The organism is Pseudomonas sp. Snoq117.2, assembly GCF_900110545.1.
GTDB lineage: Bacteria > Pseudomonadota > Gammaproteobacteria > Pseudomonadales > Pseudomonadaceae > Chryseomonas > Chryseomonas benzopyrenica.
The window spans coordinates 1-197122 of sequence record NZ_FOED01000008.1 but is presented as its reverse complement, the minus strand read 5'-3'; the positions used below and the strand labels follow the sequence as shown (position 1 = coordinate 197122).

149 protein-coding genes, 3 tRNA genes, 1 rRNA gene, 5 pseudogenes and 1 riboswitch are annotated in these 197122 nt (G+C 66.0%); of the genes and pseudogenes, 93 read left to right on the top strand and 65 right to left on the bottom strand.

All coding sequences use genetic code 11. From position 1 onward, the window contains the following. The first annotated feature begins 16 nt into the window (after nt 1–16). The 7 genes from rrf to BMZ43_RS19420 all read left to right on the top strand — a co-directional run bounded on the left by rrf (nt 17) and on the right by BMZ43_RS19420 (nt 4355). Nucleotides 17–132, top strand: a 5S ribosomal RNA gene (gene rrf / locus BMZ43_RS19450). A 717-nt stretch (nt 133–849) separates the two neighbouring features. Continuing rightward, nucleotides 850–1494 (top strand): response regulator transcription factor GacA, encoded by a 645-nt coding sequence (gene uvrY / locus BMZ43_RS19445; RefSeq protein WP_064308816.1) that lies wholly within the window; start codon nt 850–852, stop codon nt 1492–1494. 1 nt (nt 1495) lies between these two features. Next, nucleotides 1496–3322, top strand: a complete 1827-nt coding sequence (gene uvrC / locus BMZ43_RS19440) for an excinuclease ABC subunit UvrC (protein ID WP_026083722.1) — start codon at nt 1496–1498, stop codon at nt 3320–3322. A 31-nt stretch (nt 3323–3353) separates the two neighbouring features. Continuing rightward, nucleotides 3354–3914 carry a CDP-diacylglycerol--glycerol-3-phosphate 3-phosphatidyltransferase gene (gene pgsA / locus BMZ43_RS19435; RefSeq protein WP_017639981.1) on the top strand — a complete coding sequence of 187 codons (561 nt, stop codon included), beginning with the start codon at nt 3354–3356 and terminating at the stop codon, nt 3912–3914. Between the two features lie 61 nt (nt 3915–3975). Then, nucleotides 3976–4051 (top strand) — tRNA-Gly (locus BMZ43_RS19430). A 36-nt stretch (nt 4052–4087) separates the two neighbouring features. After that, a tRNA-Cys gene (locus tag BMZ43_RS19425) sits at nt 4088–4161 on the top strand. Between the two features lie 107 nt (nt 4162–4268). Continuing rightward, nucleotides 4269–4355, top strand: a tRNA-Leu gene (locus tag BMZ43_RS19420). 43 nt (nt 4356–4398) lie between these two features. Here the strand turns inward: BMZ43_RS19420 and BMZ43_RS19415 are convergent. The 6 genes from BMZ43_RS19415 to sseA form a co-directional block, all read right to left on the bottom strand. Continuing rightward, on the bottom strand, nt 4399–4659 hold the full coding sequence (locus tag BMZ43_RS19415) for a hypothetical protein (RefSeq protein WP_007161858.1): 261 nt from the start codon (nt 4657–4659) through the stop codon (nt 4399–4401). A 126-nt stretch (nt 4660–4785) separates the two neighbouring features. Further along, nucleotides 4786–5013: a TIGR02450 family Trp-rich protein gene (locus BMZ43_RS19410; protein ID WP_093255891.1), complete on the bottom strand. Its 228-nt coding sequence runs from the start codon at nt 5011–5013 to the stop codon at nt 4786–4788. Beyond that, nucleotides 5010–5675, bottom strand: coding sequence for a gamma-glutamylcyclotransferase (locus BMZ43_RS19405; RefSeq protein ID WP_017639979.1), 666 nt, complete (start codon nt 5673–5675; stop codon nt 5010–5012). The genes BMZ43_RS19410 and BMZ43_RS19405 overlap by 4 nt, the downstream gene beginning before the upstream one ends. Before the next feature lie 213 nt (nt 5676–5888). Then, complete coding sequence (ahpF, locus tag BMZ43_RS19400; RefSeq protein WP_068384018.1) at nt 5889–7448, bottom strand: alkyl hydroperoxide reductase subunit F; 1560 nt, start codon at nt 7446–7448, stop codon at nt 5889–5891. A gap of 83 nt (nt 7449–7531) precedes the next feature. Continuing rightward, nucleotides 7532–8095: an alkyl hydroperoxide reductase subunit C gene (gene ahpC / locus BMZ43_RS19395; protein WP_007161854.1), complete on the bottom strand. Its 564-nt coding sequence runs from the start codon at nt 8093–8095 to the stop codon at nt 7532–7534. A gap of 157 nt (nt 8096–8252) precedes the next feature. Further along, nucleotides 8253–9104 carry a 3-mercaptopyruvate sulfurtransferase gene (gene sseA, locus BMZ43_RS19390; protein ID WP_068384020.1) on the bottom strand — a complete coding sequence of 284 codons (852 nt, stop codon included), beginning with the start codon at nt 9102–9104 and terminating at the stop codon, nt 8253–8255. Between the two features lie 116 nt (nt 9105–9220). Between sseA and epsC the strand changes: the two genes are divergently transcribed. Further along, nucleotides 9221–10165 carry a serine O-acetyltransferase EpsC gene (gene epsC / locus BMZ43_RS19385; protein WP_017639976.1) on the top strand — a complete coding sequence of 315 codons (945 nt, stop codon included), beginning with the start codon at nt 9221–9223 and terminating at the stop codon, nt 10163–10165. Here the strand turns inward: epsC and tcyN are convergent. The 5 genes from tcyN to BMZ43_RS19360 form a co-directional block, all read right to left on the bottom strand. Beyond that, entirely contained in the window at nt 10156–10920 is a 765-nt protein-coding gene (tcyN, locus tag BMZ43_RS19380; RefSeq protein ID WP_093255889.1) for an L-cystine ABC transporter ATP-binding protein TcyN, read from the bottom strand. The two genes, epsC and tcyN, sit on opposite strands and share 10 nt — an antisense overlap. Next, nucleotides 10917–11591, bottom strand: coding sequence for a cystine ABC transporter permease (gene tcyL, locus BMZ43_RS19375; protein ID WP_064308810.1), 675 nt, complete (start codon nt 11589–11591; stop codon nt 10917–10919). Before tcyL ends, tcyN begins: the two co-directional genes overlap by 4 nt. Beyond that, nucleotides 11588–12385: a cystine ABC transporter substrate-binding protein gene (tcyJ, locus tag BMZ43_RS19370; RefSeq protein ID WP_017639973.1), complete on the bottom strand. Its 798-nt coding sequence runs from the start codon at nt 12383–12385 to the stop codon at nt 11588–11590. Before tcyJ ends, tcyL begins: the two co-directional genes overlap by 4 nt. Nucleotides 12386–12497: 112 nt before the next feature. After that, nucleotides 12498–13490: a D-cysteine desulfhydrase gene (locus BMZ43_RS19365; RefSeq protein ID WP_017639972.1), complete on the bottom strand. Its 993-nt coding sequence runs from the start codon at nt 13488–13490 to the stop codon at nt 12498–12500. 68 nt (nt 13491–13558) lie between these two features. Continuing rightward, nucleotides 13559–14212 carry a 7-cyano-7-deazaguanine/7-aminomethyl-7-deazaguanine transporter gene (locus BMZ43_RS19360; RefSeq protein ID WP_093255887.1) on the bottom strand — a complete coding sequence of 218 codons (654 nt, stop codon included), beginning with the start codon at nt 14210–14212 and terminating at the stop codon, nt 13559–13561. A gap of 193 nt (nt 14213–14405) precedes the next feature. On the opposite strand from BMZ43_RS19360, the gene BMZ43_RS19355 reads away from it, so the two are divergent. The 3 genes from BMZ43_RS19355 (at nt 14406) to BMZ43_RS19345 (ending at nt 16677) form a co-directional block, all read left to right on the top strand. Next, nucleotides 14406–15443 carry an NADP(H)-dependent aldo-keto reductase gene (locus tag BMZ43_RS19355; protein ID WP_093255885.1) on the top strand — a complete coding sequence of 346 codons (1038 nt, stop codon included), beginning with the start codon at nt 14406–14408 and terminating at the stop codon, nt 15441–15443. A 176-nt stretch (nt 15444–15619) separates the two neighbouring features. Continuing rightward, nucleotides 15620–16324 (top strand): glutamine amidotransferase-related protein, encoded by a 705-nt coding sequence (locus BMZ43_RS19350; RefSeq protein ID WP_093255883.1) that lies wholly within the window; start codon nt 15620–15622, stop codon nt 16322–16324. Next, nucleotides 16321–16677 (top strand): antibiotic biosynthesis monooxygenase family protein, encoded by a 357-nt coding sequence (locus BMZ43_RS19345; protein WP_093255881.1) that lies wholly within the window; start codon nt 16321–16323, stop codon nt 16675–16677. Before BMZ43_RS19350 ends, BMZ43_RS19345 begins: the two co-directional genes overlap by 4 nt. Here BMZ43_RS19345 and BMZ43_RS19340 read toward each other — a convergent pair. Beyond that, on the bottom strand, nt 16643–17017 hold the full coding sequence (locus tag BMZ43_RS19340; protein ID WP_064308804.1) for a hypothetical protein: 375 nt from the start codon (nt 17015–17017) through the stop codon (nt 16643–16645). The two genes, BMZ43_RS19345 and BMZ43_RS19340, sit on opposite strands and share 35 nt — an antisense overlap. Before the next feature lie 149 nt (nt 17018–17166). Further along, a complete protein-coding gene (locus BMZ43_RS19335) occupies nt 17167–17661 on the bottom strand; it encodes a hypothetical protein (protein WP_026083720.1) in 495 nt (164 codons plus the stop codon). Between the two features lie 227 nt (nt 17662–17888). Between BMZ43_RS19335 and galU the strand changes: the two genes are divergently transcribed. Together galU and gorA are read left to right on the top strand one after the other, a co-directional pair. Continuing rightward, nucleotides 17889–18719, top strand: a complete 831-nt coding sequence (gene galU, locus BMZ43_RS19330) for a UTP--glucose-1-phosphate uridylyltransferase GalU (protein WP_007161840.1) — start codon at nt 17889–17891, stop codon at nt 18717–18719. A gap of 127 nt (nt 18720–18846) precedes the next feature. After that, complete coding sequence (gene gorA / locus BMZ43_RS19325; RefSeq protein ID WP_093255878.1) at nt 18847–20220, top strand: glutathione-disulfide reductase; 1374 nt, start codon at nt 18847–18849, stop codon at nt 20218–20220. A gap of 24 nt (nt 20221–20244) precedes the next feature. On the opposite strand, the gene BMZ43_RS19320 is transcribed toward gorA, so the two are convergent. Beyond that, nucleotides 20245–21255, bottom strand: coding sequence for a bile acid:sodium symporter family protein (locus BMZ43_RS19320; protein ID WP_068384035.1), 1011 nt, complete (start codon nt 21253–21255; stop codon nt 20245–20247). Between the two features lie 79 nt (nt 21256–21334). Here BMZ43_RS19320 and BMZ43_RS19315 point away from each other — a divergent pair, with 79 nt between their 5' ends. Continuing rightward, the gene (locus BMZ43_RS19315) at nt 21335–22126 is read left to right on the top strand and encodes an AraC family transcriptional regulator (RefSeq protein ID WP_068384204.1); all 792 of its coding nucleotides are present in this window, start codon (nt 21335–21337) and stop codon (nt 22124–22126) included. A gap of 3 nt (nt 22127–22129) precedes the next feature. Here the strand turns inward: BMZ43_RS19315 and BMZ43_RS19310 are convergent, their stop codons facing one another. The 6 genes from BMZ43_RS19310 to BMZ43_RS19285 form a co-directional block, all read right to left on the bottom strand. Beyond that, on the bottom strand, nt 22130–22786 hold the full coding sequence (locus BMZ43_RS19310; RefSeq protein ID WP_017639962.1) for a glycosyltransferase family 2 protein: 657 nt from the start codon (nt 22784–22786) through the stop codon (nt 22130–22132). Beyond that, complete coding sequence (locus BMZ43_RS19305) at nt 22783–23370, bottom strand: class I SAM-dependent methyltransferase (protein ID WP_093255895.1); 588 nt, start codon at nt 23368–23370, stop codon at nt 22783–22785. The genes BMZ43_RS19310 and BMZ43_RS19305 overlap by 4 nt, the downstream gene beginning before the upstream one ends. Nucleotides 23371–23378: 8 nt before the next feature. Next, nucleotides 23379–24140, bottom strand: coding sequence for a PIG-L deacetylase family protein (locus BMZ43_RS19300; RefSeq protein WP_256563052.1), 762 nt, complete (start codon nt 24138–24140; stop codon nt 23379–23381). Next, on the bottom strand, nt 24128–25141 hold the full coding sequence (locus BMZ43_RS19295; protein WP_371913893.1) for an acyl-CoA dehydrogenase: 1014 nt from the start codon (nt 25139–25141) through the stop codon (nt 24128–24130). Before BMZ43_RS19295 ends, BMZ43_RS19300 begins: the two co-directional genes overlap by 13 nt. A gap of 117 nt (nt 25142–25258) precedes the next feature. Then, entirely contained in the window at nt 25259–27817 is a 2559-nt protein-coding gene (gene ligD / locus BMZ43_RS19290; protein ID WP_093255870.1) for a DNA ligase D, read from the bottom strand. An 11-nt stretch (nt 27818–27828) separates the two neighbouring features. Further along, nucleotides 27829–28698 carry a non-homologous end joining protein Ku gene (locus BMZ43_RS19285; protein WP_093255867.1) on the bottom strand — a complete coding sequence of 290 codons (870 nt, stop codon included), beginning with the start codon at nt 28696–28698 and terminating at the stop codon, nt 27829–27831. Nucleotides 28699–28841: 143 nt separating this feature from the next. On the opposite strand from BMZ43_RS19285, the gene BMZ43_RS19280 reads away from it, so the two are divergent. The 8 genes and pseudogenes from BMZ43_RS19280 (at nt 28842) to BMZ43_RS19250 (ending at nt 40775) form a co-directional block, all read left to right on the top strand. Next, the gene (locus BMZ43_RS19280; RefSeq protein WP_093255864.1) at nt 28842–29831 is read left to right on the top strand and encodes an XdhC family protein; all 990 of its coding nucleotides are present in this window, start codon (nt 28842–28844) and stop codon (nt 29829–29831) included. 2 nt (nt 29832–29833) lie between these two features. Further along, nucleotides 29834–30319 (top strand): annotated as a pseudogene (locus BMZ43_RS26765) (NTP transferase domain-containing protein); the annotation flags it as partial. A 162-nt stretch (nt 30320–30481) separates the two neighbouring features. After that, a complete protein-coding gene (locus BMZ43_RS26760; protein WP_064308798.1) occupies nt 30482–30991 on the top strand; it encodes a CinA family protein in 510 nt (169 codons plus the stop codon). After that, a complete protein-coding gene (gene nadE, locus BMZ43_RS19270) occupies nt 30988–31815 on the top strand; it encodes an ammonia-dependent NAD(+) synthetase (RefSeq protein ID WP_064308797.1) in 828 nt (275 codons plus the stop codon). The genes BMZ43_RS26760 and nadE overlap by 4 nt, the downstream gene beginning before the upstream one ends. A gap of 462 nt (nt 31816–32277) precedes the next feature. Further along, complete coding sequence (locus tag BMZ43_RS19265) at nt 32278–34281, top strand: alpha-1,4-glucan--maltose-1-phosphate maltosyltransferase (protein WP_064308796.1); 2004 nt, start codon at nt 32278–32280, stop codon at nt 34279–34281. Between the two features lie 133 nt (nt 34282–34414). After that, nucleotides 34415–37744, top strand: a complete 3330-nt coding sequence (treS, locus tag BMZ43_RS19260) for a maltose alpha-D-glucosyltransferase (protein ID WP_064308795.1) — start codon at nt 34415–34417, stop codon at nt 37742–37744. Continuing rightward, a complete protein-coding gene (glgB, locus tag BMZ43_RS19255) occupies nt 37741–39960 on the top strand; it encodes a 1,4-alpha-glucan branching protein GlgB (protein ID WP_064308794.1) in 2220 nt (739 codons plus the stop codon). The genes treS and glgB overlap by 4 nt, the downstream gene beginning before the upstream one ends. 89 nt (nt 39961–40049) lie before the next feature. Continuing rightward, a complete protein-coding gene (locus BMZ43_RS19250; protein ID WP_064308793.1) occupies nt 40050–40775 on the top strand; it encodes a polysaccharide lyase family 7 protein in 726 nt (241 codons plus the stop codon). A gap of 7 nt (nt 40776–40782) precedes the next feature. Here BMZ43_RS19250 and BMZ43_RS19245 read toward each other — a convergent pair whose 3' ends face one another. The 10 genes from BMZ43_RS19245 to BMZ43_RS19200 form a co-directional block, all read right to left on the bottom strand. Beyond that, complete coding sequence (locus BMZ43_RS19245) at nt 40783–41829, bottom strand: lysylphosphatidylglycerol synthase transmembrane domain-containing protein (protein WP_064308792.1); 1047 nt, start codon at nt 41827–41829, stop codon at nt 40783–40785. Beyond that, the gene (gene clsB, locus BMZ43_RS19240) at nt 41826–43073 is read right to left on the bottom strand and encodes a cardiolipin synthase ClsB (protein ID WP_064308791.1); all 1248 of its coding nucleotides are present in this window, start codon (nt 43071–43073) and stop codon (nt 41826–41828) included. The genes BMZ43_RS19245 and clsB overlap by 4 nt, the downstream gene beginning before the upstream one ends. Next, a complete protein-coding gene (locus tag BMZ43_RS19235) occupies nt 43070–43831 on the bottom strand; it encodes an endonuclease/exonuclease/phosphatase family protein (RefSeq protein ID WP_017639947.1) in 762 nt (253 codons plus the stop codon). Before BMZ43_RS19235 ends, clsB begins: the two co-directional genes overlap by 4 nt. Beyond that, nucleotides 43828–46017 (bottom strand): glycogen debranching protein GlgX, encoded by a 2190-nt coding sequence (gene glgX, locus BMZ43_RS19230; protein ID WP_231893088.1) that lies wholly within the window; start codon nt 46015–46017, stop codon nt 43828–43830. The genes BMZ43_RS19235 and glgX overlap by 4 nt, the downstream gene beginning before the upstream one ends. Before the next feature lie 249 nt (nt 46018–46266). Next, complete coding sequence (locus BMZ43_RS19225; protein ID WP_064308790.1) at nt 46267–46770, bottom strand: DUF2934 domain-containing protein; 504 nt, start codon at nt 46768–46770, stop codon at nt 46267–46269. Then, nucleotides 46767–49574, bottom strand: a complete 2808-nt coding sequence (gene treY / locus BMZ43_RS19220) for a malto-oligosyltrehalose synthase (protein WP_064308789.1) — start codon at nt 49572–49574, stop codon at nt 46767–46769. Before treY ends, BMZ43_RS19225 begins: the two co-directional genes overlap by 4 nt. Further along, nucleotides 49571–51637, bottom strand: coding sequence for a 4-alpha-glucanotransferase (malQ, locus tag BMZ43_RS19215; protein WP_093255862.1), 2067 nt, complete (start codon nt 51635–51637; stop codon nt 49571–49573). Before malQ ends, treY begins: the two co-directional genes overlap by 4 nt. After that, the gene (gene treZ / locus BMZ43_RS19210) at nt 51634–53439 is read right to left on the bottom strand and encodes a malto-oligosyltrehalose trehalohydrolase (protein ID WP_064308787.1); all 1806 of its coding nucleotides are present in this window, start codon (nt 53437–53439) and stop codon (nt 51634–51636) included. The genes malQ and treZ overlap by 4 nt, the downstream gene beginning before the upstream one ends. 159 nt (nt 53440–53598) lie before the next feature. Next, nucleotides 53599–55182, bottom strand: coding sequence for a glycogen synthase GlgA (gene glgA / locus BMZ43_RS19205; protein WP_256563049.1), 1584 nt, complete (start codon nt 55180–55182; stop codon nt 53599–53601). Nucleotides 55183–55528: 346 nt separating this feature from the next. Beyond that, nucleotides 55529–56650 carry a mechanosensitive ion channel family protein gene (locus BMZ43_RS19200; protein ID WP_017639940.1) on the bottom strand — a complete coding sequence of 374 codons (1122 nt, stop codon included), beginning with the start codon at nt 56648–56650 and terminating at the stop codon, nt 55529–55531. A 325-nt stretch (nt 56651–56975) separates the two neighbouring features. On the opposite strand from BMZ43_RS19200, the gene BMZ43_RS19195 reads away from it, so the two are divergent. The 5 genes from BMZ43_RS19195 to tauD all read left to right on the top strand — a co-directional run bounded on the left by BMZ43_RS19195 (nt 56976) and on the right by tauD (nt 61071). Beyond that, a complete protein-coding gene (locus BMZ43_RS19195; protein WP_017639939.1) occupies nt 56976–57347 on the top strand; it encodes a response regulator in 372 nt (123 codons plus the stop codon). A 250-nt stretch (nt 57348–57597) separates the two neighbouring features. Next, nucleotides 57598–58545, top strand: a complete 948-nt coding sequence (gene tauA / locus BMZ43_RS19190; protein WP_256563054.1) for a taurine ABC transporter substrate-binding protein — start codon at nt 57598–57600, stop codon at nt 58543–58545. Nucleotides 58546–58615: 70 nt separating this feature from the next. Beyond that, nucleotides 58616–59404 (top strand): taurine ABC transporter ATP-binding protein, encoded by a 789-nt coding sequence (locus tag BMZ43_RS19185; RefSeq protein WP_064308786.1) that lies wholly within the window; start codon nt 58616–58618, stop codon nt 59402–59404. Beyond that, complete coding sequence (gene tauC, locus BMZ43_RS19180; protein WP_064308785.1) at nt 59394–60209, top strand: taurine ABC transporter permease TauC; 816 nt, start codon at nt 59394–59396, stop codon at nt 60207–60209. The genes BMZ43_RS19185 and tauC overlap by 11 nt, the downstream gene beginning before the upstream one ends. Nucleotides 60210–60219: 10 nt before the next feature. Then, nucleotides 60220–61071, top strand: a complete 852-nt coding sequence (gene tauD / locus BMZ43_RS19175; protein WP_064308784.1) for a taurine dioxygenase — start codon at nt 60220–60222, stop codon at nt 61069–61071. Between the two features lie 30 nt (nt 61072–61101). On the opposite strand, the gene BMZ43_RS26960 is transcribed toward tauD, so the two are convergent. The 3 genes from BMZ43_RS26960 to BMZ43_RS27485 all read right to left on the bottom strand — a co-directional run bounded on the left by BMZ43_RS26960 (nt 61102) and on the right by BMZ43_RS27485 (nt 62562). Further along, nucleotides 61102–61236, bottom strand: coding sequence for a hypothetical protein (locus BMZ43_RS26960; RefSeq protein WP_256563047.1), 135 nt, complete (start codon nt 61234–61236; stop codon nt 61102–61104). 103 nt (nt 61237–61339) lie between these two features. Further along, complete coding sequence (locus BMZ43_RS27490) at nt 61340–61810, bottom strand: acyl-CoA dehydrogenase family protein (RefSeq protein WP_371913892.1); 471 nt, start codon at nt 61808–61810, stop codon at nt 61340–61342. Continuing rightward, a complete protein-coding gene (locus BMZ43_RS27485) occupies nt 61807–62562 on the bottom strand; it encodes an acyl-CoA dehydrogenase family protein (RefSeq protein WP_371913891.1) in 756 nt (251 codons plus the stop codon). Before BMZ43_RS27485 ends, BMZ43_RS27490 begins: the two co-directional genes overlap by 4 nt. Before the next feature lie 663 nt (nt 62563–63225). Between BMZ43_RS27485 and BMZ43_RS19165 the strand changes: the two genes are divergently transcribed. Beyond that, a complete protein-coding gene (locus BMZ43_RS19165; RefSeq protein WP_093255856.1) occupies nt 63226–64224 on the top strand; it encodes a fatty acid desaturase in 999 nt (332 codons plus the stop codon). 132 nt (nt 64225–64356) lie between these two features. Beyond that, nucleotides 64357–65526, top strand: a complete 1170-nt coding sequence (solA, locus tag BMZ43_RS19160) for an N-methyl-L-tryptophan oxidase (protein WP_093255853.1) — start codon at nt 64357–64359, stop codon at nt 65524–65526. On the opposite strand, the gene BMZ43_RS19155 is transcribed toward solA, so the two are convergent. Together BMZ43_RS19155 and BMZ43_RS19150 are read right to left on the bottom strand one after the other, a co-directional pair. After that, complete coding sequence (locus tag BMZ43_RS19155; RefSeq protein ID WP_017639931.1) at nt 65523–66179, bottom strand: ion channel; 657 nt, start codon at nt 66177–66179, stop codon at nt 65523–65525. The two genes, solA and BMZ43_RS19155, sit on opposite strands and share 4 nt — an antisense overlap. Before the next feature lie 89 nt (nt 66180–66268). Continuing rightward, nucleotides 66269–67501 carry an MFS transporter gene (locus tag BMZ43_RS19150; RefSeq protein WP_064308781.1) on the bottom strand — a complete coding sequence of 411 codons (1233 nt, stop codon included), beginning with the start codon at nt 67499–67501 and terminating at the stop codon, nt 66269–66271. 178 nt (nt 67502–67679) lie between these two features. On the opposite strand from BMZ43_RS19150, the gene BMZ43_RS19145 reads away from it, so the two are divergent. Beyond that, on the top strand, nt 67680–68132 hold the full coding sequence (locus BMZ43_RS19145) for a MarR family winged helix-turn-helix transcriptional regulator (protein ID WP_017639929.1): 453 nt from the start codon (nt 67680–67682) through the stop codon (nt 68130–68132). A 50-nt stretch (nt 68133–68182) separates the two neighbouring features. Then, nucleotides 68183–68446, top strand: a complete 264-nt coding sequence (locus BMZ43_RS19140) for a hypothetical protein (RefSeq protein ID WP_017639928.1) — start codon at nt 68183–68185, stop codon at nt 68444–68446. Here BMZ43_RS19140 and BMZ43_RS19135 read toward each other — a convergent pair. After that, nucleotides 68443–69633 carry an MFS transporter gene (locus BMZ43_RS19135; protein ID WP_064308780.1) on the bottom strand — a complete coding sequence of 397 codons (1191 nt, stop codon included), beginning with the start codon at nt 69631–69633 and terminating at the stop codon, nt 68443–68445. The two genes, BMZ43_RS19140 and BMZ43_RS19135, sit on opposite strands and share 4 nt — an antisense overlap. 159 nt (nt 69634–69792) lie before the next feature. Here BMZ43_RS19135 and BMZ43_RS19130 point away from each other — a divergent pair, with 159 nt between their 5' ends. Next, on the top strand, nt 69793–71463 hold the full coding sequence (locus BMZ43_RS19130) for a methyl-accepting chemotaxis protein (protein WP_064308779.1): 1671 nt from the start codon (nt 69793–69795) through the stop codon (nt 71461–71463). Between the two features lie 63 nt (nt 71464–71526). On the opposite strand, the gene BMZ43_RS19125 is transcribed toward BMZ43_RS19130, so the two are convergent. Both BMZ43_RS19125 and BMZ43_RS19120 read right to left on the bottom strand, forming a co-directional pair. Then, nucleotides 71527–72558 carry a GGDEF domain-containing protein gene (locus BMZ43_RS19125; RefSeq protein ID WP_068384066.1) on the bottom strand — a complete coding sequence of 344 codons (1032 nt, stop codon included), beginning with the start codon at nt 72556–72558 and terminating at the stop codon, nt 71527–71529. A gap of 174 nt (nt 72559–72732) precedes the next feature. Continuing rightward, nucleotides 72733–73506, bottom strand: a complete 774-nt coding sequence (locus BMZ43_RS19120) for an IclR family transcriptional regulator (protein WP_064308778.1) — start codon at nt 73504–73506, stop codon at nt 72733–72735. Nucleotides 73507–73628: 122 nt separating this feature from the next. On the opposite strand from BMZ43_RS19120, the gene hmgA reads away from it, so the two are divergent. The 11 genes and pseudogenes from hmgA to BMZ43_RS19065 all read left to right on the top strand — a co-directional run bounded on the left by hmgA (nt 73629) and on the right by BMZ43_RS19065 (nt 84235). Then, nucleotides 73629–74927 carry a homogentisate 1,2-dioxygenase gene (gene hmgA, locus BMZ43_RS19115; protein ID WP_068384068.1) on the top strand — a complete coding sequence of 433 codons (1299 nt, stop codon included), beginning with the start codon at nt 73629–73631 and terminating at the stop codon, nt 74925–74927. Further along, nucleotides 74924–76222, top strand: coding sequence for a fumarylacetoacetase (gene fahA, locus BMZ43_RS19110; RefSeq protein ID WP_093255850.1), 1299 nt, complete (start codon nt 74924–74926; stop codon nt 76220–76222). Before hmgA ends, fahA begins: the two co-directional genes overlap by 4 nt. Before the next feature lie 144 nt (nt 76223–76366). Beyond that, on the top strand, nt 76367–77005 hold the full coding sequence (gene maiA / locus BMZ43_RS19105; protein ID WP_093255847.1) for a maleylacetoacetate isomerase: 639 nt from the start codon (nt 76367–76369) through the stop codon (nt 77003–77005). 136 nt (nt 77006–77141) lie between these two features. Further along, complete coding sequence (gene hppD / locus BMZ43_RS19100) at nt 77142–78221, top strand: 4-hydroxyphenylpyruvate dioxygenase (protein WP_017639920.1); 1080 nt, start codon at nt 77142–77144, stop codon at nt 78219–78221. 94 nt (nt 78222–78315) lie between these two features. Further along, on the top strand, nt 78316–79410 hold the full coding sequence (locus BMZ43_RS19095) for a CdaR family transcriptional regulator (protein ID WP_093255844.1): 1095 nt from the start codon (nt 78316–78318) through the stop codon (nt 79408–79410). Between the two features lie 83 nt (nt 79411–79493). Then, complete coding sequence (locus tag BMZ43_RS19090; RefSeq protein WP_093255841.1) at nt 79494–80630, top strand: glycerate kinase; 1137 nt, start codon at nt 79494–79496, stop codon at nt 80628–80630. A gap of 80 nt (nt 80631–80710) precedes the next feature. After that, complete coding sequence (locus BMZ43_RS19085; protein WP_064308772.1) at nt 80711–81115, top strand: hypothetical protein; 405 nt, start codon at nt 80711–80713, stop codon at nt 81113–81115. A gap of 57 nt (nt 81116–81172) precedes the next feature. After that, a pseudogene (locus BMZ43_RS19080) lies at nt 81173–81478 on the top strand (ABC transporter permease subunit); the annotation flags it as partial. A gap of 122 nt (nt 81479–81600) precedes the next feature. Next, nucleotides 81601–82638, top strand: coding sequence for an ABC transporter substrate-binding protein (locus BMZ43_RS19075; RefSeq protein WP_017639913.1), 1038 nt, complete (start codon nt 81601–81603; stop codon nt 82636–82638). Further along, entirely contained in the window at nt 82638–83459 is an 822-nt protein-coding gene (locus BMZ43_RS19070) for an ABC transporter ATP-binding protein (RefSeq protein WP_093255838.1), read from the top strand. The genes BMZ43_RS19075 and BMZ43_RS19070 overlap by 1 nt, the downstream gene beginning before the upstream one ends. Continuing rightward, nucleotides 83456–84235, top strand: coding sequence for an ABC transporter permease (locus BMZ43_RS19065; RefSeq protein WP_093255835.1), 780 nt, complete (start codon nt 83456–83458; stop codon nt 84233–84235). The genes BMZ43_RS19070 and BMZ43_RS19065 overlap by 4 nt, the downstream gene beginning before the upstream one ends. Before the next feature lie 21 nt (nt 84236–84256). On the opposite strand, the gene BMZ43_RS19060 is transcribed toward BMZ43_RS19065, so the two are convergent. Then, the gene (locus BMZ43_RS19060; RefSeq protein ID WP_093255832.1) at nt 84257–85102 is read right to left on the bottom strand and encodes a GNAT family N-acetyltransferase; all 846 of its coding nucleotides are present in this window, start codon (nt 85100–85102) and stop codon (nt 84257–84259) included. A 183-nt stretch (nt 85103–85285) separates the two neighbouring features. Here BMZ43_RS19060 and BMZ43_RS19055 point away from each other — a divergent pair, with 183 nt between their 5' ends. The 11 genes from BMZ43_RS19055 to argE all read left to right on the top strand — a co-directional run bounded on the left by BMZ43_RS19055 (nt 85286) and on the right by argE (nt 98961). Continuing rightward, nucleotides 85286–86761 (top strand): aldehyde dehydrogenase family protein, encoded by a 1476-nt coding sequence (locus BMZ43_RS19055; RefSeq protein WP_093255830.1) that lies wholly within the window; start codon nt 85286–85288, stop codon nt 86759–86761. A 164-nt stretch (nt 86762–86925) separates the two neighbouring features. Continuing rightward, nucleotides 86926–87597, top strand: coding sequence for a haloacid dehalogenase type II (locus BMZ43_RS19050; protein ID WP_093255828.1), 672 nt, complete (start codon nt 86926–86928; stop codon nt 87595–87597). Nucleotides 87598–87624: 27 nt separating this feature from the next. Next, nucleotides 87625–88917: an NAD(P)/FAD-dependent oxidoreductase gene (locus BMZ43_RS19045; protein ID WP_093255825.1), complete on the top strand. Its 1293-nt coding sequence runs from the start codon at nt 87625–87627 to the stop codon at nt 88915–88917. 625 nt (nt 88918–89542) lie between these two features. Beyond that, the gene (locus BMZ43_RS19040) at nt 89543–91180 is read left to right on the top strand and encodes an ABC transporter substrate-binding protein (RefSeq protein WP_093255822.1); all 1638 of its coding nucleotides are present in this window, start codon (nt 89543–89545) and stop codon (nt 91178–91180) included. A gap of 72 nt (nt 91181–91252) precedes the next feature. Continuing rightward, nucleotides 91253–92209 carry an ABC transporter permease gene (locus BMZ43_RS19035; RefSeq protein ID WP_093255819.1) on the top strand — a complete coding sequence of 319 codons (957 nt, stop codon included), beginning with the start codon at nt 91253–91255 and terminating at the stop codon, nt 92207–92209. Continuing rightward, nucleotides 92206–93108, top strand: a complete 903-nt coding sequence (locus BMZ43_RS19030) for an ABC transporter permease (protein WP_093255816.1) — start codon at nt 92206–92208, stop codon at nt 93106–93108. The genes BMZ43_RS19035 and BMZ43_RS19030 overlap by 4 nt, the downstream gene beginning before the upstream one ends. 1 nt (nt 93109) lies before the next feature. Beyond that, the gene (locus BMZ43_RS19025) at nt 93110–94954 is read left to right on the top strand and encodes an ABC transporter ATP-binding protein (protein WP_093255813.1); all 1845 of its coding nucleotides are present in this window, start codon (nt 93110–93112) and stop codon (nt 94952–94954) included. Then, nucleotides 94951–95256 (top strand): (2Fe-2S)-binding protein, encoded by a 306-nt coding sequence (locus tag BMZ43_RS19020; protein WP_093255810.1) that lies wholly within the window; start codon nt 94951–94953, stop codon nt 95254–95256. The genes BMZ43_RS19025 and BMZ43_RS19020 overlap by 4 nt, the downstream gene beginning before the upstream one ends. Then, the gene (locus BMZ43_RS19015) at nt 95241–96656 is read left to right on the top strand and encodes an FAD/NAD(P)-dependent oxidoreductase (protein WP_093255807.1); all 1416 of its coding nucleotides are present in this window, start codon (nt 95241–95243) and stop codon (nt 96654–96656) included. Before BMZ43_RS19020 ends, BMZ43_RS19015 begins: the two co-directional genes overlap by 16 nt. Further along, complete coding sequence (locus BMZ43_RS19010) at nt 96653–97813, top strand: NAD(P)/FAD-dependent oxidoreductase (RefSeq protein ID WP_093255805.1); 1161 nt, start codon at nt 96653–96655, stop codon at nt 97811–97813. The genes BMZ43_RS19015 and BMZ43_RS19010 overlap by 4 nt, the downstream gene beginning before the upstream one ends. Next, nucleotides 97810–98961, top strand: a complete 1152-nt coding sequence (gene argE / locus BMZ43_RS19005; RefSeq protein WP_093255803.1) for an acetylornithine deacetylase — start codon at nt 97810–97812, stop codon at nt 98959–98961. Before BMZ43_RS19010 ends, argE begins: the two co-directional genes overlap by 4 nt. Nucleotides 98962–98979: 18 nt before the next feature. On the opposite strand, the gene BMZ43_RS19000 is transcribed toward argE, so the two are convergent. Next, nucleotides 98980–99906, bottom strand: coding sequence for a 2-hydroxyacid dehydrogenase (locus BMZ43_RS19000; protein ID WP_093255800.1), 927 nt, complete (start codon nt 99904–99906; stop codon nt 98980–98982). Between the two features lie 231 nt (nt 99907–100137). Between BMZ43_RS19000 and BMZ43_RS18995 the strand changes: the two genes are divergently transcribed. Next, entirely contained in the window at nt 100138–100698 is a 561-nt protein-coding gene (locus tag BMZ43_RS18995; RefSeq protein WP_256563042.1) for an AraC-like ligand-binding domain-containing protein, read from the top strand. Continuing rightward, on the top strand, nt 100698–100850 hold the full coding sequence (locus BMZ43_RS26955) for a cupin domain-containing protein (protein WP_256563041.1): 153 nt from the start codon (nt 100698–100700) through the stop codon (nt 100848–100850). The genes BMZ43_RS18995 and BMZ43_RS26955 overlap by 1 nt, the downstream gene beginning before the upstream one ends. A gap of 52 nt (nt 100851–100902) precedes the next feature. Here the strand turns inward: BMZ43_RS26955 and BMZ43_RS18990 are convergent, their stop codons facing one another. From BMZ43_RS18990 to BMZ43_RS18960, 7 genes are all read right to left on the bottom strand, one after another. Further along, the gene (locus tag BMZ43_RS18990) at nt 100903–101394 is read right to left on the bottom strand and encodes an Lrp/AsnC family transcriptional regulator (protein ID WP_007161776.1); all 492 of its coding nucleotides are present in this window, start codon (nt 101392–101394) and stop codon (nt 100903–100905) included. Nucleotides 101395–101423: 29 nt separating this feature from the next. Beyond that, complete coding sequence (locus tag BMZ43_RS18985) at nt 101424–102113, bottom strand: HAD family hydrolase (RefSeq protein ID WP_093255797.1); 690 nt, start codon at nt 102111–102113, stop codon at nt 101424–101426. Between the two features lie 54 nt (nt 102114–102167). Next, nucleotides 102168–103457 carry a 4-aminobutyrate--2-oxoglutarate transaminase gene (gene gabT / locus BMZ43_RS18980; RefSeq protein WP_093255795.1) on the bottom strand — a complete coding sequence of 430 codons (1290 nt, stop codon included), beginning with the start codon at nt 103455–103457 and terminating at the stop codon, nt 102168–102170. A 143-nt stretch (nt 103458–103600) separates the two neighbouring features. Next, entirely contained in the window at nt 103601–105064 is a 1464-nt protein-coding gene (locus tag BMZ43_RS18975) for an NAD-dependent succinate-semialdehyde dehydrogenase (protein WP_093255793.1), read from the bottom strand. Between the two features lie 141 nt (nt 105065–105205). Continuing rightward, the gene (locus BMZ43_RS18970; RefSeq protein WP_093255791.1) at nt 105206–106108 is read right to left on the bottom strand and encodes a LysR family transcriptional regulator; all 903 of its coding nucleotides are present in this window, start codon (nt 106106–106108) and stop codon (nt 105206–105208) included. 76 nt (nt 106109–106184) lie between these two features. Then, nucleotides 106185–108212, bottom strand: a complete 2028-nt coding sequence (locus tag BMZ43_RS18965; RefSeq protein WP_093255788.1) for a 2Fe-2S iron-sulfur cluster-binding protein — start codon at nt 108210–108212, stop codon at nt 106185–106187. 30 nt (nt 108213–108242) lie between these two features. Further along, on the bottom strand, nt 108243–108854 hold the full coding sequence (locus BMZ43_RS18960; protein WP_017639891.1) for a glutathione S-transferase family protein: 612 nt from the start codon (nt 108852–108854) through the stop codon (nt 108243–108245). A 242-nt stretch (nt 108855–109096) separates the two neighbouring features. Here BMZ43_RS18960 and BMZ43_RS27480 point away from each other — a divergent pair. The 14 genes and pseudogenes from BMZ43_RS27480 to fhuF form a co-directional block, all read left to right on the top strand. Then, a pseudogene (locus tag BMZ43_RS27480) lies at nt 109097–109246 on the top strand (LysR family transcriptional regulator); the annotation flags it as partial. 169 nt (nt 109247–109415) lie between these two features. Beyond that, a complete protein-coding gene (locus tag BMZ43_RS18955) occupies nt 109416–110069 on the top strand; it encodes a sigma-70 family RNA polymerase sigma factor (RefSeq protein ID WP_081594575.1) in 654 nt (217 codons plus the stop codon). Then, the gene (locus BMZ43_RS18950; protein ID WP_068384116.1) at nt 110066–111730 is read left to right on the top strand and encodes a multidrug ABC transporter permease/ATP-binding protein; all 1665 of its coding nucleotides are present in this window, start codon (nt 110066–110068) and stop codon (nt 111728–111730) included. The genes BMZ43_RS18955 and BMZ43_RS18950 overlap by 4 nt, the downstream gene beginning before the upstream one ends. Nucleotides 111731–111878: 148 nt before the next feature. Then, a complete protein-coding gene (locus tag BMZ43_RS18945; protein WP_068384118.1) occupies nt 111879–113165 on the top strand; it encodes a lysine N(6)-hydroxylase/L-ornithine N(5)-oxygenase family protein in 1287 nt (428 codons plus the stop codon). Between the two features lie 73 nt (nt 113166–113238). Then, complete coding sequence (locus BMZ43_RS18940) at nt 113239–122787, top strand: non-ribosomal peptide synthetase (protein WP_093255783.1); 9549 nt, start codon at nt 113239–113241, stop codon at nt 122785–122787. Next, complete coding sequence (locus BMZ43_RS18935) at nt 122787–138785, top strand: non-ribosomal peptide synthetase (RefSeq protein ID WP_093255780.1); 15999 nt, start codon at nt 122787–122789, stop codon at nt 138783–138785. Before BMZ43_RS18940 ends, BMZ43_RS18935 begins: the two co-directional genes overlap by 1 nt. Further along, nucleotides 138775–140160 (top strand): diaminobutyrate--2-oxoglutarate transaminase, encoded by a 1386-nt coding sequence (locus BMZ43_RS18930; RefSeq protein WP_017639884.1) that lies wholly within the window; start codon nt 138775–138777, stop codon nt 140158–140160. The genes BMZ43_RS18935 and BMZ43_RS18930 overlap by 11 nt, the downstream gene beginning before the upstream one ends. 161 nt (nt 140161–140321) lie before the next feature. Next, entirely contained in the window at nt 140322–142493 is a 2172-nt protein-coding gene (locus BMZ43_RS18925; RefSeq protein WP_093255777.1) for a TonB-dependent siderophore receptor, read from the top strand. 233 nt (nt 142494–142726) lie between these two features. Then, nucleotides 142727–144763 (top strand): iron ABC transporter permease, encoded by a 2037-nt coding sequence (locus BMZ43_RS18920; protein WP_256563038.1) that lies wholly within the window; start codon nt 142727–142729, stop codon nt 144761–144763. Next, nucleotides 144760–145695: an ABC transporter substrate-binding protein gene (locus tag BMZ43_RS18915; RefSeq protein ID WP_093255772.1), complete on the top strand. Its 936-nt coding sequence runs from the start codon at nt 144760–144762 to the stop codon at nt 145693–145695. The genes BMZ43_RS18920 and BMZ43_RS18915 overlap by 4 nt, the downstream gene beginning before the upstream one ends. A gap of 70 nt (nt 145696–145765) precedes the next feature. Continuing rightward, on the top strand, nt 145766–145969 hold the full coding sequence (locus BMZ43_RS18910) for an MbtH family protein (RefSeq protein ID WP_017640156.1): 204 nt from the start codon (nt 145766–145768) through the stop codon (nt 145967–145969). Nucleotides 145970–145983: 14 nt separating this feature from the next. Further along, complete coding sequence (locus tag BMZ43_RS18905) at nt 145984–146976, top strand: TauD/TfdA family dioxygenase (protein WP_017640157.1); 993 nt, start codon at nt 145984–145986, stop codon at nt 146974–146976. Continuing rightward, a complete protein-coding gene (locus BMZ43_RS18900) occupies nt 146973–147971 on the top strand; it encodes a GNAT family N-acetyltransferase (protein WP_093255769.1) in 999 nt (332 codons plus the stop codon). The genes BMZ43_RS18905 and BMZ43_RS18900 overlap by 4 nt, the downstream gene beginning before the upstream one ends. 93 nt (nt 147972–148064) lie before the next feature. Then, a complete protein-coding gene (fhuF, locus tag BMZ43_RS18895; RefSeq protein WP_093255767.1) occupies nt 148065–148805 on the top strand; it encodes a siderophore-iron reductase FhuF in 741 nt (246 codons plus the stop codon). Nucleotides 148806–148985: 180 nt separating this feature from the next. On the opposite strand, the gene BMZ43_RS18890 is transcribed toward fhuF, so the two are convergent. Both BMZ43_RS18890 and BMZ43_RS18885 read right to left on the bottom strand, forming a co-directional pair. Continuing rightward, nucleotides 148986–149753: an ATP-binding cassette domain-containing protein gene (locus BMZ43_RS18890; protein WP_093255763.1), complete on the bottom strand. Its 768-nt coding sequence runs from the start codon at nt 149751–149753 to the stop codon at nt 148986–148988. Nucleotides 149754–149877: 124 nt separating this feature from the next. After that, a complete protein-coding gene (locus BMZ43_RS18885) occupies nt 149878–150774 on the bottom strand; it encodes a LysR family transcriptional regulator (RefSeq protein WP_093255761.1) in 897 nt (298 codons plus the stop codon). An 86-nt stretch (nt 150775–150860) separates the two neighbouring features. On the opposite strand from BMZ43_RS18885, the gene BMZ43_RS18880 reads away from it, so the two are divergent. From BMZ43_RS18880 to BMZ43_RS18865, 4 genes are read left to right on the top strand one after another with little or no spacing between them, the layout of a single operon-like run. Beyond that, entirely contained in the window at nt 150861–151637 is a 777-nt protein-coding gene (locus BMZ43_RS18880; RefSeq protein WP_093255758.1) for an SDR family NAD(P)-dependent oxidoreductase, read from the top strand. A gap of 1 nt (nt 151638) precedes the next feature. Next, entirely contained in the window at nt 151639–152394 is a 756-nt protein-coding gene (locus tag BMZ43_RS18875; RefSeq protein WP_064308734.1) for an SDR family NAD(P)-dependent oxidoreductase, read from the top strand. A gap of 45 nt (nt 152395–152439) precedes the next feature. Further along, nucleotides 152440–153840, top strand: coding sequence for an aspartate aminotransferase family protein (locus tag BMZ43_RS18870; RefSeq protein WP_093255755.1), 1401 nt, complete (start codon nt 152440–152442; stop codon nt 153838–153840). Continuing rightward, on the top strand, nt 153837–155204 hold the full coding sequence (locus BMZ43_RS18865; protein WP_017640165.1) for a glutamine synthetase family protein: 1368 nt from the start codon (nt 153837–153839) through the stop codon (nt 155202–155204). The genes BMZ43_RS18870 and BMZ43_RS18865 overlap by 4 nt, the downstream gene beginning before the upstream one ends. Nucleotides 155205–155219: 15 nt before the next feature. Here the strand turns inward: BMZ43_RS18865 and BMZ43_RS18860 are convergent, their stop codons facing one another. The 4 genes from BMZ43_RS18860 to BMZ43_RS18845 all read right to left on the bottom strand — a co-directional run bounded on the left by BMZ43_RS18860 (nt 155220) and on the right by BMZ43_RS18845 (nt 158584). After that, entirely contained in the window at nt 155220–155927 is a 708-nt protein-coding gene (locus tag BMZ43_RS18860) for an RES family NAD+ phosphorylase (protein ID WP_064308732.1), read from the bottom strand. Beyond that, entirely contained in the window at nt 155921–156325 is a 405-nt protein-coding gene (locus BMZ43_RS18855; RefSeq protein WP_017640167.1) for an antitoxin Xre-like helix-turn-helix domain-containing protein, read from the bottom strand. Before BMZ43_RS18855 ends, BMZ43_RS18860 begins: the two co-directional genes overlap by 7 nt. Nucleotides 156326–156424: 99 nt before the next feature. After that, nucleotides 156425–157750 carry a tetratricopeptide repeat protein gene (locus BMZ43_RS18850; RefSeq protein ID WP_093255752.1) on the bottom strand — a complete coding sequence of 442 codons (1326 nt, stop codon included), beginning with the start codon at nt 157748–157750 and terminating at the stop codon, nt 156425–156427. A gap of 222 nt (nt 157751–157972) precedes the next feature. Further along, entirely contained in the window at nt 157973–158584 is a 612-nt protein-coding gene (locus tag BMZ43_RS18845; RefSeq protein WP_093255749.1) for a LysE family translocator, read from the bottom strand. Nucleotides 158585–158685: 101 nt separating this feature from the next. Between BMZ43_RS18845 and BMZ43_RS18840 the strand changes: the two genes are divergently transcribed. Then, nucleotides 158686–159138 (top strand): Lrp/AsnC family transcriptional regulator, encoded by a 453-nt coding sequence (locus tag BMZ43_RS18840; protein ID WP_026083743.1) that lies wholly within the window; start codon nt 158686–158688, stop codon nt 159136–159138. A gap of 96 nt (nt 159139–159234) precedes the next feature. Here the strand turns inward: BMZ43_RS18840 and BMZ43_RS18835 are convergent, their stop codons facing one another. Together BMZ43_RS18835 and BMZ43_RS18830 are read right to left on the bottom strand one after the other, a co-directional pair. Continuing rightward, nucleotides 159235–159891: a response regulator gene (locus tag BMZ43_RS18835; protein WP_093255746.1), complete on the bottom strand. Its 657-nt coding sequence runs from the start codon at nt 159889–159891 to the stop codon at nt 159235–159237. Next, nucleotides 159888–163283, bottom strand: coding sequence for a hybrid sensor histidine kinase/response regulator (locus BMZ43_RS18830; protein WP_093255743.1), 3396 nt, complete (start codon nt 163281–163283; stop codon nt 159888–159890). Before BMZ43_RS18830 ends, BMZ43_RS18835 begins: the two co-directional genes overlap by 4 nt. 295 nt (nt 163284–163578) lie before the next feature. On the opposite strand from BMZ43_RS18830, the gene urtA reads away from it, so the two are divergent. The 9 genes from urtA to BMZ43_RS18785 all read left to right on the top strand — a co-directional run bounded on the left by urtA (nt 163579) and on the right by BMZ43_RS18785 (nt 172427). Further along, nucleotides 163579–164823, top strand: a complete 1245-nt coding sequence (gene urtA / locus BMZ43_RS18825) for an urea ABC transporter substrate-binding protein (RefSeq protein WP_093255741.1) — start codon at nt 163579–163581, stop codon at nt 164821–164823. 63 nt (nt 164824–164886) lie between these two features. Beyond that, complete coding sequence (gene urtB, locus BMZ43_RS18820; RefSeq protein WP_017640174.1) at nt 164887–165804, top strand: urea ABC transporter permease subunit UrtB; 918 nt, start codon at nt 164887–164889, stop codon at nt 165802–165804. A 10-nt stretch (nt 165805–165814) separates the two neighbouring features. Beyond that, nucleotides 165815–166978: an urea ABC transporter permease subunit UrtC gene (gene urtC / locus BMZ43_RS18815; protein ID WP_093255739.1), complete on the top strand. Its 1164-nt coding sequence runs from the start codon at nt 165815–165817 to the stop codon at nt 166976–166978. Beyond that, nucleotides 166975–167739 carry an urea ABC transporter ATP-binding protein UrtD gene (gene urtD / locus BMZ43_RS18810; protein WP_017640176.1) on the top strand — a complete coding sequence of 255 codons (765 nt, stop codon included), beginning with the start codon at nt 166975–166977 and terminating at the stop codon, nt 167737–167739. The genes urtC and urtD overlap by 4 nt, the downstream gene beginning before the upstream one ends. Before the next feature lie 50 nt (nt 167740–167789). Then, nucleotides 167790–168479, top strand: coding sequence for an urea ABC transporter ATP-binding subunit UrtE (gene urtE / locus BMZ43_RS18805; protein ID WP_093255736.1), 690 nt, complete (start codon nt 167790–167792; stop codon nt 168477–168479). A 185-nt stretch (nt 168480–168664) separates the two neighbouring features. Further along, entirely contained in the window at nt 168665–169894 is a 1230-nt protein-coding gene (fmdA, locus tag BMZ43_RS18800) for a formamidase (protein ID WP_017640178.1), read from the top strand. 49 nt (nt 169895–169943) lie between these two features. After that, nucleotides 169944–170291, top strand: a complete 348-nt coding sequence (locus tag BMZ43_RS18795) for an FmdB family zinc ribbon protein (RefSeq protein WP_093255734.1) — start codon at nt 169944–169946, stop codon at nt 170289–170291. A gap of 33 nt (nt 170292–170324) precedes the next feature. After that, nucleotides 170325–171368, top strand: a complete 1044-nt coding sequence (locus BMZ43_RS18790; protein ID WP_093255731.1) for an aliphatic amidase — start codon at nt 170325–170327, stop codon at nt 171366–171368. A gap of 24 nt (nt 171369–171392) precedes the next feature. Beyond that, complete coding sequence (locus tag BMZ43_RS18785; RefSeq protein ID WP_093255728.1) at nt 171393–172427, top strand: AAA family ATPase; 1035 nt, start codon at nt 171393–171395, stop codon at nt 172425–172427. A gap of 53 nt (nt 172428–172480) precedes the next feature. Here the strand turns inward: BMZ43_RS18785 and atzF are convergent, their stop codons facing one another. The 8 genes from atzF to BMZ43_RS18745 form a co-directional block, all read right to left on the bottom strand. Continuing rightward, a complete protein-coding gene (gene atzF, locus BMZ43_RS18780) occupies nt 172481–174283 on the bottom strand; it encodes an allophanate hydrolase (RefSeq protein WP_093255726.1) in 1803 nt (600 codons plus the stop codon). An 11-nt stretch (nt 174284–174294) separates the two neighbouring features. Then, nucleotides 174295–177894, bottom strand: coding sequence for an urea carboxylase (gene uca, locus BMZ43_RS18775; RefSeq protein ID WP_093255723.1), 3600 nt, complete (start codon nt 177892–177894; stop codon nt 174295–174297). Nucleotides 177895–178085: 191 nt separating this feature from the next. Then, nucleotides 178086–178721: an urea amidolyase associated protein UAAP2 gene (locus BMZ43_RS18770; RefSeq protein ID WP_093255720.1), complete on the bottom strand. Its 636-nt coding sequence runs from the start codon at nt 178719–178721 to the stop codon at nt 178086–178088. Nucleotides 178722–178730: 9 nt separating this feature from the next. Beyond that, entirely contained in the window at nt 178731–179441 is a 711-nt protein-coding gene (locus tag BMZ43_RS18765; RefSeq protein WP_017640186.1) for an urea amidolyase associated protein UAAP1, read from the bottom strand. A gap of 11 nt (nt 179442–179452) precedes the next feature. Then, on the bottom strand, nt 179453–180211 hold the full coding sequence (locus tag BMZ43_RS18760; RefSeq protein WP_068384173.1) for an ABC transporter ATP-binding protein: 759 nt from the start codon (nt 180209–180211) through the stop codon (nt 179453–179455). Continuing rightward, entirely contained in the window at nt 180211–181023 is an 813-nt protein-coding gene (locus BMZ43_RS18755; protein ID WP_027599335.1) for an ABC transporter permease, read from the bottom strand. Before BMZ43_RS18755 ends, BMZ43_RS18760 begins: the two co-directional genes overlap by 1 nt. Before the next feature lie 23 nt (nt 181024–181046). Next, nucleotides 181047–182111 (bottom strand): putative urea ABC transporter substrate-binding protein, encoded by a 1065-nt coding sequence (locus BMZ43_RS18750; RefSeq protein ID WP_093255718.1) that lies wholly within the window; start codon nt 182109–182111, stop codon nt 181047–181049. A gap of 51 nt (nt 182112–182162) precedes the next feature. Next, nucleotides 182163–182262, bottom strand: a riboswitch (guanidine-I (ykkC/yxkD leader). A gap of 178 nt (nt 182263–182440) precedes the next feature. Continuing rightward, nucleotides 182441–183346, bottom strand: a complete 906-nt coding sequence (locus tag BMZ43_RS18745) for a LysR family transcriptional regulator (protein WP_093255715.1) — start codon at nt 183344–183346, stop codon at nt 182441–182443. 171 nt (nt 183347–183517) lie between these two features. Here BMZ43_RS18745 and BMZ43_RS18740 point away from each other — a divergent pair, with 171 nt between their 5' ends. The 9 genes and pseudogenes from BMZ43_RS18740 (at nt 183518) to BMZ43_RS18695 (ending at nt 195359) form a co-directional block, all read left to right on the top strand. Next, nucleotides 183518–185038 (top strand): ABC transporter substrate-binding protein, encoded by a 1521-nt coding sequence (locus BMZ43_RS18740; protein WP_093255713.1) that lies wholly within the window; start codon nt 183518–183520, stop codon nt 185036–185038. A 48-nt stretch (nt 185039–185086) separates the two neighbouring features. Beyond that, nucleotides 185087–186004, top strand: coding sequence for an ABC transporter permease (locus BMZ43_RS18735; RefSeq protein WP_093255710.1), 918 nt, complete (start codon nt 185087–185089; stop codon nt 186002–186004). Nucleotides 186005–186012: 8 nt separating this feature from the next. Next, nucleotides 186013–186920, top strand: a pseudogene (locus tag BMZ43_RS18730) (ABC transporter permease). A gap of 14 nt (nt 186921–186934) precedes the next feature. Continuing rightward, nucleotides 186935–187930: an ABC transporter ATP-binding protein gene (locus tag BMZ43_RS18725; protein ID WP_093255708.1), complete on the top strand. Its 996-nt coding sequence runs from the start codon at nt 186935–186937 to the stop codon at nt 187928–187930. Beyond that, nucleotides 187927–188889 (top strand): ABC transporter ATP-binding protein, encoded by a 963-nt coding sequence (locus BMZ43_RS18720; RefSeq protein ID WP_068384185.1) that lies wholly within the window; start codon nt 187927–187929, stop codon nt 188887–188889. Before BMZ43_RS18725 ends, BMZ43_RS18720 begins: the two co-directional genes overlap by 4 nt. 14 nt (nt 188890–188903) lie before the next feature. Beyond that, nucleotides 188904–190298 (top strand): M20 family metallopeptidase, encoded by a 1395-nt coding sequence (locus tag BMZ43_RS18715; RefSeq protein ID WP_068384187.1) that lies wholly within the window; start codon nt 188904–188906, stop codon nt 190296–190298. Next, the gene (locus tag BMZ43_RS18710) at nt 190298–191452 is read left to right on the top strand and encodes a M20 family metallopeptidase (RefSeq protein WP_068384189.1); all 1155 of its coding nucleotides are present in this window, start codon (nt 190298–190300) and stop codon (nt 191450–191452) included. The genes BMZ43_RS18715 and BMZ43_RS18710 overlap by 1 nt, the downstream gene beginning before the upstream one ends. A gap of 696 nt (nt 191453–192148) precedes the next feature. Next, complete coding sequence (locus BMZ43_RS26160) at nt 192149–192427, top strand: hypothetical protein (protein WP_143075235.1); 279 nt, start codon at nt 192149–192151, stop codon at nt 192425–192427. 2311 nt (nt 192428–194738) lie between these two features. Beyond that, a complete protein-coding gene (locus BMZ43_RS18695) occupies nt 194739–195359 on the top strand; it encodes a tyrosine-type recombinase/integrase (RefSeq protein ID WP_093251033.1) in 621 nt (206 codons plus the stop codon). Between the two features lie 117 nt (nt 195360–195476). Here the strand turns inward: BMZ43_RS18695 and BMZ43_RS26155 are convergent. After that, nucleotides 195477–195560: pseudogene (locus tag BMZ43_RS26155) on the bottom strand (integrase); the annotation flags it as partial. 105 nt (nt 195561–195665) lie between these two features. Beyond that, nucleotides 195666–196652, bottom strand: a complete 987-nt coding sequence (locus BMZ43_RS26570) for a hypothetical protein (protein WP_177344779.1) — start codon at nt 196650–196652, stop codon at nt 195666–195668. Between the last annotated feature and the right edge of the window lie 470 nt (nt 196653–197122).

The window sequence follows — 197122 nt, the reverse complement described above, 5'->3', positions numbered from 1 at the left end:
CCAGCCAACCGAATTGCTTGACGAACATAGAGCATTGGAACCACCTGATCCCTTCCCGAACTCAGAAGTGAAACGATGCATCGCCGATGGTAGTGTGGGGTTTCCCCATGTGAGAGTAGGTCATCGTCAAGCGCCTAACACCCAGCACCCCCGCTCAGTTCACTCTGGCGGGGGTGTTGTCTTTGAGGCGGGAAAAGTTTGGCCGGACGCCAAGGGGTTTGGGCCGATAGCTCTGCCAGCGGAAGCTGGGCAGTCTTGCGGCTGAGGTTGCCCTCACCCTAGCCTTCTCCCGGGGGAGAGGGGACGGGGGCGGTGCGGCTGAGAAGTTTGGAGCGTTGCCTGCCGGGCGGGTGCTGCCTGGAGCCCGCAAGAGCCTAAGAGCCACAACAGCCCGGCTACGCCGGGCTGTTGTGTTTGAAGCGCGGCAAGGAACGGCGTAGGTTGGTGCTGAGCGCAGCGAAGCCCAACAGGCCGCAGACCACCTAGCTATGGCCGCGATCACGTTGCTGCTGCCAGGGCGCTGCCGAAGCAGATAGAGCGCATCGCCGTATGAAAGACATCGTAAGAGTGCTGCGATAGGCAGGCTTCGTCGTACCACTGGTAGGACTGTCGATACTCTAATCTGTAATGATTCTGGATCTGCTTCAATCTCATGCGTTTTTTCGGTATACAATGCCCAGTGGCCTAAGGCCGGTAGGCAAGGGGTGCGCAGCGTCGTACCCCTTTTTTCTTTGCCTGACCAATCAAATTTATAGCGTAGCCCAGGATCCTATCCCTTGAACGTTGGGATCCGCGGACTGTTGTTTAGGTGACGCAAGCGATGAAAGCGCAAGCGAAGGGGATTCGATTTTGATCAAGGTGCTGGTTGTCGACGATCATGATCTTGTTCGTACCGGCATCGTGAGGATGTTGGCGGATGTGGCAGGAATTCAGGTCGTCGGCCAGGCCGACAGTGGCGAAAATGCGCTAAAGCTGGCTCGCGAGCTGGAGCCGGATGTCGTCTTGATGGATGTCCGGATGCCTGGTATCGGTGGGCTGGAAGCCACTCGCAAGCTGCTGCGCAGTCGCTCCGATCTGAAGGTGGTGGTCGTGACCGCCTGTGAAGAAGATCCCTTCCCGACCCGGCTGCTGCAGGCCGGCGCGGCAGGGTATCTGACCAAGGGGGCGGATATCGAAGAGATGATCACCGCCATCAAGCAAGCTTTCGCCGGGCGGCGTTACATCAGTGCGCAGATCGCTCAACAGCTCGCCCTGAAGCCTTTTCAGTCCAAGGCAGAAGCCTCGCCGTTCGATCAGCTGTCCGAGCGCGAGATCCAGATCGCCTTGATGATTGCCGGCTGCCAGAAGGTCCAGGTGATCTCTGACAAGCTCTGCCTGTCGCCCAAGACCGTCAACACCTACCGCTATCGGATCTTCGAGAAATTATCGATTACCAGCGATGTCGAATTGGCCATGTTGGCTGTTCGCCACGGCATGGTAGATGCAACGAGTTGATATGAGTCAATCTTTCGATGCTGCGGCCTTTCTATCCGGTTGCAGTGGACGTCCGGGTGTCTACCGGATGTTCGATGGGGGCGGTAAGCTCCTCTATGTAGGCAAGGCCAAGAACCTCAAGAACCGTCTTTCGAGCTACTTCAGGAAGACTGGTTTAGCGCCGAAAACGGCGTCCATGGTGTCCAAGATCGCCCAGATCGAGATCACCATCACCGGCAACGAGACCGAAGCGCTCCTGCTGGAACAAAACCTCATCAAGCAGTGGCGCCCGCCCTACAACATCCTGTTGAGGGATGATAAGTCCTACCCCTATGTCTATCTCTCCACCGAGGATCAGTATCCTCGGCTGACCATTCATCGTGGCGAGAAGAGAGGGAAGGGGCGTTATTTCGGACCCTATCCCAGCGCCGGTGCCATTCGCGAAAGCCTCAATCTGCTGCAGAAAGCCTTTCAGGTACGGCAGTGCGACGATAACTACTTCCGCAATCGGACGCGTCCCTGCCTGCAGTATCAGATCAAGAGATGCAAGGGCCCCTGTGTCGCGCTGGTCAGCGAGCAGGAGTATGGCGAGGACGTTCGCCATTCGGCCATGTTTCTCGAAGGCCGCAGCAATGCCCTGGCCGAAGAGCTGCAAGCCAAGATGGAAACCGCCTCGATCAATCTGCAGTTCGAGCGAGCAGCGGAGTTGCGTGATCAGGTGGCCTTGGTCAGGCGGGTGCAGGATCAGCAGAGCATCGAGGGCGGGACTGGGGACGTCGATGTCATAGCCGCCCTGGTCAACCCGGGGGGGGCCTGTGTGCATCTGGTCAGTGTTCGCGGCGGGCGAGTACTAGGTAGCAAGAATTTCTTTCCGGAGGTGGGGATCGAGGAAGACTCCAGCGAAGTGCTGGCCGCCTTCCTGGAACAGTACTACCTCGCCTACCTGGAGCGGGACCTGCCGGACGAGATCATCGTGAACTCCGTCCATGAGGACTTCGCCACCCTGATCGACGCCTTTGCCGAGGTTCACAAGCGCCAATTGGTCATTGCCCATCGCGTCCGGGGTACCCGGGCACGCTGGCAGCAGTTGGCGGTGACCAATGCGGAGCAGGCCTTGAATACGCGTCTCGCCAATCGTCAGCACATGGGGGTGCGTTTCGATGCCCTGGTGCAGGCACTGGATCTGCCAGAACCTCCGCAACGGCTGGAGTGTTTCGACATCAGTCATTCCAGCGGCGAAGCGACGGTGGCGTCCTGCGTGGTCTTCGGACCGGAAGGGCCGCTCAAGTCGGACTATCGTCGCTACAACATCGAAGGTGTGACGGCCGGTGACGACTATGCGGCCATGCATCAGGCGCTGACGCGGCGCTTCAGTCGGCTGAAGGCCGGTGAGGGCAAGTTGCCCGACATCCTGCTGGTGGATGGCGGCAAGGGCCAGTTGGCCATGGCCCGCGAGGTGCTCAGGGAGCTCGCTGTACCGGACCTGGTTCTGCTGGGGGTCGCCAAGGGCGTTACCCGCAAGCCGGGGCTCGAAGTGCTGTACCTGGACGACCCTTCCAATGAATTCACCCTGCCGGCTCATTCCCCTGCGCTGCATCTCATTCAGCAGATTCGCGATGAGGCGCACCGTTTCGCGATCACCGGACACCGCGCACGTCGCGGCAAGGCACGCAGGACGTCCTCGTTGGAGGAGGTCGCCGGCATCGGACCCAAGCGCCGCCAGGAGCTCTTGAAGCACTTCGGCGGACTGCGTGAATTGCAGCGCGCCAGTATCGAGGAGATCGCCAAAGCGCCAAGCATTAGCAAAAAGCTGGCCGAGCAGATTTATGCGGCCTTGCACAGCGAGTAGAATCGCCTCACGTTCACCAATAGCCGCGCCAATGAATATTCCAAATCTGCTTACCGTACTGCGCGTCTTCCTCATTCCGCTCTTCGTCATCCTGTTCTACCTGCCAGTCCATTGGAGTTACTGGACCGCCAGTGCCGTCTTCGCCATCGCCTGTGCGACCGATTGGCTGGATGGCTACCTGGCCCGTCGCCTGGGGCAGAGCACGCCCTTTGGCGCCTTCCTGGATCCGGTGGCGGACAAGCTCATCGTCGCCGTGGCGCTCGTGCTGCTGGTGCAGGAGCATGCCAACGCCTGGCTGACGTTGCCTGCCGTCATCATCGTCGGTCGCGAGATCGTGGTGTCCGCACTGCGTGAGTGGATGGCCGAGCTGGGTGCGCGTGCCCAGGTCGCGGTATCCAATCTGGGCAAGTGGAAGACGGCGGCGCAAATGCTGGCCCTGGTCATTCTGCTGGCCAATCCGCCGCAGATGACTTTCTGGGTGATCAGTGGTTATGCCTTGCTCATCGTCGCGGCGGCCTTGACCCTGTGGTCCATGTGCACCTATCTGATGGCGGCCTGGCCGCACCTGATGAGCGCCGAGAAAAAGAAATAAGTTTTTTGAATCAATGGCTTGACATAAAGGGTGGCTCAGATAGAATGGCGCCCGTCACCAAGCGGGAATAGCTCAGTTGGTAGAGCACGACCTTGCCAAGGTCGGGGTCGCGAGTTCGAGTCTCGTTTCCCGCTCCATGTTTTACATGAGTGTCGCAAGACATTCAGGTTTGAGGCCGGGTGGCAGAGTGGTCATGCAGCGGATTGCAAATCCGTGTACGCCGGTTCGATTCCGACCTCGGCCTCCACTATTGAAAGCCCCGTAGATCTCAGGTCTACGGGGCTTTTCATCATCCAGGGATGTGTGAATACTGGATCAGGTTCTGCGGACTCGGAAATTGCTGAGTCCGGCTATGCCCGAGTGGTGAAACTGGTAGACACAAGGGACTTAAAATCCCTCGACTTAACGGTCGTGCCGGTTCGATTCCGGCCTCGGGCACCATCCAAAGAAAAAGGCCACTCACGCATGAGTGGCCTTTTTTCGTTTAGGAGGGAATCGTCCAGTAGGGTGTTTCATCCGCATCGCGTTCGATGCGGGAGCGACTGTCGAGAATGAAAGCCTCGAGCATGGCGGCGTCGAGCAATTCGGTGCGGGCGATGGGCCGGTTGAGTACCGACTGACCGCTGCGGGAAAAGACCTCGACATCGTAGGCACGCTGATCGCGCGTGGAGATCACGCAGCGCAACGGCTCGAATCCGCCTTTCAGGGTGTTGAAGGCACTGGCGAGTTCGACATAGAGGGTCATCCGGAAGAGCTTCCTGTTCAAAGGTGGCACTGTGACAGCATTGGCTGCTACAGGGTTTCACCTTTGCAGAAAAGTGCCGTCATATCGCGATGCTAGTCGCAAAATCCCGGCGCTGCTTTCGGATTTTCATTGCCAGCCTTGCAGCCAGTATTCTGCATCCTGCAGCTCGTGCCAGTCCAGCGTCCAGGTGCGGCGAGTGAGAACGGCTTGTATATCTATCTGCGAGATGGGGTCGGTCTCGACGTCCGGGGTGTGGACGCGGGTGACGATGAAGTGCTTTTGCCGTTCCCGCGGCTGGACGGCAGTCCATTTGCTGAGCAGCAGCTTGTTGGGGTTGATCTGACGCTGCTTCATCCCTGCATGGCCTCCAGCAGAGGGGCGCTGCGATAACGCTGCAGCAAGGCTTCGAGGTTGCGATCGGGCATGGCGTGGGCCCTGAGCGCCGTGATGGTGCGCTCGACGTACTCCAGGGTGGTGCCGAAATGGCCGCAGGCTTCGGTCAGGACGCGATTGAGGATGTCATCGGAGAGGCTGCCGGCATAGCAGGGGAGATTGCGTTTGAGCACGAAGCCGAGCGCCTGGACCTTGCTGCCGTCTTCGAGGTGACATTGCAGCCAGCGGGGGCGGTAGGAGCCATCTGGCATCTCCCGTTTCCAGAGCGCCAGCAGATGATCGTCCAGCTGATCATCGGGCAACTGGTAGGCGAAGCCCGAGCAGGAGCCGCCGCGATCCAGGCCCAGTACCAGGCCGGGCTGCTCGGGGGTGCCGCGGTGTAGCTGGGACCAGAGATAGAGGCCACGGTGATAGCCATGTACCCGAGCCCGGCGCACGGCGACGGCGGGGCACTCGGGGCGCCAGATCAGCGAGCCGTAGGCGAACAGCCACACTGGGCCGGGTTGGCGTTGGGCCAGGGTGGCCTCCAGAGAGGCTACGAGTTCAGGATGGGTGAGCGGGGTGGCGGGCGCCAGCTTGGGGGGATAGGAATCGTGGGTGCTGGAAGAAATCTGTCTGTGCATATGTCGCCTGGTCCTCAACCGCTGGAGCTGCCAGGTCTAGGAACCCGGCACTAAGATCCTAACGAAAGTCCGGGAAGAACTCCTAGACCGTTCGTGCCCATCTTTATGACGCCTGGTTAGGTCGCAGCGAGAAACATGCCAGGGCGCACCGGAAAAGCGCCAGACGAAAAAAAGCCCGACAGGTGCCGGGCTGGAAAGAAAGCGTGATATCGATCAGACGCTGGTGCGGATCAGGTGATCGAAGGCTGCCAGAGAAGCCTTGGCGCCTTCGCCCAGAGCAATGACGATCTGCTTGTAGGGCACGGTGGTGACGTCGCCTGCGGCGAAGACGCCGGGCAGCGAGGTCTGGCAACGGGCGTCCACTTCGATCTCGCCACGCGGCGACAGCTCGACGGTGCCCTTGAGCCAATCGGTGTTGGGCACCAGGCCGATCTGCACGAAGACGCCTTCCAGGTCGATGTGATGGAACTCGCTGGAGTTGCGATCCTTGTAGACCAGGCCGTTGACCTTCTGCCCGTCGCCCTTGACTTCACTGGTGAGGGCGCTGGTGATGACGGTCACGTTGGGCAGGCTGAACAGCTTGCGCTGCAGCACGGCGTCGGCACGCAGCTGGCCGTCGTACTCGATCAGGGTCACCTGGGCGACGATGCCGGCGAGGTCGATGGCGGCCTCTACACCCGAGTTGCCGCCACCGATCACGGCGACGCGCTTGCCCTTGAACAGGGGGCCGTCGCAGTGCGGGCAGTAGGCCACGCCGCGGTTGCGGTATTCCTGCTCACCCGGGACGTTCATTTCGCGCCAACGGGCACCGGTGGCGAGGATCAGCGTCTTGGCCTTGAGCGAGCCGCCATCGGTGAAGCGAACCTCATGCAGGCCGCCGGCTTCGTGGGCCGGGATCAGCTGCTCGGCGCGCTGCAGGTTCATGATGTCGACTTCGTACTGCTTGACGTGCTCTTCCAGCGCCATGGCCAGTTTCGGCCCTTCGGTCTCCTTGATGGAGATGAAGTTCTCGATAGCCAGAGTGTCCAATACCTGACCGCCGAAACGCTCGGCGGCGACGCCGGTACGAATGCCCTTGCGTGCGGCGTAGACGGCTGCGGCGGCACCGGCAGGGCCACCACCGATGACCAGAACGTCGAAGGCGTCCTTGGCGTTGAGCTTGTCGGCGGAGCGGGCAGCGGCGCCGGTGTCGAGCTTGGCGACGATTTCTTCCAGGCCCATGCGGCCCTGGCCGAAGGGTTCGCCGTTCAGGTAGACGCTGGGCACGGCCATGATCTGGCGACGCTCGACCTCGTCCTGGAACAGGGCGCCGTCGACGGCGACGTGCTTGACCCGGGGATTGAGCACGGCCATGAGGTTCAGGGCCTGCACCACGTCCGGGCAGTTCTGGCAGGAAAGGGAGAAATAGGTTTCGAACTGGTAGTCGCCGTCGAGGGCCTTGACCTGCTCGATGACGTCCTGGCTGGCCTTGGAGGGATGACCGCCCACCTGCAGCAGGGCCAGGACCAGGGAAGTGAATTCGTGGCCCATGGGCAGACCGGCGAAGCGCAGGTCGATGTTCTGACCAGGGGTCAGCAGGGCGAAGGAGGGACGACGCGCATCGCTGCCGTCGGTGCTGAGGCTGACCTGATCGGACAGGCTGGCGATGTCCTGCAGCAGGCTGTGCATTTCACGGGACTTCGCGCCATCGTCGAGGGACGCGACGATCTCGATGGGGCGCGTGACGCGTTCGAGGTAGGTCTTGAGCTGGGCTTTCAGATTGGCGTCCAACATGGCGACGTGGCTTCCGTAAAAAATGGGCAAAAAAAGAGCGCGCGGGCAAGGCGCCCGGGCGCTCGGGCTAGATCAGGCGGGCGTTAGATCTTGCCGACCAGGTCCAGCGAAGGGGTCAGGGTCGCTTCGCCTTCTTTCCACTTGGCGGGGCAGACTTCACCCGGGTGGTTGGCGACGTACTGGGCAGCGCGGACCTTGCGCAGCAGTTCGCTGGCGTCACGGCCGATGCCGTTGTCGTGGATTTCGCACAGCTTGATCTGGCCTTCCGGGTTGATCAGGAAGGTGCCACGCAGGGCCAGGCCTTCTTCTTCGATCAGGACTTCGAAGTTGCGTGCCAGGCGAGCGGTGGGATCGCCTACCAGCGGGTAGTTGACCTTCTTGATGGCTTCCGAGGTGTCGTGCCAGGCCTTGTGCGCGAAATGGGTGTCGCAGGACACGCCGTAGATCTCGACGCCCAGCTTCTGGAACTCGGGGTACAGGTCAGCAAGGTCTTCCAGTTCGGTAGGGCACACGAAGGTGAAGTCGGCCGGGTAGAAGACGATGGCGGACCACTTGCCCTTCAGATCGGCCTCGGTCACCTGGACGAATTTGCCGTTGTGGTAGGCGGTCGCGGTGAAAGGCTTCACTTCGGTGTTGATCAGGGACATTGATGACTCCTTGATGGGTTTAAGTCAGGGTTGAAATCGATAGGACGCATACTAATCGCATTTTGACGATTCACCTCATTGTTAAAGGCGATGCCAACGATTGGGCGTCTCTATCGGATACTACAGGTATTGAGGCAAATCAGTGACTTAGCCTGCCTCAGGCCGGGCCCAGCGCCTTAGTCGTAGCAGGATGCTGACCCCATTCGCTCCAAGAGCCGTCGTAGAGTCGACCATCCGGCAGGCCGGCGACGCTGAGGGCGAGCAGCAGTACCGCGGCGGTGACGCCACTGCCGCAGCTGGTGATCACCGGATGCAGGCCATCTATACCCAGTGCCTGGAAGCGCTGGCGCAGCTCCTGGGGTGGCAGCAGGGTACCGGCCGCGGTCAGCAGGCTGTCGTAGGGCAGATTCTGGCTGCCGGGCATATGACCAGAGGCCACGCCTGGGCGTGGTTCGGGAGTTTCGCCAATGAAGCGCTTGGCGCCGCGGGCATCGAGGACCTGGGTCTGGCCCAGGCTGAGCGCGGTCTGCACATCGCCCAGGCCACACAGCAGGCGATTGTTGAAGATGACCGGGTAGGGCGGCTGCGGGCTGGGCTGGTTTTCACCGGCCTCCAGCGGCAGGCCCTGTTCCCGCCAGAGTGGCAGGCCGCCATCGAGCACCATCACCTGGTCGTGGCCGAACAGGCGGAACAGCCACCAGGCCCGGGCAGCAGAGAAAAGGCCCTTCTGGTCGTAGACCACCAGGGTCGTCTCGGGGGTGACGCCCAATTCGCCCGCGAGGCGGGCGAAACGGCCCGCGCTGGGGACCATGTGCGGCAGCGGGGTGTCCGGATCGGAGAAGTGTTCGATATCGAAGCGCAGGGCACCCGGGATGTGCTGCTGTCGATAGGTCTCGTCGGCGATCTGGGGTTCGTTGGGCAGGTAGAGACTGGCATCGAGGATCAGCAGATCCGGGCGACCGAGTTGCTCCTGCAGCCAGGTGGCGGTGACCAGCGGGGAGGCGATCATGGGCGGCGTTCCTTGATGAACAAAGGGCGACAGCTTAGCGCGCCTGGCGCGACGTGGGCTGTCAGGGATCAGCGGATACTTTATCCTCGTCAGCCTGGCAACTGGATAGATGACTTATGAGCGAACTTAACGGGCAATCCACGGGCGGCAATGACTGGCAACTAGGACGGATCGTCGGTGAACTGCATGAGGCGCGCAGCCAATGGCGCGAGACCCATGGACGCTTCCGCGAATTCAGCGGCCGCGAATTGCCGTCGCGCAGCGTCATGGCCAGCGTGATCGAATCCCTGAGCGGTGCGCTCTTTCCGCTGCGCCTCGGTCCGGATCAGTTGCGCCAGGAAAGCGAGGACTTCTATGTCGGCTTCGAGCTGGAGCGCGCGCTCAATGCGTTGATGATCCAGGCGAAGCTGGAGCTGGACTATTTCGCCAAGCAGCGTGGCGAGAATGGCGTCAATCGCGCCGACGAGGCGCGCCGGCTGGTGCAGGCCTTCGCCCTGGCATTGCCGGACCTGCGCCGTCTGCTGGATACCGACGTGATCGCCGCCTACCAGGGCGATCCCGCGGCGCGCAGCGTGGACGAGGTGCTGCTCTGCTATCCGGGCATCCATGCGATGATCCATCACCGCATCGCCCATCACTTCTATCGCAGCGGTTTGCCGTTGCTGGCGCGGATGGTCAGTGAGCGGGCGCATTCGGCGACCGGGATCGATATCCATCCGGGCGCCCAGATCGGCGAAGGCTTCTTCATCGACCATGGCACGGGCGTGGTGATCGGCGAGACCTGCATCATCGGCGACCGGGTGCGCATCTACCAGGCGGTGACCCTGGGCGCCAAGCGCTTCCCAGCCGATGCCGAGGGCAATCTCAAGAAGGGCCACCCGCGCCACCCCATCGTCGAGGACGACGTGGTGATCTATGCCGGAGCGACCATCCTCGGGCGCATCACCATAGGCCAGGGCTCGACCATCGGCGGCAACGTCTGGCTGACCCATGGCGTGCCGGCCAACAGCAATGTCAGCCAGGCCAGCCTGCAGGGCTGCGCCGGTCTGGCTCAGGAGTAGTCGGCGGCGTTGTCACGAGCGAACTTGGCGAGAAAGCGCCGGGTTCGTTCCTCGCGTGGGTGATTGAACAACTCGGCCGCCGGGCCCTGCTCGACGATGCGTCCACCGTCCATGAACAGCACCCGGTGGGCGACGTCGCGGGCGAAAGCCATCTCGTGGGTGACGATGAGCAGGGTGCGATCCTCCTGGGCCAGCCCACGGATCGTTTCCAGCACCTCGCCGACCCGTTCGGGATCCAGCGCCGAGGTGGGTTCGTCGAAGAGGATGGCCTGGGGGCGCATGGCCAGCGCCCGGGCGATGGCGACCCGCTGCTGCTGGCCACCCGATAGCTGCCCTGGATAGCTGTCGACCTTGTCGGCCAACCCGACCTTGGCCAGCAGCTCGCGACCGCGGACGAGGGCGGTATCGCGCGGCTCGCCCTGGACGATGAGGGGACCCTCGATCACGTTCTCCAGCGCGGTGCGATGGGGAAACAGATTGAAGTTCTGGAAGACGAAGCCCATGCGCTGGCGCAACGTGCGAATGCTGCCCTGCTGGGCCTTGAGCGGCCGGTTGGCATCGATGCGCAGGTCCCCCAGGCGGATGCTGCCGGCTTCCGGGGTCTCCAGCAGATTCAGGCAACGCAGCAGGGTGGTCTTCCCCGAGCCGCTGGGACCGATGATGGCCACCACCTCGCCTTGAGCCACCTGGAGGTCGATGGCCTGGAGCACGGTCTGCTGTTGAAAGGACTTGGACAGCCCCTGCACCTCGATCATGACGGGCCTCGCTCGTTGATGTGACGCCCGTAGTGCCGTTCCAGGCGATTCTGCAAGGTGGACAACAAGCTGGCCAGCACCCAGTAGAGCAGCGCCGCGGCCAGGTAGAGACTGAAGATCTCGAAGGTGCGGGCAGTGATCAGCTGGGCCTGGCGGAACAGCTCCGGCACCTGGATGGTGGCGGCCAGCGAGGTGTCCTTCACCAGCGAGATGAAGCTGTTGCCCAGTGGCGGCAGGGCGATGCGCAGGGCCTGGGGCAGGATGGCGCGCCTCAGGGTCTGCAATGGCGTCATGCCGATGCTGGCGGCGGCTTCCCACTGGCCGCGGTCGATGGCGCCGATGGCCGAGCGGATGATTTCCGCGGTGTAGGCGGCCATGTTCAGCGAGAAGCCGATCAGCGCCGCCGGCAGCGGATCGAGCTGCAGACCCAGCTCGGGCAGGCCGTAGTAGATGACGAACAGCTGCACCAGCAGCGGCGTACCCCGGAAGAACGAGATGTACAGCCGCGCCAGGCTGCGTAGCGGCAGACTCTGGGAGCGACGCAACAGGGCCAGGCCGAAGCCCAGCAGCAGGCCGAAGAACATGCCGCCGAGGCTGAGGACCACGGTCCAGATCGCGCCCTTCAGGAGGAAGGGCAGCGAATCGAGCAGGAGCTGTAGCGTGTCGCTCATTGGGTGACGTCGGCCTTGAACCACTTCTCGGAGATCTTGGCCAGGGTGCCGTCGGCGCGCAGCTTGGCGATGGCCTGGTCGACCGCGGCATGGAATTCCGGATCACCCTTGCGTTCGGCGATGCCCGACTCCTGGCGGCTGAAAGGTTCGCCGGCCAGGGCCAGACGATCCTTGGTCTTGGACAGCAATTCTAGGGCGGCGAGGCGGTCGACGAGGATGGCGTCGATGCGGCCGACGCGCAGGTCCTGGTACTTGGTGGGATCGTCTTCGTAGGTGCGCACGTCCGCCTTGGGTACGTTCTGGCGCAGCCACTGCTCGTAGTTGGTTCCCAGGCCGACACCGACCTTCTTGCCGGCGAGATCGGCGGCGGTCTTGATGCTGTCGACGTCGTCCTTGCGCACCAGGGCCTGGATGCCGGAGACGGTGTAGGGGGTGGAGAAATCGTATTTCTTCTTGCGCTCGTCGCTAATGGTGACCTGGTTGATCACCACGTCCAGGCGACGGGATTCCAGGGCGGCCAGCAGGCCATCCCACTTGCCGGGCTGAATCTTGGCATCGACGCCCAGCTCCTTGGCCAGGGCCTTGGCGAAGTCCACTTCGAACCCGGTCAGTTGGCCCTGTTCGTTCTGGAAGCTGAAGGGTGGGTAGGTGCCTTCCAGGCCGACGACGAGTTCGCCGCGCTGCTTGACGGTCTGCAGGAGGTCTTCGGCCTGGGCGGTGGCCTGGTGGGCCAGGCCCAGGGCCAACAGCAGGGCGGCGCTACGGAGCAGACGCTGGGGGAGAGGCTTGCGCATGAAGGAAATCCTTGAGGTTGTGAGGGTGCGCCACTATGGGGGTGTCTGATCTGACATCCCAAGTCCGAGAACTGCTGACGTTATGCCATCGTCCAGTTCGTTGGCTAGCCGATCACGCCAACCAGTCGCCATAGGCGAAGGTGCCCGGCGCGCCGCCGGTGTGCAGGAAGACCAGCGGGCCGGGTGGCAGGGCGCCGCTCGCCACCAGGTCCAGCAGGCCCGCCATGGCCTTGCCAGTGTAGACCGGGTCGAGCACCAGGCCTTCCAGCCGGCCCAGCCGGCGGATGGCCGCCAGGGTGCCGGCATTGGGTTCGCCATAGCGGGGGCCGAAGTAGCCGTCGCGCAGTTGCGGCGGATCCTGGGACAGCGCGACGCCCAGCAGCTCGGCCAATTGCTGGCGCAGCTGGGTGACCTTGGGCAACTGGTCGGCCTGGGTACGGGAGACGGTGACGCCGATCACCGGCAGGTCGGGGCGCAAATGGTGCAAGGCCAGATCCAGGCCGGCCTGGGTGCCGGCACTGCCGGAGGCCAGGATGATGGCCGCGGGTTGCAGGTCCAGGGCGTCCAACTGAGCGTCCAGTTCCAGACCCGCACGCACATAGCCGAGGGCGCCCAGGGCGCTGGAGCCGCCAATGGGGATCACCCAGGGCTTGCGTCCTTGCTGGCGCAGGCGCGCGGCTTCGGCCTCCAGCTGGCGGACCGGGTCGTCGAGTGCGGCGACCGACTTGATCTCGGCACCGAACAGTTCCAGCAGCAGGCGATTGCCGCCGTGCAGATAGCCGTGATCCGCGGTGGCGATGGGATTTTCCAGCAGGGCGACGCAGGCCAGGCCCTGTTGCGCGGCGACGGCGGCGGTCTGACGGACATGATTGGACTGGATGGCCCCGGCGGTCACCAGGGTGTCGGCGCCGGCGGCCAGCGCCTCGGCGACCAGGTATTCCAGCTTGCGCACCTTGTTGCCGCCCAGGGCCAGGCTAGTGGTGTCGTCGCGCTTGCAGTAGACCGGTCGGCCCAGCTCCGCCGAGAGCCGCGGCAGGACCTCCAGCGGGGTCGCCGAGGGTTGCAGCGTCAGGCGCGGAAATCGGGCGAGGGCAGTGGCGAGCATGGCGGGACCCTGGGCAGTGAAGAGGGCATCACTCTAGGGCCAAGCCCCGCCCGCCAGCAATCCTGGCCTCAGGCGAGGTCCGGACGACGCGCCCAGGCCTGGGGCACCAACGAGCGCAGCAGCACGCCGTAGAGGGGTACGAAGAGCAGCAGGCTGACCGTCAGCTTGACGCCGTAGTCGACCAGGGCGATCTCCGGCCAGTGGCTGGCCATGAAGGGATTGTCGCTGTGCCAGAAGGCGATGGAAAAGAAGGCCAGGGTATCGAGGGCGTTGCCGAACAGCGTGGAGACCGTGGGCGCCAGCCACCAGTGGCGCGAACGCCGCAGCCGGTCGAACACCTGGATGTCGAGCAGCTGGCCGAGCACATAGGCGCAGAAGCTCGCCAGGGAGATGCGCAGGACGAAGACGTTGAGCGCGGCCAGCGCCGCCCAGCCCTGGAAGCTGCCGTCCTGGAACAGCACCGAGACCGCGTAGGAAACCACCAGGGCTGGGAGCATGACCCGGGCGATGACCTGGCGGGCCGGCGCCTTGCCCATCACCCGGACGGTGAGGTCGGTGGCGAGAAAGATGAAGGGAAAGCTGAAGGCGCCCCAGGTGGTGTGCCAGCCGAACAGCTGCAATGGCAACTGCACCAGGTAGTTGCTGGCGATGATGATGAGGATATGGAAGGCGACGAGCGCGGCCACGAGGGCACGCTGCGGGGTGGCAAGCAAGGCAGACATGGGCAGTCCTTTTTTGGTTACCTGGGGTGAGGGAACCCAGGGCGCTGAGGCGGGGCGGCATTCTACGGATTCGCGGCGCGCCTGGCGAGGGTGCGGTGGTCGGAGCCCGATCGAAAGGCTCATCAGCGCGATGGGCAGAGCGGGCAGCCTCCTGCTAACTTGTACGACTTCCACACCGACAGAGAGCTTCCTGATGCACTTTCGATCGCTGGGTCGTACCGATCTCAAGGTTAGCGCCATCGCGCTGGGCACCATGACCTGGGGTGAGCAGAACACCGAGGCCGAGGCCTTCGAACAGCTGCGTGCCGCCAAGGCCGCTGGGGTCAACTTCATCGACACGGCGGAGATGTATCCGGTGCCGCCACGTGGCGAGACCTATACCCGCACCGAGACCATCATCGGCAACTATTTCCGCCGGCATGGCGATCGCGCCGACTGGGTACTAGCCAGCAAGGCGGCCGGTCCGGGGCGCGACATGGACTATATCCGCGAGGGCGGTCTGGCCTTTACCAAGGCCAATCTCACCGCGGCGTTGGAGGCCAGTCTCCAGCGGCTTAACACCGACTATCTGGATCTCTACCAGCTGCACTGGCCGGATCGCCGCACCAACTACTTCGGTCAGCTGGGCTACGAGCACAGCGAGGCGGCCTTCACGCCCCTCGAAGAGACCCTGGAGGCCCTCGACGGCCTGGTGCGCGCGGGCAAGGTCCGCCATGTGGGGCTGTCCAACGAGACGCCCTGGGGCGTCCAGCAATTCCTGCACCTGAGCGAGACCCGGGGTTGGCCGCGGGTGGTCTCCATCCAGAATCCCTACAACCTGCTCAATCGCAGCTTCGAGGTGGGCCTGGCCGAGCAGGCCATCCGCGAGCAGGTGGGCCTGCTGGCCTATTCGCCGCTGGCCTTCGGCGTGCTGGCGGGCAAGTACCTGCAGGGCGCGCGCCCGGAAGGGGCGCGGCTGACCCTGTTCGAACGCTTCCAGCGCTACAGTAATCCCCAGGCGCAAAGGGCTGCCCAGGCCTATGTCGAGCTGGCACGGGAACGCGGTCTGGATCCGGCGCAGATGGCTCTGGCCTTCGTCACCAGCCGGCCCTTCGTGACCAGCAACATCATCGGCGCCACCTCGCTCGTTCAGCTGGAAAGCAACCTGGCGAGCAGCGAATTGGTACTGGACCAGGACACCCTGGCCGCCATCGAAGCCATCCACGTCGACCAGCCCAATCCGGCGCCCTGATCGCGTGGTATCCGGCGCCCGGTACAGCAGCGGTACCGGGCGCTTTTTTTGGCTCGCCTGACTGGACGGTGACCAACAGGGCAGTGGCGCAAGGCCTGCTGTCCGTGACGCCTATTAAAACTGCGGCCTCGACGCCCTAGAGTCGGTCGGACCTCCTACGCCTGCAGGTATCCGTCATGACGTCGTACGAAATCGTGCTCCTGGGTGACCAGGACGCTTCCATCGTGGCTCATCAGGCCATCCCCCAGGCCCTGGCGCTGACCGCCAGGGCATTGGGCATCACGTTGCGATCACGCTGGCTGCCGAGTGTGGCGGCCGATGGCGCCCTGGCTGAGTGCGATGGCCTCTGGTGCGTGCCGGGTAGTCCCTATCGCAATCGAGACGGGGTGCTGGCGAGCATCCGCACGGCCCGTGAACGGCGGATTCCCTTTCTCGGTACCTGTGGCGGGCTGCAGTACGCCCTGCTGGAGTACGCTCATGCCGTGTTGGGATGGACGGACGCGACCCACGCCGAGGAGGATCCGCTGACGTCGCGAGCGCTGCTGGCGCCCCTGAGCTGTGCCCGCATCGAGTATCACAATGAGCTCCGTCTGGAGCCCGGTTCGCGCCTGGCGGAGGGCGAGGGCGGTCTGCGGGCGCAGGCCAGCTATCACTGTCGCTTCGGCGTGAATCCCGAGTACCTGCCGGCCTTGCTCGCCGCCGGCTGGCGAGTACTGGCCTGGGACGAGGAAGAGGTGCCCGTGGCCTTCGAGCTGGCTACCCAGCCCTGTCACTTCGGCACCCTCTATCAGCCCGAGCGTGAAGCGCTGACCGGCCGGGTGCCCGCCGCGGTGCGCGCCTGGCTGGAGGCCGTGGTCGCAGCGCGGAGACGGCAACCATGAGCCGGCCGGACCTACCGCCCGATTGCGTGGTGATCGCCTTCGTCTCGCAACGGGCAGACGACGATCCGGCCTATGAGCGCATGGCGGCGCGCATGCTGGAGCTGGCGCAGGCGCAACCGGGCTTTCTCTGGGTGGAATCGGTACGCGGCGCCGATGGCCTGGGCATCACCCTGTCCTATTGGACCGACCAGGCCGCGGTCGCGGCCTGGGGTGGCCATCCGGAGCATCGCCAGGCGCAACGGTTGGGCCATGAACGCTGGTATCACTGGCATGACACCCGGGTCCTGCGGTTGCTGTCGTCACGCTCCGGGACTGGCGTCATTCCAGGCGGATCGCGCCCAGCGCCGGAGTGACGCGAATCCAGCCGATGCGACTGTCTTCGCCGATCAGCATGACCTTCTTCCAGGGGCGGAAGGGCGCGCTTTCCAGGACCAGGATGCGGTCCCCCGGTTCGAGCATGGCGAGCAGTTGGCGATTGGCGACCACGCTGCGCTCTGGCATCGAGGGATACTGCATCAGCGGAATCTGGCCGCCACGGATCTGCCAGGTCTCGCCACTGGCGGCGTTGATGAAGGTCGGCAGCCGCGTCAGCAGGATGGCCAGCGCGAAGAACCCGATCAGCAGCAGGACGAGCCGCTGCGTCACGGTGCGGGCGGCAACGATATCGGGTGACAGCTTGCCAAGCGAGGACATGAGAATGGCTCTGGGCGGCGGACGGTAGAGGCTCGATGCTACCGTCGTGCGGCCCATTGACATCATTCACATGAAGGAAAGGTCAACGGCTGCTCATTCGCCAGTGCCAGACTGTGAACGGCCGCAAAGCGGCCGGCTAGAGAGGCGGCTCAGGGTGCCAGCTGACGGGTGACTTCCACAGCCTTGTCGAAGGACGGATAGCCACTCTTGGCCACCGCCAGCTCGCCATAGGCGCTCTTGTAGGTCTGCGCCTGGATGGGATCCGCTTCAGGAACCAGGAAGGGATCGGTGTACAGGCGATAGAGCAGGGCATAGGCCAGCGGATAACGATGATCGGCAGAGGCGTTCAGCAATTCCAGGACATCATCGGTCTGCGGGCCCTGCTTGATGGCGATCACCGCGCGATAGAACTCCACCTCGCCATCGGCACTGGTCCCGCCGTTGCGCAAGAGCAGGGCATCCGCGAGCTTGAGCTGTTCTTCGCTGCCACCCAATACCAGCAGTTTGGCCTGCAACAGGTCGTTCTGGCGCAGCAGGGTGGTCTGTTCCGCGCTGAGCGGCCGCGTTTCCGCTACCTCGTGATGACCGCCCAGGGAGCAGCCGGCGAGGGAAACACACAGCAACGGGAGCATCCATTTCTTCATGTCGAGATCTATCCGCGGAGTCGTGACGCTGGTTCCAAACTTTGGACGATAGCAGTTCTTTGCAGCTTTGCGCAGAACCGGAAGGCAATCCTGGAGTCGTATCCGCACGTCCACAGAGCGCCCATGCCTGGCTATTTCCAGCGCCGCGCGCTTCGGGCATTGTATGCGACAAGCGGCTGGATAGACCGCCGTTCGTTTTGCCTTCACGTACAGATCAAAGGACTCCCATGATCACCAAATGTCTGTTTCCGGCAGCCGGCTATGGCACTCGTTTTCTCCCTGCGACCAAAGCCATGCCCAAGGAAATGCTGCCCATTGTGAACAAGCCGCTGGTGCAGTACGCCGTGGAGGAAGCTCTGGAGGCGGGCCTGCATCAGATCGGGATCGTCACCGGTCGTGGCAAGCGCTCGCTGGAAGACCATTTCGACATCAGCTACGAGCTGGAAAGCCAGATCAAGAACACCGACAAGGAAAAGTACCTGGTCGGCATTCGCAAGCTGATCGACAACTGCACCTTCTCCTACACCCGTCAGGTGGAAATGAAGGGCCTGGGTCATGCCATCCTGACCGGCCGCCCGCTGATCGGTGACGAGCCTTTCGCTGTGGTCCTGGCGGACGACCTCTGCCTGAACCTGGAAGGCGACAGCGTCCTCAAGCAGATGGTCAAGCTGTACAACCAGTTCCGCTGCTCCATCGTGGCCATCCAGGAAGTCCCGGCCAACGAGACCAACAAGTACGGTGTGATCGCCGGCGAGATGATCCGTGACGACATCTACCGGGTGAACAACATGGTCGAGAAGCCCAAGCCGGAAGATGCGCCGTCCAACCTGGCGATCATCGGCCGTTACATCCTGACCCCGGACATCTTCGACCTGATTGAACAGACCGAGCCGGGCAAGGGTGGCGAGATCCAGATCACCGACGCCCTGATGAAGCAAGCCCAGGACGGTTGCGTACTGGCCTACAAATTCAAGGGCCAGCGTTTCGATTGCGGTAGCGCGGAAGGCTTCGTGGAAGCCACCAACTTCTGCTTCGAGAATCTGTACAAGGCGCTGTAAGACGCCCTGTGCGATGGACGAGGCCACCTGCGGGTGGCCTCGTCGTTTCTGGCGGTCGGCCAGCCGTGCCGCTGCCCGGGGTGGCCTTGCGTTATGCTGGCGTCAGCAGCAGCAGAGAGAGAGCTCCATGACGACCTATGATTTCGACCTGTTCGTGATCGGCGCCGGTTCGGGCGGAGTGCGCGCGGCGCGTTTCGCCGCCGACTTCGGGGCCCGGGTGGCGGTAGCGGAAAGCCGTTACCTCGGCGGGACCTGTGTGAACGTGGGCTGTATGCCCAAGAAATACTTCATCTACGGCGCTTCCTTTCGCGATGAATTCCGTCAGGCCCGGGGCTATGGCTGGGACGCCGAAGTCCCGGCCTTCGACTGGAATACCCTGGTTGCCAGCAAGGATCACGAGATCCGCCGGTTGAACGGCATCTACCGCGCCCTGCTGGTCAACAGCGGAGTGACCCTGCTGGAGGCCCATGCCCGCATCCTCGATCCCCACACCGTCGAGGTGGAAGGCCGGCGTTATCGCTGCGAGCGCATCCTCATCGCCACCGGTGGCTGGCCGGACGTGCCGGATTTCCCCGGTCGCGAGCATGCCCTCACCTCCAACGAAGCCTTCTACCTGCCGGAGCTGCCCAAGCGGGTGGTGGTGGTAGGCGGTGGCTACATCGCCGTGGAATTCGCCTCGATCTTCCAGGGCCTGGGCACCAAGACCACCCTGCTGTATCGCCGCGAACTGTTCCTGCGCGGCTTCGACCAGGGCGTGCGCGAGCACCTGCGCGACGAGATGCTCAAACGTGGCCATGATCTGCAGTTCAACGCCGACGTGGCGCGGATCGACAAGGCCGCCGATGGCAGCCTGCAGGTGACGCTGAAGGACGGGCGCCTCCTGGAAGCCGATTGCGTCTTCTATGCCACTGGCCGTCGGCCGATGCTGGATGACCTGGGCCTGGAAAACACCGGCGTCACCCTGGACGAGCGCGGCTTCATCGAGGTCGGCGAGACCTTCCAAACCACGGAGCCATCGATCTACGCCATCGGCGATGTCATCGGTCGGGTGCAACTGACTCCGGTGGCGCTGGCCGAGGGCATGACCCTGGCGCGACACCTGTTCAGCCCCGACAGCTATCGCCCGCTGAACTACGACCTGATCGCCAGCGCGGTCTTCAGCCTGCCCAACCTGGCCAGCATCGGCCTGAGCGAGGAGGAGGCGCGCGAGCGTGGCCACCGGCTGAAGATCTTCCAGAGCAGCTTCCGGCCGACCAAGCTGAGCTTGACCGAGGTGCAGGAGCGCACCCTGATGAAGCTGGTGGTGGATGCCGACAGCGACCAGGTGCTGGGTTGCCACATGGTGGGGCCGGACGCCGGCGAGCAGATCCAGTGCCTGGCCATCGCCCTCAAGGCGGGGGCGACCAAGGCCTGCTTCGACGACACCCTGGGCATCCATCCCACCGCCGCGGAAGAGTGGGTCACCATGCGCAAACCGGTTCGCGAGGACGAGGCGCGCTGATCGGGCGCCTCGCCGCCGCGCGCATCACTTGGGTAGCGGCGCTACCACGGGCGTGACAGGCGCTACCGCCTCACGCTTGGCGTAGCGCTGGGCCAGCACCGCGCAGACCATCAGCTGGATCTGGTGGAACAGCATGATCGGCAGCAGCACCGGCCCCATGGTGCTGCCGGCGAACAGCACCTTGGCCATGGGCACCCCCGTGGCCAGGCTCTTCTTGGAACCGCAGAAGACCACGGTGATTTCGTCTTCCTTGCTCATGCCCAGCAGCCGCGCGCTGTAGCGGGTGGCGAGCAGCACCAGGGTCAGCAGGGTGGCGCAGATGAACACCAGGCCTACCAGCGACAGGATCGGGGTCTCCCGCCACAGGCCTTCGATTACGGCCGCGCTGAAGGCGGTATAGACCACCAGCAGGATGGAGCCCTGGTCGACGAACTTGAGCTTGCCCTTGTGGCGGTCCACCCAGTGGCCGATCACCGGGCGCAGCAGCTGGCCGGCGACGAAGGGCAGCAGCAGCTGGACGCAGATCTTGACGATGGCATCCAGGGTGCTCTGGCCATCCGAGCCGCCATGGGCGTCAAGCAGCAGCCGGACCAGCAGCGGCGTGAGGAAGATACCGAGCAGGCTGGACAACGACGCGCTGCAGACCGCCGCCGAGACATTGCCGCGGGCCATGGAAACGAAGGCGATGGAGGACTGCACCGTGGCGGGCAGGGCGCACATGAACAGCACGCCCAGATAGAGCTCGGGCGTCACCAGCGGCGCCAGCAGCGGCTGCAGCGCCCAGCCCAGCAGCGGAAAGCTGATGAAGGTGAAGGCGAACACCAGCAGGTGCAGCCGCCAATGGGTGATGCCGGCCACCAGTGCCTGGCGCGACAGCTTGGCGCCATGCAGGAAGAACAGCAGGCCGATGGCGATGTTGGTCACCACGTTGGCGATCTGGGCGGCGAGGCCCCGGCAGGGCAGCACGCTGGCGAGAATCACCGTGGCGACCAGCATTAGGGTGAAGTTATCGGGCATCAGGCGGGGACGAGCCATGGTCTCTCTCGGGTTGTCTGCGAATAGCCCCAAGGCTATCGTCTCCTGACCTAGCCGACTAACGCGAAAAGCCCCAATGATGTCGTCAAACGGACATTCTGCGGTCGAACGTCCCGTTCCCGAACTCGCCAACCTGCCACGGCGCCTCTATGCCCGGGTCGAATCCCTGGCGCAACCGGCCTGGACACCCTGGCACCGACATCCCTGGGGGCAGCTGTCCTATGCCATCAAGGGCGTGCTCACGGTGACCACCGCCGAGGGCAGTTATGTGGCGCCACCGCAGCGGGCGGTGTGGATCGCCGCCGATGTCGAGCATCAGGTGCGTTCCTCGCCCAAGGCGGAGATGCGCAGTCTCTATGTCAGTGCCGAGGCGGCGCCCTATGTCGGTGAGCGCTGTCGGGTGGTGGCGGTGAGTCCGTTGATCCGTGAGCTGATCAAGACCTTCAGTGGCTTCGCCCGGGAGTATGACGAGGACGGTACCGAGGGCAGGCTGGTGTCGGTGATGCTGGATCAGTTGCAGGCGGCGCCCGAGGTGGGGCTATCGCTGCCGGCGCCCCAGGATGGCCGGCTGCGCCTGCTGTGCGAGGCCCTGGCGGCCAATCCGTCGGACGATCGTACCCTGGCGCAGTGGTCCGGGGTGCTGGGCGCCTCGGAAAAGACCCTGAGTCGGGCCTTTCTGCGGGATACCGAGCTGACCTTCAGAACCTGGCGGCAGCGGTTGCGGCTGATCAGTGCCCTGGAGCGCCTGGAGCAGGGCGCCGCGGTGACCGAGGTGGCGCTGGATTGCGGCTACAACTCGCCATCGGCCTTTATCGCCGCCTTTCGCCGGCAGTTCGGCGCGACACCCGGGGCCTTCGCCCTGGGGGCCTAAGGGTCAGGCGGTAGCGCCAAGCAGATTCAGGTAGTCGCCGAAGCCGCCGCGCGCGCGGCAATCCAGCCGTGAGCTGGTACGGACGCGTACGCTGTTGCTCCAGGCGATGCGTGCGCCCTGGGTCTTGAGCGCGGTGACCAAGCTGACGTCTTCGTCCACGGTCATGGACGGAAAGCCGCCGGCTTGCAGATAGGCTGCGGTAGAAATGCCGAAGTTGGCGCCATGGATGTGCTGATGGCCTTCGCGGTCGTGATAGGCCGCCTCGTAGCGGGCTCTCAGACCAGGCGAATGTGGCGTCCAGTCATCCACTTCCACTACGCCACAGACGGCATCGGCGCCATAGGCGAGCTGGGCGGCGAACCAGTCCGGCGCCACCTCGGAGTCCGCATCGGTGCAGGCCAGCCAGCGAGCGCCACGCTGGATCAGGTGCGCCGCGCCGGTCGCCCGGGTCAGGCCGACGTTGCAGGCCCAGACCTCCAGGGCGGTCACCGGCAAGCGGTGAACGATGTCGGCGGTGCCGTCGGTGCAGCTGTCCAGCACGATGACGATCTCGACGGCTTCACCCAGCAGCGCCGGATGTCGCGCGGCGCGCAGCACCGATTGCAGGCAGCGTTCGACGTGTTGCTCTTCGTTATGAGCGGGTATCACGGCACCTATCATAGAAGCTGCTCCCGGCGGGCGACGGAGGTGGGGTCGGAGGACCAGAGGGTGAGGAGAAAATCGGATTCTTCGAGGTGGCTCAGGCGATGCAGGCCGGGCAGGGCGGCCATGCGTTCGTGGACCTGGTCGCCGGTCAGGGTGCAGCCTTCGATGGGGTGGCGCCAGTGGCAACCGAGCAGGACGCCGCCGGGTAGCAGGGCGCTGTGAGCGCGATCCAGCAAGGCCGCCAGGCCGTTCTCGCCGAGGTAGTAGCCGATCTCGCTGATGACGATGAGATCGAAGGCGCCTGCCGGCCAGGCGTCCGGCAACAGCAGGTGGCGTACCTCGACATGGGCCTGATCGGCCAGGCGCTCGCGGGCCGTGGCGACCGCGGAGGCGTTGCCGTCGCTGACCAGCAGGCGTTCGCAACGCTCGGCCAGCCGCCTGGACAGCTCACCGGTGGAACAGCCCGGCTCGTAGCCCTGGGTGTAGCGGCGGTGGGGCAGCATGGCCAGGGTCAGGTCCCGCTTGCGCGCCTCGTACCAGCGATGACGATAGTCCCAGGGGTCTTCACTGCTGGCGTACAGGGAGTCGAAATAGCTCATGGAGACGGTCACGTCAGATAGACCTCCCAGGCACGGGTGAGACGGGCGACCACCGCAGGCGGCAGGATCGGCCCCTGTCCCGTGCTGGCATCCTCGGTCAACTGACTGCCGAAGGCATTCACCGCATGCTTCTTCAGCGCCAAAACGTCTTCTTCCAGATCCAGGCGGCGCGCTCTTTCCCAGGGCACCCGTGGGTCACCCGGAGCGGCCCAGTGCCAGGTCCAGACCGGTACTTCGATGCAGCGAGCGCCACGCAGCCGGCAGGCTTCCACCGCGGCGCGGCCGGTGGCTTCGTGATCGGGATGGCCATCCAGCCGCCAGGTGGCGAAGACCACGTCCTCGGGCGTGATGAACTCCAGCAGCCGCTGTTGCAGCACGGCTTCCTGCTCGCTCACCTGGCCATCCGGAATCGCCAGGCGCGTCACGGTGGCGCGCTCCAGGCGCAGGCGGCGCAGGGCTTCGCGGGTCTCCAGCGGACGGGTATTGCGCAGTCGGGTGGTGGGCCAGAGGGTGGATCGCGGGTGGCTGCCGTCGCCATCGGTGACCGCTACCAGCGCCAGGCGGCGACCCAGTTCACCCAGCTGGCAGAGCAGGCCGCCGCAGCCTAGGATCTCGTCGTCCGGATGCGGCGCGACGACCACCGCGCGATGTCCGGGCGGGACCAGTTGCGAGGCCTCGACGGCCGACATCTCGCCAAAGCCGGACCACTGTAGCCAGGCCTCGGGCGTGGTGCCGGCTCCTTGAATCTGACGATCGCCTACAGTTGCCAAGGGGCACCCTCCAGCAGATTGAGGTCACCCAGTACCGCCAGATCACGCTCGGCATGACTCTGGCGCAGGTAGACCGGCAGGTCCGCCATATGGCGGGCGCAGTAGGCGTCGCGGCATAGCGGGGCGGCGCCAAAGGCCCGGCCGGTATGGCGGACGACGATTTCGGCGCACTGTTCGACCAGGGCCCGTAGCTGGCAGATGGGATAGCGGGCGTCCGCTACAGGCTCCTGATCTATCCAGTGGGCCGCCTGACGCAGCGCGGTCGCGGCGCCGAGCAACGCGGCATCCACGTGGCCCAGATGGGCCAGGGCATGGGGCTCGCGATGGCGTTTGCAGTAGGCGCGCAGGGTGTCGGCCAGGGCGGTGGCCGAGCCATACCAGCAGGCGGCGATTCCCCCGCCGCCGTGCCAGAAGCCAGGGCGATGCAGATAACGGCCAGGGGCACCGACCAGTACGCCGGCTGCACCATCGAACAGCACGTCGACGCTGCCCGTATGCTGCATGCCGATCGCCCGCCAGCCGTCCTGAGTGACCTCGACGCCGGGTTGATTCATTTCCACCGCCACCAGCATCGGATGGTCGTCCATCCAAGCGGTGACCAGGGCGTGACTGACCAGAGCGGCACCGGAGCACCAGGACTTGCGGCCGTGCAGGGTGACCATGCTGTCGGCGCCATAGCGCACCAGCAGCCGGGCATCCGGCGGCTCGGCTGCCCAGACACCCCAGAGGCTGGCGGGCGGCGGCACGAAGCCATCCAGTTCGCTGAGGATGGCGAGGGCGTCGGTGTGGCCTTCGTACAGCTTGACCAGGCCCAGGTCGTGATTGGCTACCTTGGCCAGGGCGCGCCAGCGCTCCAGGGTCTGCCCCTGGCCTGGCAGCGGCAGGCGATCGAGGCCGCGCTGGTTGAGAATCTGGAGTCGGTGTTGCAGCAGTGCAGGAGTGACCTCGTCATAGGCCCACTCGTCCAGGGTGTCCTGAAGGTTATCCAGATCGATCGACATCGGCTCCATCCCGTGGCTGGCGACGGCGCTGTCCACGACAACGCTCGTTAGTGCAGACCACGGGCAACGCGGAGGGGTTTCGCTTAGGCGGTACGTTGGCCGACGGCAGGCGCGTCGCTACTCGACGCCCAGCCGTTTGCGCCGTGCCGCCGTGAGGCCCTGGCGCACCTTGGCATACCCGGCCCAGGGATCGTCCTTGAGCGCTTCGAGGCGTGGCAGCAGGGAGTCGAAGCGCCATTGATCGCTCGCCTCCAGGGACGACAGCTCCTCGCGAGCGATGGGCACCGAAACGCCAAGGTGCGGACGGGCGCGCAGGGAAAAGGCGCTGACCGTGGTGGCGCCATGGCGATTGCGCAGATAGTCGACGAAGATCCGCCCCTGGCGATTCTGCGCGCCCATCTTGACGGCGAAGAGCTTGGGCAGGGTATTGGCCAGGTGCTGCGCTGCCGCCTGAGCGAAGGCCTTGACGATCTCCCAGTCCTGGCGCCGATCCAGGGGCACCACCAGGTGCAGGCCGCGACCGCCGCTGGTCTTGACGAAGGCCTGCAGCTCCAGCTCGTCGAGCAGGGTCAGTACCAGCTCCGTCGCCTCCACCATGCGCGACCAGGGCAGGGCGGGATCAGGGTCGAGATCGAGGATGAAGCGGTCGGGGCGCTCGATACGGTCAGCGGTGGCATTCCAGGTATGGAGTTCCACCGTACCCATCTGGGCCGCACCGATGAGCGCCTCGCGGCTGTCGATGACCATCAGGGGAGCGTGGCCGGGATCCAGTACCGGATCCAGTTCGCGGATGTGGGGGATCGCCAGGGTCTGCTTGTGCTTCTGGAAGATTTGCTCGCCAGCGATGCCCTCGGGCGTGCGGACCAGGGCGACGGGCCGGTCGGCCAGGTGCGGCAGGATCCAGTCGGCGACGGCGGCGTAGTAGCCGGCCACGTCGAGCTTGCGGGCGACGCTGGCGTCGTCGATGACCCGCTCCGGATGGCTGATGCGTACCCCGGCCACGGTGGCATCCCTCTCCTTGCCTGCGGACGGGCGGCGTGAGGCAGAGGGGGGCGCCGCCTCGGCCTCCCGGGCCGGAGTCGCCTCCTCCAGCCCGATCTCCCGGGCTGGCTTGTCGTCGCGCAGGCCATGGAAGACGCCCTGGCGGACGATGCGATCCTGGGTCATCTCGGCGTAGGCGATTTCGCACAGCTGTTCGGGCTTCAGCCAGGTCACCTCGCGGTAGGCGGCGCCCTTGGGCGGATCCACCACGGGTGGCCGCTCTACGATCAGCGGCTGGAATCTGCCATGCAGTTGTTTGAGCATCGCTGCGGTGAAACCGGTGCCGACCTTGCCGGCATAGTGCAACTCCCCTTGCTCATCATGCAGCGCCACCAGGAGCGCGCCCAGGTGCTGCCGCCCGCCCTTGGGCGGGGTGTAGCCGACGATGATGAATTCCTGGCGGTGGGCACACTTGAGCTTGATCCAGTCCTTGTTGCGCCGAGAGCGATAGGGGCTGCCCAGGCGCTTGCCGATAACCCCCTCGAGACCGAGTTCGCAGGCACTCGCCAGGATGCGATCGGCGGGCACCTCGAAGGCGGCGGAAAAGCGCAGCAGGTCGCTGCCGTTGCTGTCCTCCAGCAGCTTGCCCAGCAGCTCGCGGCGCTGCTCGACCGGGACCTCGCGCAGGTCCGCACCGTTCAGATAGGGCATATCGAACAGGTAATAGGCGATGCGGGTGGCCTTGCCGGTCTCGAAGGCATTCTGCAGCGCCTGGAAGCTGGAGACGCCCTGGCCGTCGTTGACCACGATCTCGCCGTCCAGCCAGGCGTTGTCGAGGCCCAGCGCGGCCAGCGCCCGGGCCTGTTCCGGCAGGCGCTCGGTCCAGTCGTTGCCGCTACGGGTGAAGAGGCGCACCTCGCCGCCTTCGATGTGGGCGAGCAGGCGGTAGCCGTCGTATTTCACCTCGTACAGCCAGTCGCCGGCGGGTGGACTGTCGACCAGGGTGGCCAGTTGCGCCTCCAGGGTCTCCGGTAATTCGGCCTTACGCGCCTTGGCCCTGCGTGCCGGCGGCTTGGGACTGGTCGAGCGGGTGCTGGCCTTGGTCTGCTTGCCCTGACCCAGGCGCGGCAGGGTCTTGTCGCTCAGCACGCTGTCGGGCTCGGCGGCGGTCACGTCGTAGTCGGCGATGTCACGGGCCTGGTCGTCGCGTTCCTTGATCAGCAACCACTGAGGTTTGTCGCTATGACCCTGCAACCGGGTGCGCACCAGGGTCCAGTGGCCGCGCAGCTTTTCGCCCCTGAGTTCGAACTTGAGCTTGCCGGCGGCATAGCCCTCGGCCGCATCGCCATCGGCCTGCCACTCGCCGCGATCCCAGACGATGACGTCGCCCGCGCCGTACTGGCCTTCGGGAATGCTGCCCTCGAAACTGCCATAGGCGAGGGGATGATCCTCGACCTGCACCGCCAGGCGCTTTTCACCCGGGTCCAGGCTGGGCCCCTTGGGCACCGCCCAGCTCTTGAGGGTGCCGTCCAGTTCCAGGCGGAAGTCATAGTGCAACCGGCGCGCGTCGTGCTTCTGGATGACGAAGCTCAGAGCGCCCTTGGCCTTGCGTCGACGTGGGCTGTCCTCGTCACGCGGCTCGGCGGTGATGTCGAAGTTGCGCTTGCGGTTGTATTCGCTGGTCAAAGGAGCCATGGCAGCGATCCTCACTTGGCCTTGCGACGGGCGGCAGGGCTACGCCGACTGGTCGAGCGGCCAGAACTCTTGGGCCTGGGTGAATCCTTGGCCTTGTCCTGCTTGCCACCCAGGCTGCGGCGCAGCAATTCGGTGAGGTCGATGACGTCGGCGCCACTGTCTTCGGTTTCGGGCTCCTCGGCGACGGCTTCGAGCTTGCCATCCTTGAGCTTGCGCTCGACCAAGGCCATGACGTTGTCCTTGAAGGTGTCGTGGTACTGGTCCGGATCCCATTGCTCGGTCATGTCGTCCACCAGGCGCTGGGCCATGTCCACTTCCTTCTTGCTCACCTTGGCGTCCAACCCTTCGAGTCCGACGTCTTCCGCGGACCGCACCTCGTCGGCCCAGCGCAGGGTATTGAGTACCAGCGCATCGCCCAGCGGCATGATCACCGCCAGGTGCTGCTTGGAGTGCATCACCAGGTTGGCCACCCCGACCTTGCCGGCGGCGCTCAGGGTGTCACGGAGCAGGGCATAGACCTTTTCGCCATTCTTGTCCGGCGCCAGGTAATAGGGCTTCTCGAAGTGCAGGATGGAGATCTCGCGCGCCTCGACGAAGGTCAGGATGTCGATGGTGCGGGTGGCTTCGGGCAGGGCGTTGTGGATCTCGTCCTCGCTGAGCACCACGTACTTGCCCTTACCATGTTCGATGCCCTTGACGATGTGTTCGCTGGGCACCTCCTTGCCGGTGGTCTTGTTGATGCGCTTGTAGCCCACCGGGTCGAGGCTGCGTTCGTCCAGCCAATCGAAGTCGATGCCCGACTGCCGGGTCGCCGAGACCACCGAGACGGGGATGTGCACCAGGCCGAAACTGACGGCGCCTTTCCAGATCGAGCGGGGCATGGACGTTCTCCTTGAGGGGTGTCCCTCTATGGATAGGCCGGCGATCCACCCGGTTCCGCCCCGGGGAACCCCGCTTCGTTGTTGGGTTCTACCCCCGAACGACGATTTTGCCGTTGCAGGTGCAGGGTAGAGAGGAGCAGGGCGTGGACAGTGTCGATCAGGAAGTTTTGCGCAAGACCCTGGCCTGGCGACGGGAGGGCCATGGCGTCAGCCTGTTCACCGTGGTCCAGACCTGGGGCAGCTCGCCGCGGCCGCCGGGCGCCATGCTGGCCCTGCGCGACGATGGCCAGGTCTGTGGCTCCGTGTCCGGTGGCTGCATCGAGGACGATCTGATCGCCCGACTGCACGCCGGCCAGTTCGCCGGGAAGTGCCCGGAGATCATCACCTACGGTGTCTCCGGCGACGAAGCGGCGCGTTTCGGGCTGCCCTGTGGCGGTACCCTGCGTCTGGTCCAGGAACAGGTCGGGGACTGGCGCTGGGTGGAGCAGCTGTTACAGCGCTGCGACGGCCATGAACTGGCCTTGCGCGAGCTGGACCTGGCCACCGGCGAGGTACGGATCTCCAGCACCACGCGCGACGAGCCGGTCACCCTGGACGAACGACGGCTGCGCCTGGTGCATGGGCCACGCTGGCGCCTGCTGCTGATCGGTGCCGGTCAGCTGTCGCTCTATGTCGCCGACATGGCCGCCATGCTCGATTTCGAAGTGCTGGTCTGCGATCCCCGTGAGGAATTCCGCCAGGGGTGGGAGACACGTCAGGCGCGTTTTATCTCCGGCATGCCGGACGATGCGGTGCTATCCATCCGCCCGGACGAACGCACCGCGGTGGTGGCCCTGACCCACGATCCGCGCCTGGACGACCTGGCGTTGCTGACGGCGCTGCAGTCCGATGCCTTCTATGTCGGCGCCCTGGGTTCGCTGCGCAACAATGACCGCCGTCGTGAGCGGCTGCTGCAGCTGGAAGTGCCAGTGGCGGCCATCAACCGCCTGCATGGCCCCATCGGCCTGCATATCGGCAGCCATACGCCGCCGGAGATCGCGCTGTCGCTGCTGGCGGAGGTGGTAGCGGTCAAGAACGGCATCGCCCTGACCCAGAAGAAGCGGGCCCTGGTGGCGGTGGAACAGGTCGCCTAGGGATGACAGGGGTACAGGTGCTCGTCCTGGCAGCCGGAGCCGGTAGCCGTTTCCGCGCAGCGGGCGGTGACGACAAGCTGCAGGCACCATTGCCCGGTCACCCCGAATCGACAGTATTGCAAGCCACCTTTCGCCTCTGGAAGAGCCTGGATCTGCCCTGCCTGGCAGTGGTCGCGAGCGGAGCCCCCTGGCGCGCCGAGCTGGCCCGAGAGGAAGGCCTGGAAGTGCTGACTCTGCCCACCACCGGCATGGGCGACAGCCTGGCCGCCGCGGTGCGAGCGACGCCGGACGCATCCGGTTGGCTGGTCGCCCTGGGCGACATGCCCTTCGTGCAGCCCGCCACGGCGCGACAGCTGCTGGCGCTGCATGACCCCGCACGCGTCGTCGTGCCCGTTTTCCAGGGAAAGCGCGGTCACCCCGTGCTCTTTGGTCGGAATTTTGCCGCTGCGCTGGGCGACCTCCAGGGCGACGAAGGAGCGAAACGGCTCTTGCGCCAGGCGTCGGTGCTAGAGCGGAAGGTGACGGACGCCGGTATCCACCTTGACATCGATACCCCCGCTGACCTTGAAAAAACACCCTCGATGGCTCTCGAACTTCCTCATTTCGCTGTTCTTCCAACGCAGGAGAACGCTATTTGGGGCAAGACGATCATGAACACCATCGAGTCCATGCTGGACTATCTAAAGGATCACGAGCTGCAGCTCACCACGGCGGAATCCTGCACCGCGGGCAAGGTAGTAGGGTTGCTGTCGGAAATACCCGGCAGCGGCAGTTGTATCGAGTCCGGTTACGTCGTCTATTCGCCCGAAGCCAAGCAACGTCTGCTGGGCGTCAAGCCGGAGACGATCGAGCGGCATAACCTCACCAGCGAAGCCGTGGCACGAGAGATGGCCGCGGGCGCCCTGCGCGACAGTCCGGCCCAGGTGGCCATCGCCAATACCGGGCTGGCCGGGCCGGGCGGGGCGGATGGCATTCCCCAGGGAACCGTCTGCTTCGCCTGGGGCTATCGGGTCGGTGACGACATCGTGCTCTATTCCGAAACCCAGCATTTCGACGGTGACCGCGAGGCCGTGCAGCTGGCCGCGGCCCGGCACAGCTTGAACGCCGTAGTGCCCTATCATCAACGTCTCGAACGCGAATCAGAGGAGAATGCCCGATGACCGAAGCCCTTCAGCGCGACATCATCCAGGCCCTGCAGGTACCCGAGCAATTCGATCCAGCCCAGGAGGCCGAGCGGCGCATCCAGTTTCTCAAGGATTATCTGCTCAACAGCCGCCAGGAGAGCTATGTGCTGGGCATCAGTGGCGGCGTGGATTCCTCCACCGCCGGCCGCCTGGCGCAGCTGGCCGTGGAGCGCGCGCGCGAGGAGAGCGGCAACGCACGCCTGAGATTCATCGCCATGCGCCTGCCCTATGGTGTCCAGCGTGATGAGGAAGATGCCCAGCGCGCGCTCAAATTCATCCAGCCGGACGAGACCCATACCGTCAACATCAAGCCGGCCAGCGACGCCATGCTCGCCTCGGTGCGCGAGGCGCAGGTGGCCTTCGATGACGAGCTCCATGAAGACTTCACGCTGGGCAACATCAAGGCGCGTCAGCGCATGATCGCCCAATACGCCGTGGCCGGCGCCCGTCGGGGGCTGGTGATAGGCACCGACCATGCGGCGGAGGCTCTGATGGGCTTCTATACCAAATTCGGCGATGGCGCCTGCGATCTCACGCCCTTGCACGGCCTCAACAAACGGCGGGTCCGGGCCGTGGCCGAATGGCTGGGGGCGCCGGACGATCTGGTACACAAGGTGCCCACCGCTGATCTGGAATCCCTCTCACCGGGCAAGGCCGACGAAGATGCCTTCGGCATCACCTACGCCGAAATCGACGACTTCCTCGAAGGCAAACCGGTGAGCCCGGCAACCCTGGAGATCATCCTCAACACTTACCGGCGCAGTGCCCATAAGCGTGATCTTCCCTATACCCCTTTCTAATTGATTCAAAGGGTTAGGACGTTTTATAAAGGTTTTTTCTGACGTCCGTTCCTGAATATTGCCCGCCTTTCAGCCTGCGGCCCGGTATTTCCCAGCGAATACCGGGACACAGGCTTCTTTATTTATAAATAACTTTATATTCCTTTCATAAGCAGATGATATTTATGGATTTTATCCATTTTTCAGAAGCTATCGGTCATTGCCGTTTGGCTGAACTTTTGCGCGCCCTCGGTGCTCAGACTCTTTCAGACACACCCGCGTGAGTGCTTCCGGTTGCAGTAGGGCCGCGGCTGTCTGGAGTGGTGTCCTCCTGGGGCATCGCTACGGGTTACCGATCCCTCTGCGAGGGGTTGGCCAGCCGGGCCTCTTTGGCGGCAAGCCAAGCAGTAGTGGGTTCATGACCTAGGTCGCAGCGCTTGAGCGCTGCGACCTTTCACGCGTCTCTAGATGGAGTCAGGCTCGATGTCGAACACCGATCTCCCCGGTTCTTTTTCCACGCTTTCCCTCGATCCCGCCACGGCTGCCCAGACCCCGCGCATCGCCATCGAATCGGTCACTCCGGCCGTGGACAATGGCCAGTTTGCCGCCAAAGGTATCGCCAATCGGGTCGTCGAGGTGACTGCCAAGATCTTCGCCGATGGCCACGACAAGCTGGCTGCCAGCGTGCTCTGGCGTCAGGAGGGCGAGGAGAACTGGCAACAGGCTCCGCTGACCCTGGAAACCAACGATCTCTGGCGCGGCCGCTTCACACCGCCGGCCGTGGGTCGTTACGAATTCGTGGTCCAGGCCTGGTGGGACGTCTGGGGCACCTATCGCTACGAGATCGAGAAGAAGTACGCCGCGGGTGTCGGCCTGAACCTGGAGTTGCAGGAAGGCCGCATCCATGTGGAACAGGCGCTGTCTCGCGCTGAAGGCGAGCAGCGCGGTCCGCTGGAGGCGCTACTGCAGCGCCTCGATCAGGCGGGCAGTGAGGGCGACAAGGTCGCCGTGCTGCTGGCGGGTGAGGCCAGCCAAGCCATGGCACCTGTGGATGCCTATGTGCATCTGACCCACAGCATCGAATACCCGCTGGACATCGAGCGCCTACGCGCCGAATTCGCCAGTTGGTACGAACTCTTCCCACGCTCGATCACCGATGACCCCCAGCGCCACGGCACCTTCCGTAACGTGATCGGCGAATTGCCGCGTGTTCGCGACATGGGTTTCGATGTCCTGTACTTCCCGCCGATCCATCCGATCGGCCTGGCCCACCGCAAGGGCAAGAACAATACCCTGGGGGCGGGCGCGGATCAGCCGGGCAGTCCCTATGCCATCGGCAGCCCCGATGGCGGCCACGATGCCGTGCATCCCGAGCTAGGTACCCTGGAGGACTTTCGCGCCCTGGTGGCCGCGGCCGCCGACCACGGCCTGGAGATCGCCCTGGACTTCGCCATCCAGTGTTCGCCCGACCATCCATGGCTCAAGGAACATCCGGGCTGGTTCTCCTGGCGGCCGGATGGGTCCATGCGCTATGCGGAGAACCCGCCGAAGAAGTACCAGGACATCGTCAACGTCGACTTCTATGCCAAGGATGCCGTGCCGGATTTGTGGCTGGCGCTGCGTGACGTGGTCTGGCACTGGGTGGAGCAGGGCGTGAAGATCTTCCGCGTCGACAACCCCCACACCAAGCCGCTGCCGTTCTGGGAATGGCTGATCGCGGACATCCGTGGGCGCGACGCCGATGTCATGTTCCTCGCCGAAGCCTTCACCAAGCCGGCGATGATGGCGCGCCTGGGCAAGGTGGGTTACAGCCAGAGCTACACCTATTTCACCTGGCGCAACACCAAGGCCGAGCTGACCGAGTATTTCACCCAGCTCAACGAAGCGCCGTTGCGCGATTGCTACCGCCCGAATTTCTTCGTCAACACGCCGGACATCAATCCGGGCTTCCTGCAGACCAGTGGCCGTCCCGGCTTCCTGATCCGCGCGGCCCTGGCCACCATGGGTTCCGGTCTGTGGGGCATGTACGCCGGCTTCGAACTCTGCGAGGGCGCGCCCCTCACGCCCGGCAAGGAGGAATACCTGGATTCGGAGAAGTACGAGCTGCGCCCGCGCGACTTCTATGCGCCGGGCAACATCATGGGCGAGATCGCCCAGCTCAACCGTATCCGCCGGCAGAACCCCGCCTTGCAAACCCATCTGGGGCTCAAGGTCTACACCTGCTGGAACGACCAGATCCTCTATTTCGGCAAACGCACCGACGACCTGGGCAACTTCATCCTGGTGGCGATCAACCTGGATCCCTTCAACGCCCAGGAAGGCCATTTCGAACTGCCATTGTGGGAGCTGGGCCTCGACGATCACGCCACCACCTATGGCGAAGACCTGATGACCGGGCACCGCTGGGCCTGGCACGGCAAGACCCAATGGACACGGCTGGAGCCGTCGATGCCCTTCGGCATCTGGCGAATCCAGGCGAGCCACTAGCGATCTCGCAGACGGGTCGACCAGGCAGCGGGAGACATCCCGGCGTGCCTGGTCCGATCCGTCCCCATCGCCGGGCGGCATGGACGACCGGCGCACGCATCTGATTCAGACGCCCTGTTAAGGACCTGACGACATGGCAAAACCCAATAAAGCTCGTTCCCGCAAACCTGCCGCCTTCATCGACGATCCGCTGTGGTACAAGGACGCGATCATTTACCAGGTGCACGTGAAGTCGTTCTTCGACTCCAACAACGATGGCATCGGCGACTTCCCCGGCCTGATCGACAAGTTGGACTACATCGCCAGCCTGGGCGTCAACACCATCTGGCTGCTACCGTTCTATCCCTCGCCGCGCCGCGACGACGGCTACGACATCGCCGAGTACCGTGGCATCCACCCCGACTACGGCACCATGGCCGATGCCAAGCGATTCATCGCCGAAGCCCATGCCCGTGGCCTGCGGGTGATCACCGAGCTGGTCATCAACCACACGTCCGACCAGCACCCCTGGTTCCAGCGCGCCCGCCGCGCCAAGAAGGGCTCAGCGGCGCGCAATTTCTACGTCTGGTCCGACGATGACCAGAAGTACGATGGCACCCGCATCATCTTCCTCGACACCGAGAAGTCCAACTGGACCTGGGACCCGGTCGCCGGCCAGTACTTCTGGCACCGCTTCTATTCCCACCAGCCGGACCTCAACTTCGACAATCCCCAGGTCATGAAGGCCGTCATCTCCATCATGAGGTACTGGCTGGATCTGGGTGTCGACGGCCTGCGCCTGGACGCCATTCCTTATCTGGTGGAGCGCGACGGCACCAACAACGAGAACCTGCCCGAGACCCACGTGGTGCTCAAGGAGATCCGGGCCGAGATCGACGCCAACTATCCGGACCGCATGCTGCTGGCCGAGGCCAACCAGTGGCCGGAAGACACCCAGCTGTACTTCGGCGATGGCGACGAATGCCACATGGCCTTCCACTTCCCGCTGATGCCGCGCATGTACATGGCCATCGCCCAGGAAGATCGCTTCCCCATCACCGATATCCTGCGCCAGACCCCGGAGATCCCGGCCAATTGCCAGTGGTCGATCTTTCTGCGCAACCACGATGAACTGACCCTGGAGATGGTCACCGACCGCGAGCGGGACTATCTCTGGAACTACTACGCCTCGGATCGCCGCGCGCGCATCAACCTCGGCATCCGTCGTCGCCTGGCGCCGCTGCTGGAACGCGACCGTCGCCGTATCGAGCTGCTCAACAGCCTGTTGCTGTCGATGCCCGGTACCCCAACGATGTATTACGGCGACGAAATCGGCATGGGTGACAACATTCACCTGGGCGATCGCGATGGCGTACGGACCCCGATGCAGTGGTCGGTCGACCGCAACGGCGGCTTCTCCCGCGCCGATCCAGCCAGCCTGGTGCTGCCGTCGATCATGGACCCGCTCTACGGCTACCAGGCGATCAACGTCGAGGCCCAGTCCCGCGATCCCCATTCGCTGCTCAACTGGACGCGGCGCATGCTGGCCGTGCGCAAGCAGCAGAAGGCGTTCGGTCGCGGCACCCTGAAGATGCTGTCGCCCACCAACAGACGCATCCTGGCCTACCTGCGCGATTTCACCAATGCCCAGGGTGAGCACGAGACCATCCTCTGCGTGGCCAACGTTTCCCGTGCCGCCCAGGCGGTGGAGCTGGACCTGTCCAGCTTCGCCGGTCAGGTGCCGGTGGAAATGATCGGCGGCAGCGCCTTCCCGCCCATCGGCCAGCTGCCCTACATGCTGACCCTGCCGCCCTATGGCTTCTACTGGTTCTACCTGGCTGGCAACGAGCAGATGCCCGCCTGGCACACCGAGCCGCCGGCACCGATGCCCGACTACCAGACGGTAGTGATCAAGCGCAATCTGCAGGAGCTGCTCGACGGCGAGCCGCGCCGCATCTTCGAAGAGGTACTGCCGGTCTATCTGCCCAAGCGCCGCTGGTTCGGTTCCAAGGACGAGGCCATCACCGGCGTGCGGCTGGACTACGCCGCCCAGATCAATACCCCCAAGCTGCCGGTGATGTTCAGCGAAGTGGTGGTGACCAACGCCAAGGGCGAGGAGCGTTATGCGCTGCCCCTGGGTTTCCTTGCCGAGGAAGACCAGCACTGCAGCCCGCTGGCGACCCAACTGGCCATTTCCCGCATCCGTCATGTGCGCCGCGTGGGCCTGGTGACCGACGCCTTCGCCCTGACCAGCTTCGTGCATGGCGTGTTCGACGCCTTCCACAAGGGCGCCAAGCTTGCCGTGCCCGCGGGTGAACTGCGCTTCGAGGTCTACGATCAGGCCGAGGACTTCGCGCTGGATCCGGACATCGAGATCAAGCACCTGGGCGTGGAGCAATCCAACAGTTCGCTGATCGTCGGCGATCACCTGATGCTCAAGCTGATCCGCAAGGTGGCGCCGGGCATCCATCCGGAAGTGGAGATGGGCCGCTATCTGGCCCAGGCCGGATTCGCCAACATCGCGGCGACCCACGCCGTGGCCCAGCGCGTCGCCGCGGATGGCACGCCGCACGTACTGATGCTGGTCCAGCAGCACATCCACAACCAGGGTGATGCCTGGACCTGGAGCCTGGACGGGCTGGATCGCGTCACCCGCGATCTGCTCAGTGGCGGCATCTCCGACGTGGAGAACGAATTCACCGCCATGGGCGATCTGACGGTCTTCGCTGGCGTACTGGGCAAGCGTCTCGGTGAAATGCATCGGGTGCTGGCGCAGCCCACCGAGGATGCAGCCTTTGCCCCCGAGACCGTGGACGCCCAGGCGGCCAAGGAACTGGCGCATCGCGTGCGCGTCCAGGTCGACGGCGCTCTGGATACCCTGCAGGGCATGGGCGACCAGCTCGATGCTACCGGCAAGGAGCTGCTGCAGCGCCTGGTCGGCAAGCGCGAAGCCCTGGCCAAGCGGATCGAGGCCCTGGCCGCCGACGTCGAGGGTGGTCTGCGTATCCGTGTCCACGGCGATCTGCACCTGGGTCAGGTGTTGGTGGCCCAGGACGATGCCATCCTCATCGACTTCGAAGGCGAGCCGGCGCGGTCGCTGGAAGAACGCCGCGGCAAGTACGGTCCGCACAAGGACGTCGCCGGGGTGCTGCGCTCCTTCGACTACGCGGCGGCCATGGTCACCCAGTCGAGCAACGCCGGCGCCGATACCTCGGAAGAGCATCTGCAACTGCGTGCCAAGGCGGCAGAGACCTACCGCAATGCGTCCTACGCAGCCTTCCTGGAAGGCTATCGCACTGCGGCGGCCGACATCGGCCACCAGTGGAGCGAGCGGGGCGAGCAGGCGGCGCTGGATCTCTACAGCCTGGAGAAGGCGGTCTATGAGATAGGCTACGAGGCTGCCAATCGACCCACCTGGATCAACATCCCGCTACGTGGCGTCGCCGCCATCGTCGAGACCCTCTTGTCCGGAGCCCGCGCATGACCGATCACAATACCGCCCCCGTCGCTCCCCTGGACGACGCCCGGCTCTCGGCTGCGGAAGCCGAGTCGCTGGCCCGCGGCGAGCACGGCAATCCCTTCGCCGTGCTCGGTCCCCATCCCGATGGCGAGGGCGTGATCGTCCGCGCCTTCCTGCCCAGTGCCCTGGGTGTCGAGCTGGTCGATCGCGTCAGCGGTCGGCCACTGGCCCAGATGCAGCCCGGGCGGGTGCCTGGCCTGTTCGTCGCGCGGCTGGAGTACGCCGCGCCCTACAAGCTGATCATCCGCTGGCCCAGCGGCGTGCAGGAAACCGAGGATCCCTATTCCTTCGATCTGCTGTTGGGGGAGACCGATCTCTACCTGTTCAACGAAGGCCGCCACCGCAATCTCGGCGAGACCTTTGGCGCCCAACGCTGCCAGGTCGACGGCATCGAGGGCGTGCGCTTCGCGGTCTGGGCACCCAATGCCCGGCGCGTCTCGGTGGTAGGCGACTTCAACAGCTGGGATGGCCGCCGCCTGCCCATGCGTCTGCGTGCCAACAGTGGCGTCTGGGAGCTGTTCGTCCCGCGCCTGCCGGTCGGCACGGCCTACAAGTACGAGATCCTTGGCCAGCACGGCGTGTTGCCGCTCAAGGCCGACCCCATTGCCCTGGCGGCGGAGTTGCCACCGCGCACCGCCTCGGTGGTGGCCGACAACAAGCCTTTCACCTGGCACGATCAGGACTGGATGGCTCGCCGTCGCGAGTTGCAAGGCGTGGAAGCACCCATCTCGGTCTACGAATTGCACGCCGGTTCCTGGCGCCGCGAAGGGGGTGACGAGGGGCGCCAGTACAACTGGCGCGAGCTGGCGGAGCGCTTGATTCCCTACGTCCGCGAGATGGGCTTCACCCATATCGAGCTGCTGCCGATCATGGAGCATCCCTTCAGCGGTTCCTGGGGCTACCAGCCGCTGGGCCAGTTCGCGCCCACCTCGCGCTTCGGCACCCCGGCGGATTTCGCTGCCTTCGTCGATGCCTGTCACCAGGCGGACATCGGTGTCATCCTCGACTGGGTCCCGGCGCATTTCCCCACCGACGAACACGGCCTGGCCCGTTTCGACGGTACCGCCCTGTACGAATACGAGCACCCCTTCGAAGGCTTCCACCAGGACTGGAACACCTACATCTACAACCTGGGGCGCCACGAGGTGCACGGCTTCATGCTGGCCTCGGCCATGCATTGGCTCAAGCACTTCCACATCGACGGCCTGCGGGTGGATGCCGTGGCCTCCATGCTCTACCGCGACTATTCGCGCAAGCACGGTGAGTGGATTCCCAACATCCACGGCGGTCGCGAGAACCTGGAGACCATCGCCTTCCTGCGTCACCTCAACGAGGTGGTCCACGAAGAGGCACCAGGCGCCCTGGTGATCGCCGAGGAATCCACCTCCTGGCCGGGCGTCAGCGCACCAGTCAGCGAAGGGGGGTTGGGTTTCGACTTCAAGTGGAACATGGGCTGGATGAACGACACCCTCCACTATGTGGAAGAGGATCCGGTCTATCGCCAGTACCATCACCACCAGATGACCTTTGGCCTGGTGTACGCCTGGTCCGAACGCTTCATGCTGCCCATTTCCCACGATGAGGTGGTGCACGGCAAGGGCTCGATGATCGAGAAGATGCCGGGCGACGTCTGGCAGAAGTTCGCCAACCTGCGTACCTACCTGAGCTTCATGTGGACCCACCCGGGTAAGAAGCTGCTGTTCATGGGCTGCGAATTCGGTCAGTGGCGCGAGTGGAGTCATGACCGCGAGCTGGACTGGTTCCTGCTGGAGCACGGCACCCACCGGGGCGTGCAGCAGCTGCTGGCCGATCTCAACCACCTTTATCGTCATGAGCCGGCCCTGCACGAGCGTGATCATCTGCCTGAGGGCTTCGATTGGGTGGTAGGGGACGACAATGGCAACAGTGTCTTCGCCTGGCTGCGCAAGGACGCCCAGCAGCGACCGCTGCTGGTCATCGCCAACTTCACCCCGGTGCCGCGTCACGACTACCGGGTGGGCGTGCCTGCACTGGGCCATTGGCAGGAGATCTTCAACAGCGATGCCGAGCGCTACGGCGGCTCCAACTTGGGCAATGGCGGCGGCGTGACGGCCGAGGAAATCGGTGCCCACGGCCAGCCGGCCTCGCTCAATCTGCAAGTGCCGCCGCTGGGTCTGCTGGTGTTCAAGCCGCAGGGCTGATCCGGGAGCGCCCCATACGGGGCGCGTTCCGCTGACAGGCATCCCCGTTCTGGGCGATGCTTGTCAGGCATCTGGCCACCGAGAAACCCATGATCGATCTCGCCGAATGGAATCTGACGGTTCCCGTACCCATGCCCGTGGCCCAGGTACAGACCGCCGAACTCAACAGCAGCGCCTTTCGCAGCCCCTACCTCACGCGGGGCGAGGGGGGATCGCTGGTGTTCTGGGTCCCGGTGACCGGCACCCCGCAGCCCTTCAACAACTATCCCGCCACCGAGCTCCGCGAGACGCGTCCGGACGGCAGTGCCTATGCCTGGAAGTACCGCGAGGCGGACGCCCTGCTACAGGCCGAGGCGGCGGTGCAGCAGGTGCCGTCACGCCCTGAGGTCATCATCAGCCAGATTGAGGATCAAACCCCGATACCGGCTGCGCCTCAGGCGCTGTTGCAACTGGTCTATCGGGTGGAGAGTCCGGCCATGGGCAATGGGCAGGTCGCCCAGGGTCAACTGATCGCCCGGTTGCGAGAGAGCCCCAGCGACAGCCCCAAGGACGTCATCCTGCTGGAGCACCTGCCGCTCAACAGTCGCTTCAGCTACGACATCAAGCTGACGCGCAGTGGCGTGCTCACCATACGTGCCCATGGTGCCGGTTCACGAAACGGGGATCTGGGTCTGCAACTGGACAACGCCTGGAGCAACCATCACCTGTATTTCAAGGCGGGCGCCCACTTACGTGACGGGGAAGGACCCGCCACCGAGGGCGGACGGGTACTCTTCTACCGGCTGATTTCCATGCACCAGCCCAATAATCGGTAGGCCCGTCTCAGGTGGCGTGCTTTTCCTGCTGCTTGCGCTCTTCGCGCCGATCATTGCTCACCTTGAGCTTCTTGGCACGACCTTCCAAGGCGAAATAGAGCACCGCAGCGATCAGCAGCGGGATGATGAAATACAGCGTCCGGTAGCCAAGCAGGGCGGCGATGATCTTGCCCTGGCTGAGTCCGTCATTGGCCAGCAGGGCGATGAAGACCGTCTCCAGTACGCCTACACCAGCCGGGATATGCACGATGACCATGGCGATGCTGGAGAGCAGCAGTACGCCGAGCACATGCAGATAGTCCACCTGACGGCCGAGGAAGAGATAGACGATGGCCGCCATGGCCATCCAGTTGATCGAAGACACCAGCAGTTGCAGGCAGGCCATGCGTAGCGAGGGCAGGGCGAGCCGCTGCTTGCGCACCGTCCATTCGCGCTGTTTGGCAAAGGCGCAGACACCCAGGTAGAAGACGATGAAGGCCAGCAAGCCGAAGCCGATCAGCCGCAGCGTGGTGTCGCCGACGAACCAGTTGGGTGGCATGTCCACCACACCGCTGACGAAGATGCCACCGGCGAGCAGCACGTACCCCAGCCAGTTGGTGGCGATGCTCAGGGAGAAGATGCGGGTGATGGTGCCACTGGAAAGACCCAGCCGCGAGTAGAGGCGATACCTCATGCCGATGCCGCCGACCCAGGTGCTCAGGGTGAGGGTAAAGGCGTAGCAGATGAAGGACACCAGGAACACCTGGCGCTTGACCAGCTTGTGCCCGCAATAGGCCCGACCGATAAGGTCGTAGCAGCCGTACATGATGTAGGACAGCACCACCAGGCCACCGGCCATGGCCAGCGTCGTCCACTTGTAGCTGGTAAAGACCTTCCAGACCTCGCCCCAGTCGACCTTGCGGGCGTAGATCACCAGCAGCACCACGACCGCGATCAGAAACACCCAGGTCAGGATCTTCTTGGCCAGGACCCAGCGGCCGTTCTGCGGCTTGGCGGCAGTCTGCCCGTCTTCCTGGTCGTCGGCGTGATCCAGGGTGTCGCTGTGGCTGCTCATCGTTGGGGATACCTTGAAATCGGGGAATCGACCCGGTCCTGGGTTTCCAGCTCGGGCTGCACCGGTGGACTCACCAGTTCGATCTTGGGGGTATGACCGGGCAGCCAGCCGACCCAGGCGGGGAAGTGGCGCAAAAAGTGGAAGACCAGCATCGTCTTGGCCAGGTGCCAATAGGTGCGCTTGGGCACCTTGCTGCTGTCGACGTGCTCGCAGTGATGCTGGATCAGGGTCTCCAGGCGACCGCGCAATTCACGGTTGAAGGCGTGGTCATGGAAGATCAGGTTGCATTCGAGATTGAGCGAAAGACTCAAGGGGTCCAGGTTGCTCGAACCCACGGTGGACCAGTGCTCGTCCATGGTCGCCACCTTGCCGTGCAAGGGGCGCAGGCAGTATTCGTAGATCTCCACCCCGGCCTTGACCAGGTAGTTGTAGAGCATCTGGGCGCCGACCTTGACGATGGCCATGTCCGGCTCGCCCTGCACGATCAGCACCACCCGGACGCCGCGCTGCGCCGCGTTACGCATCTCCCGCAGCAGACGATAGCCCGGGAAGAAGTAGGCGTTGGCGATCACCACCTCGCGTTTGGCGTTGCGCAGCATTTCCAGGTAGTGCTTTTCGATGTCGGCGCGATGTTCGTCGTTGTCGCGGTACACCAGCAGGGCCTGGGCATTGCCCGGGTTGCGGTTGTTGGCCGGCTTCTGCGAGCGCTTGCCCCACCAGCGGTGGGTTTCCTCCGGCGAGTTGATGGCGTCGCGCGCGAAGCGATGGATATCGTCGACGATGGGGCCTTCCACCTCGACGGCATAGTCCTGCTTGGCTTCCGGCCCGAAGTCACCCAGGTGCTCGGCGGAATAGTTGATGCCACCGATGAAGCCCAGGCGGGCATCCACCACCACGATCTTGCGATGCAGGCGGCGGAAGAGGTTGGTCCTCATGCCCATGACCAGCGGGCGCGGATCGTAGTAGCGGAAGCGCACGCCGGCATGGACCATCTCATCGATGAAGTCACGCGGCAGATCGGGCGAGCCATAGGCGTCCACGGTGATGTCCACCTGGACACCACGCTTGGCCGCCGCCACCAGTTCTCGCTGCAGGCCCTGACCCACCTTGTCGTAGAACAGGATAAAGGTCTCGATGATGACCTCGCGCTCCGCCTCGCGGATCGCCTCGAAGACCCGGGGAAAGAAGTCCTCGCCGTTTTCCAGCAAGGCGATGCGGTTTCCGTCCCGCCACTCGAAGTTCATAGGTGAAAGTCCGCAGCCAGGGGCGCGTGGTCGGAGAGGTGCGACCACGGCTGATTGCCCAGCACCTGTGGGCGACCGACGCTGACGTTACGGGTATAGATGCGGTCCAGGCAGAGCAGGGGACGCTTCGCCGGGAAGGTCTTGGGCAGCCGCCCTGCGGTCTTCATGAACACCTCTTCGAGTCCCGCGCCCTGGCCAAGGATGTCGTTGGCCTTCTGGCGCCAGTCGTTGAAGTCCCCCGCCACCACGACAGGCGCGTCGCTGGGCAGGGAATTGATGTGTTCGCAGATCAGCTTCATCTGCATCTGGCGATGCTTTTCCCGCAACCCCAGATGGACGCAGATGACGTGCAGATCCACCCCTTGATCCGGTACGCGCAGGACGCAATGCAGCATCCCGCGTTTTTCCGGACCGGCGATCGAAATGTCGAAGTTGTCGTAACTGACGATGGGAAACTTCGACAGCACCGCATTACCGTGATGGCCGTCCGGGTAGACCGCATTGCGCCCGTAGGCGAAATCGGTCCACATCGAATCGGCCAGGAACTCGTACTGCGGCGCCGCCGGCCAGTTCTCGAAGCGCAACGGGTGCTTTTCGTGGGTACCCAACACCTCCTGCAAGAAGACAATGTCCGCTGACACCGTCCGCACCGCCTCGCGCAATTCCGGCAAGATGAACTTGCGGTTGAAGGACGTGAAGCCCTTGTGCGTGTTGATGGTCAGGACCTTGAACGAAAAACCCTGTTGCGCGTTCGTCATGCCTGGCGCTTCCTCCGCTTGGTCTGGGTCAGCTCGAACAGCAGTACCGAGCGTCCGGTGACCTGATAGGTGTCTCCAAAATTGAAGACGTCGCCGGCATCCAGGTCAGGCTGATTGGTATCCAGCTGCAGGGACCAATGCTCGCCCATGGGGACTTCCGGCAGGGTGAAATCCACCACGTCATAATGAGCATTGACCAGAATCAGCAGCGAGGTATCCGCGCCCTTGCGACGAATGCCGGTCGGCTGGGCACGGCCATCGAGCAGGATGCCCATGCACTTGTTGCTGCCGTCCTGCCATTGCTCGTCGCCCATCTCGGTGCCGCCGGGCTGCAGCCAGGTGACATCCTTGACGCCCAGCTCCTCGTTGTAGGCACCGGTGAAGAAGCGGCTGCGACGCAGCAGCGGATAGCGACGACGCAGGTCGATCAGGTTGCGCACGTATTCCTGGAGCTCGGCGCTTTTTTCGCTGATCTCCCAGTTGACCCAACCGATCTCGCTGTCCTGGCAGTAGCCGTTGTTGTTGCCGCCTTGGGTACGGGCGAATTCGTCACCGGCCAGCAGCATGGGCGTGCCCTGGGACAGGAAGAGGGTGGCCAGCAGGTTGCGCATCTGGCGATAGCGCAGTTCGATGATCTCCGGATCGTCGGTCTCGCCTTCGACACCACAGTTCCACGATAGATTGTGGGAATGGCCGTCGTTGTTGCCTTCGCCGTTAGCCTCGTTGTGCTTGTCGTTATACGACACGGTGTCGGCCAGGGTGAAGCCGTCGTGGGCGGTCACGAAGTTCACCGACGAATAGGGCTTGCGACCGCGACGGTTGAACTTGTCGCCGGAGCCCAGGAAGATCTTCGCGAAATCGCCGATCTTGTCTTCGTCACCCTTCCAGAAGGCCCGCGCGGTGTCACGGAAGGTATCGTTCCACTCCATCCAGCCGGGTGGGAAGTTGCCGACCTGGTAGCCGCCGGGACCGCAGTCCCAGGGCTCGGCGATGAGCTTGGTCTCGGCCAAGATCGGATCCTGACGGCAGGCGTGCAGGAAGCCGCCGCCTTCGTCGAAGCCATCCGGCTCGCGGCCCAGGATGGTGGCCAGGTCGAAGCGGAAGCCGTCCACGCCCATCTCGGTGGCCCAGTAGCGCAGCGAGTCGGTCACCATCTGCAGCACGCAGGGATGGCTCATGTTCAGGGTGTTGCCGGTGCCAGTGTCGTTGATGTAGTAGCGCGCATCATCGGGCATCAGGCGGTAGTAGTTGGCGTTGTCGATGCCCTTGAGCGAGAGGGTCGGGCCCATCTCGTTGCCTTCGGCGGTGTGGTTGTAGACCACGTCGAGAATGACCTCGAGGCCGGCATTGTGCATGCGCGCGACCATCACCTTGAATTCGCCGATGGACTGGCTGGCCATGTAGCGCGAATGCGGCGCGAAGAAAGCCAGGGTGTTGTAGCCCCAGAAGTTCTTCAGGCCCTTTTCCAGCAGATGGTTGTCGTCCAGGAAGTAGTGGATCGGCATCAGCTCGACGGAGGTTATGCCGAGGGACTTGATGTAGTCGATGACCTCGCTTTCCTGCAGGCCGGAGAAGGTACCGCGGGCACTCTCCGGGACGGCCGGGTGCTGCATGGTGTAACCCCGGACGTGGGTCTCGTAGAACACGGTGCGATCACGCGGGACCCGCGGATGGGTGGTGTTGCCCCAAGTGAAGGCGGGGTCGATGACCCGGCAGCGCGGCATGAAGGGCGCGCTGTCACGCTCGTCGAAGGACAGGTCGCCATCGGCGTGGCCGATGGTGTAGCCGAACAGGGCGTCGTTCCACTCCAGCTCGCCGACGATCTGCTTGGCATAGGGATCGATCAGCAGCTTGTTGTGATTGAAGCGATGGCCGTTCTGCGGCTCGTACGGGCCGTGTACCCGGTAGCCGTAGAGGGTGCCGGGACGGGCATCGGGCAGATAGCCGTGCCAGATCTCATTGGTGAATTCCGGCAGTTCGATGCGCTCGATTTCTTCCTTGCCTTCATCGTCGAAGAGGCAGAGTTCGACCTTGGTGGCGTTGGCGGAAAAGATGGCGAAGTTCACGCCGGAGCCGTCCCAGGTAGCGCCCAGGGGATAGGGCAGGCCTTCACGAACACGAGACTTGGACTTACTGATGAAAGTGGTTGCTTCGGTTAACGGCTTGTTGGACTCAGTTGAAGTCATTTCGACGCTCTCGGGATAGCTAGGAAGGAAGTAGCTCTGACTCGGCTCTCAATACCTGCCGGTGGCTGAATCGATACAGATCCGGCTACCTGCATATGAAAGGCCCGGCGCAGCGCAGTTCCGAGCTCCCATGGCGAGCCGACAAAGCGTTGTTTTTGCAGGAAAAATCAGAAAACCAGGGATAACGCAGACGCCGCAGCGAGGCGGCAGAGAGAAGGCCTGACCGAGTGGCCAGGCCGGAACATCACATCACTCGCTGGCGGCGGGCTTGGCCGTCGTCGCCTTGGCCCGGGAGGCACGCGGCTTCTTCGGCGTAGCCGGTGCCACACCTACGCCGGTAGCCTCGACGTTGGCATCGGCCTTGGCCTTGCTGGCCGTGGTCTTGGTCGCGGTGGTCTTGCTGGCACTGGGCTTGACCGCCTGCTTGACCTTGGAGGCGACCTTCTTGGCAGCCGACTCGACCTTCTCGGTCACGGACTCACCGGTAGCTTCCGCCTCGGTGGCCGCCTTTTCGCTGCCACTCTTGGTCTTGCCAGCGGTGCGGGCCTTGCTCGCCACGGGCGTGTCCGCGCCCGCAGTGATCTTGGTTGCACGAGGCTTCTTGGTCGCGGTCTTCTTGGCCACGCCTTCCTGTTCGGCTTCGTACAGGCGGGTCGCCATTTCCCAATGGCGATCGTGTTCGTGGGCCGGCCGTCCTTCGGACTCCCAGATCTGGTAGGCGAGCTGCTGGATGCGTTCGTCTTTTTGGGTCATTGCGGTACGGCTCCTTGAGTGATGTCTTGTGTGCTGAGCAATCCAAGCGGAAAACGTGCCAGAACCTCGCCGACAGAAAGCTCTTTCTTCTGGTCATGGACAGACGAAGGGGCGAAAGTTTCCCCAAAACGGTACATGGACAAGGTTTCCGGGAGTTTTATCCGGGTATCACCCCAGGCCGCTGCAGAAAAGCGCAATGTTTCGCTGTTCTCCAGCAGGTCGGAGGCATGCACCGGCACGATGACGATCACCGCCTGCTGCTCCCAGGTACGGGCGAAGGCCAGTACCTGATCGGCGTGGGCGCCCGCAACGGACAGCGGGAGGTAGCTACCTTCGGTGAACAGCTGTGGCTGCAGCTTGCGCAGTTGCAGCACGCTGGCCAGCACCTGCTGTTTGATCTCGCCGTTCTGCCAGGTATCCAGAGCCGCGTCGGCAGTGGTGTGCTTGGCCAGGGCCTGCTGCCGCGGGGCGTAGTCCACGGCGCGGCGATTGTCGGGCTCCACCAGGCTGAAATCCCAGAATTCACCACCTTGGTAGAGGTCAGGCACGCCGGGCGCGGTATTGCGCAGCAACATCTGCACCAGGCCATTCAGGGCACCGGCTGGAGCCAGTTCACGGACGGCTGCAACGATCTCGCGGCGCAGGGCAAGATACTTGTCGTCGGTGAGGAGGCCTTCCAGGAAGGCCTTGCAGGCCGCTTCGTAGTCCCCATTCGGCGCCCACCAGTCGGACTCCAGCTTCTCTTCGCGCAGGGCCTTTTCCTGCCACTGCAGCAGGCGCTCCAGATAGGCCTGCAGGCCTATCTGGTCATCGGCCTGCAGCTGTAGCGGCCAGCTGGCGAGCAGGGTCTGGTAGAGCATCAGCTCATCACCTGGGGTCGGTGCGGGTGCATCGTTCCACTGGCCGCGCAGAGGAGCAGCCTGTTCCATCCAGCCACTGACCTGGGCGATATAGGCTTCCGGACGTTCCGAGACCACCGCCAGGCGGGCGCGGGTGTCTTCGCCACGCTTGTGGTCGTGGGTCGCGGTGGTCAGCATGTTGCGCGGGAAATGCTCTGCACGCCAACCGCTGGCCTGGTGGAAGGCGCTGACCGGCTGGGCAAAATGCTGCGGATCGAAACCCACGTCATTGCGCGACAGCAGCGGTGCGGAGCGATAGCAGGCGGTGTCTTCCACGGCCTTGGCGGCGATGGGCGAGGTGAGTTGCTGGAATTTGGTGATGGCGCGGCGCTGTTCGCGTCGGGCCACGCTGCCCACCGGCTTATGGCGCGGCGCATCGCCACCCAGCCAGGCGCGTAGTTGCTCCAGCAGCGGCTGCTCCGCTTCGCTGACATGGGGGCGGGCGGCCTCCAGCGCGGTATCGAACCACTGGGCATCGGCGCCGACGAAACCCGCCGCGCCAGCATAGGTGCGATAGACCTTGAATTGCACGATCAGCTCCAGCAACACCCGGCGGATGGCGCCCTGGCTGGTGTCGCGGGTACGCCAGTCCTGTTGGGCCAGCAGGTGCAGGGTGTGCACGGCCGATTCGAATTCGCTGGACAGTGCGCCGGTGAGCACCAGGCGCCGTGCTTCCCGTACCTCTTCGAGGAAATCCTCGGTACGACCGGTGCGCTCGGCCCAGAACCGGCGCAGCGGCGCTTCACCGCTGGCCGCATGCTGCACCGCCGAGACCTCGTTCATGAACTCGTAGCCGGTGGTGCCATCGATGCCCCAGCCTTCGCGCAGCTGCTCGCCTTCGGCCAGGATCTTCTCAATGTAGATGGGGAAGCCATCTTCCGGCGCACCGCCGGTACGACTGGCACAGAGGTCGTCCACCCGGCGGCGCAACTTGCGGCAATAGGCGCGCGGATTGGCCAGGCCGTCGATGTGATCCAGACGCAGGCCGTCGAGCAGGCCTTCGCTGATCAGGCGGAAGATCAGCGAATGGGTTTCCTCGAACACCTCGTGGCGTTCCATGCGCAGGCCACCGAGTTCGGTGATGTCGAAGAAGCGCCGCCAGTTGATGTCGTCCGAGGCAGTGCGCCAGCTGGCCAGGCGATAGTGCTGGCTCTCCAGCAGGGCGTGCAGGCGTTCCTGATTGGCCGCTTGGCTACCGTCGAAGGCGGCGACCGCCTTGTCGATGGCGGCTGCCACGGCCGGGTCCTTGGCGGCGTCCGCCAGCTGGCGCTGGGCGCCGCGGGCTTCTTCCAGGTCCTTGGCACGAGCCGAGAAGGCATCGGCGAACAGGCTCAGCTGGGGCAGGTCGCTCTCGCGCAGGATCTGGCCGTAGGTACCCGGGTTGATGGGGAAGTGGTGGGCGTAGTATTCCACGCGGAAGGCGCCTTGCTCGGCGTCGAACACCAGCTTGAGCTCACCGGCCTGCAACACGTTGCCATAGGCGTCACCCAGGAAGGGTAGCAGCACCTGGCCCTGTAGATCCGGGTCCGGTCCGTACCAGTTGATGTCGTAGAAGCCGGCATAGCGGCTCTGGCGGCCCCATTCGAGGATGTCCAGCCACCAGGCGTTCTCCGAGCCGCCCACGTTGGTGTGGTTGGGCACGAAGTCGGCGATCAGGCCCATGCCGTGCTCGCGCAGCCGAGCGACCAGGCGACGCAGCCCCTCTTCGCCGCCCAGCTCCGGGTTGACCCGGGTGGGGTCGACCACGTCGTAACCATGCACGGAGCCGGCGCGCGCGGTGGTGATGGGCGACGCATAGACATGGCTAATGCCCAGTTTGGCGTAATAGTCGACCAGGGGCAGGGCATCGTCGAAGGTGAAATCCTTGTGGAACTGCAGGCGTACAGTAGCGCGCAAGCGACTCATCGAGTGTTCTCCGGATTGTTACGGGCAGTGCTCAGCACGCTTAGGCGTCGTTCAGGGGTGGCGGCGTCCAGCAGGCGCTCCGCAGGAGCGTCCCAACGGCGCAGCCAGTTGGGGTGTTCATTGGTGGTGCCGGGCAGGTTGGCCTGTTCCAGCTGACCCAGAGCGTCTTCCACCGGCAGGATGATCAGGGGCGCCGGCGTGCGACCGATGAACTCGATGGCGGCATCGACGGCCTGTTCGACATTGCTTTCACGGCTGTCGTCCAGCTCCAGGACCTTGGCCAGGTATTGGCGATCCTCGGCGCGTTCGTCGAGCCGGTCCTGGCGCGAGGTGCCGTCGGGCAGCAGGCCGAGCTCTTCCTGCCAGTCGGCGTCGCGACCCTGCCACCAGCCGGTGAGCGTCGGCAGGTCGTGGGTGGTGGGCATGCCCATGGCCGTGTCCGACCACTGCGCGGCCTGCTTGAACGCCTTGTCGTCGCGCTCGAACAGCAGTACCTGCATGCCCATGATGGCGCGTTCGGCCAAGCGTTCACGGAAGCCCTCGGGCACCGTACCCAGGTCTTCGCCCATGACCACGCAGCGATGCCGCCAGGACTCCAGGGCGACCAGGCGCAGCAGGTCGTCGATGGGGTAGGAGAGATAGGCGCCGTCGGCCGGGGAGGCACCCTCGGGCACCAGCCAGAGCCGTTGCAGACCCATCACATGGTCGATGCGCACACCGCCGGCATGCGCGAAGTTCGCCTTGAGCATCTCGATGAAGGCGCGGAAGCCATGCTGGATCATGCCGGTGGGCGAGAAGGCGGATATGCCCCAGCCCTGGCCTTTCTGGTTGAGCAGGTCCGGCGGACAACCGACGGTGACCGAGGCCAGCAGCTCTTCCTGACGACTCCAGGCCTGGCTGCCACCCCCATCCGCGCCCACGGCGATGTCGGCGATCAGGCCGATTTTCATGCCGGCTTCGCGGCACTGCGTCTGGGCAGCGGACAGCCCTTCGCTGGCCAGCCATTGGGTGAAGGCATAGAACTCCACGTCCTGGGCGTGGCGTTCGGCGAATTCGGCCACGGCAGGATTCTTGGGATCGCGATACTGCTGCGGCCAATGCTGCCAGCTGGGCGAGGCATCGCCCTGGGTGAAGGAGGCATGCAGCGCCTCGAAGCGGCAGTGGTTTTCCAGCGCTTCGCCACCGTCGCGGCGGAAGGCCTCGAAGCGCTCGCGCAGATCGCCACTGGCGGTACGGAAGTCCAGGTGCAGGGTACGTAATAGGCGCAGGCGCAGCTTGGCCAGGGCCGGCCAGTCGATCAGCTCAAGCTGTTCGAGGCGCTCGGCTTCCGCCTGCAGGCCGGCGCGCTGCATGGCCTGACGCACGGGCTCGGCGCCCAGCACCAGCTCTGGCGCGGCATAGAGCACATTGAAAAACACCCGACTCGACGGCGAATAGGGGCTGTAGCGACTGCCATCGGCGCTGAACATGGCGTGCAGCGGGCTGATGGCCAGGGCATCGGCGCCCTTGCCGGCAGCTGCCTTGGCGAGCTGCACCAGACCCTGCAAATCGCCCGCACCGCTGCCACCGTCGCGTCTGAGGCTATAGAGCTGCACGGCCAGGCCCCAGAGCCTGGCCTGCTCGTCGCCTGTGGCGTCGGCGATGGTAAAGCAGCGCTCTGGCGCGACGGCCAGGATCAGGGCTTCACCACCGATTTCCGCCTGGTGATAACCGGCGGTGCTGATGGGCGCGAGCTGGCCCTGGTCATCTACCTGACCTACCAGGCGCTCGCCGTCTTCCAACTGCACCTCATAGCGGACGCCACGCTTGAACTGGTCAGGTGTCCCGACGGGTTTACCGACCACGGCCGTGAGGAGGGGTGGTAGGTGATCCTTGTCGCCTACCTCGGCCAGCTTGCGCAAGCTAGCATCAATGTCAGCATCACTGTCCGCGGGCAGCTCGATGGCCTTGAGCAGATTGCGCAGCGCCTCGGGACTCACCCGTTGGCGCTTACCGTCGTAGGCGGTCCATTCGATGGCGATACCGGCGGCCTTGGCCAGCTGTTCCAAACGATCTCCACTCATGCCTGTTCCTCCAGCCAGACCAAGGCGGAATGGACGGCCAACTGCCCGTCCTGGCGGACCGGCGTGGCGGCGGCGTCACTGCTGTGCAACAACCGGCCTTGGGGTACCTCAGCCACTGACACGGCCTTCTCGCTCAGGTTGAGTTCGATGGTCAGGCGGCTGCCATCGGCCAGGCTCCAACGTGCCCGCACGGCGCGCTCGGCCAGGGCTTCGGCGCCCTCGGCACGGGCGCCTTCCAGGCGCGGGAAGAGTTCCCGACGACGGATCTCCAGCAGCTCGCGATACAGGCCAAGCCAGGCGCCATGGTCGGGCTGATCGGCCTCGCCGAAATTGGGCTTGGAGTCCTCGAAGGTCTTGGGCGCGTTCGGATCGGGGATCTGCTGGCGATGCTCTTCGCTGGTGAAGAAATCGAAGTCCTTGAACTCGTTACGGCGACCATCCCGTACCAGTTCGGCCAGTTCATCGTTGTGGCTGGTGAAGAACAGGAAGGGCTGACGGCTGCCCCATTCCTCGCCAATGAACAGCAAGGGAATCATCGGGCTGAGCAGCAGCAGGGCGGTAGCGGCTTTCAGTGCGGGTTCCGGCGCCAATCGGGTCAGGCGTTCACCGAAGGCACGGTTGCCGACCTGGTCATGGTTCTGCAGGAAGATGACGAAAGCCGAGGCCGGCAGGTCCTTGCTGGGTTCACCGCGGGCCTTGCCATGGCGGGTCTGCTCGCCCTGGTAGATGAAACCCTCGCCCAGGCAGCGCACCAGCTTGGCCGTGGCGTCTTCGGTGAAGTCCTGGTAGTAGCCTTCGTTCTCGTCGGTGAGCATGGGGTGGATGACGTTGTGCCAGTCGTCCGCCCACTGCGCGTTGTAGTGCTTGCTGCCGAGCAGGGTCGCGGTGTTGTCTTCGTTTTCCAGCATCAGGTGGATGTGGCGACCCGGCTCGACGGTGCCGCGGATCTCTTCGGCCATCTCTTCGAGGAAACCCTTATCGTTGATGGCATGGACCGCGTCGAAGCGCAGGCCGTCGAAGCGATACTCCATCAGCCACAGCAGGGCGTTGTCGATGAAGTAGCGGCGCACGGCGTCCTGGCGGAAATCGATGGCGGCGCCCCAGGGGGTATGGATGTCTTCGCGGAAGAAGCGCTCGGCGTAGGCGTGCAGGTAGTTGCCGTCGGGGCCGAAGTGGTTGTAGACCACGTCCAGATAGACCATGACGCCATGGGTGTGGGCGGTATCGATGAGCGACTTAAGATCGTCGGGGGTGCCGTAGGAAGCTTCCACGGCATAGGGCAGGACGCCGTCATAGCCCCAGTTGCGACTGCCCGGGAATTCCGAAAGGGGCATCAGTTCGATGGCGGTGACGCCCAGCGCGGCCAGGCGGGGTATTAATTTCTCCACGCCCGAGAACCCGCCCAGGGTGCCGACATGCAATTCGTAGATGACGCTTTCGTGCCAGGGACGACCCTGCCACTCGACGGACTGCCAGTGGTAGGTGGTGGGGTCGATGACGATGCTCGGCTCGTGCACATCGCCAGCCTGGGCGCGGGAAGCGGGGTCCGGGACCAACAGATCTTCGATCTGATAGCGATAACGGGTGCCGGCACCGCACTGCGCCTCCACCGCGAACCAGCCGTCTTGCTCGGCTTCCATGGGGATGGTCATGCCGCCTTCCAGCACCACCGACACGGCGTCGGCGCTGGGCGCCCAGAAGTGAAAGAGGGTGCGGTCCTTGCTCACCAGGGTGGCACCGGCACGGGTCTGCCAGGCATAGCCCCCGGTCACCGCGGCTGCATCGCGCGAAATATCAGTCATGGATAGAGAACTCCCGAAACCGGACGGCAGAAAAGACACTGCGGCCCAGTTGGCCGCAGTTGCTGTTATGACCGGTGAGAGCTGCTCAAAGTTGGGCGGGGGAAGCGCTTTTCGTCGGCCTTTTGCCGAAGGAAAAGCGCTTGGTAGCCACATCGAGCCTCAGGCGCCGACGTGACGCTCCTGGTGAGCGGTGGTCTGGAGCAGATCGAGGTACAGCGAGGCATAGGGCTTGGCGCATTCGGACCAGAAAAATGGTCCCTGCATCGCCCGGTGACGCATGGCCAGCAGCAGGCCCTGACGTTCGAACACACCCAGGGCGCGGTCGATGGCGCCAAGGTAGTTTTCCAGCGACAGCGGGGCGAACAGGAAGCCGGTGGTACCGTCCTCGATGCTGTCGGCCAGGCCGCCAGTGCGGGTCGCGATCGGTAGGGAAGCGAAGCGCTGGGCGTACATCTGGCTCAGGCCGCAAGGCTCGAAACGCGAAGGCATCAACAGGAAGTCGCTGCCGGCGTACATCCGCCGGGCTTCGGTTTCGCAAAAGCCGATGTGGGCACTGACGCGACCCGGATAGCGCAGGGCCAGGGCACGCACCTGGCGCTCGATATGGGGCTCGCCGCAACCGATAATCATCAACTGGCCACCGCGGGCGACGATGTGATCGGCGGCCTGGATGGTCAGATCGATGCCTTTCTGCTGGACCAGCCGCGAGACCACGGCGAACAGTGGGCCATTGGACGGCTCGAGGCCGAATTCCTCGCGGATGCGGGCGGCGTTGACCGCCTTGCCGTCCCAGTCGGATTCGTGGAACTGCTGGCAGAGGTGCGGATCGCTGCAAGCGCTCCAGCCATCGTCGATGCCGTTGAGCAGGCCGGTCAGCTTGCCGTCCCGCGCCTTAACCTGCAGCAGGCCTTCCAGGCCACAGCCGAATTCCGGCGTGGTGATTTCCTGGGCGTAGGTGTGACTGACCGTGGTGATATGGTCCGCATAGACCAGACCGGCCTTGAGAAAGGAGACCTTGCCCCAGAACTCCAGACCTTCCATCTGGAAGGCGTGGGCCGGAATGTCCAGGTCGGCCATGACCGAGGCCGGGAACAGGCCCTGATAGGCCAGGTTATGGATGGTGGTCAGACAGGGAGTGGTGGCACCCTTCCAGCGCAGGTAGCCGGCGGCGAGGCCAGCCTGCCATTCGTTGAGGTGCAGCAGATCCGGTACCCAGCGAATCGAGGCATCGCCTAGAGCGAAGTCAGCGGCAGCGCTGGCCAGACGACCGAAGCGGATGTGGTTGTCAGCCCAGTCGGCGCCGTTCAGGTCGCCGTAAGGGTTGCCCGAGCGCTCGTACAGCTCGGGACAGATCAATACATAGACGACCAGCCCGTCGTCCAGATTGACGCGACCAATGTCACAGGCGGGCATGGCGGCACGGGCAGCGATGCGGCCGACCATCTGCACACGGTCCTTGATCGCGGCCATCACCTGACGGTAACCGGGAATCAGCACCCGGACGTCATGGGAGGCCGCGAGGGCGCGCGGCAGGGCGCCCGAAACCTCGCCCAGGCCACCAGCCTTGACGAAGTCGGAAATCTCCGGGGTCACGAAAAGAATGCGCTTGCGGCTTTCGACAACGGAGCTCAGCGTCAGCTGAGGCTCTTCGACACGCTTGCGAGGAGAGCTGGATGTGGTGGTGCGAGTGGCAGTTTCTACGGGCTCCAGAGCCCCAAATTTCCCCACGACGGCATTTGCCATGGTGCGCTCCCAATGCAGCAAGTTCGAGACTGAGGTTTACCTGATTGCTTCTTCCTGAAGCTCGATGCTCCTGGTTCAAAAACGCCTACAGCCGAGCTGCTACAGCCTTTTTGCCGGTCACCTCTTCTGAGATGTCTGGATTTGGGCGAGAACTGCTTCGCGGATTTCCAGATTGCTCTCGCACTGACTCACGGACGACGTCACAAGTTTCCCGCGCGAATGTTGCGGTCTTGCTTCGCGTTGCCAAATACATGCCCAAAAGGTGACGCTCATTCTTGGTGCGCTAAGAAATAAGGGCCAGGTGAACCGCTTTATGGGCGCCTGATCGCTGCAATTGGCCGAAAAATCAGACTTCTGGCTGGCGTACGACTGGCTCCTGCCTTTCGTCGGATCGCGGCGTGGGAAGGGCATCGCGGCGTCCCAGTTCAGTCCGTAGCTTGGGCAGACAGAGGGGGAATTCGCGATTGATGTAGGTGATCAGCCGTTCCCGCACAAAGCAGCGCAGGTCCCAGTTCTTCGAGGAATCGCCCGAGCTCACCAGCACCCGGATCTGGATGGAATCATGGGACGCATCGGTCACCTGCAGCACGCAGACACGCTCGTCCCATAAATGGGGCACCTCGGCACAGGCGCGTTCCAATTCGGTGCGGATCGGCGCCAACGGCAGGGAATAGTCAACCCATATGAAGACCGAGCCAATGAGACTGGACGACGAGCGTGTCCAGTTCTGGAAGGGGGTTTCGATGAAATATTGCAGGGGTACCACCAGGCGGCGGTCGTCCCAGATGCGTACCACCACATAGGTACCGGTGATCTCTTCCACGCGCCCCCATTCACCCTCGACGATGACCACGTCATCCAGCCGGATCGGTTGGGTCACGGCGATCTGCAGGCCGGCGATGAGATTGCCCAGGACCGGGCGCGCGGCGATGCCCGCCACCAGGCCGGCGACACCGGCGGAGGCGAGCAGGCTCGCACCTACTTGGCGCACCGCCGGAAAGGTCATCAGCATCAAGGCGATACCCACCAGCAGCACGATAAAACTGAGGCTGCGTACCAGCACCCGGTTCTGCGTCTGAATCCGGCGGGCCCGCAGGTTGTCCACCACATCCACCGGATTGCGCAGGGCGATGGTGGCCCCGACGGCCTTGACCGCCCGGAGGCCCAGCCAGGTAAAGGCAGCGATGCTCAGTAGACCGGTGACGTGCTGTACGGCGCGCAACAGTGGCAGGGCATCGGGTGCGGAATTCCAGACACCTTGGAGCACCACCAAGGGTACGGCGAGGCGTGCGGGTTTTTCTGCGTACTTGACCAGGTTGCGAGCGAGCAGGAAGGGACTGGCCAGGCGGCGGATGGCGGCGAATGCCAGCGTAAGGGCGATGATACTGATCAACAGGGCGACCGCCGCCGCAATCAGCGTGGTGACCCAGGGGGCGTTGAGCCAACCCGTCCAATCGATGGCCGTCATGCGCATTTTCCTCCGGCAGACGGCTCCCCGTGATCCTGAAAAGCTGACACGCCGGAATCGCGAGGGAGCCTTTCGAGATACCTGTTTTCCGACTGAGGGGCTCCGGTACGGTTCCCTGGAGGAACCAAGCTTTATAGTAATACCACCCCTTAAATAGGAGGCTTTGGTTACCGGACAATTTTTTTTGTAATCAGTGAGGCAGGATGTCGCACCACACGACTAAGCTCAGGGGAGACTGCGCAGCTGACGCCAGATAGGAGTAGAATTCGCGCCCCAACGAGATACGTCCAGTCAGATGGCGGACCTGCGGAGATCGAGCGGATTTATGAAACCAGTGGTAGTGGTCGTCGAAGACGAGAACATGTTGCTCGGGCTGATGGAAGAGGTGCTCGAAGGTGAAGGCTTTCAGGTGCGCACCTTTGGTACCGCGGATCAAGCCTGGGAGTACCTGTCGAGTGCGCGTCCGACGCCGGATCTGCTGATCACCGATGTCCGCATGCCAGGTGCTATCGATGGTCTGGAGCTGGCGCGCCGCGTCAAGCAGCAGCTGCCGGGTCTGCCCATCATCGTCTCTTCGGGTTATTTCGAAGAACTCCAGCCCGAACGCGCCCCCGATATCTACTATCTGCCCAAGCCCTGGCGCTTCGACGATCTGCTGGCTGGCTGCTTCCGCTTCCTCAATCAGCGCAAAGGCTGATCCTTGTCTCTTGCGGCCTGCTTCCAGGCCGCGGCTCGCTGTTCGGAACGGTTACCTTGCTAGCCGGTAGATGACCTTCCGGCTCTCTGCCTAAGCTGATTCCATATAGTTATTTATCAAGCGATCTTTAGATCGTTTAGCTTGGCCTCCAACAGGCATCGCGTTGATGCCGAGGACGCGCTTTGGCGCGTCTGCCGACAAGGAGGCCTTTGTGAATTCGCTGATCAAATCCCTGGTTCTGACTGTAGGCATGGCAGCGCTCGCGGGGCAGGCGTCCGCGGTCGATCTGGTGGCGGGCTACCAGACCGGTGTCGATCCATCCAAGGTCGCCCAGGCCGATGGCCTCTACGATAAGGCGGTCGGTCAGAAGATCGACTGGCGCCGTTTCAACAATGGTCCCGAGGTCGTCGCCGCACTGGCTTCGGGGGATGTGCAAATCGGCAATCTAGGTTCCAGCCCCCTGGCAGCGGCCACCTCGCGCAAGCTGCCGCTGGTGACCTTCCTCGTCGCCGCACAGATCGATTCCGCCGAAGCCCTGGTGGTGCGCAATGGCAGCGGTATCGACCAACCCGAGCAACTGGTTGGCAAGACCATCGCCACCCCCTTCGTCTCCACCTCGCACTACAGCCTGCTCGGCGCGCTCAAGCACTGGGGCGTGGACCCGACCAAGGTCAAGATCGTCAATCTCAATCCCACCGAGATCGCCGCGGCCTGGCGCCGGGGCGACATCGATGGCGCCTTTGTCTGGTCACCGGCGTTGGGCGAGATCAAGAAGAACGGCAAGGTCCTCGCCGATGCGGCCCAGGTAGGCAGCTGGGGGGCACCGACCTTCGAGGTCTGGGTGGCGCGCAAGGACTTCGCTGAAAAGCACCCCGAAATCCTCGCCCAGTACGCCAAGGTCACCTTGCAGGCCTTCGCCGACTATCAGGCCCACGGCAAGGACTGGAACGCCGGGTCCGAGCAGGCCAAGAAGATCGCTCGCCTGACCGGCGCGGACGCCGCTGATGTGCCTGAGCTCCTCGCCGGGTCCCGTTATCCGGACGCCGAGGCCCAACTGAGCCCTGAGCTGCTCGGTGGTGGCACGGCCAAGGCCATCGCTCGTACCGCCGAATTCCTCAAGGAACAGAAGCGCATTCCCACGGTGCTCGACGACTACTTGCCCTATGTCAGCGCCGAATACGTCCGCGCGGCCCAGTAACGACCCTTCTTCACGCCACGACTCGCCCCTCTTTGGAGGGGCTTTTTTTCCCTGCCGACAGGAGCCGGTCATGAGTCGACTCACCCTAGAACAGGCCAGTCTCGGATTCGTCCGCGGTGGTCGCCGTCAACCGATCTTGCAGCAGCTCGACCTCGCGGTGGAGAAGGGCGCTTCCCTGGTGGTACTGGGGCCGTCCGGCTGCGGTAAATCCAGCCTGCTCAACGTCCTCGCCGGGTTCCAATCGCTGGACGCGGGGCGTGTGCAGCTCGATGGTCGTACCTTGGCGGGACCGGGCGGCGAGCGCGGCGTGGTGTTCCAGGACGATGCCCTGATGCCTTGGCTCAATGCCCTCGACAATGTCGCGCTCGGCTTGCGCCTGCGGGGGCTGAGCCGGCGTGAACGAGAGGACAAGGCCCGCGAGATGCTCGACCTGGTCGGGCTGGCGCACCATGCCGGCCATGGCATCGGCGAATTGTCCGGGGGCCAGCGCCAGCGCCTGGGGCTCGCCCGCGCCCTGGCGGTGGATCCGGATTTCCTGCTGCTGGACGAACCCTTCGGCGCCCTCGACGCCCTGACCCGGGAACGGATGCAGGTGCTGCTGCTGGAGGTATGGAAGCGCACCGGCAAGGGCCTGTTCCTCATCACCCACAGCGTCGATGAGGCGCTGTTTCTGGCTACCGAACTGCTGGTGCTGGACGGGCCGCCGGCGCGCATCGTGCGGCGCCTGGACGTGCCTTTCGCCCGCCGTTATCTGGCAGGGGAGCCCGTTCGCCAGATCAAGGCCGATCCCCGTTTCGCCAAGCTGCGCCAGGAGTTGCTCGACCTCTTTCTGCAGGAGTCGCCCGATCATGTCCTCTGACACCCTCGTTTCCACTCTGCAAGACTCCCGAGAGCGCCGTCGATTGCGCCTGGATCGCCGTCGCGTGGCAGCGCTGGGCACCTTGGCCGGCGTGGCGACGCTCTGGTGGAGCGCGACCCATCTGGGCTGGGTGGACACCCTGTTCCTGCCGTCGCCCGAGCAACTGCTGGTCGCCCTGCAGGGGCTGCTCGCCGAGGGCTACCTGGATGCCAGCCTCTGGCAACACCTGGGCACCAGCCTCCTGCGAGTCCTGGCTGCGCTACTGGCAGCCGTGTTGACCGCGGTGCCCCTGGGTATCGCCATGGGCCTCAATCCCACGCTGAATGCCGCACTGGATCCGCTGGTGGAGTTCTATCGACCGATCCCGCCGCTGGCCTATCTGCCGCTGATGGTGATCTGGTTCGGTATCGGCGAGTTGTCCAAGGTGCTGCTGATCTATCTGGCGCTGTTCGCACCGTTGCTGATCGCCACCGTGGGCGGGGTGCGGCGGGTCGATCGAGAGCGTCTCCAGGCAGTGCGCTGCCTGGGCGCGTCGCGAGGGCAGGTGGTGCGTCACGTAATCCTTCCCAGCGCCTTGCCGGACATTCTCACCGGTCTGCGTATCGCCCTGGGTGTGGGCTGGTCGACCCTGGTGGCGGCCGAGCTGATCGCCGCCAATCGCGGCCTGGGCTTCATGGTGCAATCGGCGGCGCAATTCATGGCCACCGATGTGGTGGTGGTGGGCATCCTGCTGATCGCCAGCATCGCGCTGTCCATCGAGCTCGGCTTACGCGCCCTGCAGCGACGCTATGCCGGTTGGCGCTGAGGAGCTCACGATGGCCATCACCTTCGAACGTCTCGGCTCTGCCTTGGGTGCGCGCGTCCATGGCCTGGATCTGCGCGAGGCCCTGGATCCCACCAGCCATGTCGCACTGCATCGGGGATTGCTGGAGCACCAGGTGCTGTTCCTCCGTGACCAGTTGCTCACGCCTCGCCAGCAACGGGACGTAGCCGCCCATTTCGGTGATCTGCACATCCATCCGATCTATCCCAAGCATCCCGAGCAGCAGGAAATCCTGGTGCTGGATACCGAGTTGAACGATCTGCGGGACAATGCGCTCTGGCATACCGACGTCACCTTCATCCAGACGCCACCCCTGGGATCGCTGCTGAGCGCACGCCAGGTGCCGGCGTACGGCGGCGACACCCTTTGGGCGAGCAGTTCGGCAGCCTATGCGGCCTTGTCCGCGCCGCTGCGCGAATTGCTCGACGGCCTGAGCGCCTGGCACGACCTGAGCAAGTCCTTTCCACTGGAACGCTTCGGCCATACCGCGGAGGGCCTGCAGAGCTTCAACGCGGCACGCGCCGCCAATCCGCCGGTACGCCATCCGGTGGTACGGGTACATCCGGAAACCGGGGTCAAGGGATTGTTCGTCAGCGCTGGCTTCACCACCCGGATCCACGAGCTGGAAGAGGCCGAAAGCGATGCGCTGCTGCAGCTGCTGTTCGCCCACGCCGCCCGACCGGAGTTCCAGGTGCGCTGGCAATGGCGGGCGGGCGACCTGGCCTTCTGGGACAATCGCATCACCCAACACTATGCCTGCGACGACTATCGTCCCCAGCGCCGCGTGATGCACCGGGCGACCATTCTGGGTGATCGTCCGCGTGGCCCTGGCGAGGCGCGGTGATGGCGCGTGCCGCGACCGGGAGCGGCGGGATCAGTTGCCCAGGACGTCGACCAGCCCCAGGATGAAGAACAGCACGATGCACACCGCCGCCACGACGACAGGGATGAAGCGCGGATCCTTGATAGCCTTCCACATGGCCTGACGATTGCTGCGCGACCTTTCCATGACACCGCTCCTGGGAGAAAGCCGGCGAGCTTAAAGCATCGCCGGGGGCGGCGAACAGCGGGGCAGGGCCGCTCTCGTCGGCGTTTCCGGCTGCTTCGGCAGCCTAGGCGACGCCGATCTTCCATTGCGGCGGTGGCGGAGTGCCGTTGACCGCGAAGTCACCGACGATACGATCCTTGTAGATGCGCGGATTGTGGGAGGCGAGGGTGCGGGCATTGCGCCAGAAGCGATCCAGTCCCAAGGGTCGCAGCGTGGCCGAGGCGCCCAAGGCATCGAACAGGCGGCCGGAGGCGTCGATGATCAGGTCCGTGACCACATTGAGCGATTGGCAGACCTCCAGTTCGGCCAGTGCCACGGCGCTGTCCTCGGCGGCCTGGTCGTCCGCCTGCCAGAGGTCATGCACGCGCTGCAATGCCTCGGCATTCTTCAGCGCGATCACCCCGGCGCAATAGGCGGCGCTGCGTACCTGGCCTACCACGGCCAGCACCTGCGGATCCTGGCTGACACGGTCGGCGTTGCCGATGGTGAAGGTGCGGGTACGGGCCGCGACCGCGGCGGCCACCTCGCTGCTCATGGCCCGGCCCAGGCCCGCCAGATTGGCGAGATGAAAGACCTGGAAAAGCCGGGCGAATAGCGGAAGCGCTCGCCCACGGTGACCACATCGGTGGGTTCCACCCGCACATTGGTGAAGGTCGCCGTGCCACTGGCGGTCAGGGTCTGGCCGAAACCGTTCCAGTCGTCCACCACCTCGACGCCGGGCGTCTCGCGGCGGACAGTGGCCATTACGCGGTCGCCAGCGTCGTCGGTGGCACCCACGTCGATCCAGTCGGCATAGAGCGAACCGGTGGTGTAGAACTTGGTGCCGGAGAGCAGCAGGGCGTCTCCCTCCCGGCGCAAGCGGGTGCTGAATTCGGCCCGCCGGGCATCGCCGACTTCGCTGGACGCCGGACCCAGGGTTTCGCCAGCGGCAATACGGGCGAACCAGCGTGTGCGGCGTGCCTGGTCATCGCTGTTGAGCAACCCTTCGACAAAGCCCATGTGACCGCGCAGCGCCTGGACCAGATTGGAATCCGCCTCGCCGAGCTCGATGAGCAGGGCGAACAACTCTGGCAGCGTGACACCGGCGCCACCGTGCTCGATCGGTACTCGCAACGCGGTGAAGCCGGCCGCCTTCAGCCAGTCCAGTTCTTCGACCGGCAGCCGCCGCTGCACCTCGCGCTCGATGGCGCCTGCGCGAATGCGCTGGAACAGCGGCTGGAAGCGCGCTGAGAGTTCGGCATGGCGTTCGGAAGGGCCGGCGCCCCAGCCTGCGGAGAGGGTGCTCATGGGATAGGAGATCCTTGTGGTCGTGTCGGGCGGGATTCAGGGCAAGCGAGGCCAAGACGGGCCATTTCGGTGTGGGCGGCGTTGGTGCGACCGATCAGCAGGATCGTCGCGACCAGGCGATGAACCAGGTCGTTCAGCGCCGGTAGCCTTGTTACCGGGCGACAGCCAGAGGATATGGCCTGTCCGTGAGCGGCTGCCCGCCGCACCTTGACCCGGCGCGGGTGGAAGGCCCGCTGGCTCGCAGGGCCTTTCGCCGCGAAAAAGCGCGCGGTCTTAGTGCTAGGGAAAATATCGATAAAGAAGCGCATGGCCACTTCTGGCAGAACGAAAGTCCAACGAGTCTAGAAGACTTGCGGAGAGCGCTGCCAATCTTCAAAGCTGCTAAGGATATGCCCTTAGTTGTCTCGCCAGATAACTGTCTTTCCGGCAACACCTGAACTCAGTTAATGGGTTTTTTACTTCTAAGCTTAGGCTTTTAAAGCTAGGGGTATAAAGCAGTGAGTGATGGAAAGTTGGTGTCGGAACCCGTTTGGAATAGCGCTGGAGTTGTCTAGACCGAATGCCCGAGAGCAACTTCTTCATGAGGTAATGCTTTAACGATATTTGGCTTCTCGACTGTTTGTCCCTAGGGTCACCACTGTTATCCGCTATCAGGACCCCGTGGTGACTGTCTATCTGGATGCGCGGCATCGCCGCCTGGTCAAATTACTTCTGAGTACCTTTGCCGCCCGCAGCGAGTGGCCTACCTGGGGGCTGGTGGTTGGCGTTTACGCCAGCTGGCTGACGCTCATCTGGGCCTGGCCATTGCTCGGCTACTGGACACTGCCGCCGCTGATACTGGTCGTGGTGCTGCACCAGTCCCTGCAACACGAGCTGATCCATGGTCACCCCACGCGCTGGTCCCGCGTGAATGCGCTGTTGGCCTATCCGCCGCTTGGCCTCTGGTTTCCCTTTCCGCTCTACCGCGATAGCCACCTGGCCCACCATCGCCGCGAGACCCTTACCGACCCCGCGCTGGATCCCGAGAGCCGCTATGTCGATTGGGAGCTATGGGAGCGGCGAGGACAGACCGGGCGTGCCTTGCTCTGGCTGGACAAGACCCTGATCGGGCGAATCCTGGTGGGACCGGTCCTGTCGCTGCACGGCATGCTGGATCACGAACGGGGTCGCTGGCGGCGTGGCGAGCAGGGCGTACTGCGCGTCTGGCTGGAGCATCTGGCGCTGTGCGCGGGACTGCTTCTGACGATCCACGGGCTGTCTGGAATGCCCATCGCCGTCTATGTGCTAGGGGTCGCCTGGCCGGCGCTGGCGTTGGCACTGGTCAGATCCTTCTACGAGCATCGCCCGGCCGTGGATCCTGCCCAGCGCTGCGTACTCAACGAAAGCGGCGGGGCCATGCGCTGGCTGTTTCTCAACAATACCCTGCATCTGGTTCACCACGATCTTCCGGGCTTGCCCTGGTATCTCATCCCGCGAGTCTACCGCGCCCGGCGTGGTGCCTACCGGATGCGCAGCGGTGATTTCGTGTTCTCCGGTTATCGCGAACTGGGTCGGCGTTTCGGCTGGCGCGCCGTGGATGCACCGTTACACCCTACGGCGCACCTTTCAGCGCGCCCGCGAGGGACAGAGGATCGCCCTTGCGTTTCCAGTCTTCCCTGGTAATACCACCCCTTCGTAAAAGATCCCTGCGTGTCTCGCACCGTGCCAAATGGAAAACAGGGTGGTGCAGTGCCCCTTACGACCTTGGCAGCTCTGCTAGAGTGCCCACTCCGCCAGGATGCCCAGGAGATAGGCGTGCAAGACTCGACCTTTGACGTGATCGTGCTGGGGCTGGGCGCCATGGGTTCGGCCACGCTTTACCACTTGGCCAAGCGTGGCGTGAAGGTCGCGGGCATCGATCGCCATTCGCCACCCCACGACCTGGGTTCCAGTCACGGCGCAACGCGCATTACCCGCCAGGCGGTGGGCGAGGGCGCAGCCTACGTGCCCCTGGCGCTCCGCTCGCAGCAGCTCTGGCGCGAGCTGGAAGCGGAGCGGGGCGTCAGCCTCTTCGAGCAATGTGGCGTGCTGATCATGACCGCCACGGCGACGGCCACCTCCCATCACGGTCGCCCGGATTTCACCCGGGCGACGCTGGAACTGGCTCGCCAATACGGCATCCCCCACGAAGCCTGGGAGGGCGCCGCCATTCGCCAGCGTTTCCCGCAATTTCGCGTGGCAGACGATGCCCTCGGCTATTTCGAGCCGGGAGGCGGCTATCTGTATCCGGAAGCCTGTATCCAGGCGCAGCTGGACGGGGCTCGGGAGCGGGGTGCGCGGATCCAAACCGATACGGTCATCGAACGCCTGGAAGCGGACGGGCAGGGCGTGCGACTGCATTCTGCCCAAGGCAGCTGGCGCGCGAAGCGGGTCATCGTCGCCGCCGGCATGTGGAGCGCTGAACTGCTGGGAGCGCCTTTCGATCGGTTGCTGCGCGTTTGCCGCCAGAGCCTGCATTGGTTCGAGGTGGCCGACCCCACGCTGTTTCCGAGCGATTCGCCCAGCTTCATCCTGGCCCACGGCAGTGGCGACGCCGATCTCTTCTACGGCTTTCCACCGTTGCCCGGCGAGAACGCCGTAAAGGTCGCCACCGAACAATATACGGATAATACCACCCCTATATGCATTGATCGAAATCTACACCCGGAAGAATCGCACCAGCTGTTCAGTAATCAAGTGGGGAGGTGGGTCGGCGGTCTTTCGGCGCGCACGGTGCGCAGCGCCGTCTGCGCCTACACCGTCACACCCGATTTCGGTTTCATCGTCGACGAGCATCCCGCGCTGCCGGGCGTGACCGTGGTCAGCGCCTGTTCGGGACATGGCTTCAAGCATTCGGCCGCGCTGGGCGAGGCGCTTGCCCAGCGCGTGACCACCGGGCACAGCGACATCGATCTGGACAGCTTCAGCCTGGCGAGATTCGGCTAGCGGTTGCGCACCGTCAGGGTGACCAACCGGGTCACTACCAGGGCGATATACATGACCCCGGAGAACTGACCGAGCATGACCAGCGAGCGCGCCATCGGCTTGATCGGGTAGATGTCGCTCAGGCCGACACCCGACAGGATGGCGAAGCTGACGTAGAGCAGCTCCGTCCAGGTGCGGGCGGCGAGAGGATCGTTGGCGGCGGTGAAACTGTTGGGCTGCAGGATCTGACAGGCCGAATAGGCGTGAGCGAAGGCCCAGGCCAGCAGTGTGAAAGTCGCGCCCACTGCGAAAAGTTCGTCGGTGGTGGCTCGCTGATCCTCCATCATGTAGGCGATGAGGCTGCCAGCGGCATAGAAATAGAAGATCGCATCGAGGATGGCCAGGGACACCACCAGGTGCCGATTGCCATGCCATTCCACCAGTACCGTGAGCACCAGGATGCAGCCGGCGAGGATGAAGCCCAGCCATTGGATGGTCGGGCTGCGTCGGACCATGCGCAGGGCGGTGGCCAGGACGATGATGCCAAAGGCACCGATGATGGCGCGACCATGCTCTTCCTGTTCCACGAAGGGATAGAGCAGCAGGCCGAGCAACTGGATGAACAGCAGGTTGGCGGAAGGATAACGGACCAGGTAGTGCAGCGGACTCTTCATCGCGACTCGGCGAAAGCTCAAGGGGCGGCCAGCGTAGCGGGTGGCGCAGCGCTTCGCCACGGGAGCCTTGCGCCCCCGTGGCTTGGGCCTCAGACCGCCTTGCGGCGGGTGGACGGCAGCAGGATGGTGAGGATGCCCAGCAGCGGCATGTAGGAGCACAGCTGGTAAACGTACTCGATGCCGCGATGGTCTGCCAGATTGCCCAGGCCGGCGGCGGCGATGGCGCTGAAGCCGAACATCAGGCCAAAGAATATTCCGGCGATCATGCCGACGTTGCCCGGGACCAGTTCCTGGGCGTAGACCACGATGGCCGAAAAGGCCGAAGCCAGAATGAAGCCGATGATGACGCTGAGCACGCTGGTCCAGAACAGATCGACGTAGGGCAGGGCGAGGGTGAAGGGCGCCGCACCCAGGATCGAGAACCAGATGACGGCCTTGCGACCGATGCGATCGCCGATGGGGCCACCGAAGAAGGTGCCCGCCGCGACTGCACCCAGGAAGAGAAAGAGGTGCAGCTGGGAGCTGGCCACCGAGAGACCGAATCTTTCGATCAGGTAGAAGGTGAAGTAGCTGGTGATGCTGGCCATGTAGATGTACTTGGAGAACACCAGCAAGGCCAGCACGATCAAGGCGAAGGTCACTCGCCCGCGCGACAGGCCGTGGCTGACCGCGGCCGCTTTGCGACCCTTGGCGCTGCGCAGGTGATTGCGATACCAGCGCGATAGCCCGTATTGCACGCCGATGGCGAACAGCGCGAAGAGCGCGAACCAGGCGACGTGGGTCTGGCCGTAGGGGATGACGATGGCTGCGGCCAGCAGCGGGCCGATGGCCGTGCCGGCGTTGCCGCCGACCTGGAAGGTGGATTGCGCCAGACCGAAGCGACCGCCCGACGCCAGGCGCGCCACCCGCGAAGTTTCGGGATGGAAGGTCGAGGAGCCGACACCGATCAGCGCCGACGCAGCCAGGATTGCCGGAAAGCTGCCGACAAAGGCGAGCAGCAGTACGCCAATCAGGGTGCAGACCATGCCAGCCGGCAGCAGATAGGGTTTAGGATGGCGGTCGGTGTGGAAACCGATCCAGGGTTGCAGCAGGGAGGCAGTGATCTGGAAGGCCAGGGTGATCAGACCGATCTGGGTAAACGTCAGACCATAGCTGTCCTTGAGCATCGGATAGATCGATGGCAGTACGGACTGGATCAGGTCGTTGATCAGATGGGCAAGCGCACAGGAGGCCAAGATTCCTGCTACCAGCGGCGAAGCGCCTGCGGCAACGGCGGTTGGAGTTTCGCCAGCGGTGGCTGGCGTGGCAGGGGAAACGGCCATGCAGGTATTACCCTTATTATTTATGTCCAGCCGCTCACTGTGGCATCCTGTGGCATCGGAATCCAGTGCCAGTTACCGGATGTTTCCGGCAACCGACCCCTTATCATCTGGGCTATTGACCTGGATTGGGATCGATCGCACCTTCCACTCTTTCACGCTTTTTGTAATGGCAAATCCCATGACAGCCAAAGATCCACTGCTCCTCGATCAGCAATTGTGCTTCTCCCTGTATTCGGCTTCGCTGGCGATGACGCAGCTCTACAAGCCCCTGCTGGAGAGCATGGGCCTGACCTTTCCACAATATCTGATCATGCTGGTGCTCTGGGAGCACGACGGCCTCACCCTCAAGGAGCTGTCCAACCGTCTGCGACAGGATTCCGGCGCCCTGACCCCGGTGGTCAAGCGTCTCGAAGCGGGCGGACTGGTCACGCGCCGCCGCAGCGCGGAAGACGAGCGCAATCTGTCGATCGAACTGACGCCTGCAGGTCGCACGCTGCGGGAGCAGGCCAATGGCGTAAACGGCCGGGTTCGGGAAGTGTGCGCGCTGGGCGACGCCGGATTGGATGACTTGCGCGAGACGCTGGTGATGCTGCGCAATCGACTGGACGAGGAAGGCAATCCGACTTCCTGAACCAACCGGGGACACACGGTTCCCATGGCTACAGCCGCCGGGGAATTCGCATGACCTTCACCTACCAGCCCGATCAAGATTACCTGCTCGTGGACCTCACCAGCGGTCGCACTGCGGGCAAGTTGCTGCAGGGCGAGCTGCACATCGCCAAGAGCTGCCAGGAAGAGGATCCCCGGACCTATGCGCAGCTGCTCGACGAAACGCTGCGCAGCACCCTGGGCGACGAGGTCGGCCAACGCGAGGGGGATATCCTTACCCTGCGTCGTACCGGTATCAAACTGCGCCTGGTCCCTCTGGAAATCGCCTGTGACTAGGCGGCGCCACGGCCAAGGAGCGTTCTGAACAACCAGGCGACCAGCGCCACGTTGATCAGCGCCAGCAGGCAGAGCAATCCCAGCACTGCCTGCGGACCCTGGTGCTCCAGCACATAACCGCAAAGCAGGGGCGTGGCCGCCTGGCCCAAGAGCGCCGGGCGCGCCATGCGTCCCAGGACCGTGGCGTATTCGGCTGGACTCCAGAGCGCCAGGGGCAGGGCGCCACGAATGATCGCCCTGAGGCCATTGCCCGCGCCAAAGATCACCAGACCCACCACCGTCACCCAGACGAGGCTCGGCCCCAGGGTCACCAGCAGCAGACCGACTGCCGTGCAGATCACCGAGGCGAGGGCCGTCCACAGGGGGTGGCCATTGCGATTGAGCAGGTCGATGATCCGCGAGGCCACCTGGCTCGGCCCCAGGCAGGCGCTCAGGGCCACCGCGCTCGCCAGGCTGTAGCCAAGGCCCTGCAGCAGGGTGATCAGCTGGATGGAAATGGCCGTCATCAGCACGGCGCCCAGGGTGAAGAGCGCCGTGAGCACGGTATAGAGCAGACGGTTTACTGCTACCTCCGGCGCCACCTGACTTGGCCGTGGTGCCTGGGCGGCGAGGGCTGGCGCGGGCAGGGCGCGCCGGTACAGCGGCCAGATCGTCAGCAAGAGAACGGCCGCATAGGCCAGGCAGGCACCGCGCCAGCCGAGGTGACTGACCATGAAGGCCGCGATGGGCCAGGTGATGGCGGTACAGAAGCCGGATACCAGGGTGATGCCGCTGATCGCCGAGCGAGCCTGGGCGCCGTAGCAGGTACCCAGGGTGGCGAACAGTGCATCGTAGAGACCGGCGGCCATGCCGATGCCCATCACCACCCAGGCCAGCAGGAACACCGGCAGATGTTGGGCGCAGGCCATCAGCGTCAGGCCGGCGGCAACGCCCAGTCCGCTCAGCGACAGCAGCGTGCGGCCACCCTGGCGGGCGATCAGGCGTCCGCAAGCGGGTGCCAGCAACCCGGACACCAGGACCCCGAGCGAGAGCCCCCCATAGACCCATTGGCGAGACCAGCCGGTCTCCTGAACCACCGGATCGGCGAGCACGGCCAGAATGAAGAAGGAACCACCCCAGACGAGGATCTGAGCGACGCCGAGCAGCAGGATGTGGGACGTGGAGGCCTTGGCGGAAACGACGGACATGGCGGACTGCACCGACCGGAAAGGAGGAGGCGGACCTTAGCGGCGACCCTTCTTCACCGCAATCGTCTGATTTGTTTTTTGGCGCCAGTATTTTGCAATCAATCCGACATCTCCCTTGCCTAGACTGCTGACTCGAACGTCTTTTTGCAGTGACCTTCCATGCGCCGTATCCTCGCTCCATTTCGTCGTCTGTCGCGTCGTTCCTGGCTGAGAGCCTTAAAGACCGGTCCGCGGATGCTGTGTTCCTTTACCTTCGCCGCCGTCCTGCTCGCCGGGCTGGGCAGCTTTTCGCTATGGGAAATGCAGCAGTTGCGTCGTCAGGCCCTGAGCATGGAACAGGACTGGTTGCCGAGCATCGCCATCGCCGATTCCCTGGCGATCAACCTCGGCAAGTTGCGCAACCAGGCCTCGGTGGTCCTGCTCAACGCCGAAGACCCGGGCGCCGTGGCCATGAGCCGAGTGACCCTGGAGCAGCTGGTCAACGAGACCGACCAACTGTTCCGCGACTATGAGCCGGTCATTACCGATGCGACCGAGCGGGATTCGGTCAAGGCCCTGCACGAGGCCTACCTGCCTTTCGTGGAAGGACTGCGCGAGGAGGTGCGTTTGATCGAGCAGCAGCAGCTTCCGGCCGCGCGGATGCAGCTGGATACCGTGGTTGGCCTCAAGGGCGACCTGATGGACATGCAGGTGCAGCTCCTGCGCGAATTGAACAAGCAAGGCGCCGCCCAGGCCAAGGAGGTGGCCAATGCCCAGTTCCTTCAGGCCCGCGCCATCGTCTGGTCGGTCATTGGCGGCGCCATTCTCCTCTTGCTGCTGCTGGCCTGGCGGCTGACCCGGAGCGTGGTGCAGCCGCTGCGGCAGGCACTGGACATCTCCGCCGGCATCGCCGCGGGTGACCTGCGGCAGCAGATCCAGCCACAAGGACGCGACGAGGCGGCCATGTTGCTGCTGGCACTGGAGCGCATGCAAGGCAATCTGCGCGAGGTGCTGGCCCATACCGGCAATGCCTCCGAGCAGTTGGCCTCGGCCTCGACCCAGATGAGCGCGGTAATGGATGAGAGCAGCCGCAACCTGGAGCAGCAGACGACCGATATCCAGCACGCGGCGGATGCGGTCAATCTGCTCAATCAGGCGGTGCAGTCGGTGTGCGAGCACGCCACATCCACCTCCGCCGAATCGCGTCGCTGCGTCGATCAGGCCAAGCAGGGGCAGGCGCAGGTGCAGCAGACGCTGGTCGCCATCACTCAATTGGTGGGTAACGTGGATGAAGCCGCTACCCAGGCCGATCACCTGGCCGAGCAGTCCAAGGGCATCAGCAAGATGCTCGACGTCATCCGCAACGTGGCCGAGCAGACCAACCTGCTGGCGCTCAATGCCGCCATCGAGGCCGCCCGTGCGGGTGATGCCGGGCGGGGCTTCGCCGTGGTGGCCGACGAGGTGCGTGGCCTGGCGCGGCGTACCGGCGAGTCCACCCGGGAGATCGAGGGCCTGATCGACGGTGTGCAGCAGGTCAGCGAGAAGACCGTGGTCGCCCTCGACCAGAGCCGGATCCAGGCCAGCCACACCCGCGAGCAGGCGCAGGCGACCTGGCAGGTGCTGGAGGGCATCACCCAGGCCATCACCGCCATTGGCCAGCGCAACGACGCCATCGCCGCGGCCACCGAAGAGCAGACCGCCACCACCGCGGCGGTCGATCGCAATCTGACGCTGATCCGCGATGCGGCGACCCAGACGTCCGCCGGCGCTCAGCAGACCAGCGCCAGCAGCCAGCAACTTTCCGCCCTGGCTGCCGATCTGCACACTGCCTTGCAGCGCTTCGTGGTCTAGGTTCTGTACGAAACGTCGCCGAGCGCAGGCACTTCTCGTACTAAGCCTAGGGCGAGCCCGAATTCAGGCCGCCAGCATCACCCGGTCGCGGCCTTCCTGCTTGCCACGGTAGAGCGCCTGGTCGGCGCGCTCCAGGGCGCTGGCGAAGGCTTCGCAGTCGCGGATCTCGCACACGGCCAGGGTCGCCGTGACGCGCGCGGGACCGCGCTCCAGGGACTGGGTCACCTCGCTCAGTCGCTGGCGGATCCGCTCCGCCACGCCCCAGGCCACCTCGCTCTGGGCCTTGGGCAGCAGTACCAGGAATTCCTCGCCACCCCAGCGCGCGGCCAGATCCGACTGGCGAACCTCACAGCGGATGACGTCGGCGATGCGTTGCAGCACCAGGTCGCCACAGTCGTGGCCGAAGCGATCGTTGATGTGCTTGAAGTGATCGACGTCGAAGAGGATGAGGCTGCCACTCACGCCGCTGCGCTTCTCGGCCTGGTCGAGAATGCGCCGCCGGTTGTAGAGATTGGTGAGGCTGTCGTGGCTGGCGGAATGCAGCAGGTCCAATTGCATCTTCGTGCTGTGATGAAAGGAGGCACCGGTGCCGTAGAGCAGCAACAACAGGGCACTGATGATGTTGAGGGTGCCGAACAGCTTCATCGTCAGCGGGGCGAGGGTCGCCGGTGTGTGCAGCAGATAGCCACCCGCCAGGGTCACCAGAATGCCGATGACCAGCAGCAGATGCCGCAGAGGGGCGGTGCGGTAGTTGTAGATGACGATGGGCAGGATGCACAGCACGTAGTAATGAAAATTACTGTCCCAGCCGAGTTGCCAGGTGGCGATCCAGGCGTGGGCGACGATCTCGCAGCTCATCGTCAGGCTGGCGATGCGATAGCGACGCTGGCGCAGGGCGATCAGGCAGCCCACATAGGCCGCTACGCTGATCACGTTGGTCCAGGCCATCAGCATCTGGTCGAGCAGGACGAAAATGACCAGTAACGCTACATGAATCACCATGGCCGCCTGGACCACGGGCTTGGCGACTTGCCAGAATTTGTCCAGGGAGTCGTTGAGAGCCTGGTTGCGATCGCGGTAGGAAAGAGCACTCATGAAGGGGTCACCATAAAGCAGTGCGCCAATAATAAACGCGCTAACAGTAAGCTTAATGGCAAACGGCCATTCTGGGTCATCCTTTAGCCGAATGGAGTATAGAAAGGATCAGGCGGAGCGTCGCGCCCGCTGGCGGCGCTTAACGCAGGGTCCGGTTGGTTGAGATTGTCTGTCTTATCCGCCCAGACGCCTGCTGATGGCCTGGGCAGCGGCGTGGAGGCGGAGCGCGGCAGGACCTTCCACCTCGGCCTTGAAGCCTGGTGCGGCCCCGACCACGGTCAGCACCCCAGCCAGCCGGCGACCGGTACCCAGCAAGGGCGCGGAGAGCGCATTGACGCCGGCCATCAGCAGGCCGTGTACCGGTTGGATTAGGATTTCCCGCAGCTGGCGTGCGGTTTCTTCCAGCGTTGCTGCAGCGGGCGCATCCGGTTGGCGCAGCTCCTCTTCACGCAACGCCGCGGTCTCGGCATCTGGCAGGAAGGTGTTGAACACCAGGCCGGTGGAGGAGCCCAGCAACGGCAGCACCGAGCCAACCTGGGTCACCAGGGTGACGGCGCGCACCGCCTGCTCCACCAGCACCACGGTCGGCCCCTTGTTACCCCAGACCGCCAGAAAGCAGGTTTCGCCCACCTCATCGCGCAGCTCGGCCAGTACCGGGGCCGCCAGCTTCACCACATCCAGGCGACCCAAGGCCGCCAGACCGACGAAAAGCGCCGCCTGGCCAAGGCCGTAATGGTTGGTGCGCGGATCCTGTTCGGCGAAACCGCTGGCGATCAGGGCCTGCAGATAGCGGTGCACCTTGCTGGCGGGCATGTCCAGGTGGCTGGCCAAGCGTGACAAGGAGGTAGCGGGTGCCAGCTCGGCGAGGGCCTTGAGGATGTCGGTACCGACCTCGGCTGCCTGCACCTTCTGCCGCCGTGGGGGAACTTCTTCTGGGATGTTCGTCATCTGCTCGATCGCATGGGGAAAGGCAGCGTTATAGCTTGACGCTCCCCCGGGTTCAATTTACTTTTTGCGTAAACCTATTACGCATAATGGGTGCTCAGGTGAACAGACAAGAACAAGCAGCCATGCCCGTGACCTATCAGTCCGGCTTCGGCAATCACTTCAGTACCGAAGCGCTGCCGGGCGCGTTGCCGATCGGGCAGAATTCGCCGCAAAGGGCGCCCTTCGGGCTCTATGCCGAGCAACTGTCCGGGACGGCCTTCACCGTGCCGCGCCACGAGGCGCGGCGCTCCTGGCTGTATCGACTCAGGCCATCGGCCGCTCACGGCCGTTTTCAGCGCAGCGTCGTCCAGTTGACCGGCGCCGAGCTGGGTGGCCCAACGCCCAATCGCCTGCGCTGGAATCCCTTGCCGCTCCCGGAAGCCCCCACCGATTTCCTCGCCGGGCTGGAGCGGATCGTCGCTACTGCCGAGGGCGACCAGGCCGAGGGCGTCAGCCTCTATCGCTATGCCGCCAACGCCAGCATGACCGGGGTGTTCTACGACGCCGATGGCGAATTGCTGATCGTGCCCGAGTGGGGCCGTCTCGATCTGCTCACCGAGCTGGGGTTGCTGCGTATCGAGCCCTTGGAGATGGCGGTGATCCCGCGCGGAATGAAATTCCGGGTGGAGCTGGTGGAGGGCGAAGCGGTCCGCGGTTATGTCTGCGAGAACCACGGTCGCTCCCTGCGCCTGCCGGAGTTGGGTCCCATCGGCAGCAACGGCTTGGCCAATCCGCGGGACTTCCAGGCGCCCGTGGCCCGCTTCGAGGAGGTCACGGCGCCGACCCGGTTGGTGCAGAAATTTCTCGGCGAGCTATGGGAAACCGAGTTGGATCACTCGCCTTTGGACGTGGTCGCCTGGCATGGCAACCACGTGCCCTACAAATACGACCTGCGCCGCTTCAATACCCTGGGCACGGTCAGTTTCGATCATCCGGATCCGTCCATCTTTACCGTACTGACCGCGCCCGGCGCCATCGAGGGCATGGCCAACATCGATTTCGTGATCTTTCCGCCACGCTGGATGGTGGCGGAAAACACCTTCCGCCCGCCCTGGTTCCACCGCAACCTGATGAACGAATTCATGGGGCTGATCCAGGGCGCCTACGACGCCAAGGCCGATGGCTTCGCGCCGGGTGGCGCCTCCCTGCATGGCTGCATGAGCGCCCATGGGCCGGACCACGTCTCCACCCAGAACGCCATCGCCGCCGACCTGCAGCCGCACAAGATCGAGAACACCATGGCCTTCATGTTCGAGACCGGTCGCGTCCTGCGGCCGACCCGTCACGCGCTGGCGTCGCCGCTGCTGCAGCCTGACTACGACGCCTGCTGGGCAGGCCTCGCCAAGACCTTTGTCGCGCCCAACGCGGGAGAACCGGCATGACCCACGAATTGCACAGCTGGGTGGCCTCGGCCAACGGCCATCCGGATTTTTCCCTGCACAACCTGCCCCTGGGCGTATTCAGTCGTGGCGAGGAGACGCCCCGCGGGGGCGTGGCCGTGGGTGATTTCATCCTCGATCTCGGTTTCGCCCTCGAAGCCGGCCTGTTCCAGGGCGAGGCCCAGCGCGCCGCCGAGCTGGCCGGCCAGACGACACTGAATGCCTTCTTCGCCGCCGGTACGCAAGCGCGGGTCGCCCTACGCCAGGCCGTGCAGGCGCTGCTGCGCGCCGATCACCCGCAACGCGAGCACCTGCAGGAATTGGGCGAACACCTGCTGGTGCCCCAGGGTGCCTGCCGGATGTACCTGCCCGCGCGGGTCGGCGACTACACCGATTTCTATGTGGGTATTCACCACGCCACCCAGATCGGCCGGCTGTTCCGCCCGGACAATCCGCTGCTGCCCAACTACAAGCACGTGCCCATCGCCTATCACGGTCGCGCCTCGACGCTCGGGGTTTCCGGCGAGGCCTTCAAGCGGCCCAAGGGCCAGACGCTGCCACCCGGGCAGGACGTACCGGTCTTCGGACCCTGCCGCCGGCTGGACTACGAACTGGAGCTGGGCATCTGGATCGGGCCGGGCAATGCCCAGGGCGAGCCCATCGCCATTGGCGACGCGGCAGCGCATATCGCTGGCTTCTGCCTGCTCAACGACTGGTCGGCGCGGGATATCCAGGCCTGGGAATACCAGCCGCTGGGGCCCTTTCTGTCGAAGAGCTTCGCCAGCACCCTGTCGCCCTGGGTGGTCACGGCGGAAGCCCTGGCACCCTATCGCCGGGCGCAACCGGCGCGGCCCGAGGACGATCCCCAGCCGTTGCCCTATCTGTTCGACGAGCACGACCAGGCCCAGGGCGCCCTGGATATCGAGCTGGAGGTGCTGCTGCGTACCCCACGCATGGAGGCGCAGGGGCTGCCCGCCCAGCGAATCGCCCTGAGCACCGCCCTGAACATGTACTGGACGGTGGCGCAGATGGTGACCCATCACACGGTCAACGGCTGCGCCCTCAAGCCGGGCGACTTCTTTGGGTCGGGCACCCTGTCCGGTCCGGATGCCGATAGCTGCGGCAGCCTGCTGGAACTCACCCAGGGCGGCAAGCAGCCGCTACAGCTGCCCGGTGGTGAGACCCGTACCTTTCTCGAGGACGGCGACGAGGTCATCTTCAGGGCCCGCTGCCAGACGCCTGGATTGCCCGGCATCGGCTTCGGCGAGTGCCGCGGACGGGTGCTGCCGGCAGGCTAGGGAAGGGCGGGCTTGGACGCGTTCAGCAGGGATGGCTCCTGACCTGAGTGCCGTTGACAAGCCCGCCGGACACGCGCAGATTCCTTCCAACGTAACTGACTTACGCATAATAAGAAGCCCACCGGCGACCGCAGGACAGCCCTGATGGACCTCTATACCTACTACCGCTCGACTTCGTCCTACCGGGTGCGTCTTGCCCTGGCGCTGAAGGGGCTGGACTGGCGCGCCGTACCGGTCAATCTGCTGGACGGCGAGCAGCGCCAGCCGGCCTACCGGGCGCTCAACCCACAGGGCCGGGTGCCCAGCCTGCGCCTCGACAGCGGTGAGGTACTGATCCAGTCACCCGCCATCCTCGAATACCTGGAAGAACGCTATCCGGCAGTGCCGCTGTTGCCAGCCGAGCCACTGCTGCGTGCTCGTCATCGCGGCATCGCCGCGCTGATCGGCTGCGATATCCATCCGCTGCACAATGCCGCGGTGCTCAACCGCCTGCGCGGTCTGGGCCTGGACGAGCCGGCCATCCTCGACTGGATTTCGCACTGGATAGGTGAAGGTCTGGCCGCGGTGGAGGCGCAGGTCGGTGATAGCGGATTCTGTTTCGGCGAACGGGGGCTGGCGGACGTCTATCTGCTGCCTCAGCTCTATGCCGCGCGGCGTTTCCAGGTGGACCTGTCGGTCTACCCGCGCCTGCTGCGCGTGGAGAGCCTGGCCGCAGCTGACCCCGCCTTTCAACAAGCCCACCCCGCGCTGCAAGCGGATAGCCCGGAGCGGGTGACCTCGTGAAGTTCCTCGGTTGCCAGCTCCTGCTCGGTGACTTCCTGGCCCGCAGCGTACGCGGGATTTCCTGCGCGCCACCCTTGACGACACGCTGACCCGCGTCATCGACAACGTTCGCACGTCACCCGTCAAGGAGCCAATCATGGCCGATCTGTTTGAAAATCCCATGGGCCTCATGGGCTTCGAGTTCATCGAATTCGCCTCGCCCACTCCCAATGTCATCGAGCCGGTACTGGAGAGTCTTGGCTTCAGCCACGTCGCCAACCACCGATCCAAGGATGTGGTGCTGTTCCGCCAGGGCGACATCAATGCCATCGTCAATCGCGAGAAGACCGGCCATGCGGCCTATTTCGCCGTGGAGCACGGCCCGTCCGTGTGCGGCATGGCCTTTCGCTGCCGCGACTCCCACCACGCCTATGCCAAGGCGTTGGAGCTGGGCGCCCAGGCGGTGGACATGCCCACCGGGCCGATGGAATTGCGCCTGCCGGCGATCAAGGGCATCGGCGGCGCGCCCCTGTATCTCATCGATCGCTTCGAGGAGGGCAGCTCCATCTACGACATCGACTTCGTCTTTCTGGAGGGGGTGGAGCGCAAGCCCTTCGGCGCCGGGCTCAAGGTGATCGACCACCTGACCCATAACGTGTATCGCGGGCGCATGGCCTACTGGGCCGACTTCTACGAGCGACTGTTCAACTTCCGCGAGTTGCGCTACTTCGACATCAAGGGCGAATACACCGGCCTCACCTCCAAGGCCATGACCGCGCCGGATGGTCTGGTGCGCATCCCGCTCAACGAGGAATCCTCCCGCGGCGCCGGGCAGATCGAGGAATTCCTCATGCAGTTCAACGGCGAGGGCATCCAGCACGTGGCCTTTCTCACCGATGACCTGATCGCCACCTGGGATCGCCTCAAGGCCTATGGCACCCGCTTCATGACCGCGCCGCCGGAGACCTACTACGAGATGCTCGAAGGTCGCTTGCCGAATCATGGCGAGCCGGTGGACGCGCTGAAATCCCGCGGCATCCTGCTCGATGGCAGTGCCGAGGGCGGCGAGCGCCGGCTGTTGCTGCAGATCTTCTCCCAGACCCTGCTGGGTCCGGTGTTCTTCGAATTCATCCAGCGCAAGGGCGACACCGGTTTCGGCGAGGGCAACTTCAAGGCGCTGTTCGAATCCATCGAGCGCGACCAAGTGCGCCGCGGTGTGCTGAGCACCTCGGAGTAACGGCGCCCGGTCGCCTGGCGGCTTGCCCGGCGGCAGGCGACGCCTCTAAGGTGACGGCGCGTCACGAGGGCGCGCCCCAACTTCAGAGGTGGCCATGGAGCTGAGCCAGACCCTGGCGCAGGAAATCGTCGAACGCGCCATGCGGATCCTGCCCGGCAACGTCAATGTCATGGATACATCCGGGCTGATCATCGGCTCGGGTGATCCGGCGCGGCTGTTCACCCGCCATGCCGGGGCGCGCCAGGTCATCGCCGAAGGCCGCGCGGTGGCGCTGGATGCTACTGCCGCCGCCCGGCTGGCGGGTGCCCAGCCCGGTATCAACCTGCCGCTGTATCGCCAGGGCGAGCTGGTCGGCGTTCTCGGCGTGACCGGGGAAGACGCCGAGCAGCTGCGGCTGCCCGCCGAACTCCTGCGCCTGACCGCGGAAATGCTGATCGAACAGGCCACTGGGCAGCCGCCTGCGACTACCTGCATGACCGTACCCTTGTTGCGTCAGTTGCTCGCCCCGGGCGCGGCAGCCGAACTGGGTCGCCACGCCAATCTGCTCGGCCTGCAGCCGGCGCTGCCACGAGACGTGCTACTGCTGGAGTTCACCGCGCCAGCACCGGGTTTTGGCAACTGGGCGCAGCAGCGGGTAACCCACAGTTGGTGCCTGCCACGGGAGGAGGGGCAATGGCTCTGGTATCGACCCGGAGCGGAGGCGCCAGAGGCGCTGCTGGAGGAACTGCCGGGGCAGGGCTGGTCATTAGGGCGCAGCGCCTGGATCCCTGCGCCGCGACCCTGGACCGGCCTGGCCGAGACGACCCAGCGGGCCGTGGATCTACTAGCGGTGGCCAGGCGGCTGCGACCTGACCTTGTGCGGGTGGCCCTGGACGACCTGGCCTTGCCCACCTGGCTACAGGGGCAGGCTGAGTGCTTGCCCGCTACCTGGCTGCTGGAGCCGCTGCAGCGCTTGCGCCAAGCCGACCGGGATGGCCAGTTGCTGGCGACCCTGCGCAACTGGTTCGCCCAGGACGCCAGCCCTCAGGCCTGTGCCGAGGCGCTGGGGCTGCATCGCAACGGCCTGCGCCATCGACTCGACCGGATCCAGAGGCTGACCGGGCGGGATCCGCGGCGCTTCACCGAGGCTGCCGAACTCTATTGCGCCCTGCTGATGCTGGATCAGCACTGGGCAAATTCACGATCTTGACCTGTCGATGGTGGGCAATTGTCCTATTGTTGTGCTGAGCGATCCGCGGAACACTCGGCACATAACAACGGAGAATCGGCCCCATGAAGATCGTCATCGCCCCTGATTCCTTCAAGGAAAGCCTGTCCGCCGCCGGGGTCGCCCGTGCCCTGGCCCGCGGCCTGCGCCACGCGCTACCGGAGGCCGAACTCATCGAATGCCCGCTGGGCGATGGCGGTGAGGGCACCCTGGATGCCGTGCTGGCCGCGACCGGTGGCGAGGTGCGCCAGACGCAGGTGACCGGTCCCCTCGGCGAGCCCGTGACCGCCCGCTGGGGTTGGCTGGCCGAGCAGCGCACCGCCTTCGTCGAGATGGCCAGCGCCAGCGGTCTGGAACTGGTGCCCAAGGCACGTCGCGATGTGCGGGTGGCCACTTCGCGGGGCACGGGCGAACTCCTGCACGCCGCGCTGGACGCCGGCGCCGAGCGCCTGGTGCTGGCCATCGGCGGCAGCGCCACCAACGACGGCGGCGCGGGCCTGCTCCAGGCTCTGGGGGTACGGCTGCTGGATCAGCGGGACCAGGCGCTGGCGCCGGGCGGTGCGGCCCTGGCCAACCTGGCTCGCCTTGACGTGAGCCAGCTGCATCCACGCCTGGCGGAGGTGGAGGTGGTCATCGCCGCCGACGTCGACAATCCCCTCTGCGGTCCCCAGGGCGCCAGCCACATCTTCGGACCGCAAAAGGGCGCCTCGCCCGATCAGGTGCTGGAGCTCGATGGCGCACTGGCGCATTTCGCCACGGTCACCGCCGCGACCCTGGGCCGCGATGTCCGCGAGCAACCCGGTGCCGGCGCTGCCGGAGGGGTGGGTTTCGCGGCGCTGGCCTTTCTCCAGGCGACCTTCCGCCCCGGCATCGAGGTGGTGGCGGAGTTGGTGGGTCTGGAGCACGCGCTGATGGGCGCCGACCTGGCGCTGACCGGGGAAGGGCGGCTGGACGGCCAGACCCTGAGAGGCAAGACCCCAGCGGGCGTGCTGCGCCTGGCCAGGCGTCACGGCGTGCCGGTGGTGGCGGTGGCCGGCTCCCTGGGCGAGGGGTACGACGCCCTCTATGAACAGGGCCTCGCCGCCGCCTTCAGCCTGGTGCCGGGACCGCTCAGCCTGGAAGAAGCCTTGGCCCAGGCCGAGGTGCTGCTGGAACGCACCGCGCGCGATATAGGTCGGCTCTGGCGGACGGCAAAAGGCTGAAGCCAGAGCCTTCGTTCATGGCTGGCAGGGTGGCGGGATTTGCCTCATGCTGGGCGTCCCGCTCTCGACCGACTGCCGCGATGACCCCGACTGCGATCCTGCGTACCGGCCTGCTGTCTCTGGCGCTGTTGCTACCGTTGTCCTCCGCCCAGGCGGCCATTCCCAGTCTCAAGCCGGCCAACACCTGCGTGCGCAGCGCCTTCGTGCTGCGCTGCCAGGACGGGCAGGGCGGCTGGTACGGGGTGGCGGTGCAGGGCAACGATACCCTGATGCGCGGCTACGATCCGGTCTCGGGCCTCTCCTGGTCCCAGACCAGCACCCGCCTGGGGCGGCTGCAGTTCTTCAGCGGCCTGACCAGCGACGGCAACCTCTGGCTGGGTCGTACCCGCCAGCTGGGCTGGAACGTCATCAGCCGCTTCTCCACCTCCCAGGGCGACCGCGCCCGCACCAGCTGCAATCGCGTGGCAGGGTGCGAGTGGCGCTAGCAGGAGGGCTGCGCTTGAGGGGCGCCCGTCACTTGCGTGTGTCCCGCTTGCGGCGTCATTGCCCACAGCCTGAGCGCTACCCGCTGGGAAATCCTGCGGCGGGTAATCCTGCCCGGCGTGCTGGGCCAGGTGCTGACCGGCGTGCGCCTGGCCATCGGCATCCTCTCGATCGTCCTGGTGCCCTGCGAGATGCCCGGCGTCAGCGCCGGTCTGGGCTACTACATCCTCGACACCCACGACCGCCTGGCCTATGGCGAGCTGATGGCCCTGGTGCTGCTGATCGGCCTGCCTGGACGTGCTGGCGCGCCAGCTGCACCAGCGCTTCCTACCTGGGCGATAGCGGAAAGAATATGGTTAGAGTGAAAGATTATGGGGTCTAACCATTCGATCTATTCATAAAGAATCTGGGTCTTTGGAGTCGTCCGCCACCCTGGGGCAGCATGCCTAGCCGTTCGTACGAGCTGCCAACCAGGACAGGAGCCCCAATGGATCTCGAGCCACTCAACCGACGCCGCTTCATTCGACAGCTAACCACCGTAACCGCCCTGGGTGCCCTGGGTACCAGCCTGTTCGGCTGCGACGACAAACCCGGTACCCAGGCCGGCGCACCGGCAGTGATCGGCCAGCGCTCGGATCAGGTGGTCCCGTTCCGCTACCCCGACAACCCTACCTTCGATCTGGTCTACGTCGCCGACTCCCTGGGCTACTTCGAGGGTACCCGGGTGCGTCCCCAATACGTCGGCAAGGTCGCCGCGCCGCAGATCATCCCGCTGGTCGGCACCGGTGAGCTGGACCTGGGCACGCGCATGGTGCCGCTGGTGATCTCCGCCATCGCCAGCGGCCTCGACCTCAAGGTGGTGGCCGCCGGGGGCAAGACGTTGCAGGAAGCGCCGCACATGAAGTACTTCGTGCGCGACGACTCGGGTATTCGCACGCCCAAGGACCTCGAGGGCAAGACGGTGGGCTTCAACAGCTTCGGCGCCTGCGCCGAGTTCGTCACCAAGAAATACCTGCGCCAGCAAGGCGTGGACGTCGATCGCATCAAATGGGTGGTGGTCCCGGACGTCCAGGCCGAACAGACGCTCGCCACCGGCAACATCGATCTGGCGATCATCCATCCGCCCACCTCCGGCAGCGCCGAGCACAATCCCGCCCTGCGCAAGCTGTGGAGCGATTTCGACCTGGACGAGGGGTTGGGCGGCATGGCGCCCTACAGCGCCCATGGCCGCTTTCTGCGCGACCATCCCGAGGCTGCGCGGGACGTGGTCCAGGCGCTGGCCAAGGCGGCCAACTGGGTCAACGGGCATCCCGACGACGCCCGCAAGATCACCGCCGAGCGCCTGGGCATGAAGCTGGAACTGGTCGAGCGCTTCGCCTACGTCGACGATCTGGTTATCACCGAGCCGCCGATCCAGTACTACATCGACATCCTCGAACACGAAGGCAAGCTCAAGCCCGGCGCGGTGCAGGTCAAGGACGTCTACACCAATGCCTTCAATCCCTTTGTCCGGGGTACCGTCTGATGAGCGCCAAGATCGTCGCCCGGGGCCTGGCGCTGGCCTATGACGGCCTTAGCGAAAGCGGCGCCCAGGAGCGGGTACCGGTGTTGCAGGACTTCGACCTGGAGGTGCGCCAGGGCGAATTCCTGGCGGTGCTGGGGCCTTCCGGCTGCGGCAAGTCCACCTTCCTCAACATTCTCGCCGGTCTGGCGCAGAAGAGCGCGGGTGAGCTGACCATCGACGGCCGACCGTTGCAAGGCATCAATCCGCATCAGGGCGTGGTATTCCAGGGCTATGCGCTGCTGCCGTGGCGCTCGGTGCTGGACAACATCGCCATCGGTCTGGAGATTCGCGGGGTGGGGCGTCGCGAGCGGCTCGCGACGGCGCGGGAGTATCTGGCGCTGGTAGGGCTGGAGGGGCAGGGCGCTCGCTATCCCCACGAACTCTCCGGCGGCATGCGCCAGCGGGTGGCCATCGCCCGCGCCCTGGCCTATGCGCCGGACGTGCTGTTGATGGACGAGCCCTTCGCCGCGCTGGACGCCCAGACCCGCGAGCATCTGCAGGACGAGTTGCTGCGCATCTGGGACGGGCAACGCAAGACCATCGTCTTCATCACCCACAGTCTCGACGAGGCGATCTTCCTCGCCGACCGGGTCGCGGTGATGACGCCCCGCCCGGGGCGGGTCCACCGCTTGCTCGACATCGACCTGCCGCGTCCGCGGGCGGCCGAGGTGCGCAACACCCCGGCCTTCGCGGCCTTGCGCCAACATGCCTGGGAAGCCCTGCGCGGGGCGCCTGCACCCGTGCCGTCAGCGGCACCGCGACGCCAGGAGGTAGGCGCATGAAGCTGATACGCCATTCCCATCGGCTGCTCGACGGCAGCCTCGGCATCCTGCTGTTCCTGGCGCTCTGGGAAGCCTTGCCGCGGCTGGGCCTGGTCAACCCCGGCTACCTGAGTCCGCCCTCGGTGGTGCTGCAGAGCATCCTCGACCTGGCGCGCGATGGCAGCCTGGCGCGGCACCTCGGCGCCAGCCTGCTACGCTCGCTGGCCGGCCTGCTGCTGGCCATAGGCGCAGGGGTGCTCCTGGGCCTGCTGATGGGCTGGTTCATCCGCCTTGAAAGGCTGCTCGATCCGCTGCTGCAGCTGTTCCGCCAGACCAGCGCCCTGGCGCTGTTCCCGGTGTTCATCCTGTTCCTGGGCATCGGCGAGGCCTCGAAGATCGCCATCATCTTCTGGGCGTCCTTCTGGCCGATCCTGCTGAGCACCATCAGCGGCGTGAAGCAGGTGGATGCGCTGCTGGTGAATTCGGCGCTGTCCATGGGGGCCAACCGGCGCTTCCTCTTTCTCAAGGTGGTGCTGCCGGCGGCGGCGCCGTCGATCTTCACCGGCATCCGCCTGGCCGGTGCCTATTCCATCACCGCGCTGGTGGCCGCCGAGATGATCGGCGCCCACTCGGGGCTGGGCTTTCTCACCCTCAACTCCCAGGAGGTGTTCCAGATCCCCAGCATGTACGCCGGCATCCTGCTGCTGGCGGTGGTGGGCCTGGCGCTCAATGCGGTGCTGGCCCTGCTAGAAGCACGGCTGCTGCGCTGGCGGCGTGGCTTGTCGGCGCGTGCTTGAGCCCGGCTCGATTTGCGCGGATCAACCCAGCGCCTGGGTCAGCAGCGCGAACTGATCCAGGCCATCGCGGGATACCGGCGCCTCGCCCCTGGCCATCTGCTCCACCTCGTCGACCTGTGGGATGCCCAGCTCGCTGAGCCAGGGATTGAGGCCGCTACGAGCCGTCACGTCGAAGCGCACATAGCGCCCTTCGGCGTGGCGCAGCAGGGCGAGGATCAGCGCCCTGGCCTGGTCGGCGGATTCGGCGATCACCGGACCGACCGACAACCCGCGACCGTAAGGACGCAACAAGGCGAAGCCGCGCAGCTCGCCGCCGCGTTCGAGGCCGACGATGCGTTCGGCCTGTGGCAGCAGTTCCTGAAGCAAGGTGGTGCGGTCCAGGCCGGTAGCGGCCTGGGCGAGGCGCTGCAGCTGGGGAGCTGCGGCCAGCGTCAGCTCCTGAACCTGGCTTTCCAGCGGGTGGCGCTGGTCGTCCATGGCCGGCAGCGTCGCGACCTGGTGCTGATAGATACGCTCGTAGGAGACGAAGCCCTGGCTGCGATAGAGCGGGGCGCCGCGCAGGGTGGCGACCAGCAACGGCGTGCGGGTGCCGGCCAGTCCGATCAGGCCGTCCATGAGGCGGCGGCCGTGGCCCTGGCCCTGGTGACTGTCGGCGACGATCACCAGGCCGATGGTGGCGTAATCGCCCTGGGGGACGCAGAAGCCGGTCCCGAACACCCCTTGGTCGTCTTCCAGCGCCAGGCCTTCGCCGGCATGGAACAGGCATTGCCAGTCTTCCGGCCGATGGGGCCAGTGCAGCGCCTGGGACAGGCGGTAGGCGGTGGCGAGGTCGGTTTCGCGCAGGGGTCTCAGGGTGGCGTGGGACACGGCAGGGCTCCGGTTCGGGTCTGGCTGATGCAGACGTCAGCCTAGCAAGACGCGACGGCAGATTCGGTTGCCGATGGCCGGGTGCAGCGGCGTGAGGCGCCGAAGGTCCGGGCCAGATCGGCAAAAGATGGCGGTCCGCCGGCCTAGCATGGGGCCAAGCCCACAGCCCTAGCGGAGCGCCCCATGGCCTCGTTCGACCCCAGAGAAGTTGCGGTTCGTTGTGCCCATTTCATCGGGGGGCGCACCTGCGACGCCCGCGCCGAGCTGGAGGTGTTCCGGCCCTCCGATGGCGGCTTCCAGAGCGGGCTGCCGTGCGCCTCGGCGGATCTGGTAGATGAGGTGGTGGAAGGCACCTGGCGCGCCTGGAAGGCCAGTGACTGGGCCAGCCGTCCGCCCCGGGAACGGGCGCGGGTGATGCGCCGCTGGGCCGATCTGGTGGAGGCCGATGGCGCGGTGCTCGGTCCGCTGGAAGCCGTGGGGTCGACCCGTCCGTTGCGCGAGGTGCTGGCCTGGGACATCCCCTATGTGGCCGAGGGTATCCGCTTCTTCGCCGAATTTGCCGACAAGCACGGTGGCGAGGTGGCGGCCACCGCCACCAGTCACCTGGGCCTGCAGATCACCGAGCCCTATGGCGTGGTGGGCGCCATCGCGCCTTGGAATTTTCCGCTGAGCATGGCCGGCTGGAAGATCGCGCCGGCGCTCGCGGCCGGCAATGCGGTGGTGATCAAGCCCTCCGAACTGACGCCATTCTCGATCCTGCGCCTGGCCGAACTGGCCACCCTGGCCGGGCTGCCCGCTGGCATCCTCAGTGTGGTTCAGGGCGATGGCCGGGTGACCGGCGATGCCCTGTGCCGGCATCCGCGCATCGGCAAGGTCACCTTTACCGGCTCCACCGGTACCGGCACCGCCATCATGACCGCCTGCGCCGAGAGCGGCCCCAAGCCGGTGACCCTGGAGCTGGGCGGCAAGAGTCCGCAGCTGGTGTTCGCCGATGCGCCGGATCTGGCACGGACCGCCCGCAGCGTGGCAGCGGCCATCACCGGCAATGCCGGCCAGGTCTGCGTGTCGGGTTCGCGGCTGCTGGTGCAGCGCGCCGCCCTGGAGCCGATGCTGGAAGGCATCCGCGCGGCCTTCGTCAACTTGCGTCCCGGGCCTACCTGGTCGGCAGCAGCGACGCTGTCGCCGATCATTTCCCAGCGCCAGGGCCAACGTATCCAGGACATCGTCACCCGCAGCCAGGCGGCCGGCGCAGAGATCCTGGTTGGCGGCGCCTTGGAGGAGGGGCTGGGCGGCGCCTACTATCAGCCGACGTTGATCACCGGGGTCGGCGCGGACAATCCCGCCGTGGGCGAAGAGATCTTCGGTCCGGTGCTGACCGTGCAGGTGTTCGACGACGAAGCCGAGGCCCTGGCCCTGGCCGATCACCCCACCTATGGCCTGGCCGCCGGGGTGCACACTGCCGACCTCGGCCGAGCGCTGCGCCTGACCCGCGCCCTGGAAGCCGGCACCGTCTGGGTCAATCGCTATGGCCGCAGCCACGACTGGATCATCCCCACCGGTGGCTACAAGCGTTCCGGCATCGGCAAGGACCTGGGTCGCGCCGCCTATGAGGCGACCTTGCGTAGCAAGAGTGTGCTGATCGATCTGGAGCATTCCTGAGAAGGCCGCAAACAATGCTGGCTCCTACCGGTAAAACGGTTTTTTCTATCTCCCACGTCGCCTGAAAGCGGACAACTGTCAGGCCCACCGATGCTGTAATGCGTGCCAGGGACGCCAACAATGTCCCGGCCTTCACTCCCGACCCTCGTCAAAGGACCCTTGCCATGACCGCCTTTCGGCCCAAGTACATCACCTTCGACTGCTACGGTACCCTGACCCGTTTCCGCATGTCCGACATGGCCCGCGAGATGTTCGCCGACCGCATTCCGGCCGCGGCGATGGACCAGTTCTGCAAGGACTTCAACGGCTATCGCTTCGACGAGGTGCTTGGCGCCTGGAAACCCTATTCGGAGGTGCTGTACTCGGCGGTGGAACGTACCTGCAAGCGCTGGGGCATCTCCTTCACCGACGCCGAGGCCAATGCCTACTACGAGGCGGTGCCGAGCTGGGGACCGCATCCGGACGTGACCGCGGGCCTGGCCAAGATCGCCGACAAGATCCCGCTGGTGATCTATTCCAACGCCGCCGACGAGCAGATCATGTCCAACGTCGACAAGCTGGGCGTGCCCTTCCACCGCGTCTTCACCGCCGAGCAGGGCCAGGCCTACAAGCCGCGCCTGCAGGCCTTCGAATACATGCTGGACAACCTCGGCTGCGGTCCGGAAGACGTGCTGCACGTGTCGTCGAGCTTTCGCTACGACCTCATTCCGGCCGACTACATGAACATCAAGAACAAGGTGTTCGTGAATCGCGGCCATGAGCCGAGCACGCCGTTCTACAGCAACACCGAGATCAAGGACATCGGCGGCCTGGCCGCGGTCGTCGGTCTCGAATAACCCCCTGAGCTGCCGGAGCGCCCGCCCATGAGTCTTGGCCCAGCATCGTCCAATTCCTACTGGCTCGCGACCGCGCCGGGCTTTACCGGGGCCACCCCGGGCCCGGTGGCGGGCGAGGTGGATGTCGCCGTCATCGGTGGCGGCTTCACCGGGCTTTCCGCGGCCGTCGCCCTGCGCCGGCGCGGTGCCAGCGTGGCGGTGCTGGAGGCCGGGCGGGTGATCGGCGAAGCCTCCGGGCGCAACGGTGGCCACTGCAACACCGGCGTCGCCCAGGACTACGCGGCCCTACACGCCAGCCTGGGCGCCGAAAAGGCCCGGGCCTTCTACCAGGCCTATGCCGATGCGGTGGCCAGCGTGGAGGCGGTGATCGCCGAGGAGGGCATCGCCTGCGACTTCCACAAGGCCGGCAAGCTCAAGCTGGCGGCCAAGCCGCAGCACTACGACAACCTCGCGCGCACCTGCGAACTGATCCGCCAGGAGGTGGATCCACAGGTCGAACTGCTCAGCGCCGCCCAGGTGCGGGTCGAGGTGGCATCCGACGATTTCCATGGAGGGCTGCTGCAGCACAACGGTGCCCAGATGCATATGGGCCGCTTTGGCGTGGGGCTGGCCGAGGCGGCGGTGCGGCGGGGCGCCCAGGTCTACGAGGGCGCGGCGGTGAGCGATCTGCAGCGCCTGCCCAATGGCAGCTTTCGGGTGATCAGCGCCAAGGGCGAGTTGCGCGCCCGCCAGGTGCTGGTGGCCACGGGCAACGCCAGCGTCGGCCCCTTCCAGTGGTTTCGTCGGCGCATCGCCTCGGTGGGCAGCTTCATCATCGCCACGGCGCCGCTGCCCAAGGCGCAGCTGGACGAACTGCTGCCCAATCGGCGCACCTATGTCACCAGCCGCATCATCGGCAACTATTTCCGCACCACGCCGGATCACCGGCTGATCTTTGGCGGGCGGGCGCGTTTCGCCCTGTCCGATCCGCGCCAGGACGCCAAGAGCGGCGCCGTGTTGCGCGCCGCGCTTGGCCAGCTGTTTCCCAGCCTGGCCCGGACGCCCATCGACTATTGCTGGGGCGGTCTGGTGGACATGACCGCCGACCGCCTGCCTCGCGCCGGCGAGCAGGATGGCATGTTCTATGCCATGGGCTACAGCGGCCACGGGGTGCAGATGTCGGTGCACATGGGCCGGGTGATGGCCGAGGTGCTGGAAGGGCGCAGCCAGGCCAATCCCTGGCGGGTGCTGGACTGGCCGGCTATTTCCGGCCACTTTGGCAAGCCCTGGTTCCTGCCGCTGGTAGGGTTGTATTACCGGGTCCAGGATCGCCTGCACTAGGTTCTGTACGAAAAGTGCCTGCGCTCGGTGATGCTTCGTTGAAAAAGGCCTGGATCGCCAGCCGGTCGGAATGCTCATTTACCGCTCGTAAACTCGAGCGCGAGTCCGATCCGCTTCCTCAGCCTTTTTCGCCTCGCCTGACCTTCGCTCGTCGACTTTTCGTACAGAACCTAGATCCTGAGCAACGAACCGCGCGCCCGGACCTGCCAACCAACCGCAGCGTCAAGGCGGGCGGTTTTTTCGTTTCTGCAGGCCAACGGGCGGTTTGGCATTTTCTCCTGTGCCAGGCAGGTGGGCGGCGTGAAAGCTGCTGCGAGGGTCGGCGTTCGCATCTTGTACCTGGTCGGAAACGCCGCCCCGCTGGCCAGCGAGACGGCTGGCAGCGCGCCAAACCCGCGCATGGGCGGCCCCGCTGCGCTGTGGCGACGCACACCGCAAACAATGCTGAGCGGCTTGGCCAAAACGGTCTTTTCTGTCTCGTCGCCCACCCAATTCGACGGTATTCGACGAGGGGCCGGTGCTGTAATGAACCAGGCCGTGCGACACGGCGGCCACGAGGACAGTGCCGCAGGCCCGGGGAGGGGATTGCGGCGCTGGTGACAGAGCCCCCAACGAGCGAGCCGACATGACCGAGAAAAAGACTGGAAGTCCCCTGATAGGTGCTGCTGAAAGCGTGCGTGCCTTCGAGGCCCTGCAGCGGGGTGTGTCGCGGCGCGATGCGCTCCGCCTGCTCGGCGCCGCCGGGCTGCTGGCGACCGGCGTGGGCAGTCTGCTCGGCCGTGATGGTCAGGCCTTCGCCGCAGAAGATGCGGTCACCGGCACCCCGCGTCGCGGCGGTCGGGTGCGCGCCGCGGCGGCGGGTTCGTCCACCGCCGATACCCTCGACCCGGCCCGTGGCGCCTTTTCCGGTGACTACGCGCGCCACTATTTCTTCTACAACGGCCTGACCGTTTTCGACAGCCATCTGGAGCCGCAGATGGCCCTGGCCACCAGCTTCGACACCCAGGACGCCCTGACCTGGACGATCAAGCTGCGCCAGGGCGTGCAGTTCCATAACGGCAAGACCTTCGACAGCGCCGACGTCGTCTACTCGCTGCTGCGCCACAAGGACCCGGCGGTGGGCTCCAAGGTCAAGGCGCTGGCCGACCAGTTCGCCGAGATCACCGCGGTGTCATCCGACGAGGTGCGTATCCGCCTGGTGTCGCCGAATTCCGAGTTGCCCGCCGTACTGGCCATCTCGCCGTTCCTGATCATCGCCGATGGCACCAAGGACTTCTCCACCGCCAACGGCACCGGCCCCTTCAAGGTCAAGGAATTCAAGCCGGGGGTGCGCACCGTCGGCACGCGCAACGAAAACTACTGGAAGTCCGGCAAGCCCTATCTGGACGAGATCGAGCTGATCGGCATCGGCGACGAACCCTCGCGGGTCAATGCGCTGCTGGCCGGTGACGTCCAGCTGACCGTCTCGGTGGATCCGCGCTCCGCCGACCGCCTCAAGCAGAGCGGCAAACTCAAGATCGTGGCCAACACCTCGGGTGGCTACACCGATCTGATCATGCGCATCCCTAATCGGCCGTTCAACGATCCCAATGTGGTCGAGGGGATGAAGCTGCTGTTCGACCGCGAGCAGATCCTCAAGTCGGTGTTCCTGGGCTACGGCACCATCGGCAACGACCAGCCGATCATGCCCGGCACTCCCTATCACGCCGCGGACCTGCCGCAACGGCCCTATGATCCGGACAAGGCTAAGTTCCTTTTCCAGAAAGCCGGGATCGCCGGTGCGCGGATGCCGCTGGTGACCTCCACCGCCGCCGACAACGCCAACGAGATGGCCCTGGTGCTGCAGCAGTCGGCACGCCAGGCCGGGCTCAACCTGATGGTCAACCGGGTCAGTGCCGACGGCTACTGGGACAACCACTGGATGAAGGATCCCCTGGGCTTCGGCAACATCAACGCCCGACCCACTGCCAACATCCTGCTATCGCAGTTCTTCAAGTCCGATGCACCCTGGAACGAATCGGGCTGGAAGAACGAGCAATTCGACCAGTTGCTGGTGGCTTCCCGTGGCGAGACCGACCTGGCCAAGCGCAAGCAGATGTACGCCGACATGCAGTTGCTGATCCACCAGCACGCCGGCATCGGCTTGCCGATCTTCACCAGTTCCATCGATGCCCATTCGCCCAAGCTCGGCGGCTACGGAATCATCCCTATCGGGGGCTTCATGGGCTACATGTTCGCCGAACACGTCTGGCTGGAGGCCTGACGCCCGGTGCCTGACGGCGAGTCGGTCCGCAGGGACAGGACTCGCCACTCCACGCTCAAGCAGGAGGTGGCTTTGGACCTTTCCGTGTTTTCCCTCATCGCCAGACGCCTCGGGGGCGGGTTGCTGACCCTGCTCATCGTCTCGTTGCTGGTGTTCTTCGTCTCGGCGCTGTTGCCGGGCGATGCCGCGCAGCAGGCCCTGGGCCAGTTCGCGCTGCCCGAGCAGGTCGCGGCGCTGCGCGCCCAGATGGGCCTCGACCAGCCGGCGCTGCTGCGCTACTTCCACTGGCTGAGCGGCCTGCTGCACGGCGATCTCGGCCAGTCGCTGGCCAGCCAGATGCCCATCTCCGCCATGATCGGCGATCGGCTCGGCGGCTCCCTGATGCTGGCCGGGGTCACCGCCCTGGTGTCGGTGCCCCTGGCACTGGGCCTGGGCATCGTCTCGGCGATGAACGCCGGCGGCCGCCTGGACCGCGCCCTCAACGTCTTCACCCTGGGCATCGTCGCGGTACCGGAATTCCTGGTGGCGACCCTCGCGGTCCTGGTCTTCGCCGTGCACCTGCAGTGGACCTCGGCGCTGACCTTCGCCCACGACATCGCCGGCCCCCTGGACTTCCTGCGTGCCTATGCCTTGCCGGTGGGCACCCTGTGCTGCGTGATCGTGGCGCAGATGGCGCGCATGACTCGGGCGGCCCTGGTGGAGCAGCTGCAGAGTCCCTATGTGGAGATGGCCCGGCTCAAGGGCGTCGGTCCGGTGCGCGCCGTGCTGCGCCATGCCTTGCCCAACGCCGTGGGGCCCATCGCCAACTCCATCGCCCTGAGTCTTTCCTACCTGATGGGCGGGGTGGTGATCGTCGAGACCATCTTCAACTACCCGGGCATCGCCCAGCTGATGGTGGACGGCGTCGCCAGTCGCGACCTGCCGCTGATCCAGGCCTGCGCCATGCTGTTCTGCTGCGCCTACCTGGTGCTCATGACCCTGGCGGATCTCTGCGCCATCCTGTCCAATCCGAGGCTGAGAACGCTATGACCCGACCCGTGACTCCCGTACGTGCCGCGTCCGTCCTGCCGGTGGACGGCAAGACGCTCGATGCCCAGCTGTCGCCGCCGCGCACTCGTCGCCGCGCGCGTTGGTCACTGACCGGACTGCTCGGTGGCATCCTGGTGGCCTTCTGGCTATTCCTCGCCGTGTTCGGCGCCTGGCTCGCGCCCTATGACCCAGGCGCCCTGGGCGACAGCGCGGTGCTGGCCGGCTACAGCGCCGCCCATCCGCTGGGCACCGATTACCTGGGCCGTGATGTGCTCAGCCGCATCCTCGACGGTGCCCGCTTCACCGTGGGTCTGGCCTTGATCGCGGCCGTGCTGGCCTGCGTGCTCGGCACCGGTCTCGGTCTGCTCGCGGCGCTGTCCGGGCGCTGGGTGGACGAGCCGCTGTCGCGATTGATCGATGCGCTGATCTCCCTGCCGAGCAAGATGCTGGCGCTGGTGATGGTCTCGGCCTTCGGCTCCTCGGTGCCCTTGCTGATCGTCATGGCGGTGGTGGGTTATGCCCCCGGCTGCTATCGGATCGCCCGCAGCCTGGCGATGAATCTCATCGAGCTGGAATACGTCCAGGTCGCCCGCACCCGTGGCGAGGGCCGGCTGTATATCGCCCTGCGCGAGATGCTGCCCAACATGCGCCTGCCGCTGCTCACCGACCTGGGCCTGAGATTCGTCTATATCGTGCTGCTGCTCAGTGGCATGAGCTTTCTTGGTCTCGGCGTGCAGCCGCCCAACGCCGACCTGGGCTCCCTGGTGCGGGAAAACATCGGTGGTCTGGCCGACGGCGCCCCGGCGGTGCTGATGCCGGCGCTGGCCATCGGCACCCTGACCGTGGGCGTCAACCTGCTCATCGACCGGTTCGGCGCGCGACGCCGGGGAGGGCGCTGAGATGGAATTGCTGGTAGAGGTCAAGGACCTGCGCGTGGTCGCCCAAGGCGACGACGGCAGCGAAACCCCCATCGTCAAGGACGTCGACTTCAACCTGGCCAAGGGTGAGGTGCTGGCGCTGATCGGCGAGTCCGGCTCGGGCAAGACCACCATCGCCCTGTCGCTGCTCGGCTATGCCCGTGAGGGTTGCCGACTGGCCGGCGGCTCGATCCGCGTCGGCGATACCCAGGTGCTGGAGCTGGACGTCGCTGGCCTGCGCCGCCTGCGCGGTCGCACCGTGGCCTATATCGCCCAGAGCGCCGCGGCGGCCTTCAACCCGTCGCGGCGCCTGATGGAACAGATCATCGAGAGCGCTCTGATCCATGGTGTACTGACGCGCCAGGAAGCCGAAGCGCGGGCGCTGCAACTGTTCAGGGAGCTGGCGCTGCCGGATCCCGAGCACATCGGTCAGCGCTATCCGCACCAGGTCTCGGGCGGTCAATTGCAGCGGCTGATGGCGGCCATGGCGCTGATCACCGATCCGACCCTGGTGATCCTCGACGAACCCACCACGGCGCTGGACGTGACCACCCAGATCGAGGTGCTGCGGGTGTTCAAGCAGGTGGTCCGCGAGCGTGGCGTGACCGCTATCTACGTCTCCCATGACCTGGCCGTGGTGGCCCAGATGGCCGACCGTATCCTGGTGCTCAACGGCGGCGAGGTCTATGAGAATCGCCGCACCGAGCGGCTGCTCGCCAGCGCCCGCCATCCCTATACCCGCAGCCTGCTGGCCGCGGCCCAGCCGGAACCCCTGGCGGAACGTGGCCTGCCGACCGTCGACAGCCAGGCGCCGGTGCTGGAGATCAAGGACCTGGTGGCCGGCTATGGCCCCATCGGCGCCGACGACCTGCCGCGTTATCGGGTGCTGGAGGGTATCGATCTGCGTATCGGCGCCGGCCAGGCGCTGGGGGTCATCGGCGAATCCGGCTCCGGCAAGTCGACCCTGGCGCGGGTCATTGCCGGCTTGCTGCCGCCGGCCCAGGGCAGCGTGCGCCTGGGTGGCGAACTCCTGCCGCCGGGCCTGGAAGGACGCACCCGCGAGCAGTTCCGCCGGGTGCAGCTGGTCTACCAGAATGCCGACACGGCGCTCAATCCAGCCCATAGCGTGGAGCGCATCCTCACGCGTCCACTGGAGACCTATCACGCCTTCGACAAGGCCACCCGTCAGCGCAAGGTTCGCGAATTGCTCGACCGGGTGCAGCTGCCGGCCAGTCTGGCCAGCCGGCGACCGGGCGAGCTGTCCGGCGGCCAGAAGCAGCGGGTCAACCTGGCACGCGCCCTGGCCGCCGAACCCGAGCTGATCCTCTGCGACGAGGTGACCTCGGCGCTGGATACCGTGGTCGGCGCGGCCATTCTCGACCTGCTCGCCGAACTGCGCCGCGAGCTGGGGCTGGCCTATCTGTTCATCAGCCACGACATCTCTACGGTGCGCAGCCTTTGCGACGAGGTGCTGGTGCTCTATTCCGGGCAGCCCGTGGAACTCGGCACCCCCGCCACACTGCAGCATCCGCCGCTGCACCCCTACACCGAATTGCTCACTGCCTCGGTGCCCGCGCTGCGCCAGGGCTGGCTGGAAGAACAACCGGTCCGCACGCTGCTGCCCCTGGCCTCGTCGGCTCCGGCCAGCGGACGCCTCTGCAGCTTCCTGCAGCGTTGCCCGGTACGGCTGGAAGGGCGCTGCGACCGGGTGCCGCCACGACCCCAGACGCTGGCCGGCGGCAACCGCATCCTCTGTCACCATGATGGCGAGACCCTGCAACGTCTGCAGGGTGGCGCCGTGCTGCATTCCCAAGGAGTTCGCGCATGACTTCCCGCTTCCAGCGACTCGCCGAAACCGGCCGGCCGCAGGTCAGTCTCACCGTCGATGGCCTGCCGGTCACGGCCCTGGTCGGCGATACCCTGATGGTCGCCTTGCTCGCCAACGGCCCGGCGCTGCGGCGTTCCGAATTCGGTGACGAGCGCCGTGCCGGCTTCTGCCTGATGGGCGCCTGTCAGGATTGCTGGGTGTGGACCGCCGAGGGCGAGCGCCTGCGTGCCTGCGGCACCGAGGTCCGCGAAGGGCTGCAGATCCTCACCGCGCAACCGGAGGCCATATGGAATCTGGCCTAGCCCAACCGGGCAAGAGCACTCCCCGGGTGGTCATCGTCGGCGCCGGTCCGGCCGGCGTGCGGTGCGCCGAGACCCTGCTGGCCGCCGGCGTCACCCCGGTGGTGATCGACGAGAATCGGCGCGACGGCGGTCAGATCTATCGTCGTCAGCCCGAGGGCTTCCAGCGGGCCTATGCCACCCTCTATGGCAGCGAGGCGGCCAAGGCAGAGGACCTGCACCGCACCTTCGACGGCCTGCGCGGACGCCTCGATTACCGCCCCGACACCCTGGCCTGGCACCTGCACGAGCGCACCCTCTACACGGTGCAGGGCAATCGCCAGCGGACCCTGGACTTCGACGCCCTGGTGCTCTGTACCGGCGCAAGCGACCGCCTGCTGCCGGTACCGGGCTGGAACCTGGCCGGCACCTATACCCTGGGCGGCGCCCAGATCGCCCTCAAGGCCCAGGCGGTGTCCATCGGCCGGCGGGTGATCTTCATGGGCAGCGGTCCCTTGCTCTATCTGGTCGCCAGCCAGTATCAGCAGGCCGGGGCCACGGTGGCGGCGGTGCTCGATACCGCGCCCCTGCGCCTGCGCGCCCTCGCCACCCCCAAGCTGCTGGCCCGCCCGGGTGTGGCCTGGAAGGGCGTGCAGCTCATGGCCTCGCTCAAGCGCGCCGGGGTGCCCTTGCACCTGGGCGTCACCCCGCTGGAGATCCTGGGCGATGCCGAGCAGGGCGTGCGTGGCGTGGCCTTCGCCGATGCCCGCGGACTGCGTCAGGAGGTGGTCGGCGACGCCGTGGGGCTGGGCTACCACCTGCGTCCGGAAACCCAACTGGCCGATCTGGCCCGCTGCGCCTTCGAGTTCGAGCAGGCGACCGGCCAGTGGGTACTGCAACTGGACGGCGACGGCCGCACCTCCACGCCCGGCGTCTATGCCGCCGGGGATGGGGCGCGGGTACGGGGCGCCGACGGCGCCGAGCTGGCCGGGCAACTGGCCGCCTGCGCGGTCCTGACCGATCTCGGCCGCACGCCGCCCACGGGGCTTGCCGAGCGCTGCCGCGAGGGCTTGGCGGTGCAAGAGCGCTTCCGCCTGGGCCTGGCCGAAGCCTTCCCCTGGCCGGCCAGGCAGATGGCGAGCCTGCCGGACACGGGGGTGGTTTGCCGCTGCGAAGGCATCACCGCCGGCGAGTTGCGCGCCGTGGTCCGTGAGAAGGGCGCTCGCGAGGCCAATCGCGCCAAGGCCTTCAGCCGCGTCGGCATGGGTCGCTGCCAGGGTCGCTATTGCGCCCAGGCCGGAGCGGAGATCATCGCCGCCGAATCCGGGGTGCCGGTCGAGACCGTCGGCCGCCTGCGTGGCCAGGCGCCGGTCCGGCCATTGCCGCTGGGGATCATTACCAGCGAAGAGGAGGTTTCATCATGAGCCAGAATGCCGCCAACCAGGCCGACGTCATCATCGTCGGCGCCGGCATCATGGGCAGCGCCAGCGCCTTTTTCCTGCGGCGCCGGGGCTTGTCGGTGCTCCTGCTGGAGCGTGACCAGGTCGGGCGCTTCGCCAGTGGCACCAATTTCGGCAATGTCCGCCGTCAGGGGCGCTACCTGAGTCAGGTAGCGCTCGCCACGCGCTCGCGGGGGGTCTGGGGTCGGCTACCGGAGCTTATCGGAGAGGATCTGGAGTTCATTCCAGGCGGTCATCTGCGGGTGGTCTACGATTCGTCGCGCATCGCCATGCTGCACGAGTATGCACAGGCGCCGGAAACCGCCGCCCTGGAGCTGCAGGTGCTCGAAGGCGCGGCGCTGCACGAGAAGTTTCCCTACCTGGGGCCTGAGGTGGTGGCGGGATCCTATGCACCCCACGATGGCCATGCCAATCCGCGCTTGGCCGCCCCGGCGTTCGCTCGCGCTGCGGTGCGCGAAGGCGTCAATCTCCAGGAAGGGGTCGAGATCACCCAGGTCACCAAGCCGGGCGGTGACTTCCTGGTGCAGGCCGCCGATGGTCGCCGCTACCAGGCGCCACGATTGCTGATCACCGCCGGGGCCTGGGGCAGCCGGCTGTCGAGCCAGTTCGGCGAGCCGGTGCCCATCGAGACCCATGGCCCGCAAATGGGGGTCACCGAGCCCTTGCCCTATGTCTTCAGGGAGGCGGTGGGCGTGTCTTCGCCGCTGGTGAGCGAGACCATCTACTTCCGCCAGATCCCGCGCGGCAACGTGATCTTCGGCGGCTGCTTCCGCATCCGGCCGGATCTGGACACCCGTCTGGCCCGCGCCGAACCCCACGGCCTGCTCAATCAGCTCACCCAGCTGCGCCGCCTGGCGCCGGCCCTGGGGCGGGTCAGCGTGATCCGTACCTGGAGCGGGGTCGAGGGTTACATCGCTGACGACCTACCGATCATGGGCCCCAGCAGCCAGGTCGAGGGGCTTTACTACGCCTTCGGCTTCTGTGGCGCCGGCTTCCAGCTCGGCCCGGGGGTAGGGGACACCATGGCCGAGCTGATCGCCACCGGCCATACCGACACCCCCCTGGCGGCTTTCGACGTGGCCCGTTTCGCGCAACCGCGCCGGGAGAGCCTTGCCGGATGAACAGCCAGGATCTGCTGCGCACCCTGATCGGCTTCCCCACCGTTTCCGCCGACTCCAACCTGGCGCTGATCAGGCATGTGCAGGGGTTGCTGGAAGCCGCCGGCATCGCCTGCCGGCTGGTGCTGGACGAGAGCGGCCGCAAGGCCAATCTCTTCGCCAGCGTGGGGCCTACCGACGTACCGGGGGTGCTGTTGTCCGGGCATACCGATGTGGTGCCGGTGGAAGGCCAGGCCTGGACCTTGCCACCCTTCGCCGGCACCCTGCAGGACGGCCGGATCTACGGGCGCGGTGCCTGCGACATGAAGGGTTTCGTCGCCTGCGCGGTGGTGGCCCTGCTGGACGCCGCTCGCGGTGAACCGCTGAAACGACCCCTGCAGTTGGCGCTCTCCCACGACGAGGAGATTGGTTGCGTCGGTGTACGGCGACTGCTGGAGGTGCTGGAGCTGACTCCGGTGCGGCCTTTCCTCTGCATCGTCGGCGAACCCACGAACATGCAGGTCGCCCTTGGCCACAAAGGCAAGGCGGCGTTGCGCGCCCACTGCCAAGGCCAGGAAGGGCACTCTTCGCGCGCCCCGCTGCACGTCAACGCCATCCACCTGGCCAGCGATCTGGTCACGGCCCTGCGCACCAGCCAGCGGCGCCTGGCGGAAGAGGGCGCCCGTGACGCGGCCTACGACATTCCCTACACCACCCTGCATGTCGGCCGGATCGATGGCGGCAAGGCGCTGAATATCGTGCCCAATCTCTGCACCCTGGATTTCGAGATCCGCCACCTGCCGGCGGACGATCCCGCCAGCCTGGTGGCCAAGCTGCAGGAAACGGCGGACCGCCTGGTCAGGGAGGCGCGGCAGACGTCAGCCAAGGCTGCCATCGAGATCGAGACGGTCAATGCCTATCCAGGCCTGGACACCCATCCCAGTGTCGAAGCCGTGCGCTTCCTGCAGACCCTGGTCGAGCCCGGCACTGCCCAGCTCAAGGTGGCCTTCGGCACCGAGGGCGGCCTCTTCGCCAATCGTCTGGACACCCCGGTGGTGGTCTGCGGGCCCGGCAGCATCGAGCAGGCGCACAAGCCCGATGAGTACGTCGAGATCAGCCAGCTGGAAGCCTGTGATGCCTTGCTCGGACGGTTGCGAGTGGCCTTGGGCTAAGGCCACCCCGCCTCTCGACTAGTACCCCCGCTGCCGATCGACCAGCCCACGCAGCGGCTCGCCGCGCTGATGGCGGCGGATGTTGTCCAGCAAGACCGTGAAGGCCGTTTCCGGCACCGTCATGGCGCCCACGTGGGGCGTCAGCCAGATGCGCGGATGCTGCCAGAAGGGATGGTCGGCCGTGGGCGGTTCCGGCTCCACCACGTCCAGCATCGCCTGGCTCAGCTGACCGCTGTCCAGCGCCGCCAGCAGATCGGCTTCCACCAGCTGGGCGCCACGGCCCAGGTTGATCAGGCTGGCGCCACGAGGCAGGGCGGCGAACAGTTCGGCATCGAGAATTCCACGCGTTTCCGGGGTCAGGGGCAGCAGGCAGATGAGGATCTCGCAATCGGCGAGAAACGCCGGCAGCTGCTCGGGACCGGCATGACAGCGTACCCCTGGCAGCTCATGGGGCGATCGCGACCAGCCCGACAACGCGAAGCCGAAGCTCTTCAGGCACTCCAGCACCGCCTGGCCGATCTGGCCAAGGCCGAGTACCCCGACGCGTCTGTTCTCCGCTGTCACCAGGGCATGTTCCTGCCAGCGCCCCGCGCCTTGCTGGTCGAGGTAGCGCGGCAGCTGGCGATGCAGGGCCAGCACCATGAGCGTCGCGTACTCCACCATGCCGGCGACGATACCAGGATCGAGCATTCGCACCACCGGCACGTCGGCAGGCAGCAGGCTCAGGTCGAACTGATCGACCCCGGCCGAGGTGGCGAACAGCACCTCCAGGTTGGGAAAGCGCTGGGCGAGGTCCTGCGGTGGTTGCCAGCAGGCCAGGTAGCGGACCTCGTCGGCGTTGCCCACCTCCGGCCACTGGCGAAATTCGATATCGGGCGCGCGTTCCTGGAACAGGCGGCGCCAGGCCTGGCCGCGTTCGGGATCGGCCTTGTAGAGCAGCGTCATGGGAAGGTCTCCGGCAAAGCTCAAGGATGGCGCAAGGGGGCGGTAGTTTGTCCTGAAATCCCAGGCGTCGCCGTCATGATCGGTGGTGCGGCGGAAACTGCGCCGCATCTGGGAAAAACGGCAGCTTCTGTGCTGCCTCGCGCCGGAAACGCCATATCCCAGCCGTCTTGGCGGTCGATACTGACCCTGTCCGCGGCATGCCCGCCGCGCCTCTGGTCGTGAGGATTCGCCATGCCCCTGTTGCACTACTGCCAACCGCCCAATGACCGCCAGCTGCCGCGCGCGCTGCAACCCCTGCACGATGATCCCCTGGCCGCTGGCCGGGAACTGCACCTGCACGATGGCCGCCTGGGCTATGTCATGGGGAGCGCCATCAGCCACTCCGCCGATTGCCAGCTGGATGACTTTCCCTGGGTGGAAGTGAGCATTCTCGAAGCGGGCGAGTTGCAGCTGGAGTGGGCCGGTGGCGCCCTGCAGCTCAAGGCCGGCGATGCTTTCATCCTGCCGCGTGGCCTGAGTTGCCGCTGGCGCCACAGTGGCGAGCTACGCCGCCTGTTCATGGCCTTTCCCGGTCGCGCCAGCGAAGGCCCGATGCCGTCGGCGCCGTTGCTGCTGGACCCGGCCGCCGTGCGTGAGCCTTCGCCGCCACCGGCCGCCAGCGTGCTGCTCAGCCCGGCGCCCACTGCCACGGGCTGCGACCTGTTCGAAAGCGGCGGCGGCGCCCTGCGGGTAGGGATGTGGGAATGCACCGGCTACGTGCGCAAGGCAGTGACCAATCCCATTGCGAACTGATGCTGCTCTATGCCGGCTCGGTGACTTTGGCCGTCGAGGGTGAAGCGCCCTGCAATGTCAGGGCGGGCGAGGCGGTGCTGGTACCCGCGGAGACGCCCATGGCCTGGGACAGTCGGGAGACGGTACGCAAGCTCTATTGCATCCTGCGCTAGGCACGGAGCGCTCCGGCAGCGGGATGCTGGCGGAGCGTCGAGCTGGGGAGTACTAGCCCGCCTTGATCAAGCTGCGCAGCGGCAGGGCGTTCTTGACCACCGGCGACTTGATGACGATGTAGCTGAAGTACTTCTCGATACCGACGTTGCGGTCGAGGATGGATTCCATCAATTCCTGGTAGTGACCGATGCTGCTGCACATGAAGCGCAGCAGGTAGTCGTAGCCCCCGCTGATGAGGTGGCATTCGAGAATCTCGTCGACCCCGCGGATAAAGGACTCGAACTTCACGAAGTCGGCGCGCTTGTGGTCGGAAAGGGTGACCTCGGTGAAGACCGTCACTGAGTTGGCGATCTTGGCGAGGTTGACATGGGCCTCGTAGCCACTGATGTAGCCGGCCGCCTCCAGGCGCTTGACCCGCTGCAGGCAGGGGCTGGGGGAGAGGCCCACAGCTTCGGCGAGACTGACATTGGTCATCCGGCCATCCTTCTGCAGCTGCACCAGGATGTTGATGTCGATGCGATCCAGTTTTGTTGCGGCGTCCATCGTCGTTCCTCGCAATCGTGAACGGCAGGCTAGGCACGCAGGGCGGTCTGGTGCGCATGCACCAGGTCGGCGAGACTCGCGTACTCGCACCGCGTGCCATCCAGGGCCTGCCGCGAAAGGTTCCAGGGCCGCGAGCGATCACGGCGCAGAGTACACAGGGGAAAATCCACCAGGGCATTCCAGGGATCGTCCGGTTCACTGCCTCTGATGGGCAGCAAATCCCCACGCGCCAAGCCGAGTTCTTCCAGGGTGTTGTCCAACGCCTGGCGCAGATCGCCACCGCGGTTGGGGATCACGGCGGCGAACACCTCAGGCAACCGCGCCGTGACCGCTACCGCCTCGCCGTCATCGGGGGAAGCCAGCAACACCAATCGATAGAACTTGCTCAGGTACTGCAGCGCGCCCGGAGCATCCTCGAACACCGGCCAGCACGTCGTGGCGTTTCCAAAAGCCACGCTGGCATCCAGGTCAGCTTCCTGTTGCAACTCCTGCGCCAGTCGTTGGTGAATGCGCAGGTGCAGGCTGGTCTGGCTGGCAGTGGGAGCCGCCTGGCGCAGTTCGTGGGCCAGGCGGTGGTAGCTGCCAAGCAACCAGTCGGGATGGGTGCTCAGGCCCGCCTGCGCCACAAGGGGGCGCAGGGCTTCGAGGATGCCCCCTTCACGGTCGACGAGGGTGCCGTAGCAGGAAAAGCCTAGGGCCTGGTAACGCGTGATTCTCATGGTCGGATTCCCTTGGCGCTGCCACAGCCGGGCCGGGCGGCGTTACGTTTGACCTCAGGCACCAGCCTGGGCGAGAGCTTGGCCGAACATCTGCAAGGCTTCGGCCAGTTGTGCCTCGGTGGTGACCAGAGGCGCCAGGAAACGGATGACATTGCGCTCCACCCCGCACTTGATCACCAGCAATCCGGCCTGACGAGCGCCCTCGATGACCTGCTGAGCGAGGGCGGCGTCCGGGCTCCTGCCGTCCGCGCCCACCATCTCCACCGCCAGCATGAAGCCGCGGCCGCGCACCTCGCCGATACGCGGGTGGCGGCGCTGCAGGTCGAGCAGACCGCTGCGCAGCTGCTCGCCCAGAGTGACCCCACGGGCGACCAGGTCTTCCTCGTCGAAGATGTCCAGGACTGCCAGCGCTGCGGCGCAGGCCAGGGCGTTGCCGCCGTAGGTACCGCCGAGGCCACCGGGCAGGGGCGCGTCCATGATGGCGGCGCGGCCGACCACCCCGGAAAGCGGCAGGCCGCCGGCCAGGCTCTTGGCCACCGTCACCAGGTCGGGCTGGATGCCGGTCTGCTGGAAGGCGAAGAGGCTGCCGGTACGGCCGAAGCCAGTCTGGATCTCGTCCGCGATGAGGACGATACCGTGCTGGTCGCACAGCGCGCGCAACCCCTGGAGGAATTCCACCGGCGCCGGGCGGAAACCGCCGTCGCCCTGTACCGGTTCGATCAGGATGGCGGCCACCTGGTCGGGGGAGACCTGGGTGGCGAGCACTTCGCGCAAGCCGGCCAGGGCCTGCTGGCTGTCCACCCCGCGGAAGGCATCGGGGTAGGGCGCGTGATAGATGTCACCAGGGAAGGGCCCGAAATTCTGCTTGTAGGGCTGGGCGAAGCCGGTAAGGGTCACGCCGAGCAGGGTGCGACCGTGGAAGCCGCCGCGAAAGGCGATCACCCCGGGCCTTTTGGTGTGGGCACGGGCGATCTTGATGGCGTTTTCCACCGCCTCGGCGCCGGAGGTCAGCAGCAGCGTCTTGTAGGCCTCACCATCGCCGATCAGGGTGTTGAGGCGGCTGGCCAGTTCCAGGTAGGGCTCGTAGGCCATCACCTGGAAACTGGCGTGGGAGATCTCCCCGACCTGGCGGCGGACGGCCTCCACCACCCGCGGGTGATTGTGACCGACGTTGAGCACGCCGATGCCGCCGACGAAATCGAGGTAGCGGCGACCATCCACGTCCCAGACCTCGCTGCCCTGGGCGCGGGCCACCACGACGGGGTGGGCGGTGATGATGCCGCGGGGCACGCCTTGTTCGCGATAACCCAGCAGGCGTTCGGTGGCTTTGGCAGCGGAATTCATGCGGCGATACTCCAGGCAGGGGCGAGAGTTCCAGCCTACGCAGGCCCTGGGGTCGGTAACGCTGAAGTTGCTGGCCCCGGCATCGCGATCGGCTGTTTTGGTCAGGAGCGGCGGCATTTTCGGTTGCCCGCCGCCGTCGGGCCTCAGTCGAGGCCACCCAGGTGCCAGGCCTTCACCTCCAGGTACTCGTCCAGCCCCAGGTGCGAACCTTCGCGGCCCAGGCCGGATTGCTTCACGCCGCCAAAGGGTGCGACTTCCATCGACAGCGTGCCGGTGTTGAGCGCCACCATGCCGAAATCCAGCTGTTCGCCCACCCGCCAGGCGCGGCGCAGGTCCTGGGTGTAGTAGTAGGCGGCCAGGCCGTAGGGCGTGGCGTTGGCCAGGGCCAGGGCCTCGGCCTCGTCGCGGAAGCGAAACAACGGCGCCACCGGGCCGAAGGTCTCCTCGCTGGCCAGCAGCATGTCCGCCGTGGCACCGGTCAGCACCGTGGGGGCGACGAACTGGTCACGGCCGCTGGGCAGGCCGCCGAACAGGGCCCTGGCACCCTGGGTCAGGGCGTCGTCGACGTGGCGGGCCACCTTGTCCACCGCCTGGCGATTGATCAGCGGACCCAAGGTCACGCCGGCCTCCAGGCCGTTGCCCACCTTGAATTTGGCCACCTCGGCGGCCAGCCGCTCGGCGAAGCGGTCGTGGATGCCGTCCTGCACCAGGATGCGGTTGGCGCAGACGCAGGTCTGACCGGCGTTGCGGAATTTGCTCTGCAGCACCCCGGCGATAGCCAGGTCCAGGTCGGCGTCGTCGAAGACGATGAAGGGCGCATTGCCGCCCAGTTCCATGCTGGTGCGCTTCACCGTGGCCGCGCACTGGGCCAGCAGCAGCTGACCGATGCGCGTGGAGCCGGTAAAGGACAGCTTGCGCACCGCGGGATTGCCGGTCAGTTCGCCGCCGATGCCGGCGGGCATCCCGGTGAGCACGTTGAATACGCCGGGCGGAAAGCCGGCGCGCTCGGCCAGTTCGGCCAGCGCCAGGGCCGACAGCGGGGTGAGGTCCGAGGGCTTGATCACCACCGGGCAACCGGCGGCCAGCGCCGGCGCGGCCTTGCGGGTGATCATGGCATTCGGGAAATTCCACGGGGTGATGGCGGCGGCGACCCCCACCGGTTGCCGCAGCACCAGCACCCGGCGATCCCGGGCGGGGGCGGGCAGGATGTCGCCAAAGCTGCGCCGGGCTTCCTCGGCGAACCATTTGACGAAGCTGGCGCCATAGGCGATCTCGCCACGGGCCTCGCCCAGGGGCTTGCCCTGTTCCAGGGTCATCAGCAGGGCGAGGTCATTCTGGTGTTCCAGCATCAGGGCGTACCAGCGCTCCAGCAGCGCCGCGCGTTCGGCCGCCGGACGCTCGCGCCAGGCTGGCCAGGCCGCTTCCGCGGCGGCGATGGCGCGGGCGGTTTCCGCTGCCTCCAGCGCCGCCACTTGGGCGATGACGGCGCCGGTGGCAGGATTTTCCACGGCGAAGGTGGCACCGTTATCGGCGGTTATCCAGTGGCCGTCGACATAGGCGGATTCCTTGAACAGACGGGGGTCTTGCAGATCGAGGTGCAGCGGCATGGTGGCGCTCCCAAAGGCAGGTCAGGCCCTGAGTCTAGGGAGCGGTGGCGGCGGCGGATGCCGAATTGGCGCTGCACGAGCAGTGGCAGAACGCGTTCGGCGCGTCCTGGCCGCAGTTTGTGCGGCGGCCAATAGGCCCGCTCAGTCGGACGGTTCCCCAAACAGCGGATCACCGCGCAACGCTGCCACGGCCAGTTCGACGAAGGCCCTGACCTTGGCCGCCGCCTGGCGGCCCTGGGGATAGACCAGGTGCACCGGCAGGGGCGCCTCCTCGTGGTCCGCCAGCACGATCCGCAGGCTGCCTTCGGCCAGCGCCGGGGCGATCTGGTAATGCAGCACCCGGGTCAGACCGCGCCCCGCCTCGGCGGCGGCGATGGCGGCTTCGTTGGTGTTGCACAGCAACAGCGGATCCACCACCACCCGCTGTCCGCGGGCGAAGCGCCATTCCGGCGAGGCCCAGGCGCCCTGGCAGACAAGGATGCGGTGCTCCTTGAGTGCGGCTGGAGTGGCGGGAGTACCGCGCGCCTCCAGATAGCTCGGGGCCGCGCAGACCACCCGCCGCATCTGGCCGACCTGGATGGCGGTAAGCCCCGAATCCGGCAACTGACCGATGCGCAGGGCGACATCCATGCCCTCGTCCAGCAGATTCACTTGCCGGTCGACGAAAAAGGTGCGGACGCGCATCTCTGGATAGAGCGCGAGAAAGTCCAGCACCAGCGGCAGCACGTGTAGCTGGCCGAACAATAGCGGTGCGGTGATCGCCAGGGTGCCCGAAGGCTCGACCTGGTGCCCGGCGGCGGCCAGTTCCGCCTCGGCGATCTCGCTGAGGATGCGCCGGCAATCCTGCAGATAGCGGGCGCCGGCCTCGGTGGGCTTCACCGAGCGGGTGGTGCGCACCAGCAAGCGGGCGCCGACCAGCGCCTCCAGGCCGGCCACCAGGCGCGTCACCGCCGGTGCGCTCAGGTGCAGTTCCCGGGCCGCGCGGGCGAAGCTCTCGGTTTCGGCCACCTTCACGAACACGCGCATCGCCTGCCAACGATCCATCTGCGGGGTCTTCCTCACGGCGCCGGAGCGGACCGGCCAGAGGTGCATGGTAGTCGACCCGGCCTGGCTGACCAGCCTAGAGATCGAATTCCAGCGGCGCGGACCCGGCCGCGGGCCGCGCGCAACAGAGCAGCGCCTGATCGGCGCCCACCGCCGCGGCGGGTTCCTTGAGATAGGCAACGGCGCCCTTGAGCAAGGGGGTGCGGCAGCTGCCACAGTGCCCCTCGCGACAACTGAACGCAGGCTCCAACCCCTGGGCCTCGGCCAGTTCCAGCAGGCTGCCGGCCGCAGGCGTCCACTGTGCCTCCCGGCCGGACGCCATGAAGCGCACCGGAATGGTCTCGGTGGACACCGCTGGGCGGGTTACTTCCGCCGTCGCCGTGACGGTGCGCATCAGTCCAGCCGGCCCGAAGGCTTCGGCATGGATACGATCATCCTCGATGCCATGACCTCGCAGGCCGTCATAGAGCCCCTGGGTGAAGGCAGCCGGACCACAGAGGTAGAAGTCGTAGTCGCCAAAGGGCAGGTAGCGCTCCAGCAACGCCATCTCGATGCGTCCGGCGGCGTCATAGTCCACCCCGGGAAGCGCGTCGGAGGGATCGCTCAGCGCCCTGATCATCCGTATCGATTCCGGCGCCTGGGCCAGCAGCTCGGCGAGCTCCCTGTCGAAGGCCCGTTCCGCCCTGGTGCGGGCGCCATAGAACAGCGTGACGGTTCGCCGACCTTCATGGACCAGCTGCCGCAACATGGCCAGCAGTGGGGTGATGCCGATTCCGGCGGCCAGCAACACCAGGGGACGAGTGCCAGCGGGTGCCAGGGTGAAGTCGCCGGCGGGCATTCGCGCTTCGATCAAATCGCCTTCGCGCCACTGGTCGTGGAGCAGCTGAGAGACCAGACCGTCGCGCTTGACGCTGATGCGGTAGCGACCGTCCGCGGGGAGGGAGGTCAGGGTATAGGTCCGCACCAGGTAGGGCTGGCCCGGCCGAGGTGTCACCCGAATCGGCAGGAACTGACCGGCCTGATAGGGAGGCAAGCCGGCGGCGTCCACGGGTTCGAGATGGAAGGAGCGGATGGTGGTGCTCTCCTGGACGATCCGGGCGATGCGTAGCGGGCGCCAGTGGCGGCCCTGGGCCCCAGCCTCCAGGCGCCGCTCGACTTCCAGCCAGCTGCCGGTCAGCTGGCTGCTGTCCGACGCTCCTCCGGCTTGGGCCTTCCAGCGCAGCGCCAGGGCGGCGCGGCGGCGAACGATCCGCCGTGGGCGAAAGGCCCAGAGCCGCTCGGCCCCGTCGAAAGCCGCGATCTCCGGCGAGTCGAACAGCACCTCGGCGGTGCCGCTCAGCTGCAGCAGATCCCCGTGTTCGTAGTCCACGAACAGCAGCCCGGCCCGGCCGTTGGCGACGACATTGCCCAAGGTGTTGAAGAACAGATTGCCGTTGAAGTCGGGAATGGTCAGCAGGTCTTCGGCGCCGACCCGGACGAAGCCCGGCTTGCCGCCGCGATGGGAGACATCGACCCGCCGCTGGCCTTGCTGGTCGGCATAGGAAGCGACGAAAAAGGTATCGGCGCCGGCAATCAACGCGCGAGCATCGGCGTCCAGGCAGGCGAGGTTCTCCATCGATGCGACCGGGGGCGGGCCTGGCGCGTGGACGACGCTCAGATCGCGCAGCTGGATATAGCGCGGGCAATTGCCGAAGCTCTGGTCCACCGTCACGCGCAGACCCTGGGCAGTGACGCTGAGTGTGCCGTTCATGCGATTGCGGCGGCGCGTATGCAACTCGATGCCGAGCAGGCCCACGGCGGCGCCGTCGCCCAGGCCCGGGGTTGCCGGATCCTCGGCTGAGAGATGGGCGGCGATGTCCAGGGTGGTGGGCGTGGGCGAGGCGAGAAAGCCGGGCTGGCCTGCCAGGATCGTCGCCCAGGCCGCCCCCTCGGCATCGACGCTGCCCAGTATCACAAAGGGCAACTGCGCGAAGAACTGCCGATGCTGGTCGGGCATGAACGAGCGGATCACCCGCGGACCCAGGGCCGCCATGCGCTCACGGACGCCCAGGCGTTCCTGAATAAGGGTTTCACCGGCGTGCCAGGTGGGTAGGGATTCGTGCATGACCGTGACCTCCAGCTAGGCGACGCGCGATCAGGTCCTGAGGCCTGCCGCGGTCCGGGGGAAGGGCACGAAGCCCGGCAAGGCTTCCACCCGCTGCAGGAACGCGCGCACGGCCGCGTAGGGTGCCAGATCCACATTGCCTTCCGGCGCCCCGGCCAAATAGCTATAGAGGGCGATATCGGCGACGGTCGGGTAAGCGGCCGCCAGCCAGTCTCGCGAGGCCAGGTGGGCCTCCAGGCGTTCGAGCAGGACATGGGCGCGGGCGATGACCTCGTCGGCATCCAGCTGGGCGCCGAATACCGTGATCAAGCGCGCCGCCGCCGGGCCATAGGCCAGCTCGCCGGCTGCTACCGACAGCCAGCGCTGTACGGCGGCGGCACCAGCCGGGTCCTCAGGCAGCCAGTCGCTGCGGCCCGTCTTTTTCGCCAGGTAGACGAGGATGGCGTTGGCATCGGCGACCACCGTTTCGCCGTCCCGCAGCACCGGTACCTGACCAAAGGGGTTGAGGGCGAGAAATTCAGGCGTGCGATTGGCGCCGCCCGGGATATCGACGTCGATCAGCTCGACCTCTAATCCCAACAAGGAGGCGAAGAGCACAGCACGATGGGCATGACCGGACAGCGGGGTGTGATAGAGCTGCATGAGCCGACTCCTGGCAGGCATCGGGGCCAAGGGTGGTCCCGACAGGTGCTACCAGCTTGGAATCAGAACCTTCGCGAGGGAATGGGCCTTCTGGTCACTTCAGCATTCCGCAAACTGGAATGATCGAGTCAGCGACAGGCGAAGGCCAACACCCGCTCCAGCATGACGTTGCAGCCATCCAGCTGCGCCTGGGTGATGAATTCGTCCGGCTTGTGACCCTGGGCCATGCCAGCGGGCGCCGACTCCACGAAAAGGCCAAGGTACTGTTGCGGTTGTCCCAGGAACTGGAACAGAACGCCAAGGTGGAAAACGAGAGGGTCTCGGGCACGGTGGCCATCGGCTGTCTAGAGTCTGCGGCGCCGCTCTACCTGCCCGCGCTTTGCGCCGGGTATAACTGTCGAGGCATGCTTCTTCGCAAAACTCGCTAAGCCGCTAAGGGTTTGGCCCTCGCCCATTCCAAGAGTGCTCAACAAGCAGGATCACGAAACGTTAAACGGTTCGTTGATGTGAGAATGAGTATCAATTAGAGTTTCGCGTTCCTAGTTTTACATGGACGCAAAAATGCTATCGCTGCTTGCTCCACTTCAGGCGTCACGTCAGCCCGGGTTTCCCCTTGATGAGGTCACCCCGCCGACCCTTCAGGCTTCACCACCGCAGCCGGTCGGGCAGGGGGGCGCCGCTCAGGGTCCGGCGCTGGGAAAGCTGTTCGATCATCACCGTAGCCGCCTGCTCGGAATCGCGACGCGGTTGCTCGGCTGTAGCAAGCGTGCCGAAGACATCGTTCAAGACGCCTTCCTCAAGTTCTGGGAGCAGCGCGATTCCCGGGAGGTCGTGGAGCCTTCGCGCTATCTGTATCGGGTGGTGCAGAATCTGGCGGTCGATCAGCTGCGCCGCCGGAAGCTGGAGGAGCGCTGGTTCACCAGCCCCGATGAACAGGCCGAAGGGGTGCCGGGCGAGGTGTCCGCCGAGCGAGTGGTCCAGGCCCGGGAGGAGATCGGGCTAGTGGTCCGGGCGTTGCGGCAGCTGCCGCCCCGCACCCAGGATGTGATCACCCTGTGTCGGGTTGAGGGCTTGACCCAGCGTGATGTCGCCCGGCGGATCGGTGCCTCGCCGGCGCTGGTCAATGTCCTGCTGCAGGACGCTACCGTGCATTGTCGCAACTCCCTGACCGGCAACTGTCTTGCCCGTAACTGTCCGAAGCGAGGTCGCCCATGACCCTCATCCGCCTCATCCTGCGCTATCGCCCGCTGGCCACGACCCTGGTGCTGTTGCTCAGCCTGGGGAGTGCCTTGCTCAGCGTCGGGGTGATCGCCTTCATCAATTGGCGGTTGGTGACCGTCCAGACAGCGCCGACCGAGGCGCTGCTGCAATTCCTCGGGTTGCTGCTACTGTTGCTGGCGATGGCTGCCGGCGCCCAGGTGGCCCTGACCGCGCTGGGCCATCGCTTCGTCTACGATCTGCGGCGGCAGGTGGTGAAGCGGGTGTTGGATACCGATATCGAACGCATCGAGGCCGTGGGGGGGCCGGCCATCCTGGCCAGTCTATCCAGCGACCTGCGCAACCTCACCCTGGCCTTCGTGCAGCTGCCTGGGCTGCTCTATGGCGCGGTGCTGAGCCTGGCGGCGTTCCTTTATATGGCCTGGTTGTCCTGGTCGCTGTTCCTGGTGACGCTCGCCTGGATGACCCTGACCCTGGGCCTGGGCTGGTTGCTGGTGACGCGGCTCAATCGCCATCTGCATCTGCTGCGCGATGCGGAGAATAGCCTCTATGCGGACTACCAGGCGCTGATCGAGGGGCGCAAGGAACTGGCGCTGAATCGTGCCCGCGCCCAGCGTTTCTTCGAGGAGGACTTCGAGGACAACGCCAGTGCCTATCGCGAGCACGTGACGCTGGCGGATCGCTACAACGCCCTCGCCAGCAACTGGGCCAACACCATGGTGCTGGGCACCATCGGCCTGGCGTTCTACCTGGCGAACGGACTGGGCTGGGCCAGCACCGAGGTGGCCGCCACCTATGCCCTGACCATCCTGTTCCTGCGCACGCCGCTGGTGATGGCGGTCGGGGCGCTACCACCGCTGATGGCGGGGCAGGTGGCGTTGGAGCGGGTGGAGGCTCTGGCCCTGGCGCCCGCCGCGGAAGATTTCGCCAAGTCGGTGCCGGCCTTCGCAGGAGACTGGCAGCGCCTGGAGTTGCGTGGCGTGGAGTATCGCTACGAGACCCAGGGCGATGAGCAGGGCTTCGATGTGGGACCCTTGAATCTTACGCTCAGGCGCGGTGAGACGGTGTTCCTGATGGGGGGTAACGGCAGTGGCAAGTCGACCCTGGCGCGTCTGCTGACCGGCTTGTATCAGCCGCAACGCGGCGTCATCGCGGTGGACGACAGGGTCGTGGGCGTGGCCGATCGGACGGCCTATCGCCAGCTGTTCGCCGCGGTCTTTACCGACTTCCATCTGTTCGATCGCCTGCTCGGGCCCGATGGCACGCTTGCCGAGGGGTCTCAGGTGCAGACTTGGCTGCGACGCCTGCATCTGGAGCGCAAAGTGCGGGTGGCGGAGGGGCGGCTGAGCGATACCCGCCTGTCCCAGGGCCAGCGCAAGCGGTTGGCTCTGCTATTGGCCATGCTGGAGGGGCGCAGCATCGTCCTACTGGATGAGTGGGCCGCCGACCAGGACCCGCTGTTTCGCCAGCTGTTCTATCGGGAGCTGTTGCCCCTGATGAAGGCGGCGGGGTTGACGGTATTTGCCATCACCCATGACGACGCCTATTTCGATCAGGCCGATCGGCTATTGAAGATGGATGGCGGCCGCCTGGTGGAACTGGTCGGTGAGCAGCGCGAGCGGGCCAGTCGCGATGCCCTGCGGGAGATCGCCGGCTAGGAGGTGAGAAGCAGTCGCCGATCTGGACAGGGATCGGCAAAAAAGCCCTGAACAAGCGTCAGGGCTGTTCGTCGAGGAAGGTGAGAATGATTGTCAGTCGTGCTGTGTCGCGAGGGCAATCCCACCCGGTTATCGACGAGAGGTTCGCATGGAACAGGTCCACGACTACATCGGCATCGGCTTCGGGCCTTCCAACCTGGCGCTGGCCATCGCCGCGGACGAGCAGGCTCCCGAGCGCCAGCCCCAGGGATGCTTCATCGAGCGCAAGCCGGCCTTCAGCTGGCACGAAGGCATGCTGCTCGAGGGCAGCACGATGCAGATCTCCTTTCTCAAGGACCTGACGACCCTGCGCAATCCGGCCAGCCGCTTCACCTTCATCAACTATCTGAAGGAACGCGGTCGACTGGAGGACTTCATCAATCTCAAGACCTTTTTCCCCAGCCGCGAAGAGTACAACGACTACCTCGGCTGGGCGGCGGCCGCCTTCGCCGAGCAGGTGCACTACGGTGAAGAGGTAGTGGCGGTGGAGCCCTGGTACCGCGACGGTAGCCTGGCCGCGGTGCAGGTGGTGTCCCGCGATCAGCAGGGCACCTTGCAACGGCGCCTGGGGCGCAATCTGATCCTCGGCATTGGTGGGACACCGCAGGTACCACCGGCCTTCGCCGGGCTGAGCGATCCGCGGGTACTGCATTCCTCGGCCTATCGCGGGCGGATCGAGGCGCTGCTGGCCGATCCAGCCCAGCCGCGCCGGGTGGCGGTGATCGGTGGCGGCCAGAGCGCCGCCGAGATCTTCCAGGACCTTACCCAGCGTTTTCCCCAGGTCGAGGCGTCGCTGATCCTGCGGGGCGGGGCACTCAAACCGTCCGATGACAGCCCCTTCGTCAACGAGATCTTCAATCCGTCCTTTACCGACCGGATCTATGCGCAATCGCCCGAGCGCCGTGAACGCCTGTTCGCCGAGTACCGCAATACCAACTACTCGGTCGTCGACCTGGAGCTGATCGAGAACCTCTACCAACTCTTTTACCTGCAGAAGCTGCGCGGTCACGAGCGCCATCGACTGCTCTGCGAGCGAGACGTGGTGACCTGCCTGCCATCCGCGCAGGGGCTGGAGCTGGAGCTGGAAGGGCGGCTGGACGGCAGCCGCACCACCCTGGGCTATGACGTGGTGATCCTGGCCACCGGCTATCGCCGTGACTACCACCAGCACCTGCTGGCCGGCCTGCGCGAGCATCTGCAAGACGGCGAGCCCGACCGCCACTACCGCTTGCCGCTGGCGGCGGGCGGCGCGGTCCAGGTGTTCCTGCAAGGTGGCTGCGAGGTCAGCCACGGGCTGTCCGACACCCTGCTGTCGGTCTTGGCGATTCGCTCCGCTGAGCTGGTCAAGGCCATGACCCTGGCCAGCGCGCCGCCGGTGGCGATGCGTTCCGCCTGAGCCACCCGTCACTCCTTTCTTTTCGCGACGCTGCCACGGCGGCGTCCGGCCTTCTATTTTTGCAGGTGAAGCCATGACCTCCCGAGCGGATCAAGCCGAGCACTTCGTCGACGTCCTCGATTTCTACGCCGAGCGCCAGCCGGACAAGACGGTGCTGCGCCATCTGACCAACGACGAGACGCCGCAGCTGACCTCCTATGCCGAGCTGCGCAACCGGGCGCTGAGCCTGGCCGGCTACCTGCAGGAGCGGCTCGGGCAGACCCGGGGCGAGCGCTGCGTGCTTCTGCTACCCAGCGGCCCGGATTACGCCGCGGCCTTCTTCGCCTGCCTCTATACCGGGGTCATCGCCGTGCCGGCCTTCCCGCCGGAAAACAGTCGGCAGATGCACATCGAGCGCCTGCGCGGCATCCTCGACGACGCCCAGCCGCGGGTAGTGCTCGGCGAGCGGGCCTGCCTCGCCGCCCATGCCGACACCCTGGCGCAGGCGCTGCCCGAGGGCGCGTTGTGCCAGGCGGTGGAAGACATCGAGGCCAGCTGGGCGCTGACCTATCGCCCCCAGGTGGTGGACCCCTCGGCGCTGGCCTTCCTGCAATACACCTCGGGTTCGACGTCGGCGCCCAAGGGGGTGATGGTCAGCCATGCCAACCTGATTGCCAATGAAAAGGCCATGCAGCGCGGCTTCTTCACCGGGCGCGACGAGGAATGGGTGAGCTGGTTGCCGCTCTACCACGACATGGGCCTGATGCTCGGACTGCTGCTGCCGATCTTTCATGGCGGCACCCTGACGCTGATGTCGCCCAATCACTTCCTCACCCGCCCGGCGCGCTGGCTGCAAGCGCTCAGCCAATACGGCGGCACCGTCAGCGGCGGGCCGGACTTCGCCTACCGCCTGTGCGTGGAGCGGATCAGCAACAGTGCCCTGGCCGAGCTCGATTTGAGTCGCTGGAGCATGGCCTTTTCCGGTTCCGAGCCGATCCGAGTGGACACCCTGGATGCCTTCTGCGAGCGCTTCGCCGCCGCGGGATTCCGCCGGCAGGCCTTGACCCCGGCCTATGGCCTGGCCGAAGCGACCCTCTATGTCTGCGCCCACGAGCCGACCGACGAATTCCGTATCCAGCGATTCGCCGGTGACGCCTTGAGTGCCGCCGGGGCCGAGGCGGCGCTGCAACACGGCCGCCTGGCCGGGTGCGGCTGGTGCGATGCCGACCACGAGTTGCGCATCGTCGATCCGCACACCCTGGAACCGCTGGACGAGACCCGCGCCGGCGAGGTGTGGGTCGCCGGCCCCAGCCTGGCGCAAGGCTACTGGAACAATCCCGAGGCCACGGCCGCGGCCTTCATCGAGCGCGATGGTCGCCGTTGGCTGCGCACCGGCGACCTGGGCATCGCCGCTGAGCGCGAACTCTATATCGCCGGGCGGCTGAAGGACCTCATTATTCTCAATGGACAGAATCTCTATCCGCAGGACGTGGAGCTGGTGCTGGAAGAGCAGGTGGCCGATTACCTGCGGCGGGGCCGGGTGGCGGCCTTCGCCCTGGTGGGCGAGGACGGTCGCGAGGGCATCGGTCTGGCGCTGGAGATCAGTCGCAACGTGCGCCGCCTGGTACCGGCCGAACGCATCTGCGGGGCCTTGGTGGAGGCCTTGACTCAGGCCTTTCAGGTCGCACCCAGAGCCATTGCGCTGCTGGAGCCCGGAACGCTGCCGCGCACCACCAGCGGCAAGCTGCAACGCGCCGCCTGCCGGGCCGGTTGGTTGGCGGGCAGCCTGGACAGCTTCGCCGAGTGGCGCGATGGCGCCCTGGCCCAGGGCGAGTCCCAGGTCGCGGCGCCGCCCGTACTGCCCGAGGTGCGCACGGCCTGGGCCGAGGTGCTCGGGCGCGATGACCTGACCGCCCAGGCGCATTTTTTCGCCCTGGGCGGGGATTCGGTCGCCGTGGTGCAGGTGCAGGCGCGGTTGCGCGAGTCGCTTGGGGTGTCGATCGATCCGGCGCTGCTGTTCGAGGCCTCGACGCTGGGCGCCTTTTCCGCGCGGGTGGCCGCGCTGCCGCGCGAAGCCGCGGCGGAAGGCCCCGTCGCCGAGGATGCGCCCCGCGCGCCCCAGTCCTTCGCGCAGCAGCGCCTCTGGTTTCTCGATCAGCTGGAGCCGGGCAATGCCGCCTATCACCTGGCCGGTGAAATCCTCCTTCACGGAAGCTTGGACGTGGCACGGCTGGAGCGGGCGCTGGAGGCCCTGGTGCAGCGCCATGCGGCGCTGCGCACCCGCTTCTCGGCAGGTGCCGGTGAGGTGCCCGAGCAATGCATCGAAATGCTGGCGCAAGGGGCGGTCGAGCACCATGACCTGAGCCAGGCCGCACAGCCCGAGGCGGCCCAGGCCACCTTGGTCGAGAGCCTGGTGCGCCGTCCGCTGGACCTGCGCCAAGGGCCGCTGTGGCGCATGGCGCTGATCCGCCGAGACGCCGAGGACCATCGGCTGCTGCTGGTACTGCACCACATCATCGCCGATGGCTGGTCGATCCAGGTGCTGCTGGAAGATTTCGCCGCCCTGTACCGCGCTGCCGAGGGCGAGACGCCCGCGCTGGCGCCCCTCACCATCACCTATGCCGACTTCGCCCGTTGGCAGCGCCAGCTGCTGGCCGGTGAAGCCCGCGAGCGCCAATTGGCCTACTGGCAGGCCCAACTGGCCGACGCGCCCGCACGCCTGGAGTTGGCCGGCGACCGCCCCCGACCGCCGCAGCAGAGCGGGCGCGGCGCGCGCTTCGCCTTCAGCCTGCCCGCCACCGTCAACGCGGGCCTGCATGATCTGGCCCAACGCCAGGGGGCGACGCTGTTCATGGTCGGCCTGGCGTTGTTCCAGCTGCTGTTGCAGCGCCATAGCGGCAGCAGCGACCTGTGCGTGGGTGTTCCCGTGGCCGGGCGCACCCAACGGGCGACGGAGCGCCTGATCGGCTTTTTCGTCAACACTCAGGTGCTGCGATGCCAGCTGGACGGCGCCCGCTCGTTCAGCGTCCTGCTCGACCAGGTCAAGCGGCGCGCCCTGGAAGCCCAGGCTCATCAGGACCTGCCGTTCGACCTGCTGGTGGAAGCCCTGGCGCCGGAGCGGCACCTGGGTTGGAATCCGCTGTGCCAGGTGAAATTCACCCAGCAATTCCCACTGCCCCAGGCGCTGGACCTGGGCGGGGTGACGCTGTCCGCGCGGCAGCTCGACGATGGCGCCGCGCACTTCGACCTGGGCCTGGACATCACCGACCTGGCGACGGGCATCGAAGCGGTGTTCACCTATGCCACCGACCTCTTCGAGGCGCCGCGCATCGCCGCGCTGGCGGACGATTTCGCGCACCTGGCGCAGCAGGTGGTGGCCGATGCCGAGCAACCCCTGGCGTGCTACCGCCTGGCCAAGGAGGAAGCGGGACTGGCCGGTGAATCCCAAGCCTTCCCGGCAACGGACCTGCTGGCACTGTGGCGCGCGGGGCTGGCGCAGGCCGGGCACGAACCGGCCCTGGTGGCCAGCGATGCCAGCCTGAGCCATGCCCAGCTGGAGGCCGACAGCAATCGCTTGGCGCGGACGCTACGCGCCAAGGGAATTGGTGCCGAGGTCCGGGTAGCGCTCTGCCAACCACGGCAGGCCAGCTTCGTCGTCGGCCTGCTGGGCATTCTCAAGGCCGGCGGGGCCTGCGTCTTCGTCGATCCCAAGTGGCCCGCGGCGCGCCAGGCGCAGGTGCTGGCTGACAGTGGTGCCCAGTTGCTGCTCGGCATGCCCGTGCCCGAGGGGCCGCCCGCGTTGGCGCTGGACGCCACGGCGGACTGGCGGCAGGCGTCGGCGGAGGCGCTGGATGTCATGGTACTGCCGGCCCAGGCGGCCTACCTGATCTACACCTCCGGGACCACTGGGCGGCCCAAGGGGGTGGTGGTCAGCCATGGCGCCATCGCCAACTATGTGCAGGGCGTGCTGCAGCGGCTGGCGTTGCCGCCGCAGGCCAGTTTCGCCATGGTTTCCACGGTTGCCGCCGATCTCGGCCACACGGTGTTGTTTGGCGCCCTGGCCACTGGCGGCACCTTGCACCTGGTACCTGATGAGGTGGTCCAGGATGCCGACCGCTGCGCCGAGTATTTCACGCGCCAGCCGGTGGCGGTGCTCAAGATCGTCCCCACCCATCTGAACGCCTTGCTGCAGGCCGCCGATCCGGCGCCGCTGCTGCCGTCCGCGGCCCTGGTACTGGGCGGGGAAGCGCTGCCGGCACCGCTGGCCGCGCGGGTTCGCGAACTCAAGCCTGGGTGCCGGCTGTTCAACCATTACGGCCCCACCGAAAGCACCGTGGGCGCCCTGACCGCGGTCCTCGACGAGCCGACAGCGGGCATCGCCCTGGGCACGCCGCTGCCCAATCTGCGCGCCCGGGTACTGGACGCCGACCTCAATCCGCTCCCCGCCGGTGCGGCCGGCGAGCTGTACCTCGGGGGGGCGGGCCTGGCGCGGGGCTACCAGGGCCGACCGGGCGATACCGCCGCGGCCTTCCTCCCTGATCCCTGGGTGCCCGGCGAGCGCCTCTATCGCACCGGTGACCGAGTACGGCTGGCCGCGGACGGCCGGCTGGAGTTCCTCGGTCGCAACGACGACCAGCTCAAGATACGGGGTTATCGTGTGGCGCCGGGCGAGATCGTGGCGGCCCTGCTGGCACAACCCGGCGTGGCGGCGGCCCATGTGCAGCTGGATGGCCGTGGGCAGCTGGTGGCCTATGTGACTGGCCGCGAGCTCACTGGCGAACGCCTGGGCGAGCGTCTCGCGCAGCTGCTGCCCGAGGCGCTGGTACCGGCTCAGATCCTGGTGCTCGAGGCTTTCCCGCTCACTGCCAACGGCAAGCTGGACCGCGCCCGCCTGCCGGAACCCGAAGCCCGCCAGGCCGAGTTCGCCGCACCCCAGGGCGAGGTCGAGACCGCCTTGGCGGCGCTCTGGAGCGAGGCGCTCAAGGTAGAGCGCGTCGGTCGGCACGACAATTTCTTCGCCCTGGGCGGCGATTCCATCCTCAGCCTGCAGATCATCGCCCGGGCCCGCCGCCAGGGCCTCAAGCTCACGCCCAAGCAACTGTTCGAACACCAGACCATCGCCGCCCTGGCCGCGGTCGCGGCGCCTGCCGCCGCGCCGTCCGCGGCCCCAGCGTCTGTGCCTGCCGTGCCCGGCGAACTGCCCTTGACGCCCATCCAGGCCCGCTTCTTCAGCGAGCCGGTCCGGCAGCGCGCGCACTGGAACCAGTCCGTCATTCTCGAACTAGCGGCCCCCATCGAGGTTGCGGCCCTGCGCCAGGCATTGTCGGCCCTGGTCGCCCGCCACGGCAGCCTGCGGCTGGCCTTCGAGCCGAACGAGCAGGGCGGCTGGCGGCAGCGGCTAAGAGCCCAGGAAGACCCGGAGCGGCTGCTCTGGACCTGTCGAGTCGCCGACGAGGCCGAGCTGGCGCCGTTGTTCGACGAAGCCGAACGCAGCCTGGACCTGGCCCGTGGACCCTTGCTGCGCGTGGTGCTGGCCGAAGGGCCGGCGCAGCGTCCCCAGCTGTTGATCGCCATCCATCACCTCGCCGTGGACGGCGTCTCCTGGCGCATCCTGCTCGATGACCTGGCGTTGGCCTATCAGCAGGCGGCAGCCGGTGCGCTCTTGGAGTTGGGCGAGACGGGCAGCGACTGGAGCGCCTGGACCCTGCAGTTGGCGCAACGCGCCGCCGATCCACGGTTGCAGCAGCAGCGCGGTTACTGGGACGCGGTCACCGCGGTCCCCGAGACCCTGCCGTGCCTGGACCCCCATGGCAGCTGCCGCGTCCGCGACGCCGGTAGCCTGGCGCTGCGACTGCCGGCGGAGTTGACCGAGCGGCTGCTCCAGCTACCCGGCACCGAAGCGGTGCTGCTAACGGCGCTGGCCGAGGCGCTGCGGCAGTGGACGGGCCGCGCGGCCACCCGCATCGCCCTCGAAGGCCATGGCCGCGAGGAGCTGGACGGCAGCCTGGAGCTGAGTCGCACCCTGGGCTGGTTCACCTGCCTCTATCCGCTGGTGCTGGGCGCCGAGTCGACCCCGGCCGCTACCCTGGCGCGCACGCGGCTGACCCTGGCCGAGGTGCCCGAGCGCGGCCTGGGCTACGGGCTGCTGCGCTACCTGGGCGGCGCTGACCTGGCCGATACCCGCGACGGCCTGACCTTCAACTACCTGGGCCGTTTCGAGCGGCCGACGGTGGCCGGCTTCCCGCTGCGAGGGCTGGAGCTGCGCAGCAGTCGCGATCCCGAGGGGCCGTTGACCAGTGCCCTGGTGCTGGATGCCCAGGTGCGGGATGGCCAGTTGCGCCTGGACTGGCGCTACAGCGCTGCACGCTTCGCGGCGACCGCCATCGAGGCGCTGCACCAGGGCTTTGTGGACGCGCTGGCGGCGCTGCTCGACGGCGCCGGCGTCCAGGCGCCGGAGGCCGAGCACGAAGCCGTGCTGCCCCTTGCGCCCATGCAGGAAGGCATTCTCATGCACAGCCTGCTGGAGCCGGGCAGTGGCATCTACCTGATGCAGGATCGCTACGAACTGCGCCAGCCGCTGGCGGCCGCGGCCTTCTGTCAGGCCTGGGAGGCCGTGGTGGCGCGGCATCCGGCGCTGCGCACCGGGTTCCAGGAGCTGGACGGCGAATGGCGCCAGGTGGTGCATCGCCAGGTGCCGTCGCCGGTCAGCCTGCTGGACTTCAGCGACCGGCCGCGGGAGGAGGGCCTGGCCGCGCTGGAGGCACTGCTGGCCGAGGAGCGCCGCACGGGCTTCGACTTCGCCCGGCCACCGCTGCTGCGCCTACGCCTGGTGACCTTCGGCCCGAACGATTACCAGCTGGTGCAAACCCATCACCATGTGCTGATCGACGCCTGGTGCCGTGGCCTGATGCTGGGCGAATTCTTCGCCCGCTACCGCGCGGCCGTCGCTGGTACCGAGCTGGCCTTGCCGCCGGCTCGACCCTATGCCGACTTCCTCGCCTGGCTCGCGGCCCAGGATACCGCCGCGGGTCGCGCCTGGTGGCGCGCCGAGCTGGCCGGGGTGGAAGCGGCCACGCCCTTGCCCTATCGCCGCCAAGGCTTGGCCTCGGGTGAGATGCGCGACGAAGCCGTGGCATTGTCGGCGCAGGCGACCCGCGCCCTGGCGGCCCAGGCGCGGCGTCACCAGTTGACCGCCAATACCTTCGTCCAGGCGGCCTGGGCGCTGCTGCTCATGCGCCATAGCGGCCAGGACGAGGTGATCTTCGGCGTTACCGTTGCTGGCCGGCCGCCTGAGCTGGAAGGCATCGAGGAAGCCCTCGGCCTGTTCATCAACACCCTGCCGCTGCGGGTTGCCCGGCCGACCGCCGAGGTGCCGGCGCTGGCGTTGCTGCAGCAGTTGCAGGCGCGTAACGCGGAGTTGCGCCAGCATGAACATCTGCCGTTGGCCGAGGTGCAGCAGCTGGCCTCGGTCCCGGCCGTTGAGCCGCTGTTCGAGTCGCTGTTTGTCTTCGAGAACGTGCCCCTGGGCGGCGCGGTGGAGGAGGCCGTGCGCGAGTTCGACATCACCCCCCTGGCCAACCGTACCCACACCAACTATCCGCTCACGGTGGTCCTGCTGCCGGGCAACGAGCTGCGTCTGCAATTCACCTTCGACAGCGGCCTGTTCGCCGCCGCCGACATGCGCACCCTGCTGGACCAGTTCGAGCGACTCTTGCTGGCCCTGATCGAGGCGCCGGAACGCGTCCTGGAGCAGTTGGAGCCCCTGGCGGCGGATGAGCGCGAGCGGCTGCTCGGCTGGGGCCGTGGCGCGGCGCAACCGCACTGGTATCAATTGCCCTGGATCGAGCGTTTCGAGGCCCATGCCGCCGCTCATCCCGAGCGCAGCGTGGCGCGCTGCGGCGAGGCCAGCCTGAGCTATGGCGAGCTGGACCACCAGGCGGGCCGCCTGGGCCGCGCCCTGGCGGCTGAGGGTGTCGGTCCGGATCAGGTCGTGGCGCTCTGGGCGCCGCGGGGGTTGGCACTGCTGACCCTTATGGTCGGCACCTTCAAGGCCGGCGCTGCCTACCTGGCCTTGGACGAGCGTCACCCGCCGGCGCGCAGTGCCCGGCTGCTGGACGGTAGCGCCGCACCGGTGCTGGTGGTGCCCCGGGCCGAGCGGGAAAAGGCCCAGGCCATCCTGACGCTGAGCCAGAGACCGCCGCGGCTGTTACTGCTCGAAGAACTGCTGGCCGGGCAGCCCCAGGGCGGCCCCGGCGTGCGCAGCCGACCCGACCAGCTGGCCTATGTGATCTTCACCTCCGGTTCCACCGGCGAGCCCAAGGGGGTGATGGTCACCCAGCAGGGCATGCTCAACAACCAGCTGAGCAAGCTGCCCTTCCTGCAACTGGGCGAGGACGACGTCATCGCCCAGACGGCCGCCACCGGCTTCGATGTCTCGGTGTGGCAGTTCCTCACCGCGCCGCTGTTCGGCGGCCGGGTGGAGATCGTCGCCGAAGCCGAGGTGCAAGACCCAGCAACCCTGCTGGCGCGCGTTGTTGCCGGCGAGGTGAGCGTCCTGGAATGCGTGCCGACGGTGATCGCCGCGCTGCTGGAGTTGCCGCCGCAGCCCCTACCGGCACTGCGTTGGCTGCTGCCCACCGGCGAGGCGCTGGCGCCGGATCTGGCGGCGCGCTGGCTGCAACGCTACCCCGGCATCCCGCTGGTCAATGCCTATGGCCCTGCCGAGTGCGCCGACGACGTGGCCCTGCAGCTACTGCGGGCGCCCCAGGCGGACATCCCCATCGGCAAGCCGACCGACAACACCCACTTGTTCGTGCTCGATACGCGGCTGCGTCTGGTGCCCCGTGGCGGGGTGGGCGAGCTGTACATCGGCGGTGCCGGCGTAGGCCGTGGCTACGTGGGCCGTGCCGGACTGACCGCCGAACGCTTCGTGCCCAGTCCCTTCGCGGCCGGCGAGCGGCTTTATCGCAGCGGCGACCTGGTGCGCTGGAACGTCCGCGGCGAGCTGGAGTATGTCGGCCGCACCGACTTCCAGATCAAGTTACGCGGCCAACGCCTGGAGCCGGGCGAGATCGAGGCCCTGCTGCGGGCGCAACCCGGCGTGCGGGATGCTGCGGTCGCCGCCCAACCCACGCCCCAGGGGTCGCAACTGGTGGCCTATCTGGAGCCCCAGAACGGCGAGCGCCCGAGCCTGGCCGCGCTGCGCGAGGCACTGGCGCAGCGCCTGCCACTGTTCATGGTGCCGACCCAGGCGCTCTGGCTGGAACGGCTGCCCCGCACTGCCAACGGCAAGCTCGATCGCCGCGCGTTGCCGGTACCAGAACTGGACGCCGCGCCGGGGCAACCGCCTCAAACCGGCACCGAACGACAGCTGGCCGCTCTGTGGCAGGAACTGCTGCAGGTGCCGGAGGTAGGCCGCGATGCCGACTTCTTCGCCCTGGGCGGCCACTCGCTGCTGGCCACCCGGCTGCTATCGCGCATCCACGAACGGCTCGGCGTGCGCGTGCCCCTCGCCGCAGCCTTTACCGCCACCACCGTGGCGGCTCAAGCCGAACTCATCGACACCCTGCGCGAGCAGACCCTGGACGACGCCCGTTTGGACGCGCTGGACGCGCTGCTGGACGAGCTGGAGGAGACCCCTTGATGTTGCACGACAAAGCCCAGGCCCTGGCCAAACGTTTCCTCGGCCTGCCGCCGGCGCAGCGCCGTACCTTCCTCGCCAAATTGCGCGACCAGGGCCTCGATGCCGGCGCGCTGCCGATTCCCGGTGGCGCCGCGGCGGCCTGTGCAGAAACCTCCCATGCCCAGCAACGGCTGTGGTTCCTCGAACGCCTGCAACCGGGCAATGTGGCCTATCACCTACCGGGTGCGCTACGCCTGCACGGCCGCCTGAACGAGACCGCGCTACAGGCGGCCTTCGCGGCCCTCACGGCGCGCCATCCCAGCCTGAGGACCACGCTGGAGCAAGGGCCGGGCCGCATCCCCCTGCAACGGGTCGCCGAGCGCAGTGAGGTACCGCTGGAGGCCCTGGGCGAGGTCACGCTCCAGGACCTGCCCGCCGTGGCCCGCGCCTTCGCCAATCGGCCCTTCGACCTGGAACGCGGGCCGCTGTGGCGACTGGGCCTGGCGCGGGGCGTCGACGGGGCGCCGGCGCATCTGCTGCTCTGCCTGCACCATGCCATCGCCGATGGCTGGTCAATCCAGGTGCTGCTGGACGACGTTGCTGCCTGCTATCGCGCGGCGCTGGCGGGGCAGGTCGCCGAGCTGCCCGCCTTGCCGGTCAGCTACGCCGATCATGCCCTCTGGCAGCGCGCCTGCCTCGACGCCGGGGAGGACGAGCGCCAATTGGAATTCTGGCGCGCACGCCTGGGCCGCGAGCACCCGGTGCTGGAACTGCCGTCGGACCGACCGCGTCCGGCGGCTCCCAGCCAGCGTGGCGGGCGGCTGAACTTCGCGTTGCCGGCGCCCCTGGCGCAACAGCTGGGCGACTTCGCCCGGGCTCAGCGCACCACCCTGTTCACCGTGCTGCTGGCCGCCTATGCGACCCTGCTCGGCCGCCTGTCCGGCCAGCAGGACCTGCGCATCGGCGTGCCCGTCGCCGGGCGCCAGCGTAGCGAGGTCGAGCGCGTCATCGGTTGCTTCGTCAACACCCAGGTACTGCGCCTGGAACTGGCAGGCGCGGCGGACTTCCTGGCGCTGCTGACCCAGGCTCGGGAGCGGGTGCGCGAGGCCCAGGCCTATGAGGACCTGCCCTTCGAGCAACTGGTGGACGCCCTGGCTCCCGAACGTACCCTCAGTCACCACCCCCTGTTCCAGGTGCTCTACAACCATCAACCGCGGCAGCTCGACGCCCTGCAACTGGGCCCCGAGCTGCGCGCCGAACTGCTGCCGCTGGACAACGGTAGCGCCCAATTCGATCTGGCGCTGCATACCTGGGAATTGGGTGACGGCAGCCTCGGTGGTAATTGGAATTACTCCTGCGATCTCTTCGAGCCGGCGCGCATCGAGCAATTGCACGCCCGCTTTCTGGTGCTCTTGCAGGGGCTGCTCGACACGCCCCAGCAGCCGCTGGCCGAAGCGCCGCTGCTGCTGTCTGACGAGCCCGCGCGCCTGGCCGCCTGGAACGCCACCGCGCAGGCCTATGCGCCGCTGCCGGCCGCCGGCGTGCTGGGGGGCTTCCTCCAGCAGGTCGCCCTGCATCCCGAGCGCGAGGCCCTGTGCCTGGACGAACGCCGCCTGAGCTACGCGGAGCTGAACCAGGCCGCCAATCGCTTGGCTCATTATTTGCGCGACCGTGGTATCGGTCGCGAGAGCCGGGTCGGCGTGGCCATGCTGCGTTCGGTGGAGATGGTGATCGCTCTTTATGGGGTGCTCAAGGCCGGCGCGGCCTATGTGCCGCTGGACCCGGACTACCCGGCCGAACGTCTGGCCTTCATGCTGGAAGACTGTGGCGCCAGCCTGTTGCTGAGCCATGGGCCAGCCCTCGCCTTGTTGCCTGAAAAGCTGTCGCTGGACGTGCTGGACCTGGAGCAACTGGACCTGTCCGACGAGCCCGCCAGCGCGCCTGACCTCCAGGTGCATCCCGAGCAACTGGCCTATCTGATCTACACCTCCGGTTCCACCGGCCGACCCAAGGGCGCGGGCAACACCCAGGCGGCGCTGCACAACCGCCTGCAGTGGATGCAGGCGGCCTATGACTTGGATGCCCGCGACCACGTCCTGCAGAAGACGCCCTTCAGCTTCGACGTCTCGGTCTGGGAATTCTTCTGGCCGTTGCAGGTCGGCGCCCGGCTGGTGCTGGCCCGTCCGGGCGAGCATCGTGATCCGGCGGCGTTGAGCACCCTGATCGCCCGCGAAGGCATCACCACGCTGCACTTCGTGCCGTCCATGCTGGCGGCCTTCCTGGCCCAGGACGATCTTTCCGGCTGTGCCAGCCTGACGCGTATCGTCTGCAGTGGCGAGGCCTTGCCGGCGGAGCTGGCCCAAGAAGTCCGTCGGCGGCTGCCGCAGGCGGCGCTCTACAACCTCTATGGCCCCACCGAGGCGGCTATCGACGTCACCCACTGGACCTGCCAGCCGGAGGATCGCCTGGCGGTGCCCATCGGTCGGCCCATCGCCAACCTGCAGATCCATATCATCGACGAACGCCTCAACCCACAGCCCATCGGCGTGGCCGGCGAGCTGTACATCGGCGGTGTTGGATTGGCGCGGGGCTATCTCGGTCGCCCTGGCCTCACCGCCGAACGCTTCGTCCCCGATCCCTTCACCCCGGGTGGTCGGCTGTACCGCAGCGGCGATCTGGCCCGTTGGCGCGACGACGGCGCCCTGGACTATCTGGGCCGGCTGGACCACCAGGTCAAGCTGCGCGGCCTGCGGCTGGAACTGGGCGAGATCGAGGCGGCTTTGCGCGAGTTGGCCGGAGTGAGCGAGGCCGTGGTGCTGCTGCGCCAGAGCGCCACCGGTCCGCAGCTGGTGGGCTACCTGGTGACGCCAGGTCTGGACGAAGCCGCGTTGCGCCAGGCGCTATTGGCGCGGCTGCCGGACTTCATGGTACCCAGCCATCTGCTGGCACTGGAACAACTGCCGCTGACCCCCAACGGCAAGCTGGACCGCAAGGCGCTGCCGGAGCCCGACATTACCCAGCAGACCTATCGTGCGCCGGAGCCGGGTATCGAGACCGAGTTGGCCACGCTCTGGGCCGAACTGCTGCAGGTGGAGCGGGTCGGGCGGGACGACAATTTCTTCGCCCTCGGCGGCGATTCCATCCTCAGTCTGCAGATCATCGCCCGCGCGCGGCGCCTGGGGCTGGTGTTCAGCCCGCGGCAGCTGTTCGAGCGGCAGACCCTGGCCGAACTGGCCCCCGTGGTGCAGCACCTGGAGACGCCTGGCGAGATTGCCGCCGAAACGCGTGAACCCTTTGCGCTGGCACCCATCCAGCACGCCTTTTTCGCTCGCGCCTTGCCGCGCCCCGAACACTGGAACCAAGCCCTGTTGCTGGAACCGGAGGCGCCGCTGGAGCCCGAGCGACTGCGCCGAGCCCTGGCGCGGCTGGTAGCCACCCATGGCGCTCTGCGCCTCGGCTTCACCCAGGCCGAAGGTCGCTGGCAGCAGCACTATCGCGCCAGCGAAGACGCCGAGCTGCTCTGGCATTCGTCGGTGACCCGCGCCGAGCTACCGGCCCTGGCCGACGAGGCCCAGGCCAGCCTGCGCCTGGATCAGGGACCGCTGCTGCGCGCCGTGCTCGCCGACCTCGCCGAGGGCGGTCAGCGCCTGTTGCTGGTGATCCATCACCTGGCGGTGGATGGCGTGTCCTGGCGCATCCTGCTGGACGACCTGGCGCGCTCCTACGCCGAACCCGACCGGCCGCTGCCGGCGACGCCGCCCTATGCCAGCTGGGTCCAGGCCCTGCAGTGCCTGGCGCTGGACGATGAGCGGGCCTACTGGCAGGGGTTGCCGGAGGCGCCGGCCTTGCCCTGCGACGATCCCGCCGGGCGCGCCTGGGAGCGCGACGCCCAGCGCCTGAGCCTGCGGCTGGATGCCGAGCGCACCCGCGAACTCCTGACCCAGGCGCCCGCAGCCTTCCGCACTCAGGTCAACGATCTGCTGCTCACCGCCCTGGTGCGAGCCCTGCATGGCTGGAGCGGGAACGCCGAGGCGCGGCTGCTGCTGGAAGGTCATGGCCGCGAAGACCTGTTCCCCGGGCTCGACCTGAGCCGCACCCTCGGCTGGTTCACCAGCCTCTATCCGGTCCGGCTGCGCGACCATGCGGATCTCGCCACCAGTCTCAAGCGCATCAAGGAAAGTCTGAGACTCATCCCGCGCGGCGGTCTCGGCTATGGCCTGCTCCAGGCCCGTGGCGACGCGGACCTGCCGGAAACCGCTGGCTCGCTGCTGTTCAACTACCTGGGTCAGCTCGACAGCGAGCTGGGCGGCTTCCGCCTGGCGGACGAGTCTGCCGGGCGCGCCCGCGATCCCCGTACCCCCCTTGAGGCCGAGCTGGCCCTGGAGGGCGCCGTCCGCGGTGGCGAGTTGCACTTCGTCTGCACCTACAGCGGCCAGCGCCATGCGGCCGCGCGCATCCAGGCCTTGCTGGAGGCCTTCGGCGCGGCGCTGGACGAGGTCCTCGCCCTCTGCCGCCAGAGCAGTGGTGCGACCCCCTCGGACTTCCCGCTGCTGGCCCTGACCCAGGCGCAACTCGATGCGCTGCCGCTGGCCGCCCTCGAAGACCTGCATCCGCTCACGCCCATGCAGCAGGGGCTGCTGTTCCACGCCGAGCTGGGCGGGGCAGGCGATCTCTACGTCAACCAGGTAGGCGTCGAGCTGGACGGCCTGCCGAAGGCGGCCTTCCTCGCTGCCTGGCGGCAGGCGCTACGGCGCCATGCCGGCTTGCGCGCCGCTTTCCTGCGGCTGGCCGGCGAGGGTCGGGCGGTCCAGGCCATCTGGCGCCACGCCGACCTCGCCGTGCGCGAGCTGGATTGGCGCGACCGCCCGGCGGCCCCAGCTGCCCTGGCTGACCTGCAACGCGAGGAGCGTGAACGCCCCTTCGAGCTCGCCAGGCCGCCGCTGATGCGCCTGCTGCTGGTACGGCTCACCGACGAGCGCTGGCAACTGGTCTGGACGCTGCACCATATTCTGCTCGACGGCTGGAGCAGTGCAGCGCTGCTGGCGGAAGTCCTCCAGGCGACCCGCGGCGCGGCGCTGCCGGCACCGGGTCGCTACCGCGATTATCTCGCCTGGCTGGCCAGCCGTGACGCGGCGCGTAGCGGCGAATTCTGGCAAGGGCAACTGGCCGACTTCGAATTGCCGACCCGTCTGGCCGACAGCCTCGGTCGCTCGACCACGGCCGACGACCCGCGCAGTGGCGAACAGCACCTGGTCCGCGACCGGGCCCCGCTCGATGCCGCCGCCCGGCGGCTGCACGTCACCCTCAACACCCTGGTGCAGGCGGCCTGGACCCTATTGCTGCAACGCTACACCGGTCAGCGCCGGGTCGCCTTCGGCGCCACCGTCGCCGGTCGTCCGGCCGAGGTCGCTGGTAGCGAGCGGCTGCTGGGGCTGTTCATCAACACTCTGCCGGTGGTCCAGGCACCTGCACCGGAGCTGACCGCCGCCCAATGGCTGCCCGCCTTGCAGGCTCACAACCTGGCCCTGCGTGAGCACGAGCATACGCCGCTCTTCGAGGTGCAGCGCTTGGCCGGCCATGCCGGTCAGGCGTTGTTCGATACGCTGCTGGTGTTCGAGAACTATCCGGTGGACGCCGCCCTGCGCGGCGCTAACGCCAAGGCCCCAGCCATCGGCGCGGTCACGGTGAGCGAGCGCACCCACTATCCGCTGAGCATCGCCGTCATGGCCGGTGCGCGCCTGGAATTGCACCTGCACTACCAGCGCGCGTGCTTCACGCCTGCTCAGGTCCAGCGGCTGGCGGCGCACCTGGGGCAATTGCTCGACGGCCTGGTCCGCCAACCGGAGACGCCCCTGGGCGATCTGCCACTGCTCGACGCCGAAGGCCTGGCCACTTGGCAACGCTGGAATCCACCAGCGCCAGCGAGCGTGGCTGAGCCACTGCTGCCCGAGTTGATCGGCGAGCAGGCCCGGCGCCAACCCCGGGCCATCGCCCTGGTACACGGCCAGCAGCAGCTGGACTTCGCCACCTTGGAAATCCGCTCCAATCGCCTGGCGCAGTGGCTGCGTGGGCAGGGTGTCGCGACCGAAATCCGGGTGGGCGTGGCCTGCGAGCGCGGCGTCGACTTGTTCGTCGCCTTGCTGGCGGTGCTCAAGGCCGGTGGCGCCTACCTGCCGCTGGACCCGGACTACCCGGCCGAGCGGCTGGCGCTGATGCTGGAAGACAGCGGCGCCCGACTGCTGTTGACCCAGCAAAAGCTGCTCGACCGGCTACCCCAGGTGGCCGGGGTCGAAGCGGTCGCCCTGGATCGACTGGATCTCAGCCAGCAGTCCGACAGGCTCCCTGATCTGGTCCTGCATCCCGAGCAACTGGCCTATGTCATCTACACCTCTGGCTCCACCGGTCGGCCCAAGGGCGTGGCCGTGGCCCATGGTCCCTTGGCGCGCCACTGCCAGGGGATTGCGCAGCGCTACGAACTCACCGAGCAGGATCGCGAATTGCATTTCCTCTCCATCAGCTTCGACGGTGCCCAGGAGCGCTGGCTGACGCCGCTGAGCCAAGGCGCTCGGATCGTCATCCGCGACCAGGCGCTATGGAGCGTGCAGGAGACCTGGCAGGCGCTGGAGGAAGAGGGCATCACCGTGGCCGCCTTCCCACCGAGCTATCTGCGGCAACTGGCCGACTGGGGCCGGGTGCAGGGTCGGGGTCCTGGGGTGAAGACCTATTGCTTCGCCGGTGAAGCCTATGATCACCGCCTGCTGCGCGAGGTGGTGGAGTATCTCCAGCCCCAGTGGGTCATCAACGGCTACGGCCCGACCGAAACCGTCATCACCCCGACCCTGTGGCGGGCATCCGCGGCCACGGCGGACTTCGCCAGTGCCTATGCGCCCATCGGCGACCTGGTGGGCGAGCGCCAGGGTTATGTGCTGGATCAGGATCTCAACCTGCTGCCCGTGGGCGTGGAGGGTGAGTTGTACCTGGGCGGGGCCCTGGCCCGCGGCTACCTGGAGCGGCCCGGCGAGACGGCGCAACGCTTCGTGCCCAATCCCTTCCGCGCCGGCGAGCGACTCTACCGCACCGGTGACCGGGTGCGGCTCAACGCTGAGGGCTTGCTGGAATACCTCGGCCGCGCCGATCAGCAGATCAAGCTGCGCGGTTTCCGCATCGAGACCGGCGAGATCGAGGCGGCGCTCAAGGCCTGCCCCGGCGTGCGCGAGGCACTGGTGATGGTCCGCGAGACCCCGGCTGGCGCCCGCCTGGTGGGTTATGTCGGCGGTGCCCAGTTGCAGGAAGCGGCGCTGCTGGAGCGGCTGCGCCAGCACCTTCCCGGCCACCTGGTACCCCAGCACCTGGTGCTCTTGGAGCGTTTGCCGCAGTTGCCCAACGGCAAGCTGGATCGTCGGGCGCTGCCCGCGCCTGAAGTCGCAGCGAGCGAAGACTATGCAGCACCGGCGAACGCCTTGGAGCAGCGTCTGGCCGAGTTGTGGCAAGCCTTGCTCCAGGTCGAGCGGGTCGGCCGCCAGGACGACTTCTTCGCCCTGGGCGGCCATTCCCTGCTGGCGACCCAGCTCATCTCCCGTCTGCGTCTGGAAGAAGGGCGGGAGGTGCCGCTGCGCCTGGTGTTCGAGGCCCCGCAGCTGGCGGAACAGGCCGCGCGGATCGCCGCCCTGGCGCCCGAGCATCAGGGGCTGGAACTCCAGGCCCTGGCGCTGGACGAGGCGCCGCAATCCCATCCCCAGCAACGGCTGTGGTTCCTCGCGCAGTTGGAACCCGAGAGCGCGGCCTATCATCTGCCGGGGGTCCTGGAGCTGCAGGGGACCCTGGATGAGCAAGCCCTGACCGCGGCCTTTACCGCCCTGGCGGCGCGGCATGCCAGCCTGCGGACGCTGTTGCTGCCGGGTGATCCGCCCCGCCAGCGCATCCTGCCGCCGGCATCCGTGGCCGTGGAGCGCTTGGCGCTCGCTGCAGGCGTCGACGAGGAGGCTGAGTTCGCCGGCCTGTTGCAGGCTTTCATCGCCCGGCCCTTCGCCCTCGCCAGCAGTCCGCCCTGGCGGCTGGCCCTGGTGCGCCTCGATGAACAGCGGCACCGCCTGCTGCTGTGCCTGCACCATGCCATCTCGGACGGCTGGTCCGTCGGCGTCTTTCTGCGGGACTTCGCCGAACTCTATCGGGCGGCGCTCAGTGGCGCGGCACCGAACCTGCCGGTGCTACCGGTGCAGTATCCCGACTATGCGCGCTGGCAGCGCGAACACCTGAGCGCCGGGGAGGGCGAGCGGCAACTGGCCTATTGGCGCGCCCAGCTGGGCAGCGAGTCGCCCACCCTGGATCTGCCGGCCGACCGGCCACGGCCGGCGCGACGCAGCGGTGCCGGCCAGCGGCTGGACTTCACTCTCGCGGCGGACCAGGCCAAGGCACTGCGCCAGGCTGCCCATGCCCTGAAGGTTACGCCCTTCATGCTGCTGCTGGCCTGCTATGGCGTGCTGCTGGGTCGGCTCAGCGGGCAACGCGACCTGCGCATTGGGGTACCGGTGGCGGGGCGCACGCGCGCCGAGCTGCACGACCTCATCGGCTGCTTCGTCAACACCCAGGTGTTGCGCCTGGACCTCGCCACCCCGACGGATTTCACCGCCCTGGTGCACCAGGTGCGCGAGACTCTGCTCGACGCCCAGGCCCACCAGGATCTACCCTTCGAGCACCTGGTGGAGCACCTGCAGCCGGAGCGGAGCCTCAGCCAGCACCCGCTGTTTCAGGTTAGCTACGACCATCAGCGACGCGATCACCGCGCCCTGGCCGACGTGCCGGGGCTGCAAGCCCGTATCCTCGACACGCCAGCCACCCAGGCCCAGTTCGATCTGGCCCTGGCGACCTGGGAAGACCCGGACGGCCGCCTCGGCGGTAGCTGGACCTTTGCCCTCGATCTCTTCGAACCGGCGCGCATCAGGCAACTGCACGCCCGCTTCCTGGTGCTCTTGCAGGGGCTGCTCGACGCGCCCCAGCAAGCCCTGGCCGAGGCGCCGCTACTGCTGCCCGACGAGCCTGCACGGCTGGCCAACTGGAATGCCACCTCGGAGGTCTATGCACCACTGCCGCCCGCTGGCGTGCTGGGGGGCTTCCTCCAGCAGGTCGCCGTGTATCCGGAGCGCGAGGCCCTGTGCCTGGACGAACGCCGCCTGAGCTACCTGGAGCTGGACCAGGCCGCCAATCGCCTGGCTCATTATCTGCGCGGCCGTGGTATCGGCCGCGAGAGCCGGGTCGGCGTGGCCATGCTGCGTTCGGTGGAGATGGTGATCGCTCTTTATGGGGTGCTCAAGGCCGGCGCGGCCTACGTGCCGCTGGACCCGGACTACCCGGCCGAACGTCTGGCCTTCATGCTGGAAGACTGCGGTGCCCGCCTGTTGCTCAGCCATGGGCCAGCCCTCTCGTTGTTGCCGGAAAAGCTGTCGCTGGATGTACTGGACCTGGAACAACTGGACCTGTCCAGCGAGCCCGCCAGCGCCCCCGAGCTTCAGGTGCATCCCGAGCAACTGGCCTATCTGATCTACACCTCCGGTTCCACCGGCCGACCCAAGGGCGTGGGCAACACCCAGGCAGCGCTGTACAACCGCTTGCAGTGGATGCAGGCGGCCTATGGCTTGGATGCCGGTGACCACGTCCTGCAGAAGACCCCCTTCAGCTTCGACGTCTCGGTGTGGGAATTCTTCTGGCCGTTGCAGGCCGGCGCCCGTCTGGTGCTGGCTCGACCGGGCGACCATCGCGACCCGGCGGCGCTGAGCGCCCTGATCGCCCGCGAGGGCATCACCACGCTGCACTTCGTGCCGTCCATGCTGGCCGCCTTCCTGGCCCAGGACGATCTTTCCGGCTGCGCCAGCCTGACCCGTATCGTCTGCAGCGGCGAAGCCCTGCCGGCGGAACTGGCCCAGGCCGTGCGCCAGCGGTTGCCCCAGGTGGCGCTCTACAACCTCTACGGCCCTACCGAGGCGGCTATCGATGTCACCCACTGGACCTGCCAGCCAGAGGATCGCCTGGCGGTGCCCATCGGCCGGCCCATCGCCAACTTGCGGATCCATATCCTCGACGAACGCCTCAACCCGCAACCGGTCGGCGTGGCCGGCGAGCTGTACATCGGCGGTGTTGGATTGGCGCGGGGCTATTTGGGTCGCCCTGGCCTCACCGCCGAACGCTTCGTCCCCGATCCCTTCACTCCGGGTGGCCGGCTGTATCGCAGTGGCGATCTGGCCCGTTGGCGCGACGACGGCGCCCTGGACTACCTGGGTCGGCTGGACCACCAGGTCAAGCTGCGTGGGCTGCGCCTGGAGCTGGGCGAGATCGAGGCGGCTTTGCGCGAGTTGGCCGGAGTGAGCGAGGCCGTGGTGCTGCTGCGCCAGAGCGCCACCGGTCCGCATCTGGTGGGCTACCTGGTGACGCCAGGTCTGGACGAAGCCGCGTTGCGCCAGGCGCTGCTGGCGCGGCTGCCAGATTTCATGGTGCCCAGCCATCTGCTGGCGCTTGATCAGCTGCCGTTAACGCCCAACGGCAAGCTGGACCGCAAGGCGCTGCCGGAGCCCGACATTACCCAGCAAGCCTATCGCGCGCCGGAACCGGGTATCGAGACCGAGCTGGCCGTGCTATGGGCCGAGCTGCTGCAGGTGGAGCGAGTAGGGCGGGACGACGACTTCTTCGCCCTCGGCGGGCATTCGCTGCTCGCCCTGCAGGTGGTCGCCCGCTCGCGTCGCGATCACCGCTGGGAGGTGCCGGTCCGCTTGCTGTTCGAAGCCGCCACCCTGGCGGCCTTCGCCAAGCGCCTGGTCGATTTGGCCCAGGTGGACGAGGCGCCGCTGCAGCGGCGTGACTGGCCCGGTACGCCCGCCCGGGCGCCGCAGTCCTTCGCCCAGCAGCGTCTGTGGTTTCTCGCCCAGCTCGAACCGGACAGTGCGGCCTATCACCTGCCGGGTGGCTTGCGCCTGCAGGGTCGACTCGACGAGGCCGCGCTGCGCACGGCCTTCCAGCGGCTCACCGACCGCCACGCCAGCCTGAGGACCAACTTCGGCCACGGCGAGCAGGGCGCCCAGCAGCTCATCCATGCCGTGCATGAGCCCCAGTTCGAGGTGGTGACCCTGGACGCGGCGGCGGCCGACACCTATCGCCGCGCCTTCATGAGCCAACCCTTCGACCTGGAAGCCTCGCCGCCCTGGCGCCTGGCCCTGGTGCGCCTGGCACCGGACGAGCACCTGCTGCTGCTGTGCCTGCACCACCTGCTGGCCGATGGCTGGTCGATGCGGCTGCTGCTGGAAGACCTGGTCAGCCTCTATCGCCAGGCCCTGGGCGATGACCGGATGCAACTACAACCTCTGCCGCTGGACTATGCCGACTACGCCGCCTGGCAACGCGAGCGCCTGGCCGCCGGGGAGGGCGAACGACAGCTGGCCTGGTGGCGCACGCAACTGGGTAGCGAACACCCGCTGCTGGAACTGCCAGCCGACCACCCACGCCCCGCCCAGCGCGATGGCCGCGGCGGGCGGGAAACCTTCGCCCTGGATGCGACCGCCTCCCAGCGCCTGCGCCGTACGGCCCAGATGCTGGCGGTCACCCCGGCGATGCTGCTCTTGGCCAGTTGGCAGACCCTGCTGTTCCGTCTCAGCGGCCAGACCGACCTGCGTATCGGCGTGCCGGTAGCGGGGCGGGTACGGGCGGAGACCGAGGCCTTGGTCGGTTGCTTCGTCAACACCTTGGTCCTGCGCGGTGAACTGGCCGGGCGGATGCCAGCCAGTGCCCTGGCCGCCCAGGTACGTTCCCGGCTGCTGGACGCCCAGGCCCACCAGGAGCTGCCCTTCGAGCAACTGGTCGAAGCACTGCAACCCGAGCGCCACCTGAGCCATAACCCCCTGTTCCAGGTGACCTTCAACCACCAGGCGCGTGGTGAACAGGCGCTGGCCCGGCTACCCGGCCTGACCGCCGAAGCCCTCGACGGTGCGGGTGACCAGGTGCATTTCGACCTGTCGCTCGGCACCTTCGACGAAGCCGACGGCGGTATTTCCGGCTACCTGGACTTCGCCAGCGACCTCTTCGAGCGAACCACCGCCCAACGTTTCCTGCGCATCTGGCTGACCCTGCTCGACGGCCTGGTCCGCCAACCCGAGACGCCGCTGGGCGACCTGCCGTTGCTCGATGCCGAAGGCCTGGCCACCTGGCAACGCTGGAATCCACCCGCGCAGGCCAATACGGATACGCCACTGCTGCCCGCACTGATCGCCGAGCAGGCCCGGCGTCAACCCCGGGCCATCGCCCTGGTACACGGCCAGCAGCGGCTGGACTTTGCAAGCCTGGAGACACGCTCCAATCGCCTGGCGCAGTGGCTGCGTGGGCAGGGCGTCGCGGCGGAAACCCGGGTCGGCGTGGCCTGCGAGCGCGGTGTCGACTTGTTCGTCGCCCTGCTGGCGGTGCTCAAGGCCGGCGGTGCCTACCTGCCGCTGGACCCGGACTACCCGGCCGAGCGCCTGGCGCTGATGCTGGAAGACAGCGGCGCTCGACTGCTGTTGACCCAGCAAAAGCTGCTCGACCGGCTACCCCAGGTGGCCGGGGTCGAAGCGGTCGCCCTGGATCGACTGGATCTCAGCCAGCAGTCCGACAGGCTCCCTGATCTGGTCCTGCATCCCGAGCAACTGGCCTATGTCATCTACACCTCTGGCTCCACCGGTCGGCCCAAGGGCGTGGCCGTGGCCCATGGTCCCTTGGCGCGCCACTGCCAGGGGATTGCGCAGCGCTACGAACTCACCGCGCAGGATCGCGAATTGCATTTCCTCTCCATCAGCTTCGACGGTGCCCAGGAGCGCTGGCTGACGCCGCTGAGCCAAGGCGCTCGGATCGTCATCCGCGACCAGGAGCTGTGGAGCGTGCAGGAGACCTGGCAGGCGCTGGAGGAGGAGGGCATCACCGTGGCCGCCTTCCCACCCAGCTACCTGCGGCAACTGGCCGACTGGGGCCGGGTACAGGGCCGTGGCCCTGGCGTTAAGACCTATTGCTTCGCCGGTGAGGCCTATGATCGCGGCCTGCTGCGCGAAGTGGTGGAGTACCTGCAGCCTGAGTGGGTCATCAACGGCTACGGCCCGACCGAAACCGTCATCACCCCGACCCTCTGGCGGGCGCCCGCGGCTACCGCAGATTTCACCAGCGCCTATGCGCCCATTGGCGACCTGGTCGGGGAGCGCCAGGGTTATGTACTGGATCAGGATCTCAACCTGCTGCCCGTGGGCGTGGAGGGTGAGTTGTACCTGGGCGGGGCCCTGGCCCGCGGCTACCTGGAGCGGCCCGGCGAGACGGCGCAACGCTTCGTGCCCAATCCCTTCCGCGCCGGCGAGCGACTCTACCGCACCGGTGACCGGGTGCGGCTCAACGCTGAGGGCTTGCTGGAATACCTCGGCCGCGCCGATCAGCAGATCAAGCTGCGCGGTTTCCGCATCGAGACCGGCGAGATCGAGGCGGCGCTCAAGGCGTGCCCTGGCGTCCGCGAGGCGCTGGTGATGGTCCGCGAGACGCCGGCCGGCGCGCGCCTGGTGGGCTATGTCGGCGGTGCTCAGCTGCAGGAGGCGGCGCTACTGGAGCGGCTGCGCCAGCAATTGCCCGGCCATCTGGTACCCCAGCACCTGGTGCTGCTGGAGCGTTTGCCGCAGTTGCCCAACGGTAAGCTGGATCGCCAGGCGCTGCCGTCGCCAGAACTCGCCAGCCAAACCCTCGACGAAGCGCCCCAGGGGCCACGCGAGGAACTGCTGGCTGGACTCTGGCGCGACTTGCTGGGTGTCGAGCGGATTGGTAGGGCGTCCGGCTTCTTCGAGCTGGGCGGAGACTCCATCCAGTCCCTGGCGCTGATCAGTCGCCTGCAACGCGCGGGCTGGCAGCTGGGGCCCAAGGAGATCTTTCGTAGCCCGAGACTCGCCGACCTGGCGCTCTGTCTCCAACCCCTCGCCACCCAACCCGCTTGGGAGCCGGCCCAGGGCGAACAGCGCCTGACGCCGATCCAGGCGCACTTCTTCGCCCAGCCGCTGCCCAACCCTGCGCACTGGAACCAGGCCTTGCTGTTGGAGGTGCGCGAGCCCCTGGACCCGGTGCGGCTGGCGGCGACGGTGGCCTGGCTGCTGCAACGGCACGATGTCCTGCGGCTGGCCTTCTGGCCGAGCGCCCAGGGCTGGCAAGCCGGCTACCGCGACGCGGTTGGCGTCGAGCAGCTGCTGCAACAGGTCGAGGTGGCCGATGCGGCGGCGCTGGAAGCCCTCTGTGCGCGTACCCAGCGGAGCTTCGACCTGGTCCGCGGCGGCTTGCTGCGCCTGGTCCTGGCGAACTATCCAGAAGGCGATCAGCGCCTGTTCATCTGCGCCCATCACCTGATCATGGATGGCGTGTCCTGGCGGCTGCTGCTGGACGATCTCGGGCGGATCTATTCGGCCCTGGGCCGCGACGAGCCGCTCGTCGACGAGCCGCGGCCCCCGGCCTACCAGGCCTGGGCCGAGCGCCTGGCCGGCTGGGCGGTGCAGCCGTCGACCCAAGCCCGGCTGGCGTTCTGGCAGGACCTGGCACCGCGGCCGGATTGGCCGGTGGACCATCCCACGGGCGGCGCCACCCAGGGCCAGGTGTGCACGGCGGAGGTGCAGCTCGATCCCGCCCGCACCCGCTGGCTGCTGCGCGAAGCGCCGACTGCGCTGGGGGCGCGGCTTGACGAGGTGTTGCTGGCGGCACTGGCCCAGGCGGTGCGCGACTGGAGCGGCCAGGACGGCCATGTCATCGCCCTGGAAGGCCACGGTCGCGAGGCCCTGTTCGCCGAGCTCGACCCGGGCCGTACCCTGGGCTGGTTCACCAGTCTCTATCCCCTGCGATTGAGCTGTGCAGAGAGCCCGCTCGCCACCCTCCAGGGGCTGCGCGCGCAACTGGCCGCGGGTGGCCAGCGCGGCCTGGACTATGGCGCGCTGCGCTACCTGGCCAAGGCCGAGGTCCTGGTCGACCAGCCGGAACCGCCGCTGGCCTTCAACTACCTCGGCCAGCTCGACGGCGCCCTGGGCGACGGCCGTTTCGTCCCGGCCCGGGAAGCCTGTGGCGAACTGGTCGATCCGGCTACCCCGTTGCTGCGGGAGCTGGAGATCAACGCCCAGGTCTACGACGGCCGGCTGGGGCTGAGCTGCCGCTACAGCGGTGAGCGCTATGCGGCTGCCACGGTGGAGCGCCTGCTCGCCGCCTTTGACCAGGCCTTGGCCGCGCTCGCCGCCAGCGCCACGGCAGCGGTGCCCGTCGTTGCCGCTAAAGGCGCCGATCCGCGGCTCCATTTGACGCCAGGCAGCACCGGGCAGCCGCCGCTGTTCTGCCCCCATCCGGTCAGTGGCACCGTGGTGGGTTACTACTCCCTGGCGCAGCAACTGGCCGGCCGGTGGGATGTCTGGGGCCTGCAGAACCGCCAGATCCTCGACCCCAGCTGGCGTGATACCAGCCTGGCGCAACTGGCTCGCGACTATGTCCGGATGCTGCTGGAGACCCAGCCACGCGGCCCCTATCGGCTGCTCGGCTGGTCCCTGGGGGGTGCCCTGGTGCTGGAAATGGCCAGTCTGCTCGAACGCCTGGGCAAGATGGTGGCCTTCGTCGGGCTGGTCGATGGCTATGTCCCCGGCGCGGGTCTGGTCCGGCGACCGGCGCCAGTGGCAGCCGATAGCTCGATCGAGGAGAGCGGCGCCTGGGCGCAGCTGCTGGCCGTCGAAGCCCACCTGCACCACCTGGCGCGCGAGCACTCGCAGCTGCAGCCCCTGCGTGCTCCGGTCCATGCCTGGTGGGCCAGCCGCTCGCCGGAAAACAACCATAACGGCCAGTCCCTGCTGGAGCAGGGACTGGGACGCCCCCTGGCGCAGTCCCGCTGGATCGACGCCGACCATCTAGGCATCGTCCGCGATCCGCGCCTGCTGGCCGAGGTTGCCGAAAACCTGAATTCATCTCTTGCCCATAGCGCCCGCAACCCGGGTTTCGAGGAGTACGATCATGTCCGCTAGTCATCCGTTGCCGTCTGTCCCCGCCGACGCCGACTATTGCTTCACCAGCACTCCGCGGCTGGAGCGCCAGGCCGCCCTGGAGTCCAATGCCCGCAGTTATCCACGGCGGCTGCCGCTGGAGTTGCGCCGAGCCCAGGGCATTCATGTGCAGGACAGCGAGGGTCGCTGGTTCATCGACTGCCTGGCTGGCGCCGGCACCCTGGCCCTTGGGCACAACCACCCGGTGGTCCTCGACGCCATGCGCGGCCTGTTGGACGGTGAGCGCCCCCTGCACACCCTCGACCTGATGACCGAAGCCAAGGACGATTTCATCCGCGAACTCTATGCCCTGTTGCCGGAGGGCTTCGCCCGCCATGCGCGCATCCAGTTCTGCGGCCCAGCCGGTACCGATGCGGTGGAGGCCGCCATCAAACTGGTCCGTACCGCCACTGGCCGGCGCCAGTTGCTGGCCTGCCATGGCGCCTACCACGGCATGACCCAGGGCGCCCTCGGCTTGATGGGCAGCCATGGGCCGAAGCGCCACCTGGACGGCATGAACGGCGGCGTGCAATTCCTGCCCTTTCCCCATGCCTATCGCTGCCCCTTCGGCCTGGGGGGCGAGCTGGGCGAGCGGGCGGCGCTGAATTACCTGGAGACCATGCTGAACGATCCGGAAAGCGGGGTGCTGCCGCCGGCGGCGCTGATCGTCGAGCCGATCCAGGGGGAGGGCGGGGTCAATCCGGCGTCCATCACCTGGCTGCGCGAGGTCCGCCGCATCACCCGGGAGGCCGGCGTCCCCCTGGTGCTGGACGAGATCCAGTCCGGCATCGCCCGCAGTGGGCGGCGCTTCGCCTTCGAGCACGCGGACATCGAGCCCGATGTGCTGGTCCTGTCCAAGGCCATCGGCGGCAGCCAGCCGCTGGCGGTGGTGGTCTATCACGAGTCGCTGGATCGCTGGGCACCTGGCGCCCATGCCGGCACCTTCCGTGGTAACCAGCTGGCCATGGCCGCTGGCACCGCCACTTTGCGCCTGGTACGCGAGGAACGCCTGGAGCTGCATGCGGCCGCCATGGGCGAGCGCCTCGCCGGGCACCTGCGCGCCTTGCAACGCGACTATCCGCAACTGGGTGATGTCCGGGGGCGGGGGCTGATGCTGGGGGTGGAAATAGTGCGTGCCAATGGCCCGACCGACCGTCAGGGGCACCCCCTGGCCGACGGTGTATTGGCCGCGCGCCTGCAACAGGAGTGTCTGAGACGCGGCTTGATCATCGAGGTCGGCGGGCGCCATGGCGCCGTGCTGCGCTTCCTGCCACCGCTCATCGTGCAGTCCGAGCAAATCGATCAGATCGCCGGTTGCCTGGCGACCGCCTTACGTACGGTGATGACGGCAGCCTGATTCTGCCCGTATGCCAGGGACGGCCACCAGGCAGTGATTGACTTCTAAATAGTAACGATTCTGATTTGATATCTTATTGCCATGTAATAGAGTATTGAACGGTTTAGGGGAACGCGCCTGGTGCGCGGTTTTAAGGATCATTTCAAGGACAGCTGCTAGCCATGCACAAAGTCGTAGCTCACGGATTCCAGATCACCCTGCTGGCGGCGGCCGTCGCCTGGCAGACCCAGGCGACGGCCCAGGCGAAGGAAGCGCCCGCCGCCATCGCGCCGACGACCATTACCGCCGAGGCCGAGCCCTCGCCAGTCGGTCCGGACGTGGGCTACAAGGCCAATAACAGCGCGGCAGCCAGCAAGACAAGTACTCCGCTCGCGGAGACCCCGCGTTCGGTCTCGGTGGTTACCCAGCAACGCATCAAGGATCAGCAAGCACAGACCCTGACCGACATCCTCGGCTACACCCCGGGCATCTTTTCGCCACCGTTCGCCGTGGGCGACGGCTTGGCCGGCGACTACTTCTTCATCCGCGGCTTCAATGCGACCGACTATGGCTATGGCCTCTATCGCGACGGCCTGAGAGTTCAGGGCAATCGCTACGACACCACCTCGGAGCCTTATGGCTTGGAGCGGGTTGAGGTATTCCGCGGGCCAAGCTCCATCCTCTACGGCGAGAACGCCCCTGGCGGCTTGGTCAACCTGGTCAGCAAGCGTCCCACGGCTGATTCACGTGGTGAAGTTCAGGCAAGCTATGGCAGTAACAATCGGCGCCAGCTCGGACTGGACGTCTCCGGCCCCCTCACCGATGACGGCAGTGTGCTCGGGCGTATGGTGATGCTTGGCCGCAAATCCGACACCCAGGTGGACCATGTGCCCGATGACCGCTTCTACATCGCGCCGTCGATCACCTTCAACCTGAGCGACAGCACCGCCCTGACGCTGCTGTCCAGCTACCAGCGTGACCGTACCGCCATCGAGCTGGGCTATCCGGCCGCCGGAACCCTGTTCAACAACCCCAACGGCAAGCTCAGCCGTAACGCCATGCTCGGCAACCCAGACTGGGACAAGTTCGAGCGCGAGACCTGGAGTCTGGGCTACGAATTCTCCCACCAGTTCAACGACGTCTGGACCTTCCGCCAGAATTCCCGCTACCTGCAGTCGCGGATCGACCGGCATGAGATCTGGCCGGGAGCCCTGAATCAAGGTGGGTTCGGGACCACCGTGGCGGTATCGGCGTACGATCGCCAGAACAAGTCGATGGTCTACTCGCTGGATAACCAGCTCGAAGGCAAGTTCGATACTGGCAACTTCCAGCACACCCTGTTGTTTGGCGCGGGCTACGACCGGACATCCTACAGCCAGGACTGGAACGCCAACGACCCCAGGGCACCGATTCTCGTCAACGTCTTCAACCCCGTTTACGCCGGTGACCCCACGACGCCGCTCTCCGTTGCCGACAGTCTGCTGACCCAAAATCTCTACGGCACCTACAGCCAGCTTCAGACCAAGTACGACAACTGGATTTTCCTGCTGGGCGGACGCATGGACTGGGCCCAGAGCGAATACCGCAACCGCCGCACCTTCGCCGCCGCGGCGCAGGACGATAGCGACTGGAACCACAAGTTCACCTGGCAGACCGGGCTGATGTACCAGTTCGATAATGGGCTGTCGCCCTATGTCAGCTATGCCCGCGGCTTCGTACCGGTGCAGCAGCCGCCGGTCAATGGTCCGGCGTTCAGCCCCATCACCAGCGAACAGTACGAAGTAGGGATGAAGTACGAACCCAAGGGCTGGAACACCAGCGTTACGGCCTCGGCATTCGACCTGCGCAAGGACAACGACGTCATCACCGAGAACAACCTGCCACGCCAGGTCGGTGAGAGTCGCTCCAAGGGCTTCGAGTTGGAGATCAACAGTAACCTCACCGACAACCTGAACTGGGTGACGGCCTACACCTATACCGATGCCCGGATCACCAAGGACGCGCCTGGCTCACGTTTCGAGGATCGGCAGATGACCGGGGTGCCACGCAACTTCGCCTCCAGCTGGCTGACCTACAGATTCAAGGATGGCGAGCTGCGCGGTCTGCGCCTGTCCGGCGGCGTGCGCTACATCGACAGCGTGTACTCCTACACCACCACCTACGGCAAGCTGGATACCGGCGACGTCACCCTGGTGGACGCTGGTATCGGCTATGACTTCGACCGCCACTGGTCACTGGACGTCAACGCCAAGAACCTGTTCGACAAGGAGTACGTCTCGGGTTGCAACGATGCCGGTCGTTGTTACTGGGGCGACGAACGTAGCGTCATAGGCACCGTCGCCTATCGCTGGTAAGAACCTGTTCACGATCTGCTGCGCGTCGGCCAAACGGCGTTGAAAATGGCTTCGGAATGCTCATTTACCACTCGTAAACTCCGCTTCCTCAGCCATTTTCGCCTGGTTTGTCTCTAGCTCGCGAGATCGTGAACAGGTTCTAAGGTCGAGTCCCACGCCGCTGGCGTGGGCAATGCTCTCCAGTCACGGGCGAAGCCAGCAGGCTTCGCCCGCGTTGCATAAGCGAAGTCTCCATGTCGCAGTCCCCCAGGGGCGCCGTCTCGCGGTCGCCCGCTTGGTCTCTTTCCCTTGGTCTGGGCAGTCTGTTGCTGCTCGGCCTGTTCCTCTGGCAGGCGCTGTTCGCCACCGGCTGGCCCAGTGCGCAAGCCTGGGCCGCACCCTGGTCGAGCACGCCCTCCTGGCCAGGGCTGGCGCTCTGGTGGCTGCAACTGCCGCGCGCCGTGGCGGGTCTGGTGGTGGGGGCGAGTCTGGGCATCGCCGGAGCGCTCATGCAGGTGGTCACCCGTAATCCCCTGGCGTCTCCCGATTTGCTCGGCATCACCGCCGGCGCCCAGGTCGGGCTCATCCTGAGTCTGCTGCTGCCGGCCTTTCTCGGGTTGCCGCTGGTGTTTCTCGGTGGCCTGTTGGCGGCCCTGTTCACCTTCGCCATGGCCGGTGGCTGGCACACCACGCCCTTGCGCCTGACCCTGGCCGGCGTGGCCATCGCCCAGGCCGCCGCCGCGGCCATCACTCTCTTTCTCAGTCTCAACGACCGGGCCGCCATGGTCCTTTCGCTGTGGAATACCGGCTCGTTGCGGCAGTTGGGCTGGGGTCACCTGGCGTTCACCGCGCCCCTGGTCCCGCTGGCCTTACTGCTGATATGGCTACTGCGGCGGCCGCTGGATCTGTCGCGGCTGGGGGATGGCCAGATGCGCGGCCTGGGCCTGCCACCGGCCGGGATCAAGGCCGCCAGCCTGCTGCTGGCCAGCGCCCTGACCGCGCTGGCCATCCAGTTGGCCGGTCCCTTGGGCTTCATCGGCCTGATCGCGCCTAATCTGCTACGCCTCGGCCTGGGCGTGAGCCGTCCCTCCCACCTGGTCGCGCTCTCCGGTCTCTGGGGCGCCGTGCTGACCCTGGCCGCCGATGGGCTGGTCCGGCTGCTGGCCGGCTGGATCACCCTGCCGCTGGGTGTCCTCTCGGCCCTGCTGGGCTCGCTCTGCCTGTTGCTGCTCCTGGGGCGCCTCGACGCTGGCCCGCGTGCCGCCGTCGGATTGTTGGCCAGCGAGACCGGCGCTCGGCGAGGGGCGGTCTTGCCGCTCGCCAGCAGCCTGCTGGTGCTGTTGCTGGTGCTGTTGCTGGGGCTGGTAGCGGCCGGTCTCTGCGGCGGTGTCGGTCCGGGTGCCTGGGCGTTCCTGCAGGCGCTGCTCGCCGGTGCGCCCGAGGCCCGGCTACTGCTGGATCTGCGCTTGCCGAGACTGCTGGTGGATGCCGGGGCAGGCGCGTTGCTCGCCACCAGCGGATTGCTGCTGCAGGCGGTGACGCGTAATCCCCTGGCCGGGCCGGAAATCCTCGGGGTCAGCCAGAGCGCAGGCTTGGCGGTGCTGGGCGCCATCGTCCTGGTCCCGGACCTCGTGGCCGAATGGCGCTTCCCCCTGGCCTGGCTAGGGGCTGGTCTTGCCCTGGCCTGGGTGATAGGCGCCAACCTGCGGCGCGGGCTGGAGCCCTTGCGCCTGGTATTGACCGGCTTTGCCATCAGTGGCCTGGTGCTGGCGCTGTCCAGCGTGCTGATCGCCCAGTATGCGAGCAACGTGGCCCAGGCGCTGACCTGGATGGTGGGTAGCAGCTACGGTCGAACCTGGGACGATGTCCAGGCGCTGCTGCCCTGGCTGCTGCTCGGGCTGGGCGCCGCCGGCCTGACCGCGCGCTGGTTGGATCTGCTGGCGCTGGACGAGGGCGTGGCCGCTGGACTGGGACTCTCCGTGGCCAGTCGCCGGCTGTTGCTGGTGGCCCTGGCCAGTGTGCTGATCGCGGCGGCCGTGGCCGTGGTCGGTCCGGTGGCCTTCGTTGGGCTGCTGGTGCCCCATGGTGTGCGCCTGCTCGGTTTGCACCGGGCGCGCCAGCGTCTGGTGGTGGCGCCGCTGCTGGGTGCCTGCCTGCTGGTAGTGGCCGATTTGCTGGCGCGCTGGAGCCTGGCGCCGCTGGACATTCCCCTCGGCATTGCTACCGCGGCCCTGGGTGCGCCGGCCTTTCTGCTGCTGCTGGCCCGTAGCTACAGAAAGGTGCGCCGATGAGCACGCAGCTGCTGCGTATCCTGCTGGTGTTGCTCTGGATCGCCACCCGCGCGGCCTGGGCGGCTGATGACCTGATCGCCCGCCAGTCGGCACAGCTGCCCGAGCGCCCGCTGCGCATCATCACCCTCGACGATGTCGCCACTGAATTGGTGACCTCCCTGGGGCTGGCGCCGGTGGGGGTGGCCAATCTGGCCGGCTATCGGCGCTATGTCGGCCTCGGCGCCGACCTGCTCAAGGACAGCCAGCCTCTCGGCAGCATTCAGCAACCCGACCTCGAAGCCATCGCCCGGCTACGGCCGGATTTGATCCTCGGCTCCGGCTATCTCCACCTGGGACTGTTCCGTCGACTGGAGAGCCTGGGCCCGACGCTGCTCTACCGCTACGGAATGGACACGGCGGACGATGACGCCGTGGCGCGCGCCAGCGCCTTGCTCAGCGATCTCGGTAGGCGGGTCGGCCGGACAGCGGAGGCTACAGCGGTGAATATCCAGGCTGACCGCGCTTTGGCCGACACCCAGGTCGCGGCCCAGGCCGCGGGTATCGTCGGTCAACCGTTTGCCGTACTTTTCCCCTTGCCGCAGCAGGGGGTGTTCATCACCCTTAACCGACGCGTGCTGATCAATGCCCTGGTCCGGCGTCTAGGTGGCCAAGACCCCTGGCCACTGGTCTCCGACCGGGTGTTGCACCGCTACCACAACGTCCAGGAGATCGCCGCGATACCAGACCTCACGGCCCTGTTCGTCGGTGAGCAGACCGGGCATCCCTTCTTTCGCTCGTCGCTCTGGCAGGCCATGCCGCTGGCGCGCAGCGGCCGCCATGCCAGCCTGCCCAGTCCGTACTGGACCTTTGGCGGTCCGGCCAGCGTGACGATGCTGGCGCACCAGATCGCCACCGCACTGCGTGGCGTGCCGCCGCCACCGAACGGGCGCTGAACAGCCGTGCCCCTCGTTCGTCCTTTAAGAGGAAAGCCGCACGAGGCGGTTGTCTTGCAGGAGGATAGCGATGAGTTTCGACAGCGACACCACCCAGTTCCAGGTCGTCATCAATGCCGAAGAGCAGTATTCGATCTGGCCGGACTACAAGGCCCTGCCGGCTGGTTGGACCGCCATCGGCGTCAGTGGCGACAAGGCCACCTGCCTGGCCCATATCGAGCAGGTCTGGACCGACATGCGTCCCTTGAGTCTGCGCCAGGCCATGACCCACTAGACCGGAGGTCCACCATGACGACGCTACCTGCGGATCTCCTGGAACTGGAATCCGGCCTGCCGCTCCGTCTGTCCCCGCGCGCGCCGGGTTGCGGGCTGGGCGATGTTTCCAGCGCATTACACGCCCTGGTGGACCAACATCTGGAAACGGCCGGCGGTATGCTCCTGCATGGCTTCGCCGACCCGGGCGTCGCCGGCTTCCAGGCCTTCGCCAGCGGCTTCGGCCATCCGCTGCTGAACTACGAATTTGGCTCCACCCCGCGGAGCCGGGTGACCGCCGACGGCGTCTATACCTCGACCGAATATCCGGCGCGCCAGTGGATACCGCTGCACAACGAGCAGGCCTACACCTGCGACTGGCCCATGCGCATCTGGTTCTATTGTGCCCAGGCCGCGGAAGAGGGCGGTGAGACGCCCATCGCCGATAGCCGCCAGGTGTTCGCGCGCATCGATCCGGCCCTACGCCGACGCTTCGCCGAACGCCGACTGAGCTACGTGCGCAACTATGGCAATGGCCTGGACGTGGCCTGGCAGCAGGTGTTCGACACCGATGACCGAGCCACCGTGGAGCGCTTCTGCGCCGCCCGTGGTATCGCCTGCGAGTGGAAGGCGGACGGCGAATTGCGCACCCGCCAGCTGTGCCAAGGGGTCGCCCGGCATCCGCGTACCGGCGACTGGGTCTGGTTCAACCAGGCACATCTGTTCCATGTCTCGGCGCTGGAGCCGGAGATGCGTGAGGTGCTGCTCGATACCGTCGGCGAGGAAGACCTGCCGCGCAATGTCTTCTATGGCGACGGCGCGCCGCTGGAAGACAGCGCCCTGGACGAGATTCGCGGAGTGCTGAATGAGTGTCGCATTCTCTTCCCCTGGCGCACCGGCGACATCCTCTTGCTCGACAACATGCTCACCGCCCATGGGCGCGCCCCATTCAAGGGCCCGCGCAAGGTGGTGGTGGCCATGACCGAAGGCCGTCATGAAGACCCCCAGCCCCGCGAGATCCCGCTATGACGTCGCTCCTGCGACTGCCGGGCGGCTTGCGCCTGGTGCACGAAAGCCTCGACGGCGACAGCCTGTGGCGGGTCGGTGACGAACTCTGGCTACGTTGCCGCGAACAGCCAGTGCCGGAAGGCCTAAAAGTCCTTGTCACAGGAGGCAGTGCCGAGCTGACGGGCGAGCGCCTGGCGGTGCTCGCCCTGGGCTTGCTGCTGCGCGCGCCCGAGGCGCCGGCACTGCTCTGGGAGGGACTGCCGGCGCTGCCCGAGGCCGTGCGCCAGGGACTGCTGACCCAGGACGCCGAGGGCGGCTGGCGGACCTGGCGCGCCCAATTCTGGCAGCGGCCGCAGCCCTGGTTGCGCCAGCCGGGTAGCGCGGGCTATCCAGCCTTGGCCCAGCTCACCGGCCAGCGCCGTCACCCCAGCCGCCCACCCAAGCCGACGGGAGAGGTCTATCGCCGCTACGACCATCGGCTGGGCGCTTGGATCGTCCTGCGCGCCCTGGCGGTGGAGGATGACCTGCCGCTGTTTCATCGCTGGCAGAATCAGCCGCGCGTGGCGGCCTTCTGGCAGGAGGAGGGCAGCCTCGAGCAACACCGAGCCTATCTGCAACGCCAGGCCGCCGATCCCCATGTACTGACCCTGGTCGGCAGCCTGGACGATCAGCCCTTCGCCTACTTCGAAGCCTACTGGGCGGCCGAAGACCGCATCGCGCCGTTCTACGCCGTGGATGACTACGATCGTGGCATCCACATGCTGGTGGGAGAGGACAGTCTGCGCGGCCCCCAGCGAGTGGCCTGCTGGCTGCCGGCGCTGGTGCATTACCTGCTGCTGGACGAACCGCGCACCCGGCGCATCGTCTGCGAGCCCCGTGCCGATAACGAGCGGATGATCGGCCATCTGCAACGCCAGGGTTTCTATCGGCAGAAAGAGTTCGACTTTCCCCACAAGCGCGCGGCGCTCATGCTGCTCGAGCGCGAGCGCTTCTTCGACCATTGCGTGCTGGCATGAGGGGGCTGGCGCCGGAGAGCTTGGCCGTGACCGGGCAGCGGCCTAAGGTAAGCGGATGAATCCTGATCTCCTCGCTGTCGGATCGCGCACCCGATGATTCCTGTTCTGGCCCCTCTGTTCACCGGTCCTCTCCAGGCGTTCGCCCCGGTACTGCGGCTACCTACGGCAGGAGAGTCGGTGGTCCCGCTGAGCTTCTTGCTCGAAGAAGGGTTGCCGGACCTGCTGGACAGCTACGGCGGGGCTCCGGAGCTGGATCGGCGGGCGCTGCTCTCGGTCTGGTCCAAGTACTACTTTTCCCGGCTGATTCCCCCGGTCGTGGCGGCGGCGCTATTGCTGCGCTGGCGGCTGCCCCTGGCGGTGGACCAGCTGGGACTGGTGTTGAACGAGGACCGGGTGCCGGAAGCCTTCGTCCTGCCCCACGCGGGCGAGGCCTTTGCCGTGGACCACCCGGATGTCCTCCAGCCGCTGGTGCTGGAGAATCTGCGCCCCTTCATCGATGGCGCCTGTGCGCAGATCAGGGTGTCGCCCAAGGTGCTCTGGAGCAATGCCGGCAACTACCTGGAATGGTTTGTTGGCGAATTGCGCAAGGCGCGACCCCGGGCCGGCGCGCTACCGCCCTTCGAGCACTGGCTCGAACAACCGACCGATGCCCAGGGCGCGCGCAATCCGCTGTTCAAGCCGGTGATCTACGTCGAACTGCCCCTGGCGGGAAGCGCCGAGCAAAAGTCCTGGCAATGGCGGCAGCGACGGGTGTGCTGCATCCGCTACCGCCTGCCGGAAGAAGAACTTTGCAGCAATTGCCCGCTGCTCAAGGACCCGCAGCCTGCTGCCTAGATTCGGTACGAAAAGTCGCCGAGCGAAGATCAGGCGAGGCCTAGGCGGCCCCACGAAAAGGCTAGGAAGCGTTCGGCCCCGCGCTCGGGTTTAAGAGCGGTAAACGAGCATTGCGATCGGCCTGGCGATCCAGGCCTTTCAACGAAGCATCAGCGCGCGTAGGCACTTTTCTTACAGGACCTAGCAGTGAAAGCCCAACGGGGTACCATCATGGGGGTGCGGCAGGACATCCATGGGAATGCCATAGATGGCCTGCAAGGTCGCCGCGTTCATCAACTCGGCGGGGCTGCCTTCCACCAATACCCGACCCGCACGCATGGCGATCAAGTGGTCGCAATAGCGCGCCGCCATGTTGATTTCGTGTAGTACCAGGATGATGCCGAGATCCAGTTGCCGGCCCAGCGTCTGGATCTGCTGCAGAACCTCGACCTGGTACGCGATATCGAGCGCCGAGGTGGGCTCGTCGAGCAGCAGGTAGCGGGTGTCCTGCGCCAGCAACATCGCCAGCCACACCCGCTGTCGCTCACCGCCCGATAGGGTATCCACCAGTTGCTCGGCGAATCTATCGGTCCCCGTCAGCTGCATTGCCCGTTCGACGTGATCGCGATCCTTTTGCCCATAGCGGCCAAGGGCTCCGTGCCAGGGATAGCGGCCCATGCCGACCAGCTCCCGGACGCTCATGCCCTCCGCGGCGGGCAACTGTTGCGGCAGATAGGCCACCTGCTGGGCATAGCGTTGGGTCTTCCAGGCGGTGAGGTCCTCACCATCCAGGGTCAGGGTGCCGCCGGAGGGCGTGAGCTGACGAGCCAGCAACTTGAGCAGCGTAGACTTTCCCGAGCCATTGTGGCCGATCAGGCCAACGGTCCGGCCGCGGGGCAGTTGCAGAGATACTGGATGCAGCAAGGCCCGACCGTTGAGCGAAAAGCTTGCTTGGTTTAAGTCGAACATCGCTATTCCTGGACAGCTGCAGCTTCAGATGAGAATCGTTCCGCGTATGCTACCTGGGCAACTGGAAACCTGCCAAATCCAATGCGGAGTCCTGGGCAAGGCGGAGGCAGCCTTGCCCAAGCCGCTATTCCGGCTTGGTGCCGATCTGCTCGCGCAAGAGCTGCAGATAGCGCCGCGCGCCCAGACCCTGGGGGCGGCTCTTGATCCAGATGACGTCGATCCAGCGACGGATCTGGCTGGCCATGTTGTCGAATTGCACCTGTTCGAGCAGCCCGGCGGCGATCAGTGGGCGCACCAGCGGATGGGGCAGATAGGCCCAGCCCAGCCCGGCCTGCACCAGGCCCAGCGTCGCCAGATAGCTGTCGGTCAGCCAGACCCGCTGCGACAGCACGATCTGCGGGTCCGAGGCGTTGCGGTCGCCGCCGGCCACCACGATCTGGCGGGTGTCGGCCATCAGCGTTTCGCCCAGAGGTCGACCGGTGCGGGTCGAGGGGTAGCCGGGCGCCGCCACCGCCGTGAGCAACTGGCTGCCGGCCTCGGCGAAACCTTCCTGCTCGTTGATCCCCGGTCGTTCGAAGATCAGCGCGAGGTCGACGCTGCCATCGTGCAGCAGGCGGATCGCCTCGGCGCGTGCCGCCGAGCGGATCTCGATTTCCAGCGCTGGAAATTCCTCGGCCAGGGTCACCAGCGGCCGACTCCAGGCACCCGTCTGCAACTCCGGCGCCATCACCAGTACGAAGCGCCGTTCCAGCCCGGCGTGCAATTGCAGGGCATGGGCGTCGAGCAGAGTGAGCTGGCTGGCCACCTGCCGCGCCTGGGGTTCGAGGGCACGGGCCGCAGGCGTCGGTAGCGCCTTGCGGGTGGCGCGATCGAACAGCACCAGGTCCAGTTCGGCCTCCAGCTGGGAGATCGCCATGTTCACCGCGGAGGGCACCCGCCCCAGGACGCGAGCCGCCGCGGAAAAGGAGCCCTCGTCGATGACGGCGAGGAAGACCCGAAGCGTTTCGCTGGTAAAGGCCATGGTTGTCAATTTCGCTGATAACGATCGTCTTTTTGTATCAGCCAGACAGGCTTAGAGTCCAGTCAGACAACGATAGAGACAGCGACATGAGCGAGTCGATGGCGGGCCAGGTGGCCCTGATCAGCGGTGCCGGCAGCGAAGCCGGCATCGGCATGGCGATAGCCCGCCGCCTGGGCGCGGCGGGGGCACGGCTGATCGTCACCGCCAGCAGTGCGCGCATCGCCGAACGGGTGGCGGAATTGCGCGCCGCGGGCGTCACCGCTGATGGTCAGGCCCTGGATCTCACCGAGGAGGCCGCCGTTGGCGACTTCTGCCAGTGGGCCGAGGCGCGCTGGGGCCGTATTGACATCCTGGTCAACAACGCCGGCATGACCATGCAGGGCAGTCCCGAGCCCCTGGTCGAGATGGCGCGGATGACTCTGGCCGACTGGAATCTGACCCTGGCGCGCAACCTGACCACGGCCTTCTTGCTGACCCGTGCCGTATTGCCCGGCATGCAGGCGCGCGGCTATGGCCGCATCGTCCACGTCAGTTCCGCCACCGGCACCCGGGCGGGCATTCCGCAGGCGGCGGCCTACAGCGCGGCCAAGGCGGCCATGGTCGGCATGAACATGAGCCTGGCGCTGGAGGTGGCCGGGCAGGGCATCACGGTCAACGCCGTGGCCCCTGGCTGGATCGAGACCGCCTCCAGCCTGCCGGAAGAATTGCAGGCCGCGACGCGGGTCCCCGTGGGCCGCGCCGGTCGTCCTGCCGAGGTCGCCGCGGCGGTGGCCTTCCTGGCCTCGCCCGAGGCGAGCTACATCACCGGCGAGTACCTGGTGGTGGACGGCGGCAACAGCCGCATCGAAAACAAGGGGGCCTGACATGCAGCCGGTCGTACTGGTCAGTGGGGTACTGGGTGGCATCGGGGGGGCGGTGCGCGAGCATTTCCTGCAGGCGGGCTGGCGGGTCTTTGGCACCGATCTCGACGGCGCGGCCCTGGCGACGCTACAGGCCGACGGCCGCCTTGCCGGTCAGCACGCCGCCGACCTGCGCCAGGCGGGCGCGAGCCGGGAGGTGGTCGCCCGCGTTCTGGACCGCCTGGGTCGACTCGACGCCCTGGTCAACTGCGCCGGCGTCTGGCGCGAAGGCCCGGCGGAAACCTTCAGCGAGGAAGACTTCGACCTGGTGCTGGACGTCAATCTCAAGGCCAGCTTCTTTCTCTGCGCCGCGGCCATACCCGCGCTGCGGGAAACTCGCGGCGCCATCGTCAACCTGAGCAGCGATGCCGGTCGCCAGGGCAACCGCAACGCCGCCGTCTACTGCGCCAGCAAGGGCGCGGTGACCCTGATGACCAAGGCCCTGGCGCTGGATCTGGCGCCCAGCGGGGTGCGCTGTAACAGCATCTCCCCCGGCGATGTGGCGACGCCCATGCTGAGCTTTCAGGCGGAGCGCTACGGCAAGGGCGATCCCGCCGCCTATCTGCAGGAATTGCTGGAGAAGTATCCGCAAGGCGAGCAGGCGCGCTTCATCCAGCCCGAAGAGGTCGCCGAGCTGTCTTTTTTCCTGTGCCAATCCGCCGCCCGCTCCATCACCGGCGCGGACCTGGCCATCGATTGCGGCGTCTCGGCCGGGCACTGAGCCCGGGCCGAGCCGAGCCGCCCTCCACCCCAAGAGGAATCCGACATGACCACCAGTGGTATCAGCGAAGCCGCCGTCCAGATCTTCGTCGCGGCTGAACGCGAGCGCTTCCTGGCGCGCAATCCTAAATCCCTCGCCCTGGCCGAGCGGGCCCGGAACTCGCTGTTCGGCGGTGTGCCCATGCACTGGATGAACGACTGGTCGATGCCCAGCGCGCTGTTCGTCAGCCATGCCCAGGGCTCGCGATTCCATGACGTCGACGGCCACGAGTACATCGACTTCTGTCTGGGCGATACCGGCAGCATGTTCGGCCATTCGCCGGCGCCCATCGCCCGGGCTCTGGCCGAGCAGGGCGCGCGCGGGCTCACCACCATGCTGCCCGGCGAGGATGCCGTGGTCGCCGGGGAGCTGCTCGCCGAGCGCTTCGGCCTGCCGTTCTGGCAGGTGGCAACCACCGCCACCGACGCCAACCGCTATGTCATCCGCTGGGCGCGCGCCATCACCAATCGCAAGATGCTGCTGGTGTTCGACGGCTGCTACCACGGTACCGTCGACGATGTCATGGTGCGCCATCAGGAGGGGCGCACCGTGCACCGCGGCGGCCTGATCGGCCAGGCGCACAACCTGGCCGAGACCAGCCGGGCCGTGCCCTTCAACGACCTGGCCGCGCTGGAGGCGGCCCTGGCGAAGGGCGACGTCGCTGCGCTGATCTGCGAACCGGCCATGACCAACATCGGCATGGTGCTGCCCACCCCGGGCTTCATGGACCAGGTCCGCGCCCTGACGCGGCAGTACGGCACCCTGCTGATCATCGACGAGACCCATACCCTGTCCACCGGCCCCGGCGGCTGTACCCGCGCCTGGAATCTGCAGCCGGACTTCATCACCTTCGGCAAACCCATCGCCGGGGGCGTGCCCTGTTCGGCCTATGGCTGCAGCCACGAGATGGCCCAGGCCATGCGCCTGGCGCAGCAGCACGCCAGCGAGACCAGCCACGGCCATGGGCACAGCGGCATGGGCACCACGCTGTCAGCCAATGCCCTGGCCATGCGCTGCCTGAGAGTCAACCTCGAGGAAGTGGCGACGCCGGCCGCCTACGAACGGATGCTGCCGCTGGCAGCGCGACTGGCCGCCGGTCTGCGCGAGGTGATCGCCCGCCATGGCCTGGCCTGGTCGGTGACGGAGCTGGGCGCCCGCTGCGAATTCCAGTTCTGCGCCACGCCGCCCACCACCGGCGCCGAGGCGGAAGCCGCCTTCCACGACAGCCTGCAACAGGCGCTGCACCTCTATCTGATCAACCGGGGCATCCTCATCACGCCCTTCCACAACATGACCCTGTGCTGCCCGGATCTCGCTGCGGCAGACGTCGATCTACTGCTTGCCACCCTCGACCAGGGCCTCGCCGAACTCCTGGCGCTGCCAGGCGCCCGGGAGTGTCAGCCATGAACTTCGCCGACGCCCAGGAAGCCCGCGACTTCCTCGCCGCCCACCCCGAGGTGCGCAGCATCGAACTCATGCTGATCGATGCCAATGGCGTGCCCCGCGGCAAGCTGCTGCACCGGGACGAATTGCTGGCCATCTACGAGGAGGGCCGGCCGCTGCCCAGCTCCATCCTGGCGCTGACCCTGCAGGGGGAAGACGTCGAGGCCACCGGCCTGGTCTGGGAGGTCGCCGATGTCGACTGCTGGACCTATCCGCTGCCCGGCAGTCTGACCCTGCAACCCTGGCGCAGCACCCCGACCGGCCAGGTGCAGGTGAGCATGCACCCGACCCAGGGGCTGCCGGCCACCCCCGCCGATCCCCGGCATGCCCTGGTGCGGGTGATCGAGCGGCTGCAGGCCGACGGCTTCCAGCCGGTAATGGCGGTGGAGCTGGAGTTCTATCTGCTCGACCGCACCCGTGACGCCCAGGGCAGGCCGCAACCGGCGCTGCAGATGAATGGCGTGCGACCCGGCTCGCCGCAGGTCTATGGGGTCTACGAACTGGAGCAGCTGCAGCCCTTTCTCGATGACCTCTACGCCGCCTGCGAGGTGCAGGGCCTGCCGGTGCGCACGGCCATCTCCGAATACGCCCCCGGCCAGCTCGAACTGACCCTGCTGCACCGCTTCGATGCCCTCCAGGCCATCGACGAAGGCATTCGCTACAAGCGCCTGGTCAAGGGCGTGGCCAACCGCCACGGCCTGCAGGCCTGCTTCATGGCCAAGCCGTTCGGCGACCAGGCGGGCAGCGGCCTGCACCTGCACGTCAGCCTGGCCGATGCCGAGGGCAACAACCTCTATGCCAGCGAGGACCCGCAGGGCACGCCGCTGCTGCGCCATTCCATCGGCGGCATGCAGCACCGGATGCTGGATGCCCTGGCGATCTTCTGTCCCAACGCCAACTCCTACCGCCGTTTCCAGGCCAACAGTTACGCGCCGCTGGCCAAGAGCTGGGGGGTCAACAACCGCAGCGTGTCCCTGCGCGTGCCCGGCGGTCCGGCCAGCAGTCGCCATATCGAGCACCGCATCTGCGGCGCCGATGCCAATCCCTATCTGGCCGCCGCGGCCATCCTCGCCGCCATCCACGAAGGCATCCGTGACGAGCGTGACCCGGGACCCGCCATCGTTGGCAATGGCTACGAGCAGGCTACCGACCTGCTGCCCACCGACTGGCTGACCGCGCTGCAGGCGCTGGAGCGCTCTGCGTGGATCAAGGAGACGCTGGGGGAGCGGTTCATCGAGGTCTACCTCGCCATCAAGCGCGCGGAATACCGGCAATTCATGGCCGAGGTGGGGGAGCAGGACTGGCGGTGGTATCTGACCCACGCCTGAGGGGGCGCTACCTGATCAGGTCGGCTCGCCCGGCACGGCGGTGAGGCGATTGACGCTGATGATGCCGCCGTTCCAGATCATCTCAACCGGCGCCGCCTGGACCACCGCACTGATCCGTCCTGGGGTCAGCAATGCCCAGCAGTGGTTGCCGGGACGCCGCACCGAGCGATAGCGCAGGCCTGGGCAGCCGGCGCGTTTGGCGGCGGCGCCAAGACTACGCGCCGCGCCGTAGTCTGCGGGGTGGTAGAGGGCATCGGTCGCTTCCAGCACCAGGGCATCGCGGAAGCCCTCTTCAGAGAAGCTCACCGAAAGATTGCGGAAGACGAACCGCTCGTATTTCAGCGCGGGCACCTTCGACCAGTACGCTTGCTGATGATAGCGAACCTCGGCAAGGGCGGTATCGGGATGGTCGGCCAGATAGAGAACGCCGAAGGTGCCATCGCTGAAGCGCGAACCCTCTGGATTGACGTGAGTGAAGGGCGCTGTCGCATAGGAGCAACCCGAGATGCCGAAGGGAATCTGTTCGCGGGGAATCAGCTCCAGACGCCCCAGCTCGTTTTGTAGGCGCGGGTTGGTCAACACCTGTAACTGATGGAGCACGGCGAAATCTTCGGCATTGGCAACATCGTCGAACAGGTGGATGGGCGGGAATTTGGAGTTGACCAGGCGATGCCCTTGTAGACGCTCATCGGCCAGCAGGGGCAGGTCCTCCAGCTTCACCATCCGGCACCGCGCAGGACGTCGATACGCCGGAAGGTTTCATAGAGGGAGATCATGTCACCTTGGGCCATGATCTCCAGCGGCGAACGGCCATTGAAGAACTCATTGTGATTGGCCATGGCGACGAAGCCGTAGACGTTTTCCGGGTTGTCGAAGACCAGGCGTAGCGCGGAATGCATGTTCAGCACCAGGCTGACACGCTGGAGCTGATCGGCATCCAGACTCACCGCCCAGTTACCTTCCCGCTGCAAGGCCCGGGTGTAGGTGCTGCGCGAGATGCGCAAGATGCGGCAACTCTGCTCACTGGAGGCCTGCCATCTGTCCAGAATGTTGAGCGCTGCCCGTAGGCCGGCCGTGCTCTGGCTTTTCGAAAACTGCTCAACGGCAACGACCTGGGACATAGGACTCTCCGATCTGTAGATGCAAATATAATGAAATTGCGTCTACAGATAAAGAGGTGAGGTAAAACTGATCACCGGGTAGTCCGTGACCATTCCGGATCAGGATGCAAGGCTAGCCCGCCAGTGCCGATCGCGGGTCGAAGGCCGCCGGTGCAGGCGCTCGTCCAGCAGTGCGCCTGCCCTGGTGTGTTCACCCCCGCGCAGCAGGGCGACCAGCAGGGTGTCTTCGATGACCTCGCGCTGGGCACCACTGCCACCGATGCGGGCGACATCCGCGCGCAGCGGCTCCAGCAGTCGTGCGCAGCCGTCATAGTCCTCGTCGGCGAAGGCCAGCAAGGCGCGGCAGAGCAGGGGGACGACTGGCCCGGCGGACAGGGTACCGTCGTACAGGCGGGCTTCGAGTCCGGCCACGCGTTCTTCCAGCGCCTGGCGATCCCCGGTCGCCGCGGCGATCAGGGCCATATGGACGTCGGCGAAAGCCAGCCCCGGTTGCTGGAACAGCCCGGACGCACTGGCCGCAGTAGCCTGCCAGAGGTCGGCGGGCACCTCGTGGCCATAAAGCCCCAGGCGCCAGAGAAAGGAGGCGTTGTCGCTGACCCGGTTGAGCGGACCGGCGGTGGACGCGGCTGGCGCTACGAAGCGCTGATAGAGGTCCAGCGCGCCCTGGCTGTCGCCCTGTTCGAGGGCCACCAGGGCGCCGTGCCAGGCGATATGGCCATGCAGGGTACCGTGATGGGGGTACTCGGGCAGCCAGCCTGCGATCAGGGCCTGCGCGGCCTGGCTGTCGCCGGATTCGTGCAGGACATGGGTCAGGGCATGGGCTGCATTGACGTTGTGGCGGCGTAGCTCCAGCGCCCGCTCGGTGAGCGTACGGCCCCGCACCACCTCGCCGTTCTCGCCCAGGGACCAGCCGCGGTAGGTCAGGAACCACCAGTCATCCGCGGCGAAATGACGGGCATGGCGCTCGCAGAGGTCGACCCGCGCCTGATCGTGATCGGCCCGCCCGGAAAATGCCAGCAGGCCGAAAGCACCCAGGGGCAAGCCCAGGATCAGGATGTCCCGCGGCCAGCGGTCGGCATGCGCCAGCGCATCTTGCAGCGCCTGGGCGGATTCACCGGCGATCAGCCGCTGCAGGACCTGCACATGGCTGCGCTCGCGCTCCGTGCCGCGCCGCTCGACCAGCCGCTGCGCCCGCGCGATGGCCTCCCGGACGGCGCCGGTCTGGTTGTCGATCAGCTGCAGCCGCGCCCGCGCTGCAAGCGCCAGGGCGAAATCAGGATCGGCGGCGATGGCCTCGTCCAGCGCCTCGGCCGCCCCCGGCCAGAGCGACAGCAGCAGATCGACACCGGCCTGGTAGCGCTCGGCGGCGTGGGCAGAGAAGGTCGACAAGGGGAGGTCGTAGCGGTCGGTATAAGGCGTGGACATCGTGTGTATCTATCATCTAGGTGAGAGGAGAGGGCCGCGGCTCTGGCGTAGGAGCGCTGTCGGGCATCATGGATAGCAGCCAGACCGGACATTGAATAGTGCCCGTCGCTCACGATGACATGAGTGCGGCTCATCGCCAGGAACGGATCTGTCTGCGCCAGGAGCGTTGCTTGGGTGTGCCACCGGCGACCTTCCCACAGCCGCGAAGAACCGTTTTCCTAGTCAGTGGGTGAAAAGCTGATAGAGCGGCGGCAAGGTGGCGACCAGCAGCGTGACGGCCATGGCCAGATTGAAACAGTGGGCGCGGCGTTCATCGGCCAACCCATTACGCAGGACGCTGCCGGCGAGCGCCCAGATCCCTACACAGGGAAGGCTCACCAGCGCCAACAGGGTAGCGGCCAGCATCACGTCCAGGCGGTGATGCTGCACCGGTATATAGGTGGCCGCTGCGCTGATGGATACCGTCCAGGCCTTGGGATTGATCCACTGGAAGGCCGCGCCGCCCAGCAGGCCCATCGGCGTGGTGGCCTCGGCGTCGAGCCGAATAGGTCCACAGGTAGCGATACGCCAGGCCAGCAGCAGGAGATAAGCCAGTCCCAGAATGCTCAGCAGCAGATGCAGGCCGGGTAGGGCGGCAAAGACTACGCCTAGACCAAGACCCACTACCGCCAACTGCAGCGCTACCCCAATGGCGATCCCGACAATTAGCGGCAGCGTACGTCTCACGCCCACCTGGGCGCCGCTGGCGAGCACCAGGACGTTATTGGGACCTGGAGTCGCGGTGAGGATGAAACAAAACAGCAGAAAGGGCAGCAGGACGGCGAGATCGGTCATGGCAACGGTAGTGCAGCTTTAGGAAATTGGGTCGTATTTTATTGCTTTGATATCGATATAGGATTGCATAAACTTCTTCCTGGACGGCTGGAGTGCAATTAATGATCAAAGTAGATCGTCTTGATCGCCGAATATTGCGTGAGCTCGAACGGGATGCTCGACAGACCAACGTCAAGCTGGCTGAACGGGTAGGACTATCGCCCTCGGCTTGCCTCAGGCGCGTACAGGAGCTGGAGCGCTCCGGTGTCATCAAGGGTTATCGAGCGGTGGTGGATCGATCGCTGCTGGGCATCGGCTTCGTCGTCTACGTTGCGGTGGGCATGTCCTCTCACTCCCGCGCGGTGCTCGATGCCTTCGAAGCGGCCATCAGCGATTCGGCGGATGTGGTCGAGTGCCACACCGTCACCGGCGCGGTCGAGTATCTGTTGCGCATAGAGGTCGCCGACATGAGTGCCTATCGCACCTTCCATACCCAGGTTCTCGGCGTACTGCCCCATGTCCATTCGGTGGTCAGCTACATCGTCATGGATACCGCCAAGGACGAGCGTGCCTAGCTTGGCAACGTCCTGCAGTTAGGTAGCGGCAGTGATTCTCCGCTCCTGCATTAGCTGACAGCGGTCCCTGGGAGGTGCTTGACGGCGCCCGAACGCTTAGCGGCACGTCGCGATGGCCAGGGTCGCCGCCGCAGTGCGCGTTTCTACCCCGAGTTTCACGTAGACGTGCTCCAGGTGCTTGTTCACCGTGCGGGGCGAGAGGCCGAGGATGTCGCCGATGTCGCGATTGGTCTTGCCGCAGGCGACCCAGTGCAGCACCTCGACCTCGCGGCCGGTCAGCTGGTAGCGGCTGCTGAGCGGCGCCAGGTCCAGCGCGGTCCTGGCATACGGGCGGCTCGCTGGCAGGCTGCGCGCCGCCTGGAGTTCGCGCGCCGTGCGCAGGTGGGCGGCGACTCGTGCTAAGACCTCATCGGTCCTGAGTGGCTTGGTCACGTAGTCGATGCCGCCCGCGGCGAAGGCCTCCACCACGTGCTCGCTCTCGGTCAGGGCGGTCATGAACAGCACAGGGATATCGGCCAGTTCGGCCTGGGCCTTGATCCGCCGGCAGGTCTCGAAGCCATCCAGCCCGGGCATCATGGCGTCCAGCAGCACCACGTCCGGGCGGCGGCGCTGCATGCGTTCCAGGGCGCTGGCGCCGTCCAGGGCCACCAGCACCATGTAGCCACTGGCGTCCAGGGCGTCGGAGAGCAGGGCGAGGTTGTCCGGCGTGTCATCGACGATCAGCACCACGCTGGGCGGTAGGGCGGCGGTCATGGATTCTCTCCTTCCAGGGGCAGGTCGGCCGGCTGCAGCGCATCTTTGAGACGGCGATTGAAGTCGTTGAGCTGAAAGCGTTTCACCAGTGCGCGCAGGGTATCGACATAGGCGGCGCTGGCCGGCTCCTCGCGCTCGATGCGGTCCAGGCAGGCGTGGATGCCTTTCACATAGCCCAGCGCCCCCAGCTCCTGTAACGCTTCCAGACTGGCAGCGCTCGGCGGTTGGAGCGAAATCGATCGTGCGCCAGGCGGTCCGGCGGTCCGCTCCAGCCAGGTCAGATTCAGATGCATCCTGATCTTTTCCAGCAGCTGCGGCGTATGGACCGGTTTGGCCAGGTAATCATCGCAGGCGGCCGCGGTGCTGCGTTCGCGATCAACGGCGAAGGCATTGGCGGAAATGACGATGATCGGCGCCCTGGACAGGCCATTGCGGCGGATCAGCGCGCTGGTCTCCAGTCCGTCCAGCAGCGGCATGGAAAGATCCATGAGGATGAGGTCCGGCTGCCAGAGGGCAACCTGGCGGATGGCGTCCTGGCCATTGGCGGCCTCCGCCAGTTCGAAGCCAAGAGGTTCGAGCATGCCGGCCAGCACCCGGCGGTGATCCAGGTGGTCGTCCACCAGCAGCACCCGGCGTCGCGGGCCCTGATAGCCGCTGATGCTGTGTTCGACGTGGACCAGCGCCTGGGGCACCCGTACCTCGGACAGGAACAGGCGCACCACGAAGCGGGTGCCCTGGCCGGGCGTGCTGGTCACGTCAAGGGCGCCGCCCATCAACGTCACCAACATGCGGGTGATGGTCAGACCCAGTCCCAGGCCGTTGTCCTGGCGCAGCGGATCACCCCGTTCGAAGGGTTGGAACAGCCGCTCCAGCTGCTCTGCGGCGATGCCCAGACCGCTGTCGATGACCTCGAAGGTAGCGGTTTCCCGCGCATAGGTGACCGCCAGGATCACGCCACCCTGGTCGGTGTAGCGCACGGCATTGCCGAGCAGATTGATGAGGATCTGCCGCACCCGTTTTTCATCGCCGCGCACCACGGCGGGGAGGCGTCCCCCGACCTCGAGGGCAAAGCTCAGACCCTTGTCCTGGGCCTGGGGCGTGAACATCTGCTGCAGCTGTTCGAGAAACTCCGGAAAGGGAATCTCCGAGGGTTCCAGCTGCAGCTTGCCCGCTTCGATCCGGGCCACGTCGAGCAGGCCGTCGATCAGCGAGAGCAGGTGCGAGCCATTGCGGTAGATGGTGGCCAGGGCATCCAGCTGATGGCCGCTGCTGGCCGGATCACGCTGCAGGATCTGGGTATAGCCGAGGATGCTGTTCAGCGGCGTGCGCAACTCGTGGGACAAGCCCGTAACGTAGCGGCTCTTGGCCGCGTTGGCGGCTTCGGAAGCCTCCTTGGCCCGCTGCAGCGCTTCGTCGGTCCTGCGGTGCGCCTCGATCTCCTGCATCAGCAGCGCGGTCTGCCGGGTCGATTCCTCCAGCGCCACATGGCGGCTCTCGCGGGTCAGCACCACCCACCAGGCCAGGGCGCCGGCAAACAGCGTGAGCACCATGAAGGCCTTGAAGAATCCCTGATACAACAGGTGACGCTCATCGACCTGCAGCCCCTGGGAGACCTGGCTGTAGATCAGTGCCAGGGCACAGAACATCAGCCCGACCATGACCAGCAGCACGCCCAGATAGTGCGCCAAGCGGGTATGCAGGCGCGGCACCGAGGTGTTCGGCAGCAGCCAACGCAGCAGGGTATCGACCTGCTCGGCGAGGCGCGCCCTGGGCTTGCAGAGATCGCCACAGCGCGCATCCAGGGCGCAGCAGAGCGAGCAGATGGGCGCGCCGTAAGCAGGGCAGAAGGCGATGTCTTCGCGCTCGAAGGCGTTGGTACAGAGCACGCATTCCAGATGGACCTGCGCGGGATGCAGCAACTTCAGCACGCTGGTCCGGGCGATGTAGTAGCGGCCCCGGGTGAGCCAGGCCAGCAGCGGCGCGCAGATCAGCGCGGAGACCAGTGATACCAAGGGTGAGGCGGCTTGCGCCAGGGCGCCGAACAGCCCCGCATGAGCCAGACCGGACAGCAGCGAGGCGAGCAGCATGGCACCGACGCCGACCGGGTTGATGTCGTAGAGGTGCGCCCGCTTGAACTCTATGTGCCGGGGTGACAGCCCTAGAGGCTTGTTGATCACCAGGTCGGCGACCACGGCGCCGATCCAGGCGATGGCGATGTTGGCATAGAGCCCAAGCACCTCCTGGATGGCCTCGAACACTCCCAGCTCCATCAGCATCAGGGCGATCAGCACGTTGAACACCAGCCAGACCACCCTTCCCGGGTGGCTGTGGGTGACCCGGGCGAAGAAGTTGGACCAGGCCAGGGAGCCGGCATAGGCATTGGTCAGGTTGATCTTGACCTGGCTGACGATGACGAACAGCACCATGGCCCCCATGGCCCAGCCGGGCGAGGCGAACACGTAGCCGAAGGCGACCAAGTACATCTGGGTAGGTTCGGCGGCACGCTCCAGGGGAATCTCGTGCTGCAGGGCGAGAAAGGCCAGGAAGGCGCCGGCCAGCATCTTCAGGGCGCCGGGCACTATCCAGCCGGGACCGGCCATCAGCAGCGCCGCCCACCAGCGCCGGCGATTCTGCGCGGTCTTTTCCGGAAGAAAGCGCAGGTAGTCGACCTGCTCGCCCACCTGGGTCACCAGGGCCAGGGCCACGGTACAGGCGGCGCTGAAGGACAGCAGGTTGAAGGCGCCGGCCTCGCCCTCGCGGCCGGCGAAGGTGGTCCAGTCCGCCAGGGCCCCGGGATTCTTGGCGATGACGAAGGCATAGGGCAACAGCAGCAGGATCAGCCAGAGCGGCTGGCTCCAGAGCTGCAGGCGGTTGATCAGGGTGATGCCATAGGTGACCAGGGGGATGACGATGATCGAACAGATGACATAGGCCAGGGCCAGCGGAATGCGGAAGTACAGTTCCAGGGCCAGCGCCATGATCGCCGCTTCCAGCGCGAAGAACAGGAAGGTGAAGCTGGCGTAGATCAGCGAGGTGATGGTCGAGCCGATGTAGCCGAAGCCGGCGCCCCGGGTCAGCAGGTCCATGTCCACCCCGTAGCGCGCCGCGTAATAGCTGATTGGCAGGGCGGTGAGAAAGATCACCAGGCTCGCCGCCAGCACGGCCCAGAGGGTATTGGTGAAGCCATAGCTGATCGCCAGGGCGCCACCGATGGCTTCCAGGGCCAGAAAGGACACGGCGGCCAGGGCGGTGTTGGCGATGCGGAATTCCGACCACTTGCGAAACGACCGGGGCGTGTAGCGCAGGGCGTAGTCTTCCAGCGTCTCGTCGGCCACCCAGCTGTTGTAGTCCCTGCGGATCTTGGCGATGCGTTGCGTCCCGGTCTGCTGCACGGCAGGGCTCCTGGGGTCTGCGTGGCGGTGTTCAGGCAAGTTCCATGCCTCGGCCGTCTTGGCCTCCTGCCTCTCTGTGGCCACTGTCTGCCCGGCCTGGCGTGCCCCGCGCGGGCGCGCGACAGACCGAGCATGCCTCAGGGCGTTGCAGCGGGCTGTACGTCAGATGACGTAGGCCGTTACGTCATCCTGCGTATGTTCCGCGCCGCCTGTCCCGGCCCATCCTTGCTCCGCAGCGCAAGCCGCAGTCCCGGTCCCCGGGGGCGACCTGCACATCATCTAGAGGAGCGACAAGATGCACAGATCAGCGGGCGTGAAATCCAGTCTTCCGCGACGCCTGGCGCTGGGCGCCGCGGCATTGTCCCTGTTGGCAGCCAGCGTGTTCAGCCAGGGCGTGATGGCGGACGCCGCCAATACCACCGGCCTGGCCGTGACCGATACCACCGTGACAGTCGGCCAGTTGCATTCCGCCACCGGCACCATGGCCATCTCCGAGACCGGGGCCATCCAGGCCGAGCGGCTGGCGATTGAGCAGATCAATGCCCAGGGCGGGGTGCTCGGGCGGCAGGTCAAGATCATCCAGGAAGACGGCGCCTCCGACTGGCCGACCTTCGCCGAAAAGGCCAAGAAGCTACTGGAGGCCGACAAGGTCGCGGCGGTGTTCGGCTGTTGGACCTCGGCCTCGCGCAAGGCGGTGCTGCCGATCTTCGAGAAGGACAACGGCCTGCTCTACTACCCGACCTTCTACGAGGGCCTCGAGCAGTCGAAGAACGTCTTCTACACCGGCCAGGAAGCCACCCAGCAGATTCTCTCGGCGCTGGACTGGCTGGCCAAGGAGAAGGGCGCCAAGACGTTCTACCTGGTGGGCTCGGACTACATCTGGCCGCGGACCTCGATGAAGATCGCCCGCAAGCACATTGAAAACGTGCTGCATGGCGAGGTGGTGGGGGAGGAGTACTACCCGCTGGGCGGCACCCAGTTCGGTTCCCTGACCAACAAGATCAAGCTGAAAAAGCCCGATGTGGTCTTTGCCGCGGTCGTCGGGGGCTCCAACGTGGCCTTCTACAAGCAGCTCAAGGCGGCTGGCATCACTTCGGCCAAGCAGACTCTGCTGACCCTCTCGGTGACCGAGGATGAGATGCTCGGCATCGGTGGCGAGAACATGGCCGGCTTCTACTCCTCGATGAAGTACTTCCAGACCCTGGACAATCCCAACAACAAGGCCTTCGTCGAGGCGTTCAAGGCCAAGTACGGCAAGGATGCGGTGGTGGGCGACGTCACCCAGGCGGCCTATCTCGGTCCCTGGTTGTGGAAGATGGCGGTGGAGAAGGCCGGCAGCTTCGATGTCGACAAGGTGGTCGCGGCGTCTCCGGGCCTGGAGCTGAAGACCGCACCGGAAGGCTACGTGAAGGTTCACGAGAACCATCACCTTTGGAGCCGCTCGCGCATCGCCCAGATCCAACCGGACGGCACCTTCAAGGTGGTCCACGAATCCGCCGATCTGATCGAGCCCAATCCTTTCCCCAAAGGCTACCAGTAAGCCTTGCCTGACCGGAGGCGTCGCCTGACGGACGCCTCCGTCCACCTTCACGGGAAGATCTCCATGGAAAGCTTATCCGACTTCGGCGCGATCGCCGTGATGCAGGGTTTCAACGGCCTTTCGGTGTTCTGCGTGTTGCTGCTGATGGCGCTGGGGCTGGCGATCATCTTTGGGCAGATGGGCGTGATCAACATGGCCCATGGCGAATTTCTCACCGTGGGGGCCTACACCACCTACGTGATGTCCTCGCTTACCCTGCACCTGTTTCCGGCCTTGCAGCCCTACTACTTCTTTTTCGCCCTGATCCTGGCGTTCTTCGTCGCTGGCGCCATCGGCTGGCTGGTGGAGTGGGCGATGATCAGCCGGCTCTATCAGCGTCCGCTGGACACCCTGCTGGCCACCTGGGGCCTGTCGCTGATCCTGCAGCAGGTGTTTCGCTCGGTATTCGGCGCCCGCGAGGTCAGTGCCGAACTGCCGGAATGGATCATGGGCTCCTGGAGCCCGACCGCCAGCATCGATATCCCCAAGAACGGCCTGTTCGTCATGGTCGTGACTGCGCTGCTGACCCTGACCCTGTTCTTCATGCTGTACCGCTCGCGCTGGGGGCTGCAGGTGCGCGCCACCATGCAGAACCGGGTGATGGCTCGCGCCGTGGGTATCAACACCCGCCGCGTAGACCGCCTGACCTTCGCCCTGGGCTGCGGCGTGGCCGGGGTGGCGGGCGCGGCCTTCACCACCATCGGCTCCATCGGTCCGACCTCGGGCTCGCTGTATATCGTCGACACCTTCCTGGTGGTGGTCTTTGGTGGCGCAGCCAGCCTGCTCGGCACCATCGCCTCGGCCTTCGGGATCGCCCAGGCGCAGTCGCTGCTGGAATTCTTCCTCTCTGGTTCCATGGCCAAGGTGCTGACCCTGTCGGCGGTGATCCTCATCCTGATGCTGCGGCCCCAGGGGCTGTTTTCGGCAAAAGTCCGCAAGTAGGGAGTCCACGATGAACAAGGCAATCGACAACCTGCTCGGCGGCCGGCAGGGCACCTTAGGCCTGCTGGTATTGGCCGCGCTGATCCTGCTGGTGTTTCCGCTGACCCTGGACATCTTCCGCCTGAGCATGGTCGGCAAGTACCTGACCTACGCCTTCGTCGCGGTCGGCCTGGTGCTCTGCTGGGGCTATGGCGGCATCCTCAGTCTCGGCCAGGGAATCTTCTTCGGTCTCGGCGGCTACTGCATGGCGATGTTCCTCAAACTCGAAGCCTCGGATCCGGAAAGCACCAAGATCCAGTCCACCCCCGGCATTCCCGACTTCATGGACTGGAACCAGATTACCGAGCTGCCCTGGCTATGGCAGCCGTTCCACAGCTTCGGCTTCACCCTGGTGGCGGTGATCGCGGTTCCGGTGCTGCTGGCCTTCATCATCGGCCTGGCGATGTTCAAGCGGCGGGTAGGGGACGTGTACTTTTCCATCGTCACCCAGGCCATCGCCGCCATCCTGACCATTCTCATCATCGGTCAGCAGGGCCTCACCGGCGGGGTCAATGGCATCACCGACCTGAAGACGCTGCTGGGCTGGGACATCCGTTCGGACAGCGCCAAGGTGGTGCTGTATTTCGTCAACGCAGCGCTGCTGTTCGGCTGCATCCTGATCGGCCGCTTCGTGCTGGCCTCCAAGCTGGGCCGGCTGCTGGTGGCCATGCGTGACAAGGAGGAGCGGGTGCGCTTCTCCGGCTACGACGTGGCCAGCTTCAAGATCTTCGTGTTCTGCCTGGCCGCGGCCTTCTCGGCGGTGGGTGGCGCCCTGTTCGCCCTGCAGGTGGGCTTCATGTCGCCGTCCTTCGTCGGCATCGTGCCCTCCATCGAGATGGTCATCTTCGCCGCCGTCGGCGGCCGGCTGTCGCTGTTGGGCGCCGTGTACGGCGCGCTGCTGGTGAATTTCGGCAAGACCTACTTCTCCGAATCCTTCCCCGAACTCTGGCTGTACCTGATGGGCGGGCTCTTCATCGTGGTCGTCCTCTATTTCCCCAACGGCCTGGCCGGTCTGTGGAAGAGCCATGGGCAGCGCCTGGTGGCACGCCTGAGACGCCAGCCGGCGAGCGCGCCCGTCACCTCGTCAGCGCCGCACACGGCAACCAAAGCCTCCCGCCTGGAGACCACGCCATGATTACCAGTCCCGTCGGTTTCCAGCTCGCCAAGCCGGTACTGGCCATCGAAGGCCTGACCGTCTCCTTCGACGGCTTCAAGGCGGTGAACGACCTCAATCTCTATGTCGACCGCAACGAGGTACACGTGGTGATCGGCCCCAACGGCGCCGGCAAGACCACGGTACTGGACCTGATCTGCGGCAAGACCCGCGCCACTGCCGGCAGCATCGAATTCAACGGTCGTGAACTGACCCGGATGAAGGAATTCGACATCGTTCGCGCGGGTGTCGGCCGCAAGTTCCAGAACCCCTCGATCTACGAGAATCTCACGGTGTTCGAGAACCTGGAGATGTCCTATCCCGAAGGCCGCAAGGTATTCGGTGCGCTGTTCTTCAAGCGCAGTGCGGCGGTGGTCGCGCGGGTGCAGGCGGTGGCCGCGGAGATCTTTCTCGCCGACCTGCTGCACCAGCAGGCCGATCTGCTCTCCCACGGCCAGAAGCAGTGGCTGGAGATCGGCATGCTGCTGATGCAGGACCCGGAGCTGCTGATGCTCGACGAACCGGTGGCGGGCATGAGCGTGTCCGAGCGATCCCAGACCGCCGAGCTGCTCAACCGCATCAGTCAGGGGCGCTCGGTGCTGGTCATCGAGCACGACATGGAATTCGTCAAAAGCATCGCCCACAAGGTCACGGTGCTGCACCAGGGCAAGGTACTGGCCGAAGGCAGCATGGAAGCGGTGCAGAGCAATCCCAAGGTTATCGAGGTGTACCTGGGGCACTGAGCCCTCGCCTCCAGCCCTTTTCCTGCAGTCGATCACGGGAGAACCCGGTCATGTTCACCATCCAGAACCTCGTCTCCGGCTACGGTCAGAGCCGCATCCTCCACGACCTCAGCCTGGACGTGGCGCACAAGGAAATCGTCGCCGTCATGGGCCGCAACGGCATGGGCAAGAGCACCCTGTTCCGCAGCCTGATGGGTATTCTGCCGACCTGGAGCGGCCACGTAGCGGTGGACGGCCAGGACGTCTCCCGGCTGGAGACCCACCAGCGCGTCGAGCGTGGCATCGCCTATGTGCCGCAAGGGCGAATGATCTTTTCCCACATGACGGTGCTGGAAAACATCCAGACCGGCCTACCGGCCTCCGCGCGAGGCAAGGTGCCGGACGATCTCTATGCGCTGTTCCCGGTGCTGCACGAGATGCGCCAGCGCAAGGGTGGCAACCTCTCCGGTGGCCAGCAGCAACAACTGGCCATCGCCCGCGCCCTGGCCACCAATCCCAAGGTGCTGCTGCTGGACGAGCCGACCGAGGGCATCCAGCCCTCGATCATCAAGGACATCGCCCGCACCCTGAAGGAGATCCGCGCCCTGCGTGACTTGACCATCGTGGTGTCAGAGCAGGTGCTGTCCTTCACCCTCGACATTGCCGACCGTTTTCTGGTGATCGAGAAGGGCCGCTTCGTGGTCGAGGATACCCGCGACAAGGTCGACGAAGCCACCATCAGCCGCTACCTGTCGGTCTGATCCCGGCGCTCTGCGCGGCCGCCCTGCAGCAGCACGGCGGTCGCTTCCGGCTGCCTGGTAATCCCGTCCAAGCCTTGCCTTGTCTGGGTTTGCGCCTACGTCATCCGACGTATTTGCAGCCCCAATCCCAGCCCCGAGACTGACCTGGAACCCTCCCGCTACCGCCAACAGCCAGGAGCTGCGCGATGACCGACACCCTGATCAAAGTTGACCTTAACCAGGCCGCCACCGACAACGAGAACGTCCACAACCGCTGGCATCCGGACATCCCCATGGCCTGCTGGGTCAAGCCGGGGGATGACTTCATCCTGGAAACCTACGACTGGACCGGTGGCGCGATCAAGAACGACGACGACGCCAGCGACGTGCGCGATGTCGACCTGTCGACCGTGCATTATCTTTCTGGCCCGGTAGGGGTGAAGGGCGCCGAGCCGGGCGACCTGCTGGTGGTCGATCTGCTCGACATCGGCGCCAAGGCCGAGTCCCAGTGGGGCTTCAACGGCTTCTTTTCCAAGCAGAACGGCGGCGGCTTTCTCACCGATTACTTTCCCTCGGCGCAGAAATCCATCTGGGACTTCGAGGGCATGTTCACCAAAAGCCGCCATATCCCGGGGGTGCGTTTCGCCGGGCTCATCCATCCCGGGCTGATCGGCTGCCTGCCGGATCCCAAGCTGCTGGCCAACTGGAATGCCCGCGAGCAGGAGCTGATCGACAGCAACCCGACCCGGGTACCGCCCCTGGCCAATCCGCCGTTCGCTGCGACCGCCCACATGGGCAAGCTTACCGGCGCGGCCCGCGATGCGGCAGCCGCTACCGGCGCACGCACCGTACCGCCCCGTGAGCATGGCGGCAACTGCGACATCAAGGACCTGTCGCGTGGCTCGAAGATCTTCTTCCCTGTCTATGTGGAGGGCGCGGGCCTTTCGGTGGGCGACCTGCACTTCAGCCAGGGCGACGGTGAGATCACCTTTTGCGGCGCCATCGAGATGGCCGGCTGGGTGCACATGAAGGTCGAGTTGATCAAGGGCGGCATGGCCAAGTACGGCATCAAGAATCCCATCTTCAAGCCCAGCCCCATCGTGCCCACCTACAACAACTTCCTGATCTTCGAAGGCATCTCGGTGGATGACGCCGGCAAGCAGCACTACCTGGACGTCAACCTGGCGTACCAGCAGGCCTGCCTGAATGCCATCGAGTACCTGAAGAAATTCGGCTACAGCGGCGCCCAGGGCTATTCGCTGCTGGGCTCGGCGCCGGTGCAGGGCCACATCAGCGGGGTGGTCGACATTCCCAACGCCTGCGCCACCCTCTGGCTGCCGACGGACATCTTCGAATTCGACATCAATCCCACTGCCGCCGGACCGACCCGCTACCTGGACGGCAGCATCGACATGCCCATCGCCTACGACAAGTGAGCCGCCCGGGTGCGGCCGCCGGTCGCGCCCCCGCCGCCAGGAGCCCGTCATGCCGATCTACGAATACGACTGCCCCGACTGCGGGGATTTCACCCTGCTGCGGCCCATGGCCCAGCGCGACGATCCCTGCAGCTGTCCCGTCTGTGCTACGCCCAGCCCCCGGGTGATCCTCAGTGCCCCTGGCCTGGCGACCCTGGCGCGCGGGGCGCGTCGCGCCCAGGAGACCAATGAGCGTTCGCGCCACGCACCCCAATCCCTTGAGGAATACCAAGCCAAGCGCAGTCATGGCGCCGGTTGCAGCTGCTGCGCGCCAAGCAAGCCGGTGGCCCGCAGCAAGGCCAATCCCCATGGCCTGAAGACCAGTCCGTCAACCCGCCCCTGGATGATCAGCCACTGATTTCCGGTCCAGCCCTTTCGAAGGAGCCACTCCATGCGCCACGGCGATATTTCCAGCAGCCCCGATACCGTCGGCGTTGCTGTCGTCAACTACCGGATGCCACGCCTGCACAGCAAGGCGGAGGTGCTGGCCAACGCCCAGCAGATTGCCGCGATGATCAAGGGCATGAAGCTCGGCCTGCCGGGCATGGATCTGGTGGTGTTCCCCGAGTACAGCACCATGGGCATCATGTACGACAAGGACGAGATGATGGCCACCGCCGCGACCATCCCCGGCGAGGAGACGGCGATCTTCGCCGCCGCCTGCCGCGAGGCCAGGACCTGGGGGATCTTTTCGCTCACCGGCGAACGCCACGAGGAGCACCCGCACAAGGCGCCCTACAACACCCTGGTGCTGATCGACGACCATGGCGAGATCGTGCAGAAGTACCGCAAGTGCATTCCCTGGTGCCCCATCGAGGGCTGGTATCCCGGTGACCGCACCTATGTCAGCGAGGGGCCCAAAGGCTTGAAGATCAGCCTGATCATCTGCGATGACGGCAACTACCCGGAAATCTGGCGCGACTGCGCCATGAAGGGTGCCGAGCTGATCGTACGTTGCCAGGGCTACATGTATCCGGCCAAGGAGCAGCAGGTGCTGATGGCCAAGACCATGGCCTGGGCCAACAACTGCTATGTGGCGGTGGCCAACGCCACCGGCTTCGACGGGGTATACAGCTACTTCGGCCATTCGGCGCTGATCGGTTTCGATGGCCGCACCCTCGGTGAGTGCGGCGAGGAGGAGATGGGCATTCAGTACGCCCAGCTGTCGATCTCGCAGATTCGCGATGCCCGCGCCAACGACCAGTCGCAGAACCACCTGTTCAAGCTGCTGCACCGCGGCTACACCGGGGTCTACAACTCCGGCGACGGCGACAAGGGGGTGGCCGACTGTCCCTTCGACTTTTATCGCACCTGGGTCCTGGATGCGCAGAAGGCCCAGGCCGACGTCGAGCGGATGACGCGCTCCACCCTCGGTGTAGCGGACTGCCCGGTGGGGGAATTACCGCATCCCGGTCAGGAACGTCAGCTGGGTTAGCGCCAGCGGCGCGAGGAGCGGGCCATGCCTTTCGTCAATGACCTGATCGAGCATAACCGTGGCCAGCTCGCATGCGAGGGGCAGGCGCCTTTACCCTCCCGGTTCCTGTTCGAGCCGGCAGCGGTCATGGTCCTGCTGCGAGCGCGCATCCTTGGTCAGGCCAGAGTGCTCGATGAGGTGGAAGCCCTGCTCAAGGTGGTCAAGGCCGACATCGGTGATCCGGAAAGACCCTTGGGCGTCAGTCTGTTCCTTGGCCCCACCGGGGTCGGCAAGACCGAGATCGTGCGCCTGCTGGCCCAGGCCATTCATGGTCGGGCAGATGCCCTCTGCCGTATCGATATGAACACCCTGGCCCAGGAGCACTACGCCGCGGCCCTGGCCGGCGCGCCGCCCGGCTATGTGGGCAGCAAGGAAGGCACCACGCTGTTCGATGCCGAGGCCATCGCCGGTAGTTACGGCCGCCCTGGCATCGTACTGTTCGACGAGTTGGAAAAGGCTGATCGCCAGGTCATCCGTACCCTGTTGAATGTACTCGACAGCGGCCAGCTGGTGCTCAGCGCCGGCAGCAAGCGACTGGATTTTCGCAACAGCCTCATCTTCATGACCAGCAACCTGGGTGCCCGCGCCGTCCAGCAGCAGCGTACCCGCTTCGCGCGTGGCTGGCGGCGCTGGCTCAAGCTGTCGGCGGATCCTGAACCTATCCTGGAAGAGGCGCTGCATGCGCATTTCGATCCGGAATTTCTCAATCGTATCGAGCGGATCCTGGCGTTCGAGCGCATCGATCAGGACCGGCTACCCGGGCTGCTCGCCATCGAGCTGGACAAGCTCAATCAACGCCTGGGCCGCCGGGGAAAAAGCCTGGAGCTGCACGACAGCGCCAGGGCCTTCCTGACCCGTGATCACGATCCCCGCTTCGGTGCTCGCGATCTGGTCCGGCGGCTGCGCCGGCTATTGGAGCCGGCGGTGGCCGACTGTCTGCTGGCACAGCCGATGGCTGTCCGGTTGCTGGCGATTCAGGAGGGGGAGCGTCTGGTGGTGCGCGAGGTAGACGCCGGCTGATGGCTTCCCACCGGGCTCGGGACCCGATCCAGATTCCCGAGCCTGGGATTACGCTAGTGGGCGCTGCGACTCGCCAACCACGCCCGCCACCCACCATAGGCGGTGATGTCCTCGGCGCCGGCCAGGCCGTAGGGCTCGCAGATGAAGCCGGTTTCCCAGCTGCCATCGGCCAGTTCCACCTTGCCCAGGCCGAGCGGGGCGGGGATGCCGGTGAGAAAGCTGCCCAGTTCGCTGCTGGGCAGCTCCCAGACTTCCACCTCGATGGCGGCGCCGTCTTCGGCGACCCGGACCATGCCGGGCCGGAGCGGCGGACCGCCGGCCAGGGCGTGGAGGCGATAGTGCGGCGCGCTCCGGGTCAGGGCCAGGCGGTGGGCGCCACGGGCGAGCAACTGGCCGTTGAGCGGCAGTCCCTGCAGGTGGGCACCGCAGACCACCAGGCGGGCACGGTCATGGCGGGCGGGACGCACCGGGAGGCTGGCTTGCGGCAGGGCGCCGCCGACCAGCGGCAGACCTTGGGCTTCCTGCAGGGCGGCGGCCAGGCTCAGCAGGTACTGGTCGGTGAAGACCCGGCCGAACAGCGTCACGCCCCAGGGCAGGCCGTTGGCCATGACGCCGGCCGGCACGGCCACGGCGGCGTAGTCCAGCAGGTTCATGAAGTTGGTGTAGTAACCCAGGTCGGCGTTGCGGGCGACCGGTTCGGCGGCCAGTTCGGCCAGGGTCACCGGGCGCGGATAGGTGGGGGTAAGAACGCAATCCAGTTCGGCGAGCAGGGTGTCGCACCGGGCTTTCAGCGCCTGCAGGCGGTAGCCGGCGCGAAAGGCGTCCACCGCCGTGGTGCCGGGCGCCTTTTCCAGCACGGCGCGGATCACCGGCAGTACGGCGTCCGGTTCGGCCTCGATCAGGGCGCCGGCCACGCTGTAGCGCTCGGCCACCCAGGGGCCCTCATAGAGCAGGCGCGCGGCTTCCAGGAAGGGCGCAAGATCCAGCGGCACGGCTTCGCCCCCCAGGGCTTCCAGCTGCGCCTTGGTGGCCGCGAACAGCGCCGGGCTTTCCGGGCAGCCGAGGAATTCCAGCTGGGTCGGGACGCCGAAGCGGAAGGGGCGCGGACGGCCGAAGGCGCTGGCCTCGTTCCACTGTGGATTGGCGCGGCTGTAGGGATCGCGCGGATCGAGGCGGGCGGTGAGCGCCAGCAGCGTGCTGGCTTCGGCGGCGGTGGCGGTAAAGAAGGTCACGCAGTCCAGGGTCTGGCAGGCAGGCACCACGCCGGCGGTGGACAGCAGTCCCTTGCTGCCCTTGAGGCCCACCAGGTTGTTCAGCCCCGCGGGCACGCGCCCGGAACCGGCGGTATCGGTGCCCAGGGCGAAGCTGGCGACACCCAGGGCCACGGCCAGGGCCGAACCGGCACTGGAGCCGCCGGAAGGATAGTCCGCGTGGACACTGTGGCGGCAGGCGCCGTAGGGCGAACGGGTGCCGTTGAGGCCGGTGGCGAACTGGTCGAGATTGCACTTGCCCAGCGGCACGGCGCCCAGGGCAACCAGCTGTTCCACCAGGGTCGCCGAGCGCTCGGGCACATAGGCATAGGCCGGGCAGGCAGCCGTAGTGGGGATGCCAGCGAGGTCGATGTTGTCCTTGATGGCGAAGGGGATGCCATAGAGCGGCAGCTCGGCGGGATCGCAGTCGTCCAGGGCGGCGAGATAGGGCTCCAGCTCGGCTGGGGTCAGCAGGTGGATGAACAGGTGGTACTCGGGATTGAGGGCCGCGGCCTGCTCCCGCAGTTCGGCGATGAGCGTGCGTGGGGTCTGGGGCCCGGCGGCATAGACGGCGCTCAGGGTGTCGAGGCGCAGATCGAATGTCATGGTGGCTTCCTTCACGTCTTGTCGATGACTAGCAGGCGCTGGCCGGCGCGGATCGGCGAGCCGGGCTGGACCTGCAGGTCGTGGATCCGGCCGCTGCAGGGCGCGAGCAACGGGATTTCCATCTTCATGGACTCTAGGATCAGCAGCGGCTGGCCGGCTTCCACCTGGTCGCCGGGCTGCACCTGGGCCTGCCAGAGATTGCCGGCCACCGGACTTTCCAGCGCCAACTGGTGGCTGGCGAGGGGGGCATCCTCGGTGGCTTCGACGGCGGCTTCCTGGCTGTCGAAATGCGCCTGGCCGGACTCGATCCAGCGTTGCCGCTCGGCAGCGAAGGCGCTCTGCTGACGCCCGCGAAAAGTGGCGATGCCCTCGGCTTCGCGGGCCAGAAAGGCCTGGTAGTCGGCCAGGGACAACTCGCTCTCTTCGATGCGCAGCGGCACGCGACCCAGGGGGAAGTCGGCGCGGATGCGTAGTAATTCCTCCGCCGAGACTTCATAGAAGCGGATCTGATCGAAGAAGCGCAGCAGATAGGGCTGGCCGTGGAAGGCTTCCACGGCACGGTAGCGATTCCACATCTGCAGGGTGCGACCGACGAACTGGTAGCCGCCGGGGCCTTCCATGCCATAGACGCATAGATAGGCGCCGCCAATGCCCACCGAGTTTTCCGCGGTCCAGGTGCGCGCCGGGTTGTACTTGGTGGTCACCAGCCGATGGCGCGGATCCAAGGGGGTGGCCACAGGGGCACCCAGATAGACGTCGCCCAGGCCCATCACCAGGTAGCTGGCGTCGAAGACGACGCGCTTGACCGCCTCCAGGGATTCCAGGTCATTCACCCGGCGGATGAACTCCAGGTTGCTCGGGCACCAGGGCGCGTCCTTGCGCACCGTGGTGGTGTATTTCTCGATGGCCAGGCGGCAGGCCGGATCGTCCCAGGACAGCGGCAGGTGGACGATGCGCGAGGGCACCCGCAGGTCCTGGGCATCGCCCAGCGCCTGCCAGCAGCGACTGACCGTCGCCAGCAGCTCTGCCAGGGGCAATGTCTCGGGCTGGTAGTGCACCTGCAGCGAGCGGATGCCGGGGGTGAGCTCGCACAGCCCCGGCAACGCCAGGGCGGCCAGCGCCTGCATCAGGCCATGGCCGCGAAAGCGCAGGGCCAGGTCCAGCTCCGGTGGGCCGATCTCCAGCAGCAGATGGGTATCCCCGGAGAGCCGCGCCACCAGGCGCTCGGCGCCCTGGCCCAGGTCCAGCACCACGGGATCGCCGCGCTCGGGCGTGATGGCGATCGCCGCCTGCGGCTGCAAGCTGCTTTCCTCGGCCAGGCGTGCCTGCTGCAGACGCCGCGCGGTGGCCAGGTCCACCGGCAGGAAGCGCAGCCGGTCACCCGCCTTGAGCTGGCCCAGTTGCCAGAGATCGGCTTCGATCACCGTGACCGGGCAGACGAAGCCGCCCAGGCTGGGGCCGTCCGGGCCGAGGATGACCGGCATGTCGCCGGTGAAGTCCACGGCGCCGACCGCATAGGGATTGTCGTGGATGTTGGAGGGGTGCAGACCGGCTTCGCCGCCGTCTTCGCGGGTCCATTCCGGCTTGGGTCCGATCAGCCGTACCCCGGTGCGGCTGGAGTTGAAGTGCACCTCCCAATCGGTGGCGAGAAAGAGGTTCAGATAGGCCGGGCTGAAATAGTCCGGCGCGCCATGGGGGCCATAGATGACGCGCAGGGTGCGGGTCTCGGCCAGTTGGGTGGTCAGGGCGGCAGATAGCCGGGCCTCCGCATGCGTGTCGGTCAGCGGATGCAGGTGCAGCACGTCGCCGGCGCGCAGGGCGCGGCCACCGTGGCCGCCGAACTGGCCAAGGGTGAAGGTGCTGCGACTGCCCAGGTACTCGGGCAGGTCCAGACCGCCTCTCAGGCAGAGATAGCTCCGAGCGCCGGCGCCGGTGATGGCGCCCAGGTGCAGGATGGCACCCGCGGGCACGCGAAAGACGCTGTCCATGGCCTGGGGCTGGTCATTCAGCAGGATCGGCAGCGCCGCGCCGGTGACCGCCACCACGGCCTCGGTGTTGAATCTCAGGGTAGGGCCGGCCAGGGTGATTTCCAGGGCGGCCGCGCGGCCTTCGTTGCCGAGCAGGCGATTGCCCAGGCGCAGGGCGCGGTCGTCCATGGGGCCGGAAGGGGGAATGCCCACCGACCAGTAGCCGAGGCGCCCGGGGGCATCCTGCACCGTGGTCTGGGTGCCGGCGCTGAGCACCTCCAGGGTGGTGGCCTGGTAGGTCAGGCCTTCCAGGCAGCGGGTCCAGGGCTGGCCGCTGGCGAAGGGCGCGGCGGCGAAAATCTGCCGCAGGTAGTCGCCATTGGTTTCCACGCCATAGAGCCGGGTCGCCGCCAGGGCCTGGTCGAGGCGCTGCCGCGCCGAGTCCCGATCCGGGGCCCAGGCGATGACCTTGGCCACCAGGGGATCGAAATAGGGTGGGATCTCGCAGCCGGCCTCGACCCAGGTGTCCAGGCGCAGCGCCCGGCCATCCGCGGCTGGGAAGTCGACCTGGGTCAGCAGGCCCGGGCTGGGCTGGAAGTCGCGACCCGGGTCTTCGGCATAGAGCCGCGCCTGGATGGCATGTCCCCGGGGCTGCAGCCCCGCGGCGAGCACGGCCAGCGGCGGCAGTTCGCCAGCGGCCAGTTCGATCATCCAGCGCACCAGATCCACGCCCCAGACCTGCTCGGTGACGCCGTGCTCGACCTGCAGCCGGGTGTTCACCTCCAGGAAGTAGAAGCGGTCGGCGGCGCTGTCGTAGACGAACTCCACCGTACCAGCGCTGCGATAGCGTACCGCGCGTGCCAGCTCCAGGGCGGCGGCGCAGAGCGCCTCGGCCATGCCGGCCGGCAGGTTGGGCGCCGGGGTTTCCTCCAGCACCTTCTGGTTGCGGCGCTGCACCGAGCAGTCGCGCACGCCCAGCGCCAGCACCTCGCCCTGGCCATCACCGAACACCTGCACCTCCAGATGCCGGGCGCGCTCGATGTACTTCTCCAGGAAGACGCCCGCGTCGCTGAAGTTGTTCTGACCCAGCCGGCGCACGGCGTCGAAGGCCTCGGCGAGTTCAGGGTCCGTGCGGCACACGCGCATGCCAATGCCGCCGCCACCGGCGGTGCTCTTGAGCATTACCGGATAACCGATCTGTTGCGCGGCCGCCAGTGCCCCTTCCAGGGTATCCAGCAGCTCGGTGCCCTCCAGCAGTGGCACGCCCTGGGCGCGTGCCAGGGCCCGCGCCGTGTGCTTGAGTCCAAAGGTGCGCAGTTGCTCGGGGGTGGGCCCGACGAAGGCGATGCCGGCGGCTTCGCAGGCCTCGGCGAAGGCGGCGTTCTCGGAGAGAAAGCCATAACCGGGGTGAATGGCCTGGGCGCCGCTCTGGCGCGCGACCTCGAGCAGCTTGGCGGTGTCCAGGTAGGTGGCCGCGGCGGCGCCTTCGCCCAGGCTGAAGGCCTGGTCGGCTTCGCTGACATGGCGGCTGGCGCGATCGGCTTCGCTGTAGACGGCGACCGCGGCGACGCCCAGGTCGCGCAGGGTGCGCTGGATGCGGCAGCTGATGGCGCCACGGTTGGCGATGAGCAGGGTGGTGAACATTCGAGGCGTCCTCGAAGGCGGCGGGCCGTCCCGCCAGATAAAAGCTCTCGGGGTCGTCCCCAAGAGGCCGCGCGAGGGCGGTGGGTCAGTCAGCGGCTAGCGCTTGCTGCGGTAGCCGTAGCGTCCGGCGCGGACTTCACACAGCCGATAGAGGTGCGGCCGCAGCCACTGCCAGAGCTGGCGTGTGCGGGTCAGTCCCATAGCAGCACCTCCGCCGGGGTGGGATTCCAGCCGTTGCAGGGGTTGTTCAACTGCGGGCAGTTGGAGATCAGCAGGATGACGTCGGTCTCGGCGCGCAACTCCACGTACTTGCCGGCGCCGGAGATACCATCGGCGAAGGTCAGGCCGCCGTCCGCGGTCACCGGCACGTTCATGAAGAAGTTGATGTTGGCGCCGATGTCGCGCTTGCCCAGGCGCCCGTCATGGCCACCGACACAGAGGAAGTTGTCGCGGCAGCTGTGCATCTGCCGGCGATCCAGGGCGTAGCGCACCGTGTTGCTCTCCTGGGAGCAGGCGCCGCCCAGGGTGTCGTGGCGGCCACAGGTGTCGGCGACGATGGTCAGCAGGGGATTGCCCAGGTTGGAATAGAGCACGCTGCCGGTCGACAGATAGACCCGGCCCTGGCGTCTCAGGGTGCGCTGGGGATCGTAGCGTTCCTGGGGGTTGGCGGCGGCGTAGAAGAGGGTGTCCACCGCCTGGTTGCCTTCCAGGTCATGGATGCGCAGGGTCTGGCCGGCCTTGACCTCCTTGAGGTAGGGCGCTCCGGCCGGCAGGAGGGCGCGGTAGCTGGCATCTTCCGGGCGTTTGGTGCTGGCGATCAGGGTCATGGCAGGGCCTCAGAGGAAGTAGCGGGCGGTGTTCTGGAAGGCGCGCTCGTTTTCCGGGCGCGAGGTGCGGCAGCGTTCGGCCACCTCGGGCGCCGCGCGCAACTGGGCGAGATCGACCGGGCGCGGCGCATAGACCGGGTCCGGGTCCAGCGGATGCTGCAGGGCGGTCAGCACCACCAGGGTGTTCATGGGGGCATGCAGCTCGATCAGATCGCCGGCGCGGGAGTTGCCGGGCACGAAGGCAAAGGCGCCCGCGGCATCCACGTCCACCCGGCTGAACAGGTTGAGGGTCATCAGCAGGTCTTCCAGGCCCAGGCCCCACTTGGCCAGTTCCACCAGCAGGTTGTCGGTGCCATTGCGGTGGAAGCCGTTGCGCAGCTCCTGATAGCGACCCGCGCCGTATTTCTCCGCCACCTCGGCGGCATTGGCCACGCCGCCAAAGCTGTCGTGCCAGCCGCAGGTGTCGCGCACCACGGCCGCCAGGACCCGCCCCATGTCGGAATAGAGGCAATGGCCGGCGGTGAGACGCGCGGTGTGCTGGCCCTTGAGGGTATCGGGCAGGTTCAACCGCTCGCTGCGGTCATCGGCATTGAACAGCAGCAGGCTGACGTTGGCGCCGCCTTCCACGTCGGTCAGCCGCAGGGTCTGGCCGCGGCGCAGGATGAAGGAGGCGGTGCCGCCGCCGGGGACGCGTTCCTGGTAGAGCAGTTCGTCAGTCATGGGCAACCTCGTCAGGTAAGGGCTGGCCGAGTCCCAGCCGCATGCACGGGCCGGGTCTTGGCGGTCAGGGGCAGGTCGTAGGTGATGCGGGCGCCATAGGCGCCGGGGGCTTGCAGGTCCTGGCGGACCTTGTCGAACACCAGTACCCGGGTGGCCAGGCTGAAGCCCTCGTGCAGGTCATGGGTGACCATGAACACGGTGAGCGGGCGCTCGTGCCAGAGCTCCAGCAGCAGGGCGTGCATGTCCTTGCGGATGCCGGGATCGAGGGCGCCGAAAGGCTCGTCCAGGAGCAGGATGCGCGGCCGGGCGATCAGCGCCTGGGCGATGGCGAGGCGCTGCTGCATGCCGCCGGACAGCTGCCCCGGGTACTTGCCCAGCGCCTGGCCCAGGCCGACGCGTTCGAGCAGGGCGGTGGCCTGTTCCCGGGCCTGGCGCTTGGCCGTGCCCAGCAGCCGGCCAAGCAGCGGGGACCTGGGCAATTCCAGGCCTAGGGCGACGTTGTCCAGCACGCTCAGGTGCGGAAACACCGAATAGCGCTGAAAGACCACGCCCCGCTCGGGATCCGGTTCCGCCGAGAGCGGCTGACCATCGATGCGGATCTCGCCGCGGCTGGGCCGCTCCTGCCCGAGCAGCAGGCGCAGGAAGGTGGACTTGCCGCAGCCGGAGGCGCCGACCAGGGCGCAGAATTCACCTTCGCGCACCTGCAGATTGAGGCCTTCGAGCACCACCTGCTCGCCATAGCGCTGCCAGAGATTGCGGACCTCGATCATCAGCGACCCTCCCCGTACCAGGGAAAGGCGCGCCGTGTCAGCAGGCGCAGGCCCGCGTCCAGCAGCCAGGCCAGCAGGGTGATCCAGGCGACATAGGGCAGGATCACGTCCATGGCCAGATAGCGCCGCACCAGGAAGATGCGATAGCCCAGGCCATCGGTGGCGGCGATGGCCTCGGCGGCGATGAGAAACAGCCAGGCGGCGCCCAGCTGCAGCCGCAGGGCGATGAGCAGGCGCGGCAGCAGTTGCGGCAGCACCAGGCGCAGGATCACCGTCCAGCTGTTGGCGCCCAGGGTCTGGGCCTTGATCAGCAGTTCGCGTGGCAGCTCCCGGGCGCGCTGGTCCAGCTCGCGGATCAGCACCGGGGTGACGCCCACCACGATCAGCATCACCTTGGCCAGTTCGCCCAGGCCGAAGACGATGAAGAGAATCGGCAGGATCGCCAGCGGCGGGATCATCGAGAGCACCGTCACCAGCGGCGACAGCGGTGCGCCGACCAGGGGCAGGCTGCCCGCGGCGATGCCCACCACCAGGGCGATCAGCGCGGCGATCCCCAGGCCCAGGCCCAGGCGTTGCAGGCTGGCCAGGGTGTCCTGCCAGAACGGATAACCCCCGGTACGCACGTCGGCGGTAAAGGCCAGGCGCTGCACCGCATCGGCCATCTGCGCCACGCTGGGCAGCAGCTTGTCGTTGGGGTTCTCCGCCAGCCGGGTGGCCGAGCCCACCAGATAGAGCAGGGCGAGCAGGGCGAAGGGCAGCAGGACCAGCAGGAGCCGGCCGCCCCGATCGGGATGCCGATTGATGAAGCGCATGGGCGTCGTCCTCGCGGCGGGGCTCAGAGCTTGCCGTTGGCGGCTAGCTGTACGAAGGTCGGATCGAAGCGCAGCTTGAGATTGCCCGCGTCCCCGCTGGTCTTGCCGCCCGGATAGGCGATGCCGATGGCCTCGGCGCTGGGTGCGCCCTGGCCCAGCAGGCCGTGTTCGAAGGAGAAGTGGGCGATGCGCTGCATGGTGGTCGGCAGCGCGGGATCCTTGACGAAGGCCAGGGCCTCGGCGGGCGTGGCGAACAGCCGGGTCTTGTCCAGTTGCGCGTGGAAGCCGGCGAGATCGGTACCCGAGGCCTTGGCCATGGCCTCCAGGGCCGCCTTGCCCTTGGCGTCGCCGGACTGCATCAGCGCCAGCATCTCGAACCAGGCACCGGTCAGGGCCTTGCCCAGGGCCGGGTTGTCCTTGAGCGTGGCGGTGTTCACCACCAGCATGTCGAGGATCTCGCCAGGGATCTTGCTGGAGTCGAACACCTCGGTGGTGTCTGGCTGAGACTTGATCTCGGCCAGCAGCGGATTCCAGGTCACCACGTTGCGCACGTCGGCGGTCTGGAAGGCAGCTACCATGTCGGCGTCGGAGGTGTTGACGGTGGTCAGGTCCCTCTCGCTCAGCCCCACGCTCTGCAGCGCCCGCGCCAGCAAATAGTGGGAGACGGAGAACTGCACCAGGTTGACCTGCTGGCCCTTGAGGTCGGCCAGGGTCTTGCCCTTGCCCTTCATCACCACGCCGTCGTTGCCGTTGGAGTAGTCGCTGACGATCAGCGCCGTGCTGTCCACGCCGCCGGCGGCCGGAATGGTCAGGGCGTCCATGTTGGTCATGGCGCAGCCGTCGAACTGGCCGGTGGTGTATTGATTGATGGATTCGACGTAGTCGTTGAGCTGCACGACCTCGATGTGGATGCCGTATTTCTTGGCCCACTTGTCGATGATGCCCTGGGCCTGGGCTTCGCCCCAGGGCATCCAGCCGGCATAGATCGTCCAGCACACCTTGAAGTCGTCGCGCGGCGCCGCCTGAGCGGTGGCACCGAGCAGCAGGGAACAACCGAGAACGAGCGAGGCGAGCAGGGGATGGCGCATGGGACCTCCAATAGGATGGACGACGGGACAGGAGCACGCGACTGGCGCTGTGTCTCCCGGGCTTTTGTCCCGCCGTGTAACCCCATCAGAGGTCGACGACTCTCGGACCAGACACCCGCACGAGCGAGTCGGAACCCTAGTCATCCATTGCAGATTGTGGTGCATCAAACCGGCTGGCCGGTGCTCCTGCACGCTATGGCCTTTGCCAGATGCGTGCCAGTTGCTGCCAGGCCCCGTGCCATGCTGATTGCTCGCCTGGACAATGAGGCTGCAACCAGCGCGCCGCCCCATCGCAGTGCGTTCGAAGCGGCGCAATGCACTGCTTTGACTCAGCGCCCCAGCGCCGCGATCAGCGCCTGGCGAAAGGCATTCACCGCCGGCGGCAATTCGCGACCCGCCATGCTCTGCAATTCGATCCGCCGCGCGGCCAGGCCTTCGTCCAGGAGGGGCAGGGCCACCAGTTGGCCTTCGCGCAGTCGACTACGCAGGCTCAGTTCGCTTGAGAGCGCCACGCCGCCGCCCAAGGCGGCGAAGCGATAGAGCGCCTGCATGTTGTTGCTTACCAGCACCGGCTCGAAGGAGAGTCCCTGGACGCCACAGCAGATGTCGAACAGCTGCCGCACCGTGGTATCGGGCATTGGCAGCGCCAGCGGAAAGGGCTGTAGATCGGCCAGGGTCAGCGCGGTACGGCCGGCGAGGGGATGTTCGGGCGCCACCACCGCCTCGATGGCGCCACTCAAGGTGGCGTCGACGCTGATGTCCGGCTCAGGCCTGAGGCTGAAGGTGAGGCCCAGGTCGGCATCGCCTTCCTGGACCTGGCGCGTGACCGCCGCCGGCGCGCAGACCTCCAGGGAAAAGTGGATACCGGCATAGCCCTGGCGAAAGGCAACGATGACCTCGGGCAGGAAGTCCAGCGAAAAGCCTTCGGTGGTGGCCAGACGCACCTGGCCGCGGCGCAGGTCGGCGAGGCCGCGCAGTTCGGCCGCCACCTGCTCGCTGGCCAGCTGCGCCTTGCGCGCATGCACCGCCAGACGCTCGCCGGCGGCGCTGGGCACCACCCCGCGAGCGCGGCGTTCGAGCAACGGCGTCTCCAGTTCGCGTTCCAGCTTGGCGATCTGGCGGCTCACGGCACTGGCCGCGACATTGAGCCGTTGGGAGGCTTCGCTGATGGAGCCGCAGCGCACCACCTCAAGGAAATAGCGCAGGGCGGTGGACTGGATTCCGTAGGGCTGCATGGGACCTCCTTTGCCGAAAAGGCATGACTCGCATCTAAATATTCTGCTTGTGGCATGGGATGGCAAGACCTAGAGTCGGATCAAGAGATCAATAACAGGCTTCAGCAAGACTTCCTTCCCCGCGTTTCGCGGACCTGCCTTTGACCAACCACCGCCCCGGAGACAGACGGCATGGGACTCAAAGGTTTCGCTTGTGGCATCGCGTTTTCCCTCTTTCTGGCCCAGGGCCAGGCTTTCGCCGGCAAGGCCAACGACACCCTGGTCTACGCCTCGGATACCGAGCCCGAGAACGTCAGCCCCTATCACAACGATGCCCGTGAAGGCGTCATCCTCGCCCACCTGGCCTGGGACACCCTGATCTACCGCGATCCCCAGACCGGCGAATACAAGCCGATGCTGGCCACCCACTGGCAGCAGGTCGATCCGCTGACCCTCGACTTCGATCTGCGCCAGGGCGTGACCTTCCACAACGGCGATCCCTTCACCGCCGATGACGTGGTCTTCACCTTCAACTACGTGGCCTCGCCCGAGGGCAAGGTGGTCACCCAGCAGAACGTCAACTGGATCAAGAGCGCCGAGAAGCTGGGCGAATATAAGGTCCGCCTGCACCTCAAGCAGCCATTTCCAGCCGCGCTGGAATACCTGGCCAATCCCTTGCCTATCTATCCCGGCAAGTACTTCCAGAAGGTCGGTCTGGCGGGCTTCGCGCAGAAGCCGGTGGGTACCGGGCCCTATCGCATCGTCGCGGTCACCAGCGGTCAGGGGGTCACGCTGGAGCGCAATCCGGACTATTTCAAGGACAGTCCCCAGGGGCAGCCGCGCATTGGCCACATCCAGTTCCGCGTCATCCCCGACGCCGAGACCCGTCTCGCCGAACTCATGACCGGCGGCATCGACTGGGCCTGGCGCGTGGCGCCGGACCAGGCCGAGCAACTCAAGGCCGCGCCCAATCTCACCGTGGAGAGCGGCGCCAGCATGAGGATCGGCTTCCTCAGCATGGATGCCCAGGGCAGCTCCAGTCCGGATTCGCCCTTTGCCAAGGCAGAGGTGCGCCAGGCGATCAATTACGCGATCAACCGTAAAGCCATCGCCAGTCAGCTCATGGGGGGCGGCAGCCAGCCGCTGCAGGTGGCGTGCTATCCGGAGCAATTCGGTTGCGACGCCAAGGCGGTACCGGGCTACCCCTACGACCCGGCGAAGGCCAAGGCCCTGCTCAAGGCCGCCGGCTATCCCAACGGTTTCAGCACCGAGATCTTCGCCTACCGCGACCGCGACGTGGTCGAGGCGCTGATCGGGGACCTGCGTGCGGTGGGCATCGACGCCAAGCTGCGCTATCTGAAATACGCCGCCCTGCGTGACCAGCAGCGCGCCGGCAAGGTGCCCATGGCCTTTCTGGCCTGGGGTTCCTTCTCCATCGCCGATGCTTCGGCGGCCACCGGCGTCTACTTCAAGGGCAACGCCGACGACGTGGCCAAGGATCCCCAGGTGATCGACTGGCTCAAGGTGGCCGACACCGCCATGGACCCGGCCGTGCGCAAGGAGAACTACCGCAAGGCGCTGCAGCGGATCGCCGAGCAGGCCTACTGGGCGCCGGTGTTCAACTATTCCATCAATTACGCCTTCACCTCGGACCTGGCCTTCCAGCCCTATCCGGACGAATTGCCGCGCTTCGCCCTGGCCCACTGGAACTGATCCGTCCCGGCGCCCCCCACGGGGGCGCCCCTAGCCGAGGAGCTGAGCATGTCCGCATACCTCCTGCGCCGCCTGGGTATCGCCCTGGCCGTGGCCTTTACCGTTTCCCTCATCAGTTTCTTCCTGCTGCACCTGTCCGGCGACCTGGCCACCGCCATCGCCGGCCCCGAGGCCACCGCCGAACAGATCGAGGTGGTGCGTCATCAACACGGACTCGACAAGCCCCTGGCGACCCAGTACGTCGAGTGGGTCGGGCAGTTGCTGCGGCTGGACCTGGGGCAGTCGTTCTTCTTCCAGGAATCGGTGCGGGATCTCATCGCCAGCCGCCTGCCCATCACCCTGACCCTGGGCGCCATCGCGCTGCTGGTGGCGCTGCTCATCGCCATCCCGCTCGGGGTGCTGGCCGCGGTCCGGCGCGACACCTGGATCGACCGCCTGGCGCTGACCCTGGCGACCTTTGGCCAGGCGATGCCCAGCTTCTGGTTCGCCCTGGTGCTGATCGTCGTCTTCGCCGTGACCCTCAAGTGGCTACCGGTATCTGGCAACACCACCTGGCAGCACTTCATCCTGCCGGCGATCGCCCTGGGCTACTACGCCACCCCCTCGCTGATGCGCCTGACCCGCGCCGGGATGCTCGACGTGCTGGGCGCCGACTACATCCGCACTGCCCGGGCCAAGGGCCTGAGTCCGGCGCGGGTACTGTTCAAGCACGCCCTGCGCAATGCGCTGATCCCGGTGGTGGCCCTGGCCGCGGTGGAGTTCGGCTTCATGCTGGGCGGCTCGGTGGTGATCGAGGCGGTGTTCTCGCTGCAGGGCATTGGCCAGCTGGCCTGGGACGCCATCGCCCGCAACGACTTTCCGGTGGTGCAGGCCATCGTCCTCTTGATCGCGTTGATCTACATCGTGCTGACACTGGTGGCCGATCTGCTCAACGCCTTGCTCGACCCGCGCATTCGCGTGCGCTAGGAGGCTCCATGACCGTCGCCAATCCCTTCGTGCTCGACGACTATTTGCCTTGCCCCCGCGCCCGACGCTGGGCCGCCAGCTGCGCCGCTGGTTCGGTCACCGCGGCTTCGCCCTGGGCGCCGTGCTGCTCGTCGTCATCGTCTTCGCCGCCCTGGCCGCGCCCTGGCTGGCGCCCCACGACCCCTATGCCCAAGACGTGATGCAGCGGATGAAACCACCGGTATGGATGGCCAAGGGCACCTGGGCCCATCCGCTGGGCACCGACAAGCTCGGCCGCGACTATCTCTCCCGGCTGCTCTATGGCGCGCGCATCTCGCTATTCATCGGCCTTGCCGCGGCGCTCATCTCCGGCGCCATCGGCACCTTGCTCGGGGTGTTGGCTGGCTACTACGGCGGCAAGATCGACGCCCTGGTGAGCTACCTGGTGACCACCCGCCTGGCCCTGCCGGTGGTGATGGTGGCCCTGGCCGCCGCCTCCCTGGTAGGTGGCTCGCTGCAGGTGGTGGTGATCCTGCTCGGCTGCCTGCTATGGGATCGCTTCGCCGTGGTGGTGCGTGCCGCCGTGCAGCAGATCCGCGACGCCGAATACGTGGCCGCCGCCCAGGCGCTGGGCTGTTCACCCTGGCGGGTCATCGTCGGCGAGATCCTGCCCAACGTGCTGGGGGCGCTGATCGTGGTGATCACCCTGGAGATGGCCCACGCCATCCTGCTGGAGGCGACCCTGTCCTTTCTCGGCGTTGGCGTGCAGCCACCGTTGCCGTCCTGGGGCCTGATGATCGCCGAAGGCAAGCCCTACATGTTCTTTTCGCCCTGGGTGATCGCCATTCCCGGCATCGCCCTCATGCTGCTGGTGCTGGCCATCAATCTGGTCGGTGACGGTATCCGGGACCTGGCCGCGCCCAGCGGGCGCAACTAAGCGGAGGACTGACCATGGCACTGCTCGACGTTAAAGACCTGCGCATCGACATCCCCCTGGGGGACGACACCCTGCACGCCGTGCGCGGCCTGGACCTGCAGGTGGAGCGGGGCGAGATGCTCTGCCTAGTGGGCGAATCCGGCTGCGGCAAGTCGCTCACCTCCCTGGCGCTGATGGATCTGCTGCCGCGCCAGGCCCGGCGCCAGGCGGCGCGGCTGATGCTGGGCGAACACGACCTGCTGACCCTGGGTGAAAGGGGCATGCGCGACCTGCGCGGCAATCGCCTGGCGATGATCTTCCAGGAGCCCATGACCGCCCTCAATCCGGCCTACAGCATCGGTGATCAGCTCGCCGAAGTACTGCGGCGCCACCGCAGGCTGGGCCGCAAGGCCGCCAGGGCACGGGCCGAGGCCATGCTGGAAAAGGTCGGCATCAGCAACGCCGGCGAGCGCCTGCGCCAGTATCCGCACCAGCTCAGCGGCGGGTTGCGGCAACGGGTGATCATCGCCATGGCGCTGCTGTGCGAACCGGACCTCATCATCGCCGACGAGCCCACCACGGCGCTGGACGTCACCATCCAGGCGCAGATCCTGCACCTGTTGCGCGACCTGCAGCGGGAATTCGGCACGGCCATCGTCTTCATCACCCACGACCTGGGGCTGGTGGCGCGCATCGCCGATCGGGTAGCGGTCATGTATGCCGGCCAGATCGTCGAGCAGGCACCGGCCGCCGAGCTGTTCGCCGCCCCCCGACACCCCTATACCCGTGGGCTGCTGGCGAGCATCCCGGTACCGGGCCGGACCCGTCCCGGGCAGCCGCTGGGTGCCATTCCCGGCCTGGTCCCCAGCCTGGTCGGCGAGCAGCACGGCTGTGCCTTTCGCAACAGATGCCCGCAGGCGGTGGCGGCCTGCGCCGACAGCGTGCCCTTGTTGGAGGAGGGCGCGCACCTGGCGCGTTGCCACTTCGCCCTGCCCAGCGAACCCCTGCGCCGGGTCGGAGGTGTGCGATGAGCCGCGAGATCGCCCTGGAACTGTGCGACATCCGCCGCGAATTCACCCTGGGTCGCGGCCTGTTCCGCCCGCCGGCCACCCTCAAGGCGGTGGATGGCATTTCGTTGCGGCTCTATCGCGGCGAGACCTTGGGGCTGGTGGGGGAATCGGGGTGCGGCAAGAGCACCCTGGCCAAGCTGCTGCTGGGGCTGCTGGCGCCCACCAGCGGCGACATCCTGGTAGGCGGCGAGCACCTGCGTGGAGTGGATCGCAAGCGCATGGCCCGGCATATCCAGCCGATCTTCCAGGACCCGTATTCGTCGCTCAATCCGCGCAAGACGGTGCGCGAGATCGTGGCGCTGCCGCTCAAGGTGCATGGCCTGGGCACGCCCGCCGAGCAGCAACGGCGGGTCGCGGAGATGCTCGACGTGGTGGGCTTGCCACGGCGCGCCGCCGACAGCCATCCCGGTCAGCTCAGTGGCGGCCAGCGCCAGCGGGTGGCCATCGCCCGCGCCCTGGTGATGCGCCCGGACGTGCTGATCTGCGACGAACCCACCTCGGCGCTGGACGTCTCCGTGCAGGCGCAGATCCTCAATCTGCTGCTGGAACTCAAGCGTGAATTCGGCCTGACCTATCTGCTCATCAGCCACAACCTGGCGGTGGTGGAGCACCTGGCCGACCGGGTGGCGGTGATGTACCTCGGCAAGATCGTCGAGGAGCGCGAGCGAGCGGCGCTGTTCGCCCAGCCGGCGCATCCCTATACCCGGGCGCTGCTGGATGCGGTGCTCACCCCTGATCCCAGCCTGGGCCTGCCGGCGCTGGGCCTGGGCGGCAGCTTTCCCAATCCCATCTCGCCGCCCAGTGGCTGCGCCTTCCATCCCCGCTGCCCGCGCTGCTTCGGCCCCTGCGCCGAGCGCTATCCGGAACGTGAACCCATCCCCGGCGGCAGCAAGCGCTGCCACCTCCCCGAACCCGCCTGACCCCGGAGTCCGCCATGACCAGCCGTACCCATGCCCTTGAGCTTGCCGCCGCGCACTTCGACAGCGGCGCCTTCCGTGCCCGGCTCGCCACCGCCGTGGCCCATCCCACCGAAAGCCAGGAACCCGAGCGCCAGGCGGAGCTGCAGCGCTACCTGAATGAGTTCATCGCCCCCTATGTGGCCAGTCTCGGCTTCACCAGCCGGCAGCTGGACAATCCGGTCGCCGGCAAGGGACCGTTGCTGATCGCCGAGCGGATCGAGGATCCGGCGTTGCCGACCCTGCTCAGCTATGGCCACGGTGACGTGGTGCGTGGCGATGCCAGCCGCTGGCGCGAAGGCCTTGCGCCCTGGACCCTGGTGGAGCAGGGCGAGCGCTGGTACGGCCGCGGCACCGCCGACAACAAGGGCCAGCACCTGCTCAACCTGGCGGCGCTGGAACAGGTGATCGCCGCCCGCGGCGGACGCCTGGGCTACAACGTCAAGCTGCTGCTGGAGATGGGCGAGGAGATCGGCTCGGTCGGGCTGCGCGCCTTTTGCCAGGAGCAGCGCCAGGCGCTGGCCGCCGATCTGTTCATCGCGTCCGACGGTCCGCGGGTTTCGGCATCCCGGCCAACGCTGTTCCTGGGTGCCCGGGGCACCTTCAATTTCGACCTGCACCTGGAGCTGCGCGATGGCGGCCATCACTCCGGCAACTGGGGCGGACTGCTGGCCAATCCCGGCATCATTCTCGCCCACGCCCTGGCCAGCCTGGTGGATGCCCGGGGCCAGATCCAGGTCGCGGGGCTCAAGCCCACCGAGCTGCCCGCACCGGTGCGCAGGGCGCTGGCCGACATCGAGGTGGGCGGCGCGCCGGGTGATCCGGCCATCGATCCCCTCTGGGGCGAGCCTGGGTTGACCCCAGCCGAACGCGTCTATGGCTGGAACACCTTCGAACTACTGGCCTTCACCACCGGCAATCCCGAGGCACCGGTCAATGCCATTCCTGGTAGTGCCCGTGCCCACTGCCAAATCCGCTTCGTCGCCGGCTGCGACTGCACGACCTTCATCCCGCTGATCGAGGCGCACCTGGCCGAGCAGGGTTTCGCCGCGGTGCGGGTCACCCGTGCCAAAGACGAGATCCTCCACGCCTCGCGCCTGGACCCGGAGAATCCCTGGGTGGACTGGGCCCTGACGTCCCTGACCCACACCCTGGGCGCAAAGCCCGCCTTGCTGCCCAATTTCGGCGGCGGCTTGCCCAATGACATCTTTGCCGACATTCTCGAACTGCCCACCCTCTGGGTACCTCATTCCTATCCCGCCTGCTCCCAGCACGCGCCCAATGAGCATCTCCTGGCCCCGGTCGTGCGGCAGGGGCTGCAACTCATGGCCGGGCTGTTCTGGGACCTGGGCGATCGCTGGAGCCGCAGCTGATGTCCCTTGCCAAGACTACTGCCCTGGAGTGGCTCGCCACCCAGCGCGAGCCGATGACCCGTCTCCTGCAACGCCTGGTCGATACCGATTCCAACAGCTACGACAAGGCCGGCGTGGATGCCGTCGGCGCCGTGCTCACCGCCGCCCTGGACGAAGACGGCATTGAGGTCACCCGGACGCCGGTTACCGACTTCGGTGACGTCCTTGCCGCCCAGGTGGGGCCCGCCACGGGCGCCGCGGTGCTGCTGCTGGGCCATCGCGACACCGTCTTTCCGCCGGGTACCGTGGCCAGCCGCGGCTTCACCCAGGATGCCCGCCAGGCCTATGGTCCCGGTGTCGCGGACATGAAGGGTGGCCTGGTGGCGAGCTGCTTCGCCTTGCGCGCGCTGAAGCGCGCCGGCGAGTTGCCGTTTCCGGTGCGGGTGCTCTACACCGGCGATGAAGAGATCGGCTCCGGCACGGCTCGCCCATACCTGGAAGCGGCGGCCCGCGGCGCCCGGGCCGTGCTCAACTGCGAGCCCGGGCGGGTCAGTGGCAACGTGGTCAAGGCGCGCAAGGGCGGCGCCACCCTGGCCATCAGCGTGAGCGGTCGTGCCGCCCATGCCGGCGTCAGCCACGCCGAGGGCGCCAGCGCCATCCAGGCCCTGGCGCTCAAGGTGGTCAAGCTGCACGCCCTGACCGACTACGAGCGTGGCATCACCACCAATGTCGGTCTCATCGAGGGCGGTACCTCGAGCAATACCGTGGCGCCCAGCGCCACCGCGCGCCTGGACGTGCGCTTCGTCGCCCTGGCCGACTGGCCCGAGCTGCAGAAGCGCATAGAGGCCATCGTCGCCGAGGGAGAGCTGCCGGGAACCCGGGCCAGCGTCATCACCGCCGGCCTGTTCCTACCCATGGAAGAGTACCTGAGCCGTGACCTGCTGGCGCTCTACCAGCGCGAGGCGCAAGCACTCGGCTTCAGCGTGGAGGGGGAGTTCACCGGCGGTTGCGCCGACTCCGGCTTTACCGCCAGCCTGGGTGTGCCCACTCTCTGTGGCCTGGGCCCGATTGGCGGCAAGGTGCATACCGACGCCGAGTTCCTGGTGCTCGACACCCTGGTCCCGCGCACCCAGGCGCTGGTGGCCACCATCCTGGCTCTAGCCGTAAAGGCTTGATCCTCTTGTCGGTTTCCGAAACAGGTGCGACTCCTAGCCGGCGAGGGCCACAAGTGGCGACTTTAGATTTTCGAAACTGCTGCGACTGCCTGCGGAATTTTCCGTGAACAATTTTTAGGGATGGCCTTTAATAGGTGGGAACAGCTCGGAGGCCTGCTATCGACCCATAGCTGCCGTTCAGGCCCGCAATTGATCGCCAACACCGTCTCTCTTGACCTGCCTTAGTTGAGCACGTCCGCTGGCTGCGGGACCTGTGCTTCCCTGTGTCGATCAGACATTTGGATCTGCGATGACTTTGATTCCCTGGCCACCACCGGCGTCTGCTGACTTCCAAGATCGGCGGCGTCTCCGGCGACTTAGTCACTGCGGAGAGCTGCTGTGCCCACCTGAAATAGCGCGGCAAATGCAAGTGAGGTCTATACGCCCGCCTGTCTGATTGCAGGGAGCGGCAAACTGATCTGTAGATGCAACTGCGCTAGCTCGAAGAGTTTTTAATCTGGAAATTTCACCTGTATTTCACGCTAATTTCACAATCAGGACCTAAAAACGCGCCGCGCCTCATGGGGGCAGAATATTTACACCTGTCAACATGTAAATGACCAATCGAGACATTGCTTGTCGGCGACTAGTGGTAGAACGTGCTCCTCGTTATCACGATATCTTTTACAGCAATAGGTACTGCTCGGGAGCTCGTCGATGACTCGTTATCTTCCTATACCTGCATCTCTTGATCGAGATTATTTACTTGGCGTTCATGTCCTCTTGTCACAAAAAATTGACCGCCTGCGTGCTATGGACGTTAGAAGCCCTGACTTTCAGCAGCAATTACGTCACTTCGAGTACATTACAGCGAGAGTTCTTGATTTAGTCGAAGAATTGAAAATTAGGCTTGCTATTGAAGAGAATCGCATTCCGGAGTTGAGTGGTGGGCTCATGCTACCAAAGCGCAATTATCGCTTGATGAGCGACTCATAAAAGCTTAGAGACAACTAGCATGCATGAGAGTCACCGCGCAAGCAGTAATATATCCATTGTTACAGCATGGTCAGAACCTTCGGAATTGCCTGAACATCCGCGTTTAAAGCAGCCTCATGTATTTGCTATTCTTGAAAAGCTTAATAGGAGTCTTGCGTCCGCCCAGCGGCAGCATGTGATTGATATTAAAAAGTGCTATTCTTCGTTTAGCCGCGCGACTATTGATCGGCTGCTGGAGAAGCTGCAGCATACTTAAGATTATGATATATTGATTAATGTGTCTCACTAGAAATTTTCTTCAAAATAGACCAAGGTAATGCATATGAGTCCTCACTATACGCTTGCCCACTCGCAACAATTAGCAAGTAAACTGTCACGCAAACTCATTAACTATACGTTGCTAGTAAGTCCACCCGCTCCTGATGGCGCTATCTTCGCGCACTTTTATTCGCCCTCCAACAATCGCGCACTCACAATCTCCTTTGATGCACAGACAATCCATAAAGACGATTATATTCGCGAGCGGCTATCTACAATTTCGTAGGAGTCGATATGTTAGCCACGAGAAGCTAGCGGTGTTGCTAGCCCTGGACGCGGTCTTTATCGCCTCAACCTATACTCGTCGCTTTCTAGCGGGGCTCCGGGCGTAGAGCCAACCAGCTTTCTTCCTGCTGCTCGGTCTGAGACTGGCTGGGTCTATCTGTCCTGACTTCACCGTAAGCTTCCTGCAATGCGGCTACCTCTCCATTGCGACTAATCTTGGCGGCGGCCGCAATTACGTTCGCCTTCACTGCAGGCGCTGGCGTCTTCTGGGCAGTCAAAGCAACCTTGGTGGTCCGGCGCCAGTCCTGTGAGCAAATGGGGCGGATGGCGGCATTGGCAGTGATCTGCTTGATGCGTTTAGTCCGAGCGCGCTATGGATGGCACTGCCCTTCCCATGCCTTCTATCTTTCTAATTCGTAGCGGCATCACTAGCGCCGACTTTTTCATTGCTAGTCTTCTACTTTCGCCTTTCCGCTCCATCCTCTGTCGCGCGCAATCGGTGAGCCATGTACGCGTTTTAGTGGCCTACGGGCAAAGTTCGCCGCGGATACTGGCCGCAATGGATTCCATCGAGCAGATGTCAAGGATCGATAATGCCGACCCCTTATAAGAGGCTGTCTTACCGGTAATGCGGTTTCGAACGATAAGGACCCGATCATCCGGATCATGAAGGCTTCGTCTAAGGGACACTTCGAAATCGGATGGGAAAAACGCCTGGACGTAGGCATGTAACCTTAGCTGCTCAACTTCATAACGCATGGCTTCATCCTTATATGATCGATGCGTCCAGGCTACCTGCGCCAGGTACGCTTCGATCAAGCGTAAGCGTTAAGCAATTTTTTCAGTGGGAAGCTTTCCTGCTATGTAGGGGAGATGTGCTCAGTCGCTAGTCTTATCGCTACCTCCTCTACCAATTCCTTGGTGAGCTGAGTGAGGTCTTCGAATTCTCGGAGAATCTTAGCCAGCTTAGGGTCATCCATCCTTAATCGGTGAAGCTCATGGAGACGGGCATTGAGGTGGCGATGCACGCAGAGCAGGTATTGCCGCGACGGGCTATCTGGTATAGGTAAGAAGCTTTCCATGACGCTTTCTCCAATGCGTGATCCACAGTTGGTTATCGTCCCACTTTCTGCATTGTTTAACGGCCGGCACAAGCGAGCCTTTTGTGCTTTTGGGGTACTGAAAAGGATCTTTCTGATCTGAACGGCGGAACCCCGTCATATGGCTCACCGGCAACGGTATGGTGCTTGCTCTATGTCAAGTTCCCCTCCGGGATCAAGTCAGCGCTTGCAAACGATTGCCCTGAACCATATCTGCTCGAGCGCCTGATTACATGGAACAACCCTCGGGCGTCCAACCTAAAGCGCTAGCGCTCCGGTCAGCCGTGTGTCATGGATGATGACTCGGAAATAGAGCTGCAGAAACTTGTAAAGCAAGGGCGGTTCACGACGGTGAAAGGAAGATCTACTTTTATGGTAGATTGGGCCAGTCCATGCGAGCAGTGAGACCAAGCGTCCACTGATATGTGCCTCACCGCTTTGCAGCAATAAAAGCGATAGCGAACCAGCCTCTAGATTTCGCGTGTCATCTGATTGCGTACTACGCGTCATCGCCTAGCCTGCTAGTGGTCACATCTGTCACCGGGGTCGTTATCCGAAACTGAAGGCCGTTTCTGGCCGTTTCCACCTCGGTGGCCGGCTGATGGGACGGATAGCTCCGTCCCATGGTCGGGCCCATGCTTGTACACCCTCACTGAGGAGAACAAGCCATGAAAGCGATAACAGTCGTTAGCCGCGAGCCTTGGAACAAGGGAAAGCTCGTTGGTCAGAAAGCCCCGCTCAGGATTAGGGATATCTGGGCTATCCGCGTCAGACTCCAGCTTGCGGAGAAGACCAGGGACTTGGCTCTTTTTGACCTGGCAATCGATAGCAAGCTGCGCGCCTGTGACCTCACCAGACTGCGCGTGCGGGACATAGCCCACGGGGAGCACGTCTCACCGAGAGCTATCGTGATGCAGTTAAAAACTCATCGTCCGGTGCAGTTTGAGATCACAGAGCAAACACGCTCAGCGGTGGAGGCTTGGATACGCCATGCCAAGCTTCGAAGCGAGAATTTCCTGTTCCCAAGTAGGCTTGCCCACTCCGAGCATATCTCCACCCGACAGTACGCACGGATCGTCAAAGCCTGGGTGACAGCGATTGGTTTGGATCCAGCCTTGTACGGAACCCATACCCTGCGGCGAACCAAGGCGTCGCTGATCTACCGCAGGACAAAGAACCTTAGGGCCGTACAACTCTTACTGGGCCATACGAAGCTGGAGAGCACTGTCAGGTACCTTGGCATCGAGGTGGACGATGCTCTGGAGATGGCCGAACAGACAGAGGTTTAGCCGCATGACCTGGCGACGGCTGCGGGGCCGTCGCTATCCGACCCAAAGCTGCGGTCGGGGGATGGCAGCCAATGGCCAGTTAGCGACTGGTCTAACTTTAGCCGGCGCTACACAAGATCAAACGTCAGTCTGTTCCGCCATTTCTAATGTGTCATCAACCTCAATCCCCAGGTATGGAACAGTGCTCTCCAGCTTCGTATGCGCGCACCTACTGCTTGCCTAGGTGTCGCAGACCCGGGACCGTGAGCTACAAATTCACTCGACGCCGCTTGCGATGGAGGTCATAGAACGCATCTGGGTAGGCTATCAACCGCTAGACCGGCGACGTTTCGCCAGCCGTACCGAGCGGCGCTTGTTTCGCCACAAGCGGCGTACGTCGCCAAGCGGCGCGGTACCAATGCGGATGGACCAGTATGCCCACCCGGTGGTAGTCATCAGGCCACGGCGCTGCTTTTGCTCTTCCAGTAGCACCAGCTCCTTGATGTACCGGTAAAACCCGGCATCGCTGAGATAGTCGTCGTTGGCGCGCTCGACTGCTCTGTGCCCTAGTCCGGTAACCATATCGAGAATGCACGCCACAGGTAGGACGCACGTGGCTATCGGTACCACGATTATCTGGAACAATGCCGAGTAGGCGAATGAGAAGTCCGACCAGAGTGTTGGAATCGCAGGATAGAACGTTTCCTTGTCGATGAGGGCCACGACCACTGCCGCTATCACAGCGAGAAGCCCACCCAAGTACGTCGCGAAATTGCCTGCACTCGGGAGGCTGAAAAAGTGGCGTGTACGAAGGGTTGCGGGGCTACCGGCGCGTTGCTCAAGAGCCTGACGCCACTCCCATTGTTCGATGAGCTCTTTGGCCAGCTGGGCAAAGTCTTCTCGGCCAGCGAATTGTTCGGAGATCATTCGCCGCTTCGCTCGATCCGTTGCCGCCATGGCCTGCCGGATGCCCAAGATTCTCTTGCCCGGGTGATTTCGGGCGAAGCGACGCCGGTCGACCTCTATCAGGATCTGGGCGAGGCCCAGCAGCATCGGGATCTCCCAAAAGAGAGTCCAATAGGAGAGATTGGCGTAGGTCGGAAGTTGCAGATAGACGTGGTGGTAGAAGAAAAGCGCTATCGACAGGACGACAAGCAACATCGATGAGGCGAAGAGGATAAAGATTCGCGATCCCCAGACGAAGCTAGGTATGAGTCGGAATTCCCGTCGAAAGGTCTTAACGTGGTGGGCCACGGTCCGCATGGCTAGCTTCCCTGCTTGTTGATCGCTGAAGATATTCCAGGGCAATACCATGTCACCAGCGACGCTTGTCCGTCCGTGGCCATAACCGCGACGACTGGCTACCCATTCGCCGATAGGTATCGATCCGTTGCGGCCGGATCCGAGCTGATGAGCCAATCACCTTCTGCTGGAACGGCGCGGATGCTGTCCACGCGGTTGAGCGGTACCCGGTAGGTCTTACAGGACCTGAATGCCTAGACCTCAGCGTCACTGGCGATCTTCATGTCTATGGCATCCTGCATAGTGGCGACCTGGGTGCTGGCGTACTGCAGAAGCAGGGCGCGTTACCGGGTAGCCAGGTCCTTCGCTGCGGCCAACTAGGCTGCCTCGTTCATATTGAGATTTCCTATAGAAGCGGCGAGATTCAAGGCTGACCACAATACCACTTGGCTTACGCTAACTTACCGTGATCCAGGTTAATGAAAGCGCGAAGGGCACTTCTGGCCATAAACAACCTGCCGAAACCGTCAGCTTTGGGTCGA

What these genes read in the sequence shown, in the direction of transcription:
- BMZ43_RS18985 (WP_093255797.1), bottom strand. Translation starts at nt 102,113, where the DNA reads ATGAGAATCACGCGTTACCAGGCCCTAGGCTTTTCCTGCTACGGCACC.
- ahpC (WP_007161854.1), bottom strand. Translation starts at nt 8,095, where the DNA reads ATGTCCCTGATCAACACCGAAGTGAAGCCTTTCACCGCGACCGCCTAC.
- ahpF (WP_068384018.1), bottom strand. Translation starts at nt 7,448, where the DNA reads ATGTTGGACGCCAATCTGAAAGCCCAGCTCAAGACCTACCTCGAACGC.
- BMZ43_RS26955 (WP_256563041.1), top strand. Translation starts at nt 100,698, where the DNA reads ATGCTGCTCTATGCCGGCTCGGTGACTTTGGCCGTCGAGGGTGAAGCG.
- BMZ43_RS18920 (WP_256563038.1), top strand. Translation starts at nt 142,727, where the DNA reads ATGTCGCAGTCCCCCAGGGGCGCCGTCTCGCGGTCGCCCGCTTGGTCT.
- BMZ43_RS19335 (WP_026083720.1), bottom strand. Translation starts at nt 17,661, where the DNA reads ATGAAGAAATGGATGCTCCCGTTGCTGTGTGTTTCCCTCGCCGGCTGC.
- BMZ43_RS19025 (WP_093255813.1), top strand. Translation starts at nt 93,110, where the DNA reads ATGGAATTGCTGGTAGAGGTCAAGGACCTGCGCGTGGTCGCCCAAGGC.
- gabT (WP_093255795.1), bottom strand. Translation starts at nt 103,457, where the DNA reads ATGAATTCCGCTGCCAAAGCCACCGAACGCCTGCTGGGTTATCGCGAA.
- urtE (WP_093255736.1), top strand. Translation starts at nt 167,790, where the DNA reads ATGTTCACCATCCAGAACCTCGTCTCCGGCTACGGTCAGAGCCGCATC.
- BMZ43_RS18990 (WP_007161776.1), bottom strand. Translation starts at nt 101,394, where the DNA reads ATGGACGCCGCAACAAAACTGGATCGCATCGACATCAACATCCTGGTG.
- BMZ43_RS19090 (WP_093255841.1), top strand. Translation starts at nt 79,494, where the DNA reads ATGAAGATCGTCATCGCCCCTGATTCCTTCAAGGAAAGCCTGTCCGCC.
- BMZ43_RS19345 (WP_093255881.1), top strand. Translation starts at nt 16,321, where the DNA reads ATGAGCCGGCCGGACCTACCGCCCGATTGCGTGGTGATCGCCTTCGTC.
- BMZ43_RS18950 (WP_068384116.1), top strand. Translation starts at nt 110,066, where the DNA reads ATGACCCTCATCCGCCTCATCCTGCGCTATCGCCCGCTGGCCACGACC.
- BMZ43_RS18910 (WP_017640156.1), top strand. Translation starts at nt 145,766, where the DNA reads ATGAGTTTCGACAGCGACACCACCCAGTTCCAGGTCGTCATCAATGCC.
- galU (WP_007161840.1), top strand. Translation starts at nt 17,889, where the DNA reads ATGATCACCAAATGTCTGTTTCCGGCAGCCGGCTATGGCACTCGTTTT.
- BMZ43_RS18965 (WP_093255788.1), bottom strand. Translation starts at nt 108,212, where the DNA reads ATGCACGAATCCCTACCCACCTGGCACGCCGGTGAAACCCTTATTCAG.
- tauC (WP_064308785.1), top strand. Translation starts at nt 59,394, where the DNA reads ATGTCCTCTGACACCCTCGTTTCCACTCTGCAAGACTCCCGAGAGCGC.
- treY (WP_064308789.1), bottom strand. Translation starts at nt 49,574, where the DNA reads ATGAGTCGCTTGCGCGCTACTGTACGCCTGCAGTTCCACAAGGATTTC.
- tcyN (WP_093255889.1), bottom strand. Translation starts at nt 10,920, where the DNA reads ATGATCGAGGTGCAGGGGCTGTCCAAGTCCTTTCAACAGCAGACCGTG.
- BMZ43_RS19095 (WP_093255844.1), top strand. Translation starts at nt 78,316, where the DNA reads ATGGAGCTGAGCCAGACCCTGGCGCAGGAAATCGTCGAACGCGCCATG.
- BMZ43_RS18900 (WP_093255769.1), top strand. Translation starts at nt 146,973, where the DNA reads ATGACGTCGCTCCTGCGACTGCCGGGCGGCTTGCGCCTGGTGCACGAA.
- BMZ43_RS19010 (WP_093255805.1), top strand. Translation starts at nt 96,653, where the DNA reads ATGAGCCAGAATGCCGCCAACCAGGCCGACGTCATCATCGTCGGCGCC.
- urtD (WP_017640176.1), top strand. Translation starts at nt 166,975, where the DNA reads ATGATTACCAGTCCCGTCGGTTTCCAGCTCGCCAAGCCGGTACTGGCC.
- BMZ43_RS18765 (WP_017640186.1), bottom strand. Translation starts at nt 179,441, where the DNA reads ATGACTGACGAACTGCTCTACCAGGAACGCGTCCCCGGCGGCGGCACC.
- sseA (WP_068384020.1), bottom strand. Translation starts at nt 9,104, where the DNA reads ATGATCGCCTCCCCGCTGGTCACCGCCACCTGGCTGCAGGAGCAACTC.
- BMZ43_RS18905 (WP_017640157.1), top strand. Translation starts at nt 145,984, where the DNA reads ATGACGACGCTACCTGCGGATCTCCTGGAACTGGAATCCGGCCTGCCG.
- BMZ43_RS27485 (WP_371913891.1), bottom strand. Translation starts at nt 62,562, where the DNA reads ATGAGCACCCTCTCCGCAGGCTGGGGCGCCGGCCCTTCCGAACGCCAT.
- BMZ43_RS18855 (WP_017640167.1), bottom strand. Translation starts at nt 156,325, where the DNA reads ATGTCCCAGGTCGTTGCCGTTGAGCAGTTTTCGAAAAGCCAGAGCACG.
- BMZ43_RS19050 (WP_093255828.1), top strand. Translation starts at nt 86,926, where the DNA reads ATGACCGCCTTTCGGCCCAAGTACATCACCTTCGACTGCTACGGTACC.
- BMZ43_RS18740 (WP_093255713.1), top strand. Translation starts at nt 183,518, where the DNA reads ATGGGACTCAAAGGTTTCGCTTGTGGCATCGCGTTTTCCCTCTTTCTG.
- BMZ43_RS18885 (WP_093255761.1), bottom strand. Translation starts at nt 150,774, where the DNA reads ATGGCCTTTACCAGCGAAACGCTTCGGGTCTTCCTCGCCGTCATCGAC.
- BMZ43_RS18880 (WP_093255758.1), top strand. Translation starts at nt 150,861, where the DNA reads ATGAGCGAGTCGATGGCGGGCCAGGTGGCCCTGATCAGCGGTGCCGGC.
- BMZ43_RS19125 (WP_068384066.1), bottom strand. Translation starts at nt 72,558, where the DNA reads ATGAGTGCTCTTTCCTACCGCGATCGCAACCAGGCTCTCAACGACTCC.
- nadE (WP_064308797.1), top strand. Translation starts at nt 30,988, where the DNA reads ATGACCGAAGCCCTTCAGCGCGACATCATCCAGGCCCTGCAGGTACCC.
- urtC (WP_093255739.1), top strand. Translation starts at nt 165,815, where the DNA reads ATGAACAAGGCAATCGACAACCTGCTCGGCGGCCGGCAGGGCACCTTA.
- BMZ43_RS19365 (WP_017639972.1), bottom strand. Translation starts at nt 13,490, where the DNA reads ATGCTCGCCACTGCCCTCGCCCGATTTCCGCGCCTGACGCTGCAACCC.
- BMZ43_RS19355 (WP_093255885.1), top strand. Translation starts at nt 14,406, where the DNA reads ATGCACTTTCGATCGCTGGGTCGTACCGATCTCAAGGTTAGCGCCATC.
- BMZ43_RS26160 (WP_143075235.1), top strand. Translation starts at nt 192,149, where the DNA reads ATGACTCGTTATCTTCCTATACCTGCATCTCTTGATCGAGATTATTTA.
- BMZ43_RS19085 (WP_064308772.1), top strand. Translation starts at nt 80,711, where the DNA reads ATGACCCCGACTGCGATCCTGCGTACCGGCCTGCTGTCTCTGGCGCTG.
- maiA (WP_093255847.1), top strand. Translation starts at nt 76,367, where the DNA reads ATGGACCTCTATACCTACTACCGCTCGACTTCGTCCTACCGGGTGCGT.
- BMZ43_RS18995 (WP_256563042.1), top strand. Translation starts at nt 100,138, where the DNA reads ATGCCCCTGTTGCACTACTGCCAACCGCCCAATGACCGCCAGCTGCCG.
- BMZ43_RS19030 (WP_093255816.1), top strand. Translation starts at nt 92,206, where the DNA reads ATGACCCGACCCGTGACTCCCGTACGTGCCGCGTCCGTCCTGCCGGTG.
- BMZ43_RS18960 (WP_017639891.1), bottom strand. Translation starts at nt 108,854, where the DNA reads ATGCAGCTCTATCACACCCCGCTGTCCGGTCATGCCCATCGTGCTGTG.
- BMZ43_RS18790 (WP_093255731.1), top strand. Translation starts at nt 170,325, where the DNA reads ATGCGCCACGGCGATATTTCCAGCAGCCCCGATACCGTCGGCGTTGCT.
- BMZ43_RS19065 (WP_093255835.1), top strand. Translation starts at nt 83,456, where the DNA reads ATGAAGCTGATACGCCATTCCCATCGGCTGCTCGACGGCAGCCTCGGC.
- BMZ43_RS18975 (WP_093255793.1), bottom strand. Translation starts at nt 105,064, where the DNA reads ATGCCGCTGCACCTCGATCTGCAAGACCCCCGTCTGTTCAAGGAATCC.
- BMZ43_RS19020 (WP_093255810.1), top strand. Translation starts at nt 94,951, where the DNA reads ATGACTTCCCGCTTCCAGCGACTCGCCGAAACCGGCCGGCCGCAGGTC.
- BMZ43_RS19195 (WP_017639939.1), top strand. Translation starts at nt 56,976, where the DNA reads ATGAAACCAGTGGTAGTGGTCGTCGAAGACGAGAACATGTTGCTCGGG.
- BMZ43_RS18890 (WP_093255763.1), bottom strand. Translation starts at nt 149,753, where the DNA reads ATGTTCGACTTAAACCAAGCAAGCTTTTCGCTCAACGGTCGGGCCTTG.
- BMZ43_RS19055 (WP_093255830.1), top strand. Translation starts at nt 85,286, where the DNA reads ATGGCCTCGTTCGACCCCAGAGAAGTTGCGGTTCGTTGTGCCCATTTC.
- atzF (WP_093255726.1), bottom strand. Translation starts at nt 174,283, where the DNA reads ATGACATTCGATCTGCGCCTCGACACCCTGAGCGCCGTCTATGCCGCC.
- BMZ43_RS18695 (WP_093251033.1), top strand. Translation starts at nt 194,739, where the DNA reads ATGAAAGCGATAACAGTCGTTAGCCGCGAGCCTTGGAACAAGGGAAAG.
- BMZ43_RS19120 (WP_064308778.1), bottom strand. Translation starts at nt 73,506, where the DNA reads ATGACGAACATCCCAGAAGAAGTTCCCCCACGGCGGCAGAAGGTGCAG.
- BMZ43_RS19360 (WP_093255887.1), bottom strand. Translation starts at nt 14,212, where the DNA reads ATGTCTGCCTTGCTTGCCACCCCGCAGCGTGCCCTCGTGGCCGCGCTC.
- BMZ43_RS18785 (WP_093255728.1), top strand. Translation starts at nt 171,393, where the DNA reads ATGCCTTTCGTCAATGACCTGATCGAGCATAACCGTGGCCAGCTCGCA.
- BMZ43_RS19235 (WP_017639947.1), bottom strand. Translation starts at nt 43,831, where the DNA reads ATGACGAACGCGCAACAGGGTTTTTCGTTCAAGGTCCTGACCATCAAC.
- fmdA (WP_017640178.1), top strand. Translation starts at nt 168,665, where the DNA reads ATGACCGACACCCTGATCAAAGTTGACCTTAACCAGGCCGCCACCGAC.
- BMZ43_RS19410 (WP_093255891.1), bottom strand. Translation starts at nt 5,013, where the DNA reads ATGAAGCAGCGTCAGATCAACCCCAACAAGCTGCTGCTCAGCAAATGG.
- BMZ43_RS18835 (WP_093255746.1), bottom strand. Translation starts at nt 159,891, where the DNA reads ATGACCGCCGCCCTACCGCCCAGCGTGGTGCTGATCGTCGATGACACG.
- pgsA (WP_017639981.1), top strand. Translation starts at nt 3,354, where the DNA reads ATGAATATTCCAAATCTGCTTACCGTACTGCGCGTCTTCCTCATTCCG.
- BMZ43_RS18795 (WP_093255734.1), top strand. Translation starts at nt 169,944, where the DNA reads ATGCCGATCTACGAATACGACTGCCCCGACTGCGGGGATTTCACCCTG.
- BMZ43_RS18875 (WP_064308734.1), top strand. Translation starts at nt 151,639, where the DNA reads ATGCAGCCGGTCGTACTGGTCAGTGGGGTACTGGGTGGCATCGGGGGG.
- treZ (WP_064308787.1), bottom strand. Translation starts at nt 53,439, where the DNA reads ATGACTGATATTTCGCGCGATGCAGCCGCGGTGACCGGGGGCTATGCC.
- BMZ43_RS18915 (WP_093255772.1), top strand. Translation starts at nt 144,760, where the DNA reads ATGAGCACGCAGCTGCTGCGTATCCTGCTGGTGTTGCTCTGGATCGCC.
- tauA (WP_256563054.1), top strand. Translation starts at nt 57,598, where the DNA reads ATGGCAGCGCTCGCGGGGCAGGCGTCCGCGGTCGATCTGGTGGCGGGC.
- BMZ43_RS19245 (WP_064308792.1), bottom strand. Translation starts at nt 41,829, where the DNA reads ATGAGCAGCCACAGCGACACCCTGGATCACGCCGACGACCAGGAAGAC.
- BMZ43_RS19250 (WP_064308793.1), top strand. Translation starts at nt 40,050, where the DNA reads ATGATCGATCTCGCCGAATGGAATCTGACGGTTCCCGTACCCATGCCC.
- BMZ43_RS19320 (WP_068384035.1), bottom strand. Translation starts at nt 21,255, where the DNA reads ATGGCTCGTCCCCGCCTGATGCCCGATAACTTCACCCTAATGCTGGTC.
- BMZ43_RS19265 (WP_064308796.1), top strand. Translation starts at nt 32,278, where the DNA reads ATGTCGAACACCGATCTCCCCGGTTCTTTTTCCACGCTTTCCCTCGAT.
- BMZ43_RS18760 (WP_068384173.1), bottom strand. Translation starts at nt 180,211, where the DNA reads ATGATCGAGGTCCGCAATCTCTGGCAGCGCTATGGCGAGCAGGTGGTG.
- BMZ43_RS19405 (WP_017639979.1), bottom strand. Translation starts at nt 5,675, where the DNA reads ATGCACAGACAGATTTCTTCCAGCACCCACGATTCCTATCCCCCCAAG.
- glgB (WP_064308794.1), top strand. Translation starts at nt 37,741, where the DNA reads ATGACCGATCACAATACCGCCCCCGTCGCTCCCCTGGACGACGCCCGG.
- fhuF (WP_093255767.1), top strand. Translation starts at nt 148,065, where the DNA reads ATGATTCCTGTTCTGGCCCCTCTGTTCACCGGTCCTCTCCAGGCGTTC.
- BMZ43_RS26960 (WP_256563047.1), bottom strand. Translation starts at nt 61,236, where the DNA reads ATGGAAAGGTCGCGCAGCAATCGTCAGGCCATGTGGAAGGCTATCAAG.
- BMZ43_RS19045 (WP_093255825.1), top strand. Translation starts at nt 87,625, where the DNA reads ATGAGTCTTGGCCCAGCATCGTCCAATTCCTACTGGCTCGCGACCGCG.
- BMZ43_RS18925 (WP_093255777.1), top strand. Translation starts at nt 140,322, where the DNA reads ATGCACAAAGTCGTAGCTCACGGATTCCAGATCACCCTGCTGGCGGCG.
- BMZ43_RS19315 (WP_068384204.1), top strand. Translation starts at nt 21,335, where the DNA reads ATGTCGTCAAACGGACATTCTGCGGTCGAACGTCCCGTTCCCGAACTC.
- BMZ43_RS19155 (WP_017639931.1), bottom strand. Translation starts at nt 66,179, where the DNA reads ATGAAGAGTCCGCTGCACTACCTGGTCCGTTATCCTTCCGCCAACCTG.
- BMZ43_RS19340 (WP_064308804.1), bottom strand. Translation starts at nt 17,017, where the DNA reads ATGTCCTCGCTTGGCAAGCTGTCACCCGATATCGTTGCCGCCCGCACC.
- BMZ43_RS18930 (WP_017639884.1), top strand. Translation starts at nt 138,775, where the DNA reads ATGTCCGCTAGTCATCCGTTGCCGTCTGTCCCCGCCGACGCCGACTAT.
- BMZ43_RS18725 (WP_093255708.1), top strand. Translation starts at nt 186,935, where the DNA reads ATGGCACTGCTCGACGTTAAAGACCTGCGCATCGACATCCCCCTGGGG.
- fahA (WP_093255850.1), top strand. Translation starts at nt 74,924, where the DNA reads ATGACCCACGAATTGCACAGCTGGGTGGCCTCGGCCAACGGCCATCCG.
- BMZ43_RS19145 (WP_017639929.1), top strand. Translation starts at nt 67,680, where the DNA reads ATGACAGCCAAAGATCCACTGCTCCTCGATCAGCAATTGTGCTTCTCC.
- BMZ43_RS18860 (WP_064308732.1), bottom strand. Translation starts at nt 155,927, where the DNA reads ATGGTGAAGCTGGAGGACCTGCCCCTGCTGGCCGATGAGCGTCTACAA.
- BMZ43_RS18755 (WP_027599335.1), bottom strand. Translation starts at nt 181,023, where the DNA reads ATGCGCTTCATCAATCGGCATCCCGATCGGGGCGGCCGGCTCCTGCTG.
- uca (WP_093255723.1), bottom strand. Translation starts at nt 177,894, where the DNA reads ATGTTCACCACCCTGCTCATCGCCAACCGTGGCGCCATCAGCTGCCGC.
- BMZ43_RS19200 (WP_017639940.1), bottom strand. Translation starts at nt 56,650, where the DNA reads ATGACGGCCATCGATTGGACGGGTTGGCTCAACGCCCCCTGGGTCACC.
- BMZ43_RS26760 (WP_064308798.1), top strand. Translation starts at nt 30,482, where the DNA reads ATGAACACCATCGAGTCCATGCTGGACTATCTAAAGGATCACGAGCTG.
- uvrC (WP_026083722.1), top strand. Translation starts at nt 1,496, where the DNA reads ATGAGTCAATCTTTCGATGCTGCGGCCTTTCTATCCGGTTGCAGTGGA.
- gorA (WP_093255878.1), top strand. Translation starts at nt 18,847, where the DNA reads ATGACGACCTATGATTTCGACCTGTTCGTGATCGGCGCCGGTTCGGGC.
- BMZ43_RS19070 (WP_093255838.1), top strand. Translation starts at nt 82,638, where the DNA reads ATGAGCGCCAAGATCGTCGCCCGGGGCCTGGCGCTGGCCTATGACGGC.
- BMZ43_RS18955 (WP_081594575.1), top strand. Translation starts at nt 109,416, where the DNA reads ATGCTATCGCTGCTTGCTCCACTTCAGGCGTCACGTCAGCCCGGGTTT.
- glgX (WP_231893088.1), bottom strand. Translation starts at nt 46,017, where the DNA reads ATGACTTCAACTGAGTCCAACAAGCCGTTAACCGAAGCAACCACTTTC.
- BMZ43_RS18715 (WP_068384187.1), top strand. Translation starts at nt 188,904, where the DNA reads ATGACCAGCCGTACCCATGCCCTTGAGCTTGCCGCCGCGCACTTCGAC.
- BMZ43_RS19075 (WP_017639913.1), top strand. Translation starts at nt 81,601, where the DNA reads ATGGATCTCGAGCCACTCAACCGACGCCGCTTCATTCGACAGCTAACC.
- ligD (WP_093255870.1), bottom strand. Translation starts at nt 27,817, where the DNA reads ATGGCTCCTTTGACCAGCGAATACAACCGCAAGCGCAACTTCGACATC.
- BMZ43_RS19150 (WP_064308781.1), bottom strand. Translation starts at nt 67,501, where the DNA reads ATGGCCGTTTCCCCTGCCACGCCAGCCACCGCTGGCGAAACTCCAACC.
- urtB (WP_017640174.1), top strand. Translation starts at nt 164,887, where the DNA reads ATGGAAAGCTTATCCGACTTCGGCGCGATCGCCGTGATGCAGGGTTTC.
- hmgA (WP_068384068.1), top strand. Translation starts at nt 73,629, where the DNA reads ATGCCCGTGACCTATCAGTCCGGCTTCGGCAATCACTTCAGTACCGAA.
- BMZ43_RS18720 (WP_068384185.1), top strand. Translation starts at nt 187,927, where the DNA reads ATGAGCCGCGAGATCGCCCTGGAACTGTGCGACATCCGCCGCGAATTC.
- clsB (WP_064308791.1), bottom strand. Translation starts at nt 43,073, where the DNA reads ATGAACTTCGAGTGGCGGGACGGAAACCGCATCGCCTTGCTGGAAAAC.
- malQ (WP_093255862.1), bottom strand. Translation starts at nt 51,637, where the DNA reads ATGAGTGGAGATCGTTTGGAACAGCTGGCCAAGGCCGCCGGTATCGCC.
- BMZ43_RS19130 (WP_064308779.1), top strand. Translation starts at nt 69,793, where the DNA reads ATGCGCCGTATCCTCGCTCCATTTCGTCGTCTGTCGCGTCGTTCCTGG.
- BMZ43_RS19185 (WP_064308786.1), top strand. Translation starts at nt 58,616, where the DNA reads ATGAGTCGACTCACCCTAGAACAGGCCAGTCTCGGATTCGTCCGCGGT.
- BMZ43_RS18745 (WP_093255715.1), bottom strand. Translation starts at nt 183,346, where the DNA reads ATGCAGCCCTACGGAATCCAGTCCACCGCCCTGCGCTATTTCCTTGAG.
- BMZ43_RS18935 (WP_093255780.1), top strand. Translation starts at nt 122,787, where the DNA reads ATGTTGCACGACAAAGCCCAGGCCCTGGCCAAACGTTTCCTCGGCCTG.
- epsC (WP_017639976.1), top strand. Translation starts at nt 9,221, where the DNA reads ATGAGCGAACTTAACGGGCAATCCACGGGCGGCAATGACTGGCAACTA.
- BMZ43_RS19295 (WP_371913893.1), bottom strand. Translation starts at nt 25,141, where the DNA reads ATGTCGATCGATCTGGATAACCTTCAGGACACCCTGGACGAGTGGGCC.
- BMZ43_RS18940 (WP_093255783.1), top strand. Translation starts at nt 113,239, where the DNA reads ATGACCTCCCGAGCGGATCAAGCCGAGCACTTCGTCGACGTCCTCGAT.
- BMZ43_RS18840 (WP_026083743.1), top strand. Translation starts at nt 158,686, where the DNA reads ATGATCAAAGTAGATCGTCTTGATCGCCGAATATTGCGTGAGCTCGAA.
- BMZ43_RS19350 (WP_093255883.1), top strand. Translation starts at nt 15,620, where the DNA reads ATGACGTCGTACGAAATCGTGCTCCTGGGTGACCAGGACGCTTCCATC.
- BMZ43_RS18865 (WP_017640165.1), top strand. Translation starts at nt 153,837, where the DNA reads ATGAACTTCGCCGACGCCCAGGAAGCCCGCGACTTCCTCGCCGCCCAC.
- argE (WP_093255803.1), top strand. Translation starts at nt 97,810, where the DNA reads ATGAACAGCCAGGATCTGCTGCGCACCCTGATCGGCTTCCCCACCGTT.
- BMZ43_RS19285 (WP_093255867.1), bottom strand. Translation starts at nt 28,698, where the DNA reads ATGCCCCGCTCGATCTGGAAAGGCGCCGTCAGTTTCGGCCTGGTGCAC.
- BMZ43_RS19000 (WP_093255800.1), bottom strand. Translation starts at nt 99,906, where the DNA reads ATGACGCTGCTCTACAAGGCCGATCCCGAACGCGGCCAGGCCTGGCGC.
- BMZ43_RS19015 (WP_093255807.1), top strand. Translation starts at nt 95,241, where the DNA reads ATGGAATCTGGCCTAGCCCAACCGGGCAAGAGCACTCCCCGGGTGGTC.
- BMZ43_RS26570 (WP_177344779.1), bottom strand. Translation starts at nt 196,652, where the DNA reads ATGGTATTGCCCTGGAATATCTTCAGCGATCAACAAGCAGGGAAGCTA.
- BMZ43_RS18945 (WP_068384118.1), top strand. Translation starts at nt 111,879, where the DNA reads ATGGAACAGGTCCACGACTACATCGGCATCGGCTTCGGGCCTTCCAAC.
- hppD (WP_017639920.1), top strand. Translation starts at nt 77,142, where the DNA reads ATGGCCGATCTGTTTGAAAATCCCATGGGCCTCATGGGCTTCGAGTTC.
- BMZ43_RS18870 (WP_093255755.1), top strand. Translation starts at nt 152,440, where the DNA reads ATGACCACCAGTGGTATCAGCGAAGCCGCCGTCCAGATCTTCGTCGCG.
- BMZ43_RS19310 (WP_017639962.1), bottom strand. Translation starts at nt 22,786, where the DNA reads ATGATAGGTGCCGTGATACCCGCTCATAACGAAGAGCAACACGTCGAA.
- BMZ43_RS19140 (WP_017639928.1), top strand. Translation starts at nt 68,183, where the DNA reads ATGACCTTCACCTACCAGCCCGATCAAGATTACCTGCTCGTGGACCTC.
- BMZ43_RS18845 (WP_093255749.1), bottom strand. Translation starts at nt 158,584, where the DNA reads ATGACCGATCTCGCCGTCCTGCTGCCCTTTCTGCTGTTTTGTTTCATC.
- tcyL (WP_064308810.1), bottom strand. Translation starts at nt 11,591, where the DNA reads ATGAGCGACACGCTACAGCTCCTGCTCGATTCGCTGCCCTTCCTCCTG.
- BMZ43_RS19135 (WP_064308780.1), bottom strand. Translation starts at nt 69,633, where the DNA reads ATGTCCGTCGTTTCCGCCAAGGCCTCCACGTCCCACATCCTGCTGCTC.
- BMZ43_RS18970 (WP_093255791.1), bottom strand. Translation starts at nt 106,108, where the DNA reads ATGGATCGTTGGCAGGCGATGCGCGTGTTCGTGAAGGTGGCCGAAACC.
- tcyJ (WP_017639973.1), bottom strand. Translation starts at nt 12,385, where the DNA reads ATGCGCAAGCCTCTCCCCCAGCGTCTGCTCCGTAGCGCCGCCCTGCTG.
- BMZ43_RS19040 (WP_093255822.1), top strand. Translation starts at nt 89,543, where the DNA reads ATGACCGAGAAAAAGACTGGAAGTCCCCTGATAGGTGCTGCTGAAAGC.
- tauD (WP_064308784.1), top strand. Translation starts at nt 60,220, where the DNA reads ATGGCCATCACCTTCGAACGTCTCGGCTCTGCCTTGGGTGCGCGCGTC.
- BMZ43_RS27490 (WP_371913892.1), bottom strand. Translation starts at nt 61,810, where the DNA reads ATGAGCAGCGAGGTGGCCGCCGCGGTCGCGGCCCGTACCCGCACCTTC.
- BMZ43_RS18850 (WP_093255752.1), bottom strand. Translation starts at nt 157,750, where the DNA reads ATGTCCACGCCTTATACCGACCGCTACGACCTCCCCTTGTCGACCTTC.
- BMZ43_RS18750 (WP_093255718.1), bottom strand. Translation starts at nt 182,111, where the DNA reads ATGCGCCATCCCCTGCTCGCCTCGCTCGTTCTCGGTTGTTCCCTGCTG.
- BMZ43_RS18770 (WP_093255720.1), bottom strand. Translation starts at nt 178,721, where the DNA reads ATGACCCTGATCGCCAGCACCAAACGCCCGGAAGATGCCAGCTACCGC.
- glgA (WP_256563049.1), bottom strand. Translation starts at nt 55,182, where the DNA reads ATGGCAAATGCCGTCGTGGGGAAATTTGGGGCTCTGGAGCCCGTAGAA.
- BMZ43_RS19225 (WP_064308790.1), bottom strand. Translation starts at nt 46,770, where the DNA reads ATGACCCAAAAAGACGAACGCATCCAGCAGCTCGCCTACCAGATCTGG.
- BMZ43_RS19305 (WP_093255895.1), bottom strand. Translation starts at nt 23,370, where the DNA reads ATGAGCTATTTCGACTCCCTGTACGCCAGCAGTGAAGACCCCTGGGAC.
- BMZ43_RS18735 (WP_093255710.1), top strand. Translation starts at nt 185,087, where the DNA reads ATGTCCGCATACCTCCTGCGCCGCCTGGGTATCGCCCTGGCCGTGGCC.
- BMZ43_RS19415 (WP_007161858.1), bottom strand. Translation starts at nt 4,659, where the DNA reads ATGACCCTCTATGTCGAACTCGCCAGTGCCTTCAACACCCTGAAAGGC.
- urtA (WP_093255741.1), top strand. Translation starts at nt 163,579, where the DNA reads ATGCACAGATCAGCGGGCGTGAAATCCAGTCTTCCGCGACGCCTGGCG.
- BMZ43_RS18710 (WP_068384189.1), top strand. Translation starts at nt 190,298, where the DNA reads ATGTCCCTTGCCAAGACTACTGCCCTGGAGTGGCTCGCCACCCAGCGC.
- treS (WP_064308795.1), top strand. Translation starts at nt 34,415, where the DNA reads ATGGCAAAACCCAATAAAGCTCGTTCCCGCAAACCTGCCGCCTTCATC.